Raw genomic sequence first — 164,257 nt, 5'->3', positions numbered from 1 at the left:
CAACCCTCTCAGCGCGAGCGAAGCTCGTCGCGACCCCGTGAAGAACGGGGAGAGGGAGTGCACTGCCCGTGTGGCTGCTTGGTGCGGCTCTCGCCACGAGCGCCAACCGCTCCGCTCAGAACCCGTCCGCCTTCTTGCCCCAGGGATGACTGCCCGGCACCAGCTGCGCTTTGATGCCGGCCTTCTCGACATCGGCCTGCGTCCTGAAGAACGTCGCCTCATGCACCAGCGCGCCGGTCTTGGTGGTCACCGCGACGTAGCGCGCCACCGTGTCGATGTCGCAGAGGTAGCCGCCGCCGGGATCGGCGGCGCTGCGCAGGTTGCCGTCCCAGTCCACGAAGAAGCCGTCGCTCATGTCGTTCTCCATTTCAGTCGTCATTCCATCGCAGGCTGATCGGCGACCAGCTGCGCATAGGCACTCTCGACGATCGCCCGGCATTGCTGCAGGCGCTGCAGTTCGGCTTTGCTGATCGTGACCGTCTCGCCATCCTCGTGAGCTGACGCCGCCGCCTGCAGCGCCTCGAACAGCGCTTTTTCGAGCTGATAAATGCGCTCGCTGGCGCGTTCCAGATAGGGGATCGGATTGGCGCGGACATTGGCCTCGTGCAGCGCATCGAGGCTGAGCAGCGTGCGGAAACGTCGCTCGACCTGGCGCTGCTGCATGCCGAAATCGTGCTCGATGACGGTCATGGCCGCATCTCCGGGGTGGACTGCGCTGCCGCTCTTGCGGCCTGGCGCAGCAGCGTCAGGCATTCCAGCGATGCGGCCATGTCGAGCGCGGAGAAGCCGTCCAGTGTCTCGGCGGAGATGTCGGCGCCCTTGGCCAGGAGATGCGCGACCACCTCCGCCTTGCCGGAGGACGATGCATACATCAGCGCGGTCGCGCCGTTGTCGTTGCGGTTGTCGATATCGATGCCGGCCTCGACCAGCGCGTCGATGGCCTCGAGATGACGGCCGACGCAGGCGAGCCACAGCGCGTTGTTGCCGTCGGCATTCCGGGCGGCGATGCCGGCGCCGGCGGCGAGCAGTTCGCGGATCACGGCGACGTTGCCGAGATGCGCGGCCTTCATCAGCGGCGTGGTCCGGTTGGCGATGGAGACGTCGACGTCATCAGCCGGAAAACCCTGGGCCGAAAGCCAGGCTGCCAGCGTCGGACTGATCTCCGCCGCGCCGCTGCGGGCGGGAAAGCGCTGGCGCCACGCCTCATAGCCGCCGTCGAGGCTGTAGACTTCCATGAAGCCGAAATCCGAGAAGGTCTGGGCATACTCCTGGCTGGCGTTGCCATGATAGCAGTAGATCAGGATCGGCGTGCGCCTGGCCGTGCCGGTGATCAGCTCGGAGAGATTGCGCTGGGTGAGATGCTGCGCGCCGGCCATATGAGCAGCCTTGAATGAAGCCTGGTCGCGCACATCGAAGCGTAGCACGTCGTCGCGCTGCAACAGCTCGGCCGCAGTGCCGACATCGATGCGCTGGAACGGGACCCGCGGTCTCATGACAGGACTCCTGCTTCATCGCGCGTGCGGCCAGGATAGGCTGCAAGCGTCGTGATACGATCGTCCGTCAAGGGACGGCCGACGGTGAAGTGATAGAGCGTTTGCAATTGGTCCCCGACGATCCCGAGCATCTCGTGCACGGAGTCGTCGAAATAGCAGCCGATGCCGGTGCCGCGCAGGCCGGCCGCCTCGGCCTCGAGATACAGCACATGGCCGATCAGGCCGGCCTCCCAATGCAGCTGGCGATAGCGCCACGGATTGTCGTGGACGAGCGGGCCGAACTCGGCCAGCATCGCCACGGCAAAGCAGCTGTCGCCGGCGATGGCCTGGTGACAGCTCGCAGTGCGGATCACGCCGCGGCTGTCGGTCGGCAGCAGGTGAAACAGCGGCAGATGACCGGGCGCGCCCGTGACGGGTCGCCAGTCGAAATCGGGGCGCAGCGCGTGCCGCAGGCTGGCCTCTGCCGCGCGGCTGCGAGGCAGCGCATACAGGCCGGGCGTCAGGCCGTCGACGCGGTGGACGAACAGCAGGGGATGCAGCCGTGGTGCGTAGGCCCAGGCATCCCAGGGCGGCGCGGCACGCGGCAGCAGCGCATCGAGCAAGCGATGGAATGCGTCGGCATCCATCGCGAACTTGGCGTCGAAGCGCTGCGCGCTGCGGCGGCCGAGAATGAGCTCGGCCGCGCGGGCCGTCGATCGCGACGCGCGCGGCGGATGGGGCAGGAGCGGTGCGGCCGCATCCTGCGCAGCTCCGGCCGTGGCCGCACTGACCTCGGCAATCACGGGCCAGCGATAGAGCGGATGACGATCGAGCCGGTTCGCGATGCCTGTCCAGATATCGTCGACCATACAGGGCGGCGGCAGCTCGGAACGCGCAGGCGCGGCGTCGCGCGGCGCGATGGCGACCAGGAGATCGGCGTCCTCCGCTTCGACGCCGGCGAAATCGCCGGCGCGGTCGAGGCCCATCACGGCGGCGAGCGTTCCGCTATCGAGGCCATCGATGACATTCGCGCGCCAGCCGAGCGCGGCGGCGGCGTAGCTGATCGCGCCGAGCGCGTGGCCGAGGTCGAGCTGGCAATAGCGGAACGCGCGCTCGCCATATTTCCACGCCTCGCGCCAATGGATCGAGGACAGCGCGAGCCACAGCCGTGGTTCGCCCGCAGATGCCGTGCCACGCCGGCAGCGCTGCTCCAGCACGTGATCGCGGCTGACGTAATGATACACTCCATCGCCGAGTCCGCTGACGTTCCCGGCGATCACATAGGTCTCGGTCGGATGCAGATTGCCGCTCGAGGGATTGCAGCGAAGGGCCCAGCGGTCCGGACCATATTCTTTCCACGCCGACAGCCCGAACGACAATTCCAGCAGCAGCGCGACATTGTCGATGGTGAGCGGATGGATCGGTGCCGTGCCTGCGCAGGCCTCGGCAAAGCTCGCGGCGAGACGATCCGAGGTCAGCGGCAGATCGGTGCGCGGGCAGCCGGCGAACTCACGGAACGGGTTCGGCTGCGCATCCCAGTCCAGCGTCTCGGGCCCGGCCGCATAGCGTTTCAGGCTGTGTTTGGTGCGGGCGTGATAGGCGAGCGCGACGTCGGCGGCGGCCGGCATCTCCGCTGCCGGGGACGATGGCACGGACATGATTCCTCACGAGGCGCGAGCGATGAGTTCGCGCATGCTGGTTGGTCGCTGGGCGACCGGATCGGGCGGAGCAAAATCCGTTCCGGGACGTGCGCCCCTGTCTCTCCTTGTCATCCCGGGATGCGCCCCTTGGGCGCAGGCCGTGAAGCCATGATCACGACTGATGGATCTGGAGTCCGGGCTCGCCGCAGCGCGTCGCCTGGAATGACAGCGCGGGGAGGGGTGTCCGATTCCGAACAGCACGACCGGCGCTGTTCGTTTCTCGACATCAGTGCTGATGAGCCCGGCGGGATGCGGCCGCCTCGATCAGGATCGCGACCTTGGCTGCGATCGAGCGCCATGCCCGATGCGCATCCATCTTGTGGCCGAGTTCGAAACTATCAGCCATGCGCGTCGCAAAGGCGGGTCCGTCACGGCCATGCTGTTCCGCGATGATCCAGGCGGTCTGCCACAAGTCGCTCTCGGTCGTCACGGAGGCTACAGATCCAGCACCAGCCGGTCGCCCTTGGCGCGCGACACGCAGGGCAGGAAATAGCCCTCGGCGCGTTGCGCGGCGGACAGCCGCTTGTCGCGATGATCGATCTCGCCGTCGACGACCCGGGTCTTGCAGGTGCCGCACATGCCCTGTTCGCAGGAGGTCGCGATCTTGACGCCGTTCTCTTCCAGGAACGCGGTGACCGTCTTGTCGCCGGGGATCTTGAAGGTCGCGCCGGTGCTCTGGATGGTGACGTCGAACACCTTGTCGAGCAGCGCGGCGGCAGCCTTCGCGGTGAAGCGCTCGACATGAATGCGCTCCTCGGCAAAGCCCTTCTGCTTGGCCTGTGCGATGATCGGATCCATCCACCAGTCGACGCCGCAGATGAACAGCTGGGTGTCGTCGGGACGATCGGCGAGCAGCTCCGCCGCCTTCAGCAGCTGATTGTCCTCGGTCGCTTCCTTGTAATACGTGGTGTCGTCGGCGAAGGACGATGCCTCGATGGTGCCGCGGAACGAATCCGGCGACATGAGTGCGAACACATAGTGCAGCTCGAACGGGATGCCCTTCGCCTTCAGCGTGTCGGCGATCGACAGGATCGGCGTCACACCAATGCCGCGCGCCAACAGCAGCGCGCGCTTGGTGTCCTTCGGAATCTTGAAGCGGTTGCGCGGACGGCTGACCTGCAGCCGATCGCCCTCGTTGATGTCGAGATGCAGCGCCTTGGAGCCGCCGCGGCTGTTGGCATCCTTCCACACACCGATGCAGTAGCGGTTGCGTTCGGCCGCGCTGTTCAGCAGCGAATATTGCCGCGTCAATCCGTTCGGCAGGGTCACGTCGATATGGCTTCCCGGCGTGAAGCCGGGCAGTGGCTGATCATCCGCCGGGATGAGCTCGAACGAGGCCATGTTGTGCGCCTCGATGGCCTTTTTGGCCACGACAACGGTATGCAGGCTGTCGGACATCAGACAACTCCATCATGCGACCCGGCTCATCAGGAGGCGATGCAAGGAGAAGGCCAGATCGCTTACCGTCCATGCCGGCCGCCTTGTCGTGCCGGCACGGACGTCGGCGTCAGCCCCAGATCGTGTGGTGGTGATGGTCGGTCATGGACGAGTCGCGTGCGGCCGACGTCCCGGAATTGTCGGTCGTGGTGGTCACGTGGTGATGATGCGAGTTGTGCGCTGTCGGCGCGGTCGTGCCTGTCGTCTTGGCTGTTCCGCCGCTGGAGTCGTCATGCCCGATGTCGTGGCGGCAGGCGAACTAATAGCCTTCGGCACGGCGTTCAGAGGCGGCTTGATGGCGTTGCGCATCGATGTCGAAATCGGCTTGCGTTTGTTGCTGGCCGGATGTATGAGCGTTGCCCGTTTCAAATCCAGAAGCGTTCAACGCGAGAGGCCATCAGCCATGTCAAAACCACTGTGCGCGACACGATCCGTGCCGACGCTCGCAGTGCGTTCGGCTGAGAGTTTCTCCATCATGTTGAACGATCATGGCCAAGTCATCGATCGCGCGCCGGCAGCAGGCCGAGCGCGCACGGGTTGAAGCCTATGAGCTGACGCTGCGCCGTGTGGCGCGGCCGACGCGGCCGCCGCCGGATCTGCTCAATGCGATCCGCGAGGCCCAGGCTGGCTTCACAGCCGACATCATTCGGACTCCTGAAGCCTGGAAGCCGCAGCTGAAGACGCGCGACGCTGCGCGCCTGCGGCTCGCCGCCGCGCGTCATCTGTTCGCGCGCTATCCGGTCGCTCCGCATCTGGAGCAGATCTGGATCGACGCGGCCGGGCTGGAGCGCGACGAGAGGGACCTGCGCAAGCGCTGGTACATCGCCGCCGCCGGTGGCGGCTCGCTGTACAAGGCCGGCGCGTCAGCCTTCCTGTCGCGCAAGGAGGTTCACGCCTTCCTCAATCCGCTCGGCCGGGTCGGCTTCGACGAGGCGATCTGGCAGGCGATCGCGCGCTCCTACACCGACGATCCCGCCCTGGTGTCGCGGATCGCCCGGTCCAGGATCGCGCGGACGCCGCGCGGCGAGATTGCGTTCTGGCGCGAGGTGGCGCAGTTCTTCTGCGCGCAGCCGACGACCATCGAGGAAATCGACGATCTCTGCGATTACTTCGCGCATCGTCGTCGGCGCGATCGCAAGTTCAGCCTCAAGGGGCGGACGCTTGCGGCGCTGCGCCGGCTGATGCAGGCGTGGCATCGCGATCTCGCGGTGATCGCCCGCATCGAGGCGGCGCGGCGGCGGATCGAGCTGGCGCAGCAGCACACGACGGCGCGGGACGCTCAGCTCGCCTCGCACTGGACCGGCGCGCGGCTCGCGGAGTGGTCGTGGAGCCCGTCCTCCGCCAAGCGGGATGAGTACGTCGTCACGCAGTTGCGCAGCGCGGAGGATCTCGTCGAGGAGTCCAGGGCGATGCATCACTGCGTGTCGAGCTACGCAGCCAAGTGCGTGACCGGCCACGCCTCGATCTGGTCGCTGCGCCACCGCCACGCCGGCCGGACGCAGCGGCTGCTGACGATCGAGCTCGATCGCCAGCACCGCGCGGTGCAGGTTCGCGGCTTCGCCAATCGCGTCGCGTACGTCGACGAGCGAAAGGTCCTGGAGCGGTGGGCCAAGGCGCGCGGGATCAATTTGCCGGAGACATGATCTGTGCCGTCCACCGGGGCGGCACAGGTCGTGCGTCAGCGCGATCGCGGGGCAATGCCCACCGGGCGCGTCGGCTTGTTAGGCCATGGATGCTGGCTGCGCGTGCCGCTGTTCCTGCATCTGCGCTGCCTGCGCCCGTAACCGGAGCGCCAAGGCGCGCCGGCGCACTCCTCATCCCCGCCGTGCCGCCTCGATCGCGGCGACGTCGATCTTGTGCATCGGCATCATCGCGGCGAACACACGCTTGGCGACGTCGCCGCCTTCGGCCATCGCGTCCGTCAGCACGCGCGGGGTGATCTGCCAGGACAGGCCCCATTTGTCCTTGCACCAGCCGCAGTGACTTTCCTGGCCGCCATTGCCGATGATCGCATTCCAGTAGCGATCGGTCTCGGCCTGGTCGTCGGTGGCGATCTGGAACGAGAAGGCCTCGCTGTGGGTGAAAGCCGGGCCGCCATTGAGGCCGAGGCAGGGGATGCCGCACACGGTGAACTCCACCGTCAGCACGTCGCCGGCCTTGCCGGACGGATAGTCGCCCGGCGCGCGATGCACGGCGCTCACATGGCTGTCCGGAAACGTCTCGGCATAGAACCGCGCGGCGGCTTCGGCGTCCTTGTCGAACCACAGACAGATGATGTTCTTGTGCTTTGGCATTGCAGGGCTTCCTTCCACTCGGAATGCAGGCCGTCGTTCCGTCAGGGGGCGACGGCCCTGGAGATGCTTACGCCAGTTCGTCTCGATCCGGCTGATCAGAGGACGAAGCTCGCCGTGGCAATCCGACATGATGGCCGCTGGTCCGGCGATTTTTTTACGGTCGGCACAATCATCGCGCAGCGGTTGTGGGGGGAGTTGCCATGATGAGCGTCACCGATCCCGGCCTCCGGATGCGCTCCAAGCGCGGCGAGGAGAGCGCCGAGATCGGCCCAGCAGGATCCTGAATGTCGAGCTGCGCTGCGTGACGCAAGGCAATGTCACGGCTGATGCGGCCCGACTTAAGCAATATGACGGGATTGCCGAGATGGACTGGTCGCGCTACGAGCCGGTGGATTCGAGGAAGTTCGATCCCGACGCCGTTGGCGGTGCGGGCAAGCGTGGGAAGTAGGCGTCGACATGTTGGAGACCGGAGGCCGCGTTCAAACGGCGCTTCTCGGAATGGTCGCGGCGATGCTGGCGGGGTGGCTCTCGCCGTTAGCGCATGCGCAATCGGCGCCACGTCCGGCTCCCCCGCCGGCGGCAGCCCGTCCGGCGCCGGCACCGGCCGTTCCGGATGATCTGAAGGACCTGCGCGGCGAATGGAAGCGCGCCGGCGCCGGCTTCGCCTGTGTCGTGACCCCGCCGCGTCAGCTGTCGCAGGAGCTGCTGCTCGCGGTCATGGCGCGCGCCTGCCTGCGCCTCGGTCCGCTCGTCGTCGGCGATGCCGCCGCGACGGCCACCGCCGCCCTCGGGCAGCCGCATCGGACGCTGAAGCAGCCGCAGGACAAGGTCGCCTGGATCTATTTCGTGGGGCAGCGCGAGCACTATCCTTATTTCGTGGTCACGGTCGTGGCCGACAAGATCGTCGCGCTCCAGGTGACCGGCGACGGCACCACGACCGCGCCCGGCTATGAACTGAGCGGGGTCGGGCTCGGCGCCGCCACCGATGATGTCGTCAAGGTGTTCGGCCAGCCCGGCCATTTCGAGCCGACCGAATTGAAGGGCGTCGAGCTCTGGACCTATCCGCCGCACCCGTTCTCCTTCGAGCTGAAGGGCGGCCGGGTGATGTCGATCCGGATCAATCAGTAGCCGGTGACGGCGATTGCGCCGCCAACGGCGTATCGCGGCTGCCCTCTGTCATCCGGGCTGCTGCATGGACCGGGAGGCGCAGGCCCAGCGCGCCACGATTTGATCCTCATCGAGCAGCCCGAGGCTGGTCGGCGGCCCCTCGAGCACCGTCGCGTTGACCTTGGCGATCTCAGCGTTGAGGGCTGCGACTTCGCGGCGCACGGCGGCTTCGTCGGGAAGCGAACCGATGGCCGCCAGCCGCTTCTCGACCTTGCGCAGCAGCTCCAATGAAGGCGGCAGCATCGAGACCTGCTCGCGCCGGATGAGCTGCTTCACCCACCAGAGCGGATCGTGCTCATCGCCGAGATTCGGCAGCGGCTTGCCGGCGCCCGGAAGATTGTCGAAAGCGCCCTGGCTCTGCGCCGTGCGGATCTGCGCCTCGACCCAGGATTCGAAGCTCGTCGCCAGCGGTTTGCGCTCAGTCATGACGGTGGCCTTTTGGAGGGGCAACGCCGCAATATTATCCGCTCGGTGAGATGGACGCCAGAACAACACGGGCTGCCCGGCACGACTGCGCCCAGCTTGGCAGGCTGAATCGGCCGCGCTCGAGCTCGTGTGGCCCGGCACACCAGGAAAAATTCTTCTTGCTATTTTTCCGAAATCATGTTCTTCTCCGTGTAACCCGCCTCGAGCAGAGGGACGAACGCGTCGTCACGATCGTGGAGGTGGGCTGCGATGGCCGCGGCGGCTGTGCTGGACGAGCACAGGCCGGCACGGACGGCGAAGTCGTGTGGTCCTGGCCTCTCGAAGCTGAGGTCTGCGCACGCGCCAAGGCGCGTTGTCGCGAAATGGGGGCAAGAACGCCGATCCCCAGGGAGAGCACGAAGGACACCGTAAAACCAATCGCGCGGGGAAGGCCGGGTCTGTCCGGCTGTACTCGTGGTACCTGCCGCCTGCATTCTTTTGAGCAGGCGGGCCACGGGCCTCAGCCGAGGTCCGGCCTTCTCCGCGCCCTCTCGTTATCAGGAGGGACATCGTCGATGCACCACCCGGGCACGCCGTGCCGCGGGAAGGCGAGGTCATGTCTCGTGAGTTGCGGCCGCTGTAACCAAGTCCTTAACTGTCGTCCCGGCCTCGCGCCGGGACCCATAACCCCAGGGAGATGTCTGAGGCGCGATGGTGGACCGGTCTCACCCAGCCACGTCGGCCGGTGGCTATGGGTCCCGGCTCGAGGCCGGGACGACACTGAATGTGACGCGCGCTCCGGGGCGCCATGATCAGTCGCGACTTTGCACCGCTGCTGCAATCTCGTATCCAGCAGCGATAACGTAAGGAGGACACCCCCATGACCAACACCGCCGCCGAGATCGAAGACGACCGCCAGATCCGCGAGCTGCTGCAGAACTGGGCGATCTGGCGCGACGCCGGCGACTGGGAGCGCTTCCGCACCGTGTGGCATCCGGACGGGCGGATGATGGCGACGTGGACGCAAGGCACCGGCGACGAGTTCATCGAGATCAGCAAGGCGGCCTGGGCGAAGGGCGTCAACATCCTGCATTTCCTCGGCGGCATCTCGGTCGATCTTGCCGGCAACCGCGCGATCGCGCAGACCAAGATGACGATCTCGCAGCGCGCCGAGGTCGAGGGCGTCCTGTGCGACGTGCTCTGCACCGGCCGCTTCTACGACTTCCTCGAGAAGCGCAATGACCGCTGGGGCATCGTGCTGCGCCAGCCGATCTACGAGAAGGACCGCATGGACCCGGTCACGCCCGGCGCGGTGCCCGCGCTCGATCGCGCGCTGCTGGAGCAGTTTCCCGTCGGCTACCGCCATCTCGCTTATTTGCAGACCCGCATCGGCTACACCGTCAAGCGCGACATGCCGGGACTGAAGGGTCCGGAGGTCGAGGCTCTCTATGCGCGCGGCGCGGCGTGGCTGCGCGGCGAGCCGGTGTGATCGTTGAACCAGGGATCAATCGCCCGCGACGGATGAAGTCCAGCCGGCGCAGTGGTGCGCCGGCTGGATGATCAATGGGGACAAGATGTCGAAGATGCATGCGGCGGTGACTTTTCTTGGTGTCCTCCTATCCGTCCCCGCCGCGTTCGCCCAGGCCGCGCCAAATGCCGCGGCCGACATGGCGCCGGTCGAGTGCACCATCAAGGATAATGTCGAGGATGCCGGCTGCCGCGCCCGTCTGAAGGGACTGTTCGCGCGCAAGGCCGATACGCTGACCCTGATGCTGGAGGGCGGCAAGACCAAGGTCTATCGCGGCAACAAGGCCGCCTGCGATGGCGATGACGTCGAGAAGTGCGTCGTCTACAAGTTGCAGCATTACTTCCCGGCGATCGAGTCCTTCGTCGTCTCCAAGTCGTTCTACGAGTGCGGCGAGTATCAGCTGGTCAGCCGGCGTAGTGGTCACGTCACGGTCATGTCCGAGGTGCCCCAGCTGTCGCCATCGGGACACTATCTGCTTTCGATCGACATAAGCGACGCCTGCGAGCGCAAATACGACATCGCGATCTGGTCGGCGCAGTCTGATCCGCCGAAGCTCGAGTTCCGTTACAAAGCCAAGCAATATGAGAATTGGGAGCTGGTGAGCTGGGCCGAGGACGGCCGCCTGAAGCTGCGCGCCGAGGTCAATACGGACAAGGGCGCTTATGACCAGGAGGCAGAGTTGGTCCGGGAGGGGAACGGCTGGAAGCTCATGCCCGGCAGGCGGATCGAACGAAGCAAATAATTGAATCAGAAAGGAATCTGCCGATACACTGTGGATGGAACCGGCTGATCCCAAGCCGGCGAATAGAGGGGTTCTGTATACAAAAAAAGCGCGTCGTTGCCGAAAACTGTCGGAACTTGCGTTCTTTCAGGCCATCGTTGTATACAGGAACGGAGTTGGAAGTATACCGACACGAGGAAACACGATGGCTGCTTCATTCCCCATGAATGCCTGGTACGCGGCGGCTTGGGACGCCGAGGTCAAGCAGGCCCTGCTGCCCCGCACCATCTGCGGCAAGCATGTCGTGATATACCGCAAGGCGGATGGTACGATTGCCGCGCTCGAGGATGCCTGCTGGCACCGCTTGGTGCCGCTGTCCAAAGGCCGGCTGGAAGGCGATACCGTTGTCTGCGGCTATCACGGTCTCAAGTTCAGCCCGCAGGGCCGCTGCACCTTCATGCCGTCGCAGGAGACCATCAACCCCTCCGCCTGCGTGCGCGCCTATCCCGCCGTCGAGCGTCACCGTTTCATCTGGCTGTGGATGGGCGAGCCGGCGCTCGCGGATCCCGCCGATATTCCCGACATGCACTGGAATCACGATCCGGCCTGGGCCGGCGACGGCAAGACCATCCAGGTCAAGTGCGACTACCGCCTGGTGGTCGACAACCTGATGGACCTGACGCACGAGACCTTCGTGCACGGCTCGTCGATCGGCAATGACGCCGTGGCGGAGGCGCCGTTCGACGTCACCCATGGCGAGCGCACCGCGACCGTGACGCGCTGGATGCGCGGCATCGAGCCGCCGCCCTTCTGGGCCAAGCAGCTCGGCAAGCCCGGTCTCGTCGACCGCTGGCAGATCATTCGCTTCGAGGCGCCGTGCACCGTGACCATCGACGTCGGCGTCGCGCCGACCGGCACCGGCGCGCCGGAGGGAGACCGCTCGCAGGGTGTCAACGGCATGGTGCTCAACACCATCACGCCGGAGACCGACAAGACCTGCCACTATTTCTGGGCGTTCGCCCGCAACTATCAGCTCTCCGAGCAGCGGCTGACGACCGAGATCCGCGAAGGCGTGTCCGGCATCTTCCGCGAGGACGAATTCATCCTCGAAGCGCAGCAGCGCGCGATGGACGAAAATCCCGGACGTGTTTTCTACAACCTCAACATCGATGCAGGGGCGATGTGGGCACGGCGGATCATCGACCGGATGATCGCGCGTGAAACGCCGCTGCGCGAAGCCGCGGAGTAGTTGGAATGCCTGAGCGTGAGACCGATCGCTCGATTTCGCAGACCGTACGCGCGCAGCTCACGCTGCGCGACCTGATCCTCACCGGCGGCCTGCGCCCGGGTGAGCGCATCTCGGAGCTGCAGGCGGTGGAGGCTGCGGGCGTCTCGCGCACGCCGGTGCGCATGGCGCTGGTGCGGCTGGAGGAGGAAGGGCTGCTGGAAGCCATTCCGTCCGGCGGCTTCATGGTCAAATCGTTCTCAGAGCGCGACGTGCTCGACTCCATCGAGGTGCGCGGCACGATGGAGGGGCTTGCGGCGCGGCTTGCCGCCGAGCGCGGCGTCTCCGTGCGCGACACCGAGCCGATGCGCGAATGCTTGGCCCAGATCGACGAACTGATCGCGCCGGCGGAAATCTCGTTCGATGCGTTCTCGGCCTATGTCGCGCTCAATGCCCGTTTTCACGCGCTGCTGGCCGAATTGTCGCGCAGCCCGCCGGTCATCCGTCAGGTCGATCGCGCCAGCGCACTGCCGTTCGCTTCGCCGAGCGGTTTCGTGATGGCGCAGTCGGCGTTGCCGGAGGCGCGGCACATCCTGGTGGTCGCGCAGGAGCATCATCGCATCGTTCTCGACGCGATCGAGAACCGCGAGGGCGCGCGCGCCGAGAGCATCATGCGCGAGCATGCGCGGCTTGCCGCCCGCAATCTGCGGCTCGCCGTTAAGGCCCGCGGTCCGATGGATCTCGTGCCGGCCGCCGTGCTAATCAAGACGATGAGCTCGAACTGAGGGAGACGGTCATGCGCTTCCAGGACAATTGGTCGCCCGCGACGCTGGTGGCGACGCGCGATCTCGCGCCGGGCATTCGTGAGTTTCTCTTGCGACCCGACGGCTACGTCTGTGCGCCTTATCCGGTCGGCAGCCATATCAAGGTCAACGTCCTTGTCGGTGGGCAGCCGGATGTCCGCTCCTATTCGCTGGTCGGCGAGGCGGACCCGCGGGGCTACCGGATCGCGGTGCGCTTTGCGGAGGATTCGCGCGGCGGCTCACGCTATCTGTGGTCGCTGCAACCGGGCGCGCGTATCGAGGTGGCGAGCCCGACCTCGCTGCTGCAGGTCGGCTGGCAGTATCAGCATTATTGTCTGATCGCCGGCGGCATCGGCATCACGCCGCTGGTCGGCGCGGCGCAGGCGCTGCTCCGCAAGACGCCGAACGTCTCGCTGCATTATGCGGTGAGATCGCACGGCGACGCCGCCTATGCCGACGAACTCTCGAGCCTGCTCGGCGACAGGCTGTCGGTCTACGCGGCCGACCAGGGGCTGCGGCTTGATCTGCCCGCTCTGTTCGCCGGCCTGCCGCAGGGTACGGCGGTGCTGTTCTGCGGCCCGATGCGGATGCTGGATGCGGCGCGCAGCGCGTGGGCCGCCTGCGGCCGTTCGGCGGCGGATCTCAGCTACGAGACCTTCGGATCATCGGGCCGTCTGGCGACCGAGCCGTTCAAGGTTCGCCTGCGCGGCAGCAGCGAGGAGATCGTGGTGCCGCGCGATCGCTCGATGCTCGACGTGCTCAATGCCGCTGGCCACGAGGTCATGGCCGATTGCCGGCGCGGCGAGTGCGGCGTGTGCGCCATCGACGTCGTCGATGTCGAGGGTGAGATCGATCATCGCGACGTGTTCTTCAGCGACGAGCAGAAGCACCAGAACCGCAAGCTCTGCGCCTGCGTGTCGCGCGCCCATGGCGTCGTCACGATCGACACACTGGAGCGCGCCGACGCGGTGTGAGGCTTGGGCGTGAGGCCTGGGTGTGAGGCTTGGCGGGCTATTTGTCGGTCAGGCTGACCGGCATCGGCGCCTGCGGCTTGGCCTGGGACCTCCGGCCGCTCTGCTCCGCCGCAAGGGCGGCGCGCGCAGCCTTGAGGCGCGCATCGGTCTCCTTGTCGGCGAGCAGCGCGTCGGTGAGATCAGCCTCGGCGATGTGGGCCGCCTCGGCTGCCGCCTTCGCCGCGGCGATGTTGGCGGGGGTCGGGTTGGCCTTGGCCAGCGCATCGGCGGCGTTGCGCTCGGCCACCGCCTTCTCGTTGGCCGCCAGCGCGGCGTCGAGATTGGCGTCGGCAACCGTCTCCGCGGCATCCGCGGCGGCGAACGCCGCGGCAGCGGGGCTGGGCGGTGGCTTGGTCTTGGCCGTCCGCTCCTGAGTTGGCGGCGTCTTGCTCACCGCCTGCGGAGCGGTTTGCGTCTGCTGCGGCACGCGCGTCGGGGCGGGTTGTTGGATGGGGGGAGGCTGCAACGACGGCATCGTCGGCACGAGATCCAGCGGCACCATTCGCGCAAACGAGCTGCGCGCATCGCGCAGCAGGCCGCCCATGACGTTCTCGATCGGATCGGCGCTCGCCGTCCCGCTGCACGCGCAGCCGAACAGAGCGATCGCGCCGGCGACGTGTTTCGATGTGAAGCAGACGGCCATCAGAGCCTCCATCCCGCCAAGATCGGCCCAGCCGACCTCCTGCGTTCATCGCCTGCCTTATTCCGCGAATGGGGACGCAGGGTGGCGCTGCCGTGGAGACGATCGCCCGATATGCGCCGCGTCTGCCACATTGAACTTTCAGGTGAGCTCCTCGCGCACCCGCGCCGCCGCCCCGCACATCGCCTTCAATTTCCCGAACGCGGTGGCGCGCGGCAGATATTTCATGCCGCAGTCCGGCGCGACCACCAGCCGCTCCGGCGCCACCACTTTGAGGCCGTTCCGGATCCGCTCCGCGATTACGGCGACCGTCTCGACCTCGGGATCGCCGAGATCGAGCACACCGAGCACGATGGTCTTGGCCGAGAGATCCTTGAGAACGCCAAGATCGAGCCGCGGCTGCGCCGCCTCGATCGAGATCTGCGTCGCGCAGCACTCGGCCAGCTCGGCGAGAAAGGGATATCCGCTCGGCTTGCTGGAGCTTGGCACGATGGCGGCATAGCCGAAGCAGACGTGGACGATGGTGGGCACCGTAATATGATCGAGCGCGCGGTTGATGGCCTTCACAGCATAGCGCCGCGCCGCCTGCGGATTGCTGCGCACCCAGGACTCGTCGAGCTGGATGACGTCGGCGCCGGCCCGTTGCAGGTCGCGGGCCTCGGCATTGACCACCTCGGCAAACGCCATCGCGACCGCTTCGTCGTCGTGATAGAAATCATCCTGCGCCTGCTGGCTCAGGGTGAAAGGGCCCGGCAGCGTGATCTTGGCCGCCCGCGCCGTGTTGCGGCGGAGGAACTCCATGTCCCGCAGCTCGACGGGGTATCTGCGCCGGATCGGCCCGACGACGCGCGGCACCGGCGTCTTGTTGCCGGCCGGCGAGATGATGATCGCGGGATTGTCCGCATCGATCCCGTCGAGTGCGGTGGCGAAGCGGTTGGAGTAGCTCTCGCGGCGGATCTCGCCATCCGAGATGATGTCGATGCCGGCCTGTTCCATGTCGTGGATCGCGACGATGGTGGCGTCGTCCTGGGCTTCCTCGAGCAGCGGGCGCTGGATGCGCCACATGCCCTGCAGCCGGATGCGTGGAATGGACTTGGCGAGCATGGCGCGATCGACCAGCCAGTCGGGCTGCGGATAGCTTCCGACCACGGTGGTCGGCAGGAGATGTCGAGGCAGGTTCACCACAATGGTCCTCCGCAGTCCGACTCGATTTGTAGTAAGTTAGCAGACAAGGCGCCCGGCATGGCCACGCAACCTAGCGTTTGGTTTGTCTTCGGGGCGTCAGGAAAATGAGTAGTATTTTCCGCAGTTTGTGGCTGGGCGGGAAACGCCGCGAGGAGAAATGACCCGACGACACATCCTGACCCTCAACGCGGGTTCTTCGTCGATCAAGTTCGCATTGTTCGAAGAGCAGGCCGCCCCAGCCGAAACCCTGCGGGGCCAGATCCAGGGGCTCGGTGGCGCAACGCCGCATCTCCGAGCCATCGCCGGCAGCGGCACGCTCGTTGACGAGGCGGTGGATGCGGCGAGAGCGACCGGTCACGAAGCGGCGCTGGCGGTGGTGATAGACCTCCTGCAACGGGCTGTCGGCCGCTCCGCCGTCGACGCCATCGGCCATCGCATCGTTCATGGCGGGTTGGAATTCGCGCAACCGGTCGTGATCACCGATGATGTCATGGGGCGTCTGGAGGCTCTCAATCCTCTGGCGCCGCTGCACCAGCCGCATAATCTCTCCGGGGTTCGCGCCGCCCATCGCGCCTTTCCCGATGCCTTGCAGGTCGGATGTTTCGACACCGCGTTTCATCGCTCGCATCCCTGGGTCAACGACACCTACGCGTTGCCGCGCGAGCTCTATGAACAGGGCGTCCGCCGCTACGGCTTTCACGGGCTGTCCTACGAGTACGTCGTCTCGCGACTGAAGGAGATCGCGCCTGATGACGAGAAGGGCCGTGTGGTCGTCATGCATCTCGGCAACGGCGCCTCGATGTGCGCAATCCGCGATGGACAGAGCATCGGCTCCTCGATGGGCTTCACCGCGCTCGACGGCCTGCCGATGGGCACGCGCTGCGGACAGCTGGACCCCGGCGTCGTGCTCTATCTGCTGCAGGAGAAACGGATGACGGCGGAGGCGATCGGCGATCTGCTCTACAATCATTCGGGACTGAAGGGGCTGTCGGGGCTGTCGCAGGACATGCGCGAATTGGAGGCGGCGGGAACGCCGCAGGCGATGCAAGCGATCGACTATTTCGTCGACCGGATCAGGCGCGAACTCGGCGCCATGACCGCTGTGCTGTCTGGCCTCGACGCGGTCGTGTTTTGCGGCGGCATCGGTGAGCACGCCTGGCGGATTCGCGAGCGCGTCTGCCAAGGCTTCGATTGGCTCGGCATGGCGCTGGACAACAGCCGGAATCGGGCCGGCGAACCCGCGATCTCGTCCGCGGATTCCCGCGTGCGCGTGTTCGTGGTCAACACCGAAGAGGAGATGATGATCGCACGGCACACGGCGGGGCTGCTCGCCGAGCAGCGCAAGGATTGAGACGGAGCACCAGACCTGCTGATTTGCCGCTTGCATGTCCCGGCGTTCTGGTATCATCCAGGATGAAAGACCAAGAGAGCCGGGCAGGGAACGATGGAAGGCAGCGTGGCGTCGCGTGACGCAGACCTGGAGTTTGACTACGTCGTGGTCGGTGCCGGCTCGGCCGGCTGTGTTCTTGCCAACCGGCTCAGCAGCGACGGCAGGCACAAGGTGCTGCTCCTCGAAGCCGGCCCGAAGGACACCAACATCTGGATCCACGTCCCGCTCGGCTACGGCAAGCTCTTCAAGGAAAAGACCGTCAACTGGATGTACCAGACCGAGCCCGAGCCGGGTCTCGACGGCCGCTCCGTGTTCCAGCCGCGCGGCAAGGTGCTGGGCGGCTCCAGCTCGATCAACGGGCTTCTCTATGTCCGCGGCCAGCATGAGGACTACGACCGCTGGCGGCAGCGCGGAAATGTCGGCTGGGGCCATGACGACGTGCTGCCCTATTTCAAGCGGGCGGAAAATCAGTCGCGTGGCGGTGACGACTATCACGGCGTCGGCGGGCCGCTGCCCGTGTCCGACTGGCGCCACGAGGACCCGCTCTCGGAAGCGTTCGTGAAGGCGGCGGTCGAAGCCGGGCTGCCGTTCAACGCGGACTTCAACGGCGCGAGCCAGGAGGGCGTCGGGTTCTTCCAGACCACGACCCGGCGCGGCCGGCGCGCCAGCAGCGCGGTGTCCTATCTGCGGCCGGCGCTTGGCCGCAGCAACCTCCACGTCGAGACCGATGCGCTGGCGCAGCGCATCCTCTTCGAGGGACGCCGGGCGTCCGGTGTCACGTTCAGCCAGCGCGGACGGCTGCGGACAGCGCGGGCCCGCAAGGAGATCCTGGTCTCGAGCGGCGCCTACAATTCGCCGCAGCTGCTGCAATTGTCCGGCGTCGGTCCCGGTGAACTGCTGCGGCAGCACGGCATCGACGTGGTGCTCGACGCTGCGGGGGTCGGCAGCGACTTGCAGGACCATCTCCAGGTGCGCATCGTGATGCGATGCAGTCAGCGCATCACGCTCAACGACATCGTCAATCATCCCGTGCGCAAGGTGCTCGCCGGCGCCCGCTATGCCGCGTTTCGCAAGGGACCGCTGACGATCGCGGCCGGAACGGCTGGAGCGTTTTTCAAGACCGATCCTCGGCTCGCGAGCCCCGACATCCAGATCCATTTCATCCCGTTCTCGACCGACAAGATGGGCGAGAAGCTGCATGCCTTCTCCGGCTTCACCGCCTCTGTGTGCCAGCTCAGGCCCGAAAGCCGCGGCTCGCTGCGGATCAAGAACGCTGACCCGGCCGTGCCACCGGAAATCCGCATCAATTATCTCGCCAGCGAGACCGACCGGCGGGCCAATATCGATGGCTTGCGCATCCTGCGGAAAATCCTGGCGGCTCCCGCGCTGAGGCCGTATGTCTCGGATGAAGCCTTTCCGGGGTCCAAGGTCGTGAGCGACGACGATATCCTGGCCTATTGCCGGCAGACCGGCAGCACGATCTATCATCCGACCTCGACCTGCCGGATGGGGACGGATGCTCTGGCCGTGGTCGATCAGCGCCTGCGCGTGCGCGGCATTGACGGGCTGCGGGTCGTGGACGCCTCGATCATGCCGGATCTGGTTTCGGGCAACACCAATGCGCCGGTCATCATGATCGCGGAGAAGGCCTCCGACATGATCTTGCAGGACGCGCGCTGACGCAGGAATGAGTTCGTGACACGTTTCCGGATCGGTACCCGCAAGAGCACGATGGCCCTGGCGCAGACGGAGGAGATCGCCCGCCGGCTGCAGGCGGCGATCCCGTCGCTCGAGATCGAGATCGTCAAGTTCGAGACCACCGGCGATTCCGACCAGACCAGCAAGCTGTTGACCCATGGCGGCAAAGGCGGGGCGTTCGTCGCCGAGATCCGGCGGGCCATGCTGGATGGCAAGCTGCATGCGGCGATGCATTCGCTGAAGGACATGCCGGGCAATGAGGAGACCCCCGGCTTGGTCATTGCCGCATTGCTGTCGCGCGATCCGCCGGGCGACGTGCTGGTGCTGCGCAAAGGGCTGTCGCTGGACGACTTTCGCAAGGACGGGGGCCGCGGTTTCAAGATCGGTACCAATGCGGTGCGTCGCGCGGCCTATGCGCGGCGGCTGTTTCCGCACGCCGAGCTGATCCATTTCCGCGGCGCGGCCGACACCCGCATTCGCAAGCTCGACAATGGCGAGCTGCAGCGGCTGCCCGATGGCGGCGCGGTGGGGCCTGCCGATGCGCTGATCATGGCGCGGTCCGGGCTGGAGCGCGTGGGCCTGTCGGAGCGCACGTCCTATGAATTTCCTGTCGCCGACATGCTGCCGGCGGCCGGGCAGGGCATTGTCGCCGTCGAGTGTCCCGCGGCCGACTTCGAAACCCGGCGCATCCTGGCGACGATCGACGACCCCGCCGCGCGGGCCTGCGCGGATGCCGAGCGCGAGGTGCTGTGGGTGCTCAATGGCCACTGCAACTCGCCGATCGCCGGCTTCTCGACCATCGAGAACGGCCAGATGACCTTGACCGCCTCGGTGCTCGACGAAGATGGCGGCCACTTCATCGAGGCCCAGCGCGCCGGTCCCGCTGATCGTCCGCGCGAGCTCGGCCGTGCGGTCGGGCTCGAACTGCTTGGCAATGGCGCGGCTGCGCTGATCGAGCGCAGCCGGCCGCGTTAGTCCGTCATTCCTTATAGGCGCGCACGCGCTTGAGCATCTGCTCGACATGGGCGATGGGCGTCTCCGGCGTGATGCCGTGGCCGAGGTTGAAGATGTGGCGGCCGCCTGCATAGCTCGCCAGCACGTCGTCGACGGCCTGGTCGAGCGCCGCGCCGCCGGTGATCAGCGCCAGCGGATCGAGATTGCCCTGCACCGCGACCTTGCTCTGCACCCGCTCGCGCACCAGGCCCGGCTCGGCCGTCCAATCGATGCTGACGGCATCGACGCCGGTCTCGGTGACATAGCCCGGCAGCAGCGCGCCGGCGCCGCGCGGAAAGCCGATGATCTTGGCGTCCGGCCGTACCTTGCGCACGCCCTCGACGATGCGCCGCGTCGGTGCGACCGACCAGCGCGCAAACTCGCGCGGGGACAGCACGCCGGCCCAGGTGTCGAAGATCTGCAAGGCGTCGGCGCCCGCATCGAGCTGCTTCAGCAGATAGGCGATGGAGCTGCCCACCAGAGCATCGATGATCTTCTGAAAGGCATCGGGATGCCGATAGGCGAGCAGCCGGGCCGGCGCCTGGTCGGGCGTGCCCTGGCCGGCGACCATGTAGGTCGCGACCGTCCACGGTGCGCCGCAAAAGCCGATCAGCGCGGTGCTCTGCGGCAGATCGCTGCGGACGCGGCGCAGCGCCTCGAACACGGCCTCGAGCTTGGAGAGATCGGCCTCGCCGGACAGGGTTGCGATCTTCTCCGGCGTGTCGAGCGGATCCAGCCGCGGGCCTTCGCCGACCTCGAAGCGGACGCTGCGTCCGAGCGCGTGCGGGATCACCAGGATGTCGGAGAAGATGATCGCGGCGTCGAAGCCGAACCGCCGGATCGGCTGCAGGGTGACTTCGGCGGCGAGCTCCGGGTTGAAGCAGAGATCGAGAAAGCCGCCGGCCTGGGCGCGGACCTCGCGGTATTCCGGCAGATAGCGGCCGGCCTGCCGCATCATCCAGATCGGCGGCACGCTCTGCCGCTGGCCGGCCAGCACGTCGATGAAAGGCTTGTTCACGGCAGTCTCACTCACGCTGGGGCTCCGCAACCCTGGGGGAACAGTTTACCGTCCGTGATACATGGCCGGGCGGTTCCGGCCAAGCTCCTATCGGTTCGGGACGGCCGGCGGCCTCCAGACGCACCCGCGGCAGCGCGACGCCCTCTCGATGCGGGAACACGCGTTTCGCCGCTGCGTTGTCGTCGCACAGGGAGATCGATCATGGCCGAGAAATTCAACCCCGCTCCGCACGACAAGCACGCGGTCGATCCGCGCGAGGCCGTTCGTCTCGACCGGGAGGCGAAGACGCAGCTCGACAAGGGACTGATGGACACGTTCCCGGCGTCTGACCCGGTTGCCATGCAGCAGCCTTCGACGACCCGCGTGAAAAGCGACGACACGCGCGCGCATGAGCCGCACGAGCCGTCGTTGTGGGACAAGGTGCGATCGGTGTTCGCGCGTTGAACTAACAGTCCTCGTTGCAGCGAACGACGCACGTTACAGGGCATAGTTCCGTAGTTGTACGGGCGTTGCCGTAGTCTTACGGTGTAGTTGGGACCGCTTCGGATCCGGCTCATTTCAGAGTTAAATAACGCGTCCGTGGGACTCTCCCGTCGTCCGGAGAGTTCCACGGAATGGACGTTGTTGCCACCAGACTCGATCGAAGCCGCCTGCCGATGTGGGCGGCAGGAGGGCTTGCGCTCGTCTGTGGCGCCATCCTGGCCTTCAGCGGCTGGACGGAGTGGGCTTCCCGAAATTCTGAAATGCGCAATGCCGAGACGGATCTCGGCAACCTCGCACGCTCGCTCACCCAGCATGTCGAGGACACCTTTGAGCTTGCGGATTCCCTGATGCGCGGCGTCGTCACGGCGCTCGAGACCGACGACGGCAAGCCGGGGGCGATCACCCGGTTGCAGACCATCCTGAAGTCCCGAAAAGCCACCCTCGGCCGTGTCCGCGGCGTCTTTGCCTATGACGAAAAAGGCGACTGGCTCGCGACCACCGAGGACGTCACGCTCACCAACTACAACAATTCCGATCGCGACTACTTCGTTCATCACCGCGTCTCGGCGGATCGTTCGCTGCTGATCGGCCGTCCGGTGCAGAGCAAGTCCGGCGGGCAATGGGTCATCACGCTGTCCCGGCGCTGGAATCATGCCGACGGCCGCTTCGGCGGCGTCGTGCTCGCCACCATCGACGTCGCCTATTTCGCCCAGTTCTATCGCCAGTTCGACGTAGGACAGCATGGCTCCATCAGCCTGGTGAGCCGCGACGGCGTCGTGCTCGCCGACAATTCCGAGCCCGATCCGAAGCGGCCCGGAGGCCCGGCCGTCGAAGCCATCCCATATCATCCGGCGGCGGGCCCGCTGTCGTTCCGCCGCTTCGGCGAGAAATCCGAGCGCATCGGATTCTACCAGCATGCGCAGCGCTATCCGTTCCTGGTCCTGGCCACGCGCACCGAAGCCGATGTGCTCGCGGCGTGGAAACGCAACGCGATCGTCCGGCTCTCGGTGCTGATGTGTCTCGTCGCGCTTGTCATCGCCATCGGCATCTTCCTCGTGAAGCAACTGCTGCAACGGCAGCAATTGGCCGCGGCGCTGGCTGCCAAGGAAGAGAACTTCCGGCTGCTTGCCGAGGGCTCCAGCGACATCGTGACGCGCATCGAGCTGGACGAATGCATCGGCTACGTCTCGCCTTCGACCATGCGCGTGCTGGGCTGGCATCCGTCGCAGCTGCTCGGCAAGCGCGCGATCTCGGGCGTGAACCCGCTGGACCGTCCGCAACTGCAGGAGATGCTCGACCAGATCAAGAAGGGCATCGTCGACGAGGCGCGCGCCACCTATCGGATGCGCCGGCGTGACAAATCCGAGATCTGGGTCGAGGCCACCATTCGCGCCACGCGTCAGCCCGACGGCACTCTCGACGGCTTCGTCGCGGTGACGCGCGACGTCACCCAGCAGAAGACGCTGCAGGGCCGGCTGGAGACGCTCGCGATCGAGGACGGCCTCACCGGTCTCGCCAACCGCCGCCGCTTCGACGAACGGTTGCTGGAGGAGTGGGGCAGGGCGTATCGCGAAAAGACCTCGCTGGCGCTGCTGATGATCGACATCGATCATTTCAAGGCCTTCAACGACACCTACGGCCATCCGGCCGGCGACGAGTGCCTGCACACGGTGGCAGGCATCCTCGCCGACGAGGCGCTGCGCAGTTCGGATCTCGTTGCCCGCTACGGCGGCGAAGAGTTCGCGATCCTGTTGCCGAACACCGATGCCGTGGGATGTGCGCGGCTCGGCGAGCGCATCAGAAGGGCGCTGCACGACGCACGCATCGTCCACGACCACAATCCGCCGGGCTTCGTCACCGCGAGCATCGGTGCGGCGGTCTGCCGGCCCGGCTTCGAACGGTCCGCGGGACCGGCCTCCTTGATCGAAGCCGCGGACCGCGCGCTCTACGCCGCCAAGGATGGCGGCCGCGACCGTATGGTCATGGCCGGCGAGGTGGTCGATCTGCCGGCCAGCAAGGCGCCGGCGACCGTTCCGGCCTGAGATCGCTGCGCCATCAATAGTGCGGCGGCGGCTCATTGCGCGGCCCCTCCGCGTTGCTCTGCGCGTCCTCGAGCTGCTCGACCAGCCGCGCGATCTGGCGCTTCAACGCGTCGATCTCGCGCCACTGCGCGGTGATGGTCTGATTGAGCGTCTCGATCGTGTCGTCCTGGAACGTCAGCCGCATCTCGAGCCGGTCGATCCGCTCCCCGACCTCTTCATTCGACGGCTCAGAGTTGCTCATCGCTCGCACCCTCCACATGACCGGGCTCGACGGCACCGGGCTGCTGCCGCAAGCCATGGCCGAGCGCGACGCGCTCGTCGAACACGAAGCAGCCGCCGCGCCACCGGCTCTCGGCCTCCGGGATCTCCTCGAGATATTTCAGGATGCCCCCCTTGAGGTGGTAGACCTCCGAGAAGCCGCGCGCCAGCAGCAGCGCGCTCGCCTTCTCGCAGCGGATGCCCCCGGTGCAGAACATCGCGATCCGCTTGTGGCTGGCGGGGTCGAGCGCGCGGGCGGCGAAATCCTTGAATTCGCCGAAACTATGCAGGCCGGGATCGACGGCGCCTTCGAACGTGCCGATCGCCACCTCGAACGCATTCCTGGTGTCGAGCACCAGCGTGTCGGGCGCTGCGATCAGCGCGTTCCAATCGGCGGGACTGACATAGGTCCCGACCTGGCGGGTCGGGTCGGCGGCGGGATCGCCGAGCGTCACGATCTCCCGCTTCAGCCTGACCTTGAGGCGCTGGAACGGCATTGCTGCGGCGGTCGAGAACTTCAGCTCCAGATTGTCCAGGCGCCCTGCGAACAGTTCGCCTTCGCGAAACTCGGTGACCAGCGCGTCGATCGCCTCGTCCGTCCCGGCGACGGTGCCGTTGATGCCTTCCTCGGCCAGCAGGATGCTGCCCTTGATCCCGCGGGTGGCGCAGAACGCGGCGAGAGGCGCGCGCAGGTCGCGGAAATCGGGCAGGGCAACGAACTGATAGAAGGCGGCGACGGCGAGGGGCATGCGGCCGTTTACCAGCAGAGCTGACCATAGAAAAGCTGGTATCCCCGGGCATTGCCGAGGCTGGAAAGAATGTGCGATGTAGCCTGCCAGCACTGGTATTCCAGCCACCTCCCGATCACGCAGCGAGCCACGATGAGAAGCTTCCATTTCCCCGGCAGGTCCACGGTCCACGCCCAGAACGGAATGATCGCCACCTCTCACCCCCAGGCGGCGCTGGCCGGCATCGAGGTGCTGCGCGCCGGCGGCACCGCGGCCGACGCAGCGGTGGCGGCCTGCGCGCTGCTCGGCGTCATCGAGCCGCAATCGACCGGCATCGGCGGCGACTGTTTCGCGCTGGTGCAGCCCAAGGGCGAGGGCCGGATCATGGCCTATAACGGCTCCGGCCGGGCGCCCGCAGCGGCCACCGTGGACTGGTATCTCGAGCGCAAGATCCATTCGGTGCCGCTGACCTCGGCCCACGCCGTGTCCGTGCCCGGCGCGATCGATGCCTGGGCCCGCATCCTGCAGGATCATGGCCGGCTCGGCCTCGACCGGCTGCTGCAGCCTGCGATCCGCGCCGCCGAGGACGGCTATGTGGTGGCGCCGCGTGTCGCGTTCGACTGGAACAACCAGTTCGAGAAGCTCAAGAACGGCACCAACACGGCGCGCTACTTCCTGCCGCGCGGCAAGGCCGCCGTCGCCGGCGACGTGATCCGCCAGCCGGAGCTGGCGCAGACCCTGCGCGTGATCGCCAAGGACGGGCCGAAGGGCTTCTACACCGGCGCCGTCGCCGAGGACATGGTGCAGACGCTGCGCGGCATCGGCGGCCTCCACACGCTGGAGGATTTCGCCAATCACCAGACCGAGGTGACCGCGCCGATCGGCACCACCTACAAGGACTACGACGTCTGGCAGTGCCCGCCGAACGGGCCGGGCATCACCATGCTGGTGATGCTGAACATCCTCTCGCGCTTCGACCTCACGCGGATCGATCCGCTCAGCGTCGAGCGCTTCCATCTCGAAGCCGAGGCCGCGCGCATCGCCTACATGATGCGCGAGCAGCATATCGGCGATCCCGAGCACATGACCACCGAGGTCGCGAGCATCCTCGCCAAGGAATTCGCCGACGAGTACATCTCGCAGATCAGCCTGGAGAAGCTGCTCGACCTTCCCAATGTCGCGCCGCCGATGAACCCGGAAACGGTCTACATCACCGTGGTCGATCGCGACCGCAACGTCTGCTCCTTCATCAACTCGATCGCGCATTCGTTCGGCTCGGCGATCGTCTCCAACGAGACCGGCGTGCTGCTGCAGAACCGCGCCGGCGGCTTCCGCATCCAGCCGGGCCATCCGAACTGCATCGGCCCGGGCAAGCGTCCGCTGCACACCATCATCCCGGCGCTCGCCACCAGGGGCGGCCGCGCGCAGATGTCGTTCGGCGTCATGGGCGGCCAGTATCAGCCGGTCGGCCAGACCCGCGTGCTGACCAACATCCTCGACTATGGCTGCGACGTGCAGGAAGCGATCGATATGGCGCGCGGCCTGCATTACGAGGGCGTCTATCAGCTCGAGGACGGCGTGCCGGCCGACGTGGTCGAAGGCCTGCAGAAGATCGGCCACAAGACCGCCAAGGTGGTGTCGCCGCTCGGCGGCGGCCAGGCGATCTGGATCGACTGGGACAAGGGCACGCTCACCGGCGGCTCCGATCCGCGCAAGGACGGCTGCGCGCTGGGGTATTGAGGCGGTCACGCCGGCAGCTACAAACTCCGCTGTCGTCCCGGCCTTGCGCCGGGACCCATACCCCCAGGGAGCGGTTTGAGGCAGGCTGGTCATTGGCTTTTGTGCCCATCACCTCTGCTGCGGCGTATGGATCCCGGATCGGCGCCATGCCGCGCTCGCGCGCGCCATGGCTTGTGCGGGACGACGGCTGTGGGGGCGGCGCATTCACGGTTCAAACAGCTCTGAGATCGGGGACGTGTCATCGCATCCTCGCGGCGCATCGCGCCCGAGGTCTGCACTGAGTTCGTCCCTCGCAAGCATGCAGAGGGCGCAGGGAATGCCGGGTGACAGCCTCACCCATGGCCCGCCTGCGGAAAGAATGCAGGCGGCAGGTACCACAGGCAAAGCCGAAACACGCCGGCATTCCCTGCGCGATGGTCTTCACGCTTATACGCAGTCTCCCTGGTGCGCCGGCTTGTTGGCCACCATTCGCGACAATGCGCTCTCACGCATTGCGCGGGACACCAGCTTCGGGGTGTCAGGACGCTGCGACTTCACGTCCGCGACAGATCGTTCGTCCGCGCCTTCGTCGAGAAGACGCTGCGATCTCTCGTGGCCACCGCTCCCCGCCTCGCGTGTCGTGACGATCGCGCGCTACGCCCCTACTGCAGTGAGGCGGGATGCGCGCATACAATCATGATTTCCGATAAAGCGCAAGATGATTTTATTTATCGGAATGTTCGGCAGGGCGCGGCTTGCTCCGGCGCAGGCTGGTCAGCCGCGGCGCCTTGCGCTAAACCCCGGCTCCCGTAACCGAGCAGAGGCAGTCTGGACACATGCGGCGTCCGATGACGAGAAGAGTTGCGCTGATGGCGGCGGTGTCAGCCGCGGCCGGCGCCTGGCTGGGCTCACAGCGAGCCTCGGCGCAGACCAGTTCCCAAACGACAGGAAAGACCATGACCACTCCCTCCGGACTGCAGATCATCGACACCAAGGAAGGCACCGGCGCGACGCCGAGCCGCGGCCAGACCTGCGTCATGCACTACACCGGCTGGCTGTACGAGAACGGCCAGAAGGGCAAGAAATTCGACTCCTCGGTCGATCGCAACGAGCCGTTCGAGTTTCCGATCGGCATGAAGCGCGTCATCGCCGGCTGGGACGAGGGCGTCGCCACGATGAAGGTCGGCGGCAAGCGCACGCTGATCATTCCGCCGGAACTCGGCTACGGCGCACGCGGCGCCGGCGGCGTCATCCCGCCGAACGCGACGCTGATGTTCGACGTCGAGCTGCTGGGTGTGAAGTAAAGGCGTGCGCCTTGCGGCTCATGCTGGTTAGCCATGACGAGCAGATAGCGCGGTGCTCATGACTGTGCCCTCTCCCCTTGCGGGAGAGGGCATGTAGGACAGAGCGGCATACTTAGTTGGGTGAGGGGTATCTCTCCACGAGTGCTATGCGCCGATAGATACCCCTCACCCAACCGCGTGCTTGGATAGGCCGTACATGCCCTCTCCCGCAAGGGGCGAGGGCACTGCATCGGGCAGTCGATCGCAGCGATCTTGCGCAGCAGGATCAAATAGGCGGTGGGGCGCGCCTTTGCCCACCATACTGTTCGTAACCAACAACGCGCAAAGCCGGCCCCGTGGGGAGCCGGCTTTTTGATCTCGCAACTACGCGTTCAGCGACGTTTCATCAACACGCTGCCGCGTTCACCTCACTCAGAGGTTCTTGTTCGCAGCGCCGGCGGCGGTGTTCACCGCGTCCTTGGTGGCCTGCTTGGCATCGCCCAGCGCCTGCTGGCCCTTGCCCTTCACTTCCTGAACGGCGCCTTCGCCCTGCAGGCGGTCGTTGCCGGTGGCTTCGCCGATGCCCTGCTTGGCCTTGCCGATGGCTTCGTTGGTGGCGCCCTTGATCTTGTCCATGGTCGAACCCATAGCGTGTCTCCTTGTGTCTGTGTGAACTGTGCGGGGTCAACGCGGGCATCGCGAAAAGGTTCGGCGGGAACCGCAATGGCATCGCCGCGGCATTTCGACTAGGATGCGCCGGTTCCCTTTGAACGACCACGGAATCCGAGAAGAAGAAAAATGTCAGGATCTCACGACCACGCGCACGGCCATTCCCATGATCACGCTCATGATCACGCTCACGATCACGGCGACGAGCGCTGGAAGCACGACGGCGTCCGCGTCATCCCCGGCAATCAGCTCGATGGCAACGTGCCGTCGACACCGGGCATGGACCGCAAGGCCGCGATCAATTTCGCGCGCGTCGGCGCGCAGAAGCTTTGGGCCGGCACCGTCACGATCCGGCCGGACGCCAAGACCGGCGCGCATCATCATGGCCATCTCGAGAGCGTGATCTACGTGGTGAAGGGCAAGGCGCGGATGCGCTGGGGTGAGCAGCTGCAGTTCACGGCCGAAGCCGGTCCCGGCGACTTCATCTTCGTGCCGCCCTATGTGCCGCACCAGGAGATCAACGCCAGCCCCGACGAGGTGCTGGAATGCGTGCTGGTGCGCAGCGACGGCGAGGCGGTCGCGATCAACATCGACATCGAGCCGGTCGAGAAGCCGGAGACGGTACTGTGGATCGATCCGGTGCACCGCGATCCCGCCGAGACCAAATCCTGAATCCAACGAAAATGGCGGAGCCATCTCGCGATGGCTCCGCCACATCGGGAGCGGCTGTACCGCTCCCTCACGCGCGGATCAGGGGCGACTGTCGCGCGTGTCTCGCTGCTGCTCCTCTCGCAGGATCGGCTCGATCGTTTCCGATCAGGCCGCCTCGTCCGCGCGCCGCCACACCGGAAACGGATCCGACAGCCGCGCCCACGCCGCGACCTCCATCGCCGGCTTGCCGGGCAGCAGGCAGGCGTCCAGCCGCGCGCTTAGGCCGCTTTCGTCCATGTTGCTGCCGATGAACACGATCTCCTGGCGACGGTCGCCGTAGACCTCGTCCCAGCGCTGCAGCATGCGCGTGCGCCAGGACGGGTCCTCCGGCCATAGTTTCTGCGGGACCGATGCCCACCAGAAGCCGAGCGCGCTGGTGCGCACGATGGCGCCGGCCTGGCTGATCTCTCCCAGCCATTGCGGCCGCGTCGCGAGCCAGAAATGCCCCTTGGCGCGGATCACGCCCGGCCAGGGCTCGCGCAGGAACTGGTTGAAGCGCGTCGGGATGAACGGCCGGCGGGCGCGATAGACGAAGCTGGTCACGCCATAGGTCTCGGTCTCCGGCGCATGGTCGGCGAAGCCGTAGAGTTCATTGTACCAGGCCGGATGCTGCTGGGCGCGCGCGAAGTCGAACCGTCCCGTCGCGAGCACACGTTCGAGCGGCACGCGGCTGTGGCTCGCCTCGATCACATCGGCATCGGGATTGAGCGAGTGGATGATCTTGCGCGCGACATCGCGCTGCTCGGCGCTGGCGTCGTCGATCTTGTTCAGCACGATCACGTCGGCGAATTCGATCTGCTCGACCAGAAGATCGACCAGCGCACGCTTGTCGCCTTCCAGCGCCTCGCCGCGCTGGGCGAGAAAGTCGGAGGAGCCGTAGTCCTTGAGCAGGTTCACGGCGTCGACGACGGTGACCATCGTGTCGAGCTGCGCGACGTCCGACAGGCTCATGCCGTGCTCGTCGCGGAAATCGAAGGTCGCGGCGACGGGAAGCGGCTCGGAAATCCCGGTGGATTCGATCACGAGATAATCGAAGCGGCCGCTTTCGGCGAGCGCGCGGACCTCCTTCAGCAGATCATCGCGCAAGGTGCAGCAGATGCAGCCATTGGTCATCTCGACCAGCTGCTCATCCGTCCGCGAAAGATTGGCACCGCCATCGCGAACGAGGTCCGCATCGATGTTCACCTCGCTCATGTCGTTCACGATCACCGCCACCTTCAGGTTCTGGCGGTTGTTCAGGATATGGTTGAGCAAAGTAGTCTTCCCAGCCCCGAGGAAGCCGGACAAGACCGTGACGGGGAGTTTGCGCATCGAGATCGAACAGCCTCTTCAGCGGGAGGGGGCGGTGCCGGCGGACAGGCATGCGGCCTCGTTTGTGATGTTATAACGTAACATCAACTGAAATGACTGGGAGTGTCAAGGGGAGGGGGAGGTGACGAAGGCGTGAGCGGGGCGGAAGGCAGAACGCGGTGGTCGAAGGCGCGGGAGCGGAGGCGTCAACGGGTGTCCAGGGGGAAACACAGGGGCTGACCCAAGCGCGGCTGCCCTCCCTCTCCCCGTTCTTACGGGGAGAGGGTCGGGGTGAGGGGCAGCCACACGGGCAGACTTAGTTATTAGGACAAGTCCCTGCTCATCGCGCAGTTACTGCCAGAATTTTCGACCACCCGTTCCGCTGCCCCTCACCCCAGCCCTCTCCCCGTAAGAACGGGGAGAGGGAGCGCAGCGCCGTCGCGGTGATAGCTCGGGTCTCATTGTATGGGCCGGCCATCGCCAGCACGTCTCGCGCCAACTACTTCGCCAGATACGCCGTCCCCGCCGGGCCGTTCGACACCGACATCCCCAGCGCGCCGGGCGCGATGCTCCAGTTGGTCTGGTTCAGGATCAGCGTGTTGAACACCATGGTGACGCTGTTGCTGCTCATGGTCGAGACCGAGTTGATGGTGACGTTGCGGCTCGGCAGATACATCAGGCCGGTGTAGGACGAGCTGCTGCTGCCGTTGATCGGCAGGTTCGTCGCCGACAGGCCGCCCGGCTCGTAGATCAGGATGTTGGCGTAGGTGCCGGTGGTCGGGGCCGACAGCGTGGCGTTGACGTTGCCGTTGAAGGTCAGCGTGGCGTTCTGGTCGACGAGATAGAAGGTGACGCCGTTGCCCGTGACCGTCCAGCCCGAGTTGAAGGTCATCGTGCCCTTGATGACGTAGAGGCCCGGATTGAGCGTCAGCGTGCCCGAACCGTTGAAATTGGTCGAGCCGCAATAGACGCCCGCACTCAGCGTGACCGAGCCGGGATCGTAGACCTTGTTGTTGGTCGTGCACGACCCCACCGTGACCGTGGGCAGCTTGCCGGCGAACGGATCGCTGATCGCCGCGCAGCCGGTCTCGACCGGCGGGGTGACGCCGCCGTTCTTGGTGACGTTGGTGCCCTTGACGCAGATGCGCTTGGCATTCAGCGTGGCGTTGAACATCGCCGCCGGGCTCTGCGTCGACAGCACGTGCACCTCGCAAGCGGGCGCATTGAGCTGGGCGCCGGAATTGACCAGCAGCGATTGCGAGTTCAGCGTGCTCACGAGCAGGATGCAGACCGGCGTCTTGCTCTGGGCGCCGGCCTTTGCGGTGGCCGAGGCAGTCACGCCGAGCGACGAGGTGCCCATCACGTTGAGGAAGGAGGTCTTCACCGTCGCCGTTGCGGTGCCGGTGAGCGTGCCATCCTGGTTCGCCGTGAAGGTGGCCGAGGTGGATGTGCCGAAGCGGTCGGAGAAATCGCCCTTGAACACCGCGTTCGCCGTCGTGACCTGTTGCGCGCTGGGCTGGACCACGCCGGCGAGCACGGCGGCATCGACGGCCTTCTGCAACTTGGTCTTGGTGTCGCCGGACTTGCCGAAATCGACGGCGGCGCCGATCGAGATGATGATCGGGATGATGGCGATGGCGAAGATCATGCTGATCTGGCCGTCGCTGGCGTGCCAGAAGCGGAAGGAGAGTCTGCGAAGAGCTGCGGGCGAGATCGTTACGGTCATGTGCGGCGCTTCCTGAATGTGTGCTGGCTCCGCACCAGGAAGTGACGGCGAGACATTACTGCGATCTGAATCCGGTTCCATAAAGGAACCGCGATCGATGAGCGGGAGAATGCAAGGTTATTAGTCTATTCCTGGGATCGCCGAGAGCCGGCCGTTCGCACCTCCCGCAGGTAGCAATGAGAAAGATTGCTTTTATTCGTCGGTGTCGCCGGAGCAATTTTTAGTTGTGAGATCGCGAAATACGCGCGCGGTCTCACCGCGGCGGCGCGCGCCAGATCCGGCTCGCGGGCAGAACCAGGCTGCACACCAGCGCGTACACAGCCAGTGACAGTGCAACCATCGCGGCCAGCGAGCTCATGCCGCCGCCGAGCACCACGATGGCAACATAGCCGCCGCCCGCCGCGATCAGGATGCGCAGGATCGAGCCGATGAACGGCCACAGCACGTGGCCGGCGCCCTGGCCGGCAAATGCCAGCACGAAGCCGAAGCCGAGGGCGGCGTAGGCGGGCGCGACGGTGCGCAGATAGATCGCGCCGTCGCGCAGCACGTCGGCATCGCCGCTGAACAAAGTGAGCCAGAGCGGCGGATGCAGCGCCACGATCATGCCGATGCTCCCGACCAGCAGGGCGCCGGCCGATGCGCTGAGCCAGGCGATGCGGCGGGCGCGGGCGCCCTGGCCGGCGCCGATGTTGATGCCGACCATCGTCAGGGTCGCTGTGCACAGACCGAACAGAATCGGGATCATGATGTAGTCGAGCCGCGAGGCGATGCCGTAGGCGGCGAGCTCCGAGGTGCCGAAACGGCCGGCCAGCGCCGTCACCAGGATCACGGTGAGATTGACCAGGACGGCGTTGAGCGCGGTCGGCAGGCCGACCTTGAGGATGTCCGCGAACAGCCGGAGCTGCAGCGGCGCGACGCGGACATGGAGGGTGGAGCGGCCCGAGGCCATGTAGCGGACCAGCACCAGCATGGCGCCGCAATAATATAGGCCGAAGGCGATGCCGGCGCCGGCGATGCCGAGGCCCGGCAGCGGCCCGAGGCCGAAGATCAGGAGCGGCGAGGCCGGGATCATCAGGACCGCGCCGATCAGCGTGACCAGGGCAGGCACCCGCACATTGCCGGCGCCGCGCAGCCCCGCCGCCTGCAGATTGACGATCCAGACGGGGATCGCGCCGGCGAACAGATAGTTGGAATAACGTAAGCCCGCCTCCAGCGCGCCATCGCGGCCGCCGAGCGCGTGATACAGCGCCGGGCCGAACAATGCGGTCGCCAGCGTGAACAGCGAGCCTGCGATCACCGCGAGCACGATGGCATGGAAGGCGACCGCATCGGCATCGGCGTTGCGCCCTGCGCCGATGGCGCGCGCGACCGCCGAGGAGACGCCGCTGCCGATGCCGCCATTCGACATCATCGTCATCAGCATGAAGATCGGGAACACTAGGGCGGCGCCGGCCAGCGCATCGGTGCCGAGCAGGCCGACATAATAGGCCTCGGCGACATTGACCGCGGTCTGCGCCACCAGCACCGACATGGTCGGCAGCGCCAGCCGGATCAGGGTGGGCAGGATCGGTCCGCTCAGCAGCGCTGCGCGCGCGGCGGCGGCCTTGGCGCGGGACGGGTCGGGCGGCGGGGCAGGCGGAGGCACGGGCGCAGCAGGCGCGGCGGGGATAGCCTCGGTCGAAACGTCCATCGTGCCTCCGCGCGCCCTGGCGATCTCGTCGATTTTGAATGACGATCATCATTCAATAGGGGCGTGGACGGGCGCCGGTCAAGGCGACGTCGGCGCAGAGCCATCATGATTTCTTGAGCGGGCCGGGGCTAGTAATGGATGCGCAGGCCGATGCCGCCGTGGATGGTGGTGCCGACCGGCTGCGGGCCGAGCGTGCCGTTGACGAACAAATCGGTGATCCACCCGTTCTGCAGGCGGAAGCCGAGCCGGCCGCCATATTCGAACCAGCCCTGGTTGCCCATCACAGGCGTCACCGTGCCATTGCCGGTAACGGTGGCGACGAGGCCGGACTTCGTCGCGAACGACTGCATGTAGCCGCCATTGATGTTGGCCTCGAGGCTGGAGCCGAACAGATGCGTCCACTGGCCGCCGACCTTGACCAGGCTGGTGCGGTCGGTGCCGCCGGCGATCGTGGCGTCGAACGGGTTGAAGGCAACGGCGGGGTCGCGATAGGCGGCCACGCGCTGCCACAGCTGCCAGAGCTCGACCGAGGCGGCAAGCTCGTCGCGCGGCGAGATCCGGCTGATCCAGCCGGCGCGGCCGTAGATTGCGTAGTTCGACGCCGTTGTGCTGCCGTCGACGCTGACATTGCCGAGGCTGGTGGCGTAGCTGCGGCCGTAGCGCACACGCTCATAGGGCGTCAGGATGGTGCCGATGTCGAAGAACGGCCGCGAGGAGCCCCAATCGGTGACGTCGTAGCGCAGCGCGAAGGCGCCGATCGGCGCCGAGGTCACGTGATAGCCGTTCTCGTTGTAGTGGGTGTAGGCGAGGCCCGCGAGCAGCGCGAGATTGTTGGTGAGCTGCTTGCGGCCATGAATGCCGGCCGAGAACGAGCCGGCCGAGCCGAACGCGCTGATGCAGTCGTTGCAATTGACCTGCTCGTTGACCCCGAGCAGCACCAGGCCGAGCACCCGGTTGGTGATCATCTGGTTGAAGCGCTGGTCGGCCAGGCCGTTGATCGAGCCCGCGCTGTTTCCCGCGCCGGTCGGCGTGGGCGTTGGCGTCGGCGACGCCGAGGGTGACGGCGTGGGTGTCGGAGTTGGCGTCGATGTCGGAGTTGGGGTAGGTGAGGGCGTTGCAGTGGGTGAAGGCGTCGGCGTCGGGCAGGCTGCCGCGGTGACGAAGTTCGTTGCGCCGGTGCAGCTCTGAGCCGCCGCGGGCGCCGGCTGCATGACGAGCGCGAGCCATCCGCCGGTCACGGCGAGCAGCAGCGCGGCAACCTGGGCCAGGGGCGTCCTCATCATCATCGCCCGCACAGGATGCCGGTGAAGTCCTGCGGCGGCGCGGTGCTGGCGAGATCGGTGACCGTGCAGAGCCCCGATGTCGACGTGCAGGTGGCCGCGAAGCTCCAGGACGGATTGCTGGTCTTCCTGATCGCGCTGCGGCCATTGCCGGTCGCGGTGATGATGGCGGTGTCGCCCGGCTGCGTCAGCTCGAGGCATTGGAAGGTGAGGGTGCAGACGCGCGAGGCGCCTTCCTGCAGCACGACCATCGTCTCGCCGCGCCGCGAGCGGATGTCGAGGATGGTGCCGCGGACGCCGATGGTGGCGAGCGGCGTGTTGATCTTGTAGGCGGCCTTCTCGGAATGGCCCGTGACGAAACGAAACGCGCCGGTCCCGAGCCGGATCGCGATGTCGCGATAGCTGGTCTCGTCGTTGAACACGGTGCGGTCGAGCGTCAGGGTGGCGTTGGCGCTGAGCGACAGATTGGTGCTGTCGATCATGACGAGGCGTGCGGCGCTGTCGGCCCCCGTGCGCACCGTCTCGTTGCGCACCACACCATCGCCGACATTGATCGGGCTCGCCGAGGCGCCCGCAATGCGCTGCACCTCCTTCTGCACCAGCACGGCCTCGCCGATGCGGCTGTCGGCGTGGGCGGCGCCGGTCACGCCGAGCAGGAGCGCGGCGACCGCAGCCACAGATGTTCGGCGACGCAGACTCATATCCACACCGAAGATTGTTCCCGGCCCAATCTAGTCGAGGATGGTCCGCGAGGTTGTTGTAAAATGGACACAAGCTTGCCTCGATGCGTCGACGATGGTTAGTGGCGCACACAATCAGATCAGTTCAATCATATGGCTACAAAGCTATCCGCGGCGCGCCGGGACGACGACGAAGACGCCGGCGATGCCGTGCAGGATGGCACCGTCTCGGTGCGCCGTTGCGTACTGACGACGCTTCTTGTCTTCGCGATTGCGCATGTGCTGCTGATGGTCGGGCTGGCATCGCCGCCGAAATTCGTCTTCGACGAGGTGCACTACGTACCGGCGGCGCGGCAGATGATCGGGCTGGCGCCGGCGAGCCCGCAGCTCAATCCGATGCATCCACCGCTCGCCAAGGAGCTGATCGCGCTGTCGATCAGGACGTTCGGCGACAATGCCTTTGCCTGGCGCTATCCCGGTACCGTGCTCGGCGGGCTCGCGGTGGCCGCGATCTATCTATGCGGGCTCGCGCTGTTTGCAGCGCAGGGGCCGGCCATCGCGGCGGCGCTGCTCGCCTTCTTCAATCAGATGCTGTTCGTGCAGGCCCGCGCCGCGATGCTCGATATCGGCGCGCTCGCCTTCAGCCTGCTCGCCATCGCCGCGTTCCTGTTCGCCTACCGTCAGCGGCGGCCGCAATTGCTCTTTGCGTTGGCCGGTGCGCTGTTCGGCCTCGCCATTGCCTGCAAATGGAGCGGGCTGTTTCCGCTGCTGACGGCGCTGATCATCGTCGGCGTGGTCAAGCTGCTGCAGCATTGGCAGACGTCGTTCGGCGATGCCGAGCCGACCGACTGGTATCAGCCGGAGCAATGGCCGGGACTCAGCTGGCTGCACATCGGGCTTTGCCTCGGTCTCATGCCCGCGCTGGCCTACTTCGTCACCTTCATTCCGCTGCACGGGCTTTCGGTCACGGCGATCTTTGACGCGCAGCGCCGCATCTTCGCCGACAGCATCACCACGGCGATCGCCGGCCACACGTATATGAGCGCCTGGCCGACCTGGCCGTTCCTGGTCCGCCCGGTCTGGTTCCTGTTCGACAAGACCAGCGACAATGACATCGCCGCGGTGATGCTGCTCGGCAATCCGCTGGTGCTGTGGCCTGCACTCGTCGCGCTCGTCGTCTGCGCCAAGGATTTCGTCGCGACCCGCAGCGCATCCGCCTTCCTGATCCTGGCTTTCTATCTCGGCTGCTATCTGTCGTGGGCCATGCTGCCGCGGACGCTGAGCTTCCTCTACTACTACCTGCCGTCGGCGACGCTTCTGAGCCTTGCGCTCGTGCATGCGCTGTTGCGCTGGCCGGCCCGGATATTGTGGGTCTCTGTCGCGGTTGCCGCGCTGGGCTTCATCGCGATGCTGCCGATCAGCTCGGCGTTCGTCGGAACGACGATGAGCACCTTCACCCGGCTGATGCTGTTCCAGAGCTGGATCTGAGTTCCCTCGCAGCTGGAGTTCCCGTCGGTTCCATCCGCCTGTTGCTTGACGAATAGATCACGCGCAGCCAGTTTCGCGACGCTTTGCAACGGGCGTTGGGGAGGGGGCGCTACGCGATGTTGGGATGGTTTCAGCGCTGCTCGATTCGTCGACCTTGTCTCCGCACGGCATCTGTCTGTTGTGGGAACCCGAGCTGATCTGGCTCCACGTCGCCTCCGACGCCGTGATCGCGGCAGCCTATTTCTCGATTCCCGTGGTGCTCACCTTGTTCGTCTCGAAGCGGCGGGACGTCGATTTCGGGTTCCTGTTCTGGGCGTTCGCGCTCTTCATCATGGCCTGTGGCGTCACCCACGTGCTGTCGATCGTCACGCTGTGGATTCCGATCTACGGCATCGAGGGCCTGGTCAAGGCGGCCACGGCGCTGGCGTCGATCCTCACCGCCGGCATCCTGTGGCCGCTGCTGCCGAAGATCCTGGCGATCCCGTCGCCGGCGCAATTGCGGGCGGCGGAGGCCGCGCTGGTCGTGGAAAGCCGGCAGCGGCGCGAGGCGGAGGACATGCTGCGGCATGCGCAGAAGATGGAGGCGGTCGGCCAGCTCACCGGCGGCGTGGCGCATGACTTCAACAATCTGCTGACCATCATCAGCGGCAATCTCGAGATCGCCGAGCGCAGCCTGCGCGCGCAGGGCGAGGCCGCGCGTGACCGTCTCGGACGCGCCATCGCGCATGCCGCCAACGGCGCACAGCGCGCGGCGACCCTGACGCAGCGGCTGCTCGCCTTCGCGCGCCGCCAGCCGCTCGATCCCCGGCTGACCAACGTCAACAAGCTTCTCGCCGGCATGTCCGACTTCTTCCGCAGAACCCTCGGCGAGACGATCAGCGTCGAAATCGTCGAGAGCGCCGGCCTCTGGCAGGTCGAGGTCGACCCGAGCCAGATGGAGGCTGCGATCCTCAACCTCGTCGTCAACGCCAAGGACGCCATGCACGGCCAGGGCAAGCTGACGATCGAGACCTCCAACAGCTTCATCGACGAAGGTTATGCGCGGCGGCACGCCGACATCCGGGTCGGCCAGTACGTCCTGATCGCCATCACCGACAGCGGGGTCGGCATGCCGCGCGAGGTCGTTGAGAAGGCGTTCGATCCGTTCTTCACCACCAAGGAGCCGGGGCAGGGCACCGGCCTCGGCCTCAGCCAGGTCTACGGCTTCGTCAAGCAGTCCGGCGGTCACGTCGCCATCTACAGCGAGGTCGGCGAGGGGACGACGGTGAAGATCTATCTGCCGCGCGCGCATGCCGCCGCGGCCGATGCGCCGGAAAGCCGGGCCGCGGTGGTCGGCAGCCGCGGCAGCGAGACCGTGCTGGTCGTCGAGGATGAGCCGGAGGTGCGCAGCTACATCGCCGAGACCTTGGCCGAGCTCGGCTATGTCGTGCATCAGGCGGCGGATGGTCCTGCCGCCCTGGCCCTGCTCGCGCGCGAGCCGCTGGACGTGGATCTCCTGCTCACCGACATCGTCATGCCCGGCATGAACGGACGCCAGCTGGCGGATGATCTGCGCGTCACCCGCCCGACGCTCAAGGTGCTGTTCATGACCGGCTATTCGCGCAACGCCATCGTCCATCAGGGACGGCTGGATCCCGGCGTTGCGCTGCTGCAGAAGCCGATCAATCGGACCATGCTCAGCACCAAGATCCGCGAGGTGCTGGATACGCCGTGACGTCTACTTCGCCGCGGCGGTCTTGGTGTCCATGTTGACGACCTGGACGCGACGGTTCAGCGGATCGGCCGGGTTGGCTGTGTCCTTCAGCTTGGTCTTGCCATAGCCGACGGTGACGAGGTCCTGGCCGGTCAGGCCGAACTTGTCGACCAGATAGCGCTTGATGGTGTCGGCGCGGCGCTCGGACAGATCCTGGTTGAAGCTGTCGCCGCCTATGCCGTCGGTGTGGCCGGCGACCACGAAGGTCGAGCCCTTCAGGTTCGGATCGGACAGCGCCTTGCCGAGTTCCTGCACGGCCGGCATCGAGCTCTTGCTGATGTCGGCGGAGTTGTAGTCGAACTGGATCTCGAGATCGATCTTCGGCTTGGTCGCCGCGAGTTCGGCGATCTGCTCGCGCTCGCCGAGCGACAGCGAGCGGGTCTTGCGATTGCGCACGCTGTCGAGCAGCGCGGCCTGCTTGGCCTGCGTCGCGGCATCGACCTGCGGCGTCGGCTGTGTTCCGACCGACAGCCCGCGCGTGACCGACTTCGGCTTCAGCGCGTTCAGGATCTGATCGGCGGATACGGCCTCGCCGGCAAAGGCTGCGCCGGTGCTGACCGCCAGGAGGGCGGTCAATGCCGCCGCCCGGACTGCAAAACGTTCAAAGTATGGGGTCATCGTCGTCGTCCTCGGATGGTCATGGCTGATGGCCATTGGATGCGGTGACGATAGAACCGGTTCAAAGCGTTCGAATGTGATCGGTGTCACGTACTCTGCCGTACGGCGCGAGCGGCCGGAGACGCGACCTGCTGCGCCGTCGACGCAAAGCTCCCGGCGCTTGGCCGGTCTGCGAACAACAAATCGGCCAGATGCGGTTCTACCGGATATCCGTCGCCGGAAAAAAATCGCAAACCAGGGGAAGCGAGGCGGGCAACAAGCGATTGAAGTCAAGAAACGCCAACAGAAAAGCACAGCATTGTTCAACTCATCACCCAGGCGCGACTACCCGTCTCACCGGACGGGCGGTCAGGATTCATCGGGCTCCACCGGTTCCATGTCGACCCTGATCGGGGCAGGAATCATCGCGGCGTCCATCCTGCTGTCGACGTTGATCGGCGCGGTCGGCAATCGCTATGTCGGTCTGGAAAGTCCGTCGGAGGACACGGCGTGGCTGATCGACCGCCTGACCGGCCGCGTCTACAAATGTCGCGCACCGGATCCGGGCCGCGCCAACTGCAAGTCGGAGATCGCCACGGGCAGCATCCCGGAGAAAGCCAAGCAGTAGGGTTCCTCGGCCGGATCCCGCTGCAGGATTGCCGTTGCGGGAGGCCGGCCGAATCTCGCACGATCGGCCGGTCATGCCCGCCGTTCCCTCCCCATTGTCCAAGATCGCCGCGCGACGCCTGTGGCTGCGGGCCCAGCGCCTCGATGAAGCGGCGCCGTTCGGCGCCGGCCCCGAGGCGGTGGCCGCCGCGGTCGCCCATCTCGGCTATGTGCAGATCGACACGATCAACGTCATCGAGCGCTGCCATCACCACATCCTGTTCAGCCGCATCCCGGCCTATCGGCGCGCCGATCTCAGGCAGGCGCAGAGCGCGGACAAGACGGTGTTTGAATATTGGACCCATGCGCTGTCCTACGTGCCGGTGCAGGACTTCCGTTATTTCGTGCCGGCGATGCGGCGCTATCGCCGTGAGGGCCACCGCTGGCTGACGACCGTGAAGCCGGAGGATTCCCGCAAGGTGATGCGCCTGATCCGGCAGGGCGGCGCGCTGACCATTCGCGACATCGATGACGACGAGCTGCGCGAGAAGGATCACGCCTGGGCCAGCCGCAAGCCGTCGAAGCGGGCGCTGCAGCTCGGCTTCTACGAGGGACTGCTGACGGTCGCGGGCCGCGACGGCATGCTCAAGACCTACGACCTCACGACGCGGCATTTCGGCTGGGACCGGTTGCCCAAGGGCGCCACCGAGCGCGAGATCGCGTCCTACCTTCTCGACCGCGGATTGCGCGCGCAGGGCGTCGTCAGCCTGGACTCGCTCTGTCATCTCAATGCGCCGCGCAAGGCCGACGTCCGCAAGGTGATCGAGGCCCGCGTGCGGCGCGGCGAGCTGGTGCCGGTCGCCCTGGAGGGCGCGGGCAGGCAGGAACATTGGGCGACGCCGGCCGCGCTGGGCGAGGCGATCGAGATCGACCCAGCGCGTGTGCATATCCTGTCGCCGTTCGATCCGCTGATCATCCAGCGCAAGCGGACGCAGGCAATCTTCGACTACGACCATCGCTTCGAGGCCTATGTCCCGAAGGACAAGCGCCTGTTCGGCTATTTTGCCTTGCCGGTGCTGGTCGGCGAGGAGATCGTCGCCGCGCTGGATCTGAAGACCGATCGGCAGAACGGCAAGCTGCTGATGCAGAAATGGAGCTGGGTCGGACAAGGCAAGGCGGCTCGCGGCGACCGGCGGAAGGTGCTGAAGCGGATGATCGAGGACGAGCTGCATCGGTTCCAGCGCTTTCAGCTTGGCGACTGATTCATCGGGGACGAGCGTTTTGCCCGCTTGATTTGGAAGCGAATGTTTCCTAAAGGGGGGGATGACGAAGCCGCAAACGAATTCAGATGAGCGCCGCGGTCCGGGTCGTCCGCGCGAGTTCGACATGGACACCGCTCTCAGCAGGGCGCTGGTGGTCTTCAGCGAGCGCGGCTACCACGCCGCCTCGCTGGCCGAACTGCGCACCGCCATGAAGCTCGCCACCGGCAGCCTCTACAAGGCCTTCGCGGACAAGAACGCGATCTTCCTGGCGACGCTCGATCACTACATCGCGCGCCGCGACCGGCAGCTGCGTGAGCGCCTCGATGCCCAGCACAGCGGCCGCTCCAAGCTGGAGGCATTGCTGCAGTTCTACGCGGAATCCGCCAGCGACAGCGAAGGCCGGCGCGGCTGCATGGTCGTCACCAGCGCGACCGAGCTCGCCACCTTGGATGCGGAAGCTGCGGCCAAGGTCCGCAACTCACTGCGCCGGGTCGAGACCCTGCTGCGCGATCTGATCAGGCTCGGCCAGGCCGATGGATCGATCCGGCCGGATCTCGATGCGGAGGTCGTGGCTGGGGCCTTGTTCTGCGTGATCCAGGGACTGCGGGTGGTCGGCAAGACGGGGCGCACCAGGACCGAGATGATGAACGTCGCAAAACAGGCCGCGGCGTTGTTCGCGTAAAGCCTTGTCATAATAGGGAATAATCATTCTATAATCAGGAGAAGAACCCATGCCCGAGTTGATGAACGTCACGCCGGCCCCAACTCCGTCGCGACGGGTTGCGTCCGAGCCGTTCGGGCGCGCCGATCCATCGTTGCCCGGCTTCACGCACCGGTTCGAGACCGTCGACGGCGTTCGGCTGCATCATGTCGGCGGTGGCCTGCCTGATGGCGAGGTCGTGGTGCTGCTCGCCGGCTTCCCCCAGAGCTGGTTTGCCTGGCGCAAGGTCATGCCGCTGCTGGGCGCGCGTTATCGCGTCATTGCGGTCGATGTCCCGGGGCAGGGCGATTCGGACCGGCCGGCCGATGGCTACGACACCCAGACACTCGCCACGTTCGTGCATCGCCTGCTGAAGCAAATCGGCGTCACGAGCTATCATCTCGTGGGCCACGATATCGGCGCGTGGGTGGCCTATCCCCATGCGGCGCAGTTCGGAGATGAGGTGCAAAGCCTGGCGCTGCTCGATGCAGGCATTCCCGGCGTCACCCTTCCCGAGGCGCTGCCGTTCGCGCCGGACCGCGCGTGGCGCACCTGGCACTTCGCGTTCCATGTCGTCGCGGATCTTCCGGAGATGCTGATCCAGGGCCGCGAACGCGACTACATCGCCTGGTTCCTGCGCCGGAAGGGTGCCAATCCGCAGGCGTTCTCCGAAGGCGATCTCGACGAATATGCCCGCGTGATGACCAAGGCCGGCGGCCTGCGCGCCGGGCTCGCCTACTACCGTGCTGCCGCGTTGTCCGCGCGTCAGAACCGCGAGCTCAAAGCGAGGGGCAAACTGAAGCCGCCGGTGCTCGCCGTCGGCGCCGACCAGGGATCGATCGTGGACATGGCCGCGCCGCTCAGGGAGGTCGCCGATCACGTCGAGGGCATCACCATCGCCTCGTGCGGCCACTACATTCCGGAGGAGCAGCCGGCCGTTCTGGCGGAGGAGCTGATGGCCTTCTTCAGCCGGGCCGGTGCGAGGCCGAACTGATCCGCGTCGCGGCGCGCCGTCGGCGACTTAGGCCGAGGCACGCCGCATCGCGATCCCGTCGATGCAGATGCCGATGAGAATGCCGATCGCATAGGCCAAGATGTTCCACAGCGAGAAGATGCGCCCGAGCAGCAGTGCGCCGGCCAGCGTCAGGCGGAAACTGTCGAGCCAGGGCGTGTGGATCAGCCGGCTCGCCTCGACGATGACGGCGACGGCGAGCGCAAGCCCGCCGATCTGCCGCCACGACATCGAAGGCAGCAGCGCGACCAGCAGCACGTACACCATTGTCGCCCAGAGGATGGAACCGCCGTACTTGACGATGAAGGCGGGAAGGCCGAGGCCCGGCCCGTAGAACCGCAGCGCGAGCCCGAGCACGATGACGATCAGCGCCGTCACGACCGCCAGCGTGGCGCGGTGGCGCTTCCTCGGTCCCGTTATGATAGGCAACAAGCCATTCTCCAACGTCGTCCCGGACAAGCTGCGGCGCGCTTGTGAGGCGAACCGCCTCCGGATTCTCAGGTGTCGTCCCTGCGAACGCAGGGGCCCATACTCCGCGGCGGGGTGTGGTGAGACAAGACTGGTCCGACATCTCGCGCAACAACATCTCCCTGGGGTTATGGGTCCCGGATCTGCGCGTGCTGCGCACGCTTGTCCGGGACGACAGCGGAGGGCTGGGTGACCGTCCTTGCCTCTCCGTCCTTGCCTCGTCGTTGTCGCAGCACTGCAGATGTGAGGCGAACCGCCGCCGAATTCTCAGGTGTCGTCCCTTAAGCTCGTCATGCGCGCGCCGCGCGCCCGGGATGCGCCGATGAGCTGTGGGATGTCAGGTTTTCCGATTGACTTGCCGTCACCGATGCTCAACACCGCCCATCAACTACCAAATTCCGCAATGCTCCGGGGAGGAGATCGATGAGCCCAACCGCCACCAGTCCGGCCGCATCCGGCCGCTCCGACATCGAGGCCGCGACCATCCGCGCCATTTCCTGGCGGCTGATTCCCTTCCTGGTGCTCGCTTATTTCTTCTCCTATCTCGACCGCGTCAATCTCGGCTTCGCCGCGCTGACGATGAATGCCGAGCTGAAGTTCTCGCCGCTGGTGTTCGCCTGGGGCGCCGGCATCTTCTTCATCGGCTATTTCATCTTCGAGGTGCCGAGCAATCTGGCGCTGGAGAGGTTCGGCGCCAGCCGCTGGATCGCGCGCATCATGGTGACGTGGGGTATCATCTCGGCGCTGATGGCGCTGGTGTCGGGGCCGTGGAGCTTCTACGCGCTGCGTTTCCTGCTCGGCGTGGCCGAGGCCGGCTTCTTCCCCGGCATCATCCTCTATCTCACTTATTGGTACCCCGCGCAGTATCGCGCGCGCTTCCTCGCCGCCTTCGCGGTCGCGGTGCCGATCTCCACCGTGATCGGCGCGCCGGTGTCGGGCCTGCTGCTCGGCATGCACGGCTTCATGGGCCTGCAGGGCTGGAAGTGGCTGTTCATCATCGAGGGCATCCCGTCGATCGTCCTCGGGGTCGTGACCTGGTTCTATCTGACCGACCGGCCGGAGCACGCGACCTGGCTGTCGGCCGAGCAAAAGGCCTGGCTCGCAGCCAGGCTCGAGGCGGAGACCGCGGCCAAGCAGGCGGCCGGACACATGACGCTGGGCGAGGCGCTGTCGTCGCCGAAGGTGATCGTGCTCAGCCTGATCTATTTCGGCTTCGTCGGCGCGCTCTATGGCATGCAGTTCTGGCTGCCGCAGATCGTCAAGGCGTTCGGCCTGACGAACACGCAGACAGGCTTCGTCACCGCGATTCCTTACGCGTTCGGCACCGTCGCGATGATCCTGTGGGCGCGGCATTCCGATGCGACGCGCGAGCGCGTGGTGCATGTCGGCGCGCCGATGATCCTGATCGCCGTTGCGCTGGCGGCATCGAGCCAGATCGGCGATCCCACGCTGACCATGGTCGCGCTGACCTTCGCGGCGATCGGCGTGTTCTGCGTGTTCGGCGTGTTCTGGACGTTGCCGACGGCGTGGCTGTCGGGCACGGCTGCGGCAGGCGCGATCGCGCTGATCAACTCGATCGGCAATCTCGCCGGCTTCGGCGGCCCGTATCTGGTCGGCTGGATCAAGGACACGACGGGTTCGACCACGCACGGTCTGCTTGCGCTGTCGGCGTTGCCGCTGATCGCCGGGCTCTTGGTGTTCTTCGGCGGCCACGAGAGCAAGGTGGAATTCGCGGGACAGGCGCCGGCGGAATAGCGACCGCACTGTGGCGCATCGGCCGCAATCGGCCGGCAATTACATGCGCCTGAGATCGCCCATCAAGTGATTGAGACGAACGGCCCGGTCCTCGACCGGGCCTTTCGTTGTCGCCCTTGGCACGCGTTGTTACCCCAGCGCAGAGGTTTGGGGCTCTGCGATTGCGGCCACCGTCCAGCTCGTCTGCGACGGCGATCGATGACGACGCAGCGCGGGAGTCCCGGCAGATCGATGCTGTGGGACGATTGATGCGTGCTGTGATGATGCGTCGGCCAGGCTTGGCCGTGCAGAGCTTTCTCGGAACGACCGCGCTGGTGCTGTCGCTTGCGATCGTCACGCCGGCGCTGGCCGGCGGCGGCAGCGGCAACGGCCTGACAACCGGGGCTGCGGGCGGCGCCGATAGCGCGCTAGGTGCCGGGGGCAGCGGCAGCGCGGGGACGACCGAGAACAGCTACGCGACGGGCGGCGGTGGCGGCGGCGCCGGTGTAACGGGCGGCGCGGGTGGCGTCGGTTTTGATCATGACGGCAACGGAGCCGCTGGCGGCGCGGGCGGTGCGACGGCCGGTGCCAATGGCGCCAATGGCAGCGATGCGCCGACCGGCGCCATGGGCGGCGGTGGTGGTGGTGGCGGCGCGCATGGCGCTGTCGTCACGACGGCGGGCAGCCTCGCCAGCGTGTCCGGCGGCAATGGCGGCAACGGCGGCAACGGACCGCCGGGATTCTCGAACGGAGGTTGGATCGGCGGTGGTGGCGGCGGCGGCGCGGGCGGCTATGGCACGGTCGTCAGCGGCATCGGCCTGACCGTCAACAACAGCAGCGGCACGATCACCGCGGGCAATGGCGGCAACGGCGGCAATGGCGGCGTCGGCGGCTCCGCGGGCGGCGATGGCGGCAGCGGCGGCATTGGTCTGTATGTGACGGGCGGCTCCAATGGCTTGAACAATTCCGGCACCATCAGCGGCGGCAATGGCGGCGCGGGTGGCGCGATCTTCACAAGAGACAACGGCGAACGCGCCGGCAATGGCGGCGCAGGCGGCGCCGGGATCGCGGCATCGGGCGGCCTGACCATCTTCAACACCGGCACGATCACCGGCGGCAATGGCGGCGCGGCGGGCAGCGGCGGCGGCGGCACCGCGGGCGCCGGCGGCGTCGGCATCACCGGCGCGGATCTCGTGATCTTCAACAGCGGCACGATCTCGGGCGGCCTGTCGGGCGACGGCACGACGCGCGCCAACGCCATCACCTTCACCGGCGGCGTCAACGGCCTGCAACTGATCGCCGGCAGCAGCATCATCGGCAACGTCACAGCCTACAGCAGGTCCGATTCGATCAACCTGACCGGTGCGACCAACGGGAGCTTCGACCTCTCCAGCATCGGGACGCAGTATCTCGGCTTCGGCCGGCTGGCCAAGTCGGGCACCGGCACCTGGACCGTGAGCGGCACCAACAGCACGGCGGTGAACTGGGAGGTCGCGGGCGGCACCTTGCAGCTCGCCAGCGGCGCCGTGCTCGGCGCGTCCAGCGGCTCGCTCACCGTGTCCGGCGGCACGCTCAATCTCGGCGCCACCACACAGACGCAGAATGGGGGTGTGACGCTCACAGGCGGAACGATCCAAAACGGGACCCTGTCGTCGAGCGGAACGTTCCTTCTGCAAAGCGGCGTGGTGGCCGCTGCGCTGGCCGGCAGCGGCGATGTCTACAAGAACGGCACCGGCACGGTGATCCTGACCGGTCCCAACAGCTACACCGGCGGCACCACCGTCGCGGGCGGCACGCTGCAACTCGGCGGCAGCAGCACGCTGGGCGCGATCTCCAACTCACTCGCTGTCTCCGCCGGCACGCTCGATCTCGGCGGCACGGCGCAGACGCAGAATGGCGGCGTGACGCTGACCGGAGGCACGATCGCCAGCGGCACGCTGTCATCGAGCGCGACCTTCGCCCTGCAGAGCGGCACGGTCAACGCAGCGCTTGCGGGCCAGGGCCGCGTCAGCAAGACCGGCTCCGGCTTCGTCATGCTGTCCGGAGCCAACAGCTACACCGGCGGCACCACCGTGTCCGCCGGCTGGCTGCAGCTCAACGGCAGCGCGACCTTGGGGGCGACCAGCAATACGCTGGAGGTCTCAGGCGGAACACTCGATCTCGGCGGGACGACGCAGACGCAGAATGGCGGCGTGAGCCTGACCGGCGGCACGATCGCCAACGGCACGCTGTCCTCGAACGCGAGCTTCGACCTGCAGAGCGGCGCGGTCAGTGCGTCGCTGGCGGGAACGGGCGGCGTCAGCAAGACCGGCAGCGGCACCGTGACGCTGTCGGGTGCGAACAGCTATACGGGTGGCACCACGATCTCCGCCGGCACGCTTGAACTCAGCGGCAGCGGGACACTCGGCGCCATCAGCAATACGCTCATGATGTGGGGCGGCACCCTGGATCTCGGCGGCACCAGCCAGACGCAGAATGGCGGGGTGAGCCTGAGCGGCGGCACGATCGCCAACGGCACGCTGTCCTCGAACGCGAGCTTCGATCTGCAGAGCGGGACGGTGAGTGCGGCGCTTGCGGGAACGGGCGGCGTCAGCAAGACCGGCACCGGCACCGTGACGCTATCCGGCGCCAGCAACTACACGGGCGGCACGACGATCACCGCCGGAACGCTGCAACTCGGCGGCAGCGGCACGCTCGGCGCCGCCGGCGGTACACTTGCGATGTGGGGTGGCCTGCTCGATCTCGGCGGCACGGTGCAGACGCAAAATGGCGGCGTCAGCCTGAATGGCGGCACGATTGCCAATGGCGCGCTCGCGTCGAGCGGCAGCTTCGCGTTGCAGAGCGGGACGGTCAGCGCCTCACTGTCCGGGACCGGCAGCGCGGTGAAGAGCGGCAGTGGCCGTGTCGTGCTGTCGGGCGTGAACAACTACACCGGCACGACGACCATCAATGGCGGCATCTTGCAGGTGGATGGTTCGATCGCAGCGTCGAGTCTCACGACGATCAATGCGGGCGGCACGCTGAGCGGCACCGGCACGGTCGGCCATCTGCTGGTCGCCTCCGGCGGGACCTTCACGCCTGGCAGCGGTAGCGTCGGCTCGTCGATGACCGTGTCCGGCAATCTCGCCTTCCAGTCCGGCGCGCTGTATATAGTCCAGGTCGATCCCACCACTTCATCCTTCGCGACCGTGGCGGGCACCGCCACGCTCGAAGGCGCGACGGTCTCGGCGTCGTTCGCGGCCGGCAGCTACATCGAGAAGCGCTACACCATCCTCACCGCGACTGGCGGACTCTCCGGCACGTTCGCGTCCGGCGTGGTGACCACGAGCCTGCCGGCGAGCTTTGCGACGTCGCTGAGCTATGACGCCACCCACGCCTATCTCGATCTCGCGCTCGCCTTCGCGCCGCCGTCCGGCTCCGGCTTCAGCGCCAACCAGCAGGGCGTCGGCAACACCATCATCAACTACTTCAACAAGGAGGGACGCATTCCGCGCGCCTTCGGCGGGCTGACGGCGGCCGGTCTGACGCAATTGTCCGGCGAGCAGGGCACGAGCCCGCAATCGACCTCGGTCGACGCGATGGGGCAGTTCGCCGGCATGCTGATGGACCCGACGGCGGCCGGCCGCGGCGGATCGCCGGGCGGCGGTGCGCTCGGCTACGCATCCGATCCGCCGGCGCGCAAGGGCGATGCGCGCGATGCGATGGCATCGCTCGACAAGGCGCGGCCCGCGAGCTTCGCGCAGCGCTGGGCGGTGTGGGCCTCGGGCTTCGGCGGCGGCCAATCCACCGACGGAAATGCCGCGGCGGGATCGAGCAACAGCTCGAGCCGCATCTACGGCACGGCGGTCGGCCTCGACTATCTGATCGGGCCCCACACGATCGCGGGCTTCGCGCTCGCGGGCGGCGGCACGAACTTCAATGTCGGCACGCTCGGCAGCGGCCGCTCAGACCTGTTCCAGGCCGGTGCCTTCGTGCGCCATGCGATCGGCCCGGCGTATCTGTCGGCGGCGCTGGCTTACGGCTGGCAGCACGTGACCAGCGATCGCATCGTCGCCGTGTCAGGCGTCGACCGGCTGCGCGCGCAGTTCAACACCAACACCTGGTCGGGGCGGCTCGAGGCCGGCTACCGTGTCGCCACGCCATGGTTCGGCGGCCTCGGCATGACGCCGTACACCGCCGTGCAGCTGACGCGGATCGATCTGCCGGCTTATGCCGAGCAGGTGCTGTCAGGCAGCGGCACCTTCGCGCTGAACTACGCAAGCCAGAGCGTGACCGATACGCGCAGCGAGCTCGGCCTGCGCAGCGACAAATCCTTCGCGGTTGTCGATGGCGTGCTGACCTTGCGCGGCCGCGCTGCCTGGGCCCACGACTTCAACCCGAGCCGCACCGCAGCCGCGACCTTCCAGGCGCTGCCCGGCGCCAGCTTCGTCGTCAACGGCGCGGCGGGGGCGAAGGATGCGGGCTTGATCACGGCCTCGGCCGAGATGGGCTGGCTGAACGGCTGGTCGACGACGCTAACCTTCGACGGCGAGTTCTCCAACGTCTCGAGGTCGTATCTGGGCAAGGGCATGCTGCGATACGCGTGGTGAGGTGAGCGATGTGCTGCGGCCATCGGTTCGTTGGCAAAGTCGTTAGCATCCTCCCGCCGTCATTCCGGGGCGGTCGCGAAAGCGACCAAACCCGGAATCTCGAGATGAGTGATGACGGTGCAAACCAAGCTCCAGATTCCGGGTTCGACCGCTGGCGCGGTCGCCCCGGAATGACTGTTGCTGAGCGAGCGTCGTCTCCCTCCGAACGAGGCCGCCACTCCACTGCGCACCTGCGGCAACTTGTCTTAACGCTCACGAAGTCATGATCACTGACGATTATTGACAATCATCACTCAATAATCGACACTCCTTCGCAACAGCAGCGAAGGGGTGTCCGATGCTCGTGCAGCAGGTTTTTTCCAGCTTTTCCAGGCTGTTGGGTGGCGTTGCGCTGGCGGCGACCGCGGTCGCCCTGGCCGGGTGCAATGAAACCATCGCCCAGAAGGCCGAGCCGATCCGGCCGGTTCTGGTCGCCGCCGTCCATTACGAGGCCGAAACGCCGGAGCGCAGCTTCGTCGGCACCATCCGCCCGCGGATCGAGGCCGACATCGGCTTCCGCGTCGCCGGCAAGGTGGCCAAGCGCCTCGTCGAGGTCGGCCAGACCGTCGAGATGGGCCAGCCGCTCGCCACGCTCGACGAGGTCGATCTGAAGCTGCAGGCCGAGCAGGCCGATGCCGAATTCCGCGCCGCCACCGGCGTGCTGGCGCAGGCCTCCGCCGCCGAGGTCAGGGCGAAGGAATTGCGCGCCAAGGGCTGGACCACGGATGCGCAGATGGACCAAGCCAAGGCCTCCGCCGACGAGGCCCGCGCACGGCTCAATCGCGCCGAGCGCTCGGTCGAGCTGACGCGCAATTCGCTGTCCTACGCGACCTTGGCGTCGGATGCGCGCGGCGTCGTCACCGCCTCGATGATCGAGCCGGGCGTGGTCGTGGCCGCCGGCCAGGCCGCCATCCGCGTCGCGCGCTTTGCCGAGAAGGAGGCCGTGGTCGCGATCCCCGAGACCCTGCTCGATCGCGCCAAGAACGGCGTGGCGACCGTGTCGCTGTGGTCGGAGAGCGGCAAGACCTACACGGCGCGGCTGCGCGAGATCGCGCCCGCCGCCGATCCCGCCACCCGCACCTATCTCGCAAAGTTCTCCTTGCCCGACGCCAAGGACAGCGTCTCGCTCGGCATGACCGCGACGCTCACTTTGTTCGATCCCGCCACGACGCGCGTCGCGCGGCTGCCGCTGTCGGCGCTGTTCAGCGACGGCCGCGATCCCTCGCTCTACGTCGTCAACGACAAGGGCGAGGTGACGCTGAAGCCGGTCAAGGTGAAGGCCTATGAGAGCAAGGACGTGCTGATCACCTCAGGCGTCGACGAAGGCGAGAAGGTCGTCGCGCTCGGCGTGCAGAAGATCGACCCCGCGCAAAAGGTGCGCGTGGTTTCGGCACTGACGTTCTGACGGACTTTCGACCCTCACCCTGAGGAGCCCGCCGAAGGCGGGCGTCTCGAAGGGCGAGGCCCGGAGCGTGGCCTCATGGTTCGAGACGCGCCTTGCGGCGCTCCTCACCATGAGGAGGAGCTCCGAAGCCGGGGCTGAATATCGACCATGAGCAGCGTGCTCACGGTGAGAAAAGAGACCCTCTTCCTCGCGGAGGCGCGAAGCGCCGTTTCGAAGGGTGAGGTCACAGAGCTTATAGCGACTAGGTCCTCATCGGGGAGCATGCCATGAAGCGGTTCAATCTGTCGGCCTGGGCGGTCAGTCATCCGCCGCTGGTGCTGTTCCTGATCGTCGCGCTCGGCCTGTTCGGCTTTCTTTCGTATCAGCGGCTGGGGCGCGCCGAGGATCCGTCCTTCACGGTCAAGGTCGTCAACATCTCGGTGATGTGGCCGGGCGCCAACGCCCAGGAAATGCAGAGCCAGGTCGCCGACCCGATCGAGAAGAAGCTGCAGGAGCTGCCTTATTTCGAGAAGGTGCAGACCTATTCCAAGCCGGCCTTCAGCGCGATGCAGATCACCTTCCGCGACTCGACGCCGCCGAAGGAGGTGCCGTATCTGTTCTACCTGGTCCGCAAGAAGCTCGCGGATGCGCAGACCTCGCTGCCCTCCGGCGTGCTCGGGCCGTTCGTCAATGACGAGTTCTCCGACGTCGACTCCATCCTGTTCATGATGACCGGCGACGGCGCCGACTATGCGCAGCTGAAGAAGGTCGCCGAGGGCCTGCGCCAGCGGCTGCTCAAGGTCAACGGCGTCACCAAGGTCAATCTCTACGGCACCCAGGACGAGCGCATCTATGTCGAGTTCAGCCACGCCAAGCTGGCGACGCTCGGCATCACCGCGCAGGCGCTGTTCGATTCGCTCGCCAAGCAGAACAACATCACGCCTGCCGGAACGGTGGAGACCTCGTCGCAGCGCGTGCCGCTGCGCGTCACCGGTGCGCTCGACGGCGCCAAGGCGGTGGCCGAGACGCCGGTCGAGAGCAATGGCCGCGTGTTCCGGCTCGGCGACATCGCCACCGTGACGCATGGCTTCGTCGATCCGCCGACCTTCACGGTGCATCAGGAGGGCAAGCCGGCGCTCGGCATCGGCGTCGTCACCGCCAAGGGCGCCAACATCCTGGAGCTCGGCAAGGACGTCCACGCCGCCTCCGACGATTTCATGAAGGCGGTGCCGCAGGGCATCGAGCTGACGCAGATCGCCGACCAGCCCAAGGTGGTCGAGACCGCGGTCAGCGAGTTCGTGCACTCATTCGTCGAGGCGCTGGTGATCGTGCTGTTCGTGTCGTTCCTGGCGCTGGGCTGGCGCACCGGCATCGTGGTGGCGCTGTCGGTGCCGCTGGTGCTCGCCATCGTCTTCGTCGTGATGAACGCGATGGGCCTCGACCTGCACCGCATTTCTCTCGGCGCGCTGATCATCGCGCTCGGCCTGCTCGTGGACGACGCGATCATCGCGGTCGAGATGATGGTGGTGAAGATGGAGCAGGGCTGGGACCGCGTCCGCGCCGCGTCCTATGCCTGGGAATCCACCGCGTTTCCGATGCTGACCGGCACGCTGGTCACGGCCGCCGGCTTCCTGCCGATCGGCTTCGCCAACTCCGCGACGGGTGAATATGCCGGCAGCATCTTCTGGATCGTCGCCATCGCGCTGGTCGCGTCATGGTTCGTCGCGGTGATCTTCACGCCCTATATCGGCGTCAAGCTGCTGCCGGACATGAAGGCGCATCACGGCCATGACGAGCACGCGATCTACGATACCAAGATGTATCGCGGCCTGCGCCGGATCGTGCGCTGGTGCGTCGATCATCGCATCACCACCGTCGCGGCGACCGTCGGCGTGTTCGCGGCCTCGATCATAGCCTTCGGCCACGTGCAGCAGCAGTTCTTCCCGCTGTCGGAGCGGCCCGAGCTGTTCCTGCAGCTGCGGCTGCCGGAAGGCACCGCGTTCAACGTCACCGAAAAGGCGGCGCGCAAGGCCGAGGGCCTGCTGAAGGGCGACAAGGACATCGAGACCTTCACCTCCTATGTCGGCCAGGGCTCGCCGCGGTTCTGGCTCGGCCTGTCGCCGCAGCTGCCGAACGAGGCATTCGCCGAGATCGTCATCGTCGCCAAGGACGTCGCCGCCCGCGAGCGCATCAAGGCGCGGATCGAGGCGGCGGCCGCCGATGGCCAGATCAACGAGGCGCGCGTGCGCGTCGACCGTTTCAATTTCGGTCCGCCGGTCGGCTTCCCCGTGCAGTTCCGCGTGATCGGTCCTGACACCGCCGTGGTGCGTGACATCGCTCGCCAGGTGCGGGACGTGGTCCGGCAGAATCCGAACACGCGCGATCCGCAGCTCGACTGGAACGAGCAGTCGCCGTATCTCAAGCTCGTCGTCGACCAGGACCGCGCCCGCGCGCTCGGCCTGACCCCGCAGGACGTATCGCAATCGCTGGCGATGCTGATCTCCGGCGTGCAGGTGACGACGATCCGCGACGGCATCGAGAAGGTCGGCGTCATCGCCCGCGCCGTGCCGTCCGAGCGGCTCGATCTCGCAGGCGTCGGCGACCTCACCATCACCTCGCGCAACGGCGTCGCGGTGCCGCTGCAGCAGATCGCCAGAATCGAATACTCCCATGAGGAGCCGATCCTGTGGCGGCGCAACCGCGACATGGCGATCACCGTGCGCGCCGACGTCGCCGACGGCGTGCAGGCGCCCGACGTGACCAACCAGATCTGGCCGAAGCTCGCCGAGATCAGGGGCAAGCTCGATCCCGCCTACCGCATCGAGATGGGCGGCGCGATCGAGGAATCCGCCAAGGGCAATGCGTCGCTGGCCGCGCTGTTTCCGCTGATGGCGATCGTGATGCTGACCTTGCTGATGATCCAGCTGCAGAGCTTCTCGCGCCTGCTGCTGGTGTTCCTGACCGCGCCGCTCGGCATCGTCGGCGCCTCGCTCGGGCTGAACGTGGCCAACGCGCCGTTCGGCTTCGTCGCGCTGCTCGGGCTGATCGCGCTCGCCGGCATGATCATGCGCAACACCGTGATCCTCGTCGACCAGATCGAGCACGATGTCGCCTCGGGCCTGACCCGCCGCGAGGCGATCATCGAGGCCACGGTGCGCCGCGCCCGCCCGGTGGTGCTCACCGCGCTGGCGGCGATTCTGGCCATGATCCCTCTGTCGCGCTCGGCCTTCTGGGGGCCGATGGCGATCACCATCATGGGCGGTTTGTTCGTTGCAACCTTCCTGACGCTGCTGTACTTGCCTGGATTGTATGCCCTATGGTTCCGCAAGAGCCTCGATGAGCGCGGGGCTGCCGTGCAGGATCATTCCGCAACGCAGCACGTTGACGGCCCGGCCCCCGCGCTGCCTCTGGCCGAGGCGGCTGAGTAGGGATCAACAGATCGCAGGCATGATGACGCTGGTTTCCGAACACATCGAACCCGACACAAGCGAGCGCATCCTCGTCGTTGCCGAGCGCCTGTTTCGACAGATCGGCTACCAGAAGACCACCGTCGCCGACATCGCCAAGGAGCTCCGCATGAGCCCGGCGAACGTCTATCGCTTCTTCGATTCGAAGAAGGCGATTCACCAGGGTGTCGCGCGGACCTTGATGGGCCAGGTCGAAGCGGCCGCGATCGCGATCGCGGAGCGCGCTGGCCCCGCGGTGCCGCGGCTGCGCGAGCTGCTCGGCACCATCCATCGCATGAACACCGAGCGCTATGTCGGCGACAACAAGCTGCACGAGATGGTCGCTGTCGCGATGGAGGAGAGCTGGGAGGTCTGCGAGGCGCACATGCTGCTGGTCACCCAGATCATCGGTCGGGTGATTGGGCAGGGCGCCGCAGCGGGCGAATTCGCCGTCAGAGACGTCGAGCTGGCGACGAAATGTGCAACGACGGCGATGATGCGCTTCTTCCATCCGCAGATGATCGCGCAATGCGCGACCAAGCCCGGCCCGACCGTGGACGAGATGATCGATTTCGTCCTGGCGGGGCTTGGTTCGCGGGGCGCTGCGGTCTAGGTTGCAGTCATTCCGGGGCGATGCAAAGCATCGAGCCTGGAATCTCGAGATTCCGGGCTCGCCTCTTCCGAGCAAAATGGCTTCGCCATTTTGTCGCGCGAGGCGCCCCGGAATGACGGCAGCCCAGGAGACGACGGCGTGACTGAACGCGACTTGCATTTTTACGAACCGAAGAACGGTCACGGCCTCAAGCACGATCCCTTCAACGCCATCATCGCGCCGCGGCCGATCGGCTGGATCTCGTCCCGCGATGGCAAGGGTAACGCCAACCTTGCACCGTACAGTTTTTTTAATGCCTTCAACTACACGCCGCCGATCATCGGCTTCTCCTCGACGCAGTGGAAGGACTCGGTCGCCAACATCCAGGACACCGGCGAGTTCGTCTGGAATCTGGTGACGCGGGACCTGGCCAAACACATGAACGCCTCGGCCGCGCATGTCGCGCGCGAGGTTGACGAGTTCGCGCTCGCCGGCGTCACGCCGGTGCCGTGCAAGTTCGTCAACGTGCCGCGCGTCGGCGAAAGCCCCGTGGCGTTCGAGTGCAAGGTGACGCAGATCATCCAGCTGCAGGGCGCCGACGGCAAGAAAGCCCAGGCCTGGCTGACGCTCGGCGAGGTCGTCGCCGTGCATATCGACAAGACGCTGATCAAGGACGGCGTCTACCAGACCGCGCTGGCGCATCCGATCGTGCGCGCCGGCCGCCGCGGCGACTATTTCGAGATCAAGGCGGAAGACATGTTCGAGATGATCAGGCCGGACTGATCGCTTCCAGCCGGGTGTCGCTAACTGGAGACCGACTGACGTGACCGAATCTGCCGCATCAGCCCCGCCGACCGAGCCGCGCGGTGATCTCTGCATCCGCACCTTGGCGATGCCCGCCGACACCAATGCCAATGGCGACATCTTCGGCGGCTGGCTGCTCAGCCAGATGGACGTCGGCGGCGGGGTGTTCGCGGCCAAGGTCGCGAAGTCGCGCACCGTGACGGTGGCGATCGAAGCGATGAACTTCCGCAAGGCGGTCTATGTCGGCGATCTCGTCTCGGTCTATGCGCATCTCGTGCGCATCGGACGCACCTCGATGACGGTGCGTCTCGAAGCCTGGGTGCTGCGCCGGAGGGAGGAGCAGCCGATCCTCGTCACCGACGGCAATTTCACCTACGTCTCGATCGATGACGATGGCCGTCCGCAGCCGATCAAGCGCGACGGCGTGATTGCGACGTGATCGCATCGCTGCGGCCGTCAATAACGTCGGTTAATTCGCGCAGCACATGACGCGACGTTGATCGGGGAACCGCGCCGTGACGGCTGGCGTTTCCCGGGAGGTCGCGCGACAAAGCCCGCAAGGATGCATTCGGTGTAGTCGAATGCGGGCTGCGGCCCGGCACGTTTACGATGATCGCAAGTTGAGGTTGCGTCAGGCCGCGGTGCCGCGTCTCTGCCGCATTGCGAGTCTCCGTTGAGAACTCATATTCGTGATCGAATGCTCGCTGGGGCGGCGACAACAGGCCGGAAAAAATGGCCGATGATGCGCGGGAAACGATGGGGGCATCTTGCGCAAACAGGGTGGGAGAGAATCCATGTCGGATGTCGAAGAAAAGCTGACCTTGGAGGTCCTCAAGAAGCTGCAGCAGCGGCTTCTCCATGCCGAGCGGCGAATCGGCGTCTACGAGATTCAGCTCAGTGCGTTTCGCCAGCATCACGTCGAGGTGCTGCAGGATCTTCGCACGATCTATCAACTGCTCGGCCGTCACCATGACCGTTTGGGCGGATCCGATGCGTCGCATCGCAAGGCCACTCTGGTGCCGGAAGATCCACACTGACGGCGGCAGACACCGGTGTTCGGCGCTCTTGGCAACGATCCCGATCCGCGTGCCGGATCGTGTCGCGCTCTTCGGTGATCCGGTTGCGTTGCGAGACAACGGAAACGACAACACCTCATCATCACCCCGGCATCAGTTAAACACACCACGGACAGAATCGCCTGCTGACATTCCCGCATGGACCGAAGCTGCGAGCGCTGCAGGGAACATTCCCCTTGGCGTTCCGTTATAAGCCCCGGAATGAACGACGGGATTTCGCAATGTCCGACACCTACATCATCGAGGTCAGCTCTCAGGCGGCAGGCATCGTCGTCCGCGATCGCGGCGGCTTCCGCTTCTTCGCCGCGTCGCATCGCTTCAATGCGCTCGAGGGCCAGGTGTTTCGCAATGCCCGTGAAGCCGAGCGTGCCGCGCTGCGCATCGTCACCGGCGAGCTGAGCGCGGCGGCCTGATCGGACCCTCGCCGCGACGGCCACCTGTGGGGGCGCAGTCAGACGCAAGATGTGATGCTGCCCTCTGACAGGCCGGTCATTGTTGCGGTGCGTTTGGGCGCCACGTGCATTGACCCTTGACTCGATCAGCATCACCATGGTGCAGCTCGTTTCGAAAGCTTGCCATGGCCGTCCTCTCCCAACGCCAGACCGATATCCTCAACATCGCCCGCGCCTCCGGCCGCGTCATGGTGGAGGATCTGTCGCGCCGGTTCGAAGTGTCCGCGCAGACGATTCGCAAGGATCTGAACGATCTCTGCGAGCAGCGTGCGCTGACGCGCATCCATGGCGGCGCCATCATCGCCTCGGGGGTCGAGAACCTCGCTTATGAGGCGCGGCGCTTCGTCGCTGCCGACGAGAAGAAGGCGATCGGCGCGATCGCGGCGGCGCGAATTCCCAACGGCTCGTCGCTTTTCATCAACATCGGCACGACGACGGAGGAGGTGGCGAGCGCGCTGACGTCGCATCAGGACCTCCTCGTCATCACCAACAATCTCAACGTCGCGATGCTGCTCTACCCGCATCCGCGCATTGAGGTGATCGTGGCGGGCGGCAGCGTGCGGCGCTCGGATGGCGGTGTGGTCGGCTCGACGGCGACGCAGCTGATCGGCCAGTTCAAGGTCGATTATGCGATCATCGGCGCATCCGCGATCGACGAGGAGGGCGCGCTGCTGGACTTCGATTATCGTGAGGTTCAGGTCGCGCAGGCGATCATCGCCAATGCGCGCAGCGTCATGCTGGTGGCCGATTCCACCAAGCTCCACCGCAGCGCGCCGGTGCGTATCGCCCATCTCAGCCAGATCCAGACCTTCGTCACCGGCCGTCCGTTGCCGGACGGATTGGCCAGCCTCTGCCACAGCAGGGGCATCGAGGTGATCTCGGCCATGCCCGCGGACGAGGCCGAGGAGGCCGCAGAGGCAAACGAAACCGCCTCGCCTTCCGTGCTCCGCCGCGCCTGACGTCCCGCCACCCCCGCAGGCTGCTTGATCCAGGTTTGGGCAGGTTTTGCCCAATCCCGGCCCAACTTGCGAATTTCGATTTGCTTTCACTTTCGTTTGTGTTTAACTCGAAACCGAAAGTGAAATCGCCTACGCAAGGCGATTGTTCGGGGGATGCGTCTGTTGGAGCGGATCTACGACCTCGCCATTATCGGAGGCGGCGTGAACGGCTGCGGCATCGCGCGCGATGCGGCCGGACGCGGAAATTCCGTTTTCCTGTGCGAAATGAACGATCTGGCGAGCGGAACCTCGTCCTGGTCGACCAAGCTGGTTCACGGCGGCCTGCGCTATCTCGAATATTACGAGTTTCGCCTCGTGCGCGAGGCGCTGATCGAGCGCGAGATCCTGTGGCAGATCGCGCCCCACATCATCCGTCCCTTGCGCTTCGTTCTGCCGCATCATTCCGGCCTGCGCCCGGCGTGGCTGCTGCGCCTCGGCCTCTTCCTGTATGACCATCTCGGTGGCCGCAAGCTGCTGCCGCCGACGCGCTCGGTGAACCTGCGCAGCGACGAGGTCGGCCGTCCGCTGATCCCCGGGCGCTACGCCTCCGGCTTTGAATATTCCGACTGCTTCGTCGACGACGCGCGCCTGGTGGTGCTGACCGCACGTGACGCCGCCGACCGCGGCGCCGAGATCCGCACGCGCACGCGCGCCACCGAGATCCGCCAGGACGGCAACGTCTGGCTGGTGACGACCGAGAATACGCAGACCGGAGAGCGCGAGACCATCAAGGCGCGCGCGCTGGTCAACGCCGCCGGACCATGGGTCGAGCAGGTGCTTTCGACCGGTGCCGGCGTCAACGCCAAGGCCAAGGTGCGCCTGGTGCAGGGCTCGCACATCGTAGTGCGCAAGCTCTACGATCACGACCGCGCCTACATCTTCCAGAATGCCGACGGCCGCATCATCTTCGCGATTCCTTATCAGCAGGAATTCACGCTGATCGGCACCACCGATCGCGACTACCAGGGCGATCCGGCGAAGGTGAAGGCGTCCGACGAGGAGATCGCCTATCTCTGTGCCGCGCTCGGCGAATACATCGCCAAGCCGGTGACGCCCGCCGATGTCGTGTGGAGCTATTCCGGCGTACGGCCGCTGTATGACGACGGCGCCAGCGAAGCCAAGGCGGCGACGCGCGACTACGTCTTCGAGCTCGACACGCCCGGCGGCCTGCCGTTGCTCTCGATCTACGGCGGCAAGATCACGACCTACCGGCGGCTGTCCGAAGAGGCGTTGGAGCGGCTCTCGCCGTATCTGAAGGGCGCGAAGGCGGAGGAGGGCTGGACCGGCAAGGCGAGGCTGCCCGGCGGCGACATGTCGGTCAACGCGGTTGCCTCGCTGATCGCGGATCTCCGCAAGACCTATCCGTTCCTCACGGATGCACATGCGAAGCGCATCGCGCATGCCTATGGCACGCGGGCCAAAAGCATGCTCGCGGGTGCGACATCTTCGGCCGATCTCGGCCAGGATTTCGGCGGCACCTTGACGGAGCGTGAAGTCCGGTACCTGATGACGAACGAGTGGGCGTTGACGGCCGAGGACATCGTGTGGCGGCGATCCAAGCTGGGCTTGCGGATGACGGCGGCCGAGATCGCTGCGCTCGATGCGTGGATCATGGCCCAGCGCGAGCGCGCCGCCGTCACGGCGCGTGAAGCCGGGGGACGCGCATGAGCGTTACCCTCGATCACGTCTCGCGTGTCGTCGACGGCGTCACCACCATCCGCGACGTCTCGCTGACCTTGCAGCGCGGCACGCTGAGCGTGCTGCTCGGCCCGACCCTGTCCGGCAAGACCTCGATCATGCGGCTGCTCGCGGGGCTCGACAAGCCGACCTCCGGCCGCGTGCTGGTCGACGGCAAGGACGTCACCGGCGCCGACGTCCGGCAGCGCTCGGTCGCGATGGTCTATCAGCAGTTCATCAACTATCCCTCGCTGACGGTGTACGAGAACATCGCCTCGCCGTTGCGCGTGCAGGGCAAGCCGCGCGCGGAGATCGAGAAGCGCGTGGCGGAAGCGGCGAGGCTGCTCCGGCTCGAGCCTTATCTGAAGCGCACGCCGTTGCAGCTCTCCGGCGGCCAGCAGCAGCGCACGGCGATGGCGCGGGCGCTCGTGAAGGGCGCGGATCTCGTGCTGCTCGACGAGCCCCTGGCCAATCTCGACTACAAGCTGCGCGAGGAGTTGCGGACCGAATTGCCGCGCATCTTCGAGGCGTCGGGCGCGATCTTCGTCTATGCCACCACCGAGCCGTCGGAAGCGCTGCTGCTCGGCGGCCGCACCATCTGCATGTGGGAAGGCGAGGCGCTGCAGGCGGGTGACACGGCGTCGGTGTACCGCCGTCCCGACACCCTCCGTGTCGGTCAGGTGTTCTCCGATCCGCCGATGAACACGGTCGATATCCAGAAGCGCGGCGATAGCGTGGAATACGCAGGCAACGTCAAGGCGCCGGCCGTTGGTCTGTATGCTGATCTGCCCGATGGCAGCTACCGCGTCGGCTTTCGTCCGCATCAGCTTGGGCTGGCCAAGGGCGACGGCAGCCATGGCCGCCATGCCTTTCCGGCGACCGTCTCGGTCACCGAGATCACGGGTTCGGAGAGCTTCGTGCATCTCAAGCGCGACGGCCTGAACTGGGTCGCGGTGCTGCACGGCGTCCATGAATACGAGCCCGGCGAGGTCCTCGACGCCGTGCTCGATCCCACCAACGTGTTCGTGTTCGACGCCGGCGACCGTCTGGTCGCGGCGCCGGCGATCTGAGGGAGATGCCGCATGGCCCGCATTGACCTCGAAGGTCTCGCCCACTCCTACGGCAATGGCAGTGATGTCGAGAGCTACGCGCTGAAGCCGGTGACGATGACTTGGCGTCAGGGCGGCGCCTATGCGCTGCTCGGTCCGTCCGGTTGCGGCAAGACCACGCTGTTGAACCTGATCTCCGGCATCCTCACGCCCTCGCACGGCAAGATCCTGTTCGACGGCACCGACATCACGCAGCGCTCGACCCGCGAGCGCAACATCGCGCAGGTATTCCAGTTCCCGGTCATCTACGACACGATGACGGTCGGCGAGAACCTGGCCTTCCCGCTGAAGAACCGCGGCGTGCCCAAGGCCGAGATCGACAAGCGCGTCGCCGAGATCGCGCGTCTTCTGGACCTCACGCCGGACCTCAATCGCAAGGCGACGCGGCTCACGGCGGATGCCAAGCAGAAGATCTCGCTCGGCCGCGGCCTGGTGCGCTCCGACGTCGCCGCTGTGCTGTTCGACGAGCCGCTGACGGTGATCGATCCCGAGCTGAAATGGCAGCTGCGCTCGAAGCTGAAGGCGCTGCATCGCGAGCTCGACCTCACGATGATCTACGTCACCCACGACCAGACCGAAGCGCTGACCTTCGCCGACACCGTCGTCGTCATGCATGACGGCCGGGTCGTGCAGAGCGGCACGCCGGCGGAATTGTTCGACAAGCCGGCCCACACCTTCGTCGGCTATTTCATCGGCTCGCCGGGCATGAATATCCTCTCCGCCGAGGTGAAAGGGCGCGAGGCGCGGATCGACGGGCACACGCTCACGCTGGCGCGCAGCTACGACGCGCTGCCGGCCGGCGCCAAGATCGAGATCGGCGTGCGCCCGGAATTCGTCGATGTCGCAGCCCCCGGGCCGGGGCTGCTCGACGCCAACATCGAGCGCGTCGACGATCTCGGCCGCATCCGCTTCGCGCGCGTGCGCGTCGGCGACGTCAAGTTCGCCGCGCGGCTGCCGGCCGGCTTCTCGCCATCGGGCTCGGCGATCGGACTGAAGTTCAATCCGGCCTATGTTCACGTCTATGCCGACAGCCGTCTGGTCGAGGGAGCCTGAGTGATGGACAAGACCATCAACAACAAGGCCTGGTTCCTGGTGCTGCCCGTCTTCCTGCTGGTCGCGTTCTCCGCGATCCTGCCGCTGATGACGGTGGTGAACTATTCGATGCAGGACACCTTCGGCAACAACCAGTTCTTCTGGAACGGCGTCGGCTGGTTCAAGGAACTGCTCGATCCCTCGACCGATCTCGGCGGCCGCTTCCTCGCTTCGCTGTGGCGCAACCTGATCTTTTCCGCCGCCATTCTCGCCATCGAAGTCCCGCTCGGCATCGTGGTTGCGCTGGCCATGCCGCGGCAGGGCTGGACGGTGGCGTTCACACTGGTGGTGCTGGCCTTGCCGCTGCTCATTCCGTGGAACGTGGTCGGAACCATCTGGCAGATCTTCGGGCGTCCCGACATTGGCCTGTTCGGCTATGTGCTCAACCACATCGGCCTCGACTACAACTACGTCTCCAACGAGGCTGATGCCTGGTTCACCGTCATCCTGATGGATGTCTGGCACTGGACCAGCCTTGTGGCGCTGCTGTGCTACTCCGGCCTCAAATCGATCCCGGACGCCTACTATCAGGCGGCGCAGATCGACGGCGCCTCGCGTTGGGCGGTGTTCAAGGCAATCCAGCTGCCAAAGATGCATCGCGTGCTGCTGATCGCCGTGCTGCTGCGCTTCATGGACAGCTTCATGATCTATACCGAGCCGTTCGTGGTCACCGGCGGCGGGCCGGGTAATTCCACCACCTTCATTTCGATCGAGCTGGTCAAGATCGCGCTCGGCCAGTTCGATCTGGGCAAAGCGGCTGCGCTGTCGCTGGTCTACAATCTGATCATCCTGATCGTCTGCTGGGTATTCTACACCATCATGACCAATGCCGGCGCCGAGCGCCGGCCGGTGGAAGGGGGCGCGTGATGAACACCATTCCGGGCCGTCGCCTTATCATCTCGCTGTTCCTAGTCTTCCTGCTGTTGCCGATCTACTGGCTCGTCAACATGAGCTTCAAGACCAACACCGAGATCGTCTCGACCATGACGCTGTGGCCGCATCAGCCGACCATCGCGAACTACATGCGCATCTTCACCGACGAGAGCTGGTATTCCGGCTACATCAACTCGCTGAAATACGTCGTGATCAACACGGTGATCTCGATCGCCGTCGCGCTGCCGGCGGCCTATGCCTTTGCGCGCTACCGCTTCCTCGGCGACAAGCATCTGTTCTTCTGGCTGTTGTCGAACCGCATGGCGCCGGCTGCGGTCTATGCGCTGCCCTTCTTCAATCTCTATTCGGCGATCGGGCTGTTCGATACGCCCTGGGCGGTGGCGCTGGCGCATTGCATCTTCAACATCCCGCTCGCGGTCTGGATTCTCGAGGGCTTCGTCTCGTCGGTGCCGCGCGAGATCGACGAGACGGCGTTTCTCGACGGCTATTCCTTTCCGCGCTTCTTCATCAAGATCCTGGTGCCGCTGATCGCCAGCGGCATCGGCGTGGCGGCGTTCTTCTGCTTCATGTTCTCCTGGGTCGAGCTGTTGCTGGCGCGCACGCTGACCGCGACCGAGGCCAAGCCGATCTCGGCGATCATGACGCGAACCGTGTCGGCCGCCGGCATGGACTGGGGCCTGCTCGCCGCCGCCGGCGTGCTGACCATCATCCCGGGCGCGCTGGTGATCTGGTTCGTCCGCAACTACATCGCGCGCGGCTTCGCGCTGGGGCGGGTGTGATGATGATGAAGCAAATTGCCAGCGGCACGCTCGGTCATCATTCGTCGGTTGTGAAGCCTGGAGCTGCTCGCCATGGATAGTCTCGCATGGATGGCCTGGACGCTGCCGACGGCGATCTTCTTCGTGGCGCTCGCCTGCACGCTTGCCGTCATGACCCTGCTCGCCGCGCGCTATCCTGAGGTCGAGCGGGTCGGCGTGCTGCGCATTCCGACTACGCGCGGCGACCGCCTGTTCATTTCGCTGATCCTGGCTGCCGTCATCCATCTTGCATGGATCGGCCTTGTCGGCACCGATACGATTGCGACCTTGCCGGTCGGCGAGGAAGGATACGAGATTTCGAGCCTGTGGCTCGCAACCGTGGTTTCGCTTGCCTCGGCCGTTGCGATCTTTCGCATCGTCTGAGCAAACGGGAACGAGCAGATCCGGGGGCAACCCGGGCCTGAAAAAAGTCAGTCGCTGCAACGGAGGAACACCATGCGACATCTGCCGGTAAGGAACGGGCCTGCGACGAGGGCAAGGGCCTGGATGATGACGAGCGCGGTTGCGCTGATGGCGGCGTCTGCCGCGGTCACCGCGCCGGCGCGAGCCGACGAGGCTGCTGCCAAGAAATGGATCGACTCCGAATTCCAGCCGTCCACGCTCTCGAAGGACGACCAGATGAAGGAGATGCAGTGGTTCATCAAGGCCGCGCAACCCTTCAAGGGCATGGAGATCAATTTCGTCTCCGAGACGCTGACCACGCACGAATACGAAGCCAAGACGCTGGCCAAGGCGTTCGAGGAAATCACCGGCATCAAGGTCAAGCACGACATCATCCAGGAAGGTGACGTCGTCGAGAAGATCCAGACCCAGATGCAGTCTGGCAAGAACGTCTATGACGGCTGGATCAACGATTCCGACTTCATCGGCACCCACTTCCGCTACGGCCAGGCCGTCGACCTGACGGAGTGGATGGCGGGCGAGGCCAAGGACGTCACCAACCCGATGCTCGACGTCAAGGACTTCATCGGAACGTCCTTCACTTCGGCGCCGAACGGCCATCTCTATCAGCTGCCGGACCAGCAGTTCGCGAACCTCTATTGGTTCCGCTACGACTGGTTCACCAATCCGGACTACAAGGCCAAGTTCAAGGCCAAGTACGGCTACGATCTCGGCGTGCCCGTGAACTGGTCGGCCTATGAGGACATCGCTGATTTCTTCACCAACGACATCAAGGAAATCAACGGCGTCAAGGTCTATGGCCACATGGACTACGGCAAGAAGGACCCGTCGCTCGGCTGGCGCTTCACTGACGCCTGGCTGTCGATGGCCGGCAACGGCGACAAGGGCCTGCCGAACGGTCTGCCGGTCGACGAATGGGGCATCCGCATGGAAGGCTGCCGTCCGGTCGGCTCCTCGGTCGAGCGTGGCGGCGACGTCAACGGTCCGGCCGCGGTCTATTCGATCACCAAATATCTCGACTGGATGAAGAAGTATGCCCCGCCGCAGGCGCAGGGCATGACCTTCTCCGAGTCGGGTCCGGTGCCGTCGCAGGGCAACGTCGCTCAGCAGATCTTCTGGTACACCGCCTTCACCGCCGACATGGTCAAGCCCGGCCTGCCGGTGATGAACGCCGACGGCACGCCGAAATGGCGCATGGCCCCGTCGCCGCACGGCTCGTATTGGAAGGAAGGCATGAAGCTCGGCTATCAGGACGTCGGCTCGCTGACGCTGCTGAAGTCGACCCCGGTCGACCGCCGCAAGGCGGCCTGGCTCTATCAGCAGTTCATCGTCTCCAAGACGGTGTCGCTGAAGAAGAGCCATGTCGGTCTCACCTTCATCCGTGAATCCGACATCTGGGACAAGTCGTTCACCGAGCGTGCGCCGAAGCTCGGCGGCCTGATCGAGTTCTATCGCTCGCCCGCGCGCGTGCAGTGGACTCCCACCGGCAACAACGTGCCCGACTATCCGAAGCTCGCGCAGCTGTGGTGGCAGAACATCGGCGATGCGTCGTCCGGTGCGAAGACCCCGCAGCAGGCGATGGACGCGCTCGCGGCCGCCCAGGACTCCGTCCTCGAGCGTCTCGAGAAGTCCAAGGTCCAGGGTGACTGCGGTCCGAAGCTGAACAAGAAGGAATCGGCCGAGTACTGGTTCAACAAGTCGGCCAAGGACGGCAACATCGCTCCGCAGCGCAAGCTCGCGAACGAGAAGCCGAAGGGCGAGACGATCGACTACGACACCCTGATCAAGTCGTGGCCGGCGACCCCGCCGAAGCGCGCCGAAGCCAAGTAAGCAAGTAAGTAAGCAGCTTGTCAAAGGGATCGCCCGGCTCGACCGGGCGGTCCAATCACCTGAGGCCGGGAGCGATCCCGGCCTTTTCTTTTGCCGTGCCCGCGGGCACCTCCCGTTCCAATCGGGAATTTTTCCCGGTTTACATGGGACAACTTCCACGGCGGAAGTGCCTTGAAGCCGATCGGGACAGGCGGCACTGTTTCAAGATCGGAATGTCGTGGTCTTTGCCGCGACTTTGCCCCAACGACGCGAAACAACAAGGCCTCGGCACGATCCGGCGTCGCTCTATGCGATCCGCGCTGAATCGCGATCACCAATCACGGGGCCATCGAGGGAGTACGGCCATGGATCAGGCGCACATCGCCAGTCTCGCGAGCACGCTGCCGGAAGCGTTGTCGCCCTGGACCATGTTTATGCAGGCCGACATCGTCGTAAAGGCGGTCATGATCGGGCTGGCTCTGGCGTCGGTCGCGACCTGGACCGTTCTCGTGGTCAAGACGATCCAGCTGCGCTCCGCACTGCGCACGGCGCGCGGCGCGCTTGGCATCGCAATGGCGGCGCGCGCGCTGCCGGATGCCGCGGGACGGGTTTCCGCCGACGGCGGCGTGGTCGGCCGGCTGCTCGCCGTCGCCGAGGACGAGATCGACAAGTCGCGCGGTCTTCCGGCCGACGGCATCAAGGAGCGCGTGGCCTGGCAGTTCGAGCGCATCGAGGCCGGCGCCGTGGCGCGGATCGGGCGCGGGATCGGACTTCTCGCCACCGTCGGCGCGGTCGGGCCGTTCGTGGGCCTGTTCGGCACCGTCTGGGGCATCATGAACAGCTTCATCGGCATCTCGCATGCGCATACGACCAACCTTGCAGTGGTCGCACCTGGAATCGCCGAGGCGCTGCTCGCGACCGCCTTCGGCCTTGCTGCGGCGATCCCCGCCGTCGTCATCTACAATCTGTTCGCGCGCGCCACCGGCGGCTATCGCGCCGTCATCGCCGATGCCTCGGTCGCGGTGATGCGCCTGCTCAGCCGCGATCTCGACCGTCAGCACGCCGGTCCCGCGGAAGCCCGGCGCAGCGCCATCCGCGCGGTCGACGCGCCGCTGATGTCGATCGTCAACCCGGCGGAGTGAGCCATGGCGGTCAAGCTCGCCAAGCGTCCCGACGAGTTCGAGGAGACGCACGACATCAACGTGACGCCGTTCATCGACGTGATGCTGGTGCTCCTGATCATCTTCATGGTGGCGGCGCCGCTCGCCACCGTCGACATTCCGGTCAATCTGCCGGCGATCTCGGCCGAGCCGCAGCCGCGCGCGGAGACGCCGGTGTTCGTGACCTTCAAGGCCGACCGCTCGCTCGCCGTCGGCGACCAGAGCGTTGCGCAGGGGGAAATTGCGGCTTCGCTCGATGCAGCAACCAAGTCCGACCACGGCCAGCGCGTGCTGCTGCGTGCCGACCAGACGTTGCCCTATGGTGAGGTGATGGCGCTGATGAACACCCTGCGCCGCGCCGGCTACACGAAAGTCGCGCTGGTTGCCTTGGAAGACCGGGGTGCGCAGTGAGCGTTCTCGCGCTCGATCCATTCGACCACGAGGAGCGCCGCGAGCGGACGCTGTGGACCGTTGCCGCGTTGGTGGTGGCGGGCCTGCATATCGGCCTTGCGGCCGGTTATCTGTTGCTGCGACCCGCGCCGGAGGGACGCGCACAGGCTGAGGCCTTCGATGTCGTGTTCACGCCCGCGGTGGTGAGCGAGCCGGCCCCAGTCGCGCAGGATGCCCCGGTGGATCCGGCCCCGCAGGCCGAGCCGCCGAAGGAAGAGCCGGCGAAGGAAGAGCCCGTCGCGCGTGAGGCTGCCGCAGAGCCGGTGCCTCAAGTTCAGCCTGTCCCCGAACCGCAGGTGACCGCGCAGCCGGAGCCTGTGCCGGAGGTGATGCCATCGCCCGATCCAGCGCCTCAGGTCGCGCTCGCCCCCGAGCCGCCGCGTGCCGACGACGTCGTGTTGCCGCCGCCACCGCCGCCGAAACCGGTCGAGGCGAAGCCGCCGGAGCCCAAGCCGGCTCCTGCGCCCGAGCGCGTCGAGCGCAAGCCGGTCGACCACAAGGACACCAAGGAGAAGGCTGAGAAGAGGTCCGCGCCGCCGAAACCGGCTGCACCGGCTGCCGCGGCCCGTCCATCGCGTGTCGCCTCGGCGCCGAATCCCGGCGAGAACAGCGTCGGTGCCCGCGAGGCCCAGGCGAGCTGGAATGCCGAGGTGGCGGCTTCCATTCGCCGCGCTGCCGCCTATCCGTCCGACGGCAACGGCGCGAGCGGTACCGTCATGGTGGGTGTGGTCGTCGATCGCAACGGCCGGCTGCTGTCACGCCGCCTCGCCGGCAGCTCGGGCTCTCCGGCGCTGGATCGTGCGGCGATGGCGATCATCGAACGCGCGGCGCCGTTCCCACGCTTTCCTCCCGCGATGACGCAGGCGCAGGTCTCGCGCACCGTGCCGCTGAATCTGCGGCCGCGCTAGAGCATGATCCGGAAAGGTCGAAACTGGTTTCCGGACGATCCTGCTCGAACAAAGAGATGAGATCATGATGCGTGTTCGCCAAAACGCATCATGATCCAGGGCGGCGCGCCGCCCGGCTGCCCATGGGGCGCGCCGTTCTCCTACTTGCTGCACTCGGTGAGATCGGTGTCGCGCACGACGAATTGCGCGCCTTCCTTGAGCTCGATGTTCTTGGCGATGCAGGTGCGGCCGCCTTGTTCGGACAGCTTGATGTCGTAGCGACCAGACTTCACGCCGACCAGGGTCATGCGCTCGTTGTGGTCGACCATGCCTTCGTCGTCGTTCTTGCACTGGTCGGCGCCCCAGCTCTTGGTGCCGGCTGCGGCCAGATACATCTTCACGATGGTCTGTCCGGTGCGGTTGAGGAAGCGCGGGCCGTCCTCGGCCGAGGCGGCCGTGCCGGCCAGGACGAGAAGCGCGCAGGCGGAGAGAAGGCGACGCATGATGAAGGTCCTTTTCTGATTTTTCCGGGGACGAGAGGCGGCGCGCCGATGCACGTCAAAAATCTTTGCCGATGCTGGTTTTGATCGCGAGGCCGCGTGAGGCGTTGGTGAGGCCGTAGCCGACGCCGAAGCTGAACTCGAAGCCCTTGAAGCGGGTGTCGGCGACGGCATAGAGCGTCTGCATCTGCTGATTCCACGGCAGGATGTGGCCGATCGGCCCGAGATTGGAGAAATGCTCGATGCCGACGGTCCAGCGGTCGTTCAATCGCTTGACGAAGCGCACCGACGGTTCGAAGGCCGAGCCGGCGCCGTCTATGCCGAAGGTCATGTTGGCGTTGAAGATCAGCTGATAATCGTTGGGCAGATTGACGCCGACGATCGGCGTGAACATCTGCGCCACCCGTGGCGTCGCCTCCTGCACGAAGCGCGGCGCCCCCGGTTGGCCCGCACCGGCCTTGTTGGCGACCCAGAGATCCGGTGTGAGGCCGCCCTGCGGCGCGAGGATGGTGCGCGACACCAGGCCGAGAAAGACCGTGCGCTCGAGCCGGTCGCCCTGGATGAAGGTCTGGCGGATGGTGACGCCGCCGGACTGGAATGAGTAGCCGGGCACGCCATTGTCCATCACGTTGCCCATGGCCATCGGCACGTTGGCGCGCGCGATGGCGTAAGGCGAGGTCAGCGCGATCTCGTACCACTCGGTCGGCGAGTAGCCGATCTCGGTCTCGCCGGTGAGCGCGCGCTGCGTGGCGCGGCGGCCGTTGTTCTGCTGCTGCGGATTGAAGGTCGTGACGTAGCCGAAGCGCTGCTCGACCTGGAAGTGACCAGGCGAGGCGGGGTCGTTGCCCTGGATCTCCTCGGCAAATGCAACCGCTGGCGCGAGCACGAATGCGGCTGCGATCATCAGCCGCCTCGTTCGTCCCCCGCGTTCGCCGCCGCGACTCGTTTGCATTGTCCCCATGCTCCCTTGGTGAAGGAGCTAACGGCTGCGCGCGGCGAAAACATGCGGGGGGGCCGGCTGAATGGTGACACAATCGGGAAACGATTAGTTGCTTGTTGCCTCAATTGTCAGCTCGTTGATTGCGCGGGCAGCAATAGGGATGTTTTGGCAAGCCAGACAGGAGTTTTTGACCGAAAGATTGTGGCGGCCTATTCGCAAATGAATCTCAGCACGGCGCTGAATGTGGCGCGTTGCAAACACATTGAGGTCATATGGCAATGGACAACATGCATTGCAGCATGAGCTGCTCACAGTCAGACAAGCCGCGATCGGATGCGCACGTGACGCACGCCAATGACCATCGTCGCCGTTTTTCCTCCCGGCTTGCCACGTGGCTGGCGATCATGGCCGTGGCTCTGTCGGCTTCGATTCCCATGGAGCCGGCCTTCGCCCGCGACGCGCTGAAGTGGGAAGACCTGAAGGCCTGGTGGAATGAGACGCAAGTCGGGAGAAGCTCGACGAAAACGCCATGCGCCAACGCGGCCGGGACGAATTGCGCGCGGAGAAAGACCGTCCGGAATCGGAAGCACAATGCGGAGGTTGCGGCGGTCGGGCCGGCGAATGAGGATCGGCAAGCGACCGGCGCGGTGAAGCGGGTTCGCCACGCCAAGCGCGGACACCAGGTTACGACCAACGCCCGAGCAGAGGTCCGCGGGACGGGGGAATCGGACCCTGACACGGCACCCCGTCGCGACCGACCCGGGAGATATTTCCTGCACGGTCCGAGGTTCTGATCCTGGCCGACGTTCAGTAATTTCCCGACCGTCGCCCTGTTGCACTTGCGAAATTACCAGGGCTCACATAGTTCAGACAGGTGCGTCTCGCGTCGCCTGCGAAGTGGACGATGCTCGCTCACATTGCAATCGCACCATTCATCGCCGCCCCGTCGGACGGCGGAGACAAAGGATCAACTCGATGAATTGGAAACTGATGATGACGGCTGCGGCCGTCGGCATGGCAACGATTGTCGGCACCCCGGCCATGGCAGCGAGCGCGCCGGCCGCTTCCAAGCTGCTGACCTCGATCGATCCGGACAAGGACGGCACCGCCGACATGAGCGAGGTCCGTACGGCCGCCGCCGCGCTGTTCGATCGCCTGGATCGCGACAAAGACGGCACGCTCGATGCCAAGGAGCTGCGCGGCCGCATCTCGGCCAAGGATCTGAAGGCGGCCGACCCGGACAATGACGGCACCCTGACCAAGGACGAATATCTCGCGCTGGTCGAGGGCCGCTTCAAGGCCGCCGATCCGGACAATGACGGCACGCTCGACTCGAAAGAGCTGAAGGCGGTGGCCAAGCTCGTGAAGTAAGACGTGGTCCTGATCGGACCTGACGACCTGGGCCTGCGTCGGGAGACCGCCGCAGGCCGCGTTGTTTCTGCCGTCCCATGAGACCGAGCGTGCCTCCGCAGCTTCCGGCTGGAGCCACCGCGTCTCACATCCCCGGTCGCGACATCTCCACGGCAAGACGAACCAGATCGGGCAGGCTGCGGGCGCCGAGCTTCTGCCGCAACCGGTAGGTCAGGTTGATGACGGTCTTGTAGCTGATCCCGAGTTCGTCGGCGATCGCCTGGTAGGATTTCGCCTGCGCCAGCAAGCCGAGCGCCTGGCGCTCGCGCGGCGTCATCGAGGCCAGCGCGGCTCCGTCGGCGTCGGTTCGCAACAGCGCAATCCGCTTCGCCAGTTCGGGATCGAGATAGGTGCCGCCCGCGCGGACCTGCTCCAGCGCCTTAGGCAGTTCATGAGGCGGGGCGTCCTTCAGCAGATAGCCGCTGGCGCCGGCGTCGATCGCGGAGCGGACGATGCGCGGATCGCCCAGCATGCTGAAGACCAGGATGCGCGCGCGGGGATCGTGCGAGCGCATGCGCTCGATCAGGCCGATGCCGCCGCGCTCGTTGCCTTGGAGGCGCAGATCGACCACCGCGACATCGGGGCGGTCACGGACATAGGACTCATAGGCGCTTTCGGCGTCATGAGCCTCCGAAAGCCTGCCGATCCCGGCCTCGTTGAGCAGCCAGCGGCAGGCCGTGATCACGACTGGATGGTCGTCAACGATCAGAACGCGATACATCCGATGAAGGCCTTGCGATGAAGGTCTTGCCCCTGGGGCGCCGGCGGCGCCGACGGTCCTCTATCATTCAGGTTCCCTTGCAAACCAGGACCGGGTGCGACAATGCGGCGGCGCCAAGGGCGGATCGGGGCAAAATCGGCGCCGATTCCCGGATTCGGGAAGATTGTCCCTGAAGACGGAAGAATATTGCCCGTTGCGGCGGACAGGGGCGGTATTTACGAATGTTAACGTTCGTAAACCGTGTGGAATGACCGGATTCGGGCGGGGGTGCAGCTCAGGGGTGTGAGTGGCCGCTCGAACCGTCGATAAGAAACTGGGGGACGTCTTGACCCGACTTTCGGCGCTGAAGAGCGCGCTTCTGGCGACGTGCGCGTTGCTGCCTACGGCTGCGTTCGCGCAGCAGACCTTGCAGACCATCGATGTGGTCGGCGTCTCGCCGGTCCAAGGCAGCGAGATCGCCAAGGACAAGATCCCGTCCAACGTCGAAACCATCGGGGCCCGGGAGCTCGACCATACGCGCGCCCCGTCGCTGCTCGACGGCATCCTGCAGTCGGTGCCCGGCGTCTCCCTCAGCGACCAGACCGGCAACGCGTTCCAGCGCGACCTGAACTATCGCGGCCAGACCGCCTCGCCGGTGCTCGGCACGCCGCAGGGCATCGCCGTCTACCAGAACGGCACCCGCATCAACGAAGCGTTCGGCGACGTCGTCAACTGGGACCTGATCCCGGAGATGGCGATCGCGCGCATGACCTTGATGCCGAACAACCCGCTGTTCGGCCTCAACGCCACCGGCGGCGCGCTGTCGATCGAGATGAAGAACGGCTTCACCTATCAGGGCGGCGAGGCCCAGCTGTTCGGCGGCTCGTTCGGCCGCATCCAGTCGGGCGCGCAATACGGCTGGAACAACGGCACCTATTCGGCCTATATCGCGGCGGAAGGCGCCTATGACCGTGGCTGGCGCGATTTCTCGTCCGCCTCGCAGGTCCGGCGCATGTATGCCGATTTCGGTGCGCGCGGTGACAACGCCGAATTCCACCTGTCCTTCACCGGCGCCGACAATAGGCTCGGCTCCGTCGCGGCGACGCCGATCGAGATGCTGAACAACCGCTGGTCCAGCGTCTACACCTGGCCGCAATCGCTGCGGCTGCAGATGCAGATGGTGCAGGCCAGCCTGAAGTGGGCGCCGACGGACACGCTGTCGGTCCAGGCCAACGGTTATTACCGTAACTACAAATCGTCCCGCATCGACGGCAACGGCACCGAGGTCGAGGACGGGGGCGGCATCTTCGTGCTCGAGGACGCCGCGGGGACCCAGTGGGATATCAACCGCAACGGTCCGGTTGCCAACACGCTCGCCGCCGACACGGCGCTCGGCCAGATCGACCGCAACACCGTCAAGACCGACAGCTATGGCGGCTCGCTGCAGGCCACGTCGACGACGCAGCTGTTCGGCCATGACAACCACTTCGTCGTCGGCGCCAGCGTCGACCACGGCAACACCAACTTCCAGGCGACCTCCGAGCTCGGCACCATCGACAACAACCTGTTCGTCACCGGCCTTGGCGTCTATATCGACCAGCCCAATGCCGGCCTCGCTCCGGTCAATCTGAACGCCAAGAACACCTATCTCGGCGTCTACGCGACCAATACCTTCGACATCACCTCGCAGTTGGCGCTGACCGCGGGCGGCCGCTTCAACTGGGCGCAGATCAACCTGCGCGACCAGACCGGCTTCGCGCCGCTGCTCAACAGCAACAACAACTTCCAGCGCTTCAATCCGGTGGTCGGCCTGACCTACAAGATCACGCCGAACATGACGGCGTATGCCGGCTACTCCGAGGCCAACCGCGCGCCGACGCCGCTCGAGCTCGGTTGCTCCGATCCTGCCAATCCCTGTCTGATCGACAACTTCCTGATCGCCGATCCGCCGCTGAAGCAGGTGGTGTCGCATACCATCGAAGGCGGTCTGCGCGGCGAGATCTCCGGCGGACGCTCGGCCCTGGCTGCCGACCTGCCGGCCTATCGCAAGGCGCCGGTCAAGGCTCCCATTCTCGATGACGGCTGGCGGCTGCGCTGGGGCCTGAGCCTGTTCCGGACCGAGAATTCCGACGACATCCTCCAGGTGGTCGATCCGCTCAACCCCGTGCGCGGCTACTTCAAGAACGCCGGCACCACGCTGCGCCAGGGTGTCGAGGCCAAGCTCGACCTGACCTGGAACCGGTGGACCGCCTATGCCAACTACACCTTCATCGACGCCACGTTCCGCAGCACGTTCGACGTCAACGATCCGTTCCTGAAGGTGCCGGTCGGCGTCGTCCCCGGCAACCACATCCCGGGCATTCCGGCGCACCGCTTGAAGCTCGGCGCCGAATATGCCGTGACCGATGCCTGGAAGGTCGGCGCCAGCGTCAACTATATCGGCAGCCAGTATCTGCTGCATGACGAGACCAACGTCTATCCGAAGGTCCCGTCCTATTGGGTCGTCAACGTCAACACGTCCTATCAGGTGACCAAGAACGTCGAGGTGTTCGGGCTGATCCAGAACCTGTTCAACCAGCGCTACTACTCGGCTGGCACCGTGTTCGATCCGGCCGGCTTCAACACCGCCGGCGGTGGCAATGCGTTTGCGATGAACGATCCTCGCAGCATGGTGCCGGGCATGCCGCTCGCGGCCTATGCGGGCATCCGCGCGAAGTTCTAAGGCGCAGGGACGGCAAGGCCCCATAGCCGCAGCTGCGTCGCGCCACGGAACGTCCCCCACCGTGGCAGGAAGGCCGGGAGAGATCCCGGCCTTTTCGTTTGCCGCCAAATAAAGCGAGTGGCGGAGCTCGCGTGCCGCCCCTCGGCTTTGCGCCGGCTTGGCGGCTTGCGTGTCCTGCTGGTTGTGCCCAGGCCGTGCGTTGTACGAAATGGGATTGAGCGAAGTCATAATTAGTCTGTCGTGCTGGACTAATCGGTTTGTTAGTTGGAATTTGTCCCTATCGTTTTGAGAAAGTTTCGCATTGCTCGTTCCTGCCCAGGTTTCGATACAATCGCTCATCAACAAGATGTGAGTGGATTGCGTAGCGTTGGGGCGTCAGGTGAAATCAAAGAACAGGAAGCGCGGCGAGGCAGCCGCCGCAAGTTTCGTGCTGTTGTCGACGTGGATGGTGGCGGGAGAGGCAAGGGCCGAATGTACGACGCCCGGCATCACCGTCACATGCAGTGGCACGATCAGCACCGCGGTCACTGTGTATGATGCGGCGGCTGCGACCGCGACGCCGAGCAGCGGCAGCAACGCGTATACGCCGGCGAATCCAGCATTTCCGGCGACCGGCTACAATCCCAATCCGCCGACCGCAGTGATCACGCTCGATTCCACGGCCGTCCGCAACCTGACCACCAACAGCCAGACCGGCCTCGCGGACCGCGGCATGATCGCCGCCAACTTCTCCAACGCCGAGGATCCTGCGGTCAACAACGTCGTCATCAACAATGCCGGCTGGCTCAGCCTCACCACCAGCCAGCTCAGCGCCGGCCGGCTGCACGTCATCGTCGCCGACAGTCAGGTCAACAAGTTCACGGTCAACAACACCGGCACGCTCGCCGCCACCCAGAATTTCTTCGGCACGTTCGATCCGACCAAGCTGAGCGTCTCGATCGGTGCGACCGCGACCGCCCGCTACAACGGCACGAACCTCGCAATCATCTCGGCGCTCTATTCCGACGACAATACCAACAGCGTCGTCGTGAACAACCGGGCCGGCGGCACGATCTCGGCGACCGGCAACTACGCCGCCGCTTATTATGGCCGTGCCGATACCACGATCACCAACTCCGGCACCATCGCCAACACCAGCTGGACGTCGGCCAGCCGATTCTACGATGGCCACTGGGCCATCGGCGCCTTCGCCGGCGCCGAGTTCGACACGATCCCCGGCAGCAATCCGGATTCGCCGCTCTACAAGTTCGACGCGAGCGGCAACGTCACGGTGACCGAGACCAAGGCGCTGACGCTCACCAACACCGCAAGCGGCGTCATCAAGGGCGACATCCTGGCGCTGGACACCAATCCGCTGACCACGGCGGCCGGCCTGGCCGCCGGGTCGACCTTCCCGCTGACGGGCAGCGGCTCGAACTCGGGTCCGCGCGACAGCGTCATCGCCAATGCCGGCCTGATCCAGGGCAACCTCTATCTCGGCTCGGGCGAGCACGACATCACCAACAGCGGCACGATCTCGGGATCGATCTCGGTCGACCAGAGCGCCTCGCGCGGCTCGTTTGCGAAGGCTGTCGACGGCACCGTGGCCGGCACCTATCGCAGCACCGGTACCGGTTCCGATGCGCAAGGCAATGCCTGCCCCTCGGCCGGTACGAACACCACCGATCCGCTCTGCGCCAGCAGCACCAGCCAGGCCGCCACCTTCTTCGGCGCGCGAACCTTCAATCTCGTCAACACCGGCAAGCTCGGTGGCGACATCGTGATCAACGATCAGGATGGCGCCAACAACACCATCCTGCTCAAGGGGAGCGGCTTCAGCGGCAATGTCGTCGCGCAGAACGGCCTCGGCAGCAACGCGCTGACGCTCGACGGCGTGACCAGCCTCGCCAGCATCGTCAATTTCGGAACGCTCGATCTGATGAAATCGCAGGTCACCATGGGCGCTGGCGGCGTGCAGCTCGTCGACGGCGCGGTGCTGCGCACGACGATCTTCGGACCCGGCGGCACCGCAGGCGTGCCATCGACCAACATCGGCAACATCACGGGCACGGTGACGTTCGCCGGGGCCGGAACGGTGGCGCCGACCCTTCAGGGCATCGTTCGCAACGGCGACGTCTACCGGGTCGCGACCGCGGTGTCGGCGACGCCGCTCGACGTCGATTTTTCCAGCGCGCTGGTCGGCTTCGTTGCCGACACGAGCACCGGAGCGCTGCTGCTGAATGCGTCCGTGAGGTCGCCCGCGACCATCGCCGGCATCTCCCCGGGCAGCCTCGCTGCGCTCAACGGCCTGTTCGCCTCCACCGGCGGCAACGCGCAGGTGCAAGCCCTGGGCGGCGCGGTGCAGAGCCTGGGCACGGACCGCGAGGTGCGCAACGCCGCTGATCAGCTGCGCCCGTTCGTGAACGGCGCACAGGTGCAGGTGCCGCTCAGCACGGCCTCTCTCTTCCAGAATCAGATCGATAACCGGCTCACAGCGGCGGCCGCCTCGCCAAATTCGCGCGTCGCCTCGGCCTTCGCATCCGAGACCGATCCGTTGTCATCGATGCTGATGGCCTATGGTGCGACCAAGGCGCGTCCGGCGTTGAAGGCACCCGCCATCATACCGGAGCCGGAGCGGACCGTCTGGGGCAGCCTGATCGGCACCAACGTGTCCCAGCATGATGTCGCGGGCGTCGCCGGCTATACGGGTAACACCGGCGGCCTCGTCGCCGGCATCGATCAGCGCATCGATGCCGCGTCGCGTATCGGCGCGGCCTTCGGCTACGCGACCAGCAGCATGGACGACCGGACCGCTGCGGGCGATGCCGTCGGCATGCAGCACTATCAAGGCACGGTGTACGGCGCCTATGTTCAGCCGTCCTGGTACGTCAACGGCTCCGCCGGCATCGCGCTGGTCGACTACACCACCACGCGCCGCATCAACTTCGCCGGCTTCACCGACACCGCCGCGGGCAGCCACAAGGGCTGGCTGACCATGGTGCGCGGTGAGTTCGGCATGCCCATCAGGGTCGACCAGGCCGTGCTGACGCCGTTCGCCGGTATCACCTATGCGCGCCTCGATCAGCAGGCCTATACGGAGACCAGTGCTGCCGGCGCCGCGCTCGCCGTCGCCAGGCAGACCACCAACTCGGTGCGCTCCAACCTCGGCCTCCGCTCCACCGTTCCGCTGCTGGTCACGTCCACCTACGGCTTCGGCCTGGAGACGCTCGCCGCGTGGCGGCATGAATTCGGCAGCACGGCGCAGAACGTGACGGCGAGCTTCGCGGGCGGCGGCGCGACCTTCTTTGCCGCGGGTCCATCGCCCGAGCGCAACCTCGCCGAACTCGGCGCCGCGTTGAAGCTGGTCGCGTTCGGCGAGCGGCAGTCGATCTCGCTGGGCTACAACGCCGTTGTCGGCAGCCAATATCTCGAACAGTCTGCGGTGCTGAAGGTACGCGCCGAATTCTGAGGCGGCGGCACCGACGCGATCAAGACCAATCAGAGCCGAGCGAGGCCGGGAGCAATCCCGGCCTTTTCGTTGCGATGATGATACGTGATCAGCCTGTTTACAAATCTCTGCTGTTAGCTGGCCTCGGGCAATTGTCCCGCGGCCGGCGTGAACGAGATCGCTGGCCACACCAGGAATTTGCGGACCAGCGTCATTTGACGTCCGCAACTACGAAGTTCCGCCACAGAACTCGACGAGCTATTGCGCATCTCTCGCATCGAGCAATGAGGTGATGGACATGAACGGCCCGTCGTCGACGTCCTTATCGATTATTTCCGCAGCGGCTCTCGCGGTGGGCCTGGCTTCTTGGTCCTGGCTAATTCCCACCGCGGCGGCGCGCGATCTCGATGGACGCTATGCGAACTCTCCGCTCAAGGGCTGGTTCGAAAAGCTGCGTTCGGGGAGGGGGCCGTGCTGCTCGGATGCCGACGGCACGGCGCTGTCGGACATGGATTGGGACATGAAGGACGGCCGCTATCGCGTTCGCATCGAGGGCCAGTGGTGGGTCGTTCCCGAGGAAGCCGTGGTGACCGAGCCCAATCGCGCAGGACGGACAATGGTGTGGCCGGTGTATTATCGCGAGCTCAACACGGGGCTGCGCATCGACGTGCGCTGCTTCCTGCCGGGCAGCATGACGTGAGGTGAGCACAGCCGCACCGTGGCCGCTGACGAAGCTGCGCGATACAGTGCCCTCTCCCCTTGCGGGAGAGGGCATCGCCGGCCTATCCACGTTCTCGCTTGGGTGAGGGGTATCTCTCCGCGAATGACACGCGTGGAGAGATACCCCTCACCCAAGCGAGTTTGCCGCCCCTTCATACATGCCCTCTCCCGCAAGGGGAGAGGGCGCATTCACTGTCACCGCGCTGGCCTTAAGGCACGGAGATGATGGTCTTCGTTCGACGGCTTGAGAATCACTCCGCCGCCTGCGCAGCCTTGAGCGTCGGATAGTCGGTGTAGCCCTTCTCGCCGCCGCCATAGAGCGTGGCGCGGTCGAGCTCGTTGAGCGGCGCGTTGGCCTTGAGGCGCTCCACCAGGTCGGGGTTGGCGATGAAGGGACGGCCGAAGGCGATCAGGTCGGCGGCGCCGGCATCGAGCTGCTTGTTGGCGAGCGCGAGGTCGTAACCGTTGTTGGCGATGTAGGTGCCCTTGAAGCGCTTGCGCAGCGACGCATAGTCGAACGGCGCGACGTCGCGCGGGCCGCCGGTGGCGCCCTCGATGACGTGGATGTAGACGAGGTTCAGCGCGGCGAGCTGATCGACGATGTAGTCGAACAGGGCCTGCGGATTGGAATCGCTGATATCGTTGGCGGGTGTCACCGGCGAGAGCCGGATGCCGGTCTTGTCGGCACCGATCGCGTCGGAGACGGCCTTGGCGACCTCGAGCATCAGCCGGGCGCGGTTCTCGATCGATCCGCCGTACGCGTCCGTGCGCTTGTTGGCGCCGTCCTTGGCGAACTGGTCGAGCAGATAGCCGTTGGCGCCATGGATCTCGACGCCGTCGAAGCCGGCCTCGATCGCGTTGAGTGCCGCCTGTTTAAACGCTTCGACGATGCCGGGAATCTCGGCGAGCTCGAGCGCGCGCGGGCTCGAGACGTCGGCGAAGGTGCCGCCGACGAAGGTCTTGGTCTTGGCGGCAATCGCCGAGGGGGCGACCGGTGCGCCGCCGTCAGGCTGCAGCGAGACATGCGAGATGCGGCCGACATGCCAGAGCTGGATGAAGATGCGGCCGCCCTTGGCGTGCACGGCGTCGGTGACCTTGCGCCAGCCGGCGATCTGCGCCTTCGAATAGATGCCGGGCGTGTCCTGGTAGCCCTGGCCCTGCTGCGACACCTGGCTGGCCTCTGAGATCAGGAGGCCTGCGCTGGCGCGCTGGGCATAATAGTCCGCCGTCAGCGGCCCGGCGACGAGGCCCTCGACGGCGCGGTTCCGCGTCAGTGGCGCCATCACGACGCGATTGGCCAGGGTGACCGGACCGAGCTTCGTTGGTTCGAACAGTTTGGAGGTGCTCATCGGATTTTCCAGGAGAGAGGGAGGGGGTGGTGGTCAGTTGTGCATTGCGGCGGACGTCGCAAGTCCATCGGCTATCCGCCGGGTGCAGACGCGCCGGGCGACCTTGCTGGCCGCGCATTTGCGTGTCTGCGAACCTTCGGTCGAAAACAGAACGGCGCGTCAGGCGACGCCGAGGAAATCCCGCTTGCCGATCTCGACGCCGTTGTGGCGCAGGATTCCGTGGGCGATGGCGGCGTGGAAATAGAAGTTCGGAAACGAGACCCGGTTGACGAAGTCCTGGCCCTTCAGCGTCAGGCTGACGCCGCCCGCGGCCGGAAACGTGACGTCGCGGCCATCGGCACCCTCGAACTGCGCCGGCGTGAACGTCCTGAGGTAATCGACCGTCTTGGCAAGCCGCTGGCGCAGCTCGGCAAAGCTCGTCTCGGTGTCCGGCGTGCTCGGCACCTCGCTGTGGGTCAGCCGTGCGCAGCCCTTGGCGGCGAAGTCGCAGGCGAGCTGGATCTGTCTGGAGAGCGGCAGCATGTCCGGATACAGCCGGGCGCCGAGCAGAACCTCGGGGGCAATCTTCTTGGCCTCGCAATGGGCTTCGGCCTTGCTCAAGAGGCCGGACAGGCTGCCGAGAAGCTGGAGGTAGGCCGGCACGGTCGAATCGTAAAAGGACATGATGCTCTCGCTGAGGAATGAGACGGCGCAAAGGATGCGTGTTCCCGAGATGGGGCGGCGTCCAAGAGAATGCAACTGCATCTTTCTGCTGTTTTGCCGGCCCCCTTTGCGGTGTCCTCAATATGAGATCAGTCGGACCCCGCGCCCCTCGCAAAGCCGGCCACCCGAACTATTTAAGGCATCTCGGAACATTCCGGACTGACACCGGTTCGCCCAGGTTCCAGCGCGGTTGTCGCGAACACGCGTTTGCGCTCAGAGGGGCCGCTGATGTCACCGTCCGATCCAGCCAGGAGTGCTCACGATCGTCGGCAACGAAGGTTGCTGATCGTGCTGGCTTTGGGATTTATCGCCTTTGGGGCCGCAGCAGCCGCCCTGTTCTACGTCTTGCAGCCCGAGACCCTGCGGATCGCCGTGGGGCCGGCGGGGAGTGACGACCACAAGGTCGTGCAAGCGATGGCCGACGCCTTCGCTGACGAAAGCAGGACGGTCAGGCTCTCCCCGATCACGACCGCGGGAGCGGCTGAATCCTTGGCCCTGCTGGCAGCCGACAAAACCGACCTCGCCGTCGGCCGCGGCGACCTTGCCATGCCGCCCGACGCGCAAACGCTGGCCGTCCTGCGCAAGAACTATGTCGTCCTATGGTCGTCCTCCGGGCGACGCGGCAACGAGTCCAAGAAGAAGGCCACCGGCAAGATCTCCGAGATTGCCGAGCTGGCGGGTCACAAGATCGGCATCATCGGCAGGACGGGAGCAAATGTCGCCGTCCTCCAGGCCATCCTGGAGGGCTCCGGCGTGCAGCCCGACAAGGTTGCCACGGCCCAATTCGGGACAGACGAGATCGAGAAGCTGGCGCAAGACCCCACCCTTGATGCCTATCTCGCCGTCGGGCCGCTGGACAGCAAGATCACCGCGGACGCCATTGCCGCGACGTCCCGGGCGCGCGGCGCTCCCACTTTTCTTTCCATCGACGCCTCCGAGGCCATTGCCCTCAAGCACCCGCGCTACGAGGCCGAGGAAATTCCGGCCAGCGTCTTCAGCGCGAAACCGGCCTGGCCGGCGGATAAGGTCGATACGATCAGCGTCAATCACCTGATCCTGGCAAAGAAGGAATTGTCCGAAGCCAAGGCGGCGGCCTTCTTCCGGCAGCTTTTCGCGGTCCGCGACACGATCATGCAAGGCCTCGCCGGCGCGGCGCACATCGCCAAGCCCGACACGGAGAAGGAGACCGAACCGTCCGTGCATCGGGGCGCCGCGGCGGTGATCAACGGCACGGAGCGAACCTTTCTGGACAAGTACAGCGACTACTTCTGGTTCGCCTTGCTCGTTCTGTCCGGCCTCGGGTCGGCCGCCGAGTGGCTGCGCCGCTATCTGAACCGGGACGATCTGGACGATACCAGCAGCTGTCGCAACCGCATCCTTGCGGCGGCCTCGGAGGTCCGCAATGCGGAGTCGGAAAACGATCTGTTGAAATGGCAACGGGAGGTCGACGCGATCATCGGCGAGACCCTCAAGGACTATGATGATGGAGCGATCGAACAGGAGGACCTGGTCGCCTTCGGCCTGGTCCTGGAGCTGTTCAATCATGCCGTTGCCGAAAGGCGAGCGACGCTGCAGAGCGGCTCTGCCGATCAGACGTGGACCTCGGGTCCAACCCTCGCCTCGCGGCGATAGGAGCGCCGGGCCGAGAGTCATTGAGCAGAGGATAGGCTATGTTCCGAGTGATCAGCTGGCTCACACTCGTCCAGGGCGATAGACGGCGGAGTTGAGAAGAATGTCCCAAGCGCAGCCTGACGGCGGAGTGCACGAATGACGCCTGCCGGATCCTTGGTCGCCATCCTGCCGTGCAATGACCTCGACGCCTCGGAGCAGTTCTACAATCGGCTGGGCTTCACGCGCCCGGACAGCGAGAGGCCTGCTGCGGGTGAGCCAGACACTTATCGCATGCTGTCGAACGCCAACGGCGGTCATCTGCATCTGACCGACGCCGTGGAGGGATGGCTCACACCGGGCAGAAACCCTTTCGGGCTTTATCTCTATGTCGAGGATGTCGACGCCGTCGCGCGCGAGTTTCAGCACATCGCCCAAGACATGCCCTGGGGAATGTACGAGTTCGCCATGTCGGACCCCGATGAGACGTTGGTCCGCGTCGGCTGGCCGACCCGTCTCCGCGCCGGAGCGGCATAGCTCGTCTGCAATCCTCTCGTCTGCAATCATTCAGTGACGTCCGAGCGCCCGTCAGGGCAGGGCAACGCCGGTCAGTTCGCCCAGCCGGGCCACCAGCGCGTCCTGGAACGCTCGATCGGTCGCTTCGCGCGCCGGCTCCTGTTGCCGAAGATGATGCCAGTAGCGTCCACTGACCAGGGCCTCGGGATCGTCACTTGCCGCGAGCCAGGCCTGGGTCTGCTGCCCAGTGTCGATGTCGACAGGGGCGCCTGCTCCGCCCATCCGCGTGCGGACCCAGCCGGGGTCGACGGCATTGCTCAGGACCTCAGGCCAACGTCGCGCCAGTGCAAACGCCAGCGCCACGACGTGCAGCTTGGTCTCGGCGTAGGCCTTGGCCGAATCCCAGTCCCGCTTCGTCCAATCGAGATCTGCCAGCGAGCCTTCTCCGCCGCGATGCAGCCCGCTGCTGAGATAGACCAGCCGGGCAGGGCGCTCGATCAGCGCGGTCAGCATATATGGCGCGAGCGTATTGACGGCGAGCGTCGTGGCATGTCCTTCCGGGGTGTCGCCGCGACCCGGCTGTGCATAGACGCCTGCATTATGGATGATGGCGTCCATCCGCCCGATCGCGTTGACCTGGTCCGCAATGCGCCGCGTCTCCGCGGCGCTGCTGAGATTGCCGACGACGATCCCGGCCGCCCGCGATCCGAGTTCACCGAGTGCCGCTGCGCGATCGGCCGTCCGTACGTGCAACACCACGCGATGCCCTTGATCGAGCAGCGATTGCGCTGCGGCGCGGCCGAGCCCCTCGGCGCTGCCGGTGATGAAGACGATGGCCATGGGGTGATCCTCCGAACGTGTCCCCGCTCGATCGTCGCGGCGGCCAATACCAACGCTGTCGGCGCGTTCATGGCGCCATCAGCTCATTGCGGTTCGTAGCCGGGCTTCTTGTAGATCGTGCCGGCCTTGTCGATGATGTCGGGCCCGTACACCTTGGCGGTCCATTCGTTCGGGCCGACGTCCTCGATGCCCACCGAGACGGAGTCTTCGCTGGAGTTGAGCGTGCGCGTCACCGCTTCGGTGAGGGCTTGCGCCAGCGCCTGCTTCTGCTGCTCGGTCCTGCCCGGATAGAGTTTGACGATGACGTGAGGCATTGCAATGGTCCTTCAGCTGTTGATGATCAGCGCGACGCCGTGGCCGGTGCGGGTGCGGCAGCCCGCGGCGTGCCGCCGCGCATCCGCGCCAGCAGTTCGGCCGTCGGCCAGGAGTCCGCCGGTAGCCCCAGCCGCTGCTGCATCGTCTTGACCGCGATGCGGCTCTGCTGGCCGAGCACGCCGTCGACCTTGCCGACGTCGAAGCCGGCCTTCACCAGCAGTTGCTGCAGCTCCTTGATCTCGTTGAACGGCAGCTGCGCCACGGGCCCGCTGGCTTTGCGCATCGGCGCGGCGCCGGCGATGCGGGTGGCGAGATAGGCCGCGGTGGTCGAATAGATTAGCGAGTTGTTCCACTCGGTATAGGCGGCGAAATTGGCGTAGGCCAGGAACGCCGGGCCGTTGCGTCCCATCGGCAGCAGCACCGAGGCCTCCAGCGCATCATTGGGCAGCGGCCGTCCGTCGGCATAGGTCACCCCCAAGCCGGCCCATTTGCTCCGCGCTGCCTTCACGGTGAGATCGGCCTGATCCCAGGGGAAGGTCTGAGGCACGCGGATCTCTTCCAGCCACGGCTCGCCGCGCCGCCATTTCAGGCCGGTCGCGATGTAGTTCGCGGTCGAGCCGATCACGTCGGGCGCACTGCGCAGCAGGTCGCGGCGGCCGTCGCCATCATAGTCGACGGCGTAGGTGACGTAATGCGTCGGCAGGAACTGGGTCTGGCCGAGCTCGCCGGCCCAGGAGCCGATCATCTCTGATGGCGTGAGGTCGCCGCGGTCGATCACTTTCAGCGCGGCGATGGTCTCGTTCTGGAAACGCTCGCTGCGGCGGCAGTCATAGGCCAGCGATACCAGCGACGGCAGCACCGGCAGATTGCCCATGTTGGAGCCGAAGTCGCTCTCCAATCCCCAGAAGGCGGCGATGACCGCCGGCGGCACGCCATACTCCTTCTCGGCGCGCGCGAACGCGGCTGCATGCATCCTGATGTGCTGCTGGCCGTTCTGCATTCGATACGCGGCCGCCATGCGGCCGGCGAACTCGGTGAACAACTGGCCGAACACGCGCTGGCCGCGGTCGCGGTTGACGATGCCCTGGTCATAGGTGAGGGAGGGCGAAGCGGACGCGATCGCGCGCTGCGACACGCCCTCAGCGACGGCGCGCTGCTTCAGTTCGGTGAGAAAGCGATCAAAACTCTGGCCGTTATGGCAGGACGCGGCGCGCATCGACGGCGCCGGCCTGGGGCGCGGCGCGGCCGCTTCCGGCGCCATTTGCGCGGACGCGCTCGCAGTCAGCATGAAGGAGGTTGCGAGCGCGCTGAAGGTGACGCGCAAGGCAGTCGAAGAGCTTCGCATCCGGTCTCACCGATGGCTGTCTAATCCCTTGTGGCTCCATCGATATCCGAACTGCGGCAAAAAGGGAAACGGCGCGCCGGCCTTGCGGATGCGGACCCGCAAGGGTCCTGACGATTGCAGGGCCCGCGAGTCCCGTGCCGTGCGGCCGGTCGGTTCCGACCGGCGCAAGGGCGTGGCGTATCACCATGCGACGATCAATATTGGACACCCGGCCGGTTCGGATAATAGCCGCGGTTGCAGGCGCGACGGAGCTTGTCGTCCCAATAGCCACGCTGAGCAGGCGGGTAGGTCATGGCGACCTTGTGCGCATTGGTCAGGCAGTTCACATAGGGCTTGTTGCTGACCCAGCTGAGATCGAGCGCAGCCGACGGCGCCGTCGCGCCCGCCAGCAGGCCGATCGAAAGGGTGGCGGCGGTGGCGAACAGCGCAATCTGACGGTTCATGTTGTTGGTCCCTGTCATCCGGGCTGCCCGATGCAGCCTGTGACGGGGACCATGCTCCAGAGCGGCCGAAGCGTATGTGCATGTCGTCACACACGCTTCGAACTTGCGGGATCGCTTGTTATGCGACCTTCGCCAGCGCCGCCTGCGCCTCGCTCTGGATGCGCTTGAGATGCTCGGCATCGCGGAAGCTCTCGGCGTAGAGCTTGTTGACGTCCTCGGTGCCGGAGGGGCGGGCGGCGAACCAACCGTACTCGGTCTCGACCTTGATGCCGCCGAAGGACTGGCCGTTGCCGGGCGCCTTGGTGTGCACGACGCGGACGGGATCGCCGGCGAGTTCCTTGAGGTCAAGCTTCTCCGGCGTCAGCGCCTTCAGCGCCGCCTTCTGCGGCGGCGAGGCCGGGACGTCGATGCGCTCATAGACGGGCGCGCCGAGCTCCGAGGTCAGCTCCTTGTAGAGCTCGCTCGGATCGCGGCCGCGCTTGGCCATGATCTCGGCGGCGAGCAGGCCGAGGATGAGACCGTCCTTGTCGGTGGTCCACACCGTGCCGTCGCGCTTGAGGAACGAGGCGCCGGCGCTCTCCTCGCCGGCGAAGCCGAAGCTGCCGGAGCCGAGGCCTGCGACGAACCATTTGAAGCCGACGGGCGTCTCGACCAGCTTGCGGCCGAGCTTGTTCGCGACGCGATCGATCAGCGAACTCGACACGATCGTCTTTCCGATCGCCGCATCGCTGCGCCAGTCGGGCCGATGCGCGAACAGGTAGGAGATCGCCGTCGCCAGGTAATGGTTCGGATTCATCAGCCCGCCCGAGCGCGTCACGATCCCATGGCGGTCGGCGTCGGTGTCGTTGGCAAAGGCGACGTCGAAGCGCTCGCGCATCGCGATCAGGCTCGCCATCGCGTAGGGCGAGGAGCAGTCCATGCGGATCTTGCCGTCCCAGTCCGCGGTCATGAAGCGGAAGGTCGGATCGACGATCTCATTGACGATGGTGGCGTTGAGGCCGTAGCGCTCGATGATCGGCGCCCAATAGGCGATCGCCGCGCCGCCGAGCGGATCGATGCCGATCTTGATGCCGGCGGATTTCACCGCGTCGAGATCGACGGTGTTGGCAAGATCGGCGACATAGGGCGTGATGTAGTCGTAAGCGTGCACCGAGCCGCGCTGCTTGGCCTTGGCGTAGCTGATGCGCGAGACGCCATCGAGATCGTTGGCGAGATAGACATTGGCCTGCCGCTCGATCTCACCCGTGGCGTCGGTATCGGCGGGGCCGCCATGCGGCGGATTATATTTGTAGCCGCCATCCTCCGGCGGGTTATGTGACGGTGTAATGACGACGCCGTCGGCAAGATGGGCCGTGCGGCCCTTGTTGTAGGAGATGATGGCATGCGAGATCACCGGCGTCGGCGTGTAGCCGCCGTCTCTGTCGACCATCACCTCGACGCCATTGGCGCCGAACACCTCCAGCGCGCTGGCAAGCGCGGGCTCGGCCAGCGCATGGGTGTCGATGCCGACAAACAGCGGACCATCGAGGCCCTGCTGTCGCCGGTAGTCGCACAGCGCCTGCGTCGTGGCCAGAATGTGGTTCTCGTTGAAGCCGGTCTTCAGCGATGAGCCGCGATGGCCCGACGTGCCGAAGGCGACGCGCTGGGTCGGCTCGTGCGGGTCGGGCTTCAGCGCATAATAGGCCGTGATCAGCCGCGGAATGTTGGCGAGCGCGGCGTTGGCGATCGGCTTGCCGGCAGCGGGGTCTGTCTTGGCCATGGAGCATCCTTCGCAAGTTCGAGAAACATCGGCGGCGGCGGATCGTTCCGCCCCCACGAGGGCAGGGACGAGGACCGTCGCAACCGGCATGCCGACCAACATGGCGGCGGGCGGTGATCCGATCAACGGAAATCCGGGCCGCCGCCGGGCTCTCAATCGGTTAGCTCGTAGACCAGGTGTCCGGGCCCGACCAGCCGGGCGGTGAAATTCACCGTGCGGCCGGCCAGGGCCGCGAAGCGGCCGGATGCCAGCCTGAAGACGACCTTGCCGGCGGCCTCGGAGATGGCGGGCGTGCCGTCCTTCATCTGCACGGAGCCCTTGCCTTCGGTCAGTACGGCGACCGCATAACCGTCAGGACTGCGATGGATGCCGGCGCCGTACAGATACGTGCCCTTCTGGTTTTCCCATTCGGAGGCGACATTGGCCGTGTAGGTCGCGCCCTTCATCAGGCCGTCGATGCCGACGCAGGAATATTGGAAGCTGACCAGCATGTGGCCGGGGCGATCGCCGATCGGCTCGAGCCCCATCGTGCCGACGATCGTGCAGTCGTAGCGGGCGATGGTGTCGCCGCGCGCCGGGCCCAGCCCTGCGAGCAGGCCGAGCGTCAGCCCTGCGGCGCAGACGCGACGGAACGATCTCATAGCATGTCCCCCGACCTTTCCATGAACACGCCTTTTGGCGTGTTCATGGTCCCATGTGCAGTGCCCCTTGGCGCTGACTCATGATGACCACGACATTACTACCTGAAAGGGCCGGCATGTCTCGTCCTTTCTTATCAGTTGCGCTGCGCCTCGGGCGAGATGCCGTCGCGCCGGCAGGAATGGCCGATTCATGCGCGGGACATTAACCACGCCACACTGACATGCCTGCTCGCGGCCGGCGAATAAGCCGGAGTTTAACGCATCACGGGTGAGATAGCAGGCAAGACAGACGCGCATCCTGCGCGCGGGGAAGTCGTCAGGAGCGGAAAAGTGAGAGCGCTTTGTTTTGGCGCGTTGGCCGTCATATCAGCCTTCACACTGGCGGGCTGCAGCCATCCGGCGCCGCCGCAACTCGCCTCGCCCTGTGTGGATCTCAGCGGCGAGGGCTGCACCGATCATCCGGTCGTCATCCAGCCGGCGCCGTCCGCGGAGCCGGCCAAGGCGAGCCGCAAATCTCCAGCAAGCGTGGCGCGCCGCGCGGCCCTGCAGCGCAAGCATGCGCGCGCCGCCAAGCGCCGGGCTGCGTCTCAGGTCGCGGCAGCCGAGGCCAAGCCCAAGCTCCAGGCCACGCCCGGGCCCAAGCTCGAGTCCAAGCCCGAGTCCAAGCAGGACACCAAGCCGACGCCTAAATCGACGCCGACGCCGGCCGACACCCAGGCGCGGACGTCGCGCCCCGATCCGCTTCCGCCCGCCGATGGCGCGCCCCCGCCCGTGATCAGTACGCCGGCCCCCGCCAAGGAGGCCGCGCCGAATGCGGGCAAGGTCCAGACCGAGGTCATGGTGGCAGCGGTCACGGTGGCGGCCGAACTCGCCGAGCGCATGACGGCGCTGCGTGTCCCCGAAGGGCCTGCCGACAAACATCTCGTCGCCGTGCTGCTGGCGCGGCCCAATGTCCGCGGTGTGCCGGATCTCAGCGGCAAGGTGATCGCGATCGACGAGCGCTATGCGAAGTCGAACGCCAGGATCACCGCGGCCATGAATGCGGCCGGTGCATCGGAGGTGCTGTTGCTGGAAGGCCAGGCGACCGCGATCACGCGCCTCAGCAATGGCGAGGTGAGCGCTGCCGTCGTGGCGCTGGCCTCGCCTGAGGCCGCGGAGGCCTTCCCGAAGATCGCAGGCTTCCGCTTGTTCACCGTGACGCTGAAGCCGTAGCTCGCGTCCTGCTCGGCTTCTAGGTCTCGGCTTCTAGGTCGCGGCCGTCCTCGTCGGCTTCGGCAGCGCCGCCCCCTTGGCGGCCGTGATGCCCTTGGGGAAGCCGCTGCGATCGGTGTACAGCCGCTTGCGGCCGCGCCGTGGATCGTGTTGGGCCTTGAGGTCTTGCGCGCACATATAATCCAACGCCGTGATGCCGCCGACCATGACCAGCGCCGCTAGCACGGTGCCTGCGCGCGGATTGCTCGGCCTGAGCTCGCCAGCCAGCGTCACCATGTCCAGGCCGTCGCCGGCCATGCGGCTCATCAGGCCGGCCCGCTTCTCCACCGACAGCGTCATGACGCCCGCGAACAGTTCGCGCAAGCCATAGGTCCGCACCAGTCCCTCGCGGCCATGCATGCCGAGCGCGTTGGTCACCCGATGCGGCGCCAGCAGCTCCAGCGTGCCGAGCGCGATCGAGAACCAGCCGAGGCCGCGGGCCAGTCGATCCGCTGATGTCAGCGAGCTTGGGCCGGTGGAGATGATCTTGGGATCGCCCTTGGAGCGGACGAGATTCGAAAAATGAAACATGCTGTACGATCCCTTATGGCTTCAACACGACCTTGACGCAGCTGTCCTGCTTGTCGCGGAACGCGCGATACATCTCAGGGCCCTGCGCAAGCGGCACGGTGTGGGTGATGACGAAGGACGGGTCGATCTGGCCGTCCTCGATGCGCTGCTTGAGTTCGTCGGTCCACCGGTTGACGTGGGTCTGGCCGGTCCGGATCGTCAGCCCCTTGTTCATCAGCGCGCCCATCGGCACCATGTCGGACAAGCCGCTATAGACGCCGGGGATCGAGACGATGCCGCCGGGCCGGCAGACATAGATGATCTCGCGCAGCACGTGCGGCCGGTCGTTCTCGAGCATGAACATCTGCTTGGCGCGATCGAGCACGCTGTCCGGCTGCGCCATGCTGATATGGCTCTCGAAGCCGACGCAGTCGATGCACTTCTCCGGGCCCTTGTTGTCGGTCAGCTCGTTGAGCCTGGAGACCACGCTTTCCTTGTCGAAATCGATGGTGATGGCACCGCCGGCCTCGGCCATCGCCAGCCGCTCCGGAATGCGGTCGATGGCGATCACTTGTTTCGCGCCAAGCAGGATGGCGCTGCGGATCGCCATCTGGCCGACCGGGCCGCAGCCCCACACCGCGACCGTATCGTCAGGCTCGATGTCGCATTGCGCGGCCGCCTGCCAGCCGGTCGGGAAGATGTCGCTGAGGAACAGCGCCTGCTCGTCGCTCATTCCGTCGGGCACCTTGATATGCGTCGCATCCGCGTAGGGCACGCGCAGATATTCAGCCTGGCCGCCGGGATAGCCGCCGGTCAGATGGGTGTAGCCGAACAGGCCGGCGGTGGTGTGGCCGAACACCTTCTCGGCCATATGCTTGTTGCGGTTGGTGGTCTCGCAGACCGAGAAATTGCCGCGCTTGCACTGGTCGCATTCGCCGCAGATGATCGTGAAGGGCACGACAATGCGGTCGCCCTTCTTGAGCTTGCCGTTCACGCCAGAGCCGACCTCGACGACCTCGCCCATGGTCTCGTGGCCCATGATGTCGCCGGGCATCATCGCGGGGATGTAGTTGTGGAACAGGTGGAGATCAGAACCGCAGATCGCGCAGCTCGTCACCTTGATGATCGCGTCGCGCGCGTGCTCGATCTCGGGATCGCTGACCGTGTCGCAGCGGATGTCCTCTTTGCCATGCCAGACCAGCGCCTTCATTCCCATCTCCGCGTCGAAAAGACTCTCGGAGCAAGTCGGGGCCGCGGCGATGGTTGCTAGGGATGGCAAAATTTTAGGGACGCAACGCCTGCGCGATCGCGAGCGTCTTCAGCGGCGGTCGCGCGGAACGTTGCGATCTTCGACGGCCGGCCGGTGTCCGGCCTGCGCGCGACGCCCGGCTCAGGCCTTCGCCTTGACGGCCTTCTTCGCCGCGGCCTTGGCGGGCGCCTTCTTGGCCGCCTTGCTGCCGGCCTTGCCAGTCGAGGGCTTGGCCGCCGCAGCGTCGGCCGGCTTGTCCGCCTTTTTCTCGGCCGTCTTCGGCAACTCCGCCGCGGCCGCCTGTCGCATCGCGCGGGCGTAGCTGTCGGCGACGTTGTCGGCGGAGATCAGCAGCCTGCGCGCAGCCGCATTGGCCTGCTCGACCGCCTCGCGGGCCAGCATCTTGAACCGCTCCTTGGCGTCCTTGTCCTTGGCCTTCATGGCGAGGCCGTTGAAGCGGTCCTTCCGCTTCTTGGCTGCCGCCAGGATGGTCTTGTTCTGCTGCTTGGCCAGTTGCCGGATCACGGCATCAAGATCGGCATCTGCCATCGTCGTCCCCAAACACCCCCGAAGAATCAGCGCAACGGCGCTGAAAAGCGGCCGGACTATGCTATCGGCGACCTCGCTTTGCAATCGGGGTACCGGAGGAGGGGGCGCGCCCGCTCCGCTGGGGGCGGCCGAGCGGTTCGCCGGACGGGCCGCATATCAGACATGCGGCGCCCGGACGGTGCAGCCGCACCGTTTACGGCAATCAGAAACACGGTGTAACCGACTCTCGGCAATTCAATCAATTCCAACGTAACGCTTGGCCAGCAACATCCCGCACAACTGATCTTGTTTGTTGGGAGCGTGGCCGTGTCGGCCGGAAAACCTTACCTTACGATCCTGTCGCGGTTCCGTCGTGACGAGAGCGGTAATATCGCCGTCATCTTCGCCATCGCGCTGCTGCCGATCCTCGCCTTCATCGGCTCGGCCATCGACTACTCGATGGCGGTGCGCGCCAAGGCGAAGCTGTCGGCCTCGCTCGATGCCGCCATGCTGGCCGCGACCGGTTATACCGCCATGCGCGGATCGGCCTCGGCGGCCCAGACCGCAGCGACCAACATGTTCAACGGCCAGATGGCGGCCCACAATCTCTCGGCGAATTCCATCAATATCACCATCACCGACAGCGTGTCGGCGCGGTCCGTCGTCGGCAGCGCCAATGTCGTCGTCAAGACGATCTTCATGTACATGTTCGGCTATCCGACCATGACGGTCGCGACATCGTCATCGGCCTCGGCGTCGTTCCCGACTTACATGGATTTCTACGTCCTGGTCGACAATTCGCCGTCGCAGGGCCTCGGCGCGACCACGGCCGACATGACCAAGCTGCAGAACGCGACCTCGGACAAATGCGCCTTCGCCTGCCATGACGTCTACACGTCGAGCACGAAGAAGACGCTGCAGACCAACAGCTACTACCAGATCGCCAAGAACAAGGGCGTGACGATGCGGATCGACGTGGTGCGCTCGGCGACGCAGTCGCTGACGGACACGGCGACCGCCAGCCAGGTCGTCAGCAACCAGTACCGCATGGCGGTCTACAGCCTCGGCAGCGACTGCGGTTCGCTCGGCCTGACCACCGTCGCCAGCCTGTCGTCGAGCATGTCGTCGGTGAAGTCGTCGGTCGGCTCGCTCGACCTGATGACCATTCCCTATAGCGGCTACAACAACGACCAGTGCAGCGACTTCGACGGCGCGATGTCCTCCATGAGCGGCGTCATCCCGGCGCAGGGTGACGGCTCGTCGACCAGCCCGCAGAAATGGTTGTTCTTCGTCTCCGACGGTGTCGCCGACTACAACTATCCGACGACCTGCAGCAAGACGACCGTATCGGGCGGCCGCTGCCAGGAGCCGCTGAACACCGCGACCTGCACCGCGCTGAAGGCCCGCGGCATCAAGATAGCGGTGCTCTACACCACCTATCTCGCGATCACCAACAACAGCTGGTACACGACCTATATCGCGCCCTGGCGCAACGACATCGGCACCGTGATGAAGTCCTGCGCAAGCCCGGGCTACTATTACGAGGTCGACTCCAGCGGCAGCATCGGCGCGGCGCTGACGGCGCTGTTCCAGCAGGCGATCGCCTCGGCCCATCTGACGAAGTAACGCGGGCGCGTCTCCTCGCTCACGCGGGGAGCGCGACGAGCTGCTCCAGCGCGGCGCCGTCATTGAGCACGGCCAGCGTCTCCCGGCGCGACAGGAAGCGGGTCGCCTGCGTGAACGTGCCGGCCTCCGCGATCCGCGCTCTGGCGGTGGCGAGGTCGACGTCGATATCGCCCGGCTCGCGCGACCGCCGCGGCGGCAGGGACGCGAGGTGCTGGCGGCGGAGCACGGCGTTGTCACGCAGCTCGACCAGCGCGTTCAGCCGTTCCGGCCGCTGCGCCTCAGTGAGCACCTTGGCCCGCAGCAGCACCGGCGGCGGAGCGCGATCCTCCGGCGTCGTGAACAGGCGTGCACCCAGGCCGCGTCCCGCAGTGAGCAGGCCGAGCGGGATCGCGAGCACGAGGCCGGCGATGACCGGCGACATCCAGGCCAGCAGCGGCAACGAGACCGCATAGGCGCTTGCCGCCATCACCAGGCCGCACAGGGTCGGCAGCGTGAACTTGCGGATGATCTCGCGGCGGCTGATGCCGCCATCGCTGCGCCGCTGTACCTGCCAGCCGGCATCGCGGCCGAGCAGGATCTCGATCACGGCGACGGATTGGAAGATCATCATCGACGGCGCGATCAGCGCGGCGAGCACGGTCTCGACCAGCACTGCCGCGCACAGGCGCAGGCCGCCGCCGAAGCCGCGGCGCATTGTCGGCGTGAACAGCGTGGCGAGGCAGGCCAGCAGCTTCGGAATCATCAGAAGCCCGAGGGTTGCGCCGAACACCTGCGCCGCGAGCACCGGGTCCTGCGCCGGCCAGGACGGAAACAGCGCAAAGCCCTTGGGGAAATATTCGGGGCGGACGAAGTTGGCCTGCAGCGAGATCAGGATGCCGAGCACCAGGAAGGCGAGCCACAAGGGCGCTGTGACATAGGCGCCGATGCCGATCAGGAGATGCAGCCGCGACACCCAGTGCAGCCCGCGCGCCGGCAGCACCGCGAGATGCTGCAGATTGCCCTGGCACCAGCGCCGGTCGCGCGCGGCATAGTCGATCAGCGACGGCGGCACCTCTTCGTAGCTGCCGCCGAGCTTGACCGTCATGTAGATGCCCCATCCGGCGCGCCGCATCAGCGCCGCCTCGATGAAATCGTGACTGAGGATGTGACCGCCGAACGGCTTTCGCCCTGATAGCTCCGGCAGCGCGGCGTCCTGCGCGAAGGCGGCGACGCGGATGATGGCGTTGTGACCCCAGTAATTGCCTTCGCCGCCGTACCACCAGGCATTGCCGGAGGCGATGATGGGCCCGTAGAGCCGGCCGGCAAACTGTTGCAGTCTTGCAAACAGGCTGCCGCCGTTGACGATCACCGGAAGCGTCTGGATCAGGGCTGCCTGCGGCGCCTGTTCCATGGCATGGGCCAGCCGCACCACGGTGTCGCCACTCATCAGGCTGTCGGCGTCGAGAATGATCATGTGCGCATAGGCCGCGCCGAACCGCCGCACCCATTCGGCGATGTTGCCGGACTTGCGCGCGACATTGTCGGCGCGATGCCGGTAGTACACGCGGGCGTCGCCGCAAGCCTCGCGCAGCGCCAGGAACGCGGCCTCTTCGCCGATCCAGATGTCGGGATCGGTGGTGTCGCTGAGCAGGAACCAGTCGAACTGCTCGGCCTGGCCGGTCCCGGCCACGGACTCGATCATGGCGCGCAGCCGCACCATCACCGCGTCAGGGTCCTCATTGTAGGTCGGCAGCAGCATCGCGGTGCGGCTGGACAGCACGGGGAGGGGGCCGCCGGCGTCGATCGGAATCGTCTCGCGCGGCCGCAGCAGCATCACGCCGAATCCCGCCAGCGCGGTGACGAATGCGAACGCGATCCAGGCGAGCAGGATCGTGAACAGCACGAGCACGATGCCTTCGAGGACGGTCACGCCACCGACTTCAACGACCTCGTACATTTTGAGGCAGCCCGCGCCCGTCAGCGCGGCGGTGCCGGCAAGAACCAGCCCGCGGCGCAGCGCGATGCTCATGCCGCTGCTGATCGTCCGTCTCCCGGACGGCACCTCGGAGAGCGGCGAGGGCGCCATCGCGCATGGCGACTCCGCCGGAAGAAAGTCCGCGCCGCGCGCGACGGGCGACTGGCGCGGCAAGCGTGCGCTCACGGCGTCCATCGGTAGATCCATGTCTCCGACACGAGTTTGTCGCTCGCGAACAGTTCGGCGCGGAGCTCCACAGCTGCGTCCTTGGCGGCGCATTGGAAGCTCAGGCGCCATCCGCCGGTCTCGGGATTGGGCTGCGCGACTACGTTCGTCACCTCCGTCTTCTCGGCGCTGACGACGGCCTTGACGGCGGCGGGATCGAGCCCCTTGAGCGCGTCGCCCTGGAGTTCGAGCACGAACAGCCGTCCTTCGCCTTGCGCGGCGACGCCGGTACGGGTGAAGCGCGCCAGCGCATGCGGCTTCGGCATGTCCGGGCCCCAATGCAGGCGGTAGGTCATGTTGTGCTCGCCCTTGGCGGCGAGCGGCGTCTTCGGCCGCCAGAATGCGGCGATGTTGTCGTGGATCTCCTGCTTGGTCGGAATCTCGAACAGCACCACGGCGCCTTCGCCCCAATCGCCGATCGGCTCGATCCACAGGCTTGGCCGCTGCTCGAAATGCGATTCCAGGTCCTGATACGCGGCGTAGCTGCGCTCGCGCTGCATCAGGCCGAAGCCGCGCGGATTGAGGTCGTTGAACACGCTGACCTGGAGGTCGCGCGGATTGCTCAGGGGGCGCCAGATCTGCTCGCCCTTGCCGTTGAACATCGCGAGCCCGTCGGAATCGTGCACGGCGGGGCGGAAGTCGTCGCTGTCGCTGCGATCGTTCGGCCCGAACAGGAACATGCTGGTCATCGGCGCCAGCCCGCCATGCGCGATCTCGACCCGCGGATACAGCGAGGCCTCGACGTCGAATACCGTGGTGTCGCCCGGACGGATGGTGAAGCGGTAGGAGCCGGTGGCGCTCTTGCTGTCGAGCAGCGCGTGCACGACCATCGCGGTCGCGCCTTGCGTCGGCTTCTCCAGCCAGAACGCCTTGAAGACGGGAAATTCCTCGCCCTTCGCTTCGCCGGTGTCGATCGACAGCCCGCGGGCCGAGAGCCCGTAGAGCTCGCCCTTGGCCACCGCGCGGAAATAGCTGGCGCCGAGAAAGACGCACACTTCGTCGTAGTAGTCCGCCCGGTTCATCGGCGTGTGAATGCGGAAGCCGGCGAAGCCGAGATCGGCCGCCGGAAATGCCGGCACCTGCGGACCGAACGCGAAATCCTCCGGACGATAGGCCACCGGCTTCGCCTGCCCGTCAGCGACCTCGTAGATGTCGACGCGATCCTTGTAGATGAATCCGCGATGAAAGAACTGCGCCTGGAACGGCAGCTTCTCGTCGCGCCACAGCGCATGCTCGGGCAGGAAGCGGATCGAGCGGTAGGCGTCATAGTCGAGCTTCGCCAGCGCATCCGGCAGCTTGTCGTCCGGCGCGGCATACGGCTTCGCCGCGAGCGCGCGCGCGAGATCGCGCACCGTGGCCGCGCTGAACGGCTGCGGCGCAGCTGCGGCCGACGCGCTCGGCGCCAAAGATGCGGCGACCGGGATCGCAGCCGCAGATTGAATGAACTGACGGCGATTCAACTTATTCTCACTTTGCTGAATGGAACTGCGGAGCAACATTTCAGGAGCCCTGCGGTTCCATCGGGGAGATCGGTGTCGCGCCGAACAATGGATGGGGGTGACCGAACGGCAAATGAACGGCCATCGCCACGCCACTCGCGCTACGCCCTCAGGTCTTAGATGCCGTACGTGTCCGCGCGAGGGAGGCGTCAGCCCCGGATGAGGCCGAGCCGACCTGATCGGCGTCGGTCTGCCGCGACGGCTTCAGTCGATCGGAAGCGCAGCCACGCGCGGAGGCTTACGATCTCCGGGCACTCCGCTGTGCCTTCAGGGGCCATGAGCCAGTCGCCCAATCCGGCGCCTCCGTCGATCCGGTCGCAGCGATGGCCCGGATGGTGGCCGAGGCCGCGGCCGATCAGCGCGTCGACCTTTCCTTCGACCAGCTCATGCAAGCCGGCCGGCTGCAGGATACGCAGGCCGATGTCGGGATGCGTGGCGCGGAAATGCTCCAGATCGAGGCGACGCAGATCGAAATGGTCGTGGACCCCGAGCTGCAGCATCACGGCGCAGCGGGGCTTGAGTTGCAAGGTCGCGTCTGCAATGCGGCGAAACCCGTCGGAGAGTCCGACCAGATAGGTTTGTCCCTCCGCGGTCAGGACGAGTTGCTTGTGCAGCCGATCGAACAGGCGCACGCCGAGGCGCAGCTCCAGCGCCTTGACGTGCTGGCCCACGGCGGCGGGTGTCACGTGAAGCTCATGCGCGGCCAGCTTGAAGCTGAGATGGCGCGCCGCGGCTTCGAACGCACGAAGCGCGTTGAGGGGAGGGAGGCTGTAGGTCATAGCTCCGCACTCTGGCACGTCTGGTACCCGCGCCTGCAATAGTTTTTCTATCGCTGAATGGCAGAAACTCTGCTTTGAAGCGCGCGGATGGCGCGGGCTAGAGCTTGCGCGCAAGCTCACGGCGCTGCATCGGCAGCCGTCGTGGCATAGTCGAGGAGGTGGCCGATGCCCGCGATCCATCCATTCTACCAGACACATCGCAGCGCCATGCAATCCGCCATGGCCCGGCGCATCGCGCTCGCTGCTCCTCTGTTGCGCGAGCGTGCCGAGGGGACCGACCTCGCGGTCATCGGCCAGGACATTATGCAGGAGTTCGAGATCGTGCTCGGTCAGTTGCCCTATGTCGGCGGTGTCGCGAGCCGCATGAGCGACTTCTTCATGCGATTGATCGGGTTTCTGGCGATGAGCCGGGTGCTTCGGCGGCACGGGCTGACGCCCGCCGTGATCGGCGACATCGAACGGGAGATCTACAAGGCGCAACTTCTCACCGAGCCGGAAGCTCAGCGTCTCGCGCAGGGCCGCGCTTTCATGTCGCCGGACAACCAGCGATTTCTCCGTGCACAGGCGGCGTTGAGCGCATCGGCGAACCACCGGAGCGAATTTCCGGATGACTTCGTCTACGATTTCGTCGCGCCCGCTCCGGGCGACGCGTTCGAGTTCGGCATCGACTACAAGGCCTGCGGCTTCTGTAAATTTGCGGCGCGTCACGGCGACAAGGAGATCCTGCCGAACATCTGCGGGCTCGATGTCGACGCCTATGCCGCGATGGGCATCCGCCTCGAGCGGACGCAGACGCTGGCCGGCGGCGCGAGCCACTGCAACTTTCGCTTCTCGCATCAGGCCTCGGAGGAGGTGTCCAGATGATGCCTGAGCTGTCCTCGCGCGTGCCGAAGCTGGCGGCGAGGTGAATGAGGACGTCGGTCTCCGGCCGGCTCGCGCGCGGGCCAACGATGCTGATCAGGCCGCATGGACGGTTTGCATCAGGCATATCGACGACCGCGCGCCCGGCTCGTGCAGATTGCGCGGAGCGCAGGACGATGGATTGATCCATCGCAACGAGACGTCCGGCCAGGGCTCTACGAACCGGTGTGTCAGCCGCAACCGAACGGCGACGGCAGAATGCTCCTGCCCTCCGATCGGTGGTGCCGCGCATAACCGGCTTGGGATGGTTTCGAATGCTTCGCTTTCGTGCCCTGGATGCTCCGACACCGTTTCTGTTTTTCACCGGCAAGGGCGGTGTGGGCAAGACGTCGCTGGCTTGTGCAACCGCCCTGGCTCTCGCCGACCGTGGCTTGCGTGTCCTCCTCGTGAGCACCGATCCTGCGTCGAACCTCGACGAAATGTTGGAGGTTGGACTCACTGACAGCCCCGTGCCGGTGCCGAACGCGGCAGGGTTGTTCGCGATGAACATCGACCCTGAGGCCGCAGCCGAGAGCTACCGGGCGCGCGTGCTCGACCAGCTCGAGCCCACGGTGACTGATCAGGAGAGGTCGACCATTCGCGAGCAACTATCGGGCGCCTGCACCACCGAGATTGCTGCGTTCGACGAGTTCGTGGGATTGCTGGACGGCGACAGGGCGGGCTACGACCACATCATCTTCGACACCGCCCCGACCGGCCACACCTTGCGGCTCCTGAGCCTGCCGAAGGCCTGGACGGGTTTCCTGGAGGACAACGACCGGGGCGCGTCGTGCCTCGGTCCACATTCCGGTCTGAAGATGCAGGAGGATCGCTTTCGGCAAGCGCTGCAGGCGCTGGGAGATCCCAGGCGAACGACCGTCGTTCTGGTGACCCGCGCCGACCGTGGCGCGATCCGGGAGGCGGCGAGAACGTCGCGCGAGCTCGATGCGCTCAATCTCTCCAACCAGACGCTGGCGGTGAACGGACGCTTTCACGCCACTGACCCCGCTGACGCAGTCGCAGTTGGCCTTGAGCGCGAGCAGGACGAGGCCCTCGCCACGATGCCGGAGTCGCTGGGGAAGCTGCCGCGAGACGAAATCCCCTTGTTGGGATTCGATATCGTGGGCCTTGCGGCACTCAGGGCGGTGTTGTCGCCGTCCAATGCACGGCCGTCGACCGGCGACCAGATTGTCGTCTCCGTCGACCTGCAGGGGCTCGACCGTCTGGTCGACGAGATCGCCCAGGGGAACAGCGGTCTCATCATGATCATGGGCAAAGGCGGCGTCGGAAAGACGACGGTTGCCGCTGCCGTTGCTGTCGGCCTTGCGAAGCGCGGGCATGCCGTCCACCTCAGCACGACCGATCCAGCGGCTCACGTCACGGATGTCGTCGACGGCGCGATGCCGGGGCTGACGGTGGATCGGATCGATCCTCGGCGCGAGACCGAGCGCTATGTTGCGAAGATCCTGGCGAGCCGTGGCAGTGACCTGGACGAGCAGGGCAAGGCTCTCCTGCTCGAGGATCTGGCTTCACCCTGCACGGAGGAAGTTGCCGTCTTCCATGCCTTCTCGCACATCGTCGCGGAGGCCCGCAGCGCCTTTGTGGTGCTCGATACGGCACCGACCGGTCATAGCTTGCTCCTGCTCGATGCGACCGGGGCGTATCATCGCCAGATGACGAGCCAGTTGGCGCCGAGCGGCGCCGGCCGCCTGATTACCCCGCTGATGCGGTTGCAGGACTCCAGCTACACGCGAGTGATCCTGGTGACCCTGCCGGAAACGACTCCCGTCTCCGAGGCAGCTGCGCTCCAGGAGGACTTGCGGCGCGCGAACATCGAACCGTTCGGCTGGGTCATCAACAAATGCCTCGTCGCGTCCGGAACGCGCGATCCCCTGCTGCAGGCGCGGATTGCGCGAGAGCGGACGCAGATCGCTCGTGTTCAGGCCGGGCTCGCCAAGCGCGCCTTCATCATGGGGTGGCGCAGCAAGCCTCCCGTCGGCATCGAGGAGCTCGAGGCGTTATCGACACCAAGGTCTTGATGGCGTAGCGGCCCAGACTGTCGCGGAGCGGCGAGGCGAAGCAATCCAGGGCTCCGTACACCACCCGGCACTGCTTCGCTTCGCCGCTGCGCTCGCAATCACGATGGAGCGATGGTTCGTTCACTCACGCCATGCGTGATTGCGGATGCACAAGCGGCCAACTCTGCTGTCGTCCCGGCCTTGAGCCGGGACCCAGAACCACAGGCTGTCATTCGGGGCAGGCGCGTCGTTAACATCGCGCCCCATCACGGCGGCCGCGGAGTATGGGTCCCGGCTCAGGGCCGGGACGACACCGTTGGTCGTTGCGCAGGCTCGCCCGTCACCACTTCGCTCGCAATGACGCGGAGAAAGCGGTGCTATACATTCGCTGTCGTCCCGGGGCGAGAAAGTGCGAGCCCGGGATCCATCGGGCTGCGGGTCGTGTTGCAAAATGGATTCCGGGTTCGCGCTTTCACGCGCCCCGGAATGACCCAGGAGAGAGCGTTGGCCTTACAACTCCCGCGCATTGCTGAACGCGAACGAGCTCACGCGCCGCGTGGTCTCGTCGAGGATCAGCGTGCGCGTGATCGGCGGCTCGGCGCGCTGCGCGCAGTTTTCGCGCTCGCAGAGCCGGCAGTTGACACCGATCGGGGTGCCCTCGGTTGTCTCCAAATCCATGCCGGCCGCGTAGACGAGGCGAGAGGCGTGGCGGATCTCGCAGCCCAGGCCGATGGCGAAGCGCGGCTGCGGCAGCGGGTGCGGCGCCACCGGGCGGCGCACCATCTGCGCGATCGAGAAATAGCGCGAGCCGTCCGGCAGCTCGATGATCTGCTTCAAGAGACGGTCCGGCGTGTCGAAGGTCGAATGCACGTTCCATAGCGGGCAGGTGCCGCCGAACTTGGAGAACGGGAAGGTGCCGGAAGAGAAGCGCTTGGAGACGTTGCCGGCATTGTCGACGCGCAGCATGAAGAACGGGATGCCGCGCGCGTTCGGGCGCGACAGCGTGGTGAGGCGGTGGCAGACCTGCTCGAAGCCGGTGCCGAAGCGCTGTGCCAGCACGTTGATGTCGTAGCTCAGCGCCTCCGCCGCAGCGAGGAACGGCGCGTAGGGCATCATCACGGCGGCGGCGTAGTAGCTCGCCAACGTCATGCGGTAGAGCCGGCGCGATGTGTCGTCGATCGCGCCGGCGCGGCCGATGATGATCTCGAACTGGGGCAGGCATTCCGCCATGCCGAGCTGCACCGCCAGCTGAAAGGTGCGGCCCGGACCGTCGACCAGCTCCGAGATCAGCAGCTGGCGGCGGTGGCGGTCGTAACGCCGCAGGGTCTCGCGCATGACATCGACCGGCATCACGCGGGTCTGCACCGAATGTTTCTCGCGCAATCGCGCAGCGAGTGCCGCATAGAGCCCCTCAGCCGGCACGTCGAGCGCGTCGCGCACGGCTTCCGCCTGCTGCTCCAGCTCGGGGAAGTAGTTGCGGTTGGCCTCGATCAGGTCGCGCACCCGCTCGATCGGGTTGGCCTCGAAATGGCCGCCGGCATTGCGGTCGGCCATCTGCGCCGCCACCAGGGTCTCGCCGCGCCGCGCTTCGGCGTAAGCCGCGTACAGCCGCTGCAGCGCATGGGTAACGCCGGGGCAGAGCTCGGCAAGGTCGCGCAGCTCCTGCTTGGGCAGCTCGATCTGGCGGAACAGCGGATCGGAGAAGATCTCGTTGAGCTCGGCGAAGAAGCGGTCCTCGTCGGCGGTGGCGAGGTCGCGCAAATCGAGGTCGTAGACCTCGGCCAGCCGCAGCAGGATCTGGGCCGAGACCGGACGCTGATTGCGCTCGATCAGGTTGACGTAGCTCGGCGAGATGCCGAGGCCCTCGGCGAGCTGGGTTTGCGACAGCCCGAGCTGTTGGCGGATGCGGCGGAAGCGCGGGCCGACGAACAGCTTCTTTCCGGACTCACCGGCCATCGCGATCTCCTGTGGGCCGGGCGGCTCAGAACTTGTGACAAAATTTACAAAATGACATTTGTGACAAGTGATGATGTTACATGACATCACCATTCGAAAACAAGGCCTCTATACGAAGCTGCCGGTTTCGCGTTTATCTCTGGTCACGCAATTCGCAATGCACTGTCAAAGTTGTGACGGTTGAAGGAGGGTCTCATGACCAGCAATTTCTGGGTGATCGGCGGCGAGTTCGGCTCGATGAACTTCCACAAGCTGGTGGAAGGCTCGGCCCAGGTGAAGGGTCCGTTCAAGTCGCGCAAGGAAGCCGAGGATTGCTGGCGCGAGGTCTCCGAGGAGAACCGCCACAAGGCCGGCGTCCGCTTCTCGATCGTCGAGGAGCCGCAGCGCGCTCCGGCCGCCTGAGGCGGCGAGGCAAGCAAGGTCTTGCCAGGTATCTGAATAAAGCTCGAAGAAGAGCCCAAGGACGGGGCGGTCTCAGCCGGGTCATACCGGAAGGGGCCACCCACGTCCTTTTTGCCATGTCCGTCTTGGCGGCTGATTATCTCAGCGTGCGTATAACCCTTTGAAGACAAATGGGGTTTGCGGAATACTGGGTTACTGATAGGTTAATGGGAGAAATCCTGGCGAAACCAGGGCCGAACCGTGAAAGCGTCAGCGATGTCCGAGGCCCCCGACAGCAGCACCGAACCCCGTCCCGTGCGCCTGCGCGAGGCCCTGCGGCAAGCCCGGCTAGAGGCGGCGGATCGAACGGGCGTAGTGGTCGACCTGCGCGATGCCGAGGTGGCGCGGCTCGAGATCCTCAACGATGCCCTCGACCCGCTGTTCGCCGAGATCCCCAACCAGATCGATCTGTTCGATCGCGGCATCAGCCAGGGCGAGACGCCGCGGCTGTGGATCGACGTCGTCGCCCATGTCGTGATGGGACGCGACAAGCGGCAGTACCGCTTCGTCCAGGACACCCGCAACGGCCGCATCGTGCTCGCCGAGTCGCACGAGACAGGCGCGATCGTGAAGGCCGTCACCGACTACGTCGCGCGCCGCATGGTCGAGCGCGAGCGCGCCTTCAGCGTGACGCGCGAGCAGGCGCGGGCCAACGCCGAGCCGCGGCGCGGACGATTCTGGCCGTTCGTGCTCGGCTTCGTGCTCGGTGCTTTGTCGCTGTTCGGCTTCGCGCTCTACGAGAGCCTGAAGCCGATCCATTTCTGACGCATGATCCGGAAAAGTGGACACCGGTTTTCCGATTGGATCATGCGCAAACAAACGGCTCAGAGCAAACGGATCTGACGGATCTCGCGCACACGCCGCGCATCGTTGACGGCGCGCACGGTCATGTCGCAGCGCCAGTGGTTGCCCTCGGGCGCGACGGCGAAGATGTTGTAGGCGGCGGCCGGCGTGTGGCCGTGCGCGATCGAGGACGCCGAGGGCACGCCGACGACGGGAATCTTGCGCTCGGGGCCGTCGATCCAGATCGTCGAATGCATGTGATCATGGCCGTGCAGCACCAGCTCGACGCCGTGACGCGCAAGCAGCGCGATCAGCTCCTTGGAATCGATCAGCCGTTTCATCCGATTGGCCGAGCGCAGCGGATGATGCACCAGCAGCACGCGAAACAGCGGCTCATGCGCGATGGACTCGAGCAACTGCTCCAATGCCGCGAGCTGCGCGCTGCCGAGCCGGCCGGTCGCCATGAATGGCGCGGACGGCACCGCCGAGGACAGGCTGATCAGCGCCAGCGGACCGCGCCGGCGCAGCGAAGGGAACGTCGCGGGACCCTCGGCGTCGCCGCCGAAATAGGCGGCGAAGCTCTCGGCGAAGCGCAGCCGCGTCGAGCGCACATAGGCGTCGTGATTGCCGGGAATCGCGGTGACCTTGTCAGACGGCCCGACCGTCTTGAGCCAGGCCAGGGCGAGCGGGAATTCGGATTCCAGCGCGAAGTTCACGAGATCGCCGGTGACGGCGATCTGGTCCGGCATCTGCGTGTGCAGGTCGGAGATGAGCAGGTCGAGGATATCGCGGCGGTGATATTTGTAGCGGTTGCGCGTCCAGTTGAGATAGCCGAGCGCCCGCTTGCCCGCGAGCTCGGACAGCCGCGGCCGGTGGACCGGCGCGAGATGTGGGTCGGACAGATGGGCAAGCGTGAAGGCGGCCATCATCGCTCCCGGCGCCGATGGCGGATGCGTGCGCGCGCAACGGTCATGTCGTGCTATCCCTCATGCTGGCGCTCTCATGGCAAGCCCGGCCTTCGAGCGCAAGACCAACCGGGGATGACGCGATTTGACGACAACACAGCTCAGCAGGTTGCGGATCCGGTTCGAGCCGGTGCTCCGGCGCGGATTCCACCTTTATTGGCGCTTCGCCAGGGGCATGACGCTCGGGGTCCGCGGTGTGGTGCTGGACGCCGAGAACCGCGTTTTCCTGGTCCGGCACGGCTATGTCTCGGGCTGGCACCTGCCGGGCGGCGGCGTCGAGGTCGGCGAGACGTTTTTGCAGGCGCTGGAGCGGGAGCTGTTCGAGGAGGGCCGGATTGCGCTGGAAGGCGAACCGGAGCTGCACGGCATCTTCCTCAACAGCCACGTCTCGCCGCGCGACCACGTCGCCGTGTTCGTTATCAAGAGGTTTACGCAGGACCGCCCGCCGGAGGCCAACCACGAGATCGTCGAGACCGGATTCTTCGCGTTCGACGCTTTGCCGGAGGGAACGACGCTGGGCACGCTGTCCCGCCTGCGCGAGGTGCTGGATGGCGTTAAGATCATTCCGACATGGCGGCCCCAAGGCGCCGGCTCATTATGAGATTCTGCACCGAATGCGGGCACTCTCCCGGCCATGGGAGACGGGTTCATGAGCTCACAACCGATGCGGATCGCCGTCCTGGTGCCCTGCTACAATGAAGAGGCGGCGGTCGCGACCGTGGTCCGCGACTTCAAGCAGGCGCTGCCGACGGCTGTCGTTTACGTCTATGACAACAATTCCAAGGACCGTACGGTCGAGGTCGCGCGCGCGGCCGGCGCCGAGGTCCGCAGCGAGCGGCGGCAGGGCAAGGGCCACGTCGTCCGGCGCATGTTCGCCGATATCGATGCCGACATCTACGTGCTGGTCGACGGCGATGCGACCTATGACGCGCCGAGCGCGCCCGGCATGATTGAGCGCCTCGTGAGCGAGCGGCTCGACATGGTCGTGGGCCTGCGGGTCGACCAGGAGCAGGCGGCGTATCGCATGGGGCATCGCACCGGCAATTGGATGCTGACGAGCTTCCTTGCCGAAGTGTTCGGCCAGGCCTTCAAGGACATCCTGTCCGGCTACCGCGTGTTCTCGCGCCGCTTCGTCAAATCCTTCCCCGTGCTGTCCGACGGATTCGAGATCGAGACCGAGCTCACGGTGCACGCCCTGGAGCTGGCGTTGCCGGTGACCGAGGTCGCAACCCCGTATTACGCGCGTCCCGAAGGCTCCGTCTCCAAGCTCAACACCTGGCGCGACGGCTTCCGCATCCTCAACACCATCCTGAAGCTGTATCGCTCGGAGAAGCCGCTGCGTTTCTTCACCGCGATCGCCATCTTCCTGGCGCTGGTCTCGATCGGCTTCGCGATTCCCATCTTCGTCACCTTCATCGAAACCGGGCTGGTACCGCGGCTGCCGACGGCGGTGCTGTCGATGGGCCTGATGATCATGGCGCTGCTGTCGGCCTCGTCGGGCCTGGTGCTCGACACCGTGACGCGGGGGCGCCGGGAGATGAAGCTGCTGGCCTATCTCTCGCAATCACCGGTCGGAGGCTGATGCTGGGTCCGCAAGGGCGGCATCACGGGGCCGGAGCTTGTGTCCGACGGTCGTTCCGGCCATGGTTCGCGCTGGCCCACGTCCAACGAGAACATCATCTCCCATGCCCATCCTGAACAGCATCGCCGCGCTCACCGACGATATGGCGGCCTGGCGCCATGATTTTCATGAACATCCGGAGCTGATGTACGAGGTGCACCGCACCGCCGGCATCGTCGCCGACCGCCTGCGCGAGTTCGGCTGCGACGAGGTCGTGACGGGCATCGGGCGCACCGGCGTCGTCGGCGTCATCCGCGGCCGCAAGTCGGATTCGGGCCGCATCATCGGGCTGCGCGCCGACATGGATGCGCTGCCGATCGAGGAGACGTCGGGCGTGCCCTATGCCTCGAAGACGCCGGGCCTGATGCATGCCTGCGGCCATGACGGCCATACCGCGATGTTGCTCGGCGCCGCAAAACATCTCGCCGACACCCGCAATTTCGATGGCACGGCGATCGTGATCTTCCAGCCCGCCGAGGAGGGCGGCGCCGGCGGCAAGGCGATGGTCGACGACGGCCTGATGACCCGCTGGGGCATCCAGGAAGTCTACGGCCTGCACAATGCGCCTGGCGTGCCCGAGGGCGTGTTCGCGCTGCGCCCGGGCCCGATGCTGGCATCATCCGATCAGCTCGAGATCACCGTGCATGGCAAGGGCGGTCACGCCGGCGCCGGCGTCCACAAGGCCGTCGACAGCGTGCTGATCGCCGCCCACATCATCACCGCGCTGCAGTCGATCGTGTCGCGCAACGTCGATCCGATCAAGTCGGCCGTCATCTCGATCTGCATGGTCGAGGCCGGCAAGGCGATGAACGTCATCCCCGAGACGGTCGAGCTGAAGGGCACCGTGCGCACGCTCGATCCCGAAGTGCAGGATCTGGTCGAGCGCCGCATCGCCGAGGTTGCTGATGGCATCGCCCGCACCTATGGCGGCACGGCGACGACGAAATACACGCGGCTCTATCCGATCACGATGAACCACGCGCGCGAGACCGGCGTCGCCGCCGATGTCGCCCGCGACGTGGTCGGCGCCGAGCGCGTCGTCGACAATGCTCCGCCGCTGATGGGCGCGGAGGATTTCGCCTTCATGCTGCAGGCCCGCCCCGGCGCCTTCGTCTTCCTCGGCATGGGCGACGGCAAGGACTGCCACCATCCGGCCTATCGCTTCAACGACAACATTCTCGGCCACGGCGCGTCTTATTGGGTGCGGCTGGTCGAGAAGACGATGCCGGCGGAGTGACGCCAGCGCCGCGGGCTGCAGCCGGCCCACCGCGCGAAGGCGCGGGAGAACGCGGAGGCCTCGGAATAGCCGAGCAGGAAGGCGACATCGCCGAGCGGCAGATGCGCCTGACGGAGATAGTGGCGGGCGAGATCGCGCCGCGTCGCCTCGACGAGATCGGAGAAGGTCGCGCCGAACTCGGCCAGCCGGCGCTGCAGGGTCCAGGACGTCGTCGACAGCGCGTCGGCGACCTCATCGAGGTGGAGCGGCCCGGCCGCCAGCCGCCGCCTGATCTCGCCGCGGACGAGATCGAGGAACGCCGGCGTGCCGCACGAGCCGGCGACGCCGGCGAGATCGCTCGTCAGCCGCTGCAGGCGTGCCAGATCCGCCCCGGGCATCGCGCGGTCCAGGCCGCGGTCGCGAAACACCAGGGCGTTGGTGCCCTGCGACCAGCCGACATCGGCGTCGAACGCCGCCTCATGGTCGCGCCATGTGGCGGGCCGGGCGTGCTCGAACAGCACCATCTCGGGCGCCCAGCCCGACGGCAGGCAGGCGCGGAAGACGTTGGCGAACATGCCCATCGTCAGCTCCGCGTCCTGCCGGCGATCGACGATTGAGCCGTCGAGAATGCGATATTCGAGCCGGAGCAAGCCTTGCCGGCGGATGAGGCGGGTCTCGGTCGCCTGCTGGTGCCAGGGAAACCACAGCGCGAGATGCTCGATCGCCGCCCCCAAGGTCGGGGCTGCCAGCGCGATCTCGCCGATCAGGCCGAGCATCTGCGGCTGATAGCGCTGGCCGAACCACAGGCCGAAATTGTCGTTGCCGGTCTCCTGCGCGGCGTCCTCCATCATCGCGACGTAGTCGGCGAGGTCGAGCGCGCGGCGGGTCTGGCCGAGGCATTCCGCATCGATGCCGATGCGCTCGAACACCGCTTCCGGGCGGCCTCCGGTCTGCGCGATGAAGTCGGCGACGCCGGTGGCCGCGGCTGCCAGGATGTTCCGGCTCCGGTCACGCGGATGCTGGCCGCCGTCTGCAGAATGATGTGCCATGAGATCCTCGCCTTTGAGGACATATGCCGTCGGTTCACACCTCGTAGTTATGCAAGTCACGTGCCTGCCGAAGCAGGTTGTCGAAAACCCTCCGCTGGAGACGCGGAGGGCTCTCGCCTCATTGCCGGATCTTGCGCGGGCTGAATCAGTCGGCCATGGCGCGGGCTTCGGTCAACGCGATGTCCAGCAGATTGTCATTCGCCACATTGCCGCGCTTGCCGGCGGTCAGACGATAGAGCAGCAGGCCCGTGGCGAACAGCACCACGAAGGCCGCGAACACCTGCAGGTTGAACCAAATCATCGTGAGCAGCGACAAGCTCGCGCACACAAGCGCCACCCCCGGAAGCACCGGATAGAGCGGCGCCTTGAATGGCCTGACGAGATTGGGCTCGGTGGCGCGCAGCCGGAACAGGGCGGCCATGCTCATGATGTACATCACGAGCGCGCCGAACACGCTCATGGTGACGATGTTGGCGGTCAGCGTCTGCCCGGCGAACTGGATCAGCTCGTCGGAGTAGATCGCGGCGATGCCGATCACGCCGCCGGCGATGATCGCCCAATGCGGCGTGCGGCAGGTCGGATGCAGCGCGGCGAGCTTGGCCGGCAGGAAGCCGGCGCGCGACAGCGCGAAGATCTGCCGCGAATAGCCCATGATGATGCCGTGGAACGAGGCGATCAGCCCGAACAGGCCGATCCACACCAGCATGTGCAGCCAGCCGGAATTCTCGCCGACCACGATCTTCATCGCCTGGGGCAGGGGATCGTTGATGTTGGCGAGCTTCGACCAGTCGCCGACCCCGCCGGCCATGATCATGGTGCCGAAGGCGAGGACGACAAGAGTGAGGATGCCGGCGATATAGGCGAGCGGAATCGTCTTGGTCGGATTCTTCGTCTCCTCGGCGGCCATCGCCGCGCCTTCGATGGCGAGGAAAAACCAGATCGCGAACGGGATCGCCGCGATGATGCCGCCGAGGCTCGCAAGTGAGAACGTGTTTTCGCCGGCCCAGCCATTGGCGGCGAAATTGGCGAAGGAGAAGCCGGGCGACACCACGCCCATGAACACCAAGAGCTCGGCGATCGCCAGGATCGTGACGAACAGCTCGAACGTCGCCGCGATCGAGACGCCGGCGATGTTGAGCGCCATGAACACCAGATAGGCGCCGAGAGCGGCGGTCTTCGGCGACAGCCCCGGAAACTGGACGTTGAGATAGGCGCCGATCGCGAGCGCAATGGCGGGTGGTGCGAACACGAATTCGATCAGGGTCGCGAAGCCCGCGACGAAGCCGCCGAGCGGGCCGAAGGCGCGATAGGAATAGGCGAACGGACCGCCGGCATGGGGAATTGCGGTGGTCAGCTCGGTGAAGGAGAAGATGAAGGTCGTGTACATCACCGCGATGAAGATCGTGGTGACGAGGAAGCCGAGCGTGCCGGCCTTGTCCCAGCCATAGCTCCAGCCGAAATATTCGCCGGAGATCACGAGCCCGACCGCGATGCCCCAGAGATGGAGTCCGGTCAGGCTCTTCGAAAGCGTCGGTTTGGTCTCGTCACTCATGGTCACGCGCTCCTGTCGGTTTGTGATGGATGATGGGTGTTGGCGATGCCGTGGTCTCGAGCGCGGCGTCCGGCGCCGCCTCCTTGAGGCCGATGCCGGTCACGCCGAGGCGGAGCGCCTCACGCACCAGCCAGGCGAGCTTGTCGGCGGCGCGGTCGGCCGAGAGGCCGTGGCCGTGAATGTTCGAGATGCAGTTGCGCGCGCTGTCGCGCAGGCCCGGGGCAGGGTGCAGCGTCAGATACACGCCGAGCGAATCCGCGGCTGACAGCCCCGGACGTTCACCGATCAGCACCGCCACCAACCGGGCGCGCATGGTGGCGCCGACATCGTCGCCCAGCGCCACGCGGGCCTGCGAGGCCAGCACGATCGGGCCGATGGACAGGCCGGCAAGCCGCGCCACGGTCGCGATCACGAGGCCGGCCGCATGGCTTTCAACGGCGTCGGCCGACAGCCCGTCGGCGATGACGAAGACGACATCAAACGGACCTGACGGCAGCTTCGACGCTTCGCCCGCGGCGAGCCGGCGCCCGAGGTCGGGCCGGCGCAGATAGCTGGCGCGGTCCGGCGCGGCGCTCGTGACTTCGATCACGTCGCGCGGCGCGAGCGCCTCGGCGATGCCGTCGAAATTGACTTTGCCCCACACCGCGTCACGCGCCAGCGCATGCGCCATCTGGAATTCCAGCTTCGCCGCCGTCGGCAGCCCGTCGCCGGCGCGCCCGAGTGCGACGCGGGCGCGCGTCATCCGGCGCAGGAGTTCGAACGGATCCTCCCTCATGCGCGCGCCCCCTGGCCGATCAGCCGGGCCACGGCCGGCGCGCTGTCGGGCAGGGGCGGCACGCGGCCGCTGTCGTCGAGCAGGCCCATCCGCGCCAGCCACGCCTCGAACTCCGGCGCCGGGCGGCGGCCGAGCAGGTGCCGCAGCCGCATCACGTCGTGGTGCGACAGGCTCTGATAGTTGAGCATGATGTCGTCGGCGCCGGGCACCGCGATCAGGAAGTTGACGTTGGCGGCCGCCAGCAGCAGCGCCAGATCGTCCATGTCGTCCTGATCGGCCTCAGCGTGGTTGGTGTAGCAGACGTCGCAGCCCATCGGCACGCCGAGCAGCTTGGCGCAGAAATGATCCTCGAGGCCGGCGCGGATGATCTCCTTCGCGTCGTAGAGATATTCCGGACCGATGAAGCCGACGACGGTGTTGACCAGCAGCGGCGAGAACGCGCGGGCGACCGCATAGGCGCGGGCTTCGACGGTTTGCTGGTCCAGGCCGTGATGCGCATCGGCCGACAGCGCCGCGCCCTGTCCTGTCTCGAAATACATCACGTTGCTGCCGATCGTGCCGCGCTTCAGCGACAGCGCCGCCTCCTGCGCCTCGGCCAGCAGTGCCAGCGTCACGCCGAAGCCGGCATTCGCGGCCTCGGTGCCGGCGATCGACTGGAAAACGAGATCGAGCGGCGCGCCTCTCTCGATGGCCTGGATCGAGGTGGTGACGTGGCTGAGCACGCAGGACTGCGTTGGCACCTCGAATGTCAGCCTGAGCTCGTCGAGCATCGTCAACAGGTGGATGCAGGCCTCGACATTGTCGGTGGCGGGATTGATGCCGATCACGGCGTCACCCATGCCGAACAGCAGGCCATCGAGCGTGCCCGCGGCGATCGCCTGGGGATCGTCCGTCGGGTCGTTGGGCTGCAGCCGCGACGACAGCCGGCCGTGCAGACCGATGGTGGAACGGAAGCGCGTCACAACGCGGCACTTGGCGGCGATGGTGATGAGGTCACCATTGCCGCACAGCTTTGACACCGCGGCCACCATTTCCGGCGTGAGGCCCGGCGCGAGCGCGGCAAGCCGCTCGGCATCCGCATCCCACGCCATCAGCCATTCGCGCAGCTCGCCGACGGTCAGGCTGGCGACGGGCGCGAATGCGGCTGCATCGTGGCTGTCGATGATCAGGCGCGTGACCTCGTCGGTCTCGTAGGGGATCAGCGGCTCGTCGAGGAAGCGCCGCAGCGGCACGTCGGCCAGCGCCATCCGCGCCGCCACGCGCCGTGCCGCGCTGTCGGCTGCGATGCCGGCCAGCTCATCGCCGGACCGACGCGGTGAGGCGCAGGCCAGCAGCGTCCTGAGATCTTCGAACACATGAGTTTCGCCGCGATGGCGCGCCCGGAATGCACCCGTCATCTTCGACCTGCCGCTCGTGCTGCGTCAGAGCGGTCCCCGCGGCCACGACGGCGGCCGCAACGCTCATGACCGGACGCAGGTTATGCGAAGCGTTGTGGGGAAACTTGACATCTCAGCACAATCTTCGGTCAGGCGGTGTGAATGCTCAGAAAATCAGCATGCCGGCGCGGCGGACGATTGCCGTCAGCCCGGGGCTTCCACGCCATGGACCGCGCCGTCGCGGGATGCTATCCCGCCACCCCACATGAGTGACCTTTCCATTACGATCTCCGCGGAGAAGCCGGGCGATGCGCAAGCCATCGAGCGGCTGCATGAGCGCACCTTCGGTCCCGGCCGTTTCGTGCTGAGCGCCTATCGGCTGCGCGAGCATGTCGACCATCTGCTCGAATTGTCGTTCACCGCCCATATCGGCACCTTGCTGGTCGGCTCGGTGCGCCAGCTGCCGATCTGCGTCGGCGACACCAAGGCGTTGATGCTCGGTCCGCTGACCGTCGAGCCGCCGTTCCGCAAGCACGGCATCGGCCGCTTGCTGATGGAGCGCTCGATCGCGGATGCGCGCACGCAGGGCCACCGCTTCATCCTGCTGGTCGGCGACGCCGCCTATTACACCCGCGTCGGCTTCAAGCCGGTGCCGAAGGGCCGGGCGACGATGCCGGGTCCGGTCGACTACAGCCGGCTGCTGGTGAATGAACTGGTCGAGGGCGCGTTCGAGGGCGTCGAAGGCGAAATCCGGCCGGATTGGGACTACGCGAAGTAGGTCGCGCGAAATCTTCTGTAAAAGCTAGCACTCTTGCCTCGCGCACGCTGCGCTCCCTCTCCCCGTTCTTCACGGGGGCGCGACGAGCTTCGCTCGAGCTGAGAGGGTTGGGGGGGAGCCGCACGAGTGGTGTGCGTGGTGAGACCTGTACCCCCTCACCCGTATTGCATCGTTCGATGCAATCCGACCTCTCCCCGCAAGCGGGGAGAGGTGAAGATGGCGAGATCAGAACTTCAAATTCGCAAAAATCCGCACGCCGATGCCGGGCAGCAGCACCTCGTCCTTGGTGTAGGACACGGAGTTGCGGATCTTCTCATTCAAGAGATTGTTGCCGACCATGCCGACCAGCATCTCGCGCGCTCCGAACATGTTCGGATCGAGCTTGGTGCGATAGCTGACCTCGGCTTTCAGCAGGTTGTAGCCCGGCGTCGGTGTCTCCGCGATCTGCGCCACGTCGTTCTGTGCGAAGGCGTGCAGCAGGTTGATCCGGGTCAGCCAGTTGGCATCGCGCCAGAACACGCCGCCGCCGACGCGCATCGGCGGGATGCGCGGCACGTTGGTGCCGTCCGGGAAGGTGGCGCGGACGACGTCGAACTGGTTCTCAATGCCCCAGATGCCGGTGCCGAGCTGGGAGACATCGTACTGGCTCTGGAACTCGAAGCCGCGGAACATCGCGTTGCGCTGTGAGTAGACGGCTTGGTTCAGCGTGGTGCCCGTCGTGCCGCAGGAGGCGAAATCATCATCACACATCACGCCGGTCAGCCGCCGATAGATGAAGTTGCTGAACTGCGTGTAGTAGGCGGTCGCCTCGAAGCGGAACGGACCGGTCGCCTTGCGCAGGCCCGCCTCGACGGTCTTGGCGGTCTCGATCGTCAAGTTGGGATTGCCGATGTCGAAGGTCGCTGTCGCGTCATGGCCGCCGCGCGAGAACAGCTCGGCCGCCTTCGGCGCGCGCTCGACATATTGCGCGGTGACGCTCGCCACGAGATCGCCGGGCAGGTTCTGCAACAGGCCGACGCTGGCGCTCTTCGGCGTGTAGGACGGATTGCGCGCGATGTTGGCCTGAGGCGTGCCGTCCGGCAGATAGTCCCCCGGGAAGTTCGGCGTCGAGCCGTTCAGCGAGACATGCTCGATGCGGCCGGCGATCTGCGCCTTGGTCGAGGGCGTAAACGCAAGCTCGTTGAAGACGTAGCCGGCGACGCGGTTGTTGGTGTTGGGGCCGAACAGGCCGTTGAACACCGAGCCGGGATTGTCGGGACTCGGCGCATTGAGTTCCTGGTGCCCGGCCTGCACGCCGTAGGCGGTCGTCAGCGTCGCGAAGCGCAGATTGACGGGCATCATCTGCATTTCGACGCGAATTTCCTGCTCGCGGTTGGTGAAGGTCTGACGCACGCCGTCGGTGGTCGGATCGGTCGTATCGGCCAAGCCGATCTCGTTGTGCCGATAGTCGGTCGCCCCGGCCCAGAAGCGGATCGCGTCGATGGCCGCGGAGTCGGGCCGGTACTCGCCCTTCGCGGTGATCTTGGTCTGGTGCGCGTCGATCCGGGTGCGGCTGTCGGCGCCGTCGATGCCGGGGATGTGGTAGAGCGCATCGGTCTGCTGGATCGCAGCTCCAATGAAGCCGCCGGTGAAGAAGTAGCTGCCGCCGATCGAGGCGCCATCGTTCTGTACGGCCGAGTTGGGCTGGCGGCCGTTCACGGGGCGGGTCTGGTCGAACCGGTAGGGATAGCCGGGGATCGCATAGTCGCCGGTCTTGCGGCCATAGGCGTCGGCGTGGAGCGCAAAATTGCCGCCGCCGGCGTCGAGCAGCACGCCGCCTTCGACGCCACGATCGACCGAGCTGACGGAGGTGCGCGTCTCCGCGGTGACGCAAGGCGAAGCGCCCGCGGCCGGCGCGCTCGCCGGCAGGCCGTAGGTCTGAAATGGCGTGGTCGAGCAGGTCGGCAACGCCTGCGGAATGCGGTTGTTGGTGGCGCTGACGACGCCTCCGATCGAGGTCGAGCCGTAGCGCAGCGCCGCCGGGCCGCGGACCACTTCGATCTGGTCGCTGGTGAGCGGATCGATCGGCACGAAATGATCCTCGCCGAGGTCGGATGCGCCGCCGCCGCCGATGCCGTTCTCGACGATGCCGACGCGGTTGACGTCGAGGCCGCGGATGATCGGCCTGCTCGAGGCGCCCGGTGCGAAGCTCGATCCGGTGATGCCCGGCTTGGAGTTGAGGAGATCGCCGAGCGTGGCCGCGCCGGAGCGGCGAAGCTCCTCGTTCGGCACCACCGTGACGGTCGCGAACTGGTCGGTCACGATAGGCGTCACACCCTGCTGCGGCGAAGGCGGCGCGGTCTGAGCCTCGCGTGACGGCGCCGGAGCGCGGGTGCCGCGGCCGGCAACCCGTGCCGTGGGATTGGGCCGCGGCACCACCGGCTTGCGGGCGCGGATCGGGCTCGGTGCCGTCACGTTGACCTCCGGCAGCTCTGCCGCCGCCGGCTTGGGATCATCGGCACGCGCGGTCGCGCCCAAAACGCACAACATGGCTGCGACGCTGCAGCCCGACATCAAAGCTCTCGGCAACATTCTTCCATTCCTGATCCTGATCAGGCGTCCCACATGGTCTGTTTGCTGGTGGGATGCGCCTGCCGTCGCTGGGCGACGGGTCCATTCCTGCACGCTGCAGGACGCGTGTGAGCGCACCCATTGCAGCGTCTTGAGCGGCTCGGATCAGGCGAGGGGAGGAGCGCGCGGCTGGAAGGCGGCGTCGATGACGACTGCCGCGAGAGCGACCGTGATCGCGTCGGGGAGACGAAACGCGACGGATTCAGGAAGCGTGAGAACGGGGGCCGGCGACAGCAGGATCGACTGCGCCATCGCCATGACGGCGCAGATCGCGCAGCCGTCGGCGGAGGGTTGCTGGTCGGGATCCTGGCTTGCGGGTGCGGAGCCGGTGTGAGCCTGCGCGGTCGTAACGCGGCCGCCGTCGGCAATTTGTCCGGCGAGCCAATGCACGTGGCCGAAAGCGAGCGCGAATTGCAGCAGCAGCGCGAACAGCGCCAGCCGCGCGCCACCCTTCATGTTCGCGCGAAACCAGCTCATGGCCAGCTCTGGCTCATGTCGATCCGGCTCATGTCGATTGGCCACCCCGTTCAGCTGAGCAGCTCAGCCGTTGTTACAATGTAACATCGCAAGGGGGCTTCTTGCCGTCAATCGGGACGCTGCGGAGGCTACGCGGAATCGGAGCCATTGTGCTCTTCGCGCCACGTTGCCCGCACCACAAGGTGCGGGCTTCACACTTTGGGCCTTAGCGTCCCTCGCGAACCCAGGTCGCAGCGAGCGCGCCGAGCAGCAGCAGCAGGCCGATCACGCCGGCAAACATCGGCAGCACGCCGACGCCCTTGACGACGCTGGCGTCGCGCATCCGCACGCCCATCCAGCCATCGCCGCTGAACGAGGTCGACGACTTGACGGGCACGATGCGCGGCATGTCGAGGCTGGAGCCGTCGGCGATGCGGCGGGCGTCGCCGCCGGTCGCCTGCGCCAGCGGCTTCAACGTCTCGGTGGTCGAGGTGACCTCGGAGAATTCCTTCGGGTTGGTCGGGCCGACATTGATCAGCGCCTTCAAGGTGCCGTCGGTCGCCTGCCACAGGCCAAGCTCGTTGGCGGGCAGGGTCGCGCGCCACTCGCCGGGATCGCCTTGGGCCAGCGTGAGTTCGCGCGTCTGGCCCGACGGCGAGGTCACGGTCACCGGCGGCACGGTGTCGCCCATGGTCTGCCTGACGACGGCGAGGTCCTTGCCCTGCATCTGCAGGCGCAACGCTTCCTCGTCCAGATCAGGCTGCTGCATCAGCCAGTGCGACATGCGCCGGAGCAGATCGAGATGCGGGCCGCCGCCTTCATAGCCGCGCGCCCATAGCCAGATGTGATCGGACAGCAGCAGCGCGACACGGCCGGCGCCGAAGCGCGACAGCAACAACAGCGGCTTGCCGTCGGCGCCGGTCATGACCGGCGGGCTGACGGCGTTGCGCGTTTCGACGGTGCGGAAGAATCGGCTCCAGCGCGGCGGCTCGGTGCCTGAGCCTTCCAGCCCGCGCGTCACCGGATGGCGTTTTCCGGCATCCGAGAGATGCGCATAGAACGGCTTCTCGGTGACGCCGACGGGTTCGGCGGGCAATACCGAATCGAGCGGCGTGCGCCAGATGCTGGTGTTCGACGCGTAGTCCGGTCCGGCCGAGACCAGCACGGCGCCGCCATTGCGCACATAGCGCGCGATGTTGTCGAAATAGGCGATCGGCAGCACGCCCTGGCGGGCGTAGCGATCGAAGATGATCAGCTGGAATTCGTTGATCTTCTGCTGGAACAGCTCCCGGGTCGGGAAGGCGATCAGCGACAGCTCGTTGATCGGCGTGCCGTCCTGCTTCTCCGGCGGCCGCAGGATCGTGAAGTGGACGAGGTCGATGCTGGCGTCCGACTTCAGCAGGTTGCGCCAGGTGCGCTCGCCGGAATGCGGCTCGCCCGACACCAGGAGCACGCGCAGCTTGTCGCGTACGCCGTCGATCGACACCACCGCGCGGTTGTTGACGAGCGTCAGCTCGTTGTCGAGCGGCGAGGCCTCGATCTCGACGATGTTCTGGCCTTCGTGCTTGACGTCGACGTCGATCTTCGACGTCTGACCGCTGGTCATGGTGCGTTCGCTGATGACCTCGCCGTCGCGGCGGACCACCACCTTGGCGTTGGCGCCGGTGACGCCCTGATCGTCGAGCCGGAAGCTGATGGTCTGCGGCTGGCCGACGATGCCGAAGCGGGGGGCTGCTGTGATCGCGACGCGGCGGTCGCGCTCGGCCTTCCGCCCGGTGATCAAGGCCTGTAGCGGTGCCTGAAAGCCGAGCGCGGCCATGTTGCCGGGAATGTCGTGCACGCGGCCATCGGTGATCAGGAACGCGCCGGCGACGCGATCGACCGGGACGTCCGACAGCGCCGACGTCAGTGCGCTGAACAGATGGGTGCCGTCGGTCTCGCCGTCAGCCTGGCCGGCATCGACGACGCGCACTTCGAGACCCTTGATCTTCTTCAGGCTGTCGACCAGCGCTTCCTGGCCCGCCTGCGTCTGCTTGGTACGGTCGCCGAAATTCTGGCTCGGGCTCTTGTCGACGACGACGGCGGCGACCGAGGTGAGCGGCTCGCGGTCTTCGCGCGTGAACTGCGGATTGGCCAGGGCGAGCGCGATCAGGGCCAGCGCCGCGACGCGGATCCAGGCCGAGCGCGAGCGGCTGATCAGCAGCAGCGCGGCGATGACGGCGATCGCGCCGATCGCGAGCCACAGCACAACAGTCGGAACCAGAGGCGTGAACGCGATGCCGTAGTTCATGAGGCAAACTCGCAGTTGTCTTCGTCACGGCCGGCCTTGTGCCGGCCACCCATGTCGAGCGGAGTCCGCTGAGCGACGTGGATGGCCGGGTCGAGCCCGGCTATGACGGCTGTGGGGTTTGCGCGACCTGCGCGCAAAAATGACGTCACTGCCCGAGCCGTTCGATCAGGGCCGGCGCGTGCACCTGGTCGGCCTTGTAGTTGCCGGTCAGCGTGTACATCACGATGTTCACGCCGGCGCGGAAGGCGAACTCGCGCTGGCGCGGCTCGCCCGGCACCATCGGCAACATGGCCTGGCCGTCGGGACGGATCGCCCAGGCGCCGGCCAGATCGTTCGAGGTGATGATGATCGGCGACACGCCGTCGCCGCCGCGCGCGGGCCGGGTGGCGCTGTCTTCGTCCTCGTCCTTCGGCAGCGCCTCGACCCAGGTCTGGCCCGCGGTGAAGCGGCCGGGGAAGTCGCGCAGCAGATAGAACGTCTTGGTCAGCACGTGCTCGCGCGGCACCGGCTCGAGCTCGGGCACGTCGAGCGAGGAGAGGATCTCGCGCAGCGACTGCATGCCCGGCGTCTGCTGCGCGCCGTTCTCGCCCGGAGGCGCCTCGACCGCGTCGCGGGTGTCGAAGATCACGGTGCCGCCCTGCTTCATATAGGCGTCGATCTTGTTGATCGCGTCCTGCGGCGGCTTCGGCGCGCCGGGCACGATCGGCCAGTAGATCAGCGGGAAGAACGCGAGCTCGTCATGGGCGGGATCGATGCCGACGGGATCGCCGGCCTCGAGCGCGGTGCGCTGCGCCAGGAACAAGGTCAGCCCGGTCAGGCCGGCCTTGACGATGGAATCGACGTCGGCATTTCCAGTCACGACATAAGCGAGCCGCGTCTGCGACACCGCGCGCATGGCGAAGTCGTCGCTCGCCGCATCGGCACGCGCGCTTGTCGGCATCGCGATCGCCATCACCGCAGCCGTGGCGAGGAGGGCAAAGGCGAGAACGGCCGTCGCCGGACGGCGGCGCCGGATCAGCGCCGCCAGCGCGCCGCCGAGCAGGGCGACGATGACGGCATCGATCAGGAACAGCAGCAGCGCCGTCGAGAGCAGAATGCCCCGGAGATCACGCGGCTCGGCGGTCGTGTAGCTGGCGCGCTTGGCGCGCAGCGTCGAGGTGTCGAGCTGCAGGATGCGATCGGAGGGGCTGAGTGTGTTCACTGCGGTCGGTCCGTCGGCAGGGCCATAGAAGCCGGGTGGATGATCCAGGGAGGCCCTGTCGTTGAAATCGGCCGGCAGCGGCTTGGCGGTCGAAGGCGGCGGTCCGAAGGCGCCGAAGCCGTCGAGGATGTGCAGCGGCGCCAAGGTCGCCTTGGCGGTCTCGCCGGCGGGACCCGGTCCCGGCGTCGAGGTGTAGCCCGACATGTCGACGATGCGGCGGAGCATCTCGACCATCGCGCCGGACATCGGCAGATCCGACCATCGCATGTCTGCGCTGACATGAAACAGCGCGATCAGGCCCTTGCCGCGATGCTCGCCGGTGACGAGCGGCGTGCCGTCCTCGAGCGAGGCCCAGCTCTTGGTCGCGAGCACGGCATCGGGCTCGGCCAGAACTTGCCGATTGACGGTGACGTCCTTCGGCACGGTTATGCCGGCGAACGGGCCGTCGGCCGCGAAGGCGGCGAGATGCTGCGGCTTCTCCCAGGTCAGGCTGCCGCCGAGCGTGCGGCCGCCGTGGCGCAGCTTCACCGGCACGAGGTCGTCGTCGCCTTGCGCCAGCCGCGGACCGGCGAAGCGCACCAGCACGCCGCCATTCTCGATCCAGCCGTTGAGGCGGTCGCGCAGCTCCGGCGACAAGGTGCCGACATCGGCCATCACGATCATCGGCACTTTCTGATCGAGGAACTGCGTGATGACCTGCTGCGGCGCGCCGCGATCGCCCAGCCGGAGATCGGCGAACGGCGACAGCGCGCGCGTCAGATAGAAGGTCGGCGCCAGCAGCGGCTGCGCGGTGTCGCTGGTCGCGCCGGAGACGATGCCGACGGCGCGGCGGCGCCAGCGCTTGTCGAGCAGCTGCACGGCGCCCGCCGAGCGCTCGCCCGCGATCTCCAATCGCGTGATGTCGTTGCGTAGCTCGACCGGCAGATCGAAGCTCGCCTCGGCGTCATGCGCATTGCCGGTGAAGCTGAATGGCGCCTCGCCGAGCGGCGAGCCCTTGGCGTCGAGCGCGCGGACGATGCCGCCGGGCACCGAGAGATCGGCGCGCAGCACCTTGACCGTCATCTTGGCGGCCGCGTTCTCCGCGCCGGCGAGCGCCAGCGCCGAGGTCGTGCCGCCTTCGAACACGGTCAGGCTGCGATCGCCGATGGTCTTGGCGAGCCCGGTGACGAACTCGCTGCCGCGACCGGGATCGACGCCGTCGGTGAACCACAGGATCTCGGCATCGCCCGTCGCTTTCAGGAAACGGTCGAGCTGCGGCAGCGCATCGGCGCGCTCGGTCGTGTAGGCCTTGGGCGCGATCTGGCGCAGCGCGACGCGCGCGGCACCAGCCGGCATCAGCGTGAGATCGCGCGCGGGCTCCGACAGCGGCAGCAGCGCGACGCCGCGGCGGTCGGCATCGGCATTGGCGATGATCTCGTCGGCGGCCTTGATGCGGGTCTCCCAGCTCGCCGCCGCGCTCCAGCTGTCGTCGAGCAGCAGCACCAATGGCGCCTTGCTCCCGACCGCCTCCGTGCGCGGATTCCAGATCGGGCCGGCTGCCGCGAAGATCACCAGCGCTGCCGCGATCAGGCGCAGCAAGGTCAGCCACCACGGCGAACGCGACGGCGTCTCTTCCTTCGGCGTGATGTCGAACAACAGCCGCGTCGGCGGAAACTCGATCCGCCGCGGCCGCGGCGGCATCACCCGCAACAGCCACCACAGCACCGGCAGGCTGATCAGTCCGGTCAGCAGCAGCGGCTCCGCGAACGACAGCGGCAGACCCATCATGCGCGCAGCCCTCCGCCAAGCTTGCTCGTCGTCATGCCGGCGTGGAGGAACAGCAGCAGCTCCGCCGCCGAACGGCTGGTGGTGTGCGTCGTGAACAGCCAGCCGAGCTTGCCGGTCTCGGCGCGGATCTGGTCGCGATGCAGCGCGACGCGGGCGACATAGTCCTGCGCCCAGCTCTCGGCGCGGCCGGCGGTGATCACCTCGCCGCCCTCGGGCTCGACGAATTCGACGCGGCCGGAATAGGGGAAGGTCTCCTCGGCAGGATCGACCACCTGCACCATCGTGCCGTGGGCGCCCGAGGCGGACAGGCCGGCCAGCATGGTGCTGATCTCGGGAATGGGTGACCAGAAGTCCGACAGCACGACGATCTCGGCGAGCGCCGACGGCACGAAGGACGGCGGCAGGCTCGGCCGTGCAGCTTCGTCATGCAGCATCGCCTGCGCGATCCGGTCGATCACGTTGCGGCTCGCGGTCGGATTGAGCAGGCCGGGAATGCCGACGCGTTCGCCGCCCGCGACCAGAAGCTCAGCCAGCGCGAAGGTCACGATCAGCGCCCGTTCCAGCTTGCTGTCGCGCGCGCCTTTGGAGGCGAACGCCATCGAGGGCGAGCGATCCGGCCAGATCCACACGGTGTGCGCGGCTTCCCATTCCTGCTCGCGGACATACAAATGGTCATCGCGCGCCGAGCGGCGCCAGTCGACGCGCTGCGACGGCTCCCCGGAAACGAAGCGGCGATACTGCCAGAAGCTCTCGCCGGAGCCGGCGCGTCGCCGGCCATGCAGGCCGTGGATGACGTTGGCGGCGATCTGTCGGGCTTCCAGCACCAGGCGTGGCAGAGAAGACGCCAGCGTCCGGCTTTCGCCATCGGCACGCCGGATCGCGAGAATCTCCTTGTCGGCGTGCCCCGGTGCTGTCGCCATCAACCGATCCGGCTCTTCAGCTGCCGGATCACGTCCGGAATGGTGCGTCCCTCGGCACGGGCCGGGAAGGTCAGCGCCATGCGGTGCTTCAGCACGGGTTCGGCGAGATCGAGCACGTCATCGATCGACGGCGCGAGACGGCCGTCGAGCAGCGCGCGGGCGCGCACGGCCAGCATCAAGGATTGGCTGGCGCGCGGGCCCGGGCCCCAGGCGATCAGCTTGCCGGCCTCGCCGGCCTCAGGGCCGGGACGCGCCGAGCGCACCAGCGACAGGATGGCCTCGACCACGGAATCGCCGACCGGCAGCCGGCGCACCAGCCGCTGCGCGGCGATCAGCGCGTCCGCGGTCATTGCGCCCTTGGCCGCACTTTCCTGCGCGCCGGTGGTCTCGAACAGGATGCGGCGCTCGGCGTCGCGATCGGGATAGTCGACGTCGATCTCCATCAGGAAACGGTCGAGCTGCGCCTCGGGGAGCGGATAGGTGCCTTCCTGCTCCAGCGGATTCTGGGTCGCCAGCACATGGAAGGGCTTCGGCAGGTCGTGCCGGGCGCCCGCAACGGTGATGTGCTGTTCCTGCATGGCTTGCAGCAGCGCCGACTGCGTGCGCGGGCTGGCGCGGTTGATCTCGTCGGCCATCAGAAGTTGTGCGAATACCGGGCCGGCGATGAAGCGGAATGAGCGCTTGCCGACGGTGCTCTCGTCGAGCACTTCGGCGCCGAGGATGTCGGATGGCATCAGGTCGGGTGTGAACTGCACGCGCTTGGCGTCGAGGCCGAGCGTGACGCCGAGCGTTTCGACCAGCTTGGTCTTGGCGAGGCCGGGGACGCCGATCAGCAGCGCGTGGCCGCCGGACAGGATCGTCACCAGGGTGTTTTCCACCACGCGGTCCTGGCCGAAGATGACGCCGGAGATCGCCTCCTTCGCTGCGCGGATCTGACCGGAGACCTGTTCGGCCGATCGGACGATCGCATCCTCGAGCTTCTCGGCGTTCTCAGCCATTCCCGTCGCTCCTTCTGCCCCGCATCTTCAGCTTGCCGATTCAACCTGTCGACCGACGTTCCGCTCCAGTTTGTCAGAACGCGGCTGCCAATCTATGCGAAGGCGCTGTATTCGTTGAGTTAAACTATCCCCATATTATCGGCATTCCGGGGTATTGACGGCATCACGATATGGCGACCTTACATGACGTGCACGGCCGCCTGGAACTTTTGCACAGACGAGCGCGATAAAATCTTGCACCAATCGTGCCAAGGCGAACGCAAACTCAGGGCAAACCATGGCGAAGCAAGGGCAGAGCACCGACAACGGACTCGATCGGCTGACATCAGCCGCAACGCAGGCCGGCACGTCCGGAAAAGGCCTGCCGCCGGTGCATCTGTGGAATCCGCCCTTCTGCGGCGATCTCGACATGCGAATCGCCAATGATGGTAGCTGGTACTACATGGGCACGCCAATCGGCCGCCCTGCGCTGGTCCGGCTGTTCTCGACCATTCTGAAGCGCGAGGGGGACCGCTATTTCCTGGTCACGCCGGTCGAGAAGGTCGGCATTCGCGTCGATGATGTCCCCTTCATGGCCGTAGAAATGCGGAAGGAGCCCGATGCGCAGGGTGCGCGCCTCAACTTCCGCACCAATGTCGACGATTGGGTGTCCTGCGATGCCGAGCACCGGCTGCGCTTCGAGCCGGGCGAGAGCGGCGGGCTCACGCCCTATCTGCATGTTCGCGCCGATCTCTGGGCCAAGGTGACGCGGGCGCTCTACTATGAGCTTGTTGACATGGGTGAGGAGCGGGTGATCGATGGTGCCGTCATGTTCGGGGTGGAGTCGTCAGGCGCGTTCTTCCCCATGGCCAACGCAGAAGAGGTGAGGGCGGCGCTTTGAACGAGCCCATGGTGGCGAGGACCAGGACGGCCGGGGTGAGTTCGGCCGAGTTCTTTGCGCGCGGCCGGGAACGGCTGCGCTTCGACGTTCCGCAGGCGCTGCTCGATCCCGAGGTCATTCCGACCAGCGGCGATTCCGGCACCGATCGCATGCTCGAGATCATCGCCCGCGAGCAGCCGATCCGGCCTGCGGCGGTGCTGATCGCCGTGGTCGATCATCCCGAGCCCACCGTGCTCCTGACCCAGCGCTCGCCGAACCTGTCGAGCCACGCCGGCCAGATCGCCTTTCCCGGCGGCAAGATCGACGTCACCGACGCCACGCCGCTGGATGCGGCCCTGCGCGAGGCGGAGGAGGAGGTCGGGCTCGACCGCGGCTTCGTCGACCCGATCGGCTATCTCGACGTCTATGGCACGGCCTTCGGCTTCCGCATCCTGCCGACGGTGGCGCGGGTGCGGCCGGGGTTCTCGCTCAAGATCAACGAAGGCGAGGTCGACGATGCCTTCGAGGTGCCGCTCGCGTTCCTGATGGATCCCGCCAATCACCAGCTGCATTCCAAGGAATTTCGCGGCATGGAGCGCTCTTATTACGCGATGCCGTTCGCCGAACGCTACATCTGGGGCGCAACCGCGGGCATTCTTCGGGTGTTGTACGAACGGATCTATCTGTCATGATCCGAGCCGTGTTGACGGAAATCGGAATTTTCCTCATTCCTTTTGCTGTCTATGTGCTGTTCTTGCTCGCGACCAGATCGGGGTTGTTGGTGCCCGCCCACTGGCCGCTTCATGTGGTTGCAAAATTGACGGTGGCGGCGCTGGTGTTGGTAATTGCAAGTCTGCTCCTGGTTGTCGCGTTCTCCGGCGCGCCGCCGCGCTCGACCTATGTCCCGGCCCACGTCGAGGACGGCAGGCTCGTTCCAGGGGTCGAGAAATGATCGGCGCGCGGGTGCTGCATGCGCCCTGGCTCTCCTCCGGTCCGGCCGCGCGCGTGCTCGCGCTGCTCAACTGTGACGGTGAGGAGGCGCGCGTGGTCGGCGGCGCCGTGCGCAACGCGCTGCTCGGCATTCCCATCGGCGACATCGACATCGCGACCACGGCCTTGCCGGCCGAGGTGATCCGGCGCGCCAAGGCCGCCTCGATCAAGAGCGTGCCGACCGGCATCGACCATGGCACCGTGACGCTCGTGCTCGACGGACATCCGTTCGAGGTGACGACCTTGCGCGAGGACACCGAGACCTTCGGCCGCAAGGCCAAGGTCGAGTTCGGTCGCGACTGGGTCGGTGACGCACATCGGCGCGACTTCACCATCAACGCGCTGTCCGTCGGCCCCGATGGCGTCGTGCATGATCATGTCGGCGGCCTCGCCGACATTGCGCGACGCCGCGTGCGCTTCATCGGCGATCCCGCCCAGCGCATCGCCGAGGATTACTTGCGCATCCTGCGCTTCTTCCGCATCCATGCGGCGTTCGGCCACGGCGCGCCCGATCGCGACGGTTATCTTGCCTGCATCGCCGGACGCAGCGGGCTCGCGACGTTGTCGGCCGAGCGGGTGCGCATGGAGATGCTCAAGCTTCTTGTCACCGACGGCACGGTCGGCGCGGTCACCGCGATGACCGATGGCGGGTTGCTGACATCGCTGCTCGGCGGCGTCGCCTATCTCGGCCCGTTCGCGGCGATGATCGACATCGAGCGCGAGCTGGACCTGCAGCCGAGCCCGGTCCGCCGTCTTGCCGCGCTCGCTGTGGCCGTCACGGAAGATGCGCGCCGGCTCGGTGCGCGGCTGAAGCTGTCCAACGCAGAGACCAAGGCGTTGGACGGCATGGGCCACCGCTGGTGGCGGTTTGCCTCCGCCGACGAGGCGCGGGTGCGGCGGCTGCTCTATCGCCTCGGCGAGACCGTCTATCGCGACCGCCTGCTGCTCGGCTGGGCGCGCACCGGGCGCGATCGCGATGACCCGCGCTGGCGCGAGCGCGCGCTGTTGCCGCAGCGGTTCACGCCGCCGAAATTGCCGCTGAAGGCGGCCGATTTCATCGCGCGCGGGGTGGCGGAGGGTCCGCTGCTCGGCCACGTGCTCACGCTCGCCGAGGATGCCTGGCTCGCCGCCGACTTTCCGCTCGACGAGGCATCGCTGAACGCGATCGCCGACCAGGCCGCCGCCCGCGTCAACCGCGACGGACGTTCCTGACGAGGTGCGGGCGGGGCCAGGCCCCGCCGATCGGCTCTACGCGACCCCAGCGTGATATCGAGGAGTTATCGGCTTGACGGATGTTATGTTATAACATAGCTCCTCGACGGAGCCAGGGAGTCTCCATGACCAATCACGACATCACCGCCAGCCGCCGCATGGAGCTGCCCGACGCGCCGAGCGGGAGCGCGCCGGCGAGAGCGTCAGGGGAGATCGTTCGCGGGGTCGATTTCAGGGCGAAGCGCCGCGAGAGGATCTACGATCCCGAGAGGATCTGGTCGGGCGAGCATACGGTGCAGGACTACACGGAGCTTTGAGGCGATTGCGTCCGGCGTGCGCGCAGAGCTGTGGCCGTCGCGGGTCATGCCGAAAAATTGTGGGGCAAGCCGGTCGATCCGGCCGTGCGCGGGGTTGCGCAGCCACGGCATCTCGGCGATGGACTGGCTCTCGCAGAGGATGGTTTGCTGGCGCGCATTGAGCGCACGACGAGGCATCCCTGACCGCGATCGCCGATCAGGCGGCGGCGCGCGTCAACCGCGACGGATGGTCATGAATTTTCTGGCAGGCTTTGCCGATATCTCGCTGCTTCAGCTCCTGCTCGTCGCGTCCGTCGCTCTATTCGCTTCCATCATCGGTGGTCTCGCCGGCTACGGCACCGGCGCGCTGATGCCGCTGGTGCTGGTGCCGATGGTCGGCGCCGAGCCGGTGGTGCCGATCATCGCGATCTCCGCGATCCTCACCAATCTCAGCCGGGTCGCGGCCTACATCCAGCATGCCGATCGCACGCGCGCCGGCATCGTGATCGCCGCGGCAGCCGTGACCACGGCCCTGGGCGCCTACGGCTACACCCGGCTCACCAATGCCGGCGCCGCCTTCGTGATCGGCACGATGCTGATCATGAGCGTTCCCTTGCGACGCATTCTGCGCAAGCGCGAGGTCCGGATCGGCAATGGCGGGCTCGCGGCCGGCGCGGTCGGTTATGGTGTGCTCGTCGGCGGCACCTCCGGCTCCGGCGTCATCCTGCTGTCGCTGTTGATGGCGGCGGGCCTCGAAGGCGCCGCTGTCATCGCCACCGACGCGATGATCTCGGTCGTGACCGGCGTGATCAAGATCTCCGTGTTCGGCCTCGCCGGCGTCGTCACGGCGCAGGTGCTGGCCTTCGCACTGCTGATCGGCGCGGTCGCCGTGCCCGGCGCCTTCCTTGCCAAGGCCTTCGTCGCGCGCATGCCCGTGCACATCCATGCCGCGATCCTCGATGCCGCCGTGATCACCGGTGGCGGCGTGATGATCGCCTCGGCGGTGCGACACCTGCTTCCGGCAGCTTAGCCGCCCCGCAGCGTCCGGACGTGTTCATCAGCTGACGCGAACCGGCGTGCACTCCCGGCTGAACAGGCCGACGGCGTCGCGCAGCAGCGGCAGATGGCAGAGGAAGCCGGAGGGACGGTATTTGACGCGAATGCTTTCCAGCCGCGCCATGGTGAGGCTCATGAACGCGTTCAGCCGCACCACCTGCTTGTCGAGCGCCGCGCGGTAGCGCGCTTCATTCTCCCTGAACGCCTTCACCCTCTCGTCGCCCACCGTGTTGCCGGAGGCCCAGACCCGCGCGGTCGAGATCTGGCGGTGCGACTGCTCGAAGCAGAAATGCATCGTCAGGAGGTGGTGCTTGGCGCTCTGCCAGTCGATCGTGACCGGCCGTCGCCCGCTGTCGCGCCCGGCGCAGAGATTGATACGCTGGGCCGGCTGCGCCGGCGGCGCATCGGCCCGGCACGGGTCGGCATCATCGACGGCCGGGCCCGTCACCCCCAGCCGCGGCATGTTGGCCTCGGCATCGCAGTCGAAATCATAGGTGCCGAGCAGCGCCTCGTTGAGGGGATCCTGATCCAGCACGCGCGGCGCTTCGGGATCGCGGCCGCGGTCGCTGGCCCAGTCGATATAGATCTCCGCCTTGTGCGCGAAGATGCTGCTGTTCTGCCGCAGCGCCATCCGCGCCTTGGTGTACAGCCCGAAAGTCTCGCTGCCTGCTTTCGTCGTCAGCGCCTTGTCGCCGGGATCGACGCCGGCGGCCGTGGCCGCCGTGAAATTGTAGAAGATCAGCTCCTGCAGCATCTGCGCTTCGGCATAGGCGTTGGAGATTGTCACGAAGGTCTCGGTCGCCGCCTTCATGTCGGCCTCGGCGAGCGCGCCGACCTTCGCCTCATAGGCGCTGAGATATTGGAAGTAGCCGCCGAGAAAGCCGGTGGCGATGGTGATGAAGGTCAGGTTCTTGACCACCGACAGCTTCTGATTCCAGTCCAGGAAGCGCGCCCAGAATCCCTGTGGCGGCGGCGATGTCTGCACATCGGCGACCGAGGCTGGGGGGCGTCCGGACACGGCGGTGGGCGTATCGGCGGAGGTCTCGTGTGAGGTCATCAGCAAGCCTTCGCTCGTTCAAGCGTGACTGACCGATAACACAATCTCGGGGTGTGATCCACGACCGGCGCACGGGCTTCGGAGGTGTTCGCTCATGTCGATCGTTTGGACCGGAGGCAGCCGGCGCTCTCCGTCCTGCTCAGCCGTGCATCCCAGGCACGTCAGCTCGACCGCACCGCGTTTGGAGTCGACGGCAAAGGTGAAGTCGCGACCGGCCGGGTCTCGGCGCGTGCGACGATCGCATCGAGCTTGGCCACCGCGCGGTTCGCCACCTCGTCGAGCGGCGGCACCATGCCGCCCGAGGCGAGCTCGACGCGGTTGCGCCCCTTCTGCTTGGCGCGGTACAGCGCGCCGTCGGCGACGCGCAGGATCTCGGTCAGATCCATGCCGGCTTCGGGATAGGCGGCGACGCCGACCGACACCGTGACCCGCGGCAGCATACCGTCGCCATAGCTGATGTTGAGCGCCTCGACGCGGGCGCGCAGCTCCTCGGCGCGCAGTGCGGCTTCCTCGATGGCACAGTTCGGCATGACCACCACGAATTCCTCGCCGCCGAGGCGGCAGGGCACGTCGTCGTCGCTGAAGCTGGCCTTGAGGATCTCGCCGACATGGCGCAGCACGGTGTCGCCGGCCTCGTGGCCGTGATTGTCGTTGAACGATTTGAAGTGATCGATGTCCAGCGTGACGATGCTGACCGGCGTGCGGCTGCGCGACGCGCGCAGCAATTGGCGACGTGCGGTCTCGATCAGACAGCGGCGATTGTTGAGCCCGGTGAGTGCATCGCGCAGCGACTGATCGCGCAGGCCCTCGCGCAGCTTGATGTTGGCGATGGCGATCGACAGATGCTCGGCGCAGGCGAGCCCCAGCCGGGCGCGGTCGGCGAAGCGCGCCTTGGCCTCGGCTTCGCTCTCCTCGCCCTGGTGATTGTACTCGACATGCAGCAGGCCGACGGTCTCGCCATGCGCCAGGATCGGGATGCAACAGTAATTCTCGTCGACGTCGTCATGGACGTGATCGCAGCGGAATTCGACCTCGTTGGTGCCGTGGATGTAGACGTGGCCGCGGCGCAGGCTCCAGCAATCGTCAGGGTGCAGCGAGCGGGTCGTCGAGGTGCCGTTCCATTCGGCGGCGACCTCCAGCACGTCGCGGCTGTCGGCGTAGATGTAGAGCGCGCCGGTGCATTCGGGCATCAGCCCGCCGAGCACCGTCGAGATCATCTGGTAGAGCTCGGGCTCGGACTTGGCCGATTGCAGCCATTCGCTGAGCTCGGAGAGCGTGCGTGTCGCCGCATTCAGCCGCTCGTTCTCGACCAGGCTCTTGCGGAACACCGCCAGCGCCCGCGCCATCAGGCCGAGCTCGTTGGTGTGATCGGCATAGGGAATCTCGGTCTGCAGCTCGCCCTTGGCGATCGCCTCCATGCTGCGGGTGATGCGGAAGATCGGCATCGACACGTCATGGATGACGAACAGCAGCGTGGCGAGCCCGATCAGGACGCTGACGCCGTTGACCGACCACAGCACGATCCGGAACAGCTGCGCGTCCAGCGTCGCGCTCTCGATCGCGCTGTCCGCCCGGTGGTCGGCGAGCTTGAGGCCATGGCCGATCGCGTCGACCACCGCCTGGAAGATCGGCGGCGTCTGAACGTTGACGACATGCTCCAGCCGCTCGCGGTTCGCCCCGACCTCCGGCTCGAGCATGACCGCCTGCTGCTTCAGGTACAGGTCCCATTTGTTGACGAATTGGTCGAACGCCATCTTCATCGGCGCATCCGGGCCGATCATGTCCTTGAAGCCCGCGATCTTGGCCTGCACCTCGACGATGCGGCGCCTGAGCTCGCCTTCGGCCTCGGCACGCGGCTCCGGCGCCGTCGACAGGGCGGCGCGGATGGCGACGAGATGGGCATGGGCGATGCCGACGTTGAGATCGCCGAGCGCGCGAATTTTCGGCAGACGGTCGCGGTTGATCGCCTCGACCGCGTCCTGCAGCGCCGACAGCCGCATCGTGGCCATCACCGACACGCCGCCCAGGATCGCGAGCAGCAGGAAGACCGAGGTCAGGAGCGAGTTCTTGATCGACACGCTCAGGGAGATCTGCGGCAGATTGAGAGCCATGACACCGACGCTGCTACGATGGCTTGCGATCGGTCGAAGCGGCGCGCGCAAGCAGGCCGCCTGTCCCCTCCAAGCCCCGCCGCGATTAGACGGATGCGCCGATTGCGATTGGGTTACGTCAGCCCCATGGCGCCCCGGGGAGCGCGGCGAACGATGCGGCTGGTTAAGGGCGCGTGTGCGATGACGGTGAAGGCGAACCTAATGTGCGGGCTCGCCGTCGCACTCGGCCTCGTGGCAGGCCGCCGCGCCGTATCCACATGCCGGATTCCGACGTTGCCGAACGACCCGGCTGATCAGAACAGTCCCGTCCGTGCGATGCGCCGGTCCGACGGGCCGGCGCTTCTGCGTGCTCAATGCGGTGACGCCGGGGCCGGCGTCAGCCCCACTTCATTTCGCCCTTGGCCACCTTGCCGCCGATGTCGAGGGCGACGCCCATGCCGAGACCTGGAAACTTCGCCTCCATCGCGGCCTTGAGCGCGGCGGCGTCCTTGGCCTTGGCGAGCTCCTCCTCGAAGGCGATGAGGTAGGCCTTGGTGTGCCGGACACCGGACAGGTCGGTGGCGGCGTCGGCGACGGCGTGGCCGGCCACCACCACGGCCGGAGCGCGCGCGGCGATCTTGTCGAGGTTGGCGACCCAGGCGGCGCGCTGCTCCCTGGTCGGGGTGTCGGCGGTCCAGACATGGACGCCCGAGAAGATCATGACGCCGCCGAACACGGCCTTGAGCGACGGCACCCAGAGATAGCGGCGGTTGGCGAGCCCCTCGGCGGCGACGATCTCGATCGTCTCGCCGTCGACGGTCAGCGACGGGCCATCGAACGGCTCGGGGAGGACGATGTCAGCCATCGTCTGCGGACCATTGTCCTTCAGCTGCGGCCCCCACACCGCGAGCTTCTTCTCGACATTGCCCTTGATGGACTCGATGGTGGCCGAGGCGGCTAGCACCTTCACGCCGGGAAACGCGTCCCGGATCGGCTTGAGGCTGAAATAGTAGTCGGGGTCGGACTGGCTGACATAGATCGCGGTCAGCGTCTTGCCGCTGGCCTTGATGGCGGCCGCCACCGCGCGGCCATCCGGATAGGTGAAGCCGCCATCGATCAGCAGCGCTTCGGTCGGGCCTGACAGCAGCACGGGGGCACGGAAGAAGCCGTTCGGGCCGGCTGGAAAATGCGTCCAACGAAGCTTGCTCTCGGCGGCATGGCCACCCTCGGCGCCGCCGAGAAGCGCTGCGGCGGTCCCCGCGATGGCTGTCGTCATGATCTGTCTCCGTGTCGGCATGGTCGTCTCCTCGGTGTGAGCCAATGATGAGGCCAGGCAGCCGGCCGCGTGCCGGCCCTGCGCTGCGGCCCGGTTCAGGTTGCCTGGTCGATCGGGGATGAGGGGCTCAGCGCGCGCCAAGTCGCGCGAGCAGGCCGTCGATGGGGTCATACAGCACGTTGCCGGGCAGGGGCGTCTGGTCCGGCTCTTCGCCGGCCAGCAGGGCCGGCACGCCGGACAGTCCGTGGCGGCGCATCAGGCTCCCGGCGGTGTGGAGCCGGCGCTCATGGGCTTCGACGAGCATCTGATCGGGCGCCAGCATCCGCTCGGCGGCGTCCGCGAGGCCGAGCGATCGCAGGATCTCGCTGACACCCGTGGCGCTGACCATGTCCTGCCCGTGCACGTAGCGCGCGGTCTGCAGCCCCTTCAGGGCCGCGATCTCGCGGCCGGGATCGGTGAGATGGACCGCCGTCAGGCCGAGCGACGCGGCCGTCGAGTCGAAGGCGCCGCCGCCGCCAAGGATGCGCGTGCGGTAGTCGTCGGAGAAGCGCTGTCCGGTCAGCCTGGCGATGCGCTGATCGTTGCTCCAGGCATATTCGGCGAATTGCGCATCCATCCGGCCGGCGCCGCGGCCCGCAAACAGGCCGGTGGGCAGCAGCGCGATCGCGATGCCGTCGACGGCGGCCAACTGCTCGATCGCAGGACCTGCGCCGTAGCACCACCCGCACAGCGGATCGAACAGATAGGTCAGTTTCATTGCCGGCATCCTTTCTCGGAGCCCGTCTCGGATCGACATGATCGGGATTTAGCCCGGCTGCCGTTGTTGATAAAGACAGCATAATCGGACAAACTGTATGCCCTGAGCTGACAATCGCGGAGCCAGTCCTGGAGCCGATCAACCTCAATCGCCTGGTCTATTTCGCCGCCGTCGTCGACGCCAAGTCGTTCACCCGCGCGGCCGACCGGCTCGGCATCACCAAGGCCGTGGTCAGCCAGCAGGTCGCCCAGCTCGAGCGCGAACTGAAGGCGGATCTGCTGGTGCGCACCACGCGGCGGGTCGAGCCGACCGAGGCGGGGCGGCTGCTCCATGCCCGCTGCGCTGCGATCCTGCGCGAGGCCGACAGCGCGGTGGCCGAGCTGGCGCAGTCCAGCGCCGAGCCGATGGGGCTGTTGCGCATCGCTGCGCCGAACGACTACGGCACCTGCATCCTCGCCGCGGTCGCGACGGCGTTCTCTCGCCGCTATCCGGCCTGCCGGGTCGATTTGGTGCTGGCCGACAGCAAGGTCGACCTGATCGCCGATCAGATCGATCTCTCGATCCGTGTCGGATGGCTCGATGATTCCACGCTGCAGACGCGGCGCATCGACAGCTTCCGCCAGTTGCTGATCGCGACACCGGGCCTGGTCAAGCGCGTGGCGCGCCCGCGCGAGCTCGCGACGCTGCCCTTCATCGCCAACGGCGCGCTCAACGAGCCGTTGACATGGCAGTTCGCGCGGGGCGAGACGGAGCAGGAAAATGTGCAGATGAGCGCGGCGCTGACGATCAACACCACGCCCGCAGTGCTGGCGGCAGCCCTGGCCGGTGGCGGTCTGGCGGTGCTGCCGGATTTCCTGATCAGGGATGATCTGGCGGCCGGTCGTCTGGTGCACATCCTGCCGTCATGGACGCTGCCGTCCGGCGGCATCCATGCGGTCTATCCGGCGGCGCGCTTCCGGGCGCCGAAGGTGACGGCCTTCGTCGCCATGCTGATGGAGGCGCACAAGCGGATGACTGGACCGAAGCGGACGCGATGAGCGGGCGCTCAGCCCGGCACCAGCTCGGTCAGCGAGCGGATGATGCGGTCGGGCTTGACGTCGGAGCCTTCGGGCAGGCCGTCACCGTGGACGTCGATCCAGATCGCATAGATGCCGAGCCGCTGCGGCGCGACGATCTCCCATTCCAGATTGTCGCCGATCATCCAGGTGTCTTCCGGGCCGACGCCGAGCCGCTCCATCGCGTGGAGATAGGCGCGCTCCTCGGGCTTGCCGAAGCCGTGTTCGCCCTCGATCTGGATGTGGTCGAAACGGTGCTCCAGCGCGAAGCGCTCGATCTTGGCGCGCTGCTGGCCGGCCTCGCCATTGGTGACCAGCGCGAGCTTGACGCCGCGCGCCTTGAATTCGTCGATTGCCTCATGGGCGCCGGGGAAGACGAACATCTGCTCGTCGCGATAACGGGTGAAGCGGTCGGCGATGCGGATCGCGAGCTCCGTCGGCAAGGCAGGGCCGGTGAGCGCCGCGAAGCCGCCCTTCACCACCTCCTGCCGCGCCTGGATCAGCTTCATCCGCCATTCGGCGCCGGCGACCGACCAGAAGCTGCGGGCCGACGCCAGGATGGCGGCAGCCACCGCGTGCGGCGTATGCGGCGCCAGCTCGTCCGCGAATTCGGTAGCGACGATGTTCCAGGCGATCTCGGGTCGGCCATAGGCCGACAGGATGGTGTCATCCATGTCGATCAGCATGGCGCGGGGCAGGGCGATGGTCATGAATCAATCTACGACGTTCAACAAAGCGAGTTTCACGGCCATTTCACCTCGGGCGGCATCGAGGACAGAATGCTGTCGACATTGCCGCCGGTTTTGAGCCCAAATGTGGTGCCGCGGTCATAAAGCAGGTTGAATTCGACATAGCGGCCGCGGCGGATCAGCTGCTCCTCGCGGTCGGCCTCCGTCCAGGGTGCGCTGAAATTGCGCCGGACCAGCTCCGGATAGACCTTGAGGAAAGCGCGGCCGACGTCCTGCGTGTAGGCGAGATCGGCGTCCCAGTCGCCGGAATCATGGTGGTCGTAGAAGATGCCGCCGATGCCGCGCGGCTCCTTGCGATGGGGCAGGTAGAAGTACTCGTCGCACCACTTCTTGTACTTGTCGTACGATGCCACACCCGCATGCGCATCGCAGGCGCTCTTCATCGCGGCGTGGAAGGCGAGAGTATCGGGGTCCTCCTGGGTGCGGCGGCGATCGAGGACGGGGGTGAGATCGGCGCCGCCGCCGAACCAGGCCTTCGTGGTGACCACGAAGCGGGTGTTCATGTGCACCGCCGGCACATGCGGCGACCACAGATGCGCGATCAGCGAGATGCCGGACGCCCAGAACCGCGGATCCTCCGAGGCGCCGGGGATCTGACTGCGGAATTCCGGCGCGAACTCGCCATGCACGGTGGAGCAGTGCACGCCGACCTTCTCGAACAGCCGGCCATGCATCATGCTCATGACGCCGCCGCCGCCATGCCCGCCGCTGTGGTCGGTGCGCTCCCACGGCGTGCGCACGAAGCGGGCGGGGGCGCGCGGATAGAGTTCGGCCGGGGCCTCGTCCTCGAGCCGCTCGAACGCCGCGCAGATCTGGTCGCGCAGGCTCTCGAACCAGGCGCGGGCGCGGGCCTTGCGATCCTCGATGGCGGCAGTGGTCATGGACGTTCCCCTGGCACATTGGCTTTCACCCCGCCGTCAAGACTCCATGACAGCCGGAGGTGACAGCGCAGTTGTCGCTGCAGGTGAGGTCCTACCACAATCGATCAGTCCTGCGGACCGAAATAGGTGCAGGTCTCGCGGCAGCTGTCGCGGTGGACGCTGACCTTGGTGACGTGGCCGATGGAGCGGACGCGCTCATAGATGAAGCGCGACAGGTTCTCCAAGGTCGGCAGCCCGATCGCCTCGATCTTGTTCAAGAACTTGTGGTCGAGCATGGCCTGGATCTCGCCCAGGCGCTGCGTCAACACGCCGAAATCCACCACCATGCCGGTCTCAGGGTTGGTCGTGGCCCCGCGCACCGTCACTTCGGCGCGGAAGGAATGGCCGTGGATCTCCTGGCTGGCTTCGCCGAGCGTCGTGATCGGCAACGTATGCGCGGCCTCGAAGGTGAACGACTTGGTCAATTCCCACATCGGTTCAGTCACAATCCCTATCTGATGCCGATCATCTTGTGCGTCTGCAGGCTGAGCCGCCATTGCGGATGATGCTGGCAATATTGAATGGCGCGCGCCGTGTTCGCGGCCGCATCAGGCCCGTCCATCGGCTGCAGCGAGAAGCGCTCGAATGCGAGGCCTTCGAACTTGTCCGGCTCGGCGCCATCCTGCGGATAGACCAGCTTCAGCTCATGGCCCTGCCGCAGCTTCAGCTCGGCGCCGGCCTTCGGGCTGACGCAGATCCAGTCGATGCCGTCGGGCGGAATGAGCGTGCCGTTGGTCTCGATCCCCACGGCGAAGCCCTGGCCGTGGAGGGCGGTGATCAGGTCGGCGTCGACCTGCAGCAGCGGCTCGCCGCCGGTGAGGATCGTATAGCGGTCCGCAGCGCCGCCTGTCCATTGCCCGGCAATCGCCGCGGCGAGATCAGCGGCGCTGTCATACCGGCCTCCGAGCGTGCCGTCGGTGCCGACGAAATCGGTGTCGCAGAACCGGCACGTCGCGGTGGCGCGGTCGGCCTCGCGGCCGCTCCACAGATTGCAGCCGGCGAAGCGGCAGAACACGGCGGCACGCCCCGCCTGGGCGCCTTCGCCCTGCAGGGTCATGAAGATTTCCTTCACCGCGTAGCTCACTCCGATGCTCCTTGTGCGGATTGCAATTGGACGAAATGTCCAACCTGGCGCAGCGCCTCGCCCGCGGCCATCGCGGCCGCCATCGCGACGTTCAGCGAGCGCATGCCTGACTTGAGCGGAATGCGCAGCCGCGCATCGGCTGCTTCTGCCACCGATGCGGGCACGCCGACGCTCTCACGCCCGAGCAGCAGGATGTCGTCCGGGCGATAGCTGACATCCAGGTAGGATGTTGCGCCCTTGGTGGTGAGCAGCAGCAGGCGATGGCCGGCCGCGGCGCGCCAGCCCTCGAACGCGCTCCAGGAATCGTGCCGCCGCCAATCGAGCTGGTCGAGATAGTCCATGCCGGCGCGCCGGAACTGCCGGTCGGACACCGGAAAGCCCGCCGGCTCGATGATGTGGGCGGTGAGTCCGAGACATGCGCAGAGGCGCAGAATCGTTCCGGTGTTCTGCGGAATGTCGGGCTGATAGAGCGCGATCTGCATGCGAATAGGTCTTAAGGATGAGGCTGAAAGTCCGCTTCCCAAGCGGGAATTGGTGCATGGCGTGCTGCGGGGCCGATAGCGGGCTTGCGCTCGTATCGCAAGGGTGCCAATAGAACGATTCTGGACGGCTTGTTCCTACCGGGGCGGTAGCGCGAGCCGTTTTCTGCCGCCGCGGGGGACGCGGGCGCCGGCAGGCATCTCCCGGTCACGTGGTCTCCAACGAAGAGATCCCAGACGTCGAGCGGGGCGGTTCCACCGGCTGCAACGAAGAAAGGGTTGGAATCGTGACAGCGTCTACTGCGGATCATCCGACACGCCGTGATTTTCTTTTCGTCGCCACGGGCGCGACCGCAGCGGTCGGTGGCGTGGCCGCCCTGTGGCCCTTCATCTCCCAGATGAATCCCGATGCCTCGACCATCGCGGCCGGTGCGCCGATCGAGGTCGACCTCACCCCGGTCGCCGAGGGGCAGGACATCAAGGTGTTCTGGCGCGGCAAGCCGATCTATATCTCCCACCGCACCAAGAAGCAGGTCGAGGAGGTCCGCGCGGTCCCGGTGTCGAGCCTGCCGGATCCGGCGAGCGACCAGTCCCGTACCAAGGACGGCCACGAGCAGTGGCTGGTCGTGATCGGCATCTGCACCCATCTCGGCTGTATCCCGATCGCCCATGAAGGCAATTACGACGGCTTCTTCTGCCCGTGCCACGGCTCGCAGTACGATGCCTCGGGCCGCGTCCGCCAGGGACCGGCGCCGCTGAACCTGCCCGTCCCGCCCTATCAGTTCGTTTCCGACACCAAGATCCAGATCGGCTGAGCGGACGTTACGTCCGCAAGCTCAAGCTCGATCGTGCAAGATAATTCTTTCAGGAACGCATCATGAGTGGACCATCTAGCTACCAGCCGAGCCACCCCGCCTTGAAGTGGTTCGAGCAACGACTCCCCATCATCGGCCTGGTCCACTCGTCCTTCGTTGCCTATCCGACGCCGCGGAACCTGAACTACTGGTGGACCTTCGGCGCCATCCTGTCGCTGATGCTCGGCGTCCAGATCATCACCGGCGTCATCCTGGCGATGCACTACACGCCGCATGCCGACCTCGCCTTCAAGTCGGTCGAGCTGATCGTTCGTGACGTGAACTACGGCTGGCTGCTGCGCAACATGCACGCCTGCGGCGCGTCGATGTTCTTCCTCGCCGTCTACATCCACATGTTCCGCGGCCTCTATTACGGGTCATACAAGGCGCCGCGCGAGGTGCTCTGGATCCTCGGCGTCATCATCTATCTCCTGATGATGGCCACGGGCTTCATGGGCTACGTGCTGCCGTGGGGCCAGATGAGCTTCTGGGGCGCCACGGTCATCACCAATCTGTTCTCCGCCGTGCCCTATTTCGGCGAGAGCATCGTGACCCTGCTGTGGGGCGGCTACTCCGTCGGTAATCCCACGCTGAACCGCTTCTTCGCGCTCCACTATCTGCTGCCGTTCCTGATCGCCGGCGTGGTCGTGCTGCACGTATGGGCGCTGCACGTCGCCGGTCAGAACAACCCGGCCGGCGTCGAGCCGAAGACCGAAAAGGATATGGTGCCGTTCACGCCGTACGCGACGATCAAGGACTTCTACGGCGTCACCTGCTTCCTGATCTTCTATTCCTGGTTCATCTTCTACATGCCGAACTATCTCGGCGACGCCGACAACTACATCCCGGCCAACCCGGCCGTGACGCCCGCGCACATCGTGCCGGAATGGTACTACCTGCCGTTCTACGCGATCCTGCGCTCGGTGCCGAACAAGCTGGCCGGCGTCATCGCGATGTTCGCGGCGATCATCGTGCTGGTGTTCCTGCCCTGGCTCGACGCAGCCAAGACCCGCTCGAACAAGTACCGTCCGCTCGGCAAGCAGTTCTTCTGGATCTTCGTCGTCGTCTGCATCGGCCTCGGCTATCTCGGCGCACAGCCGCCGGAGGGCGTCTATGTCGTGCTCGGCCGCATCCTGACCGTGCTGTACTTCGCCTACTTCCTGATCGTGCTGCCGCTGCTCGCCCGCATCGAGACGCCGCGTCCGCTGCCGAACTCGATCGCCGACGACGTGCTGGCCAAGTCCGGCCGCAAGGCGGTCGCGACCGCCGCGGTGGCCCTGGTGGCCGTCGCCTCGCTGTTCGCCGGCAGCATGGGCGAGGCCCGCGCCAACGAGGGCACCGAGACCCCGCCGTCGGTGAAGTGGTCGTTCGCCGGCCCGTTCGGCAAGTTCGATCGCGGCGCCGTGCAGCGCGGCCTGAAGATCTACAAGGAAGTCTGCTCGAACTGCCACTCGCTGAACTACGTGGCGTTCCGCAACCTCGCCGAGCCCGGCGGTCCCGGCTACTCGGTGGCCCAGGCGGCAGCCTTCGCGGCCGACTACAAGATCAAGGACGGACCGAACGATGCCGGCGACATGTTCGAGCGTCCGGGCCGCCCGGCCGACTACTTCCCGGCGCCGTTCCCGAACGAGCAGGCGGCACGCTCCGCCAATGGCGGCGCGGCTCCGCCGGACCTGTCGCTCATCGCCAAGGCGCGCTCCTACAAGCGCGGCTTCCCCTGGTTCCTGATCGACTTCTTCACCCAGTTCCAGGAGCAGGGCCCGAACTACGTCAACGCCCTGCTGCAGGGCTACGAGGACAACCCGCCGCACGGCGTGACGATCCCGGACGGCTCGTACTACAACAAGTACTTCCCCGGAAACGCCATCAAGATGCCGAAGCCGCTGTCCGATGGCCAGGTGACCTTCGACGACGGCTCGCCGACCACCGTTGCCCAGTACGCCCATGACGTGTCGACCTTCCTGATGTGGACCGCCGAGCCGCACATGGAAGCCCGCAAGCGCCTCGGCTATCAGGTCTTCATCTTCCTGATCATCTTCGCCGGCCTGATGTACTTCACCAAGAAGCGCGTCTGGGCCGCCGCCCACTGAGCGGCGAGATTGATGCAGCCGAGTTTGAAAAAGCCCCTCCGGGGGCTTTTTTGTTGTCTGTCGACTGAACTCGGGCCCTCGCCGCACGGGCGCCGCGCTCCCTCTCCCCGTTCTTCAGGGGGAGAGGGTCGGGGTGAGGGGCAGCCGCACGGGCGGTGGTAGTCGTGAAAGCTATGAGTCAGTGGCAGACGCGCGGGTAGCGTGCGCGGAGAGACCTGTATCCCTCACCCGGATTGCATCTGACGATGCAATCCGACCTCTCCCCGCCCTAGCGAAGCTTCGCATCGCACTGGCGGGGCGAGGTGCACCGAGCCAGCCGCGGGACGTGTTGCCAACAAGGGAAGGCGCATCGAGGTCCTCTTGCATGGCAAAGCCGCAAGACAACGGAGCCACCCATGCCCTCACTCCTCGCCTTCGCCGGTGCCGCTTTGCTCGAAATCGCCGGCTGCTTCGCGTTCTGGTCCTGGCTGCGGCTCGGCCAATCACCGCTGTGGCTGTTGCCGGGAATGGCCGCGCTGGCCGGCTTCGGGGCGCTGCTGACCGTTGCCGACAGTCCGCTCGCCGGCCGCGCCTATGCCGCCTATGGCGGCATCTACATCGCCGCGGCCTTGCTGTGGGGCTGGCTGGTCGAAGGCCATCGGCCTGACTTGTGGGACGTCGCCGGCGCGCTGATCTGCCTCGTCGGCATGGCCGTGATCCTGTTCGCGCCGCGCGCGATTCCGGCGTAGCGCGTCGTCCGCTCACGTTGCAGCGAACCCCGCCGCTCGCAGTCGCACCGTCACGGGATTTGCGCTAAACCGCATCCTCAATTCCCAATCAGAAACTTCGGAGGACCACATGGGCACTCTCATCAGCTTCAAGCGCCCCGACGGCCAGGAGGCCAAGGGCTATCTTGCCAAGGCCGCGCAGGCCAATGCGCCCGGTGTCGTCGTCATCCAGGAATGGTGGGGCCTGCAGGACCAGATCAAGGGCATGTGCGATCGCTTTGCGCTCGCCGGCTTCAACGCGCTGGCGCCGGATCTCTACAAGGGCACGGTCGTGCCGTATCACGACACGGACGCAGCCGGGCGCGAGATGAACTCGCTCGACTTCATGGACGCGACCACGCAGACCGTGCGCGGCGCCGCGCAATATCTCGCCCGCAACGGTGCCAAGGTCGGCCTCACCGGCTTCTGCCTCGGCGGCGCGGTGACGATCATCGGCGCCACCAAGATCGACGAGCTCTCGGCCGGCGTCGTATTCTACGGCATCCCGCCGGAGCAGGCCGCCAAGCCCGCCGACGTCAAGATCCCGCTGCAGGCGCATTTCGCCAACACCGATGATTGGTGCACGCCGGCGCTGGTGGATGGTTTCGAGAAGGCGATGCAGGCCGCCGGCAAGTCGCTCGAACTGTACCGCTACGACGCCGAGCATGCTTTCGTGAATGAGCAGCGCATGACCGTGCACGATCGCGCTGCGGCCGAACTCGCCTGGGGCCGCGCCACGGCGTTCTTCCACAAGCATCTGGGATAGGCGAAGCAGGGCGCGGTCGCGCGCCGTCAGACGGCGCCGGCGGTCTTGACCCCGCCGGATGTCGGACCGGCCTCATCGTCGGCCGGTGTGTCGTCCGCAGGATTCAGGAGACCGGCGCTGGCCGCCCCGTCGGCGGAGCGCCGTCGACGCTTCGTCCTCTTCGCCTGCGCTTCGAGGAAGCAATCGAGCAGCGACTGCTGCTTCGGGAGCGCATGCGACACGGAAGGCTGTTTGCCGCGAGCCATGTTAACCAAGGTAATTCAATATGGTTAACCAATCATTGCCAACACTATTGCAGATAGACAACAGTGTTGCTCCCGTGCCCGGCCAAGTTATGTAACTTTTTATGCCCAAGGCAACCGCTGGTAGGCGAGTAAACCATGCTGCACGCGCGCAACATGAGGTTGTGATCACGGTCACAGCCGGCGGATGCAGATCTGGCCCTCTCCAACGCTGCCTTATGCCCGCGAATCACCGTTGATTCCCTGCGGATTCGGCGAGGGAAATGTTCGCCCAAGCGAGATCCGGTTCGTCTTTTGAACAGATCTGGCGCGATTCCGTTGCATCGCAGAAACAATCTGAAGTAGTGTTCGGTCCAGCATGGGCGAGGGGGAGACAGCATGCGTGTAGCCTTTGCGCTGGCCGGGCTGGGCGGCCTCAACGCCCATGGCGCCGGCTTCCTGGACACGGCGCGCGCCTGGGGTATCACGCCGGATCTGGTGACCGCGACCTCGGGCCAGATCCTGGTGCTGACCGCCTGGCTGCAGGGCCGCGACCTCCGCGACCAGCTGATCTCCTCCGACCGTGCCCGTGATCCGGGCTCGCAACTGCGCACGCTGGTGTTCGGCTATCCCGGCGTGTTCCGCCCCGCCTATGCCGAGGCGGTGGCGCGGTTCGTTTCCTGGCCCGATTGGCGCGACGGCCCGTTCAACGTGATCGCCGACCGGCTCCTGCCGGCGCAGCAATATGTGCCGGTGCGCAGCGAGGCCGATTTCATGCAGGCCGCAGAGACGCTGAACGGCACGTCGATCGGTGTCGTGTTCAACACCTATGATCCCGAGACCGGCACCGGCTGTCTCTACGGCAACGACGCGGCCCGCGCGCTGCTGCCGTCGGAGAAGTCGATCCGCAACGCCCACGCCGTCAAGGCGCGGCACTCCGCCGCGACGCGCGACCTGCGCTACGCCTCCGACGTGCTCGCCGAGCGCGCCCTGCGTCCGATCACGCCGGAGGCCATCAAGGCGGCGCTGTGGCTGACGCTGTACGGTTTCACCAAGCTGCCCGACGGCCAGATGGACGGCGCCTATCACCGCGCCAGCATCATCTCCGAGCTGCACGGCTTCGACCGCATCTTCGCCGTCCGTCCGCTCGCCCAGGGATGGCGGGGCGAAGCGCCCGCCAACTGGTTCGAGGTGCAGGATTGGACCACCGAGATGTGGTTCTCCGTCGGCTACAAGGCCGAGGTCGATGCGTTGAAGCGCATCAACGATCTGATCGAGGCCGGCGCGATCACCGACCCGAAATACAAGCGCGTCGAGCTGGTCGAGATCCAGCCGGAGACGCCGGCCGGTTACTTCAACTACTTCGTCGAGCGCGGCGAGGTGTATGAGAACGCTGTCGTCGCAACAGAGCTGAAATTCAGGGAGCTCAAACTAACAAAGCCGGCGCCGTAGTCATACGGTGCGGAACTCGGCGTAACGCGGCTCCGACGGACGTTTCCGTTCAACCAAACTTAAGACCAAGTTGATTGTTTGGACGCCTCACGCTCCTGCGTAGCGGTCTGCTCCTGCGGATCGTAGCTCAAGCTTACCTCCCTCCGGCTGATATCGGACGCAACGGCGCGTCCGCTTCGCGACATCCTGGTTCCCCCATGGGCACCACGAGCAACCGCGCATGCCGATTTCGCCAGGACTCCGTCATGAACAATCTCAAGATCAGGTCGAAGATCATCGTGCTGTTGCTGCTGCTCGGGCTGGTGAGCCTCGGCAGTGTCGCCTATTCTGGCTGGTCGATGAAATCGATCGACACTCACTATTCGGACCTGGTCGATCACGAGGACAAGGCGGCCGTGCTCAGCTCCCGTTCGGGCCGGATACTGATGGCCGTGCTGGCCAACGCCTACAGCCTCGCTTTCGAATCGACCGACGAGGGCAATGCGCGTGTGCTGAAGGAGCTGGGGGACAATCAGAAGCTCTATCTCGATCAGCTGGACGAGATTGCGTGCCTGATGCCGGCGTTTGCTGCGCAAGTGTCCTCGACGCAATCGGCGGTCCGATCGGCCTTCGACCGCTGCAAGCCGGCGATCGATCAGGCGGCGTCGACGAGCGGTGAGGCCGCCACCTTCGCCGCCGGAGTCGCACTGAAGAAGAGCTGCGAGCCCACGATGCTCGGCGCGCTCGCGACACAACGGCAATTGACGGAACTCCTGCAGAAGACCTCGGCGCAAGGGTCCGACGCCCTGACCCGAGAGACGCACCAGACGATCTTCACGGCGTCGGCCGTGACGCTGGCGGGCCTTGCCGTCGCGCTCCTCGTGTCGTTCATGGTCTCGACATCGTCGATCAGCCGCCCGATGGCGGAGGTCACCGGCGCCATCGTCCGCATGGCGCAGAATGATTTCAACGTGACCCTGTCGCAGGCGGCCCGTGGCGACGAAATCGGCGAGCTGACAAAATCTTCGATCGAGCTGCGGCAGACCCTGGTGCGTGCGCGGGAGATCGAAGCGGCGGCCGCGCAGCAGAAGCAGGAGGCAGAGCAGCGCCGCAAATCGGACATGCAGCAGATGGCGACGAACTTCGAGGCGGCGGTGGGCAACATCGTCCAGACGGTGTCGACGGCGTCGTCGGATCTGGAGCGGGCCGCGACCACCTTGAGCCGCACGGCCGACACCACGCAGTCACTGTCCTCGACGGTGGCGGTCGCCTCGGAGCAGGCCTCCGCCAACGTGCAGAGCGTTGCGTCGGCCACGACCGAGATGTCCACGTCGGTGAGCGAGATCGCTCGCCAGGTCCAGGAGGCGTCGCGGATCGCCGACGAGGCGGTGAAGCATGCGGAGAAGACCGACGGCCAGATCAGCGAGCTGTCGGACGCCGCCAATCGCATCGGCGACGTCGTGAAGCTGATCACCGACATTGCCGGCCAGACCAACCTGCTGGCGCTCAACGCCACCATCGAGGCGGCGCGCGCCGGCGATGCCGGCCGCGGCTTCGCTGTGGTGGCCCAGGAGGTGAAGGCGTTGGCCGCGCAGACCGCGAGCGCTACCGGCGAGATCAGCGCCCAGATCACGGCGATGCAGGGCGCCACGCAGAACTCCGTTGCGACGATCAAGGAGATCGGCGGCATCATCAACCGCATCGCCGAAATCTCGGCCGCAATCGCCGCCGCGATCGAGGAGCAGGGCGCCGCCACCCAGGAGATCGCCCGCAACGTCGATCAGGCCGCGCAGGGCACGACTCAGGTGGCCTCCAACATCACCGAGGTCAACCGTGGGGCAGGGGAGACCGGTGCCGCGTCCAGCCAGGTGCTCACCTCGGCGCAATCGTTGTCGCAGGAGAGCAGCCGGCTGAAGAACGAGCTCGATCGTTTCCTGGGGCAGCTCCGCGCGGCGTAGCGCGACGGATTGCACGCGTTGCTTCGGCCAAAGGCTCCCGATCGGGAGCCTTTTTCGTTGCTGCAGTCTGCCGATCACATCTATGCGGCGGTTGTTTGTGAGCGGTCGAGAGCCGGCTGACGTACGGGCCGCGTCGATGATATGATTGTTGACCTCGGCAACGGCGTCCAGGTCCTGCCTCATGGTTTCGCGCGATATGAACGACATCAACGATCAGCCAATCAGCTTCACCGACAAATCCTCCGGTGATGACGCCTTGCTGGGAATTCGGGTTGTTGGCGACAGTGTGGGACTGACGCTGTCTTTGAGAGCAAGCGGCGATGTCGAGGTGTTCATGGGAGCTGACGAGATCGGTCGTGTGATCGAACGGCTCCAGGCAGCGCGTGCTGCGATTCATCCCACGACTTAGCCTGATCTTGCGAGAACGAATTCCTGAGCCGTTTCAAGCTGATTTGGCCTGTCCAGTCCTTCGGTCAAAAATATAGTTATTTCTTTTTATCAGAATTTATGCTTTGGTGCGCGCATCTCACCCCGGCACGAGGGGCGTATCGCGATCGTCACGACACGCGGGGTGGAGATGCGGTGGGCGCGTCACGTCGCAGCATGGCTATGGTCGTGCGGACGAACGGCGGGCGCGCACGGCGAAGTCGTATGGTCCTGGCCTCCCGACGCTGAGGCCACGCCGGTGGTGATGATGATCCGCCGGTCACGGGGGCAAGACAGCCGGTCCCCGGGGAGAGTGCGTATAAGCCGTCAAACCATCGCGCAGGGAAGGCCGGTCGTCCGGCTGACCTGTGGTGACTGCCGCCTGCTTTTTTGCTGCAGGCGGGCCACGGGCATCAGCCGATGCCCGGCCTTCCCTGCGCCCTCGACTTGGAGGAGGGCGGATTTGAAGATCAGGACTCGGGCCGATCGTGTCGCGAGAATGCTTTTCCATGTGTGGTGGTCATCCCGTTCCGCGATCTCGCCTTCGGCTCGCCGCTGGCAGTTATTGCGCCCTCGCCCCTTGCGGGAGAGGGCATGTCGGACAGAGCGGCAAACGCGGTTGGGTGAGGGGTATGTTTCCATGAGTCGAGCTCGCGGAGAGAGACCCCTCACCCAACCGAGCACGTGGATCCGCCGCACATGCCCTCTCCCGCAAGGGGCGAGGGCGCTGTATTGGGCAGCGAGGTCGCGGAGAGGCCGGTGATCCGATGACGCATGCCACCCCCACCTGTGCCCCCGCCGCCCTTGACCCCGGCCGCCGCCCGTGGTCAGTTCCGCGCCATGAGCACCGTCGTCCGCCCAGCCCGTCTCTGGTGGCGCACCTTGTAAAAGGTGGCCGGTGCGATTCATTTGACATTCGATCGCAGAGGGGCCGCCACGCAGCGGCGGCTTCCGGTTGGTCCTGTGTGGCGTTTCCTCGGCAAATTCCGTAAGAGGACGCCCGAGAGGACCCCATGAACAGGACCGTTTTCACCCTTCCGGCCCGCAGCGACTACCGCACCTCCAGCGGGCTCGCGATCACGCGCGCCGTCGAGCAGTTTTCCGGCGGCGCCAGCCGGCTCGACGATCTGATCGACCTGCTCGATCGCCGCCGCGGCGTGGTGCTGTCCTCGGGCACGACCGTGCCCGGCCGCTACGAGAGCTTCGACCTCGGCTTCGCCGACCCGCCGCTGGTGCTGGAGACCAAGGGCACCGATTTCACCCTGCAGGCGCTGAACAAGCGCGGCGAGGTGCTGATCGCGTTCCTGAAGGACACGCTGCGCGAGCCCTGCGTGGTCATCACCGCGGCCTCGCCGGCGCGGCTCGCCGGCCACATCGTTCGCGGTCCGGCGCCGGTCGAGGAGGACCAGCGCACGCGGCGCGCCAGCGTGATGTCGCTGGTGCGGGCGATGATCGCGTCGCTCTCGGCCAATGACGACCCGCTGCTCGGCCTGTTCGGCGCCTTCGCCTACGACCTCGTGTTCCAGATCGAAGACCTCGAGCAAAAGCGGCCGCGCGAGAAGGACCAGCGCGACATCGTGCTCTATGTCCCGGATCGGCTGCTGGCCTATGATCGCGCCACCGGCCGCGGCGTGGTGCTGTCCTACGATTTTTCCTGGAACGGCCAGTCGACCTCAGGCTTGCCGCGCGACACCGACGCCAGCGTCTATCTCAAGGAGCCGCGCCAGGGTTTTGCCGACCACGCGCCCGGCGAGTACCAGGCCACGGTCGAGAAGGCGCGCGCGGCGTTTGCCCGCGGCGACCTGTTCGAGGCGGTGCCCGGCCAGCTGTTCGCTGAGCCCTGCGAGCGCTCGCCGGCCGAAGTGTTCCAGCGGCTCTGCCGCATCAACCCGTCGCCCTATGGCGCGTTGATGAATCTCGGCGACGGCGAGTTTCTCGTTTCGGCTTCGCCCGAGATGTTCGTGCGCTCCGACGGCCGCCGCGTCGAGACCTGTCCGATCTCCGGCACCATCGCGCGCGGCCGCGACGCCATCGGCGACGCCGAGCAGATCCGCCAGCTCCTGAACTCGGAGAAGGACGAGTTCGAGCTCAACATGTGCACCGACGTCGATCGCAACGACAAGGCGCGCATCTGCGTGCCCGGCACCATCAAGGTGCTGGCGCGCCGGCAGATCGAGACCTACTCGAAACTGTTCCACACCGTCGACCACGTCGAGGGCATGCTGCGGCCGGGCTTCGATGCGCTCGATGCGTTTTTGACCCATGCCTGGGCCGTCACCGTGACCGGCGCGCCAAAACTGTGGGCGATGCAGTTCGTCGAGGACAATGAGCGCTCGCCGCGGCGCTGGTACGCCGGCGCGATCGGCGCGGTGAATTTCGACGGCTCGATCAACACGGGTCTCACCATCCGCACCATCCGCATGAAGGACGGGCTCGCCGAAGTCCGCGTCGGCGCGACCTGTCTGTTCGATTCCGATCCCGCGGCCGAGGACAGGGAGTGCCAGGTCAAGGCGGCTGCGCTATTCCAGGCGCTGCGCGGCGACCCGCCGAAGCCGCTGTCCTCGATCGCGCCGGACGCCACCGGCTCGGGCAAGAACGTGCTGCTGATCGATCACGACGATTCGTTCGTGCACATGCTGGCCGACTATTTCCGCCAGGTCGGCGCCAACGTCACCGTGGTGCGTTACATCCATGCACTGAAGATGCTGGCCGAGCGCAGCTGGGACCTGATCGTGTTGTCGCCGGGGCCGGGCCGTCCGGAGGACTTCAAGATCTCCACGACGATCGACGCGGCGCTCGCAAAGAAGCTGCCGATCTTCGGCGTGTGCCTCGGCGTGCAGGCGATGGGCGAGTATTTCGGCGGCCAGCTCGGCCAGCTCGCGCAGCCTGCGCACGGCCGGCCGTCGCGGGTCCAGGTGCGCGGCGGACGGCTGATGCAGGGATTGCCGAACGAGATCGTCATCGGCCGCTATCACTCGCTCTACGTCGAGCGCGACAGCATGCCCGAGGTCCTGACCGTCACGGCGGCGACCGAGGACGGCGTGGCGATGGCGATCGAGCACAAGACGCTGCCGGTCGGCGGCGTTCAGTTCCACCCGGAATCGCTGATGTCGCTCGGCGATGCCGTCGGCCTGAGGATCGTGGAGAATGCGTTCCGGCTCAATCAGCCGGGGAGTTGATCACTGCCGTCATGGCGAGGCGCGCCAGCGGCGAGGCCTCGCGATGACGACGAGCAACAGAGTGGATGAGAGCACGATGACGTTCGATCTGGACATCAAGAACACGGTCCGCACGATTCCGGACTACCCCAAGCCCGGCATCCTGTTCCGGGACATCACGACCTTGTTGGCGGACGCGCGCGCGTTTCGCCGCGCGGTCGACGAGCTGGTGCATCCCTGGGCCGGCTCGAAGATGGACAAGGTCGCGGGCATCGAGGCGCGCGGCTTCATCCTCGGCGGCGCGGTCGCGCATCAGCTCTCGGCCGGCTTCGTGCCGATCCGGAAAAAAGGCAAGCTGCCGCACAAGACGGTCAGCATGTCCTATGCGCTGGAATACGGCACCGACGAGATGGAGATGCATGTTGACGCGGTGCAGCCCGGCGAGCGGGTGATCCTGGTCGACGACCTCATCGCCACCGGCGGCACGGCCGAGGGCGCGGTGAAGCTGCTGCGCCAGATCGGCGCCACCGTGGTGGCCGCCTGCTTCATCATCGACCTGCCGGATCTCGGCGGCGCCGCCAAGCTGCGCGCGCTCGACGTGCCCGTGCGCACGCTGATCTCGTTCGAGGGGCACTAGAGCATGATCCGGAAAAGTGGAAGCCGGTTTTCCGAAAAGATCATGCTCTAGAGCCGCGCGTCAGGAGCGCTGCATCACCAGCTCCAGCTCGATCTCGCGGAACGCATAATAGTTGCGCCGGATCCATTGATAGAGCTCGGTGGAGGAATCGCGCTCCTGGCGCAGATAGCCGGTGAAGGAGAACGAGTAGCGCTCGATATAGGTCTTCAGGAACGCGGGCAGGGCTGCGATCTTGAGATGCCTGCTGCGGCTGTAGAGCTGGGGCAATTCCTCGCGCAGCACGTGGTCGTTCTCGACCACGATCAGCTGGTTCTTCGGGATCTGCCGGCGCAGGGCGTCATAGCAACGCATCGAGACGCGGTCGCCCTCCGCGCAATACAGCACGATCGGGACCACGTTCCGCCGCGCCGCCTCCTTCAAAAAGCCGATCTGTTCGGACATTTTGAAGAACTCGTCGAACGAGTAGTAGCCGAGGTCGATCACCTTGGGGACGCCGTCGTTGAGGATGACGCGATCCATCAGCTGGATCTTGCCGTAGGTGTCCTCGATCGTCGCGGTTTCCGTGATCTGCGGCAGGAAGTCGAGCAGCGACGGCTCGCGCAGGGTGACGTCGAAGGCGAGCACCTGGCCGTTCTGGAGCAGCAGGAACTCGCTCAAGACCCGCGCAAGCAGCGTCTTCCCGGACTGCGGCCGGGGCGAGCAGACGATGTAGACGGGCGTCGCGGGCATCCGACCTATATCAGGTCAAACGCGCTTGCGATAAAGCCCCATCATTCACGGAGCCGCTATTTTTCCCCGGCCGGCCGCGGCGCCGCCGGCTTGTTCGAGCCGACGATGTCGGTCAGCTTGATGCGGTCGTACTCGCTCCAGACGTTGGCGAGCCAATGCCGGACATAGCCGCGCAGCACGAAGGAGTAGTTGGCGGCCTCGTCGCGCGGGCCCTTGTTGGCGACGAATTTGAGGAACGGCACCGAGGCGACCTCGACCTGCTCGAACGCCATCTCGTTCAGCTTCGGGATGGTCAGCTCGGTCGCATCCTTGATGCGGTGGAAGTAGGAATTGTAGGTCGACTGGTCCCACTCGAAGAAGCTGGTGTTGTTGATGAAGTTCTTCACCAGGAAATATTTCGCGCCGATCATGTAGCTCGCCGTCTCGGCGATCTCGTCCAGCGAGGCGATCGAGGAGCCCAGGATGTGGAACACCGCGAAGGTGATCTGGCCGGAGCGGGCGGCGTCGAGGAAGCCGATGTCGCGGAGCGCGGCCAGGGTCGGGGACATCAGGCCGGCGCGGACGTCGATCACGGTCACCGAGGGGGCGACGGCGCTCAAGGTGTCGAAGATCTTCATCTGGTCCGGCGTCGAGTTCATGTCGACGATCTCGGTGATCTCCGGGTGGAAGCGCTTCAGGGTGCCGCGCGGATGCTCGGTGTCGAACGCCCGGGTGGGGACGTTGTTGGCGCTGAAATAATCGAGCAACGTCCGCGACACCGTGGTCTTGCCGACCCCGCCCTTGTCCGCGCCCACCACAACCACTGCCGGTTTCGCCATGGAAAGTCCTTCAGCCCTGAGGCCGGCCAGATGGCCGGCGCATTGCATTCTGCTTTGGGCGCGAACATGGCAGAAACGCTGGAGAATTCAAATTCATTGCAGCACGGGACAGGGGAAATTTGCGCGTTTGCTGCAACAGACCTGAGCAATCGGAGGCATTCCGGCCGAAACGTTCGCGTCGGCGCGGACACACTTGCAAGAGAGTGGCAGGACGGTTGCCCGTCGTACGGGATTGGCGCTCCCATCCCGCGGCGAAGGCGAGGTCTAGTGCCGGCCCCAGGGACCAGTCGCGGGGGTGGTCCACGGTCCCTCGGGAGCGGACGGTCCTTGGCCGGCTGCTTGGCCGGCTGGCGCGGCCTGCCCATCGACGTGGCCCCAAGGATCGTTGGACGGCAGGGGCGGCGGGGCATCGCTGTCGGTCGCTTGGGCGCTGGTGTCGTCCGGCGGTGCCTCGTCCGTGGGCAGCGCCAGCGGGCCGGGATCATGGCCGCCGGCGAACTTGATCAAGGCCTGGACGCGCGCATCGACCGAGGGATGAGTGGCGAACAGGTCGGCGAAGCCCTCGCGGGGATTGTCGACGCACAATTCCATCACCGCAGAGGTGGCGCCGGGCAGCTCGCCGCGGCCCTCGATCTTGCGCAGCGCGCTGATCATAGCGTCCGGGTTCTTGGTCAGCTCGACCGCGCCGGCATCGGCGAGGAATTCGCGGGTCCGCGACAGCGCCAGCTTGACGACCTGCGACATCAGCCAGGCCACCACGATCAGCACCACGGCGATGAGCACCACGACGATGGCGCCGCCGCCGGAGCCCTTGCGGTCGGAATCGGAGGACGACGACGACGAGGAGGACGAACGGCCCCAGCCGCCACCCCAGCTCATATTGGTGAACAGGCGGAAGAACAATTCGCCGAAGAAGCCGACCACGCCGGCGATGATGACGGCCACCACCATCAGCTGGACGTCGCCGTTCCGGATATGGGTCAGCTCGTGACCCAGCACCGCCTCGATCTCCTGGTCGTCGAGTGCAGCCAGCAGGCCGGTGGTGACCGTGACCGAATATTGCCGCGGGTTCAGGCCGGTGGCGAACGCGTTCAGCGCCGGGCTGTCCATGATCTTCAGCTGCGGCATCGTGATGCCGCGGGAGATGCAAAGATTCTCGAGCAGATTGTACAGCCTGGGCTGCTCCTGGCGGGTCACCGCGGCGCCGCCGGTCACGGCGTCGATCATCTTCTGGTGGAAGAAATAGGCGATGACGATCCAGGCCGCCGCTCCGATCGTGGCCCAGGGCAGCGCCTTGATCAGGTCGCGGGTGGCCGCGTTCATGTAATAGGCGACGCTGCCATTGCCGTTGATCATCACCTCCGCGATCAGCGCGCCGGCGAACACCAGCACGTAGATCAGCAGGAACAGGCCGCCGAGCAGCAGCATCGAACGGGTCTTGTTCGATGCGATGTGGGTGTACAGACCGTAGGCGGCCATGGTGTCGGGCCCTTCAGCGGGGAGGGCGCGGGCTCAGAACTTGACGCTCGGGGCCGCCTCGACCTCGGCGCGGCTGGTGCCGAGATCGAAGAATTCCTTGTGGGTGAACCCCAGCGCGCCCGCGAACAGGACGGCCGGCAATTGCTGGATGCCGGTATTGTACTCCTGCACCGCATTGTTGAAGAAGCGGCGGCTGGCCGCGATCTTGTTCTCGATGTCGGAGAGCTCGCCGGCGAGCTGCTGGAAATTGGCGTTGGCCTTGAGGTCCGGATAGGCCTCCGAGAGGGCGATCAGGCGGCCGAGCGCACCCGACAACTGGCCCTCGGCGGCGGAGACCTGGGCGGGTCCCTGGGCCGAAATGGCCGCATTTCGCGCCTTGATGACCTCGTCCAGGGTGCCGCGCTCATGCGCTGCGTAGCCCTTCACGGTCTCGACGAGGTTCGGAATCAAATCGTGGCGCAGCTTCAGCTGGACGTCGATGTCGGCAAAGGCCTGGCCGACGCGCTGGCTGAGGGCCACCAGCCGGTTGTAGGCGGTGATGGCGACCAGCACGATGACGATGATGAGGCCGAGGACGATCCAGCCGAACATGATGGGCTCCGAGGGAGAGGGCAGGACAAGGCGGCCGAAGCACGGCGACGCCGCCGGTCCTGGGGTGGACCGGCGTGCATTGGTCGCGGCAGGGCGGGTGTCCGTTCAAGCGGCGCCGGCCCAAGCGCCTCGTTCGGCTGCCGTCCCGGCGTGCGGCCGGATGTCAGCTATTTCGGCTCAATAGGGGCGGGCGACCCGCCATTTCTGGTCGGGATCGTTGCCCTTGATGTCGCCGGGCGCCGTATCGAGCTGGGAGGTGTAGAGCGGGCGGTAGCGATAGGCCCACATCTTCTTGCCGTCGCTGCGGGTGATGACGGTGAAATCGCCGGTGGCGACCGCGTTGTCCGGCGCTGGCAGCGGCGGCCGCTTCTCGGCGCAGGCGCCGTCGCAAGTCGATTGACGACCGGTATTGTCACGTTCTGTATAGTACAGCGTCATGCCCTTCGGGTCCGTCAGCACCGGGCCGTTCTTGCCGATGACGGCCTTGGCCGGGGGACCTTCCTGTTTCGGGGGCGGCGGTGCCGACGACTCGCCGCCGTGCCCTCCGGCGAAGGCCGTTCCTGCCGAAGCCATCAGAATTGCAGCGATCGTCATCGTCCTGAACATCGATACGCGTTCCCTTGTGAGCAGCGCCTTCAGCGCCCGTTGCAGCTCACCGTAGCAAACGCGGGTTTTTCTCGGGTTTCGCGAAGTCGACAAAATGAGAGACAAGGACGACCCGATGTTAACCATGCCGGGCCGCATGGGTATCTATGGACGCGGCGGCAGCTCCACGCCGTCGCCCCAATCCCAGCGCCGCGCGGCGGCGAAAGCCTCTTTGTTGCGGCGGGGGATGCTGACGGTTCTGACCGCGCCATCAGCCTCGCAAAGCTTGGCCGTGACGCCGATCTTGGTCACCGCCGTCGGCGCCAGGACGCGCGCCTCCGGGCGATGCGGGGCGGGCTGGCGGGTGAGGGCGATGAAGCTGAACTTCTCATCTTCGAACGGCACATCCGCGCCCTTGAGTTCGCGATGCGCCCGCGACCGGGCCAGCCGCTGAACGAAGTGGCACCAGTCCGGGGCGATCAGCGGACAGGCCGCGGCGTGCGGGCAGGGCGCGGCGACGTGAGCGCCGGCGGCGATGAGCTGGTCGCGCGCGGCGACGATGCGTTGGTAGCCGGCCGGCGTGCCCGGCTCGACGATCAGCAGCGTCTGGCTCGTTTTCGTCCACAGCGCAGCGACGATCGCGGAACGCTCGGTCTCCGTCAGTTCGCCGATCATGTAGCTGGCGATGACGAGGTCGGCGCTCTCAGCGCGATCAAGCAGTGCACGCGCTTGGCCGAGCGCGTAGGCAAGATCGTGCATCCGTGTCGTATCGTCAGCAAGCGCCAGAGCCAGCGTGCGCAACGCCGGATTGGCATCGATGGCGTGGAACGAGGCCAGCGACGAGAAGGCTTCTGCTGCAGCGAAGCTCGCGGTGGCTGGCCCTGCGCCGACGTCGAGCAGGGAGATCGGCGCGAACTCCGGGCTTGCCTGCATCAGGGCGTTCAGGCTCGCTGCCACCGCGGCGTAAGTCGCCGGCATCCGCACCGCGGCGTAGGCGATGGCGTCGGCTTCGCTGGTGATGGTCCCGGAATTGCCGCCGCTGCGATAGGCCGCCGAGATGCGCCCGGCGCGGGCCGCCGCGTCCTGCCGCGACTGGCCGTGCAGCCTGGCTTCGAGCGCGGCCTTGAGCGCGGCGGGAAGATCAGGAGAGATCATGGTTCTCTCCAGCAATCAGTCCGGGCGCCGCGCGAGCGGCGGTCCGGAATGAGGAAGCACGATCACGCCACCTGCTGGTCGAGGATCTTCACGGCCTCGTCGAGCGCGACCGAGACGAGCTGCGACACGCCGCGCTCGGCCATGGTGACGCCGAACAGCCGGTTCATGCGCGCCATGGTGATCGGGTTGTGGGTGATGATGATGAAGCGGGTCTCGGTCGAGCCCTTCATCTCGTGCAGCAAATTGCAGAAGCGTTCGACGTTGTGGTCGTCGAGCGGCGCGTCGACCTCGTCCAGCACGCAGATCGGCGAGGGGTTGGTGAGGAACACCGCGAAGATCAGCGCCATCGCCGTCAGCGCCTGCTCGCCGCCCGACAGCAGCGACAGCGTCTGCGGCTTCTTGCCCGGCGGCTTGGCGATGATCTCGAGGCCGGCCTCGAGCGGATCGTCGCTCTCGATCAGGTGCAATGCGGCCTCGCCGCCGCCGAACAGCTCGGTGAACAGCCGCTTGAAGTGGTCGTTAACGGTTTCGAACGACGACTGCAGGCGCTCGCGCGCCTCCTTGTTGAGGCTCTGGATGCCCTGGCGCAGCCGCTTGATGGCCTCGACGAGGTCGTCGCGTTCGGTGGTCAGCGCGGTGTGCGAGCCTTCGACCTCGGTGAGCTCCTCCTCGGCGCGGAGATTGACGGCGCCCAGCCGCTCGCGATCCCTCCGCAACTTCTCCAGGCTGTCCTCGATCTCGTGCAGCGGCGGCAGCTGGGTGTCGGGGCCGATCTCGGCCATCGCGGCGACCGCATTCGGCTCACATTCGAGCATGTCGTGGATCTCGCGCTCGACATCGGCGACGCGGCGCTTGGCGCTCTCCAGCCGCTCTTCCGCGCGGGCGGCCGCTTCGCGCGACTTCGACAGCGCTTCGAGCGAGGCCTTGGCGGCGCGGTCGGTGTCGCCCATCGCGGTCTCGGCTTCGGCGAGCGCGTCAGCGGCGACCTGGCGCTCCTCCTCGGCGATGGCGAGCTCGTCGATCAGCGCGCTGCGCTTCTCGGCGAAGATCTCCGGCGCATTGTCGAGCTCGGCGCGCTCGTCCCGGACCTCGGCGATGCGCGCCTCGATGGTGGCGATCTGTGAGCCGGCGCCGCGGATGCGGTTGAACCAGTCGTTGCGCTCGTTGATGATCGCCTGCACGCGGCGATCGGCGAGCTCGGCCTCGCGGGCCAGCGCCTGGGCCTCGGCACGAACCTGGGCTGCGGCACGGCGCTTGGTTTCGATCTCGGCGCGCACGGCAGCGAGACGGCCGTCGGCTTCGGTGGTCGCCGGCAACTCCTCGATCGCCTCCAGCGCATTCTGGTGCAGCTCGGCGATCTCAGCGCGGTCATGGGCGAGGCGGGTGGACGCCTCGACCAGCGCGGACTTGCGCGCCGAATGGCGGTTGATCTCGCGCTCGGCATTGGCGTGGCGCTCGCGCGCGGCGTTGACCTCACGCTGCGTGGCGCGCCAGGCTTCGCGCGCGGCGCTCTCGGCCGCGGTCGCAGCCTTCACCTCGGCCTCGGCGCTTTCCAGCGTTTGACGCTTGTTGGCGGCGTCGATGCGCGCCTGCTCCAGCTCGGCCTCGATGTCGATCAGGCGGGCGCGCTCGGCGAGGCGGCGGGCCGCGCCGGTCGGCGCATGCGCAGCGGCGATGAAGCCGTCCCAGCGCCAAACGTCGCCTTCCGGCGACACCAGCCGCTGGCCGGTGCGCAGCTGCGACACCAGCTGGGCGCCGCGATCCCTGGACACCACGCCGATCTGGGCGAGGCGGCGCGACAGCTCCGGCGGCGCCTGCACATAGGCCGCGAGCGGTTCGACGCCATCAGGCAGCGCGGGGTCGGTGACCTCGGCGCCGGCGACGGTCCAGTGCATCGGCGCGGACGCATCGACCGGGGCATCGAGATCGTCGCCGAGCACGGCGCCGAGCGCCTTCTCATAGCCCTTCGCAACGGTGACGCCGTCGATGATCGGCGGCCACAGATTCTTGGTCTCGCTGTTGACCATCTTGGAGATGGTGCGCGCCTCGGTCTCCAGTCGCTGCGCGCGCTTCTCGGCTTCGGCCAGCGGCGCGCGCGAGGCTTCGAGCTTCTGCCGGGCATGGGCCTGCGCGGCCTCGTTGGTCTGCACCGCGGCCTCGGCCTGCGCCTCGGCCTCTTCTGCCGATTCGAGTGCGGCGGCGAGCGTATCGAGATCGCCGAGATGCGCGGTCTCCTGTGCCAGCCGCTCCTCGTCGCCGCGGACATTGGCGATGTCCTGGTCGAGGCGCGCCAGACGCTCGCGATGGCTGCGGACGTTCGCTTCCAGCTGGTTGCGGCGCGCGGTGAGGTCGGCGAGCTGCGTCGTCAGCTCGGTGAACTGGCGCTCCGTTTCAAGAAGCAGCGCCTCTGCTTCGGCGACGCGCTCGTCGACGCCGCTGCGCATCTCGACGCGCGCCTTGATTTCTTCCTTCAGCTCCGCGTCTTCGGTCTCGAGACGTTGCAGCGCGACCTGCGCATCCTGATTCTGCTGCTGCTCGCGGCCGACGTCGGCGGTGAGCTGCATCAAGCGGCGGTCGAGCTCGCCGGCGCGCTCCTTGGCGCGCACCTCTTCGCGGTCGAGCAGGTCGCGGGCATTCTTCAACCGCTGCATCGTCGCCGCCGCACGGGCCTCGGCCTCGCGCAGCGCCGGCAGATGCGCGGAGCGGATCGCCTGGATGCGGGCCGATTCGGCCTGCTCGCGCGTCCGCTCGGCCATCTCGCGCACGCTGACGTCGTGCGTATGCGCGGCGTCATTGAGGTCGGCATGCGCGCCCATCCAGCGCAGATGATAGAGCGTGGCTTCCGCCTTGCGCACTTTGGCCGCGACCTCGCGATAGCGGATCGCCTGGCGCGCCTGCTTGCGCAGGCCTTCCATCTGGCCGGAGAGCTGGCCGATGACGTCCTCGACGCGCAACAGATTCGTCTCGGCCGCCTTCAGCCGCAGCTCGGCCTCGTGGCGGCGCGCATGCAGGCCGGCGACGCCGGCGGCGTCTTCCAGCACGCGGCGGCGCTGCTCAGGTTTTGCTTGAATGATCTCGCCGATCTTGCCCTGGTGGACCAGCGCCGGCGAGCGTGCGCCGGTGGCGGCGTCGGCGAACAGGATCTGCACGTCGCGGGCGCGCACGTCGCGGCCGTTGATGCGGTAGACCGAGCCGGCCTCGCGCTCGATGCGGCGCGAGATTTCGAGGATGTCGCGGTCGTTCACGGCGGCCGGCGCGGTGCGGTCGCTGTTGTCGATCGTCATCACCACTTCGGCGTGGTTACGCGACGGACGCGTGTTGGAGCCGGAGAAGATCACCGCGTCCATGTCGGCGGCGCGCAGCGATTTGTGCGAGGTCTCGCCCATCGCCCAGCGCAGCGCTTCGACCAGATTCGACTTGCCGCAGCCGTTCGGACCGACGACGCCGGTGAGGCCGGGTTCGATCACGAAGTCAGTCGGTTCGACGAACGTCTTGAAACCGTGAAGACGAAGACGCGTGAGTTTCATGCACAGATTCTCTGTTGGCGGGAAACGAATCTCACAGCCCCGACAATACCATGGATGGCAAAGTCAAAGTAACTTGAGTCGCCGTTGCGCCCCATTCCGAGGGCGGGACAATGGCGACGGCGGTCCTCAAGGGCAACCCGCCAGCCCTGCTTTTCCAAGGCTTTCTCGACGCAATCGGGCCCCGAAACAGAAGCGGCCCCACGAAGGGGCCGCACTGTGTCTCGCAGGACTCACTGATTCGGATCAGCTCTTCAGAAGCGGGTTGATGCGCTTCTGAAACTCCTCGATCGAGGATTCGCCTTTGATCTTCTCGCCATTGATGAAGAAGGTCGGCGTCGAATCCACCTTGAGAACGTCGCTTGCGTATTTCTGGTCGGCGGCGATCTTGTCGAGCAGCGCCTGGTCCTTCAGGCAGGCTTCGACCTGCTGCTGGCTGAGGCCGGCCTGCTTGCCGATCCGCGTCAGGGTCTCGGTGGTGTTCTTGACCACCCAGTCGTTCTGCGAACGGAACAGCATGTCGGTGACGGCAAAATACTTCTGCGCGTCGTCCTTGGCGATGCAGCGCGTCAGCATCGAGCCGGCGGCGGCCTTGATGTCGAGCGGGAACTCGCGGAAGATGTAGCGGATCTTGCCGGTATCGATGTATTCGGCCTTCAGCTTCGGGAACACGGTGGCGTTGAACGCCGCGCAATGCGGGCAGGTCATCGAGGCGTATTCGACGATCGTGACGGCGGCATCCGCGGGACCGATGCCCATGTCCGGCAGCGACTGCGGCTTGGCGACGTCGGCGGCGCTCTGCGCCATGGCCTCCGGGATCAAGGCGTCCGAGATCAGCCGCAGCGGCGAGAAGCCGGCCAGCGCGGCGAGGCCGGTCAGCGACAGGGCAGCGGTGAAGGCGCGGCGGGTGATGATCAAGGCTCTGCTCCAAAATGGGCGCCTCAGGCGCCTGAAACGCTCATAACTCGGCTTTTCGCTAGCTTGAAACCCTGTCCGAGGCAATGCCGGGGCGCAAAAGGGGATCGAAGCGAAAGCGTCAATTTCGCTTGATGGCGGCGCCCAGCCGGGCCAGCGCATCGCGCAGCGCGTCGTCCTCGATCGCGGTCAGGGTCGAGGCCACCTTCGCCACCGTCTTCGGGTCGGGCGGCGCCGGGCGGCGCTTCACCGGCGGCCGGGTCAGCGGCCCCTGGCGCAGCGCCAGCTTACCGACCGCATGCCAGCCGAAGAAGCGGTTGACCCGCTCCAGGATGACATCCGACGAATGCTGGATCTCCAGCGCCATTGGCCCCTCGACGCGCAGGATCAACGTCGCCGGCTCCTGCGGTTGGCCCTCGACCGGTCGCGGCCATTGCATCTTCAGCGGCTGGGCATGCTCGGCGAGCTCGCGCCCGGCGATCTCCGGCCAGCGCGTCACCAGCTCGCGCGCGGCAAATCCCTGCTTGGCATAGGCAGCCGTCAGCACGTCGCCCATCATCAGCGAGAGAGGCTTTGCGGTGAGGCGGCCGGGCTTTGCCATGATGAACGGGGGTCTCGTGGTGCGGTCGTCAATCCGGCTCGAAGAAAGCCGTGGACGAGATCGCTGTTCCGCGGGCGACGATGGCTCCTGACGTACTAGATTAAGCCAATGGTGTCATCAGCCCTTCCTTCCAAGCGCAAGAACCAACAGCGGATTGATCCAACCGCCCAGCGCCCGGCGCAACTGCTCGCCTGGTACGACCGCCACCGCCGGCGGCTGCCGTGGCGGGCGCCGGCCGGGCAGCGCTCGGACCCGTACCGGGTGTGGCTGTCCGAGATCATGCTGCAGCAGACCACGGTGAAGGCGGTCGGTCCGTATTTCGAAAAATTCCTGGCGCGCTGGCCGGATGTCTCGGCGCTCGGCAGCGCCGAGCTCGACGACGTGCTGCGGATGTGGGCCGGCCTCGGCTATTACTCGCGGGCGCGCAACCTGCACGCCTGCGCCGTCACCGTGCTGCGCGAGCATGGCGGCGCCTTCCCGGACACCGAGGAGGGCTTGCGCGCGCTGCCCGGCATCGGCCCATACACCGCGGCCGCGATCGCGGCGATCGCGTTCGATCGCCAGACCATGCCGGTCGACGGCAACATCGAGCGCGTGACGAGCCGGCTGTTCAGGATTGAGGAAGCTCTGCCGCAAGCCAAGCCGCAGATCCAGGCGCTGGCCGCCACTTTGCTCGGCCCCTCGCGCGCCGGTGATAGCGCCCAGGCCCTGATGGACCTCGGCGCCACCATCTGCACGCCGAAGAAGCCGGCGTGCTCGCTGTGTCCGCTCAACGAGGATTGCGCCGCGCGCGAGTGCGGCGACCAGGAGACGTTCCCGCGCAAGGCAGCGAAGAAGACCGGTGTGCTCCGGCGAGGGGCCGCGTTCGTTGTGGTCCGAGGCGACGAACTGCTGGTGCGCTCGCGCCCCGCGAAGGGCCTGCTCGGCGGCATGACCGAGGTCCCCGGCTCGGAGTGGTTGGCTGGCCAAGCCGACGCCGATGCGCTCGCGCAGGCCCCGGAGCTGGCTGGCGTGAAACGCTGGCACCGCAAGCTCGGCGTCGTCACCCACGTTTTCACCCATTTCCCGCTGGAGCTGGTGGTCTACACCGCGAAAGTGCCGGCCCGCACCCGCGCGCCGGACGGCATGCGCTGGGTCCCGATCGCCACGCTCGACGGCGAGGCGTTGCCGAATGTGATGCGCAAGGTCGTCGCGCATGGGCTGGGGGAGTGAGGGCGCGCTAAGTGCGTAGTTTGTAGTCCGTAGGGTAGGCAAAGGCGCGCCCCGAAAGACGTTTGGTCCAGACGATATTTCCCCCGCGCCGTGCCCACCATCTGTCAGCGAGTCAGTCGCGAGACGGTGGGCGCGCCGCCGCGTTCGGCGACTGCTTTGCCCACCCTACGGTCGCGACAACCATCGCCGTCGTCCCGGCCTTGAGCCGGGACCCATACCCCCAGGGAGCGGTTTGAGGCACGCTGGTCATGGGCATTTTGCCTATTACGACAGCCGCGGCGTATGGATCCCGGATCGGCGCAGCGCCGCGCTGTCGCGCGTCGCAGCTTGTCCGGGACGACGGCGGAGGGTGAGGCGGACACCGGGGCCGCATGTCAGTCGCCCCGCCACCCTCGCTTAGTTCGGCCTGGGCGTCTCCACCACGAGCGCCACGATCCGCCGCACCAGCGGCAGCACCGCGAGCAGGGTGGGGAACGCGACGACCCAGGAGATGGCCCACGCCGCCGGCCAAGTCGCGATGAACGCTGGCGTCGGCCCGAGACTCTTCAGCGTGGCGATGGCGGACACGACGAACGTCATCAGCACCGAGAGCGTCAGCGGCATGATGACGGCCGCATAGCGCGCCGGCAGTTTCCTGCGCGAGCGCGGTTCAGCAGGTTGTTTCATAATGTCATTTCTGGAATTCGATCGGTCGATCACGGGCAACGCGTCCTGCATTCCTCCGGATCGAGCCGATCCGTTGAATGCGTTGCCTGACGTGAGACGCTTACGGTGCGCATGAGCGCAGCAACGACTTGATAGCGCGACGACAGGCAGGACGCCAGCCAAAAGTTCGCGCGCTTTGGAATCCGTACCAGCGATGTCCGTCGGTACGGATCGCTCATCTCCGATTCGTCGCGCGGCTTGCCGCGCCGCCAAGCTCGCGGCCCGTTTCCAGCATCAGCGTCCGCAGCCAAATGGAGCCCGGCTCGACCTGCGCCCTGGTCGGATAAAAAATGTATTGTTCGTCGATTCCGGGATCGATCGGCGGTCTGACCGTCGATAGCGACAGGGCGCGCGCCAACGCCGCGATCAGGCGGCGCGGCACGAAGGCGACGAGATCAGTGCGTGCGGCGACATGCAGCGCCTCGATGTAGCTCGGCACGACCAGCGCAATCCGCCGTTCCCAGCCTTTGCTGCGCAGCCAGTTGTCGATCAGGTCTTCGCCCTGGCCGCGCAGCACCACAGCGACATGCCTCGCGGCCAGGAAGTCGTCGCTCCGGCTCAGCCGCTTGCCGATCGGATGATTTCGCCGCACCGCCAGGGCATCGCTGTCGGTGTAGAGCAACTGGCGGTGAAAGCCTTTGAAGGCGTTGCCGATCGAGATAACCATGTCGATGGTCCGCGCGAACTCGGCGTGGAAGATCGCGGGTCCTCGCCACGGCACGACGTCGATACGGATGTTGGGCGCGGCGCGCGTCACCTTGGCCATGAACGCGGGCATCAGCAGCTCCACCGCGAGATCCGGCATCATCAGGCGGAACTGGCGCTCGCTGCTGACGGCGTCGAAGACGTCCGGCGTGAACAGGCCGCGCACCTGATCGAGCGCCTGCGCCAGCGGAGCCTGCAGCGCGCGGGCGCGCGGTGTCAGCTCCATCCGCGCGCCCGTCCGCACCAGCAGCGGATCGCCGAGCAGGTCGCGCAACCGCTGCAGCGCGTGGCTGGCGGCCGGCTGGGACAGCCCGATCCGCAGCGCCGCCCGGCTGACGCTGCTCTCGCGGAGCAGCGCGTCGAGCGCGACCAGCAGATTGAGATCGAGCGCGGCCAAATTCATCGGACGAATTGATATCATATCCGATATCGATTGGAAGAATGCGCTGCCGCGCGGCATGCTTCCCCCGTCGCCATGGAAATCGGGAGAGATGTCATGACCGCCACCGCCAACAAGCAATTGATGCAGGACCTGCTTGCGAAAGCCGCCGGCGGCGATCGCACGGCCTATGTCGCGGCCATCGCCGACGACGTCACGATGGTGGTCACGGGGCAATATTCGTGGTCGCCGACGATCAGGGGCAAGGCCGCGCTGCTGCACGACTTCTATGGTCACCTCGCCGGCCTGCTGGCGGATGGACGCCGCACCATTCCGCTGCGCTTCATCGCGGAGGACGACCTGGTCGTGGTCGAGGCCAAGGGCGACATGCGCACCCGGGCCGGTGATCCCTACAACAATGACTACTGCCTGATCTTTCGGCTCAACGAAGGGCGCATTGTCGAAATCCGCGAGTATTGCGATTCGGCGCTGACGGAGACGGTGCTGGGATCATTTCCTGCCACGCTGAAGCAGTCCCGCTGATGCGACGAACGACAAACTCAACGAATGAGGTACCGATGAGCACCGCAGAAGCAGCGCAACAGAGCAACAAGCAGATCGTGCAGTATGTGTTCGACGAACTCGCAAACAGCAATCCGCAACCGCTGCTCGCGCAGCTTGCGGACGATTTTCGCTTCGTCATCATGGGGACCGGATCGTGGTCGCGTAGCTATGACGGCAAGGCAACGGTTCTCGCCGAGTTGTTCGCGCCGCTGCGGGCGCGGCTCGGCCGGATCACCACCATCCCGATCCGACTGACGGCCGAGGATGACCGTGTCGTGGTCGAGGCGCGTGGCCGCAACACGACGAACGACGGAGCGGCCTACAACAACACTTACTGCAACGTCCTTCGCCT

General features: G+C 66.3%; 147 protein-coding genes and 1 pseudogene (1 of these 148 running past the window's edge). 76 read left to right on the top strand and 72 right to left on the bottom strand.

Annotation, left to right across the window (positions count from 1 at the left end; translation table 11 throughout):
• Nucleotides 1–115: 115 nt before the first annotated feature.
• From NLR35_RS08795 to NLR35_RS08770, 6 genes are all read right to left on the bottom strand, one after another.
• Nucleotides 116–355, bottom strand: a complete 240-nt coding sequence (locus tag NLR35_RS08795; RefSeq protein ID WP_257166142.1) for a hypothetical protein — start codon at nt 353–355, stop codon at nt 116–118.
• A gap of 20 nt (nt 356–375) precedes the next feature.
• The gene (locus NLR35_RS08790) at nt 376–690 is read right to left on the bottom strand and encodes a hypothetical protein (protein ID WP_257166141.1); all 315 of its coding nucleotides are present in this window, start codon (nt 688–690) and stop codon (nt 376–378) included.
• A complete protein-coding gene (locus NLR35_RS08785; RefSeq protein ID WP_257166171.1) occupies nt 687–1,424 on the bottom strand; it encodes an ankyrin repeat domain-containing protein in 738 nt (245 codons plus the stop codon). Before NLR35_RS08785 ends, NLR35_RS08790 begins: the two co-directional genes overlap by 4 nt.
• A 65-nt stretch (nt 1,425–1,489) precedes the next feature.
• Nucleotides 1,490–3,130 carry a nitroreductase family protein gene (locus tag NLR35_RS08780; RefSeq protein ID WP_257166140.1) on the bottom strand — a complete coding sequence of 547 codons (1,641 nt, stop codon included), beginning with the start codon at nt 3,128–3,130 and terminating at the stop codon, nt 1,490–1,492.
• A gap of 268 nt (nt 3,131–3,398) precedes the next feature.
• Nucleotides 3,399–3,602, bottom strand: coding sequence for a hypothetical protein (locus tag NLR35_RS08775; RefSeq protein WP_257166139.1), 204 nt, complete (start codon nt 3,600–3,602; stop codon nt 3,399–3,401).
• A 5-nt stretch (nt 3,603–3,607) separates the two neighbouring features.
• Entirely contained in the window at nt 3,608–4,570 is a 963-nt protein-coding gene (locus tag NLR35_RS08770; protein WP_257166138.1) for a PDR/VanB family oxidoreductase, read from the bottom strand.
• 271 nt (nt 4,571–4,841) lie between these two features.
• Between NLR35_RS08770 and NLR35_RS08765 the strand changes: the two genes are divergently transcribed.
• On the top strand, nt 4,842–5,150 hold the full coding sequence (locus tag NLR35_RS08765; protein ID WP_257166137.1) for a hypothetical protein: 309 nt from the start codon (nt 4,842–4,844) through the stop codon (nt 5,148–5,150).
• A complete protein-coding gene (locus NLR35_RS08760; protein WP_257166136.1) occupies nt 5,098–6,252 on the top strand; it encodes a PcfJ domain-containing protein in 1,155 nt (384 codons plus the stop codon). The genes NLR35_RS08765 and NLR35_RS08760 overlap by 53 nt, the downstream gene beginning before the upstream one ends.
• Nucleotides 6,253–6,423: 171 nt before the next feature.
• On the opposite strand, the gene NLR35_RS08755 is transcribed toward NLR35_RS08760, so the two are convergent.
• Nucleotides 6,424–6,903 (bottom strand): VOC family protein, encoded by a 480-nt coding sequence (locus NLR35_RS08755; protein WP_257166135.1) that lies wholly within the window; start codon nt 6,901–6,903, stop codon nt 6,424–6,426.
• 456 nt (nt 6,904–7,359) lie between these two features.
• Between NLR35_RS08755 and NLR35_RS08750 the strand changes: the two genes are divergently transcribed.
• A complete protein-coding gene (locus tag NLR35_RS08750; RefSeq protein WP_257166134.1) occupies nt 7,360–8,031 on the top strand; it encodes a hypothetical protein in 672 nt (223 codons plus the stop codon).
• Between the two features lie 48 nt (nt 8,032–8,079).
• Here NLR35_RS08750 and NLR35_RS08745 read toward each other — a convergent pair whose 3' ends face one another.
• On the bottom strand, nt 8,080–8,496 hold the full coding sequence (locus NLR35_RS08745) for a DUF1992 domain-containing protein (RefSeq protein WP_257166133.1): 417 nt from the start codon (nt 8,494–8,496) through the stop codon (nt 8,080–8,082).
• An 859-nt stretch (nt 8,497–9,355) separates the two neighbouring features.
• Here NLR35_RS08745 and NLR35_RS08740 point away from each other — a divergent pair.
• The 5 genes from NLR35_RS08740 to NLR35_RS08720 all read left to right on the top strand — a co-directional run bounded on the left by NLR35_RS08740 (nt 9,356) and on the right by NLR35_RS08720 (nt 13,726).
• Nucleotides 9,356–9,964 (top strand): nuclear transport factor 2 family protein, encoded by a 609-nt coding sequence (locus tag NLR35_RS08740; RefSeq protein WP_257166132.1) that lies wholly within the window; start codon nt 9,356–9,358, stop codon nt 9,962–9,964.
• 85 nt (nt 9,965–10,049) lie between these two features.
• Nucleotides 10,050–10,745 carry a hypothetical protein gene (locus NLR35_RS08735; RefSeq protein ID WP_257166131.1) on the top strand — a complete coding sequence of 232 codons (696 nt, stop codon included), beginning with the start codon at nt 10,050–10,052 and terminating at the stop codon, nt 10,743–10,745.
• A gap of 184 nt (nt 10,746–10,929) precedes the next feature.
• Nucleotides 10,930–11,973: an aromatic ring-hydroxylating dioxygenase subunit alpha gene (locus NLR35_RS08730; RefSeq protein ID WP_257166130.1), complete on the top strand. Its 1,044-nt coding sequence runs from the start codon at nt 10,930–10,932 to the stop codon at nt 11,971–11,973.
• A 5-nt stretch (nt 11,974–11,978) separates the two neighbouring features.
• A complete protein-coding gene (locus NLR35_RS08725; RefSeq protein WP_257166128.1) occupies nt 11,979–12,734 on the top strand; it encodes a GntR family transcriptional regulator in 756 nt (251 codons plus the stop codon).
• Between the two features lie 11 nt (nt 12,735–12,745).
• On the top strand, nt 12,746–13,726 hold the full coding sequence (locus NLR35_RS08720) for a PDR/VanB family oxidoreductase (protein ID WP_257166127.1): 981 nt from the start codon (nt 12,746–12,748) through the stop codon (nt 13,724–13,726).
• Between the two features lie 37 nt (nt 13,727–13,763).
• Here the strand turns inward: NLR35_RS08720 and NLR35_RS08715 are convergent, their stop codons facing one another.
• Nucleotides 13,764–14,408 (bottom strand): hypothetical protein, encoded by a 645-nt coding sequence (locus NLR35_RS08715; RefSeq protein WP_257166126.1) that lies wholly within the window; start codon nt 14,406–14,408, stop codon nt 13,764–13,766.
• A gap of 138 nt (nt 14,409–14,546) precedes the next feature.
• A complete protein-coding gene (locus tag NLR35_RS08710; protein WP_257166170.1) occupies nt 14,547–15,581 on the bottom strand; it encodes a cobalamin-independent methionine synthase II family protein in 1,035 nt (344 codons plus the stop codon).
• Nucleotides 15,582–15,747: 166 nt separating this feature from the next.
• Between NLR35_RS08710 and NLR35_RS08705 the strand changes: the two genes are divergently transcribed.
• The 3 genes from NLR35_RS08705 to hemC all read left to right on the top strand — a co-directional run bounded on the left by NLR35_RS08705 (nt 15,748) and on the right by hemC (nt 19,653).
• Entirely contained in the window at nt 15,748–16,941 is a 1,194-nt protein-coding gene (locus tag NLR35_RS08705; RefSeq protein WP_257166125.1) for an acetate/propionate family kinase, read from the top strand.
• A 93-nt stretch (nt 16,942–17,034) separates the two neighbouring features.
• Nucleotides 17,035–18,660: a GMC family oxidoreductase gene (locus NLR35_RS08700; protein ID WP_257166124.1), complete on the top strand. Its 1,626-nt coding sequence runs from the start codon at nt 17,035–17,037 to the stop codon at nt 18,658–18,660.
• Nucleotides 18,661–18,675: 15 nt separating this feature from the next.
• Nucleotides 18,676–19,653, top strand: a complete 978-nt coding sequence (gene hemC / locus NLR35_RS08695; RefSeq protein ID WP_257166123.1) for a hydroxymethylbilane synthase — start codon at nt 18,676–18,678, stop codon at nt 19,651–19,653.
• Between the two features lie 4 nt (nt 19,654–19,657).
• Here the strand turns inward: hemC and hemE are convergent, their stop codons facing one another.
• Nucleotides 19,658–20,689, bottom strand: coding sequence for a uroporphyrinogen decarboxylase (hemE, locus tag NLR35_RS08690; RefSeq protein WP_257166169.1), 1,032 nt, complete (start codon nt 20,687–20,689; stop codon nt 19,658–19,660).
• A 201-nt stretch (nt 20,690–20,890) separates the two neighbouring features.
• Here hemE and NLR35_RS08685 point away from each other — a divergent pair, with 201 nt between their 5' ends.
• Nucleotides 20,891–21,133: a hypothetical protein gene (locus NLR35_RS08685; RefSeq protein WP_257166122.1), complete on the top strand. Its 243-nt coding sequence runs from the start codon at nt 20,891–20,893 to the stop codon at nt 21,131–21,133.
• 170 nt (nt 21,134–21,303) lie between these two features.
• Nucleotides 21,304–23,214, top strand: coding sequence for a diguanylate cyclase (locus NLR35_RS08680; protein ID WP_257166121.1), 1,911 nt, complete (start codon nt 21,304–21,306; stop codon nt 23,212–23,214).
• 13 nt (nt 23,215–23,227) lie between these two features.
• Here the strand turns inward: NLR35_RS08680 and NLR35_RS08675 are convergent, their stop codons facing one another.
• From NLR35_RS08675 to NLR35_RS08665, 3 genes are read right to left on the bottom strand one after another with little or no spacing between them, the layout of a single operon-like run.
• A complete protein-coding gene (locus NLR35_RS08675) occupies nt 23,228–23,455 on the bottom strand; it encodes a SlyX family protein (protein ID WP_257166120.1) in 228 nt (75 codons plus the stop codon).
• Nucleotides 23,442–24,221, bottom strand: a complete 780-nt coding sequence (locus tag NLR35_RS08670) for a rhodanese-related sulfurtransferase (RefSeq protein ID WP_257166119.1) — start codon at nt 24,219–24,221, stop codon at nt 23,442–23,444. Before NLR35_RS08670 ends, NLR35_RS08675 begins: the two co-directional genes overlap by 14 nt.
• 8 nt (nt 24,222–24,229) lie before the next feature.
• Entirely contained in the window at nt 24,230–24,415 is a 186-nt protein-coding gene (locus tag NLR35_RS08665) for a hypothetical protein (protein WP_257166174.1), read from the bottom strand.
• Between NLR35_RS08665 and ggt the strand changes: the two genes are divergently transcribed.
• Both ggt and NLR35_RS08655 read left to right on the top strand, forming a co-directional pair.
• On the top strand, nt 24,354–25,940 hold the full coding sequence (gene ggt / locus NLR35_RS08660; RefSeq protein ID WP_257166118.1) for a gamma-glutamyltransferase: 1,587 nt from the start codon (nt 24,354–24,356) through the stop codon (nt 25,938–25,940). The two genes, NLR35_RS08665 and ggt, sit on opposite strands and share 62 nt — an antisense overlap.
• An 848-nt stretch (nt 25,941–26,788) precedes the next feature.
• A complete protein-coding gene (locus tag NLR35_RS08655) occupies nt 26,789–27,223 on the top strand; it encodes an FKBP-type peptidyl-prolyl cis-trans isomerase (RefSeq protein ID WP_374940800.1) in 435 nt (144 codons plus the stop codon).
• 411 nt (nt 27,224–27,634) lie between these two features.
• Here NLR35_RS08655 and NLR35_RS08650 read toward each other — a convergent pair whose 3' ends face one another.
• Nucleotides 27,635–27,850 carry a CsbD family protein gene (locus tag NLR35_RS08650; RefSeq protein ID WP_170323310.1) on the bottom strand — a complete coding sequence of 72 codons (216 nt, stop codon included), beginning with the start codon at nt 27,848–27,850 and terminating at the stop codon, nt 27,635–27,637.
• 150 nt (nt 27,851–28,000) lie between these two features.
• Here NLR35_RS08650 and NLR35_RS08645 point away from each other — a divergent pair, with 150 nt between their 5' ends.
• Complete coding sequence (locus tag NLR35_RS08645) at nt 28,001–28,543, top strand: cupin domain-containing protein (RefSeq protein WP_257166116.1); 543 nt, start codon at nt 28,001–28,003, stop codon at nt 28,541–28,543.
• A 144-nt stretch (nt 28,544–28,687) separates the two neighbouring features.
• Here the strand turns inward: NLR35_RS08645 and zigA are convergent, their stop codons facing one another.
• The 5 genes from zigA to NLR35_RS08620 form a co-directional block, all read right to left on the bottom strand.
• Nucleotides 28,688–29,893, bottom strand: coding sequence for a zinc metallochaperone GTPase ZigA (gene zigA, locus NLR35_RS08640; RefSeq protein WP_257166115.1), 1,206 nt, complete (start codon nt 29,891–29,893; stop codon nt 28,688–28,690).
• Nucleotides 29,894–30,371: 478 nt separating this feature from the next.
• Nucleotides 30,372–31,598, bottom strand: coding sequence for a pilus assembly protein TadG-related protein (locus NLR35_RS08635; RefSeq protein WP_257166114.1), 1,227 nt, complete (start codon nt 31,596–31,598; stop codon nt 30,372–30,374).
• Nucleotides 31,599–31,851: 253 nt separating this feature from the next.
• Nucleotides 31,852–33,288 (bottom strand): MATE family efflux transporter, encoded by a 1,437-nt coding sequence (locus NLR35_RS08630; RefSeq protein WP_257166113.1) that lies wholly within the window; start codon nt 33,286–33,288, stop codon nt 31,852–31,854.
• A gap of 128 nt (nt 33,289–33,416) precedes the next feature.
• Nucleotides 33,417–34,568 carry a hypothetical protein gene (locus tag NLR35_RS08625; RefSeq protein WP_374940797.1) on the bottom strand — a complete coding sequence of 384 codons (1,152 nt, stop codon included), beginning with the start codon at nt 34,566–34,568 and terminating at the stop codon, nt 33,417–33,419.
• A 2-nt stretch (nt 34,569–34,570) separates the two neighbouring features.
• On the bottom strand, nt 34,571–35,269 hold the full coding sequence (locus tag NLR35_RS08620) for a FecR domain-containing protein (protein WP_257166111.1): 699 nt from the start codon (nt 35,267–35,269) through the stop codon (nt 34,571–34,573).
• A 132-nt stretch (nt 35,270–35,401) separates the two neighbouring features.
• Between NLR35_RS08620 and NLR35_RS08615 the strand changes: the two genes are divergently transcribed.
• Nucleotides 35,402–36,736: a glycosyltransferase family 39 protein gene (locus NLR35_RS08615; RefSeq protein ID WP_257166110.1), complete on the top strand. Its 1,335-nt coding sequence runs from the start codon at nt 35,402–35,404 to the stop codon at nt 36,734–36,736.
• 116 nt (nt 36,737–36,852) lie between these two features.
• Nucleotides 36,853–38,450 (top strand): annotated as a pseudogene (locus tag NLR35_RS08610) (response regulator).
• A 3-nt stretch (nt 38,451–38,453) separates the two neighbouring features.
• Here the strand turns inward: NLR35_RS08610 and NLR35_RS08605 are convergent.
• Nucleotides 38,454–39,107 (bottom strand): OmpA family protein, encoded by a 654-nt coding sequence (locus tag NLR35_RS08605; RefSeq protein WP_257166108.1) that lies wholly within the window; start codon nt 39,105–39,107, stop codon nt 38,454–38,456.
• Nucleotides 39,108–39,483: 376 nt separating this feature from the next.
• Here NLR35_RS08605 and NLR35_RS08600 point away from each other — a divergent pair, with 376 nt between their 5' ends.
• The 4 genes from NLR35_RS08600 to NLR35_RS08585 all read left to right on the top strand — a co-directional run bounded on the left by NLR35_RS08600 (nt 39,484) and on the right by NLR35_RS08585 (nt 42,648).
• The gene (locus tag NLR35_RS08600) at nt 39,484–39,714 is read left to right on the top strand and encodes a hypothetical protein (protein WP_257166107.1); all 231 of its coding nucleotides are present in this window, start codon (nt 39,484–39,486) and stop codon (nt 39,712–39,714) included.
• A gap of 73 nt (nt 39,715–39,787) precedes the next feature.
• The gene (locus NLR35_RS08595; protein WP_257166106.1) at nt 39,788–40,954 is read left to right on the top strand and encodes a winged helix-turn-helix domain-containing protein; all 1,167 of its coding nucleotides are present in this window, start codon (nt 39,788–39,790) and stop codon (nt 40,952–40,954) included.
• A gap of 124 nt (nt 40,955–41,078) precedes the next feature.
• The gene (locus NLR35_RS08590) at nt 41,079–41,636 is read left to right on the top strand and encodes a TetR/AcrR family transcriptional regulator (protein WP_257166105.1); all 558 of its coding nucleotides are present in this window, start codon (nt 41,079–41,081) and stop codon (nt 41,634–41,636) included.
• A 49-nt stretch (nt 41,637–41,685) separates the two neighbouring features.
• Complete coding sequence (locus tag NLR35_RS08585; protein WP_257166104.1) at nt 41,686–42,648, top strand: alpha/beta fold hydrolase; 963 nt, start codon at nt 41,686–41,688, stop codon at nt 42,646–42,648.
• Between the two features lie 27 nt (nt 42,649–42,675).
• Here the strand turns inward: NLR35_RS08585 and NLR35_RS08580 are convergent, their stop codons facing one another.
• Nucleotides 42,676–43,095: a DUF2809 domain-containing protein gene (locus NLR35_RS08580; RefSeq protein ID WP_374940799.1), complete on the bottom strand. Its 420-nt coding sequence runs from the start codon at nt 43,093–43,095 to the stop codon at nt 42,676–42,678.
• 462 nt (nt 43,096–43,557) lie between these two features.
• On the opposite strand from NLR35_RS08580, the gene NLR35_RS08575 reads away from it, so the two are divergent.
• The 7 genes from NLR35_RS08575 to NLR35_RS08545 all read left to right on the top strand — a co-directional run bounded on the left by NLR35_RS08575 (nt 43,558) and on the right by NLR35_RS08545 (nt 56,161).
• A complete protein-coding gene (locus tag NLR35_RS08575; RefSeq protein WP_257166103.1) occupies nt 43,558–44,889 on the top strand; it encodes an MFS transporter in 1,332 nt (443 codons plus the stop codon).
• 260 nt (nt 44,890–45,149) lie between these two features.
• Nucleotides 45,150–49,457: an autotransporter domain-containing protein gene (locus NLR35_RS08570; protein ID WP_306577304.1), complete on the top strand. Its 4,308-nt coding sequence runs from the start codon at nt 45,150–45,152 to the stop codon at nt 49,455–49,457.
• A gap of 337 nt (nt 49,458–49,794) precedes the next feature.
• Nucleotides 49,795–50,901, top strand: coding sequence for an efflux RND transporter periplasmic adaptor subunit (locus NLR35_RS08565; protein WP_257166101.1), 1,107 nt, complete (start codon nt 49,795–49,797; stop codon nt 50,899–50,901).
• A 266-nt stretch (nt 50,902–51,167) separates the two neighbouring features.
• On the top strand, nt 51,168–54,308 hold the full coding sequence (locus NLR35_RS08560) for an efflux RND transporter permease subunit (RefSeq protein ID WP_257166100.1): 3,141 nt from the start codon (nt 51,168–51,170) through the stop codon (nt 54,306–54,308).
• A gap of 22 nt (nt 54,309–54,330) precedes the next feature.
• The gene (locus NLR35_RS08555) at nt 54,331–54,939 is read left to right on the top strand and encodes a TetR/AcrR family transcriptional regulator (protein WP_257166167.1); all 609 of its coding nucleotides are present in this window, start codon (nt 54,331–54,333) and stop codon (nt 54,937–54,939) included.
• A gap of 138 nt (nt 54,940–55,077) precedes the next feature.
• The gene (locus NLR35_RS08550; protein ID WP_257166099.1) at nt 55,078–55,701 is read left to right on the top strand and encodes a flavin reductase family protein; all 624 of its coding nucleotides are present in this window, start codon (nt 55,078–55,080) and stop codon (nt 55,699–55,701) included.
• 109 nt (nt 55,702–55,810) lie between these two features.
• Entirely contained in the window at nt 55,811–56,161 is a 351-nt protein-coding gene (locus NLR35_RS08545) for an acyl-CoA thioesterase (protein ID WP_306577324.1), read from the top strand.
• On the opposite strand, the gene NLR35_RS08540 is transcribed toward NLR35_RS08545, so the two are convergent.
• Entirely contained in the window at nt 56,133–56,870 is a 738-nt protein-coding gene (locus tag NLR35_RS08540; protein WP_257166097.1) for a hypothetical protein, read from the bottom strand. The two genes, NLR35_RS08545 and NLR35_RS08540, sit on opposite strands and share 29 nt — an antisense overlap.
• A gap of 149 nt (nt 56,871–57,019) precedes the next feature.
• Between NLR35_RS08540 and NLR35_RS08535 the strand changes: the two genes are divergently transcribed.
• The 12 genes from NLR35_RS08535 (at nt 57,020) to NLR35_RS08480 (ending at nt 68,567) form a co-directional block, all read left to right on the top strand.
• On the top strand, nt 57,020–57,211 hold the full coding sequence (locus NLR35_RS08535; protein ID WP_006612520.1) for a hypothetical protein: 192 nt from the start codon (nt 57,020–57,022) through the stop codon (nt 57,209–57,211).
• Between the two features lie 164 nt (nt 57,212–57,375).
• Nucleotides 57,376–58,209 carry a DeoR/GlpR family DNA-binding transcription regulator gene (locus NLR35_RS08530; RefSeq protein ID WP_006612521.1) on the top strand — a complete coding sequence of 278 codons (834 nt, stop codon included), beginning with the start codon at nt 57,376–57,378 and terminating at the stop codon, nt 58,207–58,209.
• A gap of 153 nt (nt 58,210–58,362) precedes the next feature.
• Nucleotides 58,363–59,916: a glycerol-3-phosphate dehydrogenase gene (gene glpD, locus NLR35_RS08525; RefSeq protein WP_257166095.1), complete on the top strand. Its 1,554-nt coding sequence runs from the start codon at nt 58,363–58,365 to the stop codon at nt 59,914–59,916.
• Nucleotides 59,913–60,995, top strand: coding sequence for an ABC transporter ATP-binding protein (locus NLR35_RS08520; RefSeq protein ID WP_257166094.1), 1,083 nt, complete (start codon nt 59,913–59,915; stop codon nt 60,993–60,995). The genes glpD and NLR35_RS08520 overlap by 4 nt, the downstream gene beginning before the upstream one ends.
• 12 nt (nt 60,996–61,007) lie before the next feature.
• Entirely contained in the window at nt 61,008–62,087 is a 1,080-nt protein-coding gene (locus NLR35_RS08515; RefSeq protein ID WP_257166093.1) for an ABC transporter ATP-binding protein, read from the top strand.
• Between the two features lie 3 nt (nt 62,088–62,090).
• Nucleotides 62,091–62,993 (top strand): carbohydrate ABC transporter permease, encoded by a 903-nt coding sequence (locus tag NLR35_RS08510; protein WP_257166092.1) that lies wholly within the window; start codon nt 62,091–62,093, stop codon nt 62,991–62,993.
• Nucleotides 62,993–63,799, top strand: coding sequence for a carbohydrate ABC transporter permease (locus NLR35_RS08505; RefSeq protein WP_257166091.1), 807 nt, complete (start codon nt 62,993–62,995; stop codon nt 63,797–63,799). Before NLR35_RS08510 ends, NLR35_RS08505 begins: the two co-directional genes overlap by 1 nt.
• A 72-nt stretch (nt 63,800–63,871) precedes the next feature.
• Nucleotides 63,872–64,201, top strand: coding sequence for a DUF2160 domain-containing protein (locus NLR35_RS08500; RefSeq protein ID WP_257166090.1), 330 nt, complete (start codon nt 63,872–63,874; stop codon nt 64,199–64,201).
• Between the two features lie 126 nt (nt 64,202–64,327).
• Complete coding sequence (locus NLR35_RS08495; protein WP_257166089.1) at nt 64,328–66,070, top strand: ABC transporter substrate-binding protein; 1,743 nt, start codon at nt 64,328–64,330, stop codon at nt 66,068–66,070.
• Between the two features lie 344 nt (nt 66,071–66,414).
• Nucleotides 66,415–67,191 carry a tonB-system energizer ExbB gene (gene exbB / locus NLR35_RS08490; RefSeq protein WP_257166088.1) on the top strand — a complete coding sequence of 259 codons (777 nt, stop codon included), beginning with the start codon at nt 66,415–66,417 and terminating at the stop codon, nt 67,189–67,191.
• 3 nt (nt 67,192–67,194) lie between these two features.
• A complete protein-coding gene (exbD, locus tag NLR35_RS08485) occupies nt 67,195–67,620 on the top strand; it encodes a TonB system transport protein ExbD (RefSeq protein WP_257166087.1) in 426 nt (141 codons plus the stop codon).
• Nucleotides 67,617–68,567 (top strand): TonB family protein, encoded by a 951-nt coding sequence (locus NLR35_RS08480; protein WP_257166086.1) that lies wholly within the window; start codon nt 67,617–67,619, stop codon nt 68,565–68,567. Before exbD ends, NLR35_RS08480 begins: the two co-directional genes overlap by 4 nt.
• A 140-nt stretch (nt 68,568–68,707) precedes the next feature.
• Here NLR35_RS08480 and NLR35_RS08475 read toward each other — a convergent pair whose 3' ends face one another.
• Both NLR35_RS08475 and NLR35_RS08470 read right to left on the bottom strand, forming a co-directional pair.
• Complete coding sequence (locus tag NLR35_RS08475) at nt 68,708–69,049, bottom strand: hypothetical protein (protein ID WP_257166085.1); 342 nt, start codon at nt 69,047–69,049, stop codon at nt 68,708–68,710.
• Nucleotides 69,050–69,104: 55 nt separating this feature from the next.
• Complete coding sequence (locus NLR35_RS08470) at nt 69,105–69,950, bottom strand: hypothetical protein (protein ID WP_257166084.1); 846 nt, start codon at nt 69,948–69,950, stop codon at nt 69,105–69,107.
• Nucleotides 69,951–71,000: 1,050 nt separating this feature from the next.
• Here NLR35_RS08470 and NLR35_RS08465 point away from each other — a divergent pair.
• Nucleotides 71,001–71,357 carry an EF-hand domain-containing protein gene (locus NLR35_RS08465; protein WP_257166166.1) on the top strand — a complete coding sequence of 119 codons (357 nt, stop codon included), beginning with the start codon at nt 71,001–71,003 and terminating at the stop codon, nt 71,355–71,357.
• Between the two features lie 124 nt (nt 71,358–71,481).
• Here NLR35_RS08465 and NLR35_RS08460 read toward each other — a convergent pair whose 3' ends face one another.
• Nucleotides 71,482–72,117, bottom strand: coding sequence for a response regulator transcription factor (locus tag NLR35_RS08460; RefSeq protein ID WP_257166083.1), 636 nt, complete (start codon nt 72,115–72,117; stop codon nt 71,482–71,484).
• 325 nt (nt 72,118–72,442) lie between these two features.
• Here NLR35_RS08460 and NLR35_RS08455 point away from each other — a divergent pair, with 325 nt between their 5' ends.
• The 3 genes from NLR35_RS08455 to NLR35_RS08445 all read left to right on the top strand — a co-directional run bounded on the left by NLR35_RS08455 (nt 72,443) and on the right by NLR35_RS08445 (nt 78,945).
• Nucleotides 72,443–74,818, top strand: coding sequence for a TonB-dependent receptor (locus NLR35_RS08455; protein ID WP_257166082.1), 2,376 nt, complete (start codon nt 72,443–72,445; stop codon nt 74,816–74,818).
• A 379-nt stretch (nt 74,819–75,197) separates the two neighbouring features.
• Nucleotides 75,198–78,266 (top strand): autotransporter outer membrane beta-barrel domain-containing protein, encoded by a 3,069-nt coding sequence (locus NLR35_RS08450; RefSeq protein ID WP_257166081.1) that lies wholly within the window; start codon nt 75,198–75,200, stop codon nt 78,264–78,266.
• Between the two features lie 271 nt (nt 78,267–78,537).
• Complete coding sequence (locus NLR35_RS08445) at nt 78,538–78,945, top strand: hypothetical protein (RefSeq protein ID WP_257166165.1); 408 nt, start codon at nt 78,538–78,540, stop codon at nt 78,943–78,945.
• A gap of 271 nt (nt 78,946–79,216) precedes the next feature.
• Here the strand turns inward: NLR35_RS08445 and NLR35_RS08440 are convergent, their stop codons facing one another.
• Both NLR35_RS08440 and NLR35_RS08435 read right to left on the bottom strand, forming a co-directional pair.
• Entirely contained in the window at nt 79,217–80,314 is a 1,098-nt protein-coding gene (locus NLR35_RS08440) for an alkene reductase (protein WP_257166080.1), read from the bottom strand.
• Nucleotides 80,315–80,473: 159 nt separating this feature from the next.
• Entirely contained in the window at nt 80,474–80,977 is a 504-nt protein-coding gene (locus NLR35_RS08435; RefSeq protein ID WP_257166079.1) for a DUF1993 family protein, read from the bottom strand.
• A 267-nt stretch (nt 80,978–81,244) separates the two neighbouring features.
• Between NLR35_RS08435 and NLR35_RS08430 the strand changes: the two genes are divergently transcribed.
• Both NLR35_RS08430 and NLR35_RS08425 read left to right on the top strand, forming a co-directional pair.
• Complete coding sequence (locus NLR35_RS08430; protein WP_257166078.1) at nt 81,245–82,648, top strand: TAXI family TRAP transporter solute-binding subunit; 1,404 nt, start codon at nt 81,245–81,247, stop codon at nt 82,646–82,648.
• Nucleotides 82,649–82,783: 135 nt separating this feature from the next.
• Nucleotides 82,784–83,161, top strand: coding sequence for a VOC family protein (locus tag NLR35_RS08425; RefSeq protein WP_257166077.1), 378 nt, complete (start codon nt 82,784–82,786; stop codon nt 83,159–83,161).
• A 51-nt stretch (nt 83,162–83,212) separates the two neighbouring features.
• Here NLR35_RS08425 and NLR35_RS08420 read toward each other — a convergent pair whose 3' ends face one another.
• The 6 genes from NLR35_RS08420 to NLR35_RS08395 all read right to left on the bottom strand — a co-directional run bounded on the left by NLR35_RS08420 (nt 83,213) and on the right by NLR35_RS08395 (nt 88,483).
• Nucleotides 83,213–83,980, bottom strand: coding sequence for an SDR family NAD(P)-dependent oxidoreductase (locus NLR35_RS08420; RefSeq protein ID WP_257166076.1), 768 nt, complete (start codon nt 83,978–83,980; stop codon nt 83,213–83,215).
• An 83-nt stretch (nt 83,981–84,063) separates the two neighbouring features.
• The gene (locus NLR35_RS08415) at nt 84,064–84,294 is read right to left on the bottom strand and encodes a tautomerase family protein (protein ID WP_257166075.1); all 231 of its coding nucleotides are present in this window, start codon (nt 84,292–84,294) and stop codon (nt 84,064–84,066) included.
• 26 nt (nt 84,295–84,320) lie between these two features.
• A complete protein-coding gene (locus tag NLR35_RS08410) occupies nt 84,321–85,556 on the bottom strand; it encodes a lytic murein transglycosylase (RefSeq protein ID WP_257166164.1) in 1,236 nt (411 codons plus the stop codon).
• 278 nt (nt 85,557–85,834) lie between these two features.
• Nucleotides 85,835–86,083, bottom strand: coding sequence for a hypothetical protein (locus tag NLR35_RS08405; protein WP_257166074.1), 249 nt, complete (start codon nt 86,081–86,083; stop codon nt 85,835–85,837).
• 118 nt (nt 86,084–86,201) lie between these two features.
• On the bottom strand, nt 86,202–87,842 hold the full coding sequence (gene pgm / locus NLR35_RS08400) for a phosphoglucomutase (alpha-D-glucose-1,6-bisphosphate-dependent) (protein WP_257166073.1): 1,641 nt from the start codon (nt 87,840–87,842) through the stop codon (nt 86,202–86,204).
• A gap of 152 nt (nt 87,843–87,994) precedes the next feature.
• On the bottom strand, nt 87,995–88,483 hold the full coding sequence (locus NLR35_RS08395; RefSeq protein ID WP_257166072.1) for a hypothetical protein: 489 nt from the start codon (nt 88,481–88,483) through the stop codon (nt 87,995–87,997).
• A gap of 330 nt (nt 88,484–88,813) precedes the next feature.
• Here NLR35_RS08395 and NLR35_RS08390 point away from each other — a divergent pair, with 330 nt between their 5' ends.
• Entirely contained in the window at nt 88,814–89,695 is an 882-nt protein-coding gene (locus tag NLR35_RS08390) for a hypothetical protein (protein WP_257166071.1), read from the top strand.
• Between the two features lie 33 nt (nt 89,696–89,728).
• Here NLR35_RS08390 and NLR35_RS08385 read toward each other — a convergent pair whose 3' ends face one another.
• From NLR35_RS08385 to NLR35_RS08375, 3 genes are all read right to left on the bottom strand, one after another.
• The gene (locus NLR35_RS08385; RefSeq protein WP_257166070.1) at nt 89,729–90,265 is read right to left on the bottom strand and encodes a hypothetical protein; all 537 of its coding nucleotides are present in this window, start codon (nt 90,263–90,265) and stop codon (nt 89,729–89,731) included.
• A 13-nt stretch (nt 90,266–90,278) separates the two neighbouring features.
• Nucleotides 90,279–91,454: a zinc-dependent alcohol dehydrogenase gene (locus NLR35_RS08380; protein ID WP_257166069.1), complete on the bottom strand. Its 1,176-nt coding sequence runs from the start codon at nt 91,452–91,454 to the stop codon at nt 90,279–90,281.
• A gap of 180 nt (nt 91,455–91,634) precedes the next feature.
• Nucleotides 91,635–92,042: a hypothetical protein gene (locus NLR35_RS08375; RefSeq protein WP_257166068.1), complete on the bottom strand. Its 408-nt coding sequence runs from the start codon at nt 92,040–92,042 to the stop codon at nt 91,635–91,637.
• A gap of 306 nt (nt 92,043–92,348) precedes the next feature.
• Here NLR35_RS08375 and NLR35_RS08370 point away from each other — a divergent pair, with 306 nt between their 5' ends.
• The gene (locus NLR35_RS08370; RefSeq protein ID WP_257166067.1) at nt 92,349–93,647 is read left to right on the top strand and encodes a TadE/TadG family type IV pilus assembly protein; all 1,299 of its coding nucleotides are present in this window, start codon (nt 92,349–92,351) and stop codon (nt 93,645–93,647) included.
• A 19-nt stretch (nt 93,648–93,666) separates the two neighbouring features.
• Here NLR35_RS08370 and mdoH read toward each other — a convergent pair whose 3' ends face one another.
• The 3 genes from mdoH to NLR35_RS08355 form a co-directional block, all read right to left on the bottom strand.
• The gene (mdoH, locus tag NLR35_RS08365) at nt 93,667–95,796 is read right to left on the bottom strand and encodes a glucans biosynthesis glucosyltransferase MdoH (protein WP_257166066.1); all 2,130 of its coding nucleotides are present in this window, start codon (nt 95,794–95,796) and stop codon (nt 93,667–93,669) included.
• The gene (locus tag NLR35_RS08360) at nt 95,784–97,286 is read right to left on the bottom strand and encodes a glucan biosynthesis protein G (protein WP_257166065.1); all 1,503 of its coding nucleotides are present in this window, start codon (nt 97,284–97,286) and stop codon (nt 95,784–95,786) included. Before NLR35_RS08360 ends, mdoH begins: the two co-directional genes overlap by 13 nt.
• A 188-nt stretch (nt 97,287–97,474) precedes the next feature.
• A complete protein-coding gene (locus tag NLR35_RS08355; RefSeq protein ID WP_257166163.1) occupies nt 97,475–98,104 on the bottom strand; it encodes a LysR family transcriptional regulator in 630 nt (209 codons plus the stop codon).
• Nucleotides 98,105–98,269: 165 nt separating this feature from the next.
• Here NLR35_RS08355 and NLR35_RS08350 point away from each other — a divergent pair, with 165 nt between their 5' ends.
• Complete coding sequence (locus NLR35_RS08350; RefSeq protein ID WP_257166064.1) at nt 98,270–98,968, top strand: L-2-amino-thiazoline-4-carboxylic acid hydrolase; 699 nt, start codon at nt 98,270–98,272, stop codon at nt 98,966–98,968.
• A 311-nt stretch (nt 98,969–99,279) separates the two neighbouring features.
• Entirely contained in the window at nt 99,280–101,043 is a 1,764-nt protein-coding gene (gene arsA, locus NLR35_RS08345; protein WP_257166063.1) for an arsenical pump-driving ATPase, read from the top strand.
• Between the two features lie 489 nt (nt 101,044–101,532).
• On the opposite strand, the gene NLR35_RS08340 is transcribed toward arsA, so the two are convergent.
• The gene (locus NLR35_RS08340; RefSeq protein WP_257166062.1) at nt 101,533–102,978 is read right to left on the bottom strand and encodes a short-chain fatty acyl-CoA regulator family protein; all 1,446 of its coding nucleotides are present in this window, start codon (nt 102,976–102,978) and stop codon (nt 101,533–101,535) included.
• Between the two features lie 195 nt (nt 102,979–103,173).
• On the opposite strand from NLR35_RS08340, the gene NLR35_RS08335 reads away from it, so the two are divergent.
• Complete coding sequence (locus NLR35_RS08335; protein WP_006612464.1) at nt 103,174–103,380, top strand: hypothetical protein; 207 nt, start codon at nt 103,174–103,176, stop codon at nt 103,378–103,380.
• A 255-nt stretch (nt 103,381–103,635) separates the two neighbouring features.
• Nucleotides 103,636–104,184: a hypothetical protein gene (locus tag NLR35_RS08330; RefSeq protein ID WP_257166061.1), complete on the top strand. Its 549-nt coding sequence runs from the start codon at nt 103,636–103,638 to the stop codon at nt 104,182–104,184.
• Nucleotides 104,185–104,243: 59 nt separating this feature from the next.
• Here the strand turns inward: NLR35_RS08330 and NLR35_RS08325 are convergent, their stop codons facing one another.
• The gene (locus tag NLR35_RS08325) at nt 104,244–105,128 is read right to left on the bottom strand and encodes a metallophosphoesterase (RefSeq protein WP_257166060.1); all 885 of its coding nucleotides are present in this window, start codon (nt 105,126–105,128) and stop codon (nt 104,244–104,246) included.
• A gap of 124 nt (nt 105,129–105,252) precedes the next feature.
• On the opposite strand from NLR35_RS08325, the gene NLR35_RS08320 reads away from it, so the two are divergent.
• From NLR35_RS08320 to NLR35_RS08310, 3 genes are all read left to right on the top strand, one after another.
• Entirely contained in the window at nt 105,253–105,768 is a 516-nt protein-coding gene (locus NLR35_RS08320) for an NUDIX domain-containing protein (RefSeq protein WP_257166059.1), read from the top strand.
• Between the two features lie 48 nt (nt 105,769–105,816).
• Complete coding sequence (locus NLR35_RS08315) at nt 105,817–106,749, top strand: glycosyltransferase family 2 protein (RefSeq protein ID WP_257166058.1); 933 nt, start codon at nt 105,817–105,819, stop codon at nt 106,747–106,749.
• Between the two features lie 103 nt (nt 106,750–106,852).
• Nucleotides 106,853–108,025, top strand: a complete 1,173-nt coding sequence (locus tag NLR35_RS08310) for a M20 aminoacylase family protein (protein ID WP_257166057.1) — start codon at nt 106,853–106,855, stop codon at nt 108,023–108,025.
• On the opposite strand, the gene NLR35_RS08305 is transcribed toward NLR35_RS08310, so the two are convergent.
• The 4 genes from NLR35_RS08305 to NLR35_RS08290 all read right to left on the bottom strand — a co-directional run bounded on the left by NLR35_RS08305 (nt 107,983) and on the right by NLR35_RS08290 (nt 112,777).
• Nucleotides 107,983–109,053: an AraC family transcriptional regulator gene (locus NLR35_RS08305; protein WP_257166056.1), complete on the bottom strand. Its 1,071-nt coding sequence runs from the start codon at nt 109,051–109,053 to the stop codon at nt 107,983–107,985. The genes NLR35_RS08310 and NLR35_RS08305 overlap by 43 nt on opposite strands.
• 145 nt (nt 109,054–109,198) lie before the next feature.
• Entirely contained in the window at nt 109,199–110,605 is a 1,407-nt protein-coding gene (gene eat / locus NLR35_RS08300; RefSeq protein ID WP_257166054.1) for an ethanolamine permease, read from the bottom strand.
• Nucleotides 110,598–111,380, bottom strand: coding sequence for an ethanolamine ammonia-lyase subunit EutC (eutC, locus tag NLR35_RS08295; protein WP_257166053.1), 783 nt, complete (start codon nt 111,378–111,380; stop codon nt 110,598–110,600). Before eutC ends, eat begins: the two co-directional genes overlap by 8 nt.
• Nucleotides 111,377–112,777, bottom strand: coding sequence for an ethanolamine ammonia-lyase subunit EutB (locus tag NLR35_RS08290; RefSeq protein WP_257166052.1), 1,401 nt, complete (start codon nt 112,775–112,777; stop codon nt 111,377–111,379). The genes eutC and NLR35_RS08290 overlap by 4 nt, the downstream gene beginning before the upstream one ends.
• 244 nt (nt 112,778–113,021) lie before the next feature.
• Between NLR35_RS08290 and NLR35_RS08285 the strand changes: the two genes are divergently transcribed.
• Nucleotides 113,022–113,534, top strand: coding sequence for a GNAT family N-acetyltransferase (locus NLR35_RS08285; RefSeq protein WP_257166051.1), 513 nt, complete (start codon nt 113,022–113,024; stop codon nt 113,532–113,534).
• A 225-nt stretch (nt 113,535–113,759) separates the two neighbouring features.
• Here NLR35_RS08285 and NLR35_RS08280 read toward each other — a convergent pair whose 3' ends face one another.
• The 6 genes from NLR35_RS08280 to NLR35_RS08255 form a co-directional block, all read right to left on the bottom strand.
• Complete coding sequence (locus NLR35_RS08280) at nt 113,760–116,087, bottom strand: TonB-dependent receptor (protein ID WP_257166050.1); 2,328 nt, start codon at nt 116,085–116,087, stop codon at nt 113,760–113,762.
• A 162-nt stretch (nt 116,088–116,249) separates the two neighbouring features.
• Nucleotides 116,250–116,621 (bottom strand): DUF2946 family protein, encoded by a 372-nt coding sequence (locus NLR35_RS08275; protein ID WP_257166049.1) that lies wholly within the window; start codon nt 116,619–116,621, stop codon nt 116,250–116,252.
• A 205-nt stretch (nt 116,622–116,826) separates the two neighbouring features.
• On the bottom strand, nt 116,827–118,890 hold the full coding sequence (locus NLR35_RS08270) for a hypothetical protein (protein WP_257166048.1): 2,064 nt from the start codon (nt 118,888–118,890) through the stop codon (nt 116,827–116,829).
• A gap of 145 nt (nt 118,891–119,035) precedes the next feature.
• Nucleotides 119,036–121,858, bottom strand: a complete 2,823-nt coding sequence (locus NLR35_RS08265) for a DUF4159 domain-containing protein (protein WP_257166047.1) — start codon at nt 121,856–121,858, stop codon at nt 119,036–119,038.
• Nucleotides 121,855–122,778, bottom strand: coding sequence for a DUF58 domain-containing protein (locus NLR35_RS08260; protein ID WP_257166046.1), 924 nt, complete (start codon nt 122,776–122,778; stop codon nt 121,855–121,857). The genes NLR35_RS08265 and NLR35_RS08260 overlap by 4 nt, the downstream gene beginning before the upstream one ends.
• Nucleotides 122,778–123,776: a MoxR family ATPase gene (locus NLR35_RS08255; protein ID WP_257166045.1), complete on the bottom strand. Its 999-nt coding sequence runs from the start codon at nt 123,774–123,776 to the stop codon at nt 122,778–122,780. The genes NLR35_RS08260 and NLR35_RS08255 overlap by 1 nt, the downstream gene beginning before the upstream one ends.
• 277 nt (nt 123,777–124,053) lie before the next feature.
• Here NLR35_RS08255 and NLR35_RS08250 point away from each other — a divergent pair, with 277 nt between their 5' ends.
• The 6 genes from NLR35_RS08250 (at nt 124,054) to NLR35_RS08225 (ending at nt 128,163) form a co-directional block, all read left to right on the top strand.
• Nucleotides 124,054–124,656, top strand: a complete 603-nt coding sequence (locus NLR35_RS08250; RefSeq protein ID WP_257166044.1) for a DUF1285 domain-containing protein — start codon at nt 124,054–124,056, stop codon at nt 124,654–124,656.
• Between the two features lie 8 nt (nt 124,657–124,664).
• Nucleotides 124,665–125,327, top strand: coding sequence for a CoA pyrophosphatase (locus NLR35_RS08245; RefSeq protein ID WP_374940796.1), 663 nt, complete (start codon nt 124,665–124,667; stop codon nt 125,325–125,327).
• Complete coding sequence (locus NLR35_RS08240) at nt 125,324–125,587, top strand: DUF6111 family protein (RefSeq protein ID WP_257166042.1); 264 nt, start codon at nt 125,324–125,326, stop codon at nt 125,585–125,587. The genes NLR35_RS08245 and NLR35_RS08240 overlap by 4 nt, the downstream gene beginning before the upstream one ends.
• On the top strand, nt 125,584–126,837 hold the full coding sequence (locus NLR35_RS08235; RefSeq protein WP_257166041.1) for a CCA tRNA nucleotidyltransferase: 1,254 nt from the start codon (nt 125,584–125,586) through the stop codon (nt 126,835–126,837). Before NLR35_RS08240 ends, NLR35_RS08235 begins: the two co-directional genes overlap by 4 nt.
• A 125-nt stretch (nt 126,838–126,962) precedes the next feature.
• Nucleotides 126,963–127,154, top strand: a complete 192-nt coding sequence (locus NLR35_RS08230) for a hypothetical protein (protein ID WP_257166040.1) — start codon at nt 126,963–126,965, stop codon at nt 127,152–127,154.
• Between the two features lie 232 nt (nt 127,155–127,386).
• Nucleotides 127,387–128,163 (top strand): TSUP family transporter, encoded by a 777-nt coding sequence (locus NLR35_RS08225; RefSeq protein ID WP_257166039.1) that lies wholly within the window; start codon nt 127,387–127,389, stop codon nt 128,161–128,163.
• A 27-nt stretch (nt 128,164–128,190) separates the two neighbouring features.
• Here NLR35_RS08225 and NLR35_RS08220 read toward each other — a convergent pair whose 3' ends face one another.
• The 4 genes from NLR35_RS08220 to NLR35_RS08205 all read right to left on the bottom strand — a co-directional run bounded on the left by NLR35_RS08220 (nt 128,191) and on the right by NLR35_RS08205 (nt 133,369).
• Nucleotides 128,191–129,246 (bottom strand): hypothetical protein, encoded by a 1,056-nt coding sequence (locus NLR35_RS08220; protein ID WP_257166038.1) that lies wholly within the window; start codon nt 129,244–129,246, stop codon nt 128,191–128,193.
• Between the two features lie 161 nt (nt 129,247–129,407).
• Entirely contained in the window at nt 129,408–131,357 is a 1,950-nt protein-coding gene (locus NLR35_RS08215; protein WP_257166037.1) for a diguanylate cyclase, read from the bottom strand.
• Between the two features lie 376 nt (nt 131,358–131,733).
• The gene (locus NLR35_RS08210; protein ID WP_257166036.1) at nt 131,734–132,633 is read right to left on the bottom strand and encodes an MBL fold metallo-hydrolase; all 900 of its coding nucleotides are present in this window, start codon (nt 132,631–132,633) and stop codon (nt 131,734–131,736) included.
• A 106-nt stretch (nt 132,634–132,739) separates the two neighbouring features.
• Complete coding sequence (locus tag NLR35_RS08205; protein WP_257166035.1) at nt 132,740–133,369, bottom strand: DsbA family protein; 630 nt, start codon at nt 133,367–133,369, stop codon at nt 132,740–132,742.
• A 128-nt stretch (nt 133,370–133,497) separates the two neighbouring features.
• On the opposite strand from NLR35_RS08205, the gene NLR35_RS08200 reads away from it, so the two are divergent.
• Nucleotides 133,498–134,406: a LysR family transcriptional regulator gene (locus tag NLR35_RS08200; RefSeq protein ID WP_257166162.1), complete on the top strand. Its 909-nt coding sequence runs from the start codon at nt 133,498–133,500 to the stop codon at nt 134,404–134,406.
• A gap of 8 nt (nt 134,407–134,414) precedes the next feature.
• On the opposite strand, the gene NLR35_RS08195 is transcribed toward NLR35_RS08200, so the two are convergent.
• The 5 genes from NLR35_RS08195 to NLR35_RS08175 form a co-directional block, all read right to left on the bottom strand.
• The gene (locus NLR35_RS08195; RefSeq protein WP_257166034.1) at nt 134,415–135,134 is read right to left on the bottom strand and encodes an HAD family hydrolase; all 720 of its coding nucleotides are present in this window, start codon (nt 135,132–135,134) and stop codon (nt 134,415–134,417) included.
• Nucleotides 135,135–135,166: 32 nt separating this feature from the next.
• A complete protein-coding gene (hemF, locus tag NLR35_RS08190) occupies nt 135,167–136,054 on the bottom strand; it encodes an oxygen-dependent coproporphyrinogen oxidase (RefSeq protein ID WP_257166033.1) in 888 nt (295 codons plus the stop codon).
• Between the two features lie 104 nt (nt 136,055–136,158).
• A complete protein-coding gene (locus NLR35_RS08185) occupies nt 136,159–136,527 on the bottom strand; it encodes a 6-carboxytetrahydropterin synthase (protein ID WP_257166161.1) in 369 nt (122 codons plus the stop codon).
• A gap of 17 nt (nt 136,528–136,544) precedes the next feature.
• Nucleotides 136,545–137,177 carry a 7-carboxy-7-deazaguanine synthase gene (queE, locus tag NLR35_RS08180; protein WP_257166032.1) on the bottom strand — a complete coding sequence of 211 codons (633 nt, stop codon included), beginning with the start codon at nt 137,175–137,177 and terminating at the stop codon, nt 136,545–136,547.
• Nucleotides 137,174–137,659 (bottom strand): tRNA (cytidine(34)-2'-O)-methyltransferase, encoded by a 486-nt coding sequence (locus tag NLR35_RS08175; protein ID WP_257166031.1) that lies wholly within the window; start codon nt 137,657–137,659, stop codon nt 137,174–137,176. Before NLR35_RS08175 ends, queE begins: the two co-directional genes overlap by 4 nt.
• A 281-nt stretch (nt 137,660–137,940) precedes the next feature.
• Between NLR35_RS08175 and petA the strand changes: the two genes are divergently transcribed.
• The 9 genes from petA to NLR35_RS08130 all read left to right on the top strand — a co-directional run bounded on the left by petA (nt 137,941) and on the right by NLR35_RS08130 (nt 149,943).
• Nucleotides 137,941–138,471: a ubiquinol-cytochrome c reductase iron-sulfur subunit gene (gene petA / locus NLR35_RS08170; RefSeq protein ID WP_308773838.1), complete on the top strand. Its 531-nt coding sequence runs from the start codon at nt 137,941–137,943 to the stop codon at nt 138,469–138,471.
• A gap of 62 nt (nt 138,472–138,533) precedes the next feature.
• The gene (locus NLR35_RS08165) at nt 138,534–140,600 is read left to right on the top strand and encodes a cytochrome c1 (protein ID WP_257166029.1); all 2,067 of its coding nucleotides are present in this window, start codon (nt 138,534–138,536) and stop codon (nt 140,598–140,600) included.
• Nucleotides 140,601–140,995: 395 nt separating this feature from the next.
• A complete protein-coding gene (locus NLR35_RS08160) occupies nt 140,996–141,328 on the top strand; it encodes a YnfA family protein (RefSeq protein WP_257166028.1) in 333 nt (110 codons plus the stop codon).
• 109 nt (nt 141,329–141,437) lie between these two features.
• The gene (locus NLR35_RS08155; RefSeq protein ID WP_257166027.1) at nt 141,438–142,112 is read left to right on the top strand and encodes a dienelactone hydrolase family protein; all 675 of its coding nucleotides are present in this window, start codon (nt 141,438–141,440) and stop codon (nt 142,110–142,112) included.
• Nucleotides 142,113–142,732: 620 nt separating this feature from the next.
• Nucleotides 142,733–143,785: a hypothetical protein gene (locus NLR35_RS08150; protein ID WP_257166026.1), complete on the top strand. Its 1,053-nt coding sequence runs from the start codon at nt 142,733–142,735 to the stop codon at nt 143,783–143,785.
• A 245-nt stretch (nt 143,786–144,030) separates the two neighbouring features.
• Nucleotides 144,031–145,722 (top strand): methyl-accepting chemotaxis protein, encoded by a 1,692-nt coding sequence (locus tag NLR35_RS08145; RefSeq protein ID WP_257166025.1) that lies wholly within the window; start codon nt 144,031–144,033, stop codon nt 145,720–145,722.
• A 196-nt stretch (nt 145,723–145,918) separates the two neighbouring features.
• Nucleotides 145,919–146,131 (top strand): hypothetical protein, encoded by a 213-nt coding sequence (locus NLR35_RS08140; RefSeq protein ID WP_257166024.1) that lies wholly within the window; start codon nt 145,919–145,921, stop codon nt 146,129–146,131.
• A 1,030-nt stretch (nt 146,132–147,161) separates the two neighbouring features.
• Nucleotides 147,162–149,327: an anthranilate synthase component I gene (locus tag NLR35_RS08135; protein ID WP_257166023.1), complete on the top strand. Its 2,166-nt coding sequence runs from the start codon at nt 147,162–147,164 to the stop codon at nt 149,325–149,327.
• A gap of 76 nt (nt 149,328–149,403) precedes the next feature.
• Nucleotides 149,404–149,943: an adenine phosphoribosyltransferase gene (locus NLR35_RS08130; RefSeq protein WP_035646710.1), complete on the top strand. Its 540-nt coding sequence runs from the start codon at nt 149,404–149,406 to the stop codon at nt 149,941–149,943.
• Between the two features lie 60 nt (nt 149,944–150,003).
• Here NLR35_RS08130 and NLR35_RS08125 read toward each other — a convergent pair whose 3' ends face one another.
• From NLR35_RS08125 to NLR35_RS08085, 9 genes are all read right to left on the bottom strand, one after another.
• Nucleotides 150,004–150,672: a hypothetical protein gene (locus NLR35_RS08125; RefSeq protein WP_257166022.1), complete on the bottom strand. Its 669-nt coding sequence runs from the start codon at nt 150,670–150,672 to the stop codon at nt 150,004–150,006.
• Between the two features lie 56 nt (nt 150,673–150,728).
• On the bottom strand, nt 150,729–151,490 hold the full coding sequence (locus tag NLR35_RS08120) for a hypothetical protein (RefSeq protein WP_257166021.1): 762 nt from the start codon (nt 151,488–151,490) through the stop codon (nt 150,729–150,731).
• 264 nt (nt 151,491–151,754) lie between these two features.
• The gene (locus NLR35_RS08115) at nt 151,755–152,969 is read right to left on the bottom strand and encodes a M48 family metallopeptidase (RefSeq protein WP_257166020.1); all 1,215 of its coding nucleotides are present in this window, start codon (nt 152,967–152,969) and stop codon (nt 151,755–151,757) included.
• Nucleotides 152,970–153,002: 33 nt separating this feature from the next.
• On the bottom strand, nt 153,003–153,563 hold the full coding sequence (locus tag NLR35_RS08110; protein WP_257166160.1) for a LemA family protein: 561 nt from the start codon (nt 153,561–153,563) through the stop codon (nt 153,003–153,005).
• A 174-nt stretch (nt 153,564–153,737) separates the two neighbouring features.
• Nucleotides 153,738–154,133 (bottom strand): hypothetical protein, encoded by a 396-nt coding sequence (locus NLR35_RS08105; protein ID WP_257166159.1) that lies wholly within the window; start codon nt 154,131–154,133, stop codon nt 153,738–153,740.
• Between the two features lie 177 nt (nt 154,134–154,310).
• Nucleotides 154,311–155,300: a small ribosomal subunit Rsm22 family protein gene (locus NLR35_RS08100; RefSeq protein WP_257166019.1), complete on the bottom strand. Its 990-nt coding sequence runs from the start codon at nt 155,298–155,300 to the stop codon at nt 154,311–154,313.
• A gap of 62 nt (nt 155,301–155,362) precedes the next feature.
• Nucleotides 155,363–158,827 carry a chromosome segregation protein SMC gene (gene smc / locus NLR35_RS08095; protein ID WP_257166018.1) on the bottom strand — a complete coding sequence of 1,155 codons (3,465 nt, stop codon included), beginning with the start codon at nt 158,825–158,827 and terminating at the stop codon, nt 155,363–155,365.
• 243 nt (nt 158,828–159,070) lie between these two features.
• Nucleotides 159,071–159,742 carry a DsbA family protein gene (locus NLR35_RS08090; protein WP_257166017.1) on the bottom strand — a complete coding sequence of 224 codons (672 nt, stop codon included), beginning with the start codon at nt 159,740–159,742 and terminating at the stop codon, nt 159,071–159,073.
• 118 nt (nt 159,743–159,860) lie between these two features.
• Nucleotides 159,861–160,340, bottom strand: a complete 480-nt coding sequence (locus NLR35_RS08085) for a DUF721 domain-containing protein (RefSeq protein WP_257166016.1) — start codon at nt 160,338–160,340, stop codon at nt 159,861–159,863.
• A gap of 108 nt (nt 160,341–160,448) precedes the next feature.
• Here NLR35_RS08085 and mutY point away from each other — a divergent pair, with 108 nt between their 5' ends.
• Nucleotides 160,449–161,552 carry an A/G-specific adenine glycosylase gene (mutY, locus tag NLR35_RS08080; protein WP_257166015.1) on the top strand — a complete coding sequence of 368 codons (1,104 nt, stop codon included), beginning with the start codon at nt 160,449–160,451 and terminating at the stop codon, nt 161,550–161,552.
• 396 nt (nt 161,553–161,948) lie between these two features.
• Here mutY and NLR35_RS08075 read toward each other — a convergent pair whose 3' ends face one another.
• Nucleotides 161,949–162,218: a DUF2798 domain-containing protein gene (locus tag NLR35_RS08075; protein ID WP_257166158.1), complete on the bottom strand. Its 270-nt coding sequence runs from the start codon at nt 162,216–162,218 to the stop codon at nt 161,949–161,951.
• A 214-nt stretch (nt 162,219–162,432) separates the two neighbouring features.
• A complete protein-coding gene (locus NLR35_RS08070; protein WP_257166157.1) occupies nt 162,433–163,365 on the bottom strand; it encodes a LysR family transcriptional regulator in 933 nt (310 codons plus the stop codon).
• 93 nt (nt 163,366–163,458) lie between these two features.
• Here NLR35_RS08070 and NLR35_RS08065 point away from each other — a divergent pair, with 93 nt between their 5' ends.
• Nucleotides 163,459–163,884, top strand: coding sequence for a nuclear transport factor 2 family protein (locus NLR35_RS08065; protein ID WP_257166014.1), 426 nt, complete (start codon nt 163,459–163,461; stop codon nt 163,882–163,884).
• Nucleotides 163,885–163,919: 35 nt separating this feature from the next.
• Nucleotides 163,920–164,257: the 5' portion of a nuclear transport factor 2 family protein gene (locus tag NLR35_RS08060; protein WP_257166013.1), read on the top strand. It continues 85 nt past the right edge of the window; only the first 338 of its 423 coding nucleotides appear in the window; the start codon lies at nt 163,920–163,922; the stop codon falls past the right edge of the window.

The organism is Bradyrhizobium sp. SRS-191, from assembly GCF_024586915.1.
Classification (GTDB): Bacteria; Pseudomonadota; Alphaproteobacteria; order Rhizobiales; family Xanthobacteraceae; genus Bradyrhizobium.
This window is presented reverse-complemented; position numbering and strand designations above follow the sequence as displayed.

Bases quoted from the DNA above. Each gene is read 5' to 3' on its own strand.
- NLR35_RS08435 (WP_257166079.1), bottom strand. From the start codon at position 80,977: ATGTCCTTTTACGATTCGACCGTGCCGGCCTACCTCCAGCTTCTCGGC.
- arsA (WP_257166063.1), top strand. From the start codon at position 99,280: ATGCTTCGCTTTCGTGCCCTGGATGCTCCGACACCGTTTCTGTTTTTC.
- NLR35_RS08145 (WP_257166025.1), top strand. From the start codon at position 144,031: ATGAACAATCTCAAGATCAGGTCGAAGATCATCGTGCTGTTGCTGCTG.
- NLR35_RS08325 (WP_257166060.1), bottom strand. From the start codon at position 105,128: ATGGCCGCCTTCACGCTTGCCCATCTGTCCGACCCACATCTCGCGCCG.
- NLR35_RS08335 (WP_006612464.1), top strand. From the start codon at position 103,174: ATGACCAGCAATTTCTGGGTGATCGGCGGCGAGTTCGGCTCGATGAAC.
- NLR35_RS08355 (WP_257166163.1), bottom strand. From the start codon at position 98,104: ATGACCTACAGCCTCCCTCCCCTCAACGCGCTTCGTGCGTTCGAAGCC.
- NLR35_RS08290 (WP_257166052.1), bottom strand. From the start codon at position 112,777: ATGACGGGTGCATTCCGGGCGCGCCATCGCGGCGAAACTCATGTGTTC.
- NLR35_RS08780 (WP_257166140.1), bottom strand. From the start codon at position 3,130: ATGTCCGTGCCATCGTCCCCGGCAGCGGAGATGCCGGCCGCCGCCGAC.
- NLR35_RS08740 (WP_257166132.1), top strand. From the start codon at position 9,356: ATGACCAACACCGCCGCCGAGATCGAAGACGACCGCCAGATCCGCGAG.
- NLR35_RS08115 (WP_257166020.1), bottom strand. From the start codon at position 152,969: ATGGCCGCCTACGGTCTGTACACCCACATCGCATCGAACAAGACCCGT.
- NLR35_RS08625 (WP_374940797.1), bottom strand. From the start codon at position 34,568: ATGAGGACGCCCCTGGCCCAGGTTGCCGCGCTGCTGCTCGCCGTGACC.
- NLR35_RS08685 (WP_257166122.1), top strand. From the start codon at position 20,891: ATGGCCGAGAAATTCAACCCCGCTCCGCACGACAAGCACGCGGTCGAT.
- NLR35_RS08235 (WP_257166041.1), top strand. From the start codon at position 125,584: ATGATCGGCGCGCGGGTGCTGCATGCGCCCTGGCTCTCCTCCGGTCCG.
- NLR35_RS08475 (WP_257166085.1), bottom strand. From the start codon at position 69,049: ATGCGTCGCCTTCTCTCCGCCTGCGCGCTTCTCGTCCTGGCCGGCACG.
- NLR35_RS08130 (WP_035646710.1), top strand. From the start codon at position 149,404: ATGACGTTCGATCTGGACATCAAGAACACGGTCCGCACGATTCCGGAC.
- NLR35_RS08175 (WP_257166031.1), bottom strand. From the start codon at position 137,659: ATGCAGATCGCGCTCTATCAGCCCGACATTCCGCAGAACACCGGAACG.
- eat (WP_257166054.1), bottom strand. From the start codon at position 110,605: ATGAGTGACGAGACCAAACCGACGCTTTCGAAGAGCCTGACCGGACTC.
- NLR35_RS08135 (WP_257166023.1), top strand. From the start codon at position 147,162: ATGAACAGGACCGTTTTCACCCTTCCGGCCCGCAGCGACTACCGCACC.
- NLR35_RS08270 (WP_257166048.1), bottom strand. From the start codon at position 118,890: ATGAACTACGGCATCGCGTTCACGCCTCTGGTTCCGACTGTTGTGCTG.
- NLR35_RS08460 (WP_257166083.1), bottom strand. From the start codon at position 72,117: ATGTATCGCGTTCTGATCGTTGACGACCATCCAGTCGTGATCACGGCC.
- NLR35_RS08645 (WP_257166116.1), top strand. From the start codon at position 28,001: ATGTCAGGATCTCACGACCACGCGCACGGCCATTCCCATGATCACGCT.
- NLR35_RS08560 (WP_257166100.1), top strand. From the start codon at position 51,168: ATGAAGCGGTTCAATCTGTCGGCCTGGGCGGTCAGTCATCCGCCGCTG.
- NLR35_RS08420 (WP_257166076.1), bottom strand. From the start codon at position 83,980: ATGGCCATCGTCTTCATCACCGGCAGCGCCGAGGGGCTCGGCCGCGCC.
- NLR35_RS08205 (WP_257166035.1), bottom strand. From the start codon at position 133,369: ATGAAACTGACCTATCTGTTCGATCCGCTGTGCGGGTGGTGCTACGGC.
- NLR35_RS08510 (WP_257166092.1), top strand. From the start codon at position 62,091: ATGGACAAGACCATCAACAACAAGGCCTGGTTCCTGGTGCTGCCCGTC.
- NLR35_RS08575 (WP_257166103.1), top strand. From the start codon at position 43,558: ATGAGCCCAACCGCCACCAGTCCGGCCGCATCCGGCCGCTCCGACATC.
- NLR35_RS08405 (WP_257166074.1), bottom strand. From the start codon at position 86,083: ATGAACCGTCAGATTGCGCTGTTCGCCACCGCCGCCACCCTTTCGATC.
- NLR35_RS08585 (WP_257166104.1), top strand. From the start codon at position 41,686: ATGCCCGAGTTGATGAACGTCACGCCGGCCCCAACTCCGTCGCGACGG.
- NLR35_RS08725 (WP_257166128.1), top strand. From the start codon at position 11,979: ATGCCTGAGCGTGAGACCGATCGCTCGATTTCGCAGACCGTACGCGCG.
- zigA (WP_257166115.1), bottom strand. From the start codon at position 29,893: ATGCGCAAACTCCCCGTCACGGTCTTGTCCGGCTTCCTCGGGGCTGGG.
- exbD (WP_257166087.1), top strand. From the start codon at position 67,195: ATGGCGGTCAAGCTCGCCAAGCGTCCCGACGAGTTCGAGGAGACGCAC.
- NLR35_RS08215 (WP_257166037.1), bottom strand. From the start codon at position 131,357: ATGGCTCTCAATCTGCCGCAGATCTCCCTGAGCGTGTCGATCAAGAAC.
- NLR35_RS08065 (WP_257166014.1), top strand. From the start codon at position 163,459: ATGACCGCCACCGCCAACAAGCAATTGATGCAGGACCTGCTTGCGAAA.
- NLR35_RS08505 (WP_257166091.1), top strand. From the start codon at position 62,993: ATGAACACCATTCCGGGCCGTCGCCTTATCATCTCGCTGTTCCTAGTC.
- ggt (WP_257166118.1), top strand. From the start codon at position 24,354: ATGAGAAGCTTCCATTTCCCCGGCAGGTCCACGGTCCACGCCCAGAAC.
- NLR35_RS08245 (WP_374940796.1), top strand. From the start codon at position 124,665: ATGGTGGCGAGGACCAGGACGGCCGGGGTGAGTTCGGCCGAGTTCTTT.
- NLR35_RS08655 (WP_374940800.1), top strand. From the start codon at position 26,789: ATGGCGGCGGTGTCAGCCGCGGCCGGCGCCTGGCTGGGCTCACAGCGA.
- NLR35_RS08440 (WP_257166080.1), bottom strand. From the start codon at position 80,314: ATGAGCACCTCCAAACTGTTCGAACCAACGAAGCTCGGTCCGGTCACC.
- exbB (WP_257166088.1), top strand. From the start codon at position 66,415: ATGGATCAGGCGCACATCGCCAGTCTCGCGAGCACGCTGCCGGAAGCG.
- NLR35_RS08225 (WP_257166039.1), top strand. From the start codon at position 127,387: ATGAATTTTCTGGCAGGCTTTGCCGATATCTCGCTGCTTCAGCTCCTG.
- NLR35_RS08250 (WP_257166044.1), top strand. From the start codon at position 124,054: ATGGCGAAGCAAGGGCAGAGCACCGACAACGGACTCGATCGGCTGACA.
- NLR35_RS08280 (WP_257166050.1), bottom strand. From the start codon at position 116,087: ATGTCGGGCTGCAGCGTCGCAGCCATGTTGTGCGTTTTGGGCGCGACC.
- NLR35_RS08330 (WP_257166061.1), top strand. From the start codon at position 103,636: ATGTCCGAGGCCCCCGACAGCAGCACCGAACCCCGTCCCGTGCGCCTG.
- NLR35_RS08735 (WP_257166131.1), top strand. From the start codon at position 10,050: ATGTCGAAGATGCATGCGGCGGTGACTTTTCTTGGTGTCCTCCTATCC.
- NLR35_RS08795 (WP_257166142.1), bottom strand. From the start codon at position 355: ATGAGCGACGGCTTCTTCGTGGACTGGGACGGCAACCTGCGCAGCGCC.
- NLR35_RS08340 (WP_257166062.1), bottom strand. From the start codon at position 102,978: ATGGCCGGTGAGTCCGGAAAGAAGCTGTTCGTCGGCCCGCGCTTCCGC.
- NLR35_RS08100 (WP_257166019.1), bottom strand. From the start codon at position 155,300: ATGATCTCTCCTGATCTTCCCGCCGCGCTCAAGGCCGCGCTCGAAGCC.
- NLR35_RS08195 (WP_257166034.1), bottom strand. From the start codon at position 135,134: ATGACCATCGCCCTGCCCCGCGCCATGCTGATCGACATGGATGACACC.
- NLR35_RS08430 (WP_257166078.1), top strand. From the start codon at position 81,245: ATGTCACCGTCCGATCCAGCCAGGAGTGCTCACGATCGTCGGCAACGA.
- NLR35_RS08120 (WP_257166021.1), bottom strand. From the start codon at position 151,490: ATGGCGAAACCGGCAGTGGTTGTGGTGGGCGCGGACAAGGGCGGGGTC.
- NLR35_RS08425 (WP_257166077.1), top strand. From the start codon at position 82,784: ATGACGCCTGCCGGATCCTTGGTCGCCATCCTGCCGTGCAATGACCTC.
- NLR35_RS08530 (WP_006612521.1), top strand. From the start codon at position 57,376: ATGGCCGTCCTCTCCCAACGCCAGACCGATATCCTCAACATCGCCCGC.
- NLR35_RS08565 (WP_257166101.1), top strand. From the start codon at position 49,795: ATGCTCGTGCAGCAGGTTTTTTCCAGCTTTTCCAGGCTGTTGGGTGGC.
- NLR35_RS08230 (WP_257166040.1), top strand. From the start codon at position 126,963: ATGACCAATCACGACATCACCGCCAGCCGCCGCATGGAGCTGCCCGAC.
- NLR35_RS08395 (WP_257166072.1), bottom strand. From the start codon at position 88,483: ATGAGATCGTTCCGTCGCGTCTGCGCCGCAGGGCTGACGCTCGGCCTG.
- NLR35_RS08675 (WP_257166120.1), bottom strand. From the start codon at position 23,455: ATGAGCAACTCTGAGCCGTCGAATGAAGAGGTCGGGGAGCGGATCGAC.
- NLR35_RS08125 (WP_257166022.1), bottom strand. From the start codon at position 150,672: ATGCCCGCGACGCCCGTCTACATCGTCTGCTCGCCCCGGCCGCAGTCC.
- NLR35_RS08465 (WP_257166166.1), top strand. From the start codon at position 71,001: ATGGCAACGATTGTCGGCACCCCGGCCATGGCAGCGAGCGCGCCGGCC.
- NLR35_RS08070 (WP_257166157.1), bottom strand. From the start codon at position 163,365: ATGAATTTGGCCGCGCTCGATCTCAATCTGCTGGTCGCGCTCGACGCG.
- NLR35_RS08275 (WP_257166049.1), bottom strand. From the start codon at position 116,621: ATGAGCTGGTTTCGCGCGAACATGAAGGGTGGCGCGCGGCTGGCGCTG.
- NLR35_RS08470 (WP_257166084.1), bottom strand. From the start codon at position 69,950: ATGATCGCAGCCGCATTCGTGCTCGCGCCAGCGGTTGCATTTGCCGAG.
- NLR35_RS08255 (WP_257166045.1), bottom strand. From the start codon at position 123,776: ATGGCTGAGAACGCCGAGAAGCTCGAGGATGCGATCGTCCGATCGGCC.
- NLR35_RS08760 (WP_257166136.1), top strand. From the start codon at position 5,098: ATGGCCAAGTCATCGATCGCGCGCCGGCAGCAGGCCGAGCGCGCACGG.
- NLR35_RS08520 (WP_257166094.1), top strand. From the start codon at position 59,913: ATGAGCGTTACCCTCGATCACGTCTCGCGTGTCGTCGACGGCGTCACC.
- NLR35_RS08305 (WP_257166056.1), bottom strand. From the start codon at position 109,053: ATGGCACATCATTCTGCAGACGGCGGCCAGCATCCGCGTGACCGGAGC.
- NLR35_RS08620 (WP_257166111.1), bottom strand. From the start codon at position 35,269: ATGAGTCTGCGTCGCCGAACATCTGTGGCTGCGGTCGCCGCGCTCCTG.
- NLR35_RS08765 (WP_257166137.1), top strand. From the start codon at position 4,842: ATGCCCGATGTCGTGGCGGCAGGCGAACTAATAGCCTTCGGCACGGCG.
- mutY (WP_257166015.1), top strand. From the start codon at position 160,449: ATGGTGTCATCAGCCCTTCCTTCCAAGCGCAAGAACCAACAGCGGATT.
- NLR35_RS08635 (WP_257166114.1), bottom strand. From the start codon at position 31,598: ATGACCGTAACGATCTCGCCCGCAGCTCTTCGCAGACTCTCCTTCCGC.
- NLR35_RS08650 (WP_170323310.1), bottom strand. From the start codon at position 27,850: ATGGGTTCGACCATGGACAAGATCAAGGGCGCCACCAACGAAGCCATC.
- NLR35_RS08375 (WP_257166068.1), bottom strand. From the start codon at position 92,042: ATGGCAGATGCCGATCTTGATGCCGTGATCCGGCAACTGGCCAAGCAG.
- NLR35_RS08240 (WP_257166042.1), top strand. From the start codon at position 125,324: ATGATCCGAGCCGTGTTGACGGAAATCGGAATTTTCCTCATTCCTTTT.
- NLR35_RS08600 (WP_257166107.1), top strand. From the start codon at position 39,484: ATGTCGACCCTGATCGGGGCAGGAATCATCGCGGCGTCCATCCTGCTG.
- NLR35_RS08770 (WP_257166138.1), bottom strand. From the start codon at position 4,570: ATGTCCGACAGCCTGCATACCGTTGTCGTGGCCAAAAAGGCCATCGAG.
- NLR35_RS08720 (WP_257166127.1), top strand. From the start codon at position 12,746: ATGCGCTTCCAGGACAATTGGTCGCCCGCGACGCTGGTGGCGACGCGC.
- NLR35_RS08315 (WP_257166058.1), top strand. From the start codon at position 105,817: ATGAGCTCACAACCGATGCGGATCGCCGTCCTGGTGCCCTGCTACAAT.
- NLR35_RS08750 (WP_257166134.1), top strand. From the start codon at position 7,360: ATGTTGGAGACCGGAGGCCGCGTTCAAACGGCGCTTCTCGGAATGGTC.
- NLR35_RS08445 (WP_257166165.1), top strand. From the start codon at position 78,538: ATGGACATGAACGGCCCGTCGTCGACGTCCTTATCGATTATTTCCGCA.
- NLR35_RS08730 (WP_257166130.1), top strand. From the start codon at position 10,930: ATGGCTGCTTCATTCCCCATGAATGCCTGGTACGCGGCGGCTTGGGAC.
- smc (WP_257166018.1), bottom strand. From the start codon at position 158,827: ATGAAACTCACGCGTCTTCGTCTTCACGGTTTCAAGACGTTCGTCGAA.
- NLR35_RS08670 (WP_257166119.1), bottom strand. From the start codon at position 24,221: ATGCCCCTCGCCGTCGCCGCCTTCTATCAGTTCGTTGCCCTGCCCGAT.
- NLR35_RS08185 (WP_257166161.1), bottom strand. From the start codon at position 136,527: ATGTGGGAATTGACCAAGTCGTTCACCTTCGAGGCCGCGCATACGTTG.
- NLR35_RS08705 (WP_257166125.1), top strand. From the start codon at position 15,748: ATGACCCGACGACACATCCTGACCCTCAACGCGGGTTCTTCGTCGATC.
- NLR35_RS08105 (WP_257166159.1), bottom strand. From the start codon at position 154,133: ATGGCTTCGGCAGGAACGGCCTTCGCCGGAGGGCACGGCGGCGAGTCG.
- NLR35_RS08380 (WP_257166069.1), bottom strand. From the start codon at position 91,454: ATGAAGGCGCTGGTCTGGCATGGCAAAGAGGACATCCGCTGCGACACG.
- NLR35_RS08545 (WP_306577324.1), top strand. From the start codon at position 55,811: ATGCCCGCCGACACCAATGCCAATGGCGACATCTTCGGCGGCTGGCTG.
- NLR35_RS08265 (WP_257166047.1), bottom strand. From the start codon at position 121,858: ATGATGGGTCTGCCGCTGTCGTTCGCGGAGCCGCTGCTGCTGACCGGA.
- NLR35_RS08615 (WP_257166110.1), top strand. From the start codon at position 35,402: ATGGCTACAAAGCTATCCGCGGCGCGCCGGGACGACGACGAAGACGCC.
- NLR35_RS08165 (WP_257166029.1), top strand. From the start codon at position 138,534: ATGAGTGGACCATCTAGCTACCAGCCGAGCCACCCCGCCTTGAAGTGG.
- NLR35_RS08745 (WP_257166133.1), bottom strand. From the start codon at position 8,496: ATGACTGAGCGCAAACCGCTGGCGACGAGCTTCGAATCCTGGGTCGAG.
- NLR35_RS08385 (WP_257166070.1), bottom strand. From the start codon at position 90,265: ATGTTTCATTTTTCGAATCTCGTCCGCTCCAAGGGCGATCCCAAGATC.
- mdoH (WP_257166066.1), bottom strand. From the start codon at position 95,796: ATGGACGCCGTGAGCGCACGCTTGCCGCGCCAGTCGCCCGTCGCGCGC.
- NLR35_RS08310 (WP_257166057.1), top strand. From the start codon at position 106,853: ATGCCCATCCTGAACAGCATCGCCGCGCTCACCGACGATATGGCGGCC.
- glpD (WP_257166095.1), top strand. From the start codon at position 58,363: ATGCGTCTGTTGGAGCGGATCTACGACCTCGCCATTATCGGAGGCGGC.
- NLR35_RS08535 (WP_006612520.1), top strand. From the start codon at position 57,020: ATGTCCGACACCTACATCATCGAGGTCAGCTCTCAGGCGGCAGGCATC.
- NLR35_RS08350 (WP_257166064.1), top strand. From the start codon at position 98,270: ATGCCCGCGATCCATCCATTCTACCAGACACATCGCAGCGCCATGCAA.
- NLR35_RS08500 (WP_257166090.1), top strand. From the start codon at position 63,872: ATGGATAGTCTCGCATGGATGGCCTGGACGCTGCCGACGGCGATCTTC.
- NLR35_RS08630 (WP_257166113.1), bottom strand. From the start codon at position 33,288: ATGGACGTTTCGACCGAGGCTATCCCCGCCGCGCCTGCTGCGCCCGTG.
- NLR35_RS08590 (WP_257166105.1), top strand. From the start codon at position 41,079: ATGGACACCGCTCTCAGCAGGGCGCTGGTGGTCTTCAGCGAGCGCGGC.
- NLR35_RS08220 (WP_257166038.1), bottom strand. From the start codon at position 129,246: ATGACCTCACACGAGACCTCCGCCGATACGCCCACCGCCGTGTCCGGA.
- NLR35_RS08260 (WP_257166046.1), bottom strand. From the start codon at position 122,778: ATGGCGACAGCACCGGGGCACGCCGACAAGGAGATTCTCGCGATCCGG.
- NLR35_RS08715 (WP_257166126.1), bottom strand. From the start codon at position 14,408: ATGGCCGTCTGCTTCACATCGAAACACGTCGCCGGCGCGATCGCTCTG.
- NLR35_RS08570 (WP_306577304.1), top strand. From the start codon at position 45,150: ATGATGCGTCGGCCAGGCTTGGCCGTGCAGAGCTTTCTCGGAACGACC.
- NLR35_RS08140 (WP_257166024.1), top strand. From the start codon at position 145,919: ATGAACGACATCAACGATCAGCCAATCAGCTTCACCGACAAATCCTCC.
- NLR35_RS08285 (WP_257166051.1), top strand. From the start codon at position 113,022: ATGAGTGACCTTTCCATTACGATCTCCGCGGAGAAGCCGGGCGATGCG.
- NLR35_RS08495 (WP_257166089.1), top strand. From the start codon at position 64,328: ATGACGAGCGCGGTTGCGCTGATGGCGGCGTCTGCCGCGGTCACCGCG.
- NLR35_RS08150 (WP_257166026.1), top strand. From the start codon at position 142,733: ATGCGTGTAGCCTTTGCGCTGGCCGGGCTGGGCGGCCTCAACGCCCAT.
- NLR35_RS08415 (WP_257166075.1), bottom strand. From the start codon at position 84,294: ATGCCTCACGTCATCGTCAAACTCTATCCGGGCAGGACCGAGCAGCAG.
- NLR35_RS08410 (WP_257166164.1), bottom strand. From the start codon at position 85,556: ATGGCGCCGGAAGCGGCCGCGCCGCGCCCCAGGCCGGCGCCGTCGATG.
- NLR35_RS08555 (WP_257166167.1), top strand. From the start codon at position 54,331: ATGACGCTGGTTTCCGAACACATCGAACCCGACACAAGCGAGCGCATC.
- pgm (WP_257166073.1), bottom strand. From the start codon at position 87,842: ATGGCCAAGACAGACCCCGCTGCCGGCAAGCCGATCGCCAACGCCGCG.
- NLR35_RS08790 (WP_257166141.1), bottom strand. From the start codon at position 690: ATGACCGTCATCGAGCACGATTTCGGCATGCAGCAGCGCCAGGTCGAG.
- NLR35_RS08700 (WP_257166124.1), top strand. From the start codon at position 17,035: ATGGAAGGCAGCGTGGCGTCGCGTGACGCAGACCTGGAGTTTGACTAC.
- hemF (WP_257166033.1), bottom strand. From the start codon at position 136,054: ATGACCACTGCCGCCATCGAGGATCGCAAGGCCCGCGCCCGCGCCTGG.
- NLR35_RS08605 (WP_257166108.1), bottom strand. From the start codon at position 39,107: ATGACCCCATACTTTGAACGTTTTGCAGTCCGGGCGGCGGCATTGACC.
- NLR35_RS08075 (WP_257166158.1), bottom strand. From the start codon at position 162,218: ATGAAACAACCTGCTGAACCGCGCTCGCGCAGGAAACTGCCGGCGCGC.
- NLR35_RS08595 (WP_257166106.1), top strand. From the start codon at position 39,788: ATGCCCGCCGTTCCCTCCCCATTGTCCAAGATCGCCGCGCGACGCCTG.
- eutC (WP_257166053.1), bottom strand. From the start codon at position 111,380: ATGAGGGAGGATCCGTTCGAACTCCTGCGCCGGATGACGCGCGCCCGC.
- NLR35_RS08085 (WP_257166016.1), bottom strand. From the start codon at position 160,340: ATGGCAAAGCCCGGCCGCCTCACCGCAAAGCCTCTCTCGCTGATGATG.
- NLR35_RS08160 (WP_257166028.1), top strand. From the start codon at position 140,996: ATGCCCTCACTCCTCGCCTTCGCCGGTGCCGCTTTGCTCGAAATCGCC.
- NLR35_RS08515 (WP_257166093.1), top strand. From the start codon at position 61,008: ATGGCCCGCATTGACCTCGAAGGTCTCGCCCACTCCTACGGCAATGGC.
- NLR35_RS08755 (WP_257166135.1), bottom strand. From the start codon at position 6,903: ATGCCAAAGCACAAGAACATCATCTGTCTGTGGTTCGACAAGGACGCC.
- NLR35_RS08680 (WP_257166121.1), top strand. From the start codon at position 21,304: ATGGACGTTGTTGCCACCAGACTCGATCGAAGCCGCCTGCCGATGTGG.
- NLR35_RS08210 (WP_257166036.1), bottom strand. From the start codon at position 132,633: ATGCCGACACGGAGACAGATCATGACGACAGCCATCGCGGGGACCGCC.
- NLR35_RS08155 (WP_257166027.1), top strand. From the start codon at position 141,438: ATGGGCACTCTCATCAGCTTCAAGCGCCCCGACGGCCAGGAGGCCAAG.